At 57.4% G+C, this 230686-nt stretch carries 219 protein-coding genes, 5 tRNA genes, 1 other RNA gene and 2 pseudogenes (1 of these 227 cut by a window edge); 166 read left to right on the plus strand and 61 right to left on the minus strand.

Features of this window, described 5'->3' with window-relative positions; translation table 11 throughout:
* The 7 genes from spo0A to GTO89_RS00035 all read left to right on the plus strand — a co-directional run.
* Window positions 1-772 (plus strand): sporulation transcription factor Spo0A (gene spo0A, locus GTO89_RS00005; protein ID WP_161260011.1); only part of this gene is annotated, 772 nt, incomplete at its 5' end.
* 260 nt (window positions 773-1032) lie between these two features.
* A complete protein-coding gene (locus tag GTO89_RS00010) occupies window positions 1033-2715 on the plus strand; it encodes a methyl-accepting chemotaxis protein (RefSeq protein ID WP_161260012.1) in 1683 nt (560 codons plus the stop codon).
* A gap of 236 nt (window positions 2716-2951) precedes the next feature.
* Window positions 2952-4535 carry an HD domain-containing phosphohydrolase gene (locus GTO89_RS00015; protein WP_161260013.1) on the plus strand — a complete coding sequence of 528 codons (1584 nt, stop codon included), beginning with the start codon at window positions 2952-2954 and terminating at the stop codon, window positions 4533-4535.
* 22 nt (window positions 4536-4557) lie between these two features.
* Window positions 4558-5673, plus strand: a complete 1116-nt coding sequence (locus tag GTO89_RS00020) for a M20/M25/M40 family metallo-hydrolase (protein WP_161260014.1) — start codon at window positions 4558-4560, stop codon at window positions 5671-5673.
* 30 nt (window positions 5674-5703) lie between these two features.
* Complete coding sequence (locus tag GTO89_RS00025) at window positions 5704-6252, plus strand: NUDIX domain-containing protein (RefSeq protein WP_161260015.1); 549 nt, start codon at window positions 5704-5706, stop codon at window positions 6250-6252.
* Window positions 6252-7526, plus strand: coding sequence for an endonuclease Q family protein (locus GTO89_RS00030; protein WP_161260016.1), 1275 nt, complete (start codon window positions 6252-6254; stop codon window positions 7524-7526). The genes GTO89_RS00025 and GTO89_RS00030 overlap by 1 nt, the downstream gene beginning before the upstream one ends.
* Before the next feature lie 329 nt (window positions 7527-7855).
* Window positions 7856-8488, plus strand: coding sequence for a stage II sporulation protein M (locus GTO89_RS00035; protein ID WP_161260017.1), 633 nt, complete (start codon window positions 7856-7858; stop codon window positions 8486-8488).
* Between the two features lie 86 nt (window positions 8489-8574).
* On the opposite strand, the gene GTO89_RS00040 is transcribed toward GTO89_RS00035, so the two are convergent.
* Window positions 8575-8781 (minus strand): hypothetical protein, encoded by a 207-nt coding sequence (locus GTO89_RS00040; protein ID WP_161260018.1) that lies wholly within the window; start codon window positions 8779-8781, stop codon window positions 8575-8577.
* Between the two features lie 114 nt (window positions 8782-8895).
* Here GTO89_RS00040 and GTO89_RS00045 point away from each other — a divergent pair, with 114 nt between their 5' ends.
* From GTO89_RS00045 to GTO89_RS00195, 31 genes are all read left to right on the plus strand, one after another.
* Entirely contained in the window at window positions 8896-9138 is a 243-nt protein-coding gene (locus tag GTO89_RS00045) for a hypothetical protein (RefSeq protein ID WP_161260019.1), read from the plus strand.
* Window positions 9139-9186: 48 nt separating this feature from the next.
* A complete protein-coding gene (gene mntR / locus GTO89_RS00050; protein ID WP_161260020.1) occupies window positions 9187-9654 on the plus strand; it encodes a transcriptional regulator MntR in 468 nt (155 codons plus the stop codon).
* An 85-nt stretch (window positions 9655-9739) separates the two neighbouring features.
* A complete protein-coding gene (locus GTO89_RS00055) occupies window positions 9740-10270 on the plus strand; it encodes a hypothetical protein (RefSeq protein ID WP_161260021.1) in 531 nt (176 codons plus the stop codon).
* Window positions 10271-10416: 146 nt separating this feature from the next.
* Window positions 10417-11328, plus strand: a complete 912-nt coding sequence (gene xerD / locus GTO89_RS00060; protein ID WP_407929478.1) for a site-specific tyrosine recombinase XerD — start codon at window positions 10417-10419, stop codon at window positions 11326-11328.
* 125 nt (window positions 11329-11453) lie between these two features.
* Complete coding sequence (locus tag GTO89_RS00065; RefSeq protein WP_161260023.1) at window positions 11454-12632, plus strand: phosphopentomutase; 1179 nt, start codon at window positions 11454-11456, stop codon at window positions 12630-12632.
* Complete coding sequence (locus tag GTO89_RS00070) at window positions 12619-13992, plus strand: thymidine phosphorylase (RefSeq protein ID WP_161260024.1); 1374 nt, start codon at window positions 12619-12621, stop codon at window positions 13990-13992. Before GTO89_RS00065 ends, GTO89_RS00070 begins: the two co-directional genes overlap by 14 nt.
* Window positions 13993-14044: 52 nt before the next feature.
* Window positions 14045-14545: a pyridoxamine 5'-phosphate oxidase family protein gene (locus GTO89_RS00075; RefSeq protein WP_161260025.1), complete on the plus strand. Its 501-nt coding sequence runs from the start codon at window positions 14045-14047 to the stop codon at window positions 14543-14545.
* Between the two features lie 97 nt (window positions 14546-14642).
* Window positions 14643-15770 (plus strand): D-alanyl-D-alanine carboxypeptidase family protein, encoded by a 1128-nt coding sequence (locus GTO89_RS00080; RefSeq protein WP_161260377.1) that lies wholly within the window; start codon window positions 14643-14645, stop codon window positions 15768-15770.
* Window positions 15771-15969: 199 nt separating this feature from the next.
* Window positions 15970-16323: an anti-sigma F factor antagonist gene (gene spoIIAA / locus GTO89_RS00085; protein WP_161260026.1), complete on the plus strand. Its 354-nt coding sequence runs from the start codon at window positions 15970-15972 to the stop codon at window positions 16321-16323.
* Entirely contained in the window at window positions 16320-16760 is a 441-nt protein-coding gene (spoIIAB, locus tag GTO89_RS00090; RefSeq protein ID WP_161260027.1) for an anti-sigma F factor, read from the plus strand. Before spoIIAA ends, spoIIAB begins: the two co-directional genes overlap by 4 nt.
* A gap of 13 nt (window positions 16761-16773) precedes the next feature.
* Window positions 16774-17568, plus strand: a complete 795-nt coding sequence (gene sigF, locus GTO89_RS00095; RefSeq protein WP_161260028.1) for an RNA polymerase sporulation sigma factor SigF — start codon at window positions 16774-16776, stop codon at window positions 17566-17568.
* 387 nt (window positions 17569-17955) lie between these two features.
* Complete coding sequence (locus GTO89_RS00100; RefSeq protein ID WP_161260029.1) at window positions 17956-18546, plus strand: stage V sporulation protein AE; 591 nt, start codon at window positions 17956-17958, stop codon at window positions 18544-18546.
* Window positions 18547-20412, plus strand: a complete 1866-nt coding sequence (locus GTO89_RS00105) for a spore germination protein (RefSeq protein ID WP_161260030.1) — start codon at window positions 18547-18549, stop codon at window positions 20410-20412.
* Complete coding sequence (locus tag GTO89_RS00110; protein WP_328793834.1) at window positions 20409-21512, plus strand: acyl-CoA dehydratase activase-related protein; 1104 nt, start codon at window positions 20409-20411, stop codon at window positions 21510-21512. Before GTO89_RS00105 ends, GTO89_RS00110 begins: the two co-directional genes overlap by 4 nt.
* A 192-nt stretch (window positions 21513-21704) precedes the next feature.
* Window positions 21705-22169 carry a hypothetical protein gene (locus GTO89_RS00115; protein ID WP_161260031.1) on the plus strand — a complete coding sequence of 155 codons (465 nt, stop codon included), beginning with the start codon at window positions 21705-21707 and terminating at the stop codon, window positions 22167-22169.
* A 178-nt stretch (window positions 22170-22347) separates the two neighbouring features.
* Window positions 22348-23445: a CoA protein activase gene (locus GTO89_RS00120; protein ID WP_161260032.1), complete on the plus strand. Its 1098-nt coding sequence runs from the start codon at window positions 22348-22350 to the stop codon at window positions 23443-23445.
* The gene (locus tag GTO89_RS00125; protein ID WP_161260033.1) at window positions 23442-24470 is read left to right on the plus strand and encodes an acyl-CoA dehydratase activase; all 1029 of its coding nucleotides are present in this window, start codon (window positions 23442-23444) and stop codon (window positions 24468-24470) included. The genes GTO89_RS00120 and GTO89_RS00125 overlap by 4 nt, the downstream gene beginning before the upstream one ends.
* Window positions 24471-24676: 206 nt before the next feature.
* Window positions 24677-25684 carry a protein kinase family protein gene (locus tag GTO89_RS00130; RefSeq protein ID WP_161260034.1) on the plus strand — a complete coding sequence of 336 codons (1008 nt, stop codon included), beginning with the start codon at window positions 24677-24679 and terminating at the stop codon, window positions 25682-25684.
* 19 nt (window positions 25685-25703) lie between these two features.
* Window positions 25704-27284 carry a phosphotransferase gene (locus GTO89_RS00135; RefSeq protein ID WP_161260035.1) on the plus strand — a complete coding sequence of 527 codons (1581 nt, stop codon included), beginning with the start codon at window positions 25704-25706 and terminating at the stop codon, window positions 27282-27284.
* Between the two features lie 227 nt (window positions 27285-27511).
* Window positions 27512-27955 (plus strand): winged helix-turn-helix domain-containing protein, encoded by a 444-nt coding sequence (locus tag GTO89_RS00140; protein WP_161260036.1) that lies wholly within the window; start codon window positions 27512-27514, stop codon window positions 27953-27955.
* Between the two features lie 118 nt (window positions 27956-28073).
* Window positions 28074-28772: an ABC transporter permease gene (locus GTO89_RS00145; RefSeq protein ID WP_161260037.1), complete on the plus strand. Its 699-nt coding sequence runs from the start codon at window positions 28074-28076 to the stop codon at window positions 28770-28772.
* A complete protein-coding gene (locus GTO89_RS00150) occupies window positions 28772-29638 on the plus strand; it encodes an ABC transporter ATP-binding protein (RefSeq protein WP_161260038.1) in 867 nt (288 codons plus the stop codon). Before GTO89_RS00145 ends, GTO89_RS00150 begins: the two co-directional genes overlap by 1 nt.
* Window positions 29639-29654: 16 nt before the next feature.
* A complete protein-coding gene (locus GTO89_RS00155; protein WP_161260039.1) occupies window positions 29655-30581 on the plus strand; it encodes a substrate-binding domain-containing protein in 927 nt (308 codons plus the stop codon).
* A 206-nt stretch (window positions 30582-30787) separates the two neighbouring features.
* Window positions 30788-31204 (plus strand): hypothetical protein, encoded by a 417-nt coding sequence (locus GTO89_RS00160; protein WP_161260040.1) that lies wholly within the window; start codon window positions 30788-30790, stop codon window positions 31202-31204.
* Window positions 31201-32244, plus strand: coding sequence for a CotS family spore coat protein (locus GTO89_RS00165; RefSeq protein WP_161260041.1), 1044 nt, complete (start codon window positions 31201-31203; stop codon window positions 32242-32244). Before GTO89_RS00160 ends, GTO89_RS00165 begins: the two co-directional genes overlap by 4 nt.
* A 31-nt stretch (window positions 32245-32275) precedes the next feature.
* Complete coding sequence (locus GTO89_RS00170) at window positions 32276-33400, plus strand: glycosyltransferase family 4 protein (RefSeq protein WP_161260042.1); 1125 nt, start codon at window positions 32276-32278, stop codon at window positions 33398-33400.
* A 41-nt stretch (window positions 33401-33441) separates the two neighbouring features.
* The gene (locus GTO89_RS00175) at window positions 33442-36189 is read left to right on the plus strand and encodes a LysM peptidoglycan-binding domain-containing protein (protein ID WP_161260043.1); all 2748 of its coding nucleotides are present in this window, start codon (window positions 33442-33444) and stop codon (window positions 36187-36189) included.
* 15 nt (window positions 36190-36204) lie between these two features.
* On the plus strand, window positions 36205-37140 hold the full coding sequence (locus GTO89_RS00180; RefSeq protein WP_161260044.1) for a helix-turn-helix domain-containing protein: 936 nt from the start codon (window positions 36205-36207) through the stop codon (window positions 37138-37140).
* 97 nt (window positions 37141-37237) lie between these two features.
* Complete coding sequence (locus GTO89_RS00185; protein WP_161260045.1) at window positions 37238-38020, plus strand: threonine/serine exporter family protein; 783 nt, start codon at window positions 37238-37240, stop codon at window positions 38018-38020.
* Window positions 38020-38463, plus strand: a complete 444-nt coding sequence (locus GTO89_RS00190) for a threonine/serine exporter family protein (protein ID WP_161260046.1) — start codon at window positions 38020-38022, stop codon at window positions 38461-38463. The genes GTO89_RS00185 and GTO89_RS00190 overlap by 1 nt, the downstream gene beginning before the upstream one ends.
* 13 nt (window positions 38464-38476) lie before the next feature.
* On the plus strand, window positions 38477-40981 hold the full coding sequence (locus GTO89_RS00195; protein WP_161260047.1) for an adenosylcobalamin-dependent ribonucleoside-diphosphate reductase: 2505 nt from the start codon (window positions 38477-38479) through the stop codon (window positions 40979-40981).
* A gap of 53 nt (window positions 40982-41034) precedes the next feature.
* Here GTO89_RS00195 and GTO89_RS00200 read toward each other — a convergent pair whose 3' ends face one another.
* Together GTO89_RS00200 and GTO89_RS00205 are read right to left on the minus strand one after the other, a co-directional pair.
* Window positions 41035-41874: a zinc metalloprotease HtpX gene (locus GTO89_RS00200; RefSeq protein WP_161260048.1), complete on the minus strand. Its 840-nt coding sequence runs from the start codon at window positions 41872-41874 to the stop codon at window positions 41035-41037.
* Window positions 41875-42053: 179 nt separating this feature from the next.
* Window positions 42054-42794, minus strand: coding sequence for a TerC family protein (locus GTO89_RS00205; RefSeq protein ID WP_235920147.1), 741 nt, complete (start codon window positions 42792-42794; stop codon window positions 42054-42056).
* Window positions 42795-43249: 455 nt separating this feature from the next.
* Here GTO89_RS00205 and GTO89_RS00210 point away from each other — a divergent pair, with 455 nt between their 5' ends.
* The 5 genes from GTO89_RS00210 (at window position 43250) to GTO89_RS00230 (ending at window position 49438) form a co-directional block, all read left to right on the plus strand.
* Entirely contained in the window at window positions 43250-44767 is a 1518-nt protein-coding gene (locus tag GTO89_RS00210) for an acetyl-CoA hydrolase/transferase family protein (protein ID WP_161260049.1), read from the plus strand.
* 222 nt (window positions 44768-44989) lie between these two features.
* Window positions 44990-46180 carry an acyltransferase gene (locus tag GTO89_RS00215; RefSeq protein WP_161260050.1) on the plus strand — a complete coding sequence of 397 codons (1191 nt, stop codon included), beginning with the start codon at window positions 44990-44992 and terminating at the stop codon, window positions 46178-46180.
* Between the two features lie 242 nt (window positions 46181-46422).
* On the plus strand, window positions 46423-47199 hold the full coding sequence (locus GTO89_RS00220; RefSeq protein ID WP_161260051.1) for a carbon-nitrogen family hydrolase: 777 nt from the start codon (window positions 46423-46425) through the stop codon (window positions 47197-47199).
* A gap of 80 nt (window positions 47200-47279) precedes the next feature.
* Complete coding sequence (locus tag GTO89_RS00225) at window positions 47280-48257, plus strand: phosphodiester glycosidase family protein (protein WP_235920148.1); 978 nt, start codon at window positions 47280-47282, stop codon at window positions 48255-48257.
* Between the two features lie 2 nt (window positions 48258-48259).
* Entirely contained in the window at window positions 48260-49438 is a 1179-nt protein-coding gene (locus tag GTO89_RS00230) for a hypothetical protein (RefSeq protein ID WP_161260052.1), read from the plus strand.
* A 34-nt stretch (window positions 49439-49472) separates the two neighbouring features.
* On the opposite strand, the gene GTO89_RS00235 is transcribed toward GTO89_RS00230, so the two are convergent.
* Window positions 49473-50285 (minus strand): type III pantothenate kinase, encoded by an 813-nt coding sequence (locus tag GTO89_RS00235; RefSeq protein ID WP_161260053.1) that lies wholly within the window; start codon window positions 50283-50285, stop codon window positions 49473-49475.
* Window positions 50286-50517: 232 nt separating this feature from the next.
* Between GTO89_RS00235 and GTO89_RS00240 the strand changes: the two genes are divergently transcribed.
* The 8 genes from GTO89_RS00240 to GTO89_RS00275 all read left to right on the plus strand — a co-directional run bounded on the left by GTO89_RS00240 (window position 50518) and on the right by GTO89_RS00275 (window position 57590).
* Window positions 50518-51309, plus strand: a complete 792-nt coding sequence (locus GTO89_RS00240) for an MBL fold metallo-hydrolase (protein ID WP_161260054.1) — start codon at window positions 50518-50520, stop codon at window positions 51307-51309.
* Between the two features lie 211 nt (window positions 51310-51520).
* Window positions 51521-52429, plus strand: coding sequence for a copper amine oxidase N-terminal domain-containing protein (locus tag GTO89_RS00245; RefSeq protein ID WP_161260055.1), 909 nt, complete (start codon window positions 51521-51523; stop codon window positions 52427-52429).
* Between the two features lie 254 nt (window positions 52430-52683).
* Complete coding sequence (locus tag GTO89_RS00250; RefSeq protein WP_161260056.1) at window positions 52684-53433, plus strand: HlyD family secretion protein; 750 nt, start codon at window positions 52684-52686, stop codon at window positions 53431-53433.
* Window positions 53434-53504: 71 nt separating this feature from the next.
* Entirely contained in the window at window positions 53505-54626 is a 1122-nt protein-coding gene (locus tag GTO89_RS00255; RefSeq protein ID WP_161260057.1) for an ABC transporter permease, read from the plus strand.
* A 321-nt stretch (window positions 54627-54947) separates the two neighbouring features.
* A complete protein-coding gene (locus GTO89_RS00260; RefSeq protein ID WP_161260058.1) occupies window positions 54948-55154 on the plus strand; it encodes a 4Fe-4S binding protein in 207 nt (68 codons plus the stop codon).
* Window positions 55155-55171: 17 nt separating this feature from the next.
* Window positions 55172-56275 (plus strand): 3-methyl-2-oxobutanoate dehydrogenase subunit VorB, encoded by a 1104-nt coding sequence (locus GTO89_RS00265; RefSeq protein ID WP_161260059.1) that lies wholly within the window; start codon window positions 55172-55174, stop codon window positions 56273-56275.
* 3 nt (window positions 56276-56278) lie between these two features.
* Window positions 56279-57028 carry a thiamine pyrophosphate-dependent enzyme gene (locus GTO89_RS00270; RefSeq protein WP_161260060.1) on the plus strand — a complete coding sequence of 250 codons (750 nt, stop codon included), beginning with the start codon at window positions 56279-56281 and terminating at the stop codon, window positions 57026-57028.
* 1 nt (window position 57029) lies between these two features.
* The gene (locus tag GTO89_RS00275; protein WP_161260061.1) at window positions 57030-57590 is read left to right on the plus strand and encodes a 2-oxoacid:acceptor oxidoreductase family protein; all 561 of its coding nucleotides are present in this window, start codon (window positions 57030-57032) and stop codon (window positions 57588-57590) included.
* A 129-nt stretch (window positions 57591-57719) separates the two neighbouring features.
* Here GTO89_RS00275 and GTO89_RS00280 read toward each other — a convergent pair whose 3' ends face one another.
* Both GTO89_RS00280 and GTO89_RS00285 read right to left on the minus strand, forming a co-directional pair.
* Window positions 57720-57881: a hypothetical protein gene (locus GTO89_RS00280; protein WP_161260062.1), complete on the minus strand. Its 162-nt coding sequence runs from the start codon at window positions 57879-57881 to the stop codon at window positions 57720-57722.
* A 70-nt stretch (window positions 57882-57951) separates the two neighbouring features.
* A complete protein-coding gene (locus tag GTO89_RS00285) occupies window positions 57952-59331 on the minus strand; it encodes an MFS transporter (RefSeq protein ID WP_161260063.1) in 1380 nt (459 codons plus the stop codon).
* A 260-nt stretch (window positions 59332-59591) separates the two neighbouring features.
* Here GTO89_RS00285 and GTO89_RS00290 point away from each other — a divergent pair, with 260 nt between their 5' ends.
* Genes GTO89_RS00290 through GTO89_RS00305 form a run of 4 tightly spaced genes read left to right on the plus strand, consistent with a single transcriptional unit; the run spans window position 59592 to window position 65047 of the window.
* Window positions 59592-60146, plus strand: a complete 555-nt coding sequence (locus GTO89_RS00290) for a LutC/YkgG family protein (RefSeq protein WP_161260064.1) — start codon at window positions 59592-59594, stop codon at window positions 60144-60146.
* 5 nt (window positions 60147-60151) lie between these two features.
* Window positions 60152-62314, plus strand: coding sequence for an L-lactate dehydrogenase (quinone) large subunit LdhH (gene ldhH, locus GTO89_RS00295; RefSeq protein WP_161260065.1), 2163 nt, complete (start codon window positions 60152-60154; stop codon window positions 62312-62314).
* Window positions 62315-62347: 33 nt separating this feature from the next.
* Window positions 62348-63736, plus strand: coding sequence for an FAD-binding oxidoreductase (locus GTO89_RS00300; protein WP_161260066.1), 1389 nt, complete (start codon window positions 62348-62350; stop codon window positions 63734-63736).
* Between the two features lie 3 nt (window positions 63737-63739).
* Entirely contained in the window at window positions 63740-65047 is a 1308-nt protein-coding gene (locus GTO89_RS00305) for a (Fe-S)-binding protein (protein WP_161260067.1), read from the plus strand.
* A gap of 191 nt (window positions 65048-65238) precedes the next feature.
* Here the strand turns inward: GTO89_RS00305 and GTO89_RS00310 are convergent, their stop codons facing one another.
* The 3 genes from GTO89_RS00310 to GTO89_RS00320 all read right to left on the minus strand — a co-directional run bounded on the left by GTO89_RS00310 (window position 65239) and on the right by GTO89_RS00320 (window position 69214).
* A complete protein-coding gene (locus tag GTO89_RS00310; RefSeq protein ID WP_161260068.1) occupies window positions 65239-65820 on the minus strand; it encodes a TlpA family protein disulfide reductase in 582 nt (193 codons plus the stop codon).
* Window positions 65821-66046: 226 nt separating this feature from the next.
* A complete protein-coding gene (locus GTO89_RS00315; RefSeq protein WP_170294301.1) occupies window positions 66047-67819 on the minus strand; it encodes an L-lactate permease in 1773 nt (590 codons plus the stop codon).
* 483 nt (window positions 67820-68302) lie between these two features.
* The gene (locus tag GTO89_RS00320) at window positions 68303-69214 is read right to left on the minus strand and encodes an NAD(P)/FAD-dependent oxidoreductase (RefSeq protein ID WP_161260069.1); all 912 of its coding nucleotides are present in this window, start codon (window positions 69212-69214) and stop codon (window positions 68303-68305) included.
* A gap of 720 nt (window positions 69215-69934) precedes the next feature.
* On the opposite strand from GTO89_RS00320, the gene GTO89_RS00325 reads away from it, so the two are divergent.
* From GTO89_RS00325 to GTO89_RS00370, 11 genes and pseudogenes are all read left to right on the plus strand, one after another.
* Entirely contained in the window at window positions 69935-70564 is a 630-nt protein-coding gene (locus tag GTO89_RS00325) for a succinate dehydrogenase (RefSeq protein WP_161260070.1), read from the plus strand.
* Window positions 70565-70586: 22 nt separating this feature from the next.
* Complete coding sequence (sdhA, locus tag GTO89_RS00330) at window positions 70587-72338, plus strand: succinate dehydrogenase flavoprotein subunit (RefSeq protein ID WP_161260071.1); 1752 nt, start codon at window positions 70587-70589, stop codon at window positions 72336-72338.
* Window positions 72339-72340: 2 nt separating this feature from the next.
* A complete protein-coding gene (gene sdhB / locus GTO89_RS00335) occupies window positions 72341-73087 on the plus strand; it encodes a succinate dehydrogenase iron-sulfur subunit (RefSeq protein WP_161260072.1) in 747 nt (248 codons plus the stop codon).
* A gap of 336 nt (window positions 73088-73423) precedes the next feature.
* A complete protein-coding gene (sucC, locus tag GTO89_RS00340) occupies window positions 73424-74551 on the plus strand; it encodes an ADP-forming succinate--CoA ligase subunit beta (RefSeq protein WP_161260073.1) in 1128 nt (375 codons plus the stop codon).
* A gap of 2 nt (window positions 74552-74553) precedes the next feature.
* Window positions 74554-75423: a succinate--CoA ligase subunit alpha gene (gene sucD, locus GTO89_RS00345; protein ID WP_161260074.1), complete on the plus strand. Its 870-nt coding sequence runs from the start codon at window positions 74554-74556 to the stop codon at window positions 75421-75423.
* 141 nt (window positions 75424-75564) lie between these two features.
* Window positions 75565-77238, plus strand: coding sequence for an acyl-CoA mutase large subunit family protein (locus GTO89_RS00350; RefSeq protein ID WP_161260075.1), 1674 nt, complete (start codon window positions 75565-75567; stop codon window positions 77236-77238).
* A gap of 21 nt (window positions 77239-77259) precedes the next feature.
* Window positions 77260-77646 (plus strand): annotated as a pseudogene (locus tag GTO89_RS17225) (cobalamin B12-binding domain-containing protein); the annotation flags it as partial.
* Between the two features lie 45 nt (window positions 77647-77691).
* A pseudogene (gene mce / locus GTO89_RS17130) lies at window positions 77692-78084 on the plus strand (methylmalonyl-CoA epimerase); the annotation flags it as partial.
* 120 nt (window positions 78085-78204) lie between these two features.
* Complete coding sequence (locus GTO89_RS00360) at window positions 78205-79740, plus strand: acyl-CoA carboxylase subunit beta (RefSeq protein ID WP_161260077.1); 1536 nt, start codon at window positions 78205-78207, stop codon at window positions 79738-79740.
* Window positions 79741-79788: 48 nt separating this feature from the next.
* On the plus strand, window positions 79789-80481 hold the full coding sequence (locus GTO89_RS00365) for a biotin/lipoyl-containing protein (protein WP_328793835.1): 693 nt from the start codon (window positions 79789-79791) through the stop codon (window positions 80479-80481).
* A gap of 49 nt (window positions 80482-80530) precedes the next feature.
* The gene (locus GTO89_RS00370; protein ID WP_161260078.1) at window positions 80531-81940 is read left to right on the plus strand and encodes a pyruvate carboxylase subunit B; all 1410 of its coding nucleotides are present in this window, start codon (window positions 80531-80533) and stop codon (window positions 81938-81940) included.
* 135 nt (window positions 81941-82075) lie between these two features.
* On the opposite strand, the gene GTO89_RS00375 is transcribed toward GTO89_RS00370, so the two are convergent.
* Complete coding sequence (locus GTO89_RS00375) at window positions 82076-82426, minus strand: DUF4405 domain-containing protein (RefSeq protein ID WP_161260079.1); 351 nt, start codon at window positions 82424-82426, stop codon at window positions 82076-82078.
* 111 nt (window positions 82427-82537) lie between these two features.
* Window positions 82538-82855, minus strand: coding sequence for a pyrimidine/purine nucleoside phosphorylase (gene ppnP / locus GTO89_RS00380; RefSeq protein WP_161260080.1), 318 nt, complete (start codon window positions 82853-82855; stop codon window positions 82538-82540).
* Between the two features lie 269 nt (window positions 82856-83124).
* Here ppnP and GTO89_RS00385 point away from each other — a divergent pair, with 269 nt between their 5' ends.
* Complete coding sequence (locus GTO89_RS00385; protein ID WP_161260081.1) at window positions 83125-83304, plus strand: (2Fe-2S)-binding protein; 180 nt, start codon at window positions 83125-83127, stop codon at window positions 83302-83304.
* A gap of 98 nt (window positions 83305-83402) precedes the next feature.
* Here the strand turns inward: GTO89_RS00385 and GTO89_RS00390 are convergent, their stop codons facing one another.
* Complete coding sequence (locus GTO89_RS00390) at window positions 83403-85172, minus strand: methyl-accepting chemotaxis protein (RefSeq protein ID WP_161260082.1); 1770 nt, start codon at window positions 85170-85172, stop codon at window positions 83403-83405.
* Between the two features lie 561 nt (window positions 85173-85733).
* Here GTO89_RS00390 and GTO89_RS00395 point away from each other — a divergent pair.
* Both GTO89_RS00395 and GTO89_RS00400 read left to right on the plus strand, forming a co-directional pair.
* Window positions 85734-86858, plus strand: coding sequence for an MFS transporter (locus GTO89_RS00395; protein ID WP_204758148.1), 1125 nt, complete (start codon window positions 85734-85736; stop codon window positions 86856-86858).
* Between the two features lie 33 nt (window positions 86859-86891).
* Window positions 86892-87293 (plus strand): ferritin family protein, encoded by a 402-nt coding sequence (locus tag GTO89_RS00400; protein ID WP_161260083.1) that lies wholly within the window; start codon window positions 86892-86894, stop codon window positions 87291-87293.
* Between the two features lie 100 nt (window positions 87294-87393).
* On the opposite strand, the gene GTO89_RS00405 is transcribed toward GTO89_RS00400, so the two are convergent.
* The 4 genes from GTO89_RS00405 to GTO89_RS00420 form a co-directional block, all read right to left on the minus strand.
* Window positions 87394-88056: a flavodoxin family protein gene (locus tag GTO89_RS00405; protein ID WP_161260084.1), complete on the minus strand. Its 663-nt coding sequence runs from the start codon at window positions 88054-88056 to the stop codon at window positions 87394-87396.
* 170 nt (window positions 88057-88226) lie between these two features.
* On the minus strand, window positions 88227-88901 hold the full coding sequence (locus GTO89_RS00410) for a polysaccharide deacetylase family protein (protein ID WP_204758142.1): 675 nt from the start codon (window positions 88899-88901) through the stop codon (window positions 88227-88229).
* Window positions 88902-89339: 438 nt separating this feature from the next.
* Window positions 89340-89639, minus strand: coding sequence for a zinc-ribbon domain containing protein (locus tag GTO89_RS00415; RefSeq protein WP_161260085.1), 300 nt, complete (start codon window positions 89637-89639; stop codon window positions 89340-89342).
* Between the two features lie 271 nt (window positions 89640-89910).
* Window positions 89911-91692 carry a YcdB/YcdC domain-containing protein gene (locus GTO89_RS00420; RefSeq protein ID WP_161260086.1) on the minus strand — a complete coding sequence of 594 codons (1782 nt, stop codon included), beginning with the start codon at window positions 91690-91692 and terminating at the stop codon, window positions 89911-89913.
* Window positions 91693-92126: 434 nt separating this feature from the next.
* Here GTO89_RS00420 and GTO89_RS00425 point away from each other — a divergent pair, with 434 nt between their 5' ends.
* From GTO89_RS00425 to GTO89_RS17730, 8 genes are all read left to right on the plus strand, one after another.
* On the plus strand, window positions 92127-93596 hold the full coding sequence (locus GTO89_RS00425) for a circularly permuted type 2 ATP-grasp protein (protein WP_211200749.1): 1470 nt from the start codon (window positions 92127-92129) through the stop codon (window positions 93594-93596).
* Window positions 93578-94507 (plus strand): alpha-E domain-containing protein, encoded by a 930-nt coding sequence (locus GTO89_RS00430; RefSeq protein WP_161260087.1) that lies wholly within the window; start codon window positions 93578-93580, stop codon window positions 94505-94507. The genes GTO89_RS00425 and GTO89_RS00430 overlap by 19 nt, the downstream gene beginning before the upstream one ends.
* Window positions 94504-95385 (plus strand): transglutaminase family protein, encoded by an 882-nt coding sequence (locus GTO89_RS00435; protein ID WP_161260088.1) that lies wholly within the window; start codon window positions 94504-94506, stop codon window positions 95383-95385. Before GTO89_RS00430 ends, GTO89_RS00435 begins: the two co-directional genes overlap by 4 nt.
* Before the next feature lie 122 nt (window positions 95386-95507).
* The gene (locus GTO89_RS00440; protein ID WP_161260089.1) at window positions 95508-96500 is read left to right on the plus strand and encodes a M14 family metallopeptidase; all 993 of its coding nucleotides are present in this window, start codon (window positions 95508-95510) and stop codon (window positions 96498-96500) included.
* Window positions 96493-97476 carry a M14 family metallopeptidase gene (locus GTO89_RS00445; protein WP_161260090.1) on the plus strand — a complete coding sequence of 328 codons (984 nt, stop codon included), beginning with the start codon at window positions 96493-96495 and terminating at the stop codon, window positions 97474-97476. Before GTO89_RS00440 ends, GTO89_RS00445 begins: the two co-directional genes overlap by 8 nt.
* Window positions 97477-97596: 120 nt before the next feature.
* Window positions 97597-98451 carry a CsxC family protein gene (locus GTO89_RS00450; protein ID WP_161260091.1) on the plus strand — a complete coding sequence of 285 codons (855 nt, stop codon included), beginning with the start codon at window positions 97597-97599 and terminating at the stop codon, window positions 98449-98451.
* A 313-nt stretch (window positions 98452-98764) separates the two neighbouring features.
* Window positions 98765-99934: a THUMP domain-containing class I SAM-dependent RNA methyltransferase gene (locus GTO89_RS00455; RefSeq protein WP_161260092.1), complete on the plus strand. Its 1170-nt coding sequence runs from the start codon at window positions 98765-98767 to the stop codon at window positions 99932-99934.
* Between the two features lie 128 nt (window positions 99935-100062).
* Window positions 100063-101046 (plus strand): HAD family hydrolase, encoded by a 984-nt coding sequence (locus GTO89_RS17730; RefSeq protein WP_161260093.1) that lies wholly within the window; start codon window positions 100063-100065, stop codon window positions 101044-101046.
* Between the two features lie 100 nt (window positions 101047-101146).
* Here the strand turns inward: GTO89_RS17730 and GTO89_RS17045 are convergent, their stop codons facing one another.
* Complete coding sequence (locus GTO89_RS17045) at window positions 101147-101305, minus strand: hypothetical protein (RefSeq protein WP_170294302.1); 159 nt, start codon at window positions 101303-101305, stop codon at window positions 101147-101149.
* A 266-nt stretch (window positions 101306-101571) separates the two neighbouring features.
* On the opposite strand from GTO89_RS17045, the gene GTO89_RS17050 reads away from it, so the two are divergent.
* The 3 genes from GTO89_RS17050 (at window position 101572) to GTO89_RS00470 (ending at window position 104897) form a co-directional block, all read left to right on the plus strand.
* Complete coding sequence (locus GTO89_RS17050; protein ID WP_170294300.1) at window positions 101572-101850, plus strand: hypothetical protein; 279 nt, start codon at window positions 101572-101574, stop codon at window positions 101848-101850.
* A 199-nt stretch (window positions 101851-102049) separates the two neighbouring features.
* Window positions 102050-104245 (plus strand): Tex family protein, encoded by a 2196-nt coding sequence (locus tag GTO89_RS00465; protein WP_235920149.1) that lies wholly within the window; start codon window positions 102050-102052, stop codon window positions 104243-104245.
* Between the two features lie 118 nt (window positions 104246-104363).
* Window positions 104364-104897: a GNAT family N-acetyltransferase gene (locus GTO89_RS00470; RefSeq protein ID WP_161260094.1), complete on the plus strand. Its 534-nt coding sequence runs from the start codon at window positions 104364-104366 to the stop codon at window positions 104895-104897.
* Here GTO89_RS00470 and GTO89_RS00475 read toward each other — a convergent pair.
* From GTO89_RS00475 to GTO89_RS00485, 3 genes are read right to left on the minus strand one after another with little or no spacing between them, the layout of a single operon-like run.
* Entirely contained in the window at window positions 104885-105349 is a 465-nt protein-coding gene (locus tag GTO89_RS00475) for a hypothetical protein (protein ID WP_161260095.1), read from the minus strand. The two genes, GTO89_RS00470 and GTO89_RS00475, sit on opposite strands and share 13 nt — an antisense overlap.
* Before the next feature lie 2 nt (window positions 105350-105351).
* Window positions 105352-107565, minus strand: coding sequence for a heavy metal translocating P-type ATPase (locus tag GTO89_RS00480; protein WP_161260096.1), 2214 nt, complete (start codon window positions 107563-107565; stop codon window positions 105352-105354).
* A 3-nt stretch (window positions 107566-107568) separates the two neighbouring features.
* The gene (locus GTO89_RS00485; protein ID WP_161260097.1) at window positions 107569-107943 is read right to left on the minus strand and encodes a hypothetical protein; all 375 of its coding nucleotides are present in this window, start codon (window positions 107941-107943) and stop codon (window positions 107569-107571) included.
* Between the two features lie 176 nt (window positions 107944-108119).
* Here GTO89_RS00485 and GTO89_RS00490 point away from each other — a divergent pair, with 176 nt between their 5' ends.
* From GTO89_RS00490 to GTO89_RS00500, 3 genes are all read left to right on the plus strand, one after another.
* Window positions 108120-108818, plus strand: a complete 699-nt coding sequence (locus tag GTO89_RS00490; RefSeq protein ID WP_161260098.1) for a hypothetical protein — start codon at window positions 108120-108122, stop codon at window positions 108816-108818.
* Between the two features lie 341 nt (window positions 108819-109159).
* Entirely contained in the window at window positions 109160-109657 is a 498-nt protein-coding gene (locus GTO89_RS00495) for a hypothetical protein (protein ID WP_161260099.1), read from the plus strand.
* Window positions 109658-110029 carry a DnaJ family domain-containing protein gene (locus tag GTO89_RS00500; protein ID WP_161260100.1) on the plus strand — a complete coding sequence of 124 codons (372 nt, stop codon included), beginning with the start codon at window positions 109658-109660 and terminating at the stop codon, window positions 110027-110029. It begins immediately after the preceding gene.
* Window positions 110030-110158: 129 nt separating this feature from the next.
* On the opposite strand, the gene GTO89_RS00505 is transcribed toward GTO89_RS00500, so the two are convergent.
* Entirely contained in the window at window positions 110159-111961 is a 1803-nt protein-coding gene (locus GTO89_RS00505) for a hypothetical protein (protein WP_161260101.1), read from the minus strand.
* A gap of 220 nt (window positions 111962-112181) precedes the next feature.
* On the minus strand, window positions 112182-112994 hold the full coding sequence (locus tag GTO89_RS00510; protein WP_161260102.1) for an Asp23/Gls24 family envelope stress response protein: 813 nt from the start codon (window positions 112992-112994) through the stop codon (window positions 112182-112184).
* A gap of 184 nt (window positions 112995-113178) precedes the next feature.
* Between GTO89_RS00510 and GTO89_RS00515 the strand changes: the two genes are divergently transcribed.
* The 4 genes from GTO89_RS00515 to GTO89_RS00530 all read left to right on the plus strand — a co-directional run bounded on the left by GTO89_RS00515 (window position 113179) and on the right by GTO89_RS00530 (window position 117841).
* The gene (locus tag GTO89_RS00515; protein WP_161260103.1) at window positions 113179-113574 is read left to right on the plus strand and encodes a hypothetical protein; all 396 of its coding nucleotides are present in this window, start codon (window positions 113179-113181) and stop codon (window positions 113572-113574) included.
* Between the two features lie 128 nt (window positions 113575-113702).
* Window positions 113703-114791: a GDP-mannose 4,6-dehydratase gene (gene gmd, locus GTO89_RS00520; protein WP_161260104.1), complete on the plus strand. Its 1089-nt coding sequence runs from the start codon at window positions 113703-113705 to the stop codon at window positions 114789-114791.
* A gap of 6 nt (window positions 114792-114797) precedes the next feature.
* Window positions 114798-115742 (plus strand): GDP-L-fucose synthase family protein, encoded by a 945-nt coding sequence (locus GTO89_RS00525; RefSeq protein ID WP_161260105.1) that lies wholly within the window; start codon window positions 114798-114800, stop codon window positions 115740-115742.
* Window positions 115743-115885: 143 nt separating this feature from the next.
* The gene (locus GTO89_RS00530; RefSeq protein WP_161260106.1) at window positions 115886-117841 is read left to right on the plus strand and encodes a DUF268 domain-containing protein; all 1956 of its coding nucleotides are present in this window, start codon (window positions 115886-115888) and stop codon (window positions 117839-117841) included.
* An 837-nt stretch (window positions 117842-118678) separates the two neighbouring features.
* On the opposite strand, the gene GTO89_RS00535 is transcribed toward GTO89_RS00530, so the two are convergent.
* Window positions 118679-118764 (minus strand) — tRNA-Tyr (locus GTO89_RS00535).
* Window positions 118765-118771: 7 nt separating this feature from the next.
* Window positions 118772-118848 (minus strand) — tRNA-Pro (locus tag GTO89_RS00540).
* Between the two features lie 152 nt (window positions 118849-119000).
* Here GTO89_RS00540 and GTO89_RS00545 point away from each other — a divergent pair.
* The 3 genes from GTO89_RS00545 (at window position 119001) to GTO89_RS00555 (ending at window position 120808) form a co-directional block, all read left to right on the plus strand.
* Complete coding sequence (locus GTO89_RS00545) at window positions 119001-119240, plus strand: hypothetical protein (protein ID WP_161260107.1); 240 nt, start codon at window positions 119001-119003, stop codon at window positions 119238-119240.
* Window positions 119241-119746: 506 nt separating this feature from the next.
* Window positions 119747-120079 carry an arsenate reductase family protein gene (locus tag GTO89_RS00550; RefSeq protein WP_161260108.1) on the plus strand — a complete coding sequence of 111 codons (333 nt, stop codon included), beginning with the start codon at window positions 119747-119749 and terminating at the stop codon, window positions 120077-120079.
* A gap of 243 nt (window positions 120080-120322) precedes the next feature.
* Complete coding sequence (locus GTO89_RS00555; protein WP_161260109.1) at window positions 120323-120808, plus strand: hypothetical protein; 486 nt, start codon at window positions 120323-120325, stop codon at window positions 120806-120808.
* A gap of 44 nt (window positions 120809-120852) precedes the next feature.
* On the opposite strand, the gene GTO89_RS00560 is transcribed toward GTO89_RS00555, so the two are convergent.
* Both GTO89_RS00560 and GTO89_RS00565 read right to left on the minus strand, forming a co-directional pair.
* Window positions 120853-121716: a hypothetical protein gene (locus GTO89_RS00560; protein WP_161260110.1), complete on the minus strand. Its 864-nt coding sequence runs from the start codon at window positions 121714-121716 to the stop codon at window positions 120853-120855.
* A gap of 323 nt (window positions 121717-122039) precedes the next feature.
* Window positions 122040-122384 carry a hypothetical protein gene (locus GTO89_RS00565; RefSeq protein ID WP_161260111.1) on the minus strand — a complete coding sequence of 115 codons (345 nt, stop codon included), beginning with the start codon at window positions 122382-122384 and terminating at the stop codon, window positions 122040-122042.
* 296 nt (window positions 122385-122680) lie between these two features.
* On the opposite strand from GTO89_RS00565, the gene GTO89_RS00570 reads away from it, so the two are divergent.
* Together GTO89_RS00570 and GTO89_RS00575 are read left to right on the plus strand one after the other, a co-directional pair.
* Window positions 122681-123988 (plus strand): nitrogen regulation protein NR(II), encoded by a 1308-nt coding sequence (locus GTO89_RS00570; protein WP_161260112.1) that lies wholly within the window; start codon window positions 122681-122683, stop codon window positions 123986-123988.
* Window positions 123989-124066: 78 nt separating this feature from the next.
* Entirely contained in the window at window positions 124067-125803 is a 1737-nt protein-coding gene (locus GTO89_RS00575) for a sigma-54-dependent transcriptional regulator (protein WP_161260113.1), read from the plus strand.
* Here the strand turns inward: GTO89_RS00575 and GTO89_RS17735 are convergent.
* From GTO89_RS17735 to GTO89_RS00610, 8 genes are all read right to left on the minus strand, one after another.
* The gene (locus GTO89_RS17735; protein WP_204758143.1) at window positions 125774-126316 is read right to left on the minus strand and encodes an isoprenylcysteine carboxyl methyltransferase family protein; all 543 of its coding nucleotides are present in this window, start codon (window positions 126314-126316) and stop codon (window positions 125774-125776) included. The genes GTO89_RS00575 and GTO89_RS17735 overlap by 30 nt on opposite strands.
* Window positions 126317-126391: 75 nt before the next feature.
* A complete protein-coding gene (locus GTO89_RS00585) occupies window positions 126392-127483 on the minus strand; it encodes a type III polyketide synthase (RefSeq protein ID WP_161260115.1) in 1092 nt (363 codons plus the stop codon).
* A gap of 126 nt (window positions 127484-127609) precedes the next feature.
* Window positions 127610-127967, minus strand: an RNA gene (gene rnpB, locus GTO89_RS00590) — RNase P RNA component class B.
* Window positions 127968-128152: 185 nt separating this feature from the next.
* Window positions 128153-129427 carry a metallophosphoesterase gene (locus GTO89_RS00595; protein ID WP_161260116.1) on the minus strand — a complete coding sequence of 425 codons (1275 nt, stop codon included), beginning with the start codon at window positions 129425-129427 and terminating at the stop codon, window positions 128153-128155.
* 146 nt (window positions 129428-129573) lie between these two features.
* Window positions 129574-130287 carry a 3'-5' exonuclease gene (locus GTO89_RS00600; RefSeq protein WP_161260117.1) on the minus strand — a complete coding sequence of 238 codons (714 nt, stop codon included), beginning with the start codon at window positions 130285-130287 and terminating at the stop codon, window positions 129574-129576.
* A gap of 83 nt (window positions 130288-130370) precedes the next feature.
* Entirely contained in the window at window positions 130371-132287 is a 1917-nt protein-coding gene (locus tag GTO89_RS00605; protein ID WP_161260118.1) for a DUF294 nucleotidyltransferase-like domain-containing protein, read from the minus strand.
* Between the two features lie 177 nt (window positions 132288-132464).
* Window positions 132465-132641, minus strand: a complete 177-nt coding sequence (locus tag GTO89_RS17055; RefSeq protein ID WP_170294303.1) for a hypothetical protein — start codon at window positions 132639-132641, stop codon at window positions 132465-132467.
* A 106-nt stretch (window positions 132642-132747) separates the two neighbouring features.
* Window positions 132748-133635, minus strand: coding sequence for a GerMN domain-containing protein (locus GTO89_RS00610; protein WP_161260119.1), 888 nt, complete (start codon window positions 133633-133635; stop codon window positions 132748-132750).
* Window positions 133636-133827: 192 nt separating this feature from the next.
* Between GTO89_RS00610 and GTO89_RS00615 the strand changes: the two genes are divergently transcribed.
* The 3 genes from GTO89_RS00615 to GTO89_RS00625 all read left to right on the plus strand — a co-directional run bounded on the left by GTO89_RS00615 (window position 133828) and on the right by GTO89_RS00625 (window position 137506).
* Window positions 133828-134670: an epoxyqueuosine reductase gene (locus GTO89_RS00615; RefSeq protein WP_161260120.1), complete on the plus strand. Its 843-nt coding sequence runs from the start codon at window positions 133828-133830 to the stop codon at window positions 134668-134670.
* A 102-nt stretch (window positions 134671-134772) separates the two neighbouring features.
* A complete protein-coding gene (locus GTO89_RS00620; RefSeq protein WP_161260121.1) occupies window positions 134773-136065 on the plus strand; it encodes a globin-coupled sensor protein in 1293 nt (430 codons plus the stop codon).
* A gap of 199 nt (window positions 136066-136264) precedes the next feature.
* Entirely contained in the window at window positions 136265-137506 is a 1242-nt protein-coding gene (locus GTO89_RS00625) for a CapA family protein (RefSeq protein ID WP_161260122.1), read from the plus strand.
* Between the two features lie 89 nt (window positions 137507-137595).
* Here GTO89_RS00625 and GTO89_RS00630 read toward each other — a convergent pair whose 3' ends face one another.
* The 4 genes from GTO89_RS00630 to GTO89_RS00645 form a co-directional block, all read right to left on the minus strand.
* The gene (locus GTO89_RS00630; RefSeq protein ID WP_161260123.1) at window positions 137596-138591 is read right to left on the minus strand and encodes a hypothetical protein; all 996 of its coding nucleotides are present in this window, start codon (window positions 138589-138591) and stop codon (window positions 137596-137598) included.
* Window positions 138592-138629: 38 nt separating this feature from the next.
* Entirely contained in the window at window positions 138630-139088 is a 459-nt protein-coding gene (locus GTO89_RS00635; protein ID WP_161260124.1) for a hypothetical protein, read from the minus strand.
* Between the two features lie 6 nt (window positions 139089-139094).
* Window positions 139095-139868, minus strand: coding sequence for a hypothetical protein (locus tag GTO89_RS00640; protein ID WP_161260125.1), 774 nt, complete (start codon window positions 139866-139868; stop codon window positions 139095-139097).
* A 103-nt stretch (window positions 139869-139971) separates the two neighbouring features.
* A complete protein-coding gene (locus GTO89_RS00645; RefSeq protein ID WP_235920150.1) occupies window positions 139972-140424 on the minus strand; it encodes a hypothetical protein in 453 nt (150 codons plus the stop codon).
* Window positions 140425-140516: 92 nt separating this feature from the next.
* Between GTO89_RS00645 and GTO89_RS00650 the strand changes: the two genes are divergently transcribed.
* The 6 genes from GTO89_RS00650 (at window position 140517) to GTO89_RS00675 (ending at window position 146314) form a co-directional block, all read left to right on the plus strand.
* Entirely contained in the window at window positions 140517-141293 is a 777-nt protein-coding gene (locus GTO89_RS00650) for a hypothetical protein (RefSeq protein WP_161260127.1), read from the plus strand.
* A gap of 91 nt (window positions 141294-141384) precedes the next feature.
* Window positions 141385-143082, plus strand: coding sequence for a spore germination protein (locus GTO89_RS00655; RefSeq protein WP_161260128.1), 1698 nt, complete (start codon window positions 141385-141387; stop codon window positions 143080-143082).
* 91 nt (window positions 143083-143173) lie between these two features.
* Window positions 143174-144187 carry a GerAB/ArcD/ProY family transporter gene (locus tag GTO89_RS00660; protein WP_161260129.1) on the plus strand — a complete coding sequence of 338 codons (1014 nt, stop codon included), beginning with the start codon at window positions 143174-143176 and terminating at the stop codon, window positions 144185-144187.
* A complete protein-coding gene (locus tag GTO89_RS00665; protein WP_161260130.1) occupies window positions 144184-145494 on the plus strand; it encodes a Ger(x)C family spore germination protein in 1311 nt (436 codons plus the stop codon). The genes GTO89_RS00660 and GTO89_RS00665 overlap by 4 nt, the downstream gene beginning before the upstream one ends.
* A gap of 18 nt (window positions 145495-145512) precedes the next feature.
* A complete protein-coding gene (locus tag GTO89_RS00670) occupies window positions 145513-145680 on the plus strand; it encodes a hypothetical protein (protein ID WP_161260131.1) in 168 nt (55 codons plus the stop codon).
* A 37-nt stretch (window positions 145681-145717) separates the two neighbouring features.
* Complete coding sequence (locus GTO89_RS00675; protein ID WP_161260132.1) at window positions 145718-146314, plus strand: CBO0543 family protein; 597 nt, start codon at window positions 145718-145720, stop codon at window positions 146312-146314.
* An 82-nt stretch (window positions 146315-146396) separates the two neighbouring features.
* On the opposite strand, the gene GTO89_RS00680 is transcribed toward GTO89_RS00675, so the two are convergent.
* On the minus strand, window positions 146397-146624 hold the full coding sequence (locus tag GTO89_RS00680; protein ID WP_161260133.1) for a hypothetical protein: 228 nt from the start codon (window positions 146622-146624) through the stop codon (window positions 146397-146399).
* A gap of 342 nt (window positions 146625-146966) precedes the next feature.
* Between GTO89_RS00680 and GTO89_RS00685 the strand changes: the two genes are divergently transcribed.
* The 3 genes from GTO89_RS00685 to GTO89_RS00695 all read left to right on the plus strand — a co-directional run bounded on the left by GTO89_RS00685 (window position 146967) and on the right by GTO89_RS00695 (window position 149238).
* Window positions 146967-147923, plus strand: coding sequence for a diguanylate cyclase (locus GTO89_RS00685; protein ID WP_161260134.1), 957 nt, complete (start codon window positions 146967-146969; stop codon window positions 147921-147923).
* Window positions 147924-148005: 82 nt separating this feature from the next.
* Window positions 148006-148341, plus strand: coding sequence for a L,D-transpeptidase (locus GTO89_RS00690; RefSeq protein ID WP_161260135.1), 336 nt, complete (start codon window positions 148006-148008; stop codon window positions 148339-148341).
* Between the two features lie 645 nt (window positions 148342-148986).
* On the plus strand, window positions 148987-149238 hold the full coding sequence (locus GTO89_RS00695; protein WP_161260136.1) for a hypothetical protein: 252 nt from the start codon (window positions 148987-148989) through the stop codon (window positions 149236-149238).
* A 136-nt stretch (window positions 149239-149374) separates the two neighbouring features.
* On the opposite strand, the gene GTO89_RS00700 is transcribed toward GTO89_RS00695, so the two are convergent.
* Window positions 149375-151342 (minus strand): M1 family metallopeptidase, encoded by a 1968-nt coding sequence (locus GTO89_RS00700; protein WP_161260137.1) that lies wholly within the window; start codon window positions 151340-151342, stop codon window positions 149375-149377.
* 165 nt (window positions 151343-151507) lie between these two features.
* On the opposite strand from GTO89_RS00700, the gene GTO89_RS17580 reads away from it, so the two are divergent.
* From GTO89_RS17580 to GTO89_RS00710, 3 genes are all read left to right on the plus strand, one after another.
* Entirely contained in the window at window positions 151508-151630 is a 123-nt protein-coding gene (locus GTO89_RS17580; protein WP_268894600.1) for a hypothetical protein, read from the plus strand.
* A 295-nt stretch (window positions 151631-151925) separates the two neighbouring features.
* Complete coding sequence (locus GTO89_RS00705) at window positions 151926-152225, plus strand: hypothetical protein (RefSeq protein WP_161260138.1); 300 nt, start codon at window positions 151926-151928, stop codon at window positions 152223-152225.
* A gap of 225 nt (window positions 152226-152450) precedes the next feature.
* The gene (locus GTO89_RS00710; RefSeq protein WP_161260139.1) at window positions 152451-152654 is read left to right on the plus strand and encodes a hypothetical protein; all 204 of its coding nucleotides are present in this window, start codon (window positions 152451-152453) and stop codon (window positions 152652-152654) included.
* A 35-nt stretch (window positions 152655-152689) separates the two neighbouring features.
* Here GTO89_RS00710 and GTO89_RS00715 read toward each other — a convergent pair whose 3' ends face one another.
* The 4 genes from GTO89_RS00715 to GTO89_RS17240 all read right to left on the minus strand — a co-directional run bounded on the left by GTO89_RS00715 (window position 152690) and on the right by GTO89_RS17240 (window position 156532).
* The gene (locus GTO89_RS00715) at window positions 152690-153853 is read right to left on the minus strand and encodes an ABC transporter permease (RefSeq protein WP_161260140.1); all 1164 of its coding nucleotides are present in this window, start codon (window positions 153851-153853) and stop codon (window positions 152690-152692) included.
* On the minus strand, window positions 153850-154518 hold the full coding sequence (locus GTO89_RS00720) for an ABC transporter ATP-binding protein (protein WP_161260141.1): 669 nt from the start codon (window positions 154516-154518) through the stop codon (window positions 153850-153852). Before GTO89_RS00720 ends, GTO89_RS00715 begins: the two co-directional genes overlap by 4 nt.
* Window positions 154519-154579: 61 nt before the next feature.
* Window positions 154580-155773, minus strand: coding sequence for an ABC transporter permease (locus tag GTO89_RS00725; RefSeq protein ID WP_161260142.1), 1194 nt, complete (start codon window positions 155771-155773; stop codon window positions 154580-154582).
* Between the two features lie 186 nt (window positions 155774-155959).
* Window positions 155960-156532 (minus strand): Fe-S-containing protein, encoded by a 573-nt coding sequence (locus GTO89_RS17240; RefSeq protein ID WP_161260143.1) that lies wholly within the window; start codon window positions 156530-156532, stop codon window positions 155960-155962.
* 238 nt (window positions 156533-156770) lie between these two features.
* Here GTO89_RS17240 and GTO89_RS00735 point away from each other — a divergent pair, with 238 nt between their 5' ends.
* The gene (locus tag GTO89_RS00735; RefSeq protein WP_161260144.1) at window positions 156771-157613 is read left to right on the plus strand and encodes a hypothetical protein; all 843 of its coding nucleotides are present in this window, start codon (window positions 156771-156773) and stop codon (window positions 157611-157613) included.
* A 39-nt stretch (window positions 157614-157652) separates the two neighbouring features.
* Window positions 157653-159113 carry a hypothetical protein gene (locus tag GTO89_RS00740; RefSeq protein WP_161260145.1) on the plus strand — a complete coding sequence of 487 codons (1461 nt, stop codon included), beginning with the start codon at window positions 157653-157655 and terminating at the stop codon, window positions 159111-159113.
* 64 nt (window positions 159114-159177) lie between these two features.
* Here GTO89_RS00740 and GTO89_RS00745 read toward each other — a convergent pair whose 3' ends face one another.
* A complete protein-coding gene (locus tag GTO89_RS00745) occupies window positions 159178-160614 on the minus strand; it encodes a sensor histidine kinase (protein WP_161260146.1) in 1437 nt (478 codons plus the stop codon).
* Window positions 160611-161318, minus strand: coding sequence for a response regulator transcription factor (locus GTO89_RS00750; protein ID WP_161260147.1), 708 nt, complete (start codon window positions 161316-161318; stop codon window positions 160611-160613). Before GTO89_RS00750 ends, GTO89_RS00745 begins: the two co-directional genes overlap by 4 nt.
* 228 nt (window positions 161319-161546) lie before the next feature.
* Between GTO89_RS00750 and GTO89_RS00755 the strand changes: the two genes are divergently transcribed.
* The 9 genes from GTO89_RS00755 to GTO89_RS00795 all read left to right on the plus strand — a co-directional run bounded on the left by GTO89_RS00755 (window position 161547) and on the right by GTO89_RS00795 (window position 171683).
* The gene (locus GTO89_RS00755) at window positions 161547-162758 is read left to right on the plus strand and encodes an HD-GYP domain-containing protein (protein WP_161260148.1); all 1212 of its coding nucleotides are present in this window, start codon (window positions 161547-161549) and stop codon (window positions 162756-162758) included.
* Window positions 162759-162894: 136 nt separating this feature from the next.
* Window positions 162895-163812, plus strand: coding sequence for a hypothetical protein (locus tag GTO89_RS00760; protein ID WP_161260149.1), 918 nt, complete (start codon window positions 162895-162897; stop codon window positions 163810-163812).
* Between the two features lie 315 nt (window positions 163813-164127).
* A complete protein-coding gene (locus tag GTO89_RS00765) occupies window positions 164128-164943 on the plus strand; it encodes an ATP-binding protein (RefSeq protein WP_161260150.1) in 816 nt (271 codons plus the stop codon).
* Entirely contained in the window at window positions 164940-166874 is a 1935-nt protein-coding gene (gene cooS / locus GTO89_RS00770) for an anaerobic carbon-monoxide dehydrogenase catalytic subunit (protein ID WP_235920151.1), read from the plus strand. Before GTO89_RS00765 ends, cooS begins: the two co-directional genes overlap by 4 nt.
* On the plus strand, window positions 166864-167910 hold the full coding sequence (locus GTO89_RS00775) for an ABC transporter substrate-binding protein (protein ID WP_204758144.1): 1047 nt from the start codon (window positions 166864-166866) through the stop codon (window positions 167908-167910). The genes cooS and GTO89_RS00775 overlap by 11 nt, the downstream gene beginning before the upstream one ends.
* A gap of 9 nt (window positions 167911-167919) precedes the next feature.
* Window positions 167920-168693 (plus strand): ABC transporter permease, encoded by a 774-nt coding sequence (locus GTO89_RS00780; RefSeq protein WP_161260152.1) that lies wholly within the window; start codon window positions 167920-167922, stop codon window positions 168691-168693.
* A 29-nt stretch (window positions 168694-168722) separates the two neighbouring features.
* Window positions 168723-169505 (plus strand): ABC transporter ATP-binding protein, encoded by a 783-nt coding sequence (locus GTO89_RS00785; RefSeq protein ID WP_161260153.1) that lies wholly within the window; start codon window positions 168723-168725, stop codon window positions 169503-169505.
* A gap of 243 nt (window positions 169506-169748) precedes the next feature.
* Window positions 169749-170207: a NapC/NirT family cytochrome c gene (locus GTO89_RS00790; protein ID WP_161260154.1), complete on the plus strand. Its 459-nt coding sequence runs from the start codon at window positions 169749-169751 to the stop codon at window positions 170205-170207.
* 54 nt (window positions 170208-170261) lie between these two features.
* Window positions 170262-171683, plus strand: coding sequence for an ammonia-forming cytochrome c nitrite reductase subunit c552 (locus GTO89_RS00795; protein WP_161260155.1), 1422 nt, complete (start codon window positions 170262-170264; stop codon window positions 171681-171683).
* A 76-nt stretch (window positions 171684-171759) separates the two neighbouring features.
* Here the strand turns inward: GTO89_RS00795 and GTO89_RS00800 are convergent, their stop codons facing one another.
* The 6 genes from GTO89_RS00800 to GTO89_RS00825 all read right to left on the minus strand — a co-directional run bounded on the left by GTO89_RS00800 (window position 171760) and on the right by GTO89_RS00825 (window position 176376).
* On the minus strand, window positions 171760-171927 hold the full coding sequence (locus tag GTO89_RS00800) for a hypothetical protein (RefSeq protein ID WP_161260156.1): 168 nt from the start codon (window positions 171925-171927) through the stop codon (window positions 171760-171762).
* Window positions 171928-171969: 42 nt separating this feature from the next.
* Window positions 171970-172278, minus strand: coding sequence for a hypothetical protein (locus GTO89_RS00805; RefSeq protein WP_161260157.1), 309 nt, complete (start codon window positions 172276-172278; stop codon window positions 171970-171972).
* 40 nt (window positions 172279-172318) lie between these two features.
* Window positions 172319-173521: an ABC transporter permease gene (locus GTO89_RS00810; RefSeq protein ID WP_161260158.1), complete on the minus strand. Its 1203-nt coding sequence runs from the start codon at window positions 173519-173521 to the stop codon at window positions 172319-172321.
* Window positions 173508-174209 carry an ABC transporter ATP-binding protein gene (locus tag GTO89_RS00815; protein WP_170294305.1) on the minus strand — a complete coding sequence of 234 codons (702 nt, stop codon included), beginning with the start codon at window positions 174207-174209 and terminating at the stop codon, window positions 173508-173510. Before GTO89_RS00815 ends, GTO89_RS00810 begins: the two co-directional genes overlap by 14 nt.
* Entirely contained in the window at window positions 174206-175105 is a 900-nt protein-coding gene (locus GTO89_RS00820) for an efflux RND transporter periplasmic adaptor subunit (RefSeq protein ID WP_161260159.1), read from the minus strand. The genes GTO89_RS00815 and GTO89_RS00820 overlap by 4 nt, the downstream gene beginning before the upstream one ends.
* Window positions 175106-175206: 101 nt before the next feature.
* Window positions 175207-176376 carry a class I SAM-dependent methyltransferase gene (locus GTO89_RS00825; RefSeq protein WP_161260160.1) on the minus strand — a complete coding sequence of 390 codons (1170 nt, stop codon included), beginning with the start codon at window positions 176374-176376 and terminating at the stop codon, window positions 175207-175209.
* A 179-nt stretch (window positions 176377-176555) separates the two neighbouring features.
* Between GTO89_RS00825 and rd the strand changes: the two genes are divergently transcribed.
* The 13 genes from rd (at window position 176556) to GTO89_RS00890 (ending at window position 185129) form a co-directional block, all read left to right on the plus strand.
* Window positions 176556-176714 carry a rubredoxin gene (gene rd / locus GTO89_RS00830; RefSeq protein ID WP_161260161.1) on the plus strand — a complete coding sequence of 53 codons (159 nt, stop codon included), beginning with the start codon at window positions 176556-176558 and terminating at the stop codon, window positions 176712-176714.
* A gap of 275 nt (window positions 176715-176989) precedes the next feature.
* Window positions 176990-177409: a ferritin-like domain-containing protein gene (locus GTO89_RS00835; RefSeq protein ID WP_161260162.1), complete on the plus strand. Its 420-nt coding sequence runs from the start codon at window positions 176990-176992 to the stop codon at window positions 177407-177409.
* Between the two features lie 250 nt (window positions 177410-177659).
* On the plus strand, window positions 177660-178514 hold the full coding sequence (locus GTO89_RS00840) for a PHP domain-containing protein (protein ID WP_161260163.1): 855 nt from the start codon (window positions 177660-177662) through the stop codon (window positions 178512-178514).
* Window positions 178507-178899 carry a 6-carboxytetrahydropterin synthase QueD gene (gene queD / locus GTO89_RS00845; RefSeq protein WP_161260164.1) on the plus strand — a complete coding sequence of 131 codons (393 nt, stop codon included), beginning with the start codon at window positions 178507-178509 and terminating at the stop codon, window positions 178897-178899. Before GTO89_RS00840 ends, queD begins: the two co-directional genes overlap by 8 nt.
* A gap of 32 nt (window positions 178900-178931) precedes the next feature.
* Window positions 178932-179519 carry a hypothetical protein gene (locus GTO89_RS00850; protein WP_161260165.1) on the plus strand — a complete coding sequence of 196 codons (588 nt, stop codon included), beginning with the start codon at window positions 178932-178934 and terminating at the stop codon, window positions 179517-179519.
* Between the two features lies 1 nt (window position 179520).
* Complete coding sequence (locus GTO89_RS00855; protein WP_161260166.1) at window positions 179521-180222, plus strand: YkgJ family cysteine cluster protein; 702 nt, start codon at window positions 179521-179523, stop codon at window positions 180220-180222.
* 80 nt (window positions 180223-180302) lie between these two features.
* Entirely contained in the window at window positions 180303-180653 is a 351-nt protein-coding gene (locus GTO89_RS00860; RefSeq protein WP_161260167.1) for an STAS domain-containing protein, read from the plus strand.
* 6 nt (window positions 180654-180659) lie between these two features.
* Complete coding sequence (locus tag GTO89_RS00865; protein ID WP_161260168.1) at window positions 180660-181271, plus strand: chemotaxis protein CheC; 612 nt, start codon at window positions 180660-180662, stop codon at window positions 181269-181271.
* 119 nt (window positions 181272-181390) lie between these two features.
* A complete protein-coding gene (locus tag GTO89_RS00870; protein ID WP_161260169.1) occupies window positions 181391-181741 on the plus strand; it encodes an STAS domain-containing protein in 351 nt (116 codons plus the stop codon).
* Window positions 181742-181921: 180 nt separating this feature from the next.
* Window positions 181922-182155, plus strand: coding sequence for a DUF1858 domain-containing protein (locus tag GTO89_RS00875; RefSeq protein ID WP_161260170.1), 234 nt, complete (start codon window positions 181922-181924; stop codon window positions 182153-182155).
* A gap of 199 nt (window positions 182156-182354) precedes the next feature.
* Window positions 182355-182993: a phosphate propanoyltransferase gene (gene pduL, locus GTO89_RS00880; protein WP_161260171.1), complete on the plus strand. Its 639-nt coding sequence runs from the start codon at window positions 182355-182357 to the stop codon at window positions 182991-182993.
* 177 nt (window positions 182994-183170) lie between these two features.
* Window positions 183171-184220 carry an HD-GYP domain-containing protein gene (locus GTO89_RS00885; RefSeq protein WP_235920174.1) on the plus strand — a complete coding sequence of 350 codons (1050 nt, stop codon included), beginning with the start codon at window positions 183171-183173 and terminating at the stop codon, window positions 184218-184220.
* Between the two features lie 54 nt (window positions 184221-184274).
* Window positions 184275-185129 (plus strand): YitT family protein, encoded by an 855-nt coding sequence (locus GTO89_RS00890; protein ID WP_161260173.1) that lies wholly within the window; start codon window positions 184275-184277, stop codon window positions 185127-185129.
* Here GTO89_RS00890 and GTO89_RS00895 read toward each other — a convergent pair whose 3' ends face one another.
* Window positions 185130-186659 carry a DEAD/DEAH box helicase gene (locus GTO89_RS00895; RefSeq protein WP_161260174.1) on the minus strand — a complete coding sequence of 510 codons (1530 nt, stop codon included), beginning with the start codon at window positions 186657-186659 and terminating at the stop codon, window positions 185130-185132. It lies immediately after the preceding gene.
* 194 nt (window positions 186660-186853) lie between these two features.
* Between GTO89_RS00895 and GTO89_RS00900 the strand changes: the two genes are divergently transcribed.
* From GTO89_RS00900 to GTO89_RS00915, 4 genes are all read left to right on the plus strand, one after another.
* On the plus strand, window positions 186854-187216 hold the full coding sequence (locus GTO89_RS00900) for a hypothetical protein (protein ID WP_161260175.1): 363 nt from the start codon (window positions 186854-186856) through the stop codon (window positions 187214-187216).
* A gap of 91 nt (window positions 187217-187307) precedes the next feature.
* Window positions 187308-188054 carry a glycosyltransferase family 2 protein gene (locus GTO89_RS00905; protein ID WP_328793836.1) on the plus strand — a complete coding sequence of 249 codons (747 nt, stop codon included), beginning with the start codon at window positions 187308-187310 and terminating at the stop codon, window positions 188052-188054.
* Window positions 188035-188418: a DMT family transporter gene (locus GTO89_RS00910; protein ID WP_161260177.1), complete on the plus strand. Its 384-nt coding sequence runs from the start codon at window positions 188035-188037 to the stop codon at window positions 188416-188418. Before GTO89_RS00905 ends, GTO89_RS00910 begins: the two co-directional genes overlap by 20 nt.
* On the plus strand, window positions 188385-189908 hold the full coding sequence (locus GTO89_RS00915) for an ArnT family glycosyltransferase (protein ID WP_161260178.1): 1524 nt from the start codon (window positions 188385-188387) through the stop codon (window positions 189906-189908). The genes GTO89_RS00910 and GTO89_RS00915 overlap by 34 nt, the downstream gene beginning before the upstream one ends.
* 11 nt (window positions 189909-189919) lie before the next feature.
* Here GTO89_RS00915 and GTO89_RS00920 read toward each other — a convergent pair whose 3' ends face one another.
* Window positions 189920-190285 carry a sulfite exporter TauE/SafE family protein gene (locus GTO89_RS00920; protein ID WP_161260179.1) on the minus strand — a complete coding sequence of 122 codons (366 nt, stop codon included), beginning with the start codon at window positions 190283-190285 and terminating at the stop codon, window positions 189920-189922.
* Window positions 190276-190650: a sulfite exporter TauE/SafE family protein gene (locus tag GTO89_RS00925; RefSeq protein ID WP_328793845.1), complete on the minus strand. Its 375-nt coding sequence runs from the start codon at window positions 190648-190650 to the stop codon at window positions 190276-190278. Before GTO89_RS00925 ends, GTO89_RS00920 begins: the two co-directional genes overlap by 10 nt.
* A gap of 261 nt (window positions 190651-190911) precedes the next feature.
* Here GTO89_RS00925 and GTO89_RS00930 point away from each other — a divergent pair, with 261 nt between their 5' ends.
* The 22 genes from GTO89_RS00930 (at window position 190912) to GTO89_RS01035 (ending at window position 213088) form a co-directional block, all read left to right on the plus strand.
* Window positions 190912-191667 (plus strand): ZIP family metal transporter, encoded by a 756-nt coding sequence (locus GTO89_RS00930; RefSeq protein ID WP_235920153.1) that lies wholly within the window; start codon window positions 190912-190914, stop codon window positions 191665-191667.
* 111 nt (window positions 191668-191778) lie between these two features.
* Window positions 191779-192528 (plus strand): GerMN domain-containing protein, encoded by a 750-nt coding sequence (locus tag GTO89_RS00935; RefSeq protein ID WP_161260180.1) that lies wholly within the window; start codon window positions 191779-191781, stop codon window positions 192526-192528.
* A gap of 192 nt (window positions 192529-192720) precedes the next feature.
* The gene (locus GTO89_RS00940) at window positions 192721-194100 is read left to right on the plus strand and encodes an N-acetylmuramoyl-L-alanine amidase (RefSeq protein ID WP_161260181.1); all 1380 of its coding nucleotides are present in this window, start codon (window positions 192721-192723) and stop codon (window positions 194098-194100) included.
* Window positions 194101-194205: 105 nt separating this feature from the next.
* Window positions 194206-195060 carry a glutamate racemase gene (gene murI / locus GTO89_RS00945; protein ID WP_161260182.1) on the plus strand — a complete coding sequence of 285 codons (855 nt, stop codon included), beginning with the start codon at window positions 194206-194208 and terminating at the stop codon, window positions 195058-195060.
* Window positions 195061-195169: 109 nt separating this feature from the next.
* Complete coding sequence (locus GTO89_RS00950) at window positions 195170-196180, plus strand: 2-hydroxyacyl-CoA dehydratase family protein (RefSeq protein ID WP_161260183.1); 1011 nt, start codon at window positions 195170-195172, stop codon at window positions 196178-196180.
* Window positions 196181-196586: 406 nt separating this feature from the next.
* Complete coding sequence (locus GTO89_RS00955; RefSeq protein ID WP_170294307.1) at window positions 196587-197342, plus strand: acyl-CoA dehydratase activase; 756 nt, start codon at window positions 196587-196589, stop codon at window positions 197340-197342.
* Window positions 197343-197582: 240 nt separating this feature from the next.
* Window positions 197583-198422, plus strand: coding sequence for a fumarate hydratase (locus tag GTO89_RS00960; RefSeq protein WP_407929479.1), 840 nt, complete (start codon window positions 197583-197585; stop codon window positions 198420-198422).
* Between the two features lie 31 nt (window positions 198423-198453).
* Window positions 198454-199008 (plus strand): Fe-S-containing hydro-lyase, encoded by a 555-nt coding sequence (locus GTO89_RS00965; RefSeq protein ID WP_161260186.1) that lies wholly within the window; start codon window positions 198454-198456, stop codon window positions 199006-199008.
* Window positions 199009-199071: 63 nt separating this feature from the next.
* Entirely contained in the window at window positions 199072-199803 is a 732-nt protein-coding gene (gene rph, locus GTO89_RS00970) for a ribonuclease PH (protein WP_161260187.1), read from the plus strand.
* A 147-nt stretch (window positions 199804-199950) separates the two neighbouring features.
* Entirely contained in the window at window positions 199951-200592 is a 642-nt protein-coding gene (locus GTO89_RS00975) for an XTP/dITP diphosphatase (protein WP_161260188.1), read from the plus strand.
* A 113-nt stretch (window positions 200593-200705) separates the two neighbouring features.
* Window positions 200706-200782 (plus strand) — tRNA-Pro (locus GTO89_RS00980).
* A 46-nt stretch (window positions 200783-200828) separates the two neighbouring features.
* Window positions 200829-200905, plus strand: a tRNA-Arg gene (locus tag GTO89_RS00985).
* 62 nt (window positions 200906-200967) lie between these two features.
* Window positions 200968-201050 (plus strand) — tRNA-Leu (locus GTO89_RS00990).
* Window positions 201051-201318: 268 nt separating this feature from the next.
* Window positions 201319-202614: a trigger factor gene (tig, locus tag GTO89_RS00995; RefSeq protein WP_161260189.1), complete on the plus strand. Its 1296-nt coding sequence runs from the start codon at window positions 201319-201321 to the stop codon at window positions 202612-202614.
* 70 nt (window positions 202615-202684) lie between these two features.
* Window positions 202685-203284, plus strand: a complete 600-nt coding sequence (clpP, locus tag GTO89_RS01000; RefSeq protein ID WP_161260190.1) for an ATP-dependent Clp endopeptidase proteolytic subunit ClpP — start codon at window positions 202685-202687, stop codon at window positions 203282-203284.
* A 19-nt stretch (window positions 203285-203303) separates the two neighbouring features.
* The gene (gene clpX / locus GTO89_RS01005) at window positions 203304-204566 is read left to right on the plus strand and encodes an ATP-dependent Clp protease ATP-binding subunit ClpX (protein WP_161260191.1); all 1263 of its coding nucleotides are present in this window, start codon (window positions 203304-203306) and stop codon (window positions 204564-204566) included.
* Window positions 204567-204792: 226 nt separating this feature from the next.
* The gene (gene lonB, locus GTO89_RS01010; protein WP_328793837.1) at window positions 204793-206502 is read left to right on the plus strand and encodes an ATP-dependent protease LonB; all 1710 of its coding nucleotides are present in this window, start codon (window positions 204793-204795) and stop codon (window positions 206500-206502) included.
* A 106-nt stretch (window positions 206503-206608) separates the two neighbouring features.
* Complete coding sequence (gene lon / locus GTO89_RS01015) at window positions 206609-209050, plus strand: endopeptidase La (RefSeq protein ID WP_161260192.1); 2442 nt, start codon at window positions 206609-206611, stop codon at window positions 209048-209050.
* Between the two features lie 266 nt (window positions 209051-209316).
* Window positions 209317-209925, plus strand: a complete 609-nt coding sequence (gene yihA, locus GTO89_RS01020) for a ribosome biogenesis GTP-binding protein YihA/YsxC (protein ID WP_161260392.1) — start codon at window positions 209317-209319, stop codon at window positions 209923-209925.
* Between the two features lie 225 nt (window positions 209926-210150).
* Window positions 210151-211317, plus strand: coding sequence for an ABC transporter substrate-binding protein (locus tag GTO89_RS01025; RefSeq protein ID WP_235920154.1), 1167 nt, complete (start codon window positions 210151-210153; stop codon window positions 211315-211317).
* Between the two features lie 61 nt (window positions 211318-211378).
* Window positions 211379-212254: an ABC transporter ATP-binding protein gene (locus tag GTO89_RS01030; protein ID WP_161260193.1), complete on the plus strand. Its 876-nt coding sequence runs from the start codon at window positions 211379-211381 to the stop codon at window positions 212252-212254.
* A gap of 3 nt (window positions 212255-212257) precedes the next feature.
* On the plus strand, window positions 212258-213088 hold the full coding sequence (locus GTO89_RS01035; RefSeq protein ID WP_161260194.1) for an ABC transporter permease: 831 nt from the start codon (window positions 212258-212260) through the stop codon (window positions 213086-213088).
* 199 nt (window positions 213089-213287) lie between these two features.
* On the opposite strand, the gene GTO89_RS01040 is transcribed toward GTO89_RS01035, so the two are convergent.
* From GTO89_RS01040 to GTO89_RS01050, 3 genes are all read right to left on the minus strand, one after another.
* On the minus strand, window positions 213288-214607 hold the full coding sequence (locus GTO89_RS01040; RefSeq protein WP_161260195.1) for a phenylacetate--CoA ligase family protein: 1320 nt from the start codon (window positions 214605-214607) through the stop codon (window positions 213288-213290).
* Window positions 214608-214759: 152 nt separating this feature from the next.
* Entirely contained in the window at window positions 214760-215374 is a 615-nt protein-coding gene (locus GTO89_RS01045) for an indolepyruvate oxidoreductase subunit beta (RefSeq protein WP_161260196.1), read from the minus strand.
* On the minus strand, window positions 215371-217443 hold the full coding sequence (locus GTO89_RS01050) for a thiamine pyrophosphate-dependent enzyme (RefSeq protein WP_161260197.1): 2073 nt from the start codon (window positions 217441-217443) through the stop codon (window positions 215371-215373). Before GTO89_RS01050 ends, GTO89_RS01045 begins: the two co-directional genes overlap by 4 nt.
* Before the next feature lie 316 nt (window positions 217444-217759).
* Here GTO89_RS01050 and asnB point away from each other — a divergent pair, with 316 nt between their 5' ends.
* From asnB to GTO89_RS01090, 8 genes are all read left to right on the plus strand, one after another.
* Window positions 217760-219604: an asparagine synthase (glutamine-hydrolyzing) gene (gene asnB, locus GTO89_RS01055; RefSeq protein WP_161260198.1), complete on the plus strand. Its 1845-nt coding sequence runs from the start codon at window positions 217760-217762 to the stop codon at window positions 219602-219604.
* A gap of 298 nt (window positions 219605-219902) precedes the next feature.
* Window positions 219903-220652, plus strand: a complete 750-nt coding sequence (locus tag GTO89_RS01060; protein WP_161260199.1) for a hypothetical protein — start codon at window positions 219903-219905, stop codon at window positions 220650-220652.
* Window positions 220653-220996: 344 nt separating this feature from the next.
* The gene (locus GTO89_RS01065) at window positions 220997-222178 is read left to right on the plus strand and encodes an ABC transporter substrate-binding protein (protein ID WP_161260200.1); all 1182 of its coding nucleotides are present in this window, start codon (window positions 220997-220999) and stop codon (window positions 222176-222178) included.
* A gap of 414 nt (window positions 222179-222592) precedes the next feature.
* Window positions 222593-223786, plus strand: coding sequence for an ABC transporter substrate-binding protein (locus tag GTO89_RS01070; RefSeq protein WP_328793838.1), 1194 nt, complete (start codon window positions 222593-222595; stop codon window positions 223784-223786).
* Window positions 223787-223852: 66 nt separating this feature from the next.
* Window positions 223853-224734, plus strand: coding sequence for a branched-chain amino acid ABC transporter permease (locus GTO89_RS01075; RefSeq protein WP_161260202.1), 882 nt, complete (start codon window positions 223853-223855; stop codon window positions 224732-224734).
* Between the two features lie 9 nt (window positions 224735-224743).
* Window positions 224744-225727: a branched-chain amino acid ABC transporter permease gene (locus tag GTO89_RS01080; protein ID WP_407929481.1), complete on the plus strand. Its 984-nt coding sequence runs from the start codon at window positions 224744-224746 to the stop codon at window positions 225725-225727.
* On the plus strand, window positions 225708-226487 hold the full coding sequence (locus tag GTO89_RS01085) for an ABC transporter ATP-binding protein (RefSeq protein WP_161260204.1): 780 nt from the start codon (window positions 225708-225710) through the stop codon (window positions 226485-226487). Before GTO89_RS01080 ends, GTO89_RS01085 begins: the two co-directional genes overlap by 20 nt.
* Window positions 226474-227178 (plus strand): ABC transporter ATP-binding protein, encoded by a 705-nt coding sequence (locus GTO89_RS01090; protein WP_161260205.1) that lies wholly within the window; start codon window positions 226474-226476, stop codon window positions 227176-227178. Before GTO89_RS01085 ends, GTO89_RS01090 begins: the two co-directional genes overlap by 14 nt.
* Window positions 227179-227261: 83 nt before the next feature.
* Here the strand turns inward: GTO89_RS01090 and GTO89_RS01095 are convergent, their stop codons facing one another.
* Complete coding sequence (locus GTO89_RS01095; RefSeq protein ID WP_161260206.1) at window positions 227262-227513, minus strand: hypothetical protein; 252 nt, start codon at window positions 227511-227513, stop codon at window positions 227262-227264.
* Window positions 227514-227796: 283 nt separating this feature from the next.
* Here GTO89_RS01095 and GTO89_RS01100 point away from each other — a divergent pair, with 283 nt between their 5' ends.
* On the plus strand, window positions 227797-227985 hold the full coding sequence (locus GTO89_RS01100; protein ID WP_161260207.1) for a hypothetical protein: 189 nt from the start codon (window positions 227797-227799) through the stop codon (window positions 227983-227985).
* Between the two features lie 14 nt (window positions 227986-227999).
* On the opposite strand, the gene GTO89_RS17245 is transcribed toward GTO89_RS01100, so the two are convergent.
* Together GTO89_RS17245 and GTO89_RS17740 are read right to left on the minus strand one after the other, a co-directional pair.
* Entirely contained in the window at window positions 228000-228560 is a 561-nt protein-coding gene (locus GTO89_RS17245; RefSeq protein ID WP_328793839.1) for a methyl-accepting chemotaxis protein, read from the minus strand.
* 510 nt (window positions 228561-229070) lie between these two features.
* Window positions 229071-230686, minus strand: the 3' portion of a protein-coding gene (locus GTO89_RS17740) for a methyl-accepting chemotaxis protein (RefSeq protein ID WP_328793840.1). 370 nt of this gene lie beyond the right edge of the window; the window shows 1616 of its 1986 coding nt (coding positions 371-1986); its start codon lies off the right edge, out of view; its stop codon occupies window positions 229071-229073.

Below are 230686 nucleotides of genomic sequence, written 5' to 3' on the forward strand. Positions count from 1 at the left end.
TCGATTGATTATCGCTGATGATAACAAAGAATTCTGTGATATTCTACGAGACTACATATCTCAACAGGAAGACTTGGATCTGGCCGGCGTGGCCAATAACGGGCAAGAGGCGCTCAAACTGATTCAGCAGGAAGAACCGGATCTGATCATCCTCGATATCATCATGCCCCACATGGACGGGATCGGCGTCCTGGAGTGCATGGCTGGCATGAACCTGGCGAAGAGGCCACGGATCATCATCTTGACCGCCTTCGGGCAGGAATCAATGACCCAACGGGCCGTTCAATTGGGGGCCGACTACTATATCCTGAAACCATTTGATCTGGAGATTCTCGGCAACCGGGTCCGCCAGCTCACCAGTGGAAGCGTTCCCGCCAGCATTCCCCAACCTGTGTCACAACCTCCGATCATGCGCCCGCGCAACATGGACGTGGAAGTGACCAACATCATCCACCAGATGGGTGTGCCGGCTCACATCAAAGGCTACCAGTATCTCCGCGACGCGATCCTGATGGTCATCAATGAGGTGAGCCTGCTGGGAGCGGTCACGAAGGAACTCTATCCGATGATCGCCCAGAAGTATACGACGACGCCCTCCCGTGTGGAACGGGCCATCCGTCATGCCATTGAACTGGCCTGGGATCGCGGCAATGTGGAGATGATGTCAAAGTTCTTCGGTTACACCATCAACCTGGAGCGGGGCAAGCCGACGAATAGCGAATTTATCGCGATGGTGGCCGACAAGCTGCGTTTGGGGCAGAAGGTCGGGTAAGGTTGCCGAGAGGGCGGCTTTCTTTCCCTGGTCTAATTGCATTTATTCTGAATTTTTTGCGATTAAATCCCTATAAGTGAAGATTTTTCATCGAAAAGCGGGTCAAGTCTCTTTGACTCGCTTTTCTCATTTAAAGGCGTATTTTCAGCCGGAGATTGTCAAGAGAAAGAAGGAGAAAAAACATCAGCGGCGAATAAAAGATTTAACAAAGATTCGAAAAAACTATCATTTGACAGCATTGAGGGAGGTCTGCAACTGCTATGTACAAACGACTGAAGCTAGCGCCCAAATTTATCCTGGGCATGGTTCCCTTGCTGGTGGTGATGGCCGTGGCGATCACCATCCTGCCGGACATGTTTGTCAGGGCGGCGGAGCGCACCAAAATCCAGGAATCGAAGGCGATTGCGGAACAACAAGCAAATTTGCAGACCTTCCTGGCAAAGCACATTACAGGCGAGCGCCCTGAAGCTCCCAACTTTACGATCAAATACACCTCCGAAAAATACCGCAATGCCAAGGATGCCCCTGACGGTTGGGAAAAACAGATGCTCCAGAAGTACAGCCAAAACCCCAAATTGGAAGAGTATTCGGAAGTCCTCGATTCCAACGGTTCCCGCATTCTTCGCTACAGCAAGCCCCTCTTCATTCAGGAAGCCTGTTTGGCCTGCCACGGCGAACCGAAAGGCCAGAAAGATCCCTTTGGCCATGAAAAGGAAGGCTATAAGCTGGGCGAGTTCCGGGGCGCCATCAGTGTGGCGGCGTCGCTGGATGGGCTTTCGAAAGAGAAGGTCGCCCTGATCAATACCGGAGTCACGATTGTGGCGCTGATCCTGACGGTTATCATCATGTATCTTATGGTCCAGAAGTTTATCGGAAAGCCGCTGGAAGACATTGTGGACTCTGTCAAAGGATTGTCTGAGGGCGACTTGACGACCCGGGTCAAAGACAGCGATAGCGCCGATGAGATCGGGGAATTGACCGGGTTGTTCAACCAGATGATCGAAAACCAAGCCAGGATGGTCGGCACCGTCCATAAAACGGCGGTGGAATTGGCCGCTTCCTTTGAAAAAATCGCCACATCGAGCGATCATGTGTCCAGAGCCGCCTCCGAGGTTGCCGACAACATACAACATGTCGCCCGCGACGCCAGCACCGGCAATGAATCGATCGCCGACGCCGCCCAGATGCTGCGCGATCTGTCGGAACTGATCCGTTCGGCCAAAGAACAGGCGTTGGCGGCTGCCGAAAAATCCCGGGTCACTTCTCAGGCGGCCGAAACCGGGAAGGATACGATCAACGAAACGGTCGAATGTATGGAGAAAATCAAACATAAGACATTGGAAACAGAGGATCATATCGGCACCCTCAGTGAATACTCCCAGCAGATCGGAATGATCACCGACACCATCACCAGTTTGGCCAATCAAACGAACCTGTTGGCCTTAAACGCTGCGATCGAGGCCGCTCGGGCCGGTGAGATGGGCAGGGGTTTTGCTGTCGTAGCCGATGAGGTGCGCAAACTGGCTGAACAGTCGAACCGAGGCGCCGGTGAGGTGTCCGCCCTGGTTCGCAAGATCGCCGAAAGCACCGCCGCAGCAGTAAGGGCGATGCAACAGAGCCGGTCAGAGGTCGAACAGGGCGCTTGTGTGGTCAACAAGGCGGGCGATGTCTTGACCGATATCCTCAAGGCTGTCACCGATACGGTGCGCGACGTTGAGACGATCGCGGCAATGACCGACCAGGAGGTAGACAACTCAACCCGTATGGTTGAGGTGATTCAATCGCTGCACCAGGTGATCGAAAACACGGCGGCGAATGCGGAAGAGGTTGCGGCTTCGACGGAGGAAACCTCGGCGGCGATGGATACGATCGCCAGTAGCGCTGAGAAAGCCAATGCCATTGCCGACGAGCTGAAAAAGACTGTTGGCAGGTTTAAGATTTGAATCCATCCAAAAAGCGAGATCATGAGTGAACATGCAAGCAACCGGGAAAAACTCCCGGTTGCTTTTTTTGGAAATTGGTCTGAAAGTCCGTCGTTATTTCGTTATTCTCGTTATGATGGAAGCTTGTGAGATTGAGCCATGCCGCGGAAGAGGGAAACGGGAGCCAAACGGCGAAATATCGGTTAAGGTGTTTGTTTGATCTTCCCCGGAACGGGGAGAGGAGCGGGAGGTTGCATATGCGCAGTACACATCCCGAATATTCCCTTTATGCGCTCCTTCGGGCCGGCGCGGTGATCGCCGCGTTGGGTTGGATCCTATTTCATCCCGAGCCAACGATTCGCTTGCGACTGCTGCCCATGATCTCCCTCTTTAGCGTTTACAGCGCCGGCTTGTACCTGCTGATCCGCCGGAAGCCTCGACAGGTGAACCGGTTGTTTGCCCTAGCCACGGTGATCGATCTGTTGTCCATCACCGCTTTTATTTACTGGACAGGCGGGCGTTCGGACAGCCTGTTTTACCTGGCCTATATCCTTGTCATCGCCACCCGCAGCGTTCAGTTTGGTCTCCGGGGAGGCCTTCAGACGGCTGTCGCCGCCATCTTCCTTTTTGTTGCCGTCACCCTGTCGTCACAAAACTACTGGGGCGACTTCTTCCTGCAAGCCCTTATGCTGGGAGCGACGGCGGCCATGGCCGGCTACCTGGCCGATGACATGCGCCGGACCCGCCTGGAACTGGAGCGGAGGGCCGATGAGTTGACCGCCTTGACAGAAGTGACCCGCACCGTCAATTCGTCGATCGAACTGCCCCAGGTCTTGCCGGCTGTGCTGGAACTGGCGACGACGGTGATGAAGGTAGAAGCCTGCGCTGTCCATATCCTTGACGATCAAGGGCTTCTGCAGGCTGTCGCCAGCCGGGGCTTTTCGGCGATTGAACAGGAACATCTGCCTGTGGAAGAATGCTTTATGGGGAAGGCGATTCGCACGGGATCACCGATCCTCTATTATCAGGACCAACAGGCCGGTGATGCCTGTGAACCGCTGTTTCGCTCCGAAGGCATGGTCTGCGCCCTGTCGGCGCCCTTGAGCAGCGGCAGTCGGATGATGGGGACGCTGACGGTCTTTGCGGCTGAGCCGAATGTCTTTGCTGATGATGAGATCGAATTGATCTGTGTTTTGGCGGCCCAGGTGGGCAACGCCATTGAAAATGCCACTCTCTATAAAAAACAGAAAGATCTTTATTTGGCTGTCGTGCAGGCTTTTGTGGCGGCGATCGACGCCAAAGATTCATATACGAGAGGCCACTCTGAGTTTGTCCATCGCTATGCATGGAGGATTGCAGAACGCATGAAGGTGGATGGCGATCAGTTGGAACGAATCGCTACAGCGGCCCTGTTGCATGATATTGGCAAGATCGGTGTCAACAGCAATATCCTGCGCAAACCGGGAGCGTTGAATGATGAAGAGTACGCGGAGATCAAAATGCATGTCACCATCGGCGAACAGATCATTAACCAGGTCGCCGATTTTCGCGATCTCGCGCCCATCGTGGCAGCCCATCACGAATGGTATAATGGAAAGGGATATCCGGAGGGCTTGGCTGGCGAGGGAATTCCATTGGGCGCTCGAATCATCGCGGTGGCCGACGCCTATGAGGCCATGACGGCCAACCGGGTCTACCGCCGGGCCTTGCCAAAGGAGCGGGCCCTTGCTGAAATTACCCGCTGCAGCGGCGTTCAATTCGATCCCGCTGTGGTCGAGGTTTTTCTCCAACTCGTCCATGAGGGTAAGCTGGATGAGCCGATTGATGGGATAGAAAGATAAAAGAAAGGGAGCGTGTGGGAGCGTGATCCAACGCGAACGCATCGTACAGGAGCTTATGGAACTTTGCGCCATATCGTCGCCAGGTGGGCAGGAGCGCGAGATTGCTGACCGGCTGATGGCGACGTTGCGCGAAATGGGGCTGACGGTTATCGAGGACGATGCCGGCGCTAAAATCCCTGGCAACACCGGAAACCTCTATGCTCGTCTCGAGGGGACGGCGCCTGGCAAGGCGCTCTTTTTCAGCGCCCATATGGATACGGTTGTGCCCTGTGATCGGGTTCGTCCCGTCATTCGCGACGGCGTCATCTATTCCGATGGGACGTCGGTGTTGGGGGGCGACGACAAAGTGGGGATCGCCGCCATCTTGGAGGCCTTGCGGGTGATCCTGGAAACGGGCGAGGAACGCCCCACCATTGAGGTGGTCTTTTCGGTTCAAGAGGAGGGCGGACTCAAAGGGGCGAAGGTCTTTGACACGAAGCGGTTGGAGGCGACCATGGGCTATGTCCTCGATGCCGGCGGAACGATCGGTGATATCATCAATGCCGCGCCGTTTCAAGACAATGTGGAAGCTGTCCTCCATGGACGGACGGCTCATGCCGGTTTTTGTCCGGAAGAGGGGGTCAGCGCCATCAAAATCGCTTCCCGGGCGATCCACAAGATGAAATTAGGCCGGATCGATGGGGAGACGACAGCGAACATCGGCATGATCAACGGCGGCACAGCGACGAACATCGTCCCCGAACGGGTCACCATTTCCGGAGAGGCCCGCAGCATTGACGAAGCAAAGCTGGCCATGCAGACGCGCCATATGGTGGAATGTTTTGAACAAGCCGCCCGCGAGATGGGCGGCCGGGCCGAGGTGAAGGTCCGCAGGGTTTACCCCGGATACCGCTTGACAGAGGCCGATCCGGTGGTCGCCCTGGCCCTGCAAGCCGCCGTGGCGATGGGGGCGAAGCCGAAGCTGCTGCCGACGGGCGGCGGATCTGACGCCAACATCTACAATGGCGCGGGAGTGCCGACGGCCAATCTGGCCATCGGCATGGAGAAGGTGCATACAAAAGAAGAGTTTGTCCCGATCGATGCGCTGGTGGGAAGCGCCCGCTTTGTGCTGGAGATCATCCGCCAGGCGGTCAAGTAACTGTTTTGGGTAGTCTCGAAAGGAGTAGACATGGAACACCTGAAAGAAAAAACCCTGGAAAGCGAACGTCTCTATGATGGCGACTTTGTGCGGCTTCGCAAGGATCGCGTTATCCTTCCGAACGGCGCCACGTCGACGCGGGAGGTGGTGGAACACCCCGGCGCAGCGGCGATCGTCCCCTTGACGCCGCGCAAGGAGGTTGTTCTGATCCGCCAGTGGCGACATGCGATCAAAGAGGTGTCCATCGAGATCCCTGCGGGAAAAATCTCCGACGATGAGGATCCGCTGGAGTGCGCCAAACGAGAATTATCGGAGGAGACAGGCTTCTCGGCCCGGCTCTGGGACCCGCTGATCACCTTCTACGCTTCTCCCGGGTTTTGCGATGAAGAGATGCATCTGTTTATCGCCCGTGATCTCCACGTCTCCGATGGCCGCCCCGATGAAGATGAGTTTGTTGAGCCCCTGGTGGTCCCCCTTGAAGCGGCCTTGGAGATGATTGAAACGGGCGAGATCATGGACGCCAAGTCGATCATCGGCCTGCTGAAGGCGGCCCAGTGGTTGGAACAGGAAAAGGCTTGATGCAAACCTATTACGGCGATTTTCACGTCCACTTGGGCCGCTCCGCTGATGGGCGGCCCATTAAAATTACCGCCGCCAAGGGGCTCACCCTGGCGGCGGCGCTTCGGGAAGGGCAACAGCGCAAAGGTCTCGACCTGGTGGGGATCGTCGATGCCGCCTGCCCGCCCGTCCTGGCCGATTTGGAAGGGCTTCTACAGCGGGGAGAACTGGAGGAACTGTCTGGCGGCGGCTTCCGTTTTCATGGGGGCCTTGTCTTTTTGGCCGGGGCGGAGGTGGAGACAGAGGAGCAGCGCGGACCGGCTCATTTTCTCGCCTTTTTTCCGACCCTGGAAGCCTTGCGCGCCTTTTCACGGCGACTGTCTCGTTGGGTGACCAACCCAAACCTGAGTTCCCAGCACTGCCGCTGCCGCGCAGACGATATGCTGGAGGAGGTTGTCGCCCTCGAAGGGATCTTCCTGCCGGCCCATGCCTTTACACCGCACAAGGGCTTGTTTGGCCAGGGGGTGGACGATGTGGCAGAGGCCTTTACCGACCGCCAATTGGCCCGGATTCCGGCGATGGAACTGGGCTTGTCGGCCGATACGGCCCTGGCCGACCGGATCCCGGGTCTGGGCGGCTTCACCTTCCTCTCCAATTCGGATGCCCATTCACTGCCGAAGATCGCCCGCGAGTACAACGCCCTGGAACTGGCAGAGGCCAATTTCCGTGAGTGGGCGATGGCGCTTCGCCGCCAGGAAGGCCGGCGGGTAGCGGCCAACTACGGCCTTGATCCCCGCTTGGGCAAGTATCACCGCAGCGCCTGCCCCGTTTGTGAGCTCATCGTCGACAGGCCGGCGCCCTATTTCGGTCCTTGCGCGCGCTGTGGCGCCCCCCAGTTGACGCCGGGCGTGCTCGACCGCATCGAGTGGTTGGCCCGGTATGGCAATGGTTCGATGCGCCATTCCGGTGGCTGCTTCCCAGCGGGCGCCGCTCCTTCCGGCAACACCGCGGTGGACACCTCTTCCGATAGCTATTTCTTGCCATCATCGGTTCAGCGACCGCCCTATATCCACCAGGTTCCCCTCGAATTCCTCCCTGGTGTGGGACCGAAGGCGATGCAGAAGCTCCTTGACTGCTTTGGCACGGAGATGAACCTGCTCCACCGGGCGACAGACGAGGAGATCGCCGCTGCTGCCGGTCCGAAGCTGGCCAAAACCCTACTCGCTCACCGGCGCGGGGAGATCGCCTGGATCGACGGCGGCGGCGGGCGTTTTGGCCGCGTAGAGGTTCGTTGATACGAAAAGAAAAAGCTGACCTTGCTCATTCACGCAGGGTCAGCTTTTTGATTTGCTTGCAAAAGGGAGAAAAAGAAAAGACCCCCGGCCAACACTGGCTGGGGGGAAGCGTAGGTGCTTCCAGATCCATAGGGAGTAATTTAATTGTAGCATTCCTGCTCGTTTTGTGCAAGTAAGAACTTTCGAAAGGCGAAGGATGGGAGGTTCAAAATGCGAAACTGATTTTTCAAGCGGGCATCGTTTTTCAAAGGGAGTCAGCTTTGTAATGAACAGGCTAACTCGACCATAAGCATTAAATAACATGGCAGAGGGAAGGAAGGCTGGCCGAGGTGGCGATCCTGTTTCATGGCGGCGCAGGTGGGATGGGACAAGGGAATCTGAATACCCATTGGGGCCTCTATGCGCTGGCGTTGGCGACCATCGCCTGCGGGACAGCCGCCGGCGCCCTGTCGGCCAAGTACCTGCCTCCGGGCCAGGCAAGCGAATTGCAGGTGAAGCTGCTTGAAACCTTGCAGGGAATCAAAGGAGGCGCGGTAACCCAGGCCCTGCTTGAACCGGCGGTGATGCGCAACGTGGAGACGCTGGGCCTGATCGTGTTGCTCGGTTTAACCGCGCTTGGTATCCCCTTGATCGCCGGGCTGCTCTTTTTTCGGGGATTTGTTCTTGGCTTTGCGGCCGGGTTTTTGCTGCTGTCGCGCGCGAGCGACGGGTGGGTTATTGTGCTGCTGGCGTTAGCGCCAGCGAGTCTCCTTTTTTTGCCGGCCCTTGTTTTATCGGGCGGGATGGCCCTGGCCTTAGCCCTTCATTTGGCCCGAGGCCGGCGGCCCTACCAAGCCACTTCCTTGGGCCGGACTCTCCTTCAATATGCCGGCGCCGGCGTAGGAACGCTGTTGCTGGGGGCCGGCGCGGGACTGATCGACGCCTACGTCACACCGGGATTGTTGCGCTTGTTTATTCGATGAACAGAAAATCGTCCCATAAAAAAACAGGGCCACCGGAAAGAGGGCTCTTTCGCGGTGGTCAGACGAGGAAGGGGAACGGACCGGTTTTATTCCCCGGGATAGATCTCCCAGGTGGGACGGACGCTGCCGGAGAGTCCCTTCTCAGCGCCACTCATGTTCGGCTTGCCGTAATCGGGCAGGTTTTGCTGCAGTCCCTCGACAAACTGCTCGTTCTGTGTGGTGGCCGTGGTCGAGGAGGTGGCGGCATCGGAGTTGGTCATCGAGCGGGAGACAATGTAACGGCGTCGGGCCATAAAAGTCCCTCCTTTCAACAAGTCGACTGGAGGTAGTTTGGCCTGGCGACGACGCCCTTACACAAGGAAGCCGCAAAGAGAGGAAAAGAAAACGCATGCAAGGAGGAAGCGACGATGATGCTTGTGCTTGTCACGAAGGTGCGGCGCCGGATCCGGACGATCGTGCGGGTGCTGGTGGCTCTTCTTCTGTTGGGGTTGCTGGTCCCTCCTTTTTTAAATTACAGCGAAACGTCCGTTTCGACCGTGCCGAAGGAAGAACGACCGACAGGACAGCCCTTGCGGGTGGAACAGAAGGAAACGCCGCTGATGGAACAGTTTGTGATGAAATGGAAGGAATGGACATCGAAAAAACCTTGAACGGCGCAAACCCGAGGCAGGGGCGATGCGGGCAGAAGGGGTGGCGCCATGGCCGGTGACGAGTTTTTTACCTTTCGCGAGTACATGAAAAAGGAAGAGGATTGCCTGACAGCGTCGATGGAAGATTACCTGGAGATGATCTACCGGCTGTGTCAGGAACAGGGATTCACGCGCATCCATGACTTGGCGGCGGCCTTGAATGTGCAGCCGCCGTCGGCGACGAAAATGGTCCAGAAATTGGCGGAAGCGCTCTGGGTGAAGTACGAAAAGTATGGGATCATTGTGCTCAATGAAAAAGGCCGGGAAGCGGGTCGTTTTTTGTTGCGCCGTCACAACACGATCGAAGCCTTTTTGCGCCTGATCGGATTGCCGGAAGAGGTGCTCCAGGAGACGGAAAAGATGGAGCACACGGTGGGCGCAAAAACGCTGGTCTGTCTGACCGATTTCGTCGAGTTTTTGAAGACGAGGCCCGATATTCTCTGTGATTACGAACGGTTTCGCCAGGCCCAGAAGTAAAAGCAATCATTATAATTTATTTAAACAAAGGTTTTTCAAAATATATCGCGAAATAAGGAGGGACAAGAAGTAAGGGTGGATGGACATGAGAGAATGGCTGAGCGGTGGCCTCACCGCCGACTACGGGGCAGCGATCCGGTTTTTTCTCCAGTTGGGATCCACAGGCTGCTGGCTGATTCTCCTCGTCGCGGCGATGGGCGTAGCGGCCCTGGTCACCGGCTCCATGGCTGCCTCTGACGAGGGCGATTGGCGACACTGGGCCGGCCTGCTTACGATTGCGCTGGGGGGCGGCGCGATCGCCTTTTGTCTCGCCACTTCGCGGGCCTTTCACCTGACCTGGGAGGTTGAACGGTTGATCGACCAGGATGAGATCCGCGATATACATGACAGCCCTGCCTGGCAGGTCGCTATCGCGACGTTGCTGGGCAAAAAGGAGAGGCAAATGCCCCTCTGGATGGATGCGGCCATTGACCATGCGGCATCGCAATACGCACGGGATTTCTACCTCTCTCCCGAAGCCCTGCAAGGGCGATTGGCGGCGGCGGCCCGGCGGGCGATGGCCGAGGGCATTGGTCTACGGGCGAAACCGGCGGACCAAAGCGATCCCCCTTGTTGACTGTTGTTGCATAATGATGAATGAGCATGACCGGGTTTGCCGAACAGGGACCCGGTCTTCCTTTTTTCGTCCTCCCTGGGCGGTTTGGGTCATGGGAGGAAAGAACCAGCGATAGGTCGAAATCTAGGCCAAAGGGGATGAGCGCGATGCGGCATGGGGAGGCCTTTCTCGCCCATTTGGCGGTGGAGCGGGGGCTGTCGGAAAACACCATTCAGGCCTATCGCCGCGATCTGGCGGATCTGGCCGTCTTTTTGACAGACCGGGGCATCGGCGATCCAGGCGATGTGAACCGTTCCGATCTGCAGGACTATCTCTACCAAACCCACCGGCGCGGACTGTCGGCGGCGACACGAGCGCGACGATTGGCGGCGATCAAGGGCTATTTCGGCTTTTTGTTGGATGAGGGCATCCGCCGGGACGATCCGACTGAGTTGATTGACGGGCCCCGGTTGCAGCGCCCCCTGCCGGATGTGCTGAATGTGGAGGAAGTGACGGCCCTCTTGCAGGCGCCGCCGCGGACGATCATTGGGTTGCGCGATCGGGCCATGTTGGAAACGATGTACGCCTGTGGATTGCGGGTGAGTGAGTTGATCGCCCTGACAGTCGATCAGGTCCGCCTCGACTTGGGACTGGTGCGGGTGATCGGCAAAGGGCTGAAGGAGCGGATCGTTCCGTTGGGCGGTCTGGCCGCCGCCGCGATTGAAGAATACCTGGCCCGGACGCGCGGGACACTAACGGGACATGGGGCGGAAAAGCATCTCTTTTTGAACCAGCGGGGCAAGCCCCTGACCCGGCAAGGCTTTTGGAAGATCCTCAAAGCCTACGCGGCGGAGGGGGGGATCACGAAGGAGGTCACGCCCCACACGCTGCGCCACTCCTTCGCTACCCATCTGTTATCGAACGGCGCTGATTTGCGGGCGGTTCAGGAGATGCTTGGACATGCCGATGTGTCGACGACACAGATCTACACCCACTTGACGACAGGGCACTTGCGGGAGGTTTACGACCGCAGCCACCCCCGGGCTCGCCTGACGATCAAGGCGAAGCGAGGCGGTTGACAGGGTCGCGGCGCGCCGCCCGGCGTCTGGCGCCCGCCGAAGGCAACCCGTGAGCGCCGTCGCTTTGTGGCGGGAGAGAACATAGTCTTTGAAATATAATGTTGGCGGAAGAGGGGGAGACGACAATGAAAAAGCGCGTCATTCTCATCGTGCTGGACAGTGTGGGCATCGGGGAACTGCCGGACGCCGATCGCTACGGTGACCGGGGGAGCCACACCTTGGCCAATATCGCCCGGGCTGTCGGCGGCTTGCGGTTGCCCAACCTGGCCAAACTCGGACTGGGGAATATCGACGTCATCGCCGGCGTGTCGCCGGCGGAACGGCCGGACGGGCTCTTTGGCAAGATGGCCGAACGGGCGCCAGGCAAGGATACGACGACAGGCCACTGGGAACTGGCCGGTGTCATCCTGGACAAGCCCTTTCCCGTCTACCCCGACGGTTTTCCGCCGGAGGTGATGGAGACCTTTGAGAAGGCCATCGGCCGCAGCACCCTCGGCAATGTAGCCGCCTCGGGGACAGAGATCATCGAGCGCCTTGGCGAGGAGCACATGGCGACGGGCGCGCCCATCGTCTACACGTCAGCCGACTCGGTCTTTCAGATCGCCGCCCACGAAGAGGTCATCCCATTGGAGGAACTATACCGCTACTGCCAGATCGCCCGCGACATCCTGCGAGGCGACCATGCCGTCGGCCGTGTCATCGCCCGTCCCTTTGTTGGCGTGCCCACGGCCTTCCGGCGGACGACGAACCGCCATGACTATTCGCTGAAACCGCCGGGCCGGTTGGTCTTTGACGTCATTGCCGAGGCTGGCCGGGAGGTGGCCGCCGTCGGCAAGATCTACGACATCTACGCCGGACAGGCCATCTCCCGCCATGTGTCGACCCGTTCGAACATGGAGGGGGTCGACCGCACCCTGGACTATATGCGAGAAGTGGCGCAGGGGCTGATCATGACCAATCTGGTCGACTTTGACATGCTCTATGGCCACCGCAACGACCCGGAAGGCTATGCCCGGGCATTAGAGGAGTTTGACGGCCGTCTGCCGGAGATCCTGGCGGCGCTGCAGCCGGAAGACCTATTGCTGGTAACGGCGGATCATGGCTGCGATCCGACGACCCCTTCGACGGATCACTCCCGTGAGTATGTGCCGGTGCTGGTGACGGGGCAGCAGATTCCTTCGGGCATCCCTCTGGGGATCCGGTCCACCTTTGCCGATCTGGGTGAAACGGTGCTTGATTGGCTTGAATTGCCGACCCTCGGCGTGGGGCAGGCGATCGCGGAGGTGCGCCATGCGGGCCTATGACATCATCGCCAAAAAGCGTGACGGCGGGGAATTGACGGCCGAAGAGATCCGATTTTTCATCCACAGCTTTGCCAAGGGCGATGCTGTGACAGAGGACCAGGCGGCGGCCTGGGCGATGGCTGTCTTTCTTCAAGGGATGACGGCGGCGGAAACGGCGGCCTTGACAGAGGCCATGGTCACATCGGGCGAGACGATCGATCTGTCGCCCATCCCCGGCGTCAAGGTGGACAAGCACAGCACCGGCGGCGTCGGCGATACGACGACGCTGATCCTGGCGCCGCTCGTGGCCGCCATGGGAATTCCCATGGCGAAGATGTCGGGGCGCGGGTTGGGGCATACGGGAGGAACCCTCGATAAGCTGGAGAGCATTCCCGGTCTTTCCATCGATATGAGCCGGGAGGATTTTCTGGCCCAGGTCAGGTCCATCGGTGTCGCCGTGGCCGGACAGACGGCCGATCTCGTGCCGGCCGACAAGAAACTTTACGCCCTCCGCGATGTGACGGCCACGGTCGAGTCGATCCCCCTGATCGCCTCCAGCGTGATGAGCAAAAAACTGGCCGCCGGCGCCGATGCCATCCTGCTCGATGTGAAGGTGGGCTGCGGCGCTTTCATGAAAAACATCGACGATGCGCGGGAATTGGCGCGGGCCATGGTCGCCATCGGTCAGCGGCTCGGGCGGCGGACGGCGGCGCTGCTCACGGCGATGGAACAGCCCCTCGGCAACGCCGTCGGCAATGCCCTCGAGGTGGCTGAAGCGGCGGCGATCCTCGCCAACCGCGACGACTGTGGTTTCGGTCCCCTGTCGACGGACCTGCGCGAGGTGACAGTGGAACTGGCGGCGCGGCTGGCCTGGATGGCCGGCAAGGCCGACACGGTCGAGGCCGGGCTGGATTTGGCCGAACAGACCCTCCTATCGGGCGCCGCCCTCGACCGGTTTCGCCGCTTCGTCGAGGCCCAGGGCGGCGACAGCCGGGTGGTCGATGAGCCGGAACGGCTGTTGCCGCAAGCGGCGATCCGGCGGCCCCTTTTCGCTGCCCAGGCGGGGATCGTCACCGCCCTTGACGCCATGGCTGTCGGGCGGGCGGCGGCGCTGCTCGGAGCGGGGCGAACCCGGAAGGCGGACCCCGTCGACCCGGCTGTCGGCGTCGTCCTTCACCGGCGCATCGGCGATGCCGTGGAAGCGGGCGACAAGCTGGCCGAGATTTTTGCCAACGACGACCGCTGGCAAGGGGCGGCGCAGGCCCTCGGCGACGCCTACACCATCGGACGTGGCGACCGACACGAGCGAGAAGGATGGGCAAAGCCGCCATTGATCCTGGGAGAGGTCTATCCCGACGGGGAGTGGCCCGTCCAAAAATGACTTCGAACATAATCCCGGAGAGCAGAATGAACAGACGGAAGGCGATCATCCGATGAAACCACTGGAACCGGCTCCGGCGGAGTTGCGCCGGTTGGCCGAATCGATCGCCGCAGAACATCGGGCGATGGCGCTGGCGGTTGTGTCAGAGGAACCGGCGCCAGGTCCCTGGCTGGCGCCGGTTTACTACATCCACCGGGACTTTCAGTTTTATTTTTTCTCCAGCCCCTCGTCGCGCCATGCCGCCGCTACGGCGGAGACGCCGGTTGCGGCGGCGGCGGCCATTTACAATGAACCCGATGATTACGGCGCCATCCGGGGCCTGCAGATGGCGGGAACGCTGGCGGTGGTGACCGATTGGAAGGAGCGTTCCTGGGCGACAGCCGCCTTCGGGGCGCGCTTTTCCTTCTTCGGCCGTTTCCTGCGTGAGCCTCGGCTGATGTTGGAACTGCGGAAGAACGAATTGTACCGGTTTGCGGCCCAGGAGGTCTACATCACCGACAACCGCAGCGGTTTTGGCCGGCGCTACCGGTACATCCCTGCTGACATGGAATGACCGCATTCCCCCCTGGAAATAATGAGTCTGAAGAACAGACGGACTTTCAGAGGGGGAAGGATCATTGAAGCGCACGACGTTCCGCCTTTCGTTGATCATGGTTTTCTTTTTCCTCGCTTCCCTGCTTCCGGTTCCAGCCTGGGCGGCGGCGCCCTTGGAGACCCAGGCCGATTCAGCGGTGCTGATGGATCCGGCGACCGGCGCCATCCTCTTCGAGAAAAATCCCCACAAACGGGTGGCGCCGGCCAGTGTAACCAAGCTGATGACCTTGCTTGTCGCCTTTGATGCGATCGAACAGGGCAAGGCCAGCATGGACGACAAGGTCGTCACCAGCCAGCGGGCCTTTGAGATGGGCGGATCCCAGATCTATCTGGAACCGGGGGAAGAGATGGGCATGCGCGACCTGCTGACCGCCATCGCCGTCCATTCCGCCAACGACGCTTGTGTGGCTGTGGCCGAACACATCAGCGGCTCCTATGAGGCCTATGTGGATGAGATGAACAAAAAGGCCGAATCGCTTGGCCTGAAGGACACCCATTTTGCGAACCCCCACGGGCTCCCCGTGGAAAACCACTACACCTCGGCCTATGATATGGCCATGATCGCCCGGGAGGCCTTAAAGCATCCCCTATTGATGCAGTTGGTCGCCATCAAACACTACAAGATCCGCGAGAACAGCCCCAAACCGATGCAACTGGACAACCACAACCGCCTGCTCTGGTGGTATCCGGGGACAGACGGCTTCAAGACGGGCTGGACGAGCGAGGCCAAGTACTGCCTCGTTTCAACGGTCGAAAAAGACAACCTGCGGCTGATCGCTTCCGTCTTCGGTGTTCCCGAGATCCGGGGCCACTTTAAGGAGTCGATGAAACTGTACAACTACGGCTTTTCCCGGTATACCTTCAAGACGGTGGCCAAACCGGGAGAGACCTTGGGTGAGGTTGAAGTGGGCAAGGGACGCAAAGAACGGGTCCAGGTGGTGGCCCAGGGCAAACCGGGGCTCGTCGTCGAGCGCGGCAAAGAGAAGGGCATCGAATCACGTGTTGAGATTCAACCCTATGCCACAGCCCCCATCGCGCAAGGCCAGAAGCTTGGCGATCTGGTTATCCTGCAAAATGGGCAAGAGGTCAGCCGCCTCAATCTCGTCGCCAAGGAGGATGTGCCACGGGGCACGATTCAAATGGAACTGACGAAGATCTGGCAGGGCATGTACGGGATCCGCTAACCCTGTGGAAACGGATCAAGTCAGCAGAGGTCCCTGAGAAACAGCAGGGAAATGAGCGGCCCTTAACGACAATTCGGATAAAGAAACGGCGAAGGTGTGATGAGAAGGCGCCTTCGCCGTTTTTTTATTCAAAAAGAGGATTTTCCATTAGGCTGTCGAAATGGAAAAATAAGGCATGACAAAAAGGCGGTGAACCACTGTGGATTTGGATATAGACCGCAACGGCAACGCGCTGGTGGTGCGTCTTCAGGGCGAGATCGACCTGTGCGCCGCTGAGGCGCTGCGGCCGCGCCTCGATAAGGAGATCGAGCGCCAAAAGGCCAAGCATCTCGTCTTTAACCTGCGCAGCGTCGAGTTTATCGACAGTTCGGGCATCGGTTTTATCCTGGGCCGTTACAAGCGGGTCAAGGCGCAGGGCGGCAAAGTGGCGCTGGCCGGTCCCAACCAGTCGGTCCGTCGCATCATTGAGCTTTCGGGCATGTACAAACTCATGGAGGGGTATGCCAACGAGGCGGAAGCGCTGCGGTCGTTGGAGGGAGGGAAGACGGGGTGAAGACAAGAAACCAGGTCAAACTGGAGTTTCCCAGCATTCCGGAGAACATCGCTCTGGCCCGGGTGATTGTGGCCACCATGCTCGCCGGGATGGACTTTACCTTGACCGATCTGGATGACGCCAAAGTCGCCGTTTCAGAAGCCGTGTCCAACGCCATCCTGCACGGCTACCAGAACCGGCCCAACGGGTTGGTCTATCTGACGATCACCGCCGAGCCGGAAGGGCTCGAGGTGATTGTGGAGGATTATGGGCGCGGGATTGTGGACGTGACGAAGGCGATGGAACCGGCTTTTTCGACCCTCGGCGATCGGCTGGGCATGGGCTTTGTCTTCATGCAATCTTTTATGGATAAGGTGGATGTGGACTCCCAGGTGGGACGCGGCACGCGGGTGCGCATGTACAAGGCCTGCCGCCAAGCGATGCAGGCCGTGCAGTGAGGCGGGGGAGGCCATGAATCAGCGGCTTTCGGAGATGAACCTGCCTCGCTTTCCACTGCTTGGCGAGGAGGAGACGACCCGTCTCCTTAAAGGGGCCCGAGACGGCGACAGCGATGCCCGGGAACGGTTGATCCAATGCAATCTCCGGCTTGTTTTCAATCTGGTGCAACGGTTTCAGCACCGGGGCTATGAGTTGGAGGATCTCTTCCAGATCGGTGTTATCGGCTTGATCAAGGCCATCGATAAGTTTGATCTGTCTTATAATGTCCGCTTCAGCACCTACGCCGTGCCGATGATAGTGGGCGAGATCCGGCGATTTCTCCGCGATGACAGCCCGATCAAGGTCAGCCGTTCCTATAAGGAGGTGGCCCAGCGCATTCACCGGATCCGGCAGGAATTGAACGGCTCCTTGGGACGGGAGCCGACGGTCCAGGAGATCGCCGGCGCGATGAACCTCCCCGTGGAGGATGTGGTGGAAGCGCTGGAGGCGGTCCAACTGCCCACGTCCATCCATGAGACCCTCTACCAGGATGACGGCGATCCGATCTTTCTCCTGGATCAGTTGGCCTCTGTAGGGACGGAGGAAAGCGCCTGGTTTGATCACCTGGCCCTGAAGGATGTGATGTCCCGGCTGGCCGTGCGGGAGCGAGAGATCCTGGAGATGCGTTTTTTTCAGGACAAGACACAGACCGAGGTGGCGAACCTGGTGGGGCTGTCACAGGTGCAGATCTCACGGATTGAACGGGCGGCGCTGAAAAAGATCCGTGAGATGCTGAGCCAAACGCCGCCCCGACAGGATGGGGCATAAGCAGCAAGGAAAGGGAAATCATAAAAGCAACAGGGGTGAAAGGGCCGAAGGGGTCATAAGACAGGCGGCTTCACCAAGGCGCAAAGGAATGAATGGAGAAGATACATAGTCTAACCCGCTATAGCGACGATCGCGCAGACGCACATCGCATTTTATGTAGGTGGTGAAGTTTGTGAGTGCGCCAAAGAAACGCTATTGGGTCGTGGGACTATTGCTGTTGGTTTTGCTTGGCGGTGTGGGCGCCTGGTGGACTTGGCGGGGAGAGAAACCGCCAAATGAAGCCATTCTCGTTTGGACACAGGGACCTGACCGGGAAATCCCGGCAGGTCTTTTTTTGCGCATAAAAAGTGGGAATAACGAATCATACTAGGCGGGGAGGTGTGGCCCATGCCGGGGGCAACGGCCAAGAAACGACGGGTCATCGTCATCACCGACGGCGACAAGGTGGCCAAGAAGGCCGTCGAGGCGGCGACACGACGCATCGGTGGGCGGTGCATCTCTCTGTCGGCGGGCAACCCGACACCGGTCACCGGCAAAAAGCTGGCCCAGATGATCCTGTCGACGCCCCACGATCCTGTCGTCATCATGGTCGATGACCGGGGCGTTGTTGGAATGGGGGAGGGGGAACAGGCGCTCTGGGAGATCGGCCACGATGAGCGGATCCAGTTGATCGGCGCTGTGGCGGTGGCTTCCAACACGTTGGGCGCCGAAGGGATCGCTGTGGCTCACTCCATCGACCGCTACGGACGGCGGATCGATGGCCCTGTCGATAAGAACGGATACCCGGAAGCGCCGGGCAACCGCTACCTGGAAGGGGACACGGTGGAGACGCTGACCCAGTTGTCCATTCCGGTGATCATCGGCACCGGCGACACGGGGAAGATGCAGGGAGCCGATCACGTGCGACGCGGCGCGCCCATTACCACCCAGGCCTTGCTGGAGATCCTGCGGCGGGCCGGGAACAATGGAGTCGATTGAATGAGCAAAGCGAAGAAGCAGGAGCAGACAAAAAAAGAACTGCGGCAGACGGTGCTCTCAGAGGAAGAACTGGTCGCCGATCTAAAGACGAATATCCTCCAGATGAACTCCGAGTTGGGCGTCAATGTCGGTTTTGACGTTGCCTGTCGCGAGATGGAGATCGCCGGCCGAAAAACGGCCATGTACTATGTCAACGGGTTTACGAAAGACCTCGATCTGCTCCAGATCATGAAGTCCCTGGACGCCTTCGAAAAAGAAACGAAGGAAAAGGGTGACTTCGACATTGACCGCTTGATGGATCACCACCTCTTTTACCTTCAAGTCACGACAGAGGCGAAACTGCGGCAGGTTTACTACCATATCCTCTCCGGGCGGGTGGCTTTCCTTTTTGACGGCGAAAAGAAGGCCATCGTCGTCGAAGCCCGCCAGATGCCGGCGCGCCAACCGGAAGAGCCGGACATCGAACGGGTCGTCCGGGGCAGCCGCGACGGATTTACCGAAACCATCGTCACCAACACCGCCCTGATTCGCAGGCGCGTCCGCGACCCGCGCCTGCGCTTCAAACTGCTCCAGGTTGGGCGGCGCTCCCAGACAGATGTTGCCGTTGCCTATATTGAAGATATTGCCAATCCAGCCCTGGTTCAAGAGATCACGGACCGGATCAACGCCGTTGACATCGATGGGTTGCCCATGGCGGAAAAGACCTTGGAGGAGTTTCTCACCCAGGGCGATTGGAACCCCTACCCACGGGTGCGCTACACGGAGCGCCCTGATGTGGCGGCCATGCATCTCTTCGAAGGCCACGTGCTGGTGATTGTGGACACGTCGCCATCAGTGATGATCGCGCCGGTCACCGTTTTTCACCACCTGGAACATGCTGAGGAATACCGGCAGAACCCGCCGGTGGGCGTCTATCTGCGGATGGTGCGTTATGCCGCCATCTTCACCTCCCTGTTCATTCTGCCGCTGTGGTTGATGTACGCCCTCGATCCGAATCTGCTGCCGCCATGGCTCTCCTTCATCGGTCCGAAGAAGATGGGCAGCGTCCCGCTGGTGGCGCAGGTGGTCATCGCCGAAGTCGGCTTGGACATGCTGCGCATGGCGGCGGTCCATACGCCGTCGCCGCTGGCGACGGCCCTCGGCTTGATCGCCGCCTTCATGATCGGCCAAGTGGCCATCAATGTGGGTCTCTTCAATCCCGAGATCATCCTCTACCTGGCCCTGGCGGCGGTGGGCACCTTCGCCACCCCGTCTTACGAACTGGGGCAGGCGAACCGTCTCGTGCGCCTCTTTTTGATCGTGATGGTGGCTGTTTTCGGGTTGCCTGGTTTCTTGGTCGGCATCGCCGCCTTCCTGGCCCTTGTCATGCGGACAAAATCCTTTGGCCGCCCCTACTTCTGGCCAATAGCGCCGACGAACGTTCAAATGATCCCGGTGGCGCTCCTGCGGGCGCCCGTTCCGGCCAAACGGCTCCGGCCGCAGTTGCTCGATCCGATCGATCCTGACCGGTTGCCTGATCCCTATGCCGGTTCCGCCGGCGGCGACACTTCGGGCAAGGCGGTGGCCGGAAAAGCCCAGTATGGCAATGTGGGCGAAAAAGGTCCGGGGCAGGATCGCACCGGAGCCAAGAGCGCCGGGATCGCCGGCGACGATCAACGGGGCCACGGTGATGGTGGTCGCCATGGCATGGGCCACAGCGGTCATGGCGACCAAAACGCTCGCGCTGCTGGCGAGACACTGACCGGCGAGACAGATTTTGTCGGAGAACCGGATTACACGGGCCTTCTGGAACCTCTACGGTGGCGTAAACACCGGCGGGGGCTGTGGAGTTGGGTGAAGTCGAAAGTGGGAGGAGCCAGACGGTGAAGATCACGTCGGTATTGACGATGGGCCCGCCCCGAGCGGAGATGGAAGGGCCGCCGGTCATCGGCATCCCCCGGGCGCTCGGCTACTATGAGTACCTTCCCCTGTGGCGGGCCTTTTTCGAAGCGTTGGGTTGCGCCGTCATCCTGTCGCCGCCGACCAACAAGGCGCTCCTTGACCAGGGCGTGCGCGCAGCTGTGGATGAAGCCTGCCTTCCCGTGAAGATGTATTATGGCCATGTGAAGGCCTTGGCGGGGAAAGCGGACCATGTTTTCGCGCCCCGGATGATCAGCGTCCAGCCCAAAACCTACCTCTGTCCGAAGTTTTTGGGTTTGCCCGATATGATCCGCGGGGCGGCCGCCTTTGACGGCGGCTACCCGCCGCTCTTGATTGTCGATGTCAACACCCGTCATCCCGGCGGAGGATGGGAGAAGGCCTTGACCGAAGCGGCCGGGAAATTGAATTTCTCCCGGGCTCGCGCCCGGGAGGCGCTCAAGGTGGCCCGCAAGGCACAGGATGAATTTGAGAGTCGGTTGCTGCAAGGCGAGCATCCGCCCACGGCCCTGGCTCGTTGGGAGAAGACCGGGCGCGTCCTGGAACCGGGCGGCCTGCTGCCGCGGTTGCCGGCCCGTCACCGCGAACCGCTCACAGGCGAAGAGCCGCGGATCGCTGTCGCCGGCCATCCCTACCAGCTTTTCGACCCTTTTACCAGCATGAATCTCCTTCACAAACTCAAGTCGCGCGGCATTCGGGTGGTGACGCCCATGGCCGTGACGGAGGAAAAGACGCGTCAGGCCACATGCCACCTGCCCAAGCGGCTGTTCTGGTCCTTCGGACAGAAGATGCTCGGCGGATCGTTGCACCTGCTGAAGGGACCCATAGACGGCCTGATCTACGTGGCGGCTTTCGGCTGCGGACCGGACAGCCTCGTCGGCGAGATGGTGGAGCGCCACGCCCGCCGGCTCGGGAATGTGCCCTACCTGCTGCTTACTGTCGACGAGCACACCGGTGAAGCCGGCGTGGTCACACGGCTGGAGGCGTTTATCGACCTGGTGGCTCGTCGCCGGGAGACGGCAGAGGCGGCGACGGCAGCGGAGGGATGAAAGGCATGGCGCGTCCTCATGACCGAGGCTTAGGATTAGCCCCATAGTTACGTAAAAGGCAGTGAGCCCCGACCATGGATGACACGGTCGGGGCTGTTGATGCTTATTCATTGGAATCTTCGGTCGATCCGCCTATGTTCCGTTCTGGTAGATAGCATCAAAATGGTATAATACATAAAAGGAGGGATTAAATTGAAAAGGATATTATTGATTTTTCTGACATTAACGAGTTGTTTATCGGGATGCCTTTATGGAGTAAAAACACAGGAAGTCGTAAAAGAAAAAGATAATCAATCGATTAATCTAGATGCTCTACTTAGTCGTTTTATGGAAAACCATAGCGACGCAAAAATATTAGCCAGGAAAAATGCTAATGTGATCGACCGAGATGATAAAGATGAATTGATCTTAGCCTTAGAAGATAATGAGTCATGCGCAAATATTGCTATTGTTTCGGAGGACTACGGAAATTTCATCATAAATCCATCTCCAGGGGATAAAAGTTTTCGGATTGATGCAAATGACATCAGTATAAAAGGCAAGAGTATTTATTTTCATATCGTGAACGATGTCAAAAAGAGGGAATTTAGGTTGGATTGCGATAATCAGCCAGAAAGTGAAACCATCAGTTTTGCTATTTCAGATTTGAATAGTTAAGGTGGTATGAGCGCTGTGCGTTCCTATGTTTCAATCCAGCCCTTTGGAAGCCAGCATGATCGTGCATGAATGAAGAGTAAAGGAGGCATATTGTTCTAGGTAATGGGGGAAAACATAGTTGCATCGATGTAACATAGCCAAAAATATTCGTTTAACTAACTGATTTAGGAGTTCGAACATGAAAGTCACCTTCCCCCATATGGGCAACATGGGTATCGTCGTCAAGGCGCTTCTGGAGGAACTCGACTTAGAGGTTGTTCCTCCGCCGCCGATCACCAAGCGCACCCTCTCCTTGGGGGTGCGCTATGCGCCCGAATCGGCGTGTCTGCCCTTAAAGCTCAACATCGGCAACTTCATCGAAGCGGCCGAGCGGGGCGCCGATACGGTCATCATGGCCGGCGGCATCGGTCCCTGCCGATTCGGCTACTACAATCAAGTCCAGCGGGAGATCCTGACCGACATGGGGATCGATCTACGCATGGTCGTTCTCGAACCGCCGGACAACCACATCGGCGAACTGCTCAATCGGGTCAAGATCCTCACCGGCGCCCACTCCTGGTGGCGCGTGATCAAAGCGATCCGCCTGGCCTTTGTCAAGTGTCAAGCCCTCGATGACCTGGAACGGCAAGCTTCCCGTCTCCGTTGCCGCGAATTTAACCGCGGCGATGTGGACCGGGTGTACCAGTGGGGATGCGAGGCCATCGACAAGGCCGATTCGGTGAAAACGATTCAGCGATGCCGGGACGATTATCTGAGCCGCATGGCCGCCCTTCCCCTCGATCACACAGGCAGACCGGTGCGGATCGGCATCGTCGGCGAGATCTTCACCGTCTTGGAGCCCTACTCAAACGGCTTTATGGAAAAAAGCCTGGGCCGCCTCGGCGTTGAGGTCAGCCGCTCTCTCTACCTGAGCGAATGGGTGAACGAACACCTCTTCAAGGGACTGCTTCCGGTCAAAGGCCATCGCCACACGCGCAAGCTGGCGACGCCCTACCTGAGTTGCGGCGTCGGCGGCCATGGTCAGGAATCGGTGGGTGGCGCCATCGAGTATGCCCAGGAAGGCTTCGACGGCGTGATCCAAGTGGGGCCCCTCACCTGTATGCCGGAGATTGTGGCCCAGTCTGTCCTCCCCCGTGTGGAAAAGGATTATGACATTCCGATTCTGACCATCTACGTGGATGAGCAGACCGGCGAGGCCGGCCTGATGACCCGGCTGGAGGCTTTTGTAGACATGCTGGAGCGGCGCAAGCACAGGAAGGAGCAGGCGGCAAGATGATCCGTGAGCGCGACAACCAGAACCCGTTGTACCTCGGCGTTGATGTCGGTTCCGTATCGACGAATCTGGTCCTCCTCGATGAAAGGGGCGAGGTGCGGGAGGCCCATTATTTGCGCACCCAGGGCCGCCCCTTGGAGATGATCCAAAAAGGCCTGGCCGACCTGGCCCGGCGCTACAGGGACGAACAGATCGGCGGGGTGGGGGCGACCGGTTCGGCCCGCACCCTCGCATCGGTGATCCTCGGCGCCGATGTGGTGAAGAACGAGATCACCACCCACGCTGTGGCGGCCGGTCAACTCGTCCCCGGCGTCCGGACGATCCTGGAGATCGGCGGTCAGGATTCGAAGCTGATCCTGCTCCGAGACGGCGTCGTTTCCGATTTTGCCATGAACACCGTCTGCGCCGCCGGAACGGGTTCCTTCCTCGATCAGCAGGCGGCGCGGCTGCAACTGCCTATCGAAGAGTTCGGCGGGTTGGCGGAAAGGGCCGATCACCCGGTGCGCATCGCCGGCCGTTGTTCTGTCTTCGCCGAGTCGGACATGATCCACAAGCAACAGATGGGCCACGCCTTGCCCGATATCATCGCCGGCCTTTGCGAGGCCCTTGTGCGCAATTTCCTCAACAACCTCGGCAAGGGCAAGGCCCTCGAAGGTCCCATCGTCTTTCAGGGCGGCGTAGCGGCCAACGCAGGCATGAAGCGGGCCTTTGAAAAAGCCCTTGGCCACCCGGTGGTCGTGCCTGAACACCATAAAGTCATGGGCGCTGTCGGCGCGGCGCTGCTCGCCCGCGAGACCGTACAACGCGCCGGCGGTTTGACGCGATTTAAAGGGTTTGCCATGGCCAGTGAGGACGTGCGGGCCGGATCCTGGGAATGCGGCGACTGTCCGAACCTCTGTGAGGTCATCGAGATCGTCGAGTCGGAGCGACCTATCGCCCGCTGGGGCGATCGCTGCGGCAAATGGGAAAACTCTTTGGCGGCCATCCAGACGGAGCGCGCCGCCGAAGCGTTGGCTGAACTTCATTAGGGGTAATGTGATTGCGCCAATCTCCCGAACAGCGCAAAACTGCTTGACGAAAAATAAATAAACCCTGGGGAGTCGATTGAAGCGCACCCCCGAGTTTCTGGACAGGGACTCGGGGATTTTATTTTCCCTGACAAACACAGGCGGTGGGTCACCTGCATACTATGGCATCAATCCTGGCTCCGGCACTCCGGAAAGGGGAGATGACCATGCGTGACGGGCAGGAACGGTCGAAACTGTCCAAATGGGATATGGATGCCCTGCAAGAGTATCCCTATTCAGTGACGGCGGCAGAACGGCAGGGGGGGTTCTGGCGTCTGGAAACGAACCGGGGGATGAAGGCCTTCTACCGGCATGAGGAAAAAGCCGATCAGGTGGCCGGAACCCATGCCATGCTGGAACACTTGGCCGATCGCGGCTTCCGGCGCGCCAGCCGGTTCATTCGCACCCGTGACGGCCGTCCCTTTGCGCAGCGCGGACCCTACACCTATGTCCTCACCGACTGGCTGAACGGTCGAAGCCCGGACTTCCGCCGTGACGAAGACCTGCGACAGGCGGCTCAAACGCTGGCCGCCATCCACCGGAGCGGCGAAGGCTTTCCGGGCGGCCCAGAACAAGCCACTGCCCAAGTGGGGCGATTGCTCAAGGCGCTGGCCGAACGTCGGGAAACCCTGCTCTGGTACCGGCAACTGGCCCAGATGAAGCGTCGCGCCGGTGAAATTGACGACGTGCTGAGCGAGTGGGGGCCGGAATTTGAACAAAGGGCGGTTCGGTCCTTGCGCCGTGTCACTGACGCGTTGATGAAGCCAGTGACCGGCAACAACTGGACGATCTGTCACCGTAACTGGCGGGAAGAGAACCTGCACATGGAAGGCAACCGGCTCCTTGCCACTGGCTGGGACGGCTGTTCACTCGATTTGCCGGCTGCGGAACTGGCCCAGTTTATGCGGCGCGTGGCCGACAGGCGCGATTGGGATGTCGAGTCGGCGAGTCAACTCGTCGACGCCTACCGGCAGGTGCGCGATCTGAGCGCGCTGGAGCGGGAACTGCTGCTCGGCTTGCTGGAATTTCCGCAACGCTTCTGGGCTCTCGTGGCCAGCCATTACCGGGGGAATGGAGAATCGGCGCCAGAGCAATTGCGCGAGGAGATTGCCCGGGAAGCGCCCCGGCAGGCCTTTGTGACATCTCTGGCCGGGCGCCTGGACGGCAGCGATTAGACAGTGGAGGTGACAGAATTTGCTGGTCGTCAATCGTTATGTCGGGGTCGATCCCCGATTTCAAAACACCACCCGGAAGGCGCGGACGCGCCGGCCGGAACGGCGTTCGCCGGAACGAACCGGGACGCTGGCAGACCAGCGGGAGATTGTCCCGGATCTTCCGTCCCCCTTGTTTGACGCCCTTCCTTCCCCAGCGGAGAGCTCGTTGCCGGCGCCACCCTTTGGCTCTGGCAATCCCCTTCCCCCCCTTGATTTGGAACCGTTGGAGCAAATCTTCCCGGACACCCCGCCGCTTTCCCTGACATGGGAAGAGGACTTGGCTGACGGGACTTCGAACATCATCGCCAAAGACGCTGCCGGAAGCCCCTCCTTATTGGCAGATAGCACAGGCGCTGTCGCGGCAACGCCGGCGCAGGCGAAGGGGGAAGGCCCATTTGAAAGGGCAGAGCAGGTTCAGGAGCACCGTCCTATCGAAGGGCTGCCGAATCAGGACCAGCAAGGAAGTCTGATCGAAGAAGCAGAAACCCGATCGGGCAAGGCGACGCTGGCGCCCGATCTCCGGGTGGAACGGGAGCGGCTTCTGGAACTGCTGGCTGAGCATGACTTGCACCTGCGTTCGTTGCATCGACAGGGTGGACGGTTGCTGGCAGAGACGGACCGAGGCCCGTTACGGGTGGAATTCGTAGAGGGGGAAAAGGCGCTGCTGCGGGCGCGAAACGTGGTGGCTGCGCTGCAGCATCTTCGGGAAAAGGGATTTCCCCAATGCCCGGAACCGCGTCTCTCCAAGTATGGCGAATGGGTCATCCCCTGGGGCGACCGCGCCTACTTCCTGTATCACAAGCTCCCCGGCCGTTCGGCCAAACTGGACAGCAGCGCCGATTTGCGGGAGGCCGGTCGCGTACTGGCTCTCTTGCACCGGAGCGGACGGGGATTTCAGCCTGCCGATGCCTCTGTGGCAGGGCCGATCGATATTCCCGGCCAGTTCGCCTGGGGCCGCCAGGTAGCCGCCGACTGGCAAGCGATGGTGGGACGACAGCGGTTTTTCTCGGACAGCGATCGACTGTTGCAGGAGAATCTGCCGAAGCTGACGGAACGAGCCGAGAAGGGCTTTGCCTGGATGGAGTCCGCCTACGGGGAGAAGCGCCAGGAAATCGAACAGGCGGGCGCCCTCTGTCACGGCCACTTTGGCGCGGCGTCGCTCTTGAAGACCCAGCGAACCTTCTGGGTTGACTGTTTCAATCACTGTCGCCGCGACATCCCCGTCGCTGAATTGGCCCAATTCGTTTACGACACCGTTCGCGCCTCCCGCGATGGCTGGAAAGAGGCGATCCACATCATCGAAGGGTATGATTCGGTAGAAAAACTGTCTGAATCGGACTGGCGGCTTCTTTTGGGCTGTCTGATCATCCCCTTCGACCTCTTCGAACACCTGGAAGGCAAAATCCGTACGGAACCGGCCCAGACGATCGAGATCATCCCCGATCGCAGGCTCCAGGATCAGGGCTTTCGGCGCACGCGACGGGCGATCGAAACGTGCAACCGCGCTTATGCGGCCGCCTTCCGCATGGCGAGCCAAGCCGGGATGACATTGCCCACCTAAATAGGGAAGTCTCGCGCAGGTCGTCTCCTCAATGTTTTCACCGCCATGATCTGCTTGGGGCCGCTTCGGCGCAAACAACCCAAAGCGCTGCACCGAGGGGGAATGCACCTCGCCGAGCAGGAAAAGCGCACTCTCGAACAGAATAATTGGGGCAGCTATTCCTGGCTGATCGCCAAACCCTCGAAGGGAGGGGAATCCGCCAGAGGGAGCCGATGGGAGTCGACGCCATGGATACGAAAAAGGCGCCCGTTGCGCCCGAACCGGTTGAGATAAAAGTGAACTGCAAGATCTGGGTGGAAGTCCGGGGAGCGGTCGTCTTTAGCCAGGGGCGCATGGGCCTTCTCGAGGCCATCGACGCGACGGGCTCGATCAGCCAGGCGGCGGCCCGGATGGGCATGTCCTATCGAGCCGCCTGGGGCAAGGTGACGACGACAGAAGAGCGGCTCGGGTTTAAGCTGGTCGAACGCTTTCCCGGCCACCGCGAGCATGGAGCGACCCTCACTGAAACAGGGCGGGCGCTGCTCCGACAGTTTCAGGCCTTCAACCGGGAGTCTCAGTCAGCCGTCGACGGCCTCTTTGACAAACACCTGCGTGGTTGGGTCGAAACGCTTGCGGCCGAAGGGATCTCGCCTGTACCCGCGACGGCGGAAAAAAAGAACGACGAAGCATGACCCCATCGATTCCACGCGGCGATCGATGGGGTCTTTTTTTTCGCTCAAAACGCCATGGGAGGATTTTCTCAAAAGCCGGAGAATAATGTGATATGCTTAAAAAAGCAGAGGTGGACCTGTGGAACTGATCTTCGACGGCATTGGACAAGCGATCCGGCTGCTGATTCAGGGCGATGGCGAGGTCTGGTCGGTTACCTGGCTGACACTGAAGGTTTCCGGACTGGCCACCCTGATCAGTGTGCTCATCGGCGTTCCCCTCGGTCTTTTGTTGGCCCAGTCTCGCTTTCCCGGCAAGGCGGTCGTCGTCAGCCTCGTCAACACCGGCATGGGGTTGCCCCCTGTGGTGGTGGGCCTGTTCGTGACGATCCTGCTCTGGCGCAGCGGTCCCCTGGGGATGCTGGGCCTCCTCTACACGCCAGCCGCCATGATCCTCGCCCAGGCGGTCATCGCTTCGCCGATCGTCATGGGCCTCACCTTTGCCGCCGTCGAACAGTTGGATCCCAACCTGCGCCTGCAGATCCTTTCCCTCGGCGCGACACGGTGGCAGGTCTACTGGCGCTTGATCCAGGAGGCGCGACTGTCCATTTTGGCCGCTGTCATCGCCGGTTTTGGCGGTGTCGTGTCTGAGGTGGGCGCCTCCATGATGGTGGGCGGCAATGTAAAAGGGCTGACACGGGTGTTGACGACGGCTACAGTCATGGAGGTGTCCAAAGGCAACCTCGATGTGGCCATTGCCCTCAGTCTGATCCTGCTGGGGCTGGCCTACGGGGTGACCTTGATCCTGACGGTCATTCAACAGGGGAGGCGGATGGGTTGATGCCGGACATCTGCGCCGCATTGGAAATGGTTGAGGTCATAAAAAACCGCCGCAGCCTGTTGCAGATCGACGATCTGCAGTTTCACGTTGGTCAGATCACAGCCGTTATCGGGCCCAACGGCGCCGGCAAGAGCACCCTGTTAAAGGTGCTGCACGGGTTGGAAAGGCCGACAGCCGGAACGGTCCGCTTTCGCGGGCGACCCCTGGGCGGTTCGGACCTGCTGGAGAACCGGCGGCGGATCGCCATGGTCTTTCAAAGCCCCTGCCTGTTTCAGACAACTGTTTATGAAAACATCGCCGCCGGTTTGCGCATCCGCGGCGTTCGTCGTTCCGGGATCGCGCCGGTCGTCCATCGCTGGGCCGCCCGTTTCGGCGTTGCCCATCTGCTGGAAAGGCAGGCGCGCCACCTCTCCGGCGGTGAAGCCCAGCGAGTGGCTTTGGCCCGGGCGCTCGCCTGCGGCCCGGAGCTGTTTTTGTTGGACGAACCCTTTGCCTCCCTCGATCCGCCGACGCGCGACGCCCTCTGCCGGGAGTTGCGTGAGGTCATTAAGGAAGAGGGGATCACGGCTGTCATCGTCACTCATGTGATGGAAGAGGTCTTTTTGTTGGCCGACCGGGCGCTGATGCTGTCGTCGGGGCGAGTTGTCCAGGATGGTACGCCGGAGGAACTGCTGGCGCGACCGGTCAACAGTGAAGTGGCCGATTTTGTGGGCAAGCGGCGCATCCTGTTGGGACGGGTCGTGGCGCGCACCGGGGAGACGGTGGTCGTGGACACGCCGGAGGGATCATTCCAATTGCCGGTCGCTGCCGGCGGTGAGGGGACCTTTCTCCTCTGCCTGCGCGAAGGGGAAGAGACCATAGAATAGGGAGGTTATTGCATTGTTGTATCAGACACCCCCAAAGGCGCCCCGAAAGAGACTCGTCATCGCGCTGTTTCTCATCCTCTCCCTGCTGTTGGCGGCCTGCGGAACAACGCCCCAGCCGGGCGGGCAGTCGACGCCGCCGAGCGGACAGGGGCAGAACATGCCAGCGCCTGCCAACCCCGATCTGATCCTGGCCACCACCACGAGCACCACGGACAGCGGACTTCTCGACGTCCTGATCCCGGCCTTTGAGAAGAAGAGGGGATACAAGGTCAAGCCCCTCTCCGTCGGCACCGGTCAGGCCCTCGCTTACGGGGAAAAAGGAGAGGCCGATGTGCTCCTCGTCCACGCGCCTGACGCAGAGTTGAAGGTCGTCGAGAAGGGCGCTGCCATCAACCGCAAGCTGGTCATGCACAATGACTTCATCGTCGTCGGTCCCTCCGACGACCCAGCCGGTGTCAAAGGGCTTACATCGACGGTGGAGGCCTTGAAGAAGATCGCCGGCGGCGGAAAACTCTTCATCTCCCGTGGCGATGACTCGGGAACCCATAAGATGGAGAAGTCCTTCTGGCAGAAAGCCTCGCTTACCCCGACCGGCAACGCCTGGTATCAGGAGACAGGCGCCGGGATGGGACAGACGCTGAATGTGGCCTCGGAGAAACAGGGCTACACCCTGACAGACCGGGCCACCTATCTGGCCCAGAAAAAGAACCTGAAGCTGGCCGTTGTGCTGGAAAAAGAGCCGGCGCTCCTCAATATCTACCATGTCATGGAAGTCAACGCCGAGAAATTCCCCAAGGTGAACAAGGAGGGCGCCAAAGCCTTTAGCGACTTCTTGCTCTCGGCGGAAGGCCAAGAGATGATCAAAACCTTCGGTGTCGACAAATACGGTGAACCGCTCTTTGTCCCTGACGCCGGAAAAAAGGAAGAGACGCTCGGGAAATAGACGAGTCGTGCACTTGCAAAAAACGAGATAAGCAAAACAGTGAAGCGGAGGCGCTGAGCCTTCGCTTCACTGTTTTTTCCTACCGTGGCCGCGTTGCGCGGGGCCTTACGGTCATAGGATAGACGCTTCGGGCGTATGTATCAGAAAGGCAGTGCGCCTATTTTTATGGGCTGCGCGACGCCGCTGCTGCCGGAGGAGGGGAGTCGATGGCCACCACTGTGACCCTCTTGCTCCTGTTTCCCTTGAATGGTGGCGAAGGGGCCGGAAAAGTTTTTTTGCGGGAAACCGGTTCGGGGGAAGGGCAGATTATCCTGCTGCCTGGCGCAGGGTGGCCGAAAGGCCGGATCCGTCTTCTCCTGTCGCCCTGGTCGGAAGCGCTTCGGGAAAAACTGGTCTTTCAGGGCCGGATCATCGAGGGGCACCTGTTGGGGAGTTGGGAGGCGGAGATGGGGCCCCCCTATCAGACAGGCCGCCTGAAAAGCTGTCCCTCGCAGCACCCCTATTCACTGCTCGCTGTCGTCGATGAAAACGATGGCCCTGCCCATCTCTACCATGGGCGATGGATGCCTCCGGGCGAAGGAAACCGGTCCAACCCGCCTGCCTGCCGGGGGTGGCGGTCATGAGCGCCGATCCGAGGGGCAGCGGGATTGATCCCCGGGTGCTCATGGCCTATGGGCTGCGCCCCCGGCGCATCGAACCGATGCGGGGCGCTTTTCGGATTGAAGACCCGGGCGGATTATGGGTGCTCAAGCGGTTTCCACACCCCGTGAAAGACTTGCAATTGATCTTTCGGTTGCAGCACCACCTGACTGTCCGGGGTTTTCGGCGGTTCTCTCCCATCAGACTGACCCCTCAGGGCGCTCTCTGCCTGAGCGTGGGCAGTGACCACTGGCTCTGTTCCGGTTGGATTGAGGGACGCGAGTGTGATTTTGATCGTTGGCGTGATCTGGCGGTGACGGCGACGGCGGTGGCAGAGCTTCATTACGCGGGGCGAGGTTTTATCGCCCCGGAGTTTGCGGGACGCAATCTGTGGCGGCAATGGCCCCGGTTGTTTGCGACGAAGCTGGCCCAGATGGAAGCCTGCCGCCAAGGGGCGGAAAGACGAATGGAACAGCAGGTGGGCACAGGCGAAGGCCAGGACGAATCGATCGAGTTTGACCGGCTCTACCTGGCCCATGCCGAGGCGCTGTTGGTCGAAGCCCGTGAAGCCTGCGCCCTTCTCGACCACTCTCCCTATCACATGCTGATGGAAAGGGAAGCGTCGGAAGGCGGAATCTGTCACCATGATCTGGCTCACCACAACGTGATCCTGAATGAGGAGGGTCAGATCTCTTTTTTGGATTTCGATCATGCCGTGATGGACACGCGACTTCATGACATCGGCAGTCTGTTGATCCGGGCCTTGAAACGGGATCGCTGGTCCGTCGAGAAGGGAGTCAATCTCTTGATGGCCTATCATGACGCCTATCCCCTTTCCCAGGGCGAGCGGGAGGTGTTAGCGGCATTTCTCTCGTTCCCTAACGATTTTTGGCAGTATGGCTGCGCCTATTACTTTGAGTCCCTCGGCCAACCGGCGGAATACCATATCAAGCGGCTAAAACGCTTCTTAAACCACCAGAAGCACCGGCGGCGCTTTTTGTCTGAGTTTCCTGGCCGCCTTTGAACCGTGAAAAGCGGCGATGGGGGGGTGGAGAGTGAGAATCGGAATTGACGCCCGCGCGGCCATCTGGTACCGGGGAACGGGAATCGGAACATACACCTATCAACTTTGCCGGCATCTGTACGAACTGTATCATGCCGATGCGCCGGAGCGGTTGCGCTTGTTTTGGCCTGGTGAGGAGTACCGCCACCTCCACATTGCCCAGGAGGAGATCTTTCGCCTCGTTGAGCAGAACCGCGAGCGTTTTTGGGAGGAGGTGCACATCCCCCAAGCGATCCAGCAGGAAAAAATCGATCTGTATCATGTCCCCCAAAACGGCATCGGCTTGCCGACCGGCAAGGTTTGCAAACTGGTCGTCACCATCCACGATTTAATCCCCTATATCTGCCCGGAAACGGTTGGCAGGGGGTATTTGAGGATTTTTCTAGAAGAGATGCCGCGCATTTTGGAACGGGTCGATCACATCATCGCCCCCTCCTGCTGCACGGCCCGCGATTTGATGCAGATCACCGGGGTGCCCGAGGAAAAGATCACCGTCGTCTACGAGGCGGCGGAACCGAACTATCGTCCGCTCGATAAAGGGCAAGCGCGGGCGTACATGCGGGAAAAATTCGGCGTCACCCGACCCTATGTGCTTTATGTGGGCGGTTTTTCTCCCCGCAAGAACCTGCGGTTGCTGATCCACGCCTTCCAACAGGTTCGTCGCCATCTCCCCGAAGAGCATTGCCTTGTGTTGCCGGGGAAACAGTCGAAGGAGTTCAGTGACATTGAAATCATGGTGTCCAGCCGGGGGTTGCAGGAGCATGTTCATTTTATCGGCTTTGTGGGGGTGGATGATCTGCCTTGGATCTACAACGGGGCAAGTGTATTTGTCTACCCCTCCCTGTATGAGGGCTTTGGGCTTCCCCCGGTGGAGGCCATGGCTTGCGGCACACCGACGGTGGTGGCCAATGTGGCCTCCCTGCCGGAGGTGGCCGGTGATGGCGCCATGCTCTTCTCGCCCATTCGGGCCGAACAATTGGAAGAAATTCTGTACACCGTGCTGACCGATCCGGCGCTGGCCGCCGCGCTGGGGGAGAGGGGACTGCGCCGGGCGGCTTCTTTTAGTTGGCGCCAGGCGGCGCTGTCCACTCACGATGTGTTCGCCCGTCTGAGCTAAGCGATAGGTTGGAAGACGACGAAGGTTGGGAGGGAACAGACGTGACTATGGAAAAAAACGGTTCTACCAGTGGGGAATGGGGCCAATCGGGCGTGGAACTGTATCTCGTTTCACTCGATCTCGGCTCTCCGGACCGGGAGCGCGAGCGCGTGGGAAGTGTCGACGCCGAAATGGAACTCCTCCAGGTGGCGCGGAGGGATGATGAGGTCCGGGCCAATATCCGCCTTCAGGTGCGGGCCATCATGGAGCCGGTCGAGGAGAGAAGCGGCCGTGACGGCGAATCCTCCTTGGGCGTCGAGGCGCTTCAGGGAAAGGGCGAGCCGTCAGGTTCCGTCGACAGCCTGGAAAAACTATCCCTGATCGAACGGGAGATCCCCCTGGGGCCGAAGATGTTTCGCCAGGAGCAGATGTTGGTGGTCCAGATGCCCGGTCCCAGTGACGAGCAGACGGGAGAGGGAGAGAGCTACGCGGCGCAGGAGGCCTCTGCCTTGTCGATCCTCTATATCCACCCCTACTGGAGCGAGAACCGGCTTAAGGTTGATCTGCTTTTGTCGGTGGGGCTTGTATCCGAAGGAAGCCCTAACAGCCGTTCTGTCCAGTGGATGGAACAGACGATCCGGATCGAGGGAGAGGGCCTTCCCGAAGAGGCAAAGGTCGTCGCTTTCGCATGGCGCGTCGACCGTGGCGAAGGGGAGGCGACGACAGAACTGCGCACCCAAGTGGCCTATCTCTCTGATGAAAGGGATCCGATGGGGATCTTGGAAAAAGTCACATCCTTTAGCAGCGGGATTCTCTGGCTCGGGGAACCTCGCTTGTCCTTGAACGCGTCGAATTGGGAGATCCATGGTCCAGCCTGGCTGCTGCTGCCACAGTTGCAAGGAGCAGAGGATGAAGGGGTTTATGGCGAAGTGCCGGCAGAACCGGACAGTGTGCACGGAGATTATGGCGCCATCGAGTTGAACGCTTCGGAAGTAGGCGCAGAAGGGGCAACCGATGGTCAGACCTATGAAGAGATTGCTTCGACGAGCGATGGGGAGGTCGCCGAAAGTTGGCTTTCCCCAGGTGATGGGGTCTTCGGCGACCTTGCCACCGTTGCCGATGGCGATCGAAATGGACTGAACCTTGCCCGGAATGAGGTCGACGCCGCTTCAGAAGAAGCCACAGTGACCGCCGAGGAACCGGACGATGAGGGGATTGCCTTATCTGATCGGGCCTATGAGAGCGGGGCTCTCGGTGGCGCGACGGAAACGGCCGCCGCAGCAGCTGCTGTTGATCAAGGCATTCCGCTCGACTGGAGCGCCCACGGAGAGCTGCGCTGGGACGATGAAACTGCCGAAATCACCGGTGCAGCCCCGATTCCCGAACTCATCGCCACAGCCCTGCCAACCCCTGACGGCTTGGCCTATGGGACGACAGAATATCGTCGACCGCCCCAAGCAGACCCGTTATACCGGGAATGGGCAGAATACCCGACACCGCCCGCTTTTGACGGTGATGCCGAGTATCCCTTGCCGGAAACATATCTGCCACAGGTTTTCCACGACGAAGCGGCGGCGGCCCAAGAGGCGTCGATCCCCGTTGCCATGAACGGAGATGAAACTGGGGCCGAAGAGGTTCAGACGACAGAACTCATCGGCGGATATGCCGATTACCTGGACAGCACAATCTACACCATTCAATACGACGAAGGGTTCCTGCAACAAGCGGCGCCTCCCTCGCTGGCGCCGGTTCCGGAACCGGAACCCGATGAGACGATCGAATATCCCCTCTATGGAGAGGCTGCAGCGGAATCATTGCAGCGTGATGGAGGGGGGCCTGACCTCGCGATAGAGGCAGAGACGTCGATGGTTGCCTCAGAAGAAGAGGGTTTGTCGATCCGGGCTGAAGAATCCGGCGCAACGGGTATGGCCGAGGAAAGGGAAACCGTAGCGGCGAGCGGGACTGTTGAGCAAAGCGCCCTTATCGAGGTAACGGAATTGGTCGAAGAAGTGGACGTTGCCGTAGAGGAAACGTTATCTGCAGAGGAAACGCCTGTTGTGGATGAAGCCCCATCCTCAGAGGAAACGATGGCAGTGGAGAAAGCGCCGGTCACAGAGGGGACGCTCGCGGCAGAGAAGATTCAGGAATCGATTTTCCTCGGGGAAACTGCGCCATTCGAATTTCCGGTTGCGCCGGAGAGCATGGAAGGGTTGATCAGCGGAGGCGAAAGGCCGATCATTGCCGTCGAAGCGGAAGACCTCGCCGGTGAAGCGGCCGATGCTTCTGATGAACCGGCTGGGGCGTTGAAAACACAACCCCTTTCCCTCAAACCATCCCTGCCGGAAACGCCGCGCATCACGTCACGCTTCCGCGATCGGCCAAGAACCGGCGAAGGGGCATTGGGGAACAAGATCAACCATAAAGAGCAACCAGAGCAGCCGCAGCCGCTGCCTGCTGTGCGCCGCCTGGCTCGGCCGCTTCCCGACCTCCCCACCGCCGTCAATCCTGCGCCCGCTGCCCCGGCGCGTGAACCAAAGCCACGGGATATCCGCCGGATCCAGCGTCCCAGCGACGACATGCACAAAATCGCAGCGGCGGCGAAGCCCACCGTCGATGACACACGCGATGGAAAAGGGAATCGAAATGACAGCGGCTGGCGCTTCGTTGTCGTCGGCGCAGGCGATACGATCAGCAGCATCGCCCGCCGCAACCGGATCCCGGAAGAACTGGTGCGCAGCATCAACAAGCTGTCCACCGATGACACCTTGCAGGCTGGGCAGACGCTGATGATTCCCCGGCAACGGATGTGACGGCTGTGGCTGCCGATGGACGACGAGAACGAAAAGGGCGAGTGGAAGACCCTCAGCGATGTGTCGGAGCAACTGAAGGTTCCCCAGGAACGGGTGACGGCCTGGGTGCTGTCGGGCGATCTGTCGGCGGTCGACCTGAACGGCACCGGCGACTACCGGATCCGTCAGGCGGAACTGAGTGATTTTCTTCAGCGGCAGCAGGAGCGGACGGCGCAGGCTGTCGGGCGGACACGCCGCAAGATTGAGGAAGAGGCTATCGTCTTATCGGGTCTTTACGACTGGCTACAGCAGGAAAATAGCTCCCTATCGGCCCTGTATAAGACCATGGATGATTGCCTGCTGCAGGTGATCGACCAGTTCAAAAGCCAATACGACAGTGCCCGCGCCGCAGGGGAGACCTCGCGGGCGCGGGCTTTCCAGGATGGTCTGCTTGAGGTGTACGCCCGCTGGGAAAAACCGAAACAAGCCTATCAGCAGTGGCTGCTGACGCAGGAGCGGCGTTGGCAGATTTTCATCGCCCAACTGGGACCGATGATGGAGTCTGACGGGGTGTTGCTCACACCGGCCGATCCCTTTCTGGCGATCAACCTGTCGGACAGCAATGCCGACAGCCAGGGGACGGCGCTAGAGAACCAGCGCCGTCACAGGGACTTTTACCAGGCCCTCTACCTCTGGACGAAACGGGAGAACAACACCCTGCGAGAACACTATGAACGTATGGAACGCTGTATCAGCAAGATGGTCGACGCCATGCAGGACATGGCGAAAAAGGCGAGCAAGAACATGGAGTTCGAACGGGGCCAGGCCTTTCAGGAGGCGTCAACGATCATCTACCAGCAATGGGAACAGAGCCGATCCCAGTACAACCAGTGGCTGTTGGGCTTTCATGAGCGCTGGCTCACCTGCCAGTCGACGGTCAAGCTGGAACTGGCAAAATACCGGCAGCAATGAGGCGGCGCGATCGGGCAAGGGCCGGAGACTGTGCAGGCAGTTTCCGGCCCTTGGCATTTCCTCGTCCTTGAGGGTACAATAAACGCGGAGGGAGAAGATGGAACGTCATGAAGTGCTGCGCCTGGCCATGGATGCCGGCGAAATCATGCTGGTCAACGGGGGAGAGACCTACCGCGTGGAGGACACGATCCGGCGGATCTGCCAGGCAGGGGGATTGCCCGGGGCCGAGGCTTTTGTCACCCCGACGGGAATTTTTTTATCGGTCGACGGCGCCGGCGGCGACCCGCCGCTGTCTCTGGTCCGGCGAATTCCCCAGCGGACCATCGACCTGAACAAGATCGCCGGGGTCAACGACCTCTCGCGCCGGTTTGCCGCCGGCCAGATGGCGGTGGCCGAGGGGATGGGGGAACTGGCGGCGATCCGGCGTGAGGTGACCCATGACCATAGGCGAGTGCTCCTGGCGTCAGCTGTCGGCGCTGCCGCGGCGACGCTGTTGCTGGGGGGAACCCTGGCCGACCTGGTTCCCGCCGCCCTGGTCGGCGCCATCACCATGAACATCCTGGACCGGTTGACGGTTTTGCAGACAACGCACTTTATCAAGGAATTTGCCGGCGGCGCCATCGCCGCTGTGATCGCCCTGTTGCTCTCGGAAACGGTTCGCCTGGCCGGTGGACAGGCCGGGCTGTTGCATCCCGACAAGATCATTTTGGGCACCCTCTACCTGCTGGTGCCCGGCGTCACCTTCACCAATGCCGTTCGCGACCTGATCGCCGGCGATCTGGTCTCCGGAGCGGTGCGAGGCCTTGACGCGTTGCTGGTGGCCGGAGCGCTGGCCGGCGGCAGCGGCTTCGTGCTGGCCTTCTGGGGAGGGGGATTCTGATGGAACTGCTGATCGATCTCCTCCTATCGTTGATCGTGACGGCTGCCTTCGGGGTGCTCCAGCAACTGCCGTCGCGGACGCTGCTCCCGGCGGGGATCCTAGGCGTCGTCGGCCGTCTCATCTACCTCGGCGTCAACGCCCAGGGCCAGTCTCCGGTCATGGGCTCCTTTTTGGGCGCAGTCGCCATCGCGGTGCTGGCCGAGGCGCTGGCGCGCTGGCAGAAGATGCCCGTCATCGTCTATGTGGTTGCCAGTTTCATCCCACTCGTTCCCGGCCTGACGATTTACGAGTCGATGCGCGTCCTCCTGCAAGGGGAATACTCCCGGGGGATCGCCCTGGCCACCCAGGCCGGCTTGATCGCTGTCGCCATCGCTGCTGGGTTGGCCATCGTTTCTTCTGTTGCCCGCTTTTACAAATCCAGGGCGGCCCAAGTGCGCCGCTGAAAGGAGTTGTCCCATGCTGCTGCACCAGATGAAGGTCTTTTGGGATCGCTACGCCCGCAAGGGAGCGGTGACAGAGGGGAAGATCGCCCTGGTCATCGATCACGCCTCAGACCGTTACGGCCTGCCGGTGCAGGTGCTCGCCGTCGGGGGCGCGTTGGCGACGGTCCTCCCCCTTCGCAGCGCCACGCCGACAGGGAAGTGGACCGGTGAGGCGGGCGCTTTTGCGGAGACGCCGGAAGAGATGGAACTGCGCAGCCTGATCGGCCTGGCCGAGGTGACGCCGGAAGCGATGTGGGAGCGTGTAGCCGGCGCCATCGCCGCCGTGGAGACGGAAGGCGCGCGGGAGCACTGGCGAGAGAAGTTTCTCGATGGGCTTCGCTCTTTCCGTTTTGTGCCGGGCGGGCGTATCCTGGCGGCGGCCGGCACGAACCAGAAGGTGACCTTTTTTAATTGCTACGTGCTTCCCCATCCAAAAGACAGCCGCTCCGGCATCATGCAGCGCGTCACCGAGATGGTGGAGATCATGAGCCGCGGCGGCGGCGTCGGCATCAATCTGTCTTCCTTGCGACCGAGCGGCGCCATGGTCAAAGGCGTGATGGGAACCTCTTCGGGCCCCCTCTCCTGGGCCTGTGTCTTTTCCACTGCCACCGCCTCTGTGGAACAGGGGGGCAGCCGTCAGGGCGCCCTGATGCTCATGCTCGATGACTGGCACCCCGATATCGCTGAGTTTATCACCTACAAGACAAAACATCCCGGTGAGTTGACAAAAGCCAATCTGTCGGTGGCCCTTTCCGACGCTTTTATGGAAGCCGTTCAGGAAGACCGGATGTGGGACCTCTGTTTTCCTGATACAGACGATCGCGACTACAACCTCCTCTGGGACGGCGACCTGGCTGCCTGGAAAGGGCAGGGCAAAGGTGTCATCGTCTACCGCCGCGTCCCCGCTCGGTCGATCTGGCAGGCGATCATCGCGAACGCCCACGCCTGGGGCGAGCCGGGCGTCGTTTTTCTGGAACGGTATAACCGCCTCGCCAACACGGCCTACTGCGAGCGGATCGTCGCCGTCAATCCCTGTGGCGAAGAGGGGCTGCCGCCCTGGGGCGTCTGCAACCTCGGCTCGCTCAACCTGGCCGCCTTCATCACCGGCGAAGGGGGAGAGCGGCGTTTCGATTTTGAGGCTCTCGAAGCGACGACCGGGATCGCCGTGCGCTTTCTGGACAATGTCATCGACGGGGGATACTACTTTTTTACGGAAAATGAGCAGCAACAGAAAAACACGCGGCGCATCGGTTTGGGCACAATGGGCCTTGCCGACGTGTTGCTCCGGCTGGGCCTGCGGTACGGCAGCCCGGAGAGCCTGGCCTTCATTGAAAGGGTGTATAAGGGGATCAAGTTGGCCGCCTATGGCGCTTCCGTCGAGATCGCCCGCGAGCGGGGAGCCTTTCCGCTCTTCGAGCGGGAGGGCTTTCTCCGTTCTCCCTTCCTGAGCGATTTTCCCCAAGCCCTGCGCGACGCCATCGGCCGCTACGGCATCCGCAACGCCACGCTGCTCACCCAGGCGCCGACGGGGACGACCTCCCTGTTGGCGCGGGCCAGTTCGGGGATCGAACCGGTTTTCGCTTTCCGTTACCGGCGGCGAGACCGACTGGGAGAGCATCACCTCTGGCATCCCCTGGCGGAGGCGTGGATGGGGGAGCATCCCGGGGAAGAGCTGCCCGGCTGGTTTGTCACCGCCGGCGAACTGTCGCCGGAAGAACATATCCGCGTCCAGGCGGCCATCCAGGCCCATGTGGACGCCTCCATCTCCAAGACCGTCAATGCTCCGCGCCATCACAGCGTCGATGACACGGAACAGGTCTTCCTGCTTGCCTACCGGGAGGGGTGCAAGGGCGTCACCTATTTTCGCGACGGCTGCCGCGAAGGGGTGCTGGCCAAGGTGGAGGCCGGCGCCTGGCGGGAAGCGGGCGAGCCGGGGCGCGGCATGGTCGGCCGAGAAGAGGGGGAAGGCGCTGCTGCCGCAACTCCGGTGATTCGCCTCAGCGGTCCTGTCGTCGAAGAAGTGCCCGAGCGGGTGACGGGGAAAACCTACCGGATCAAGAGCCACCTGGGCACGACGCGGGTCACTGTGAACGAGGTGGACGGGGAACCCCATGAGGTGCTCGTCATCCAGGGCAAGGGCGGCACCGACCTCAATGCCATGGCCGAAGCGCTGGGGCGCACCCTGTCGCTTTATCTGCGCACACGCTGCGATGTGCCCAAGTTGGACCGTCTCGCCCTAGCGCTGGAGCAACTGCAGGGGATCACCGGCCGCACCTCGACAGGATTTGGGCCGGATCGGGTGTCCTCTTTGCCTGATGCGGTCGCGCTGGCCTTGCGGCGCTACCTCTCGGAAACGAGCCGTCCCGACGCCTCGCGCATCCCCTTCCAGGCCGATGTGTGCCCTCACTGCGGCGCTGTGGCGCTGGTGCGGGAAGAGGGATGCGCCAAGTGTCATGTCTGTGGGTACAGCGAGTGCTGATAAAAAAAGACCGCCTCAGAGGCGTCTCTGAGGCGAATTTTCTCAGTGATGGATCACCCAACTCGGAGGGCCGTCAAACGCTGCACCCTCTCGGGAATCGGCGGGTGGGTGCTGAAGAGGTTGGCCAGGCTCGAGCCGGACAAGGGATTGGCGATGTACATATGGGAGGCGGCAGGATTCACCGCCATGGGCATCGCCTGCATGGAGAGACCTTCGATCCGGAGCAGCGCATTGGCCAACCCTTGCGGGTTGCCGGTGATGCGGGCGCCCGTCTCGTCTGCCAGGTACTCCCGCTGTCTGGAGATGGCCATTTGGATGATCATCGCCGCGATGGGCGCCAGGAAGGCCATGACGATGGCGCTGCCGCCGCCGTCCTCGTCCTCATCGCCGGAACCGAAGAAGGCGCTGAAGCTCAGCATATCGGCGATCATGGTGACGGCGCCGGCCATTGAGGCGGCGATGGTGCCGACGAGCACGTCACGGTTTTTGATGTGGGCCAGTTCGTGGGCGATGACACCTTCCAGTTCGTCGCGGCTGAGTCCTCGGAGCAGACCTTCCGTCACGGCGACGGCGGCGTGGTTGGGACTGCGGCCGGTGGCAAAGGCGTTCGGTTGTTCTGTCGGCTGAATGTACAGTTGGGGCAGCGGCATGTCGGCCTTGCGGCAGAGCCGTTCCACCATCTCGTAGAGTTCGGGCGCTTCGTGGCGTTCAACCGGGTAGGAGCCGGTCATTTTGATGGCGATTTTGTCACTGTAGTAGAAGCTGAAGAAGTTGATCGCCAGGGAGATGAGGAAGAAGAGCAAAGCCCCCGAGCGCCCGCCCAGAAAAGAACCCATGAGGACGAACAAACCGGAGATCAACCCCATCAACAGCCAAGCCTTGAAATTATTCATAGCGACTTCATTTCCTCCTTGTTCACTTTCATTACGTTTTGAAATCCGTGCGTGCTCATTGCTGCCCGCCTTGCGCGAGAGCGTCGGCAAAAGTGACGAGATCAACAAACTGCTGGTGGAACGGTTGTTCAAAGAACAGGAATTGACCAACTGATCATGAAACTGTGGGGAAACGGTTGCTAGTTTTTTTCTAGAACCGTTTTTTTCTTTTGCCGTTCATTGAGATGCCAGCCGATGGCGAGGACGAGGACGGTCACAACAGCGGCGACCAGTGTTTCTTCTAATAGAAGCGGTGATACCCCGATGTTTTTCAGGAAGGCGAAGATGATGGGATCATGAATCAGCATTTTCCCGGCAGACCAGCCGAGGATGCCGGAGCCGCCATAGAGGATCAGGGGGAAGCGATCGATCAGAGTGAGGAAGAGGCGGCTGCCGTAGACGACGAGGGGAATGCTGACAAGGAGACCGAACCAGAGCAGACCCGGTTTGCCCTGGGAAACGCCGGCCACCGCCAGGACATTGTCGAGGGACATGACGGCGTCAGCGATGATGATGGTTTGAATGGCTTGCCAGAGGCGATCCGGTCCGGCCACATCGCCGTGATCGTTTTCCTGGATCAAGAGTTTGACGGCGATCCACATGAGCAGGAGCGCGCCCGCCGCTTGCAGCAGGGGCACCTGCAGGAGATAAATGATCAGCGCGCCCAGGATCATGCGCAAGCCGATGGCGCCTGCTGTACCCCAGACGATGCCTTTGGTGCGCAGTTCCGGCGGCAGGTTGCGGCAGGCCATGGCGATCAGGATGGCGTTGTCGCCGCTGAGGATCAGGTCAATCAAAATGATGCTGCCGACGGCCATCCAAAAGGCAGGATCGGAAAAATCGCTGAGCCTAATGCCGCTGAGTTGGCTGAGCAGTTCCAAGCGGGGCACTCCTTTCCAGACACTGTCACCGTTTTCCTTTTTGCTATATATAAAAAGACCTTTGACTCAAAGTGATTGCACTTTGAATCAAAGGTCTTGCTAGCGAAGGTTCGCCCTGGCGGCCAGGTTCATGGAACCGGTTGTTGACCGACCAGTAGGAAGCTACTCCCCTTTGAAAAACCATTCAGTTTTCTGGATGGCTATAGTATATCCCAGGATTCCTCGAAGATCAAGCGCAGCTTTGAATTCGCTTCAACATGTACTTGAACCCGCAAGTGTTTACGGATAAAATGACAGGGGGTTCTTCCACTGATTCTGCTTTTTTCGCAGTTATTCGACAATTCCCAGAACATCGAATAAGTGTTGAAATTCACAAACGCCTATGCTACAGTTAAAGTGTTCTAGTGGTCTGATCATTGTACCATACAACGATTTTTTGTGGGGGGTTCGGAGTAATGCTCTCGCAGCGTTTGCGAAACGAATCATTGAAAGAACGGATTATGTCTGCCGAACAGGCCGCCATGCTGATCGAAGACGGCATGACGCTGGGTCTCAGCGGCTTTACGCCTGCTGGCGACGCCAAGGTGGTTCCCCTCGCCCTTGTCGAACGAGTCAAAGAAGAAGGGGTTCCCTTCAAGGTCAACATCTTCACCGGTGCTTCCATCAATTCGAAAGTGGACACCCTGTTATCCGACGCGGGCTTGGTCAATATGCGCCTGCCCTACCAGTCGGACAAAGGGATGCGCAAAAACCTCAATTCGGGCAAAGTCCACTATATGGATCAGCATCTTTCCCATACCGCTGAGTTCCTCCGCTCCGGCGCGCTACCCCCTGTCGATGTGGCGATCGTTGAAGTCGTCGCCATCACCGAAGAGGGTCACCTCGTTCTCAGCACCGCTGTCGGCAACACCCCCATTTTCGCCGATATGGCCCATACCATCATTGTGGAACTGAACCTGGCCCAACCGCTGATCCTGGAAGGGCTTCACGATATCTACATGCCGGCGCCTCATGGCGATCGTGACCCGATTCCTCTGAAACACCCTGGCGATCGCATCGGCACGACTGTTGTCTCCATCGACCCTGAGAAAATCAAAGCCATTGTCGTCACCAATCAGCCCGATGTGACGGCCGATATGGCGCCTGCTGATGAAGATACGGCCACCATGGCCAACAACCTGATTGATTTCCTGCGCAAGGAAGTCGAAGCAGGCCGTCTCGGAACCAGCCTGGCCCCGCTGCAGTCCGGTGTCGGATCTGTCGCCAACGCCGTCTTCTACGGCTTCCTCGACACCGAGTTCACCGACCTGGAGGTCTACTCGGAAGTGCTCCAGGATGCCGTCTTTGAACTGATGGACGCCGGCAAGATCAAGATGGCTTCCGGTTGCTCCCTCACCATCTCCCCGGCCAAGCATGATGAAGTGATGGAAAACCTGGATAAGTACCGCGACCGCCTTGTTCTGCGGCCCCAGGAACTGTCCAACAACCCCGAGATCGCCCGCCGTCTCGGACTGATCGCCATCAACACGGCCATCGAGGTCGACATTTACGGCAACGTCAACTCGACCCATATCATGGGCACCCAGATGATGAACGGCATCGGCGGCTCCGGTGACTTTGCCCGCAACGCCCGCCTCACCTTCTTCTGCACCAAGTCGACCGCCAAAGATGACAAGATCTCCAGCATCGTGCCCATGGTCTCCCATTGCGACCACACGGAGCATGACGTCGATGTCATCGTCACCGAACAAGGCCTCGCCGACCTGCGCGGCCTCAGCCCCCGCCAGCGGGCCTTGGCGATCATCGAAAACTGCGCTCACCCCGATTACAAACCGCAACTGCTGGCCTACTATGAAGAGGCCCTTCAGCGCGGCGGTCACACGCCTCACGTCATCGAAAAAGCCCTCTCCTGGCACGCCAAATTCGTCAAAGAAGGCACCATGAAGGCCACGAATCAAGGCGAAACCAAATAAGCAGCATTCCAGACGATAGGAGAGCCGATCCGAAAGCAGGATCGGCTCTCTTTTTTTCTGTTCTATGCAGGTTTGCTTGTTTCACCGGCGTCAACCTGCGCCCCATTGTCGATTATCCCTTGTTGTCGAAGAATGCCGATGCTAGACTAATCACATTGGACATTTTTCCGCTGAAGCACCGCCATTGTGGGATTGCTGTTCGCTTTGAAAGAGGGTTTGCCGATGACGAAAAAAAGCGCAATTGAAGAAATTCAGGCCCTGCGGGGCGTCGCTTTTCTGGGCGTCGCTTTGCAGCATACGCTTGGCGCCTTTATCCACCGGCCCGATCTCACCAGGGGAGACGCTGTGGCCTATGCGTTCCTGTTCACCCTGGCGAAGCTGGCTGTGCCGGCCTTCGTCTTTATCACCGGCATGGTCGTCCTGTACAATTACTACGACCAACTGGACTATCCCCGTTTTCTCTGGCGAAGGATCCAGGAGATCCTGATTCCCTATCTCGCCTGGACCGTTTTTTACAGTTTTTACGCCGGACCGCCACCGGAATCGGCGGTCTCATGGGCTCGCGATTTGGCAAGAAATCTGCTCACCGGCGATGGCAGTTATCACTTATGGTTCGTCGTCATGATCTTTCAGTTTTACCTCCTTTATCCGATTTTTCGGTGGGGATTTCGTCACATCGGAGAAAGGGCGGCCCGCTCCAGCCGTGGGTTGGTTGCGCTGATGAGCCTGCTCGGCATCGGTTATCTGGTCCTTACCTGGTTGTCCTACTCGGTCATCCCGAATGTGGGGGAGCCGCTGGCGCTTTCAAAAGTATGGCAATTATTCAGCGATTACCGCGACCGCACCTTTCTCTTTTGGTTCTTCTATTTTATCCTGGGCGGCGCCGCCGGCTTGGCGGTGAGCCGGTGGCGCCAATGGACGACCCAGGCGCTGTGGTGGAATGGCGCCCTTTTCGCCGTGCTCTTTCTGTGGGTGACGAGGCAACTGGTGGCCGGGATCACCGAGGGGGCCGAGGGGGTTATCATGGATGTCAATGTGGCCACCTCTCTGCGTCCGTCTGTCGCCCTCTACTCGGTGAGTGTGATCGTCCTGGCCTACGGCCTGGCAACGCGGTGGCGCTACTCAGGCGATCCCCTGAGCCGGGTCATGCATCTGTTGGGGCGCCACTCCTATGGCCTATACCTGGCCCATGCCTTCACCTTGGATCTGACGGCCAGGGCGATCCGGCCCTATGTACATAACCTGACGCCGCTGCCGGCCATGACGATTACCTTCATCGGTTGTGTGGCCGGAGCGCTTACGCTGACCCTACTGCTCGGGCGGATGCCGCGAGGGGAATGGCTCGTCGGATCAAAGGCGCGCCGCAAGCCCTCTGCCAAAGCGGCATCGACATCGGGAACAGCAAATTTTTGATTCGAGAACAGCGGTGGCGTTGTCGTTGGAACCCATTGCGCCGCTGGGAGGAGCGTGCTGCTGTCGTATAAACATACGGGAATGGCATATTGATGGACAAACAGGCATATGATTTCCATAAAAAAGCAAGAACTGTGTACCTTCCGTGGCGCTCCCTCAACAAGCGTTGCCAGGATCAAGGTTATTTTGGAAAAAACTGTTGATAATTCTGTGGATAATGTGAATAGTTGGGAGGAAGCGGCTTGAAAGTCGGACTTTTACAGTTTACCGTGCGCGGCGGCGATCGGAAGGCGAATGAGGAGACGGTGGCGCGGTATATGGCAGAGGCCCGTGAACACCGTCCCGAAGTGTTGGTGCTGCCGGAGATGTGGACGACGGGCTACGATTTGATCAATCTGGCGGCGTTGGCCGATGACGGAGCGCCCTATGGCGATCTGCTCGTCCGCTGGGCCAGCGAGACAGGGGCCACAATCGTCGGGGGCTCATCCCCCGTGGGTGTCGCCGGGCGTTTCGCCAACACCCTCTATGCCTACACCCCAGAGGGAGAACGCATTCTTTCCTATGAAAAAGCGCATCTCTTTGGCCTCATGGGGGAGGATCGCTACCTCGCTGCCGGTTCCGCTGCCGGCAACTTTTCTATCGGCGAGGTTCCCTGCGGCGCTGTGATCTGTTATGACCTGCGGTTTCCCGAATGGATTCGCAAGACCGTTCTCGCCGGTTGCGAGATCCTCTTCATTCCCGCCCAGTGGCCCCTTTCCCGGCTAGATCACTGGCGGATCCTGTTGCAAGCCCGAGCCATTGAAAACCAGTGCTATGTTGTCGCCTGCAACCGAACCGGAGCCGACGAAAAAGGCGTCGCTTTTGCCGGTCATTCCATGGTCATCGACCCCTGGGGGACGCCTGTCGTTGAGGCTGGCGAAGAGGAAGGATGGCTCTGGGCGGAGATCGAGCGAGAAAAGGTAGGCCGAGTTCGCCGAAAAATGACTGTTTTTGCTGATCGGCGAGTGGATCTGTACTAATTTTGCCATTGCTCGTCTCTACGACGAAACGTATAATCTAAGATGTGGAAATGTCTGTTTGATTTGCGGGGGGGACCTGGTTGAAATCGTTTATCAAAAAAGCAGCCCTCTTCATCGTCATCAATGTCGTGGTGGGCGTGATCCTGGGACCGTTGCTCCTGTTCTACGGTCCCGTTCCTTCGTTGCGGCAGATGGTGGTCGGCTCGATCATGACGTCGCGTCATGGCTTTGTGGCCGAGTGGTTTTTATCGGAAGAGCGCATCAAGGAGATCTTGGGCCAATCAGAGGTCGAGGATATCCGCTCGACTCTGTTCAACGGCGTCACAGTGGCCCATGCCAAAGGCTCTGATCGCATCGAGGTGGAGGATATCCAGGGTCACCGTTTTACGGGCAAGGTGATGATCGTCCACGACCCGGCGCGGGTCAAGGTGGCTGTGTCGTCGAAACTGGGCGAAGCCGGCGAAACCGTTCCTGAGATGGCCCAGCGCGAAGGCGCTGTGGCGGCCGTCAACGGCGGCGGCTTTGTCGATCCCAACGGGCAAGGCAACGGCGCCTATCCTGACGGTGTTACCGTCAGCCGGGGCCAGTTCATCTCTGTCATCGACGAAGACCAGAAAGAAAACATCATCGGCATCACCAAGAAAGGCCAGATGATCGTGGGCCGCTATTCGGCGCGGGAACTGCGCGGCATGGATGTGGGCGAGGTGGTCACCTTTGGTCCGCCCTTGATCGTCAATGGCAAGCCGACGATCACCTCCGGTGACGGCGGCTGGGGCGTAGCGCCCCGTACCGGCATCGGCCAGCGGGCAGACGGCGCCATCATCATGGTCGTCATCGACGGTCGCCAGATCGGTTCCATCGGCGCGACGCTGCGGGAGTTGCAGGATTTGTTGCTCAAATACGGCGCGGTGACGGCGGGCAACCTTGATGGCGGCGCGTCGACGACGATGGTTTATAATGGCAAGGTGATCAACCAGCCGTCGAGCGTCTTCGGGATCCGCTACATTCCGACAAGCTTCGTCGTCTTGCCTGCGAAGCAGTCCAAGGGAGGAATCTGACGATGAATAAAGCCATCAAAGCCATCGGCTCGATGGTTCTCGCAGCGGTCCTCCTGCAAGGCAGCGTCTTTTGGGGACTTGAGAAGTGGGCCGCCCAGGCCGTCAATCCCGACGATCACCGGTTGCCGATTGCGAAAAGCCAGTGGCGTCAACTCAAAGTGAATACGCCCCTCGACAAGGCGCGGCAGTTTTCCCTGTCCTATAAAGGGGAGTATTTGGTCTGGAATGACGGCGATGGCTTCACCGTCTGGGATATTGATCAGGAGCGACCCTTTTACAGCGAGAAGATGCCGCCGGGCCAGCGGGTGGCGCTGGTGCAGTGGATGAATGACCGCAACCGCCTGTTGCTGATTACGGAACAGTCGGCGGCGCCGGTCAACCTGCCGGCGGCTTCCTCGGCAAAAGGAAAAACGGCCAACCAGGTGTTGGCCGATTCGATGAACCATGTTGACAAGCGCCCCTTGCCGAGCAATCCTTCCTCCAAGCAGTTGGAGTTCTCCTTCCTCAACGCTGACGGCGGGCAACGGATCTTTTCCACGCGCATCCGCGGCTTGACTGCCGCTGACGAGGTCAAGGAAGCCGTCGTGTCGACCCAATCGAACCTCCTCTACCTGACCCTCGGCGACTCTCGCCAGACGACAGCCCTCTACCGGGTGGACATCCAGCATGAGGCCAATAAGATCGCCTTGCGTGGAGGCACCAATGTGGAGCGCCTTACGGTCAGTCCGGCCCAGGGGCAGGTCTACGCTGAGTTTTGGAGCGGCGACAGTTCCAGCAAACCCTTGGTCCAGGGGATCAAGGGGGTTCAGTTGACCAGCCCGGCGGCTGGACAGGCGCTGAACTACATGCTCATCGGCACAGACGCCAAAAACAACCTCTACCTGGGGCAGGGTACGGGCCATCAGGTGCAGGAACTGTGGGTGTGGAACGGCAAGAAACTGGAGAAGAGCATCCGCCTGCCGGAGACGGCGCATCGCGACCGGATGGCCGTCGGGCCGGAGGGCCAGTTGGTCGTCATGGACGAGCCGAAATCCATGTTGAAGGTCTACCCCAAGGGCAGCGAGAGCCCGTCGGTCTTTTCCTTTGACGCGGGCGCTCGCCTGATCAACAGCGATGAACATTTTGTAGGGCTCCTTCGCGCCGGCGCTTCCGGCGGCGACTTATGGCTGCTTTCGTTTTGAACGGGCCGGGTGAAGCCCCTCGATACCGCGCCGTTTAGCGGGGCGGACTCAGCCGCCGCGATAAGACGGCGGGGCGATTCCGCTCATAGAGCAGTCGCAAGCCCTCCAGCGTCAGTGAGGGATGAATATGATCCACGGCGGCGCAGCCACGGCCGATCAACTCGCCGAAACCGCCGGTGGCGACAACCTTGATGGGGGAATCCGATGATTCCCCCATTTCCTGTTTAAACCGCCGCACCAGCCCGTCCACCATGCCCACATAGCCGTAGTAGATGCCCGACTGCATGCCGGCGACGGTGTTTTTGCCGATGGCCTGTTCCGGCTCGGTGATTTCCACACGGGGAAGTTTGGCGGCATGAGCGACGAGCGCCTCTACTGATATGCCGATACCCGGGCAGATCACCCCGCCGAGGAAGTCTCCTTTTTCGTTGACGGCGCAGACGGTCGTCGCCGTCCCCAGATCGACGATGATCACGGGACCGCCGTAAAGGTGATAGGCGGCGACGGCGTTGACGATCCGATCGGGACCGAGGCCGCGAGGGTCGTCGATCTTGATGTTGAGCCCCGTCTTGATGCCCGGTTGGACAAGCAGCGGTTGCAGGCTCCAGTAGTCGCGGAACATCTTGACGAGGACCGGGTTGACAGGGGGGACGACGGAGGAGATGGCTACCCGGTCGATGTCTCCCGGCGCGATCGCTTTGGCTTCCATCGCCTCGAGCATGAGGATGCGGTATTCATCGACCGTCTTGCGCCGGTCGGTGGCCAAGCGCCAGAAGGCCTTTTGTTCATCGCCCTCAAAGACGGCGCAGACGATATTGGTGTTGCCGATGTCCAGAACGAGCAGCAAGCGAATTCCTCCCAGTGTCGCTGGTCGCGTATTGATTTGGCGAAACCCTCGCGTATGTGTGACGTCTTCAATTTCGCTATGGTCATAGTCTAGCGGGAACTTGTCGCCAAGGCAATGTTCTTCCGCTGAAGTGACCCTGTGGCAACTGGCCGAGCAGGAGAGGACAGTAGTTTTCACGAAAATGGAAAGACTACCAATGTCGCGATTGTGACGTCGTTGAAAGGAGTCTGCCATGTTTCGTATCACCTTCTTTGGGACGGGGAACGGCTTAAGTTATCCCAATCGGGAAAACACCTTTTTCCTGGCGCAACATCTCCCCGGCGGAACCGCCTATCTGGTCGACTGCGGTGGCGCTCCCTGGCCCAAACTGGTTAAGGCTGGTGTGGGTCCGGAGGAATTGGGCGCGATCGTGATCACCCACGCCCATCCGGATCACTCCTACGGGTTGCCGGCGTTGATCCAGAGCCTCTGGTTGGCTGGCCGCAAAAAGCCCTTGCCTATCTATTGCCCGGCGGGAGCGCGGAAAATCGTGCAGGGGCTGCTCGATCTCTTCGAATTGCCGACAAAACCGAAGATGTTTCCCATCGAGTTTCGGGAGCAGTCCTTGGAGCCAAAAGAGACTGAGGCGATCCGTGAGGGCTCGCTGACTGTCTCCACCTTTCCGGCCATCCATGGCATCCCGACGATGGGACTTTCCTTCCTGTATGAATCGAAGGATGAACCGGAGAAGAGCCCCATCAAAGTCGTCTATTCGGCTGACACCGTGTACAATCCCCTTTTGGAAACTGTTGCCATGGACGCTGCCTGTCTCATCCATGAGTGCAACGGCGCTGAAGAGGCTGCGGGCAAGCATTCGTCCCTTCACGATGTGGTGCGATTGATGGAGAAGACAAAACCGAAACAGGTGGTATTGGTTCATCTGACCGAGGGGGAGGCTTATGAACGTTTAATGGCTCAGTACGGCTTAAAACAGCCCCGTTTTATGCTTGCTGACGATGGCATGAGCATTCGTGTGACCGGGTGATCGGCGCAACCAAATAGGATAGAGGTGAACGCTGGCTTTGGAGGGCCGGCGTTTTTTGTTTTCGGCGAGGCATATATTAGGGATATGAATTTACGGGCCTGCAATGAAGCAAAAGAGAAAAAATTTGGCATAAAATGGAATAAGTAGCCTTCGGCTGGCGTATAATACATTGAGTTTACCAGAGATTGATCGACCCGGTGGGGGAAATACATTGAGAATCATCATCCGAAAAACCTGTTTTGTGGCAGTGGTCCTTTCGCTCATGTTTTCGCTTTCTTCCGAGTGGAGCGAGGCCCAGTTGGCGGCCCCTTCCGGCCGAAACGGTGCGGAACCGCAGCCGGTTATTGTATTGAACGGGCTGCCCATGGAGTTTGTCCCGCGACCTCGCATCGAGCGCGGCTATGTCTTGGCGCCCCTGCGCCCGCTGGCCGAGGCCTTGGGGGCGGATGTCACCTATGATAATAAAAAACGCAAAGTCGTCATCCGGCGGGACAACCTTTGCCTGGAGGTTCAAGCGCCGCCGCTGAATCAAAAGTGGTGGCCTTGGGAACGAGGGAACCGTGTTTCAGGCAAGATTGAAGACAGCCGCATGCTGGTGCCCGTTTACTGGCTCGGTCGCCATCTGGGGGACGGATGGACCTGGGACAAGCAAACAGAGACAGGCTACTTGAGGGGCGGCTCCCCCTGGCGTGACGAGGATTATTTGGCTTTTACTCGCTGGGCCGAGATCCTCTGGATGCGGGTGGCAGCGAAAGATAACGCAAAATTATTGAAGGAACGCGGTCTGGAACCGCCGCCGGCGATGCGCCGCGAGGAGGAACTGCAGCATTTTCTTGGCGCCTATTGGTCCCGCGATAACGTGCAGTCACTCTGGCAAAGCCGCTATGGAGGCAAGGAAGCAGCGGCTGTGAGCAAGATGGGGAATGATGGGATCATCGACGCAACAGCCGTCCATAGTTGGCGCGTTGCCAGCCGGACGCCGGAGGAAATACTGGTGGAGGGCTATCTGCCCGGACAAGGGAAATATCGTTTCACAGGCCAGAAGGTCACCTATGTCCTGCGGCCCGATAACCGAGGGGCTCTAAAAATTCAGGAACGGCGGGTTGGCGCGTCCAGTTGAGTCGGGAAGATCAATAGAAACGGCCAAAAGGATAACAGCCATGACGGTCTCCATGTCGTCATGGCTGTTTGTTTTTTGATTGGTTGAAAGATGGAAGGACAAACTAACAGGGGCCTAGCGGGAGAAGAAGGATGGACAGCTTTACGGCGATACAATGGGACGGCAAAGGCTGTTAGGAAAAGCGGATTAGGGCAAAAGCAGAAGCAGCAGCAGGCGGGCAGCAGAGGACCTGTGCTGCAAAGGGGGGGACAAAAATGCAGTCCAAGAAAGTGATTCTATCTTTGGCGTTAACATCGCTTTTGGGGACGGCCGCTTTTCTGCCTGATCTGACTGACCGGCAGTTATCATGGTTGCGCCGCGCCGATCCGAAAGAGACCTGTTATTCCGGTTTCGTAGAAGCCTATGCTTTTACGGTTGCGTCGGAAGTGGCCGGGCGACTCCAAGCGCTGCCGGTGCGAGAGGGCGCTTCGGTGGCGGAAGGGACAGTGATCGCCCAACTGGATGGAACCTATGCGGAACTGCGCCTGCGGCAGGCGGAGGCCGTCGTCGCAACGGCGCGGGCGGAAAGTAGGGGAGGAGAGGTCGCTCAGGCGGAGCGTTCTTTGGACATGGCTCGCTGGGAATGGGAGCGTCATACCATACGAACTTGGCGGGGAGGAACGGTGCAGCGCATCCATGTCCAACAGGGTCAGACCGTTGCGCCGGGGGCGCCGATCGCCACCCTTATGGATAGGAAGGAGTTAAAGGTGCGCGTCTATGTGCCGGCGGATGCATTGCCTTGTTTTTCTCCAGAGGGAAAGGTGCATGTGAGCGTGGGAAAGGAGGTCTACGCCGGGAGGGTGGAACAGATCAGCGATCAGGAGGAGTTTAGCCCATTGCTCAACGGTGGGGCAGGTGACCGTCGTGACCTTGTCTTTGCCGTAAATATCGCGATCCAGGAAGGCTGGGAGCGACTGCGTCCGGGTATGCCTGTTCAGGTGACTCCCGTCGGCAGAGACGATTAAACGGGTATATTGCGCAGTCCCACCTGTCTGGTTTTCTGAAGAAAGGACGGTTCATTCCTGCATTGAGAGGCATGCGCTGGACCCCTTTTTGGTCAGTCTTTCACAAGGAGTTTCTCCATCTCTGGCGAGATCGCCCCAGCCTGGCCATGGCGGCGGGCATCCCGCTGATGATGCTGCTCATCTTTGGCTATGGCGTCAATCCCGATGTGCGTCGCCTGCCCATGAGTGTCTGGGATCAGTGTCGCAGCGCCGAAAGCAGGGAAATGATGCAGGCCTTTGTCAACACGACCTACTTCGAGATCAAGGAAACTGTCGAAGGCTACGGGGAAGTGAACCGATCGCTTGCAGACGGGCGAAGCCGGGTGGCGCTGATCATCCCGCCAGACTTCGCCGCCAACATGCAAACAGGCCGGTTGGCGACATTGCAGGTCTTAATCGATGGAACCGATCCACAGTCGACTCGCCAGGCGCTGACGATGGCTCAATCGCTCGTGCAAGCTCGCGGCGCCCGGCTCTTGCAAGCAAAAGAATCAACAATTTTACCCTCTTTTCCCTTGGATGCGAGGATCAGAATATGGTATAATCAGGAACTGAAAACCCACTTTTTTACGATCCCTGCCCTCATCGGTTTGATTATGCAGAATGTGACGATGACGTTGACTGCCTTTGCCCTCGTCCGGGAAAAAGAACGAGGCACTTTGGAACAACTGATCGTCACGCCGGTTCGCCCCGCCGAACTGATCCTGGGTAAGCTATGCCCCTACATCATCGTCGGGATGCTCTCCTTTACGCTTGTTCTGATCGCCGGGAGCGCATGGTTCTCCGTTCCCATACGGGGGAGCCTTTGCTTGCTCTTTGGACTGGCATTCTTATTCATCTTGACCTCTCTCAGCATCGGGATGCTCATGTCGACCTTCAGCGAAAATCAATTGCAGGCGATGCAGATGGCCTTTGCCTTTATCCTGCCCAGCATCCTCCTCTCCGGCTTTGTCTTCCCCCGTGAAACGATGCCCGCTTCTATCCGCCTATTGGGAAATTTCATTCCCTTGACTGATTTTCTGGTGATCCTGCGCGGCGTGTTCTTGAAAGAAAGCGGGATGGGGGAGTTGTACCGGGAGGTTCTTTCCCTGGCGGCCTTTACGGTATTTTTGTTCGTGGTGGCATTGATGCGGTTTCGGAAGCGGCTCGATTAAGGGCCGGACGTAGCGAACCGCTCGCTAAGAGCTCTGCGGCGGCGCCTGCCGCCTGTTCCGCTCGGGCGCCAAACCTCTGGGCTGTTCTGCATGTTAACCATGGCGCCCTTACCGCTTCACAGGCGGTAGGCGCTTTTCGCCGCTCCGCTCAAATCGCTCACGGTTCGCTACGCCCGGCCTGGGACAGGGGAGTTGGGGATACAGGGATGGTTCGATTTTTTGGCGAGATCAACGCTAAAATGAATCAGTGGGACTTTCAAATACGAAATATTCGAAATATTTAAATAAAAAGCTTGCAATATCAGTGGGGAGGTGTTGTAGTTGCCGAGTGTCCTGTTCCGGGAAGAACGCTGTAAGGGGTGCCGTCTTTGTACGGCGGCATGTCCGGTGGGGATCGTTGTCATGGATGAAGGCCGGTTGAATGCCCAGGGTTTTCAGCCGGCCGTGGTGACAGAGATGGACAAGTGCCGGGGATGCGCTTTTTGCGCCCGTGTCTGCCCTGATCTGGTGATTGACGTAGAGCGATAGAAAGAAAGGTGAACGTCGTGGCTGAAAAGAAGCTGATGAAGGGGAACGAGGCGCTGGCGGAAGCGGCCATCCGGGCCGGTTGCCGTTTTTTCTTCGGCTATCCCATCACTCCGCAAAATGAACTGCTCGAATACATGGCTCGCCACCTGCCGGAGGTGGGTGGGACCTTTCTTCAGTCGGAGAGCGAAATCGGCGCCATCAACATGGTCTTTGGCGCTTCTTGCGCCGGCGTTCGCGTAATGACCTCCTCATCGGGACCTGGCATCAGTCTGAAACAAGAGGGGATCTCTTACCTGGCCGGTTCGGAATTGCCGGCGGTGATCGTCAATATCATGCGCACCGGCCCGGGTTTGGGCGGGATCGCGCCCACGCAGAGCGATTATTTTCAGGCCACCAAGGGCGGCGGCCATGGCGATTATCGACTGCTGGTCCTGGCGCCAGCCTCTGTCCAGGAGATGGCCGATCTGACGGCGCTCGCCTTTGAAAAAGCCGACGAGTACCGCAATCCCGTCCTGATCCTGGGCGACGGCGTGCTTGGACAGATGATGGAACCGGTCATCCTCCCGGAACAAGCCGCTCAAGAGAGGCTGGAAAAGCCCTGGGCCACCACGGGGAAGGGGAACAACGAGAAAGCGAAACTGATCACTTCCTTATATATAAAGCCGGAAGAGGCAGAGTGCTTTAACAGCCGCCTGCGCGCCAAATACAGCGCCATGGAGGAGCGGGAGACTCGTTTCGAGCGCTACAGGGCCGATGACGCGGAGGTCATCGCCATCGCCTACGGCACAGCGGCCCGCCTGTGTATGGCCGCTGTGGACATGGTACGTGAAAGGGGCATTCGCGCCGGCCTGATCCGGCCGATCACGCTGTTTCCTTTCCCGGTAGAGCCCTTGCGGGCGGCCGCCCAGGCCGGATCATCCTTTCTCACGGTGGAACTGAGCACCGGTCAGATGGTGGAGGATGTGCGCCTGGCGATCGAGGGAAGGCAGCCGGTGGAGTTTTACGGGCGCACCGGCGGAATGGTTCCCGAACCGCGGGTCATCGCCGACCGCTTGGAGGAACTGGCCCGGAAAAAAGCGAGCGCTCAGATGGCGCGTTCAGATGAGGGAGGGGCGGCGTAAGTGATGGGAACAAAATTATTCAGCCGGCCTGACTGCCTGCGCGATGTGCCCACCCATTACTGCCCGGGATGCCATCACGGCATTATTCACCGGCTGGTGGCGGAAGCCATCGACGAGTTGGAACTGGCGTCGCGCACGATCGGGGTCGCCCCTGTCGGCTGTTCTGTCTTCATTTATGATTATATCGACACCGACTTTATCCAGGCCTCCCACGGTCGCGCGCCAGCTGTTGCCACCGGTGTCAAGCGGGCGCTGCCCGACCGGATCGTCTTCACCTATCAGGGCGATGGCGACCTGGCTGCCATCGGCACGTCGGAGATCATTCACACAGCGGCGCGCGGCGAGAATGTGACGGTGATCTTTGTCAACAACGCCATCTATGGCATGACCGGCGGCCAATCCGCCCCAACCACCCTTCCCGGCCAGTCCACCACAACGACTCCGAATGGCCGCGACATCGTCGCCGACGGCGCCCCTATCCAGGTCTGTGAGATGCTCAACACACTGCAGCGTCCCGCCTTGATCAGTCGCGTCTCTGTCCATACGCCGGCCCAACTGGCGCGGGCCAAAAAAGCGATCCGCCGCGCCTTCCGGTGCCAGCAAGAGGGAAGGGGATTCTCCTTCGTGGAGGTGTTGTCGGCCTGTCCCACCAACTGGGCGATGACGCCCCTGGCCGCCAACCAGTGGCTGGAACAGCAGATGCTGCCCTACTACCCGATCAAGGATTTTCGGAAACCCGAGGGGGTGCAATGAGATGGAGCAGCGATTGATTTTTGCCGGTTTCGGCGGGCAGGGCGTCATGTTAACGGGCCAACTGGTGGCGTACGCCGGGATGCTGGAAGGAAAACATGTGGCATGGATCCCATCGTACGGCCCCGAGATGCGCGGTGGGACGGCCAATTGCAATGTCACCGTCTCCGACCGGCCCATCGCGTCGCCCATCGTCTATGAGCCGACCGGCGCCATTGTCCTAAACCAGCCTTCGCTGGACAAATTTGGTCCATTGGTGATCCCGGGCGGCGTGCTGTTGATCAACGCCTCCCTCATTGGCGAATCCAGTCGGCGTGTCGATATTCGGCAGTTGCGTCTGGCCGCGAATGATCTCGCTAACGGTCTAGGTAATCTCAAGGTGGCCAACATGGTCCTGCTGGGCGCGCTGCTCCGACTGACGAGTGTGGTCCATGTAGAGTCGATCATGGCGGCCTTGCAAAAAATCCTGCCGCCCCACCGCCACAACCTGTTGCCGGTCAACCGGGCAGCTTTGGAGACGGGGATGGCGCAGGCGACGCCGGCCGTTGCGCTACAGGGAAGATAAGGAAAGACAAACACCGCTTCCTCGTCATACAGGAAAAAGCGGTGTTTGTCGTATGCAATCGAAAACAGTGTGAACGTTTTTTCGGCAGCCGTGACGATAAAGCCATTCAAAGGGGATTCAAAGGGGATGCTACCGCGGCAGATCTTTCACTGGCGAATCCTCTGGCACATTGACCTTGGTGTTTGGCGTCAACTGCACCGTCTTCATGTTTGCCTTTGGTTCCACATTGCTGTGTTGTTCCACTTGGTTTGTCTTTGTCGCGTGAGGGTCGCCCAGTATCCCTTGATCCATTTTCTTTGCCTCCCATTGTCTCCAAATCATGCGTCCATTTCGCCGATAGCTTTTGCCGCTCCTGACGGCTTCATTCCTTTTCCTCATCAGGTCGATAAGCCGGCGATGGCCCCCCATTGCCGAAGGGGGTTTTCTTCCCCTGAACTGGCCCGTTGACGTCCGTCTTCCCAACCTCGCCTACCGTCGCCAGCGTCCCCACCTCCCCCAACGTCCGCGGTTCTGGCAACCGGTACGCCAAGAACAGGGCTGCCGTTTCTATCGCCGCCACAACCCAGAAGATCCACTCCATCGGAACGAGCCGGAGGAAGGCGCCGGCGGTGATGGGAAGAAGGGCGACGGGAGCCGAGAATAGGTTCGACAGGCTCACATAGACAGGTCGCTTCTCCACCGCCGTCGTTTCCATGAGGTAATTGACGAAGCCCAGCCATCCCCCCAAGCAGGCGCCCAGGCTCATAAAGCCGAGGCCCGTTCCGGCGAAGGCAGCGTATCCCCCGAGCCCCTGCGATAAGACGATGAGCAGAGGGACGGCGATGTTTAGGGAGGTTACAGTCATGATCGTCCGCCGGTTGCCGAAGCGATCGCTCAGATACCCCAACAGCAAACCACCGCTCACCTGTCCGAGCACCTGCAAGGACAACAGGACGCCAGGCGCCCAGGGGGGCAGGATCGCCGCCTGACGGACAAAGAGGATATAGAAGGGAAAGCCCAGCACATTGAAACTGGTCAGCACCTGGACGAGCAGCATCTGCGAGAAGAGGCGATGCTCCTGCAGGTACTGGGGGATGCGGCTGACCACATGGAAGACCGACAACTCCCGCGCCTTCCCCTTGGTCTTTGGCGGATCGACAGCCAGACGGATCATCGTCGTCGATAGGAATAAAAAAGCGCCGCCGATGATGATGAGCAGAGCGAAGTTATCAGGGAAGGCCAGGCGCGGCGAGGCGAAGACGCGCTGGACTGCCAGGGTGCCGGCCAAAGCGCCCAACCCGCCGAGGGCTTGCATGGTGCCGAAGAGCTTTCCCCGGTGGGATTCATCGATGGTCCGGCCGAAGATATCCATCAAAGGGACTTGAGCGATCCCCTCACCGAAGGAAAACAGGGTGTAGGCGCTCAAGAACAGCACGGCTACCATCGCCGGCGCCCAGTCAAACCAGATCGCCAGGGCAGGGAGGAGCAGGGAGAGGCGTGTGATCAGGTGGAGCCGGAAGATGAAGCGGTGCAGCCGGGTAGCCCCGGTTACCCATCCGGCCATCAGGATTTGGGGCAGGAAAAAACCGACCGTTCGGACAGTGGAGGCAAAGCCCACCAGGATGGGCGATTGGGTAAGTTGGTTGAGGAAAAGCGGAACGACGATGGTGCCATCGATGAAGGCGAGAGCGGTAAAGTAGAGGGCGCCGTTGGCCGTCAGAAAATAAAAGTTTCGTTTGTCCACCGGATCGCGCCACTGCATGAAATCGCACCTCCTGCTTGCCATGATTCGTTATTCCCCGAAACCATTGGCACCCTCGTTTCCCTACAAAGGCAGAAAAAAGGATGACCCATTTTAGATTTCCCGGAAGGCAGAAGGAGGATTCCGGGATCAAACGTCGAATACCTTTTCAGATTGGTGGTCAGACCATCTGAACATCTGTTTGTACTTTTTTTAACATGTCGCGATTCGCAGCCCGGTCTGACCGTCCAATCGATATGAAATAAAGGAGTTGGAAGAACGTGTCCTCGGAAAAACTTTTTTCCGTTTTTAAGGAAAAGGCGGGGGTCATGTCCGCCCAGGTTCACCGGGTGGGCACGTGGGCTCAAGCTGGCGACCTGATCGCTGATCAGGTCAAAGAGCTGAAGGCGCAACGGGTTCATCTGTTTTCCACCCCACAACTGGAGAAGACAAACTGCCGGGCCACGCTGGCCAAGACCGGGGTCACCATTTCCGATAAACTCGATCGACACGAACTGGATATCACCGATGTGGGCATTACTTACGTTCCGTATGCGGTTGCGGAGACAGGATCAATCTTTCATCCGGAAACGGATCCCCTGGGCCGCGCCGTGACCATGTTGTCGCCGACCCATATCGCTGTCGTTCCTTTCAACAAAATCCTCCCGACCGTCGCCGACGCGCTGGAAACGGTCGTTAAAGACTTTGGCGCGGTCCCCGGCTACATGTCCTTCATCTCCGGACCGAGCCGAACCGCCGACATTGAGCGGGTGCTCACCATCGGCGTCCACGGCCCCAGCAAACTGATTGTCATTCTTGTCGACGAAGGGGTGTAAGCGGAATGTCCAACGAGCAGCACAACCAGGACTTCAAAGCGTCGATTCAAAAAGCCCTGAACGACCAGGTCATGCGGGGCGCCCTCAGCCGCTTCGCCGACGCCTACCCGACGGCTCGCAAAAATGCCTATGAGGGTGTCGACATTGAGGCGCTGCGCAGTGAGATCGCCTGTGCCAAAGGGAAAAACGGCGAAAATCTGGACCAACTGATCCAACTGTTCACCGAAAACGCCACCAAGCGCGGCGCCAAGGTCTACTTTGCCAAGACGGCGGAAGACGCCAACCGCTACATCGCCAACCTGGCCATTGAGAAAAAAGTCAAAAAGATTGTCAAATCCAAGTCCATGGCATCCGAAGAGATCCACCTGAACGATCACCTGAAAAAAGCCGGCCTGATCGTCAATGAAACCGACCTTGGCGAATGGATCATCCAACTGGCCGGCCAGAAGCCGAGCCACATGGTCATGCCCGCCATCCATCTCTCGAAAGAGCAGGTCGCCGGCTACTTCAGCAAGGAACTGAAGTCGGACATCCCGCCTGACATCCCCCTCATGGTGCAAAAAGCCCGCGTCGAACTGCGCACCAAGTTCCTGGAAGCCGACATGGGCATCTCCGGCGCCAACTTCGCCGTCGCCGAGACAGGCACCATCGCCACCGTTACCAATGAGGGCAACGCCCGCCTGACGACAACACTGCCGCGCGTGCATGTCGCCCTCGTCGGCATAGAAAAGGTGATCAATGACTTTAAGGAAGCGGCGAACATCATCAAGGCGTTGCCGAAGAGCGCCACGGGCCAACTGATCACCAGCTACGTCACCATGGTTACCGGCGTCACCCCCACCGAGGTCGACGGCCAGGTTCAAGACAAGGAACTGCACATCGTTCTCATGGACAACGGCCGCAGCGACATGCTGAAGGATCCCAAGTTCAAACAGGCGTGGCAGTGCATCCGTTGCGCCTCCTGCCTGAACGTCTGCCCGGCCTACCAGATGGTTGGCGGCCACGTCTATGGACATATCTACGCCGGCGGCATCGGCGCCATCTTGACCTTCTTTTTTAACGATCCCACAGACGCGGAAAAACCGCAAAACCTCTGTCTCGGCTGCGGCCGCTGCACCGAGGTCTGCCCCGGCAAGATCCCCATCCCCGATCTGATCCTGGAGATGCGCCGCCGCATGGCTCAGAAAAAAGGCATCGGCCTGATCCCCAAGGCGATCTTTGATCTCGTCGCCAACCGCAAACTGATGCACAGCCTGCTGCGGGTCGCCTCCATCGGCCAGTTCCCCCTGACCGGCGGCAAGCCCTTCATCCGTCACCTGCCCTTTTTCTTCTCTGAGTTGACGAAGGAGCGCAGCCTGCCGGCGGTGGCGCCGAAGCCCTTCCGTGACATCGCCAAAGAGCGGGAGAAGAAAAACACGGGCAAGAAAAAGCGGGTCAACTTCTACGCCGGCTGCCTCATCGACTTTGTCTACCCTCACATCGGCACCGCCGTCTATGACGTCCTCGAGCATGCCGGCTGTGAAGTCTACTTCCCCTGGGAGCAGGCATGCTGCGGCGCTCCGGCCAAGTATATGGGCGACACCGATTCCCAGACCCGCCTGGCCAAGCAAAACGTAGCCGCCATGGAAGAGGGCAACCCTGACTACATCGTCTCCGCTTGCCCGACCTGCACCGTCGCCATGATGGAAGACGTCGTCGAGGTGCTCAAAGAGGACCCCGCCTGGCATGAACGGGCCAAGAAGGTGGCCGCCAAAGTCCGCGACTTCTCCGCCCTGGCTGAGGAACTGGGTGTCAAAGCCCCCGGCAAGAAGAAGAGCCTCAAAGGCAAGTTCACCTACCATGACTCCTGCCACTACCGCCGTCACCTGCACCTGTCCGACGTTCCCCGCAAGCTGCTAACCGAAGTGGCTGGCATGGAATTGGTGGAGATGAAGGACTCTGACCAGTGCTGCGGCATGGCCGGTTCCTACCTGGTCAAGTTCCCCGAAATCTCCGCCCCGATCCTGCAGAAGAAACTGGACAACATCGCCGCCACCGGCAGCGAACTCGTCTGTGTAGACTGCCCCGGCTGCGTCATGCAGATCGCCGGTGGTTTGGATAAACGCCACAGTTCCGTAAAAATCCGGCACACCGCCGAGATCTTGGCGGAAGCGCTCCGCAAAGGTTAAGGTTCAAGCTTTAAGAAAGAGGAGGATTCATCAATGTCTGTTCAACAAGCTATCCGCGAAGTGGAAGCGTTGCTCGGCAAAGAGCGCGTGCTCACCACTGTTGAAGATCTGGCCTGCTACTCCTTTGACGGAACGGCCGACGCGCCGTCCCAGCGCCCCGACGCTGTCATCATGCCCAAGTCGACGGAAGAAGTCCAAGCGATCATGAAGATCGCCAGCAAGTACAAAACCCCCGTCTATCCCCGCGGCGCCGGCACCAACCTTTCTGGCGGCACCATCCCCCTCAAGGGCGGCCTTGTGGTAACCTTCCAAATGATGAACAAAATCCTGGAGGTCGACTCGGAGAACCTGACGGCGACCGTTCAACCGGGCGTGATCATCGCTTCGTTGAACACGGCGGTAGCGCCCTATGGACTGATCTACCCGCCCGATCCCGGCACCGTGTCGACGGCGACCATGGCCGGCTCCACGGCAGAGTGCTCCGGCGGCCTGCGGGGCCTGAAATACGGCGTCACCAAGCACTATATCATGGGCATGGAAGTGGTTCTCGCCAATGGGGAGAAGTTCCGCGCCGGCGGCAAAACCGTCAAAAACGTGACCGCTTATGATCTCGTGAAGTTATTCACCGGATCGGAAGGCACCCTGGGCATCATCACCGAACTGATCGTCAAACTGATCCCAGCGCCGGAAGCGAAAAAATCCATGCTGGCCATCTTCAGCGACCTTGACGACGCCGGCAAGACCATCGCCGGCATCATCGCCGCAAAAGTCATCCCGGCCACCCTGGAGATCATGGACAAAACCACCATCGAAACGGTGGAAGCCTTCGCCAAAGCCGGCCTGCCCACTGACGCGGAAGCCGTGTTGCTGATCGAAGTCGACGGCATTCCCGAAGTGGTCGAAAAAGAAGCCCAGGCTGTCGTGGAAGTTTGCAAGCGTTTCAACGGCAAGGTTCAGGTAGCCCGTGACGACGCCGAACGGGAGAAGCTCTGGGCCGCCCGCCGCGCCGCTCTGCCGGCTCTGGCCCGCAAATCCCCCACAACCGTTCTGGAAGACGCCACCGTGCCCCGTTCCCGCATTCCCGAAATGCTGCGGGCGATCCGGGCCATCGCCAAGAAATATGACCTGCTCATCGGCACCTTCGGTCACGCCGGTGATGGCAACCTGCACCCGACGATCCTCTGTGACGAGCACAATCAAGAGCAGATGAAGCGGGTTCACAAGGCTGTCGACGAGATCTTCCGCGTCGCCGTCGACATGGGCGGCACCCTCTCCGGCGAGCACGGCATCGGCATGGCCAAGATGAAGTACCTTGAGTGGGAACTGGGCGCCACCGGTGTCGATGTGCTGCGCCGCATCAAAGAAGCCCTTGACCCCGATTACCTGTTGAACCCCGGAAAAATGGTTGCGGGGAGGTCCTAAGCGATGGCCGATCTGAAAACGTTGGAACAAGCGAGAGAACTGATCAATCAGTGCATGAAGTGCGGCAACTGCCAGGCCGTCTGCCCCCTCTACGCCGAGACGATGCATGAGGGCGCCGTGGCCCGCGGCAAAATCCGGCTGGCCGTCGACGTGCTGGAAGGCAAGCTGCAACCCAGCCACGCCGTCCTGGACAAGTTCGCCCTCTGCCTGACCTGTAAAGCCTGTGAAGCCAACTGCCCTTGCGGTGTCCACTGTGTCGACATCATCCTGCAGGCCCGGGCGCAATTGGCCGAAAAAGTCGGCCTGCCTTTCATCAAGCAGACCATCTTCCGCGGCCTCAAGCTGCGCCGCCTGTTCAATCTCGGTTTGAAGGTGGGCGCCAACTTCCAGGCCGTCGCTCTGAAATCGCGCAGAGAGGGAAAAGGCCGCACCATGCGTTTTCCCGTCATGGGCATGGACATGCGCCGTGTCATCCCCGATCTGGCCACCACGCATTCCCGGGACATGTTTGATGAGTACAACCCCGCCCACAGCGGCAAAGGGAAGGTGCGCGCCGCCTTCTTCACCGGCTGTGTCAACAACCTGATCTACAACGACACCTGCAAGGCGATTGTGGAAGTCCTCCGCGCCAACGACGTGGATGTGATCGTCCCGAAAGAACAGCACTGCTGCGGCGCTCCCGTCTTCATCAACGGCGATCGCAACATCGGCCGCGACATGGCCCGCCACAACCTGGAGGTCTTCACCGCCGCCGACGAGAAGTACAACCTTGATTATGTCTTCATGGCCTGCGGCACCTGTGTCTGTTCCTTCGCCGAGCACTACACGCACCTGCTCCATGATGAGCCCAAGTACCTCGCCATGGCGGAAAAGCTGGCGAAGAAGACGACCGATGTCAATCCGCTGGTGATCAAAGTGGGCGGCCTGCAAAAGCCCCTCGGCAAGGTGGAGCATGTGGTCACCTACCACGACTCCTGTCACCTGGCGCGAAGCATGAAGGTCACCGCCGAGCCCCGGGAGATCATGAAGGCCATCCCCGGCATCCGCTTCGTCGAGATGAAAGATGCGGCCCGTTGCTGCGGCGGCGCTGGCTCCTTCAGTTTGACCCACTATGACCTGTCCAAACAGATCACGACCAAGAAGGCCGAGAACATCCGCAGCACCGGCGCCACCCTGGCCACCACCGGCTGCCCTGGCTGCCGCATGACCATCGAAGACGGTCTGGCCCAGTCCAATGTCAAGATCGACACGGTGCACCCAGTAGCGCTGCTTTATGAATCCTATAAAAATAGCGGCGTGATCAAGGGGTAAAAAATCTCAAGGGCTATAGAGACGGTAGCGAGACCGTTTACGAGCCCCGAATTTGATAGACGACGGACAAAAAAGAGAGGTCTGTCCCGGTGATAGGGGCAGGCCTCTCTTCGCTTTGACACTTGTTTTCCATTCATCCGACCTCTGCGGAAGGCGGGTTGTTTTACGGAAAGACGAGGTATTGGGTTTCCCTATTTCAGCAACGGCTCAACGCGCTTGACAAAATCGTTTTTGCTGCGGGCCGCGCCGATCAGCACATCGGCGATGTTCCCGTCCTTGTCGATGAAGAAGGTGGCCGGTATCGGTTGTATGCCATAGGCCGCCGCAGCCGCATGGGAGGGATTTTTGTCGAGTAGGATGGGGAACTTGATGTCCAGCTTCTGCACGAGTTTCTGGACATCGGCTTCCTTGTCGTTAAAGGTGAGGTTAACGCCTAAAACAGCAACCCTGCCCTCATATTCTTTGGCGAACTCATTCAGATCAGGCATCTCCGAACGGCAGGGCGGGCACCAAGAGGCCCAGAAGTTGATCACCACCGGTGTGCCTTTATAGTTGGACAATGATTCTTCTTTGCCGTAGAGCGATGTGAGTGTAAAGTCAGGCGCTTTTTTGCCCTTGACGGCGGCCACAGGGTCATTGGAAGCAGCCGATGGGGCTGATGGTGAGTCGCCTGCGCTGCTGTTGTTTCCGCCTTCTGTGGAGACACATCCACCTGCCGCCAGTGAAAGGAGCAGCACCGGGGCGAGGAACCATTTGGTCATCATGTTTTTCATCGGCACAGATCCCCCTACATGATTTATTTTAACGGGTTTGATGCCTGCCAGTATACCCCGTGGGGTATTAATCACATCTATACTACCTTGTTTTTGCCTGGGTGACAAGAGGGATGCAAGGGTTAAAAAGGGGATAGATGTAAAAAAAACCCCGCGCCTCAGGGCGCGGGGGCAGTATACGGTGCCTTGTCACGGGTCTGTTTCGGATGGATTCAAGTTTGATATCTTAGCGCTTGGAATAAGCGCCTTTGTCTTCCGTGCGGCCCATCACCGAGAAGCCGAGGATGGCCACGATGACAGCAGTGATGCCGAGGAGCATGAAACCGTCAGACTGCAACTGAGCCGCGTTGGCGGCTGCAGCGACAGCGGCAGCGCCTTTCTGATAGACGGGGATCATCCAACTCAGGACGGTGGCTTGCAGATAGGTCATAAAGCAAATGACCACCAGGAAGAACAGGGAGTGTTTCACGGTGAAGCGGAACAAATCCGATTCCTTGCCGACCAAGCCAGTAGCGGCGGTGGCGACGGCGATGGACTGGGGCGAGATCATCTTGGCGGTGACGCCGCCGGAGGAGTTGGCAGCAACGGTCAGGACGGGATCGACGCCGATCTTGTCGGCGGTGACGCCTTGCAGTTTGGCAAAGACGGCGTTGGCCGAGGTGTCAGAACCGGTGATAAAGACGCCGAGCCTGCCCAGGATGGGCGAGAAGAGGGGGAAGAGCGCGCCCGTGGCGGCCAGGGCCATGCCCATGGTGTAGGTCATGCCGGAGGAGTTGGCGATGGAGGAATAACCGAGAACCGCGGCGATGGTGATGATGGGGAACTTCAGGGACTTGATGGTGTCCCAGAAGACACTGAGACCTTGGCTAAGGGGCATCCGCACGATCACCATGGTGATGAGGGCGGCAACCAGGATGGCTGTGCCGGCGGCAGAAAGCCAGTTGAACTTGAAGAGGACCTCAATCGGCTTGCTGGTGGCCGGGTTGATGACAGCGCCATCGATGATAGGGAAGTGGAATTTCAGTGTGACCGTTTCCAAAACCGCGTTGACTGCCTTCATGCCCCAGTCGCCGACCAGGATGGTCAGGATGACAAAGGGGCTCCAGGCCTTCAGCACCTTTTTAAAGGTCAGGTTTGCTGAGGAAGCGCTGTAGGTGGCGGCAGGTTCATTTTCAAAGCGCCAAACGTTTTTGGGCTTCCAGAGCTTGAGGAAGACCACCAGAGAGATGATCGAGCAGAGGGAAGAGATGATGTCGGGGAGCATGGCGCCCAGGTAGTTGGAGGACCAGAACTGGCCGATGGCGAAGGCGCCTCCGGAGATGAGGGCGGCCGGCCAAACTTCCTTAACGCCTTTCCAGCCGGACATGATATAGACCAGCCAGAAGGGGACGAAGATAGAGAGGAAGGGAAGCTGGCGACCGACCATCTGAGAGATGGTGAAATCGTCGATGCCGGAAACCTGGCCGGCGACGATGATGGGGATACCGATGCCGCCGAAGGCGACAGGCGCCGTGTTGGCGATCAGGCAGAGGCTGGCGGCATAGAGGGGGTTGAAGCCGAGGCCGACGAGCATGCCGGCGGTGATAGCGACAGGCGTGCCGAAACCGGCTGCCCCTTCGAGGAAGGCGCCGAAGGAGAAGGCGATCAGCAGCGCCTGGAGGCGGCGGTCATCAGTGATGGAGGCGATGGAATCTTTGATGACTTCAAACTGGCCGCTCTTGACGGTGAGGTTGTAGAGGAAGACGGCCGTAATGACGATCCAGCAGATGGGGAAGAGACCATAGAGGGCGCCTTGCAATGTCGAGGCGATAGCCAATTGAGCGGGCATGCCATATACAAGGATGGCGATGAGAACGGCGAGGGTCGTTGTAGTGACACCGGCGATATAGCCTTTCATCTTCTGAATGGCCAGGGCCCAGAACAGATAGATGATGGGAATAACGGCGATGGCAGCAGACAGGAAGATATTCCCCATGGGATCGAATACTTGAGTCCACATAATTGGGGGCCTCCTTTCAAATTGAGAAAGTGCATGTGACTTCTAGCACAAAGATAAGTGCAGTGAAGCTGGGGAATCGGTAATCAGGAAGACCTGTCGCAAGAACAACGGAGATTGGCGGTAAATCCCCCCTCTACGAGCCTGCCGGTTAGTTCAATATTCCTATCTCCATCGTCATCTCACGATAAGACGAACTAACCAACAAGAGATATGATGGTCTGACCGGCACTTTTATTACTATTCTCTGAATATCTGAAAACTCCTTCTCGCTTGTGAAAACTTTTTCGATTCCCCTGGAAAATTCGTACGATCGTGTGAACTGTACTATCAAAGAACCACATCGGCAGTGGACAGACGATGGGCAGGAAGTGAGAAGCGGGCAAAATTCTGCTGAATCAGAAGATTATTATAATAGGAAGTGATTAAGAATAGATTCACAAATATTCAGATTTGCCCTTTTTATTCGATAAACAGATAATACAGTTATTTCGGTCTTTTGTCCAGATAGCCGACGGCGCTGAGCGCCGCCACAGCGCCTTGGCCTGTGGCTTTCGCCAGTTGATAGGGCTTGCCTGTGCAATCGCCGGCGGCAAAGACGCCGGCGATGTTCGTCTCCATCTGCCCATTGACGGCGACGGCTTTTTTATCGGTTGCCAACCCGGGAACGAGGTTCTCGGCCTTCTGCGTTTCCCGGAGGATAAAAACCCCGTCAACAGCGATTTCCTGTTCGTCGACGATCAGGGAGGAGACCGTCTCTGTTCCCTTGATGGAGAGGGATGTCCCCCGCATGAGCGTCGTGTTGCCGGGGAGGGATGGAACGGTGGCAACCGCTGCGGCCGAAGTGTCATGGACAAAAGCCGTCGAAGCGCGTTGTGGGAGCACATAATAGACCTGTTTTGCCACACCGGCGAGAAACAAGACTTCATCGTGGGCAGCGCCGCCGGTGTAGTCGAGCAATGCCACAGCCTTTTCTCGAAAGAGTGGACCGTCGCAGGTGGCGCAATAGGAGACCCCTTTGCCCAGGTACTCATTTTCGCCGGGCAAGACCCTTTCGATATGAACGCCGGTGGCGATGATCAACGACCGTGCGCTGTACTGACTCTTCCCTGTGATCACGGCGAATTCGCCGTCTCCCGGATATACGGCAGTGACACGTTCTTCTCTCAGTTCGATTCCGCGGCTGCGCACGTGTTGGAGGTAGCGCTCCATCAGTCCTTGACCGGAGATCTCCGGCAGACCCAGGTAATTATCGATCCGCTCTGCCTTGGCTAAGCGGTGGCTGCACTGCTTAGTGCCCAAGATGAGGAACGATTTATTCCGGATGTTTAGATTTAACGCTGCCGACAGTCCGGCGGGTCCGCATCCGATGACGATACAATCGTAACGATCTGACATGTGTAACTCCCCTCTGAATGGATCGGCTTGATTGGCCCTATTCGGTAACAGCAATAGGTCTAGTCTTTCCCGAAGGGTGGATTTTTTTGAGAAAAGTAGATTATGCACGCAAGTAAAAATATTCTTGAAATTATTGCAATGAAGTGTTACATTCACTCCAGACAGGTCTCTGCGGACAACGTCTACCAACATGGCGAACAGGCGCCGCCGCCGTGAACAATGGACGAAAGGGAACCATTGCGACGAGTCAGAATTTTTGTCAGATTCGAGGGATAAATCATGGCAGATCTTCCACAATTGTCTACGCTTTGAACATGGTATGTTGAGCTTGTTACGTAAATATACAAGTATGAAATAAGGCGCAATGTGAATAAAACAGATGAAATCGAGACTTATTTAGCCTATTTGCCCTTGTACGCACAGTTGACTGGTCTTGTCCACGATGCTAAACTACGCGGTGAGAACAGGGTTCGCCTAATTCGCGAAGGAACAGGGTATGGAAGGAGGATGATTGAGAAAAAAAGTGCAAGTCGTAGAAGCGGGGACCTGCTTATTGGCGGGCCTTTTGCCTGTTAGCGGGGCATGGGCCGGTAATGGAGCAGAATAAAACGGCTTCAACGGGTTTTTTTTTAGGTTAAAGTGTGAATTTTGTGAATTGGGCGAAAAAGAAAGAGAGATTTAGTTCTTCTACTACCCTTGGGGGCGGAAAGGAGCAGCGGAATGTCGGACAATAATCATTTTCTGATCCGTAAGTTTCACTCCTTGCTCGGCATTATTCCTATCGGTCTGTTTTTTGCTGAGCACACGGTCATGAACTCCATGGCCATCGTCAGCCCGGACATCTGGCTGGCTTGGACGAGTTTTCTTCATCACCTGCCGTTCAAGATCCTCCTTGAGATGGCAATGATCTTCCTTCCCATCGCTTTCCACGCCATTTACGGCCTCTATATCGTCTATGTGGCCAAGAACAACACCCTCCAGTACAACTACTTCCGGAACTGGATGTTCTACCTGCAGCGCATCACAGCCATCATTACTGTTCTTTTCGTGGTGTGGCACGTCTGGTCCCTGAAAATGATGGACTTCTGGCATGCGACCAACGGCACCTACTTCACCAACTTCGGCCACTACCTGGCTTCCAGCCCCATCGCGTTGGTCGCCTACGTCATCGGTTTCCTGGCTGCGGCCTTCCACTTCGCCAACGGCATTTGGAGCTTCTGTGTCGCCTGGGGCATCACGATTGGTCCGAAAGCGCAAAACGTGACATTCGTGCTCTGCATGGGCATCCTTGGCGTACTGGCTGTCGGCGGTCTGGGAGCGCTCTTCTTCCTGATGAATGCGGCTCACTAACGATATATAGAGGTGGGATGAAATGGAAACGCGTATTATCGTCGTTGGTGGCGGTCTTGCCGGTTTGATGGCCGCTATCAAAATCTGCGAAGCCGGCGGAAAAGTGGACCTCTTTTCCCTGGTTTCCGTGAAACGCTCCCACTCGGTCTGCGCCCAGGGCGGGATCAACGGGGCGGTCAATACGAAGGGTGAAGGCGACTCCCCTTACGAACATTTCGACGACACTGTCTACGGCGGCGACTTCCTGGCGAACCAGCCACCCGTCAAGGCCATGTGTGATGCGGCCCCTGGGATCATCTACATGATGGATCGCATGGGTGTCATGTTCAACCGGACTCCGGAAGGCCTTCTGGACTTCCGCCGTTTCGGTGGCACGAAGCATCACCGCACCGCTTTTGCCGGCGCCACGACGGGCCAGCAGCTCCTCTACGCGCTGGACGAACAGGTTCGCAAATGGGAAGCAGCCGGTCGTGTTACAAAATATGAGAACTGGGATTACCTCTCCTCTGTCCTTGACAACGAAGGCGCCTGCCGCGGCATCGTCGCTCAGGATATGGCCTCCATGGAGATCCGCGCCTTCCGCGGTGACGCCGTCATCCTGGCCACCGGCGGCATCGGCATGATCTTCGGCCGTTCCACCAACTCGACTATCAACACCGGTTCGCCCCAAGCTTCGGCCTATCAGCAGGGTGTCTACTACGCCAACGGCGAGATGATCCAGGTGCACCCCACCGCCATCCCTGGCGAAGACAAGCTGCGCCTGATGTCTGAATCGGCTCGTGGTGAAGGCGGACGGGTGTGGACCTATAAAGACGGCAAACCCTGGTACTTCCTCGAAGAATGGTACCCGGCCTACGGCAACCTGGTCCCCCGGGACGTGGCCACCCGCGCCATTCACAAGGTCTGCTACGAACTGGGCCTCGGCGTCGACGGCAAACCCCAGGTGTATCTGGATCTGTCCCACATCGACGCCAAGACCCTGGATCGCAAGCTTGGCGGCATCCTCGAGATCTACGAGAAGTTTGTCGGCGACGATCCGCGCAAAGTGCCCATGAAAATTTTCCCCGGTATGCACTACACCATGGGTGGTCTCTGGACCGATTACAACGGCATGACCAACATCCCCGGCCTCTTCGCCTCTGGCGAAGCCGAGTACCAATACCACGGCGCGAACCGTCTCGGCGCCAACTCGCTCCTCTCGGCCATCTTTGGCGGCATGGTTTCCGGCCCGGCGACGATGAAGTATGTCAAAGGTTTGAAAAAATCGTCCGCCGACGTTTCCCAATCCGTCTTTGACCAGGAAGTCAAGCTCCAACAAGCCAAGATGGAAGAGATCTTCCGCATGAGCGGCACCGAGAACCCCTACAAGATTCACGAAGAGCTCGGCAACATGATGCTGCAGCACGTCACCATCGTCCGGATCAACAAAGACCTGAAGGCGACCGATGACAAGCTGCAAAATCTCATGGCCCGTTGGAAGAAGATCGGCTTGCCAGACAGCAGCCGCCATGCCAACCAGTCGGCCATCTTCACCCGTCACCTCTGGAACATGCTTGAACTGGCCCGCGTGATCACCGTCGGCGCCCTGAACCGGAACGAGAGCCGCGGCGCTCACTACAAGCCCGAGTTCCCGAACCGTGATGACGTGAACTTCATGAAGACGACGAAGGCCAAGTGGACGGCCCAAGGCCCCGCGCTCGAGTATGAAGACGTCGATGTCTCTCTGATCAAGCCGCGGCCCCGCCGTTATGACGTGGACAAGGGGGCGAACTAATCATGGCCGAAACGATTCGTTTGCGTGTAAAACGGCAAGACGGTCCGAATGGGACCCCGCGTTGGGAAGAGTTCGCCATTCCTTATCGGAAGAACCTCAACGTGATCGCCATGTTGCAAGACATTCAGAAAAACCCCGTGCTGGCCAACGGCCAGAAGACGACGCCTGTCGTCTTCGAGTGCAACTGCCTGGAAGAAGTCTGCGGCGCTTGCAGCATGGTCGTCAACGGCAAGCCTCGCCAGGCCTGCTCGGCCCTGGTGGATCAACTGAGCCAGCCCATCACCCTGGAACCGCTCTCCAAGTTTCCGCTGATCCGAGACCTGCAAGTCGACCGGAATCGCATGTTTGAGAGCCTGAAAAAGGTGAAAGCCTGGATCGACATTGACGGCACCTATGATCTGGGCGCCGGTCCCCGCATGGCCCCGCGCGACCAGGAGTGGGCCTACCCCCTTTCCCGTTGCATGACCTGCGGTTGCTGCGCTGAGTCTTGCCCCAACTACAACCAGAAGTCGGCCTTTATCGGCCCGGCTGCCATCTCTCAGGTTCGTCTCTTTAATGCCCACCCCACCGGTGAGATGCAGTCTCATGATCGACTGGATTCGGTTATGGGCCCCGGCGGCGTCACCGACTGCGGCAACGCCCAGAACTGTGTCCGCGTCTGCCCCAAGGAGATCCCCTTGACCACCTCCATCGCCGACATCGGCCGGCAGACGGTGTTCCGCTGGATCGACCGGGCGCTTCGCTCCTAAACAAAGCTCCAGATCCTTTTTCATCGGTGTCAATAAAATGACCTAGCTGGGGCGGGGCCCCGGCTAGGTCTTCCACCGCCCCGATACCGGCGACGGTTCTCCTTTGGCTTGTCAGATTGCTCCGTAACGGCAAACTTTCGCGAAGCCATACATACTCTTTGCTGACAGTGTATCGCACCCTGGAATGCAGTTGCGACCGTCGCATCATCGCCACCACCGTTCACCGCCATGCCATTGTCCACTGTCGATTTGTTAAAAAACCTTTCCGACTACAGGTAAGGGTTGGCCCCGAAAGGGTTAACATATCCACAGCGAACAAGGAGGGCATTGAAAACAGTGAAGTGCTTTGAGTACATGGGGAAGGAGATCTTCGCGCGGTTCGGCATTCCGGTTCCTCAGGGCCGTATGGTCCTGAAGCCGGAAGATGCGGCAACAGTGGCGGCGGAGATCGGCAAGCCAGTCGTCATCAAGTCTCAGGTCCTTTCCGGCAAACGGGGCAAAGCCGGCGGCATCAAATTTGCCGACACCCCGGAAGCGGCAGCCCAAGCAGCGGCTGAGGTGCTGTCCATGACGGTGCAGGGTCTGCCGGTTCAGCGCATCCTTGTGGAAGAAAAGCTGAAGATCGATGCAGAACTCTATGTGGCCATCACCATCGACGGCGCCGCCAAAGCGCCTGTCGTGATCGCCTCGGCCAAGGGCGGCATGGACATTGAGGAACAGGACGAAGCGGACATTGTCAAAACCCATCTGGATGTCTTTTTAGGACTGCCGGCCTTTCTCGCCAAAGATTTGGCGAGAAAAATTGGTCTACGCGGCAATCTTGCCAAGGAGTTTTCTGACATACTGTCGAAAATGTATTGTATCCTTAATCACAAGGATGCCGAACTGGTCGAGATCAACCCCCTTGTCATCTCCGGCGACCACCTGATCGCTGCGGACGCCAAGCTGACCATCGATGACAGCGCCCTCTACCGCCAGAAAGATATCCCTTTCGTCGATGAAGATATGACGGAAGTGGAGAAGATGGCCAAGGCGGCCGGAGTCGGTTCATTCGTTGAACTGGGCGGCGACATCGCCATTATGGCCAATGGCGCCGGCATCACCATGGGCACATTGGACATGGTACAACTCTTTGGCGGTCAACCGGCGAACTTCATGGACGCCGGCGGCGGAACAGGGGTAGAAGGCACGGCCAAGGCGCTCCGCATCCTCTTGGCCCAGAACCCTAAGGTCATCTTGATCAATATCTTTGGCGGGATCACCCGCTGTGACGACGTCGCCAATGCCCTGGCGCAGGTGAAACAGAACATCGGCATCCCCGTCCCGGTCGTCGTCCGTATGGTCGGCACCAACGAGGAGGCGGGTGTTCGCATCCTGAAGGAAGTCGGAATCGACGCCTATCGGGATATGAAAACGGCCGCTCAAATGGCCGTTGCGCTTGCAAAACGCGGGGAGGGGGCGTAATCATGGCGATCCTGGTCAATGGGGCATCAAGCGTGCTGATTCAGGGGATCACGGGCAAGCAAGGAAGTTTCCATTTTCGACAAATGCGCGCCTTCGGAACCAACATCGTCGCCGGCGTCGCGCCGGGCAAGGGCGGCAGTCGCTTCGAGGACATTCCCCTCTACGAGACGGTCCAGGAAGCCTGTGAGCATCATACCATCGACGCGACGGTGCTGTTTATCCCGGCGGCCTTCTGCAAAGACGCTGCGTTGGAAGCCATCGAAGCGGGCATCAAAGTCATTGTCATCATCACTGAACATATCCCGGTGCAGGATGAGTTAATCATAGTGAATCGGGCCAAACTGAAGGAAGCCGTGATCATTGGACCGAACACCTTCGGTATGGCCTCCTGGAAGTGCAAGCTGGGCATCCTTCCCAATGTCGCCTTCTCCCCGGGTCCGGTCGGCGTCGTAGCCCGTTCAGGAACCTTGACCTATGAGATCGTCGGTTCACTGACAAACGTCGGCATCGGCCAGACCAGTGTCATCGGTCTCGGCGGAGACCGTGTCCCGGGTTCATCATTTGTAGATATGCTCAAACGGTTTGAGGTCGACCCGGACACAAAATGTGTCGTCCTTGTGGGCGAAATCGGCGGAAACGCCGAAGAAGAGGCGGCCGAGTTCATCAAGACCATGAGCAAGCCTGTCGTCGCATACCTGGCCGGGAAAAGCGCCCCTCCGGGCAAGCGCATGGGGCATGCGGGCGCGATCATCGAGCGGGGCAAGGGCACTTACGAAGGAAAAGTAAAGGCTCTGACCGCCGCCGGCGCACAAGTGGCCACCTTCCCCTACGAAGTCGTAGAAAAAGTCCAGACGTTGCTTGGTCATGCCTGACCGGTAGGACAATCTCCGGCGCCGCCGCGACTGCGGCGGCCCGGACTTCCATCGATCAGGCCGCCAAGAAGCACGGCGATCCACGGGCGAGAAGGGCACCGCACCATTCGTTCCCAAGTTCGAAAGGAGGTTCATCGGTTCGTGTTTGATTCGGAAAAAGTCGCACAAGTCAGTGAAGCTAAAGCAAAGTGGCAGGAGAACTCGTTGGGCAAGGTCCTCAAGAAGGCTCCCGAGCGCCGCGCCGAGTTTGCCACCGATTCCGGTATCTCCATGAACACCCTCTACACCCCCGAAGACGTAGCCGATCTCGACTACGCCCGTGATCTCGGGTTCCCCGGCGAGTTCCCCTACACCCGCGGGGTGCAGCCGAACATGTACCGCGGCCGTCACTGGACCATGCGCCAGTATGCCGGTTTCGGCACCGCCGAACAGACAAACGAGCGTTTCCGCTACCTGCTTGAGCAGGGGCAGACGGGTCTTTCCTGCGCCTTCGACCTGCCGACTCAGATCGGCTATGACTCGGATGATCCCCTGTCTCAGGGTGAGATCGGCAAGGTCGGTGTCGCCATCGACACTATGGCCGATATGGAAATCCTCTTCGATAAAATCCCCTTGGATAAAGTCTCCACTTCAATGACCATCAACGCCCCTGCTGCAGTGTTGTTGGCCATGTACATCGCTGTCGCGGAAAAGCAGGGCGTCAGCGCTGATAAAATCGCCGGCACCATCCAAAACGATATCCTCAAGGAGTACATCGCCCGCGGCACCTACATCTTCCCGCCGGCGCCGTCGATGCGCCTGATCACGGACATCTTTGCCTACTGCGCAGAGAAAGTGCCCAACTGGAACACCATCTCCATCTCGGGCTACCACATCCGTGAAGCCGGCTCCAGCGCCGCTCAGGAAATCGCCTTCACCCTGGCTGACGGCATCGCCTACGTCCAGGCGGCCATCAACGCCGGTTTGGATGTGGATAAATTTGCCCCCCGCCTGTCCTTCTTCTTCAACGCCCACCTGAACTTCTTTGAAGAGATCGCCAAGTTCCGGGCGGCCCGCCGGCTGTGGTCCAACATCATGAAGGAACGCTTTGGCGCTAAGAACCCCCGTTCCTTGGCTTTCCGCGTGCACACCCAGACGGCTGGCTCCACCCTTACGGCGCAGCAGCCTAACGTCAACATCATGCGCGTCGCCTTCCAAGCCCTGATGGCTGTGCTCGGCGGCACCCAGTCGCTGCACACCAACTCCAAGGACGAAGCGCTCGCGCTGCCGAACGAAGAGTCGGTTCTCATCGCACTGCGGACCCAGCAGGTCATCGGCTATGAACTCGGCGTCGCTGACGTGGTCGACCCCCTGGGCGGTTCCTACTACATCGAATCGCTCACCAACCAACTCGAAGGCAAGGCCAAGGAATACATCCAGAAGATCGACGATCTGGGCGGCGCGCCCAACGCCATCGAATACATGCAGCGTGAGATCCAGGCCAGCGCCTATCGTTACCAAAAGGGCGTCGAGTCTGGCGATAACGTGGTCATCGGTGTCAACAAGTTCCAAATGAAGGAAGAGCCGCCCAAAGGCCTGCTGAAAGTTGACCCGGCCCTCGGCGAAGCCCAGAAGGCCAAGCTGAAAAATGTCAAAGAATCTCGTGACAATGTTGCCGTGCAAGAAGCCCTGGCCCGCGTACGCGCTGCCGCCCAAGGCAACGAGAACATGATGCCTGTCATCATCGAAGCCGTGAAGGTCTATGCCTCCCTCGGCGAAATCTGCGGTGTCATGCGGGACGTCTTCGGCGAATATCGTCAACAAATCATTTTCTAAGCGGGGAGGGTCGCTCGTACCATGGAAAAGAAACCGATTCGCGTAGTAGTTGCCAAACCGGGCCTGGACGGCCACGATCGCGGCGCCAAGGTCATCGCCCAAGCGCTCCGGGACTCCGGCATGGAAGTCATCTATACCGGTCTGCGCCAAACGCCGGCCCAGATCGTTGAAGTCGCCATCCAGGAAGACGCCCAGATCGTCGCTTTGAGTTCGCTCTCTGGCGCTCACAGCGCTCTTTTCCCGCAGGTGGTGGAAGGCCTTCGCGCCCAGGGGCTCAATGACGTCCTCGTCCTCGGCGGCGGCGTCATCCCTGATGACGACATCCCCTTCCTGAAGGAATCGGGTGTGGCTGAAATTTTCACTCCTGGCACGGATACGCGGGACGTCGTGGCGTTCATCGAAGAACACTTCTACGGCCCCAAAAAAAAGCCTGAAATCCAACACATCGACCATGTCGGCATTGCGGTGAAGGACCTGAATGCGGCCATCGCCTTCTATGAGAACGTCATCGGCATCAAGTGCACGGCCATCGAAGAGGTTCCCGAGCAGAAGGTGCGCGTTGCCTTCTTCCCCTCTGGCGACGCTGAGGTGGAACTCCTCGAATCGACCGATCCGGAAGGCCCCATCGCCAAGTTCATCGCCAAGAACGGCGAAGGCATCCAACACGTAGCCTACCGCGTCGACGATCTGGAAGCCAAGCTGGAAGAACTTAAGAAGGCGGGTGTTCCGCTCATCGATAAGACACCGCGGCGCGGCGCCGGCGGCGCTGACATCGCTTTCCTCCATCCGAAAGGCACCTTCGGCCATCTGGTCGAACTCTGCCAGCGTCCCGGAAAACTCAAGTAAGACCGGGCCGTCACACCATCGTCACTGCTGTGGCCCGTCGATCCCCGCATGAGGCAAGGGGAGAGGGCGCAACATAGTTCCACGAATACAGGCGTATGAAGATTGGGAGGGATCATTCCCTTGAACATGGAAGAACGTTTGGCTCAGTTGGCGAAATACCGCGAGAAGCTCACCCAGGGCGGCGGCCCGAAGCGGATCGCCAAGCAACACGAGTCCGGCAAGATGACTGCCCGTGAGCGCATCGAAGCCCTGCTCGATCCCGGTTCCTTTGTTGAACTCGGTGTCTTTGTCGGCGACAGCAATTTCGACACCCTGGAAAACCCGGGTGAGGGTGTCGTTGTCGGCCACGGCACTGTCGAAGGCCGCGTGGTATATATATACGCCCAGGACTTCACCGTTTCTGGCGGTTCCCTCTCGAAGGCCCATGCCGACAAGATCGTCAAGGTCATGGACCTGGCCCTGAAAAACGGGGCGCCCTGCCTCGGCTTGAACGACTCCGGCGGCGCGCGGATTCAACAAGGCGTTGATGCTTTGGAAGGATACGGCAGCATCTTCTACCGCAACACACTCTCTTCCGGCGTCATTCCCCAGATCTCGGCCATCCTCGGCCCTTGCGCCGGCGGCGCCGTCTACTCGCCCGCCCTTACCGACTTCATCTTCATGGTCAACGGCATCTCCCGCATGTTCATCACCGGGCCTCAGGTCATCAAGGCCGTCACCGGCGAGGACGTATCGCCCGAAACCCTCGGCGGCGCCCTGACACACAACCAGCGGTCCGGTGTGGCCCACTTCATGGCCGACAGCGAACTGGAGTGCTTTGAACAGATCCGCGCATTGCTCTCCTACCTGCCGTCCAACAACATGGAAGAACCTCCCGTTGTCGACCCTGTTGAACCGGAGTTCGATGCGGAAGAGCTGCTCAGCATCATCCCGCCCAACCCCAACCAGGGCTATGATGTCCGGGACGTGTTGCTGCGCATCGTCGACGCCGGCTCCTTCTTTGAAGTGCAACCCCTCTTCGCGCCGAACGGCATCACCGCCTTTGGTCGCCTGAACGGCAAAGTGGTCGGCATCCTGGCCAACCAACCCAAGGTCCTTGCCGGCTGCCTCGACATCGACGTATCGGACAAACTGGCCCGTTTCGTCCGTTTCTGCAACGCCTTCAACATTCCCCTGCTGACCTTCGAAGACGTGCCCGGCTTCCTGCCCGGCACCAATCAGGAGTACGGCGGCATCATTCGGCACGGCGCCAAAATGCTCTACGCTTATTCGGAAGCGTCTGTCCCCAAGATCACCATCATCCTGCGCAAAGCCTACGGTGGCGCCTACCTGGCCATGTGCGGCAAGCCCCTCGGCTGTGACGCCGCCTTTGCCTGGCCGACAGCGGAAATCGCCGTCATGGGTCCCGATGGCGCCGCCAACATCATTTACCGCAAAGAGATCGAATCGGCGGAAGACCCGATTGCGATGCGCAAGCAGATGGTCGAGAAGTACCGGGATGAAGTCTCCAATCCGTTTATCGCCTGCGCTCGCGGCTATGTGGAAGACATCCTCGACCCGCGGGAAACCCGCAGCCGCCTGATCGCGACGCTGGATGCATTGGCAACCAAGCGCGAAAACCGGCCGCGCAAGAAAAACGGAAACATCCCGGTCTAAGGTCCTGGGGGTGTCGCCCCCCTTTGGAAAGGGGTTGGGTAACGAAACATGCTAAACCGTGACCGCAAACGTCGTCGCCAAGCAGCCATCGCCGCTGTCATGTCGGCCATCGGCTATCAGATGGCCAGCATCAAACGGCGGGGGAGAGTGACGGGCGGACAGAGCTTCGCCCGCTCGGCCTGGACCGGACGAACAGATTGGAAGACCATGGGTCTTGCCGATGCCTTGGGGCAGAGGGACTCAGATACCCCAGTTGAGGAGATTGCCAGGCAGATCGCTGCCCGAATGCCTGACAGCGGGAGGGAAATTTTTGTGAAGAGATTCAAAGTCCGTGTTGACAATCAGATGTTCTATGTAGAAGTGGAAGAAATCCCTGGCGAAGGCGCCATGGCTGCCGCCGCCCCGGCTCCGGTCGTCCGCGCCGCCGCCCCTGCGCCGGCGCCGAAAGCCGCTGCCGCTCCGGTCGCCCCGAAAGCCGCCGCCGCTCCGGCCGCCAAGGCTGCGCCGAAAGCCGCTGCTCCCGCCGCGGGTGGCGGAATCACCGCTCCCATGCCGGGAACCATCCTGGACGTTCGCAAGAATGTCGGCGATGCCGTCAACGCCGGTGAAACTGTCCTCATCCTCGAAGCCATGAAGATGGAAAACGAAATCCAGGCGGATCACGCGGGCACCATCCAAGAGATCCGCGTGAAGAAGGGCCAAGCGGTCAACGCCGGTGAGGTTCTGGTCGTCATTGGCTAACCGTAAACGAGGAACGTCGACCCAGACGAAGGGCAGGAAGGAGTCTAACATGGAAAAACGGGTTATCAAGTTTACCGACACCACGCTTCGCGACAGCCACCAATCGCTGCTGGCTACCCGGATGAAAATCGAAGACATGCTTCCGATTCTCGAAAAAATCGACGCGATCGGATACCATTCCATCGAATGCTGGGGTGGCGCCACCTTCGATACGACCATGCGCTTCCTGAATGAAGACCCCTGGGAACGCCTTTGGACCATCAAGAAACACTGCAAGACCCCTACACAGATGTTGCTGCGGGGCCAGAACTGCGTCGGTTACAAGCACTATGCCGACGACGTGTTGGAAGCCTTCATTAAATACGCCTGTGAAGGCGGCATGGACATCTTCCGGATTTTTGACGCCTTGAACGACGTACGGAACATGGAAAAGGCGATGGAGTACACCAAGAAGTATGGCGGGCACGTGCAAGGCGTGCTCTGCTATACCATCAGTGAATTCCACACCACCAAGTACTACGTCGATATGGCGAAGAAACTGGCCGAGCGCGGCGCAGACTCGATCTGTGTCAAGGATATGGCCGGCATCCTCACCCCTGGCGCCGCTTACGAGATCGTCAAAGAGGTCAAAGCCGCCGTCGGTCTGCCGGTCCAGTTGCACACCCACTATACTTCCGGCATGGGTGGCATGATGTACCTGAAAGCGATCGAAGCCGGATGCGATGTCATCGACACGGCGATCTCCTCGTTGGCCCTGTCCACCTCTCAGCCTGCCTGCGAAACGATGGTGGCCACCCTGGAGAGCCTTGGTTACGAGACCAATCTGGATCTGCTGAAGCTGAAAGAGATTGCCGACTACTTCAAGGATGTGCGCAAGAAGTATCGCCAGTTCGACCTCACCGACGGCACGCCTGACACGAACGTGCTCGTCTATCAGGTACCAGGTGGCATGATCTCCAACTTCCTCTCCCAGCTCGCCCAGCAGAACGCGTTGCACAAGCTGCCCGATGTGCTGGCGGAAGTGCCCCGCGTCCGGGAAGACTTCGGTTACCCGCCGCTCGTCACCCCTTCCAGCCAGATCGTCGGCGCTCAGGCGGCCCTCAACGTCCTGCTCGGTGAGCGGTACAAGATGGCGACCAACGAAGTCAAGCAGTACATGCGCGGCTTCTACGGCCAGCCTCCTGCGCCGGTCAATGAAGAAGTGCGCAAGAAGATCGTCGGCAATGACGAAGTCATCCATTGCCGCCCGGCCGACCTCATCCCCCCCGGGATGGAAGAAGCCAAGAAAGGCGTCGCCTCGGTCATGCAGAAGGAGCAGGATGTCGTCACCTACGCCATCTTCCCGAACGTGGCCCTGCCATTCCTGGAAGAGCGCTTGGCCCAGCAAACCAAAGTGGACTTCAAGCTCGCCAAGGAAGGCGCCAATGACGAAGGCAAGGTTGTCACCTACCCTGCCTAAGTAAGCGCTAGAAAAAACTTTTGCTAACGCAAAAGGCAAACAGATGAAAAGCCGCCGGTGATGTGCCGGCGGCTTTTTCTGTGCCCATGCGCAGGAAACCATTGAACGAACAAATCCTGCTTACGGAGGAGATTGCTATACTCCGTCTTGCCGTTTGTTTTTGAATCCCAACTCGGCAACCAGGGTCTTGGCGTTCAAGGCAAAGTGGATCAAAGCAAGCGGGATCAGCGCTAACCCTGCAGCTTCATGAATCCCCTTCACTGGAAGCCCCTTTCGCGCAGCATCAGGCGGGAGCCGGTTTGCTTCGCCGGTTTCACGAGTTGCCGCGCTATCGATGGAGGGACGACGGGAAGGATCACGATGTTCATCATGATCGCCCATTAAACTGATGCCTGTGCCGGCGAGGGTGATGGCCGCTACGGTAAGTATCACAGAAACAATACCTTTGATTCTCGCCTTTAAGGGGACTGAACGGGTCTCTGACAAGATGATCCACTCCTTCAAGATTCATTCAGGAAGGAGTTTAACCGATGAATCTTAAAACGGAGTGAAAATCTTTGTGTAGGCTTTGTGAACTTTGGTTTGTGGGTTTCCTTCTTATCCTTTGATGTAAGAGCAGCAGTAATCGGACACTTCTGTGGCAGAGACTTTGAACCTGGAGTTGGCGGGAACCTCAAAGCTTTGCCCGGCTTCGAAGACAAGCCAATCTTCCTGGTCGGGGAGGAGCGCCGCCAGTTTGCCGCCCAGGACCTCCATGATCTCTTTATCTGCCGTTCCGAATTCATATTCTCCCGGCATGATGATGCCGAGAGTTTTCCGTTCTCCATCGGGGAAAATGATCGTCCGGCTGCTCACTTTTCCGTTGAAGTAGATATTTGCTTTTTTTACGACTGTGACACTGATAAACTTATCCATGTGTTACCCTCCCGTTTATTTCATCGCCTATACACTACTACATGCAAACCAAGGAATCAACCAGTATCGGGAAGGTATTACGCTGGTCCAGGATGCGCTGCGACAAATACGAGCGAACCGGGAAGCCTATGCGGGGGCGATAATTCAGATAAGCTGAAATTAGGAATAGGGTCCTACGAATGACAGGAGCATATCTCTGCTCACATATGGTAATATTAGCTTGGGAAGACACAATTTAAAGACACTTGATCTGATGAGGAGGAACTTATATGGATGCAGGTAAACTTGTCTGTGGGTGCAAAAAGGTTACGTACGGTGATTTGCAAGAAGCGGTCGCCAAAGGCGCCAAATCCTTTGAGGAAGTACAGTCTGCCACAAAGGTCAGCACAGGTTGCAAAAAGTGCACCGATCACGTGAAATCGATGGTGAGCGAACTGTTGCCCCGATAATCGGAGATTAGAAAAATGCCTGCATTACGCCGTTCCTACCGTTTTTTCTCGGTATGAAGCGGCGTGAGCAGGCATTAATTTTTTGTATATATCACTTGTTAAATCTTGAACCTGCCAACCAATCCATTGATTTGTTCAGCCGTTTTTGCTTGTGTCATCATGGCGGCGCTGATTTCGGCCATCGACACATTCAGTCCCTCGGTACGTTTTGCAATATCAGCCGTTTCCGAAGATATTTTGAAAATTAAATCGGCGACTGCAGCGATCGCTTTGGTTACCTCTGATACGGATGAGAGTGTGTGTTTGCTCATGCTTTGGGTGCTATCGAACAAAGAAGAGAACGTGTCCGCATCAGATAAATACTGATTTCCAACGGTTTCGAAGCGGGAATAGTCTTTTTTGACGGTTGTATCAATAAAGTGAAGCAACGCATTGGTTTTTTCAACAAGCACATCGATGGCTTGCCGGACTTGATTCGTCACGCTTTGGATGCCTTCCACCGTTTTCGATGATTCTTCCGCTAATTTTCTTACTTCGTCGGCCACAACCGCAAACCCTCGGCCCTGCTCGCCGGCACGTGCGGCCTCAATGGCTGCGTTTAATGCGAGCAGGTTGGTCTGTGAAGCGATGCCGGAGATTGAATCAGCAAGTTTCGAGATTTGTTCCACTACTTTTGCATCATCGATCGCGGACAGAACAGAATGGTGAATCTCTTCATAGATTTGACTGGCGTATCGACTAGAATGTGTCACATCGTCTTTCAGACCGATTGCCCGTGATTCGACCTTTTGCGTCTGTTCTTGGCCATCTCCCACACGTTGGGTAAGCATTTGCAAACCTGCATGCATCTCCTGGCTGGATGCCGTTATTTCCTCTACCGATGCGGAAACTGACTCGGTGCCGGCAGATATTTCGTTGGTCGATGTAAAGACACTGTCCATACTGTAAGATACGGATTGGGTAGTCGCTGCCAATTGCTCGCTGGACGCGGCTAATCCTTGAGCCGTTTCCAGCATCTCTGCGAGCATATTGCGAATATTCGCTTGAAACTGATCCAGCGATAGGGCGATCTGGCCCAGTTCATCCTGTTGTGTTTTTAATGAAGAAGATAAGGAAACGGAAAAATCACCTTTCGACATGCGGTCTGTTACACCGTTAATCTCTTGAATCGTTTGGTTCATGCGACGATATACAAGGAAGCTTAACAAGACTGCCAGAGCAATAAATAGAACAGAGGTAACAACGATCGTGATGGTCGAGCGTAAGATGTTGTCCCGCCGTTCGTTTGCGATGAGCTTCCCAAACTGGTCGAGGATTTCCCCCAGTTCATTGATAGAGCCGCGTGATTTTTCAAATAATTTATCTGATTTGGCTAGTTCTCCCATCAATGCGTCCCGGCTGACAGATGGATCTTTACTTTGTTCAATCAGCGAATCAGCAGCTTTTTGCCATGCTGCAAAAGAAATGCGATATTCATCAAAGTTATCAAAGGCGTTCTTGCCTGAAAGGCTATGTTTGACTTGTAAAAAATAATTTTCGTTTGCTTTTACTAAAACACGCGTCTTTTCGACGCGTTCCGTTGCTTGTTGGATATTGTCCTTATAGTCTTTTAGGAGCTTTTCTCTATCAGTGTTTTGGACACTCCCTTGAATCAGATCATGTTGAGCGACTAGCGCCTGGTACATATCCCTATCCGCATTCAGAACATAGCTCAATCCGACGTAACCTGTGTCGAACAAAGATGAGATGAGTCCTTCCGTGTTTTCATACTGGGTCTTTGCGGCGATGGATACACTGATGATCAAGCCGAGTACAGGGATGCCGAGAAGTAAAAACAGTTTCTTAGAAAAGCTCAGGTTTTGTAGCATGACTTCACCTCAAATAAATCGATTAATGCGATAGTGCCCACATTCTCATGGTTTATTCTCGTCTAACCCACGACAATCCTGCTTTTGGATGTTTGAATTGCTAAAATATATATTCCAATTCATAAATACATTTCGAATTTTAAAAAATTCTTCCATTCCTATGGATGGTTGGTTGCCGGGAGTGTGAATGGATTCTGCGGGATGGGACATTGACAGGAAGCATTGTTGGGGGTATTGTAATACGATTAGACTGGGCGATAATTTCCCGAAACGCAAAAGTGCTGAGGTCACTGCGGGGTAACACTTGCGAACCAGGCAGTTGAATTCCAGTCAAGAGAGACGAGGGATATGGAACTGCCGCGCCGTATTGGGTGGAGGCTCAGGAAAGCAGTGTATTTGGAAGGGGGGGAGTGCGATTAACAAATCAAATTAAAAAATAACATGCCACCCATACTTGAGATTGCGGTAATTAAAACAAACAAGGAGACGATGATGCCAGAAAAAGCAGTTCGATCGGTTTGGCTGTTAATGATCTGTTCGGCGACCATTTTGGCAATCACGATGGGCGCAAGGCAGTCTGTCGGGCTTTTTGTTTCACCCCTCCATAGCGCCACTGGATTGGGTATCGTCTCCATCAGTTTTGCTCTTGCTGTGGGGCAGTTCTTTTGGGGGTTGGCGCAACCCATTTTTGGCGCGATTGCTGACAAGAGGGGTTCCTACGGCGTTCTCATTATCGGGGCCTTTCTCCTGTCAGGGGGATTCCTTTTGACGCCTTTTGTGCAATCGGAATGGTCGCTCCTACTGACCATGGGCATATTGACGGCAGCAGGCGCAGGTGCAGGTAGTTTCTCGATTTTGATCGGCGCCACCGCCCAGCAGTTGCCGCCGGAGCGTCGTTCCTTTGCAGGCGGCTTTATCAATGCGGGCGGTTCCTTCGGGCAGTTTCTCTTCGCGCCGCTTTTGCAAGCCATCATCAGTGGATTCGGCTGGGTCGCGGCCATGTTCACCATGGCGGCTGCAACACTGCTGACCATTCCCCTAGCGTCGCTGCTGCGCGGCGCTCCGCCAGCCGGAAGCGCCGACAAGGCTGGGCGAGATGCAGGAGGGCTGGCGCGGCAGATCCGTCAAGCCATGGCGAACCCGAGCTACATATGTTTGCACGCGGGATTTTTTACATGTGGCTTTCATATCGCCTTTCTGGTCACCCATCTGCCGGGAGAAGTGGCGCTGTCGGGGCACTCTGCCAGCGTGTCTGCCGCCTCCTTATCGATCATCGGTTTATTCAACATCGCAGGCAGCCTATTTGCCGGAATGCTCGGCGCGCGTTACCGGATGAAATACATCCTCGCGGCCATGTATGGCAGCCGTGCCGTGATGATCGGGCTGTATCTGCTGGCGCCCAAAACACCGTTGACCTTTTATATCTTTGCCGCCTCTCTGGGGTTTACGTGGCTGGCCACCGTGCCGCCAACGGCGGGGCTGGTAGGGAAACTCTTTGGCACAAAATACTTGGCGACACTCTTTGGGTTGACTTTGCTCACCCACCAGATCGGGGGTTTTTTAGGCGCATGGCTTGGCGGCCTGGCCATCAACCATGATGGAAACTACCTCTGGATGTGGTACGCCGATATCCTGTTGGCCTCGGCGGCTGCGCTGGTTAATCTTCCGATAGGCGAGGAAAAATGAAAGCAGAACCTACATTAATGGGGGTAAGGTAAAATGAGCATTTTTGGGTTGACAAAGGGCACTGATTTTGAAAATGAGATTGAGAAAAATCAAAACGGGGAGACACAGGGAGCGGTCATGTATGCTGCCGCCGCTTATATTGCAGGGGAAAAGGGATTGCATGAGGCGGCCGAGTTGTTATTGAAAATCGCAGTCGATGAGCTGAGACACGCCGGTTTATATGCTGTGTTGAACGGAAAAGTCAATATGGATATCTTCGAAACGATGGGGAAAATTCAACCCATTGAGGTGGCAGCTGAATCAAGGCTGAAGGAATTTGCTCAAAAACTCGGGGTGATCGGCGCTGAAGTGACAAGCGCCGTGGAAGCGGTTGCAAAAGATGAAGCTGTACATGGAGAGAGATTACGGTACCTGTTGGAGAAGTATCAAAAATAAGCGCTAACTGAACGACCTCGCCTATACCGGCGAGGTCGCTTTTTTGAAACAGTCGCGTACTTTGCGATGGCGATTTTTCCAGTCCCAGTTTTGCTACGGTTTATTGTGCAGTCGTATTATTTTGCTGGGCGAATCGGTTTCCCAGATCGAAGGCTTTTTTGCAGTCCTCCGGGAACACCTCTGCCCGTCTCTTTGCTTTTGCCTCGGCGTTAAAACCGGATGCTTCATATCGGGAGTAGTCTTCAAACTGGTAGGTATCTGTCACGAACAACGACTCACAGGAACCGAAGGTCCGCGTCAACACCATTTCGAAGCCTTTCAAGTTCTGTTCGTACCCGATTTGTTTCATCAGGACCTCAGGAACGTTCATCGTATAGATCATGGCCGTGGGGATTTTCTTTTCGGTAAGAACGGAATAGTTCCCGTCATAGACGAGGTGCTGAAATAACAGCCGCTCCAGGAAAGAGCGGGCCTCACCGGTGATATTTCCAAAATAGATAGGCGAACCGATGATCAACGCGTCGGCCCCATCAGTTTTCCCCAGGATGGGTTTTAGATCATCGTTGACAGCGCACTGACCGTAGCTTTTGCCGCCTTTTAATTTACAAGCGAAGCAGCTTATGCAACCCTTATAGCTATAGTCATACAGATGGATCAACTCGGTTTCTGCGCCCTGGGCTGCCGCGCCTTCCAGGGCATTTTGCAGAAGCATCGCCGTATTCCAGTTTTTCCGCGGACTGCCGTTGATCGCGATCACTTTCATGAGACACCCTCCTCATCTGATAGCAACCTGCTCATCTCAACGGGCCGAAAGAGCTCAGTGAGACTGCGAATAAAATACCTTGCTATGAATTCGATGACTCAAATCAAGTTCCTTCGCGCACACCTTTTATTTTGTATCAAAATTTTGCTCTATGACTGTTTCCGTAAAAGCTATTGAATGATCCTCTCTACGGTGACGAACTCATACCCTTGGGCACGCAGTTGATCAATGATTTCCGGAAGCGCTTGAACCGAAGCGTTCAACTGTCCCGGAACGGTTGCCCGGCAGTGTTGGAGGATAATGCTTCCCGGCGAAACCTCCTTATTGACGACGCTCAGGATTTGGTTCTTGTTTTTTCCTTTTAGATCGCGGGTGTAGATGGACCATTCGACGACCTTATAGCCTAAGCTTTTTAGTTCATTGATGACGTTGCTGTCGAAAGAGCCATAGGGCGTCCGAAACAAAGTCGTTTTGAACCCCGTGATTCGGCGGATCTCATCTTCTGTCGACCGCACTTGGTCGGTGAGCTCATCGGACGATAAGCGGGTGAGCTTCCGATGGTCCCAACTGTGATTGCCGATGGCATGCCCCTCCTGGGCGATGCGTTGCAGCACCTCTGGGTATGCGTTGGCCTGCTTGCCCACCACAAAGAATGTCGCAGGTACTCCTTTATCGTGGAGAATGCTGAGGATTTGCGGGGTGTACACACCATCCGGACCGTCGTCAAAGGTGAGGGCGACATATTTTTTCTCGGGATCTCCTTTATAGTACAAGGTGCCCTGGTATCGCTCCTGCAGTGCTTTCGCCTGTTCGGGGTTGAGATTGTAATCCTGGAGTTCCCTCACAGGTATCGTCGCGTCTGGCTCGGCGTCTGTCAGTCGCTTGAAAGGATTTTTTGCGCAGGCTGTCAGCATGATCGCAGAGATAAGGAAAAGCGAAATCAAGCGTGTTTTACTTATCAAAGTTCCAACGCCTTTATATTATGTTGAACACGACGATAGTTTTTCCAGGAAAGGCTCACAGTATGTTCTAAAAAAAGCCAATACGCTCAAGTTCGTTTCGATGTAGAGATGCTTTCACTCGAAGAGAAGTGACGACTTTTCTATATTGAAGGATTTCCATCAGGCGAATAGAATGCAATTACAGGAAATAAATCCTAACGACTGAACTCTCGTGTAGGTAAAATTCACACTGTGTATTCCGCAATTAGGCAAAGTTGCAGAGGAAATAAAAAACAAAAAAGCCCACCCTATCGGGTGAGCTCTTTTTTACGAGTTAGGATTCTACCAGCGATTGCGGGGTTGGGGCTGGAAGCAGTCGCGGCAGTAGACGGGCTTATCGCCACGGGGTTGGAAGGGAACAGTGGTTTCTTTGCCGCAGGAAGAGCAGACGACGGGGAACATTTCGCGCTCTTGGCGATAGCCACCACGGTTGTTGTTTTGGGCTTTACGAGCAGCCCGGCATTGGGGGCAACGACCGGGTTCGTTGGTGAAGCCTTTTTCGGCGTAGAATTCTTGTTCGGAAGCGGTGAATTCAAACTCGCAGCCGCACTCTTTGCAGGTTAACACTTTGTCTTGAAACATAAAAAAAACCTCCTCATATTTTGCCCTGTCTAGGGATAACCGTCAAACCTCCCTAGCCACAGGCAATCGAGAAGAGTAGCGTTTCACCATATCAGGACATGACCACAGTATACAGTAATATTCGAACATGTGCAAGGGATAATGGCAATTTTTTGTGGATTTTTTGCAAAGGATCAACGGATATAAGCCACACGATTCATAATGAAATGCGAGGAACGGGAAACCCACCGTTGACAGGTGATTTCTCCCGTTCCTCACTTCCTCTTCCGGTTTATTCTTGTTCGATCACGGCGCCGGTGAACGCATCGACCGTAATCGGTCGAAACTCAGGGCACAATCGGTACTCCAGATTGGCTTGCTTCGGACGCTGATGATAGAATTCTGGCCAGTCATAGATCAGCGCCGGGGTGAATTGTTTTGACACGAGTTCTTTAATCTTATCTTCTGTCAGGGCTTTGGCGGGATCAGGGTATTCTGTAAAAGGCGACTCCATGTAATTAAATTGGATTATCTTGCCTGTGGACGTGTCGACCGAAACGAAGATATGGGTTGAAAAATCCGGTATGCCCTGCCGAAGGACGGTGCAAGAAAAGTCATAGGGTCGGTGTTCGGTTAGTATTTCGGGAGGAAGTTTGCTGCGGTTTACCCACTCCGGTATGGGCCGGTGTACCGAGCGACTGATCTCCAGGTCATAGTCGCCTTGCGGCAAAGCGGACGCTAAAAACTGAAGCGCCGTCGCTTTTGCCTGGGCTTCCGTCACTGTCGCCGCGCTATCGTTTTTATTGACTTCATCATTAATGAACAGGTTTGTGACCACTCCTGTTTTTGCGTTCACCTGTAGGTCGCAGGATAGGGGGATCCCTCTTAAACCGTTCTTTGATTCACCCTTTTTCGGTTCCCGGAGTTTGAGCCAATGGAAGTTCATGGTCCGACCTTTTTCGTATTTCAGATACCGGTTTGGATTCTCCATTTCCAGCGCAGCGGTGTCAGCGCCGGTAAGGTTTTTTAACCATGCAGCGGCATCGTGTACATCTTTGATGATGATTACATTTTTCCCCTTTAGTTGTACCCGTTCCGGCGTTTCTTCCGATTCCGGTTCGGCCGTTCCTGTGAGCGCATTGACCGGCTGCATATTAACCCAGTAGACGAGGGGCGCCCTTTTTAAGGAGGGGTCAGTACCAGGGGGAACAGGCGCATAGACGAGGGTGGCATCGATCAACCGTGCAAATTCCGGCTGTAGTTCATCTTTGGACTTGATCTCAGTGGGGAGTGGGAAGACCTCCTGGGGATAGGTCGCCAGATCCCAATTATTGGCTCGGACGATCTCTCCTTTATGGTTGAGGCAGACAGACCAACCGCTATTGGCTACGGGGATATCGTTGATGATACGCTTAAAGTGGACCACTCTGTAGCGAATCACTAGATCATCTCCCCCGTGACCAATGATCGTATAATCGGGCGTCGTTTCCATCCATCGATATTGACGAAATTGATCCCCTGTCACTTGTTTCAGAAAATCGGTGGCTCGCCCGATTGCGACCTTCTCTGAGAGGAAACCTGTGTCGCCCTTTCCGTTATCGACATTGTGCAGGTTGCCAGTTTCACCGTCGAAGCTGATCAGATCGCCTGTCTCGCCATCGAAGGTGAGTGAGGTACGGGCGCTCCTGCTCGGTCCATCAAGATAAATGTTCCAGGTCGTCTTCCGCCCGTAGGGACCCCCATGTCGCTTTTCTTCACTGTGGATTTTGAGTTCTTTGCTGCTCACTTTCAACTGGGCAAGTTCGGGATTGAACTCCGTCAATGCTTTGAGGATCTGCTCGCTGCGCAACAGGACCGCCGGAGTGGGCTGCATGGAACCATTGTTGTTAGAGAGTGATTCACTAGAGGAAGTCGATCCATCTGTCGAAGCGAAAACAGCCCCAGATGCCAGAGGGGCAGCCGATGCGGGAGCGGTGGGAAAGACGGCATGTCCCAGGAGCAGAGCCAGAGAGAGACTGGCGATCGTGGTTTTTGATGCTCGTGATACCTGACGATAGGGGTGATACAGCGACATGAGGCGACCTCCTCATCGCTTTTTCCATAAGCACTTCGTGGCCCTTCACATTGTCAAAAGCCTAGGACGCCACTCTGCGTAATAGTAGCTATTCGATCAAAGACGGGAAAACCCTGCCGTACTTATACTTAAAATGCAAAAGGAGGAAAACGTTTTATGGATACGGTGGGTGGAGAGGCGGTGGCAACGACAACGGTCGTTCGGACGAACCCTCATCAAAGCGGACGAAACCAAAGCGGACGAAACCGCTGTAGCAATCCATATCTTAACATGAATTTAACAAAGAGTTCTGTAATGTTTCCCCAGGAATCTACTATTATCCCTTTGGGGATTCCGATATAATATAAATGACGTGTTCGTCGAGCAAAGAAGCTCTTCTGCAGCAAGGTAGAGGCGGCTTCTTTTTTTTTGTGTCCAAGTTAGGAGGTGCGCTCGTGTTCCAAAGCGGTATCGTCAAGGGTTGCTTTAACGAGATGTTCTTTGAGGATCAGCGAATTCGACCCTGTTACGATGGGGTTTTCGCTCACTTTTCCGCCTTGCGGCCGGCGGCGCTGGAGGAGCAGAGCCGGAAGGCCCGGCGGATGTTCAATCGACTTGGCGTGACCTTTACGGTCTACCAGGAGTCAGCCAACCTCGAACGGACACTGCCGTTTGACATCCTGCCCCGGCTGATCCCCAGTGACGAGTGGTCCTTGCTGGAACAGGGCGTCCGCCAGCGCGTGCGGGCGCTGAATCTGTTTCTGCGCGACATCTACCATGAGCAGGCGAGCCTCCATGAAGGGATCGTCCCGCGGGAACTGGTGGTAACCCATCCGGACTACTGCTGGGCCATGGTCGGCACGAAGGTTCCCTTTGGCCAGTATGTGACGCTGGCCGGCATTGACATCATCCGTGATCCGGGGGGGCGTTATCTGGTGCTGGAAGACAACCTGCGCGTTCCCTCCGGGATCAGTTATATCTTCGAGAACCGGCAGATGATGCAGCGGCTCTTCCCCGACATGTGCCGCAGGTACCGCATCCAGCCGATCTTGCCGGCGCTCAGCTTTTTTGCCCGCTACCTGCGGTCCCTGGCGCCACGGCCCACGTCCAACCCAACGGTGGTGCTCCTGACGCCGGGCAAGTACAATGCGGCCTATTACGACCATGTCTTTCTCTCTCAACAGTTGGGGATCCACCTGGTCGAAGGGGAGGATCTGCTGACGCTGAACAACCGCGTTTTCATGCGGACCGTGGAAGGGCTTCAGCCGGTCGATGTGATCTACAGGCGCATCGATGACGCCTTCCTTGACCCGCTGGTCTTCCGGTCTGACTCGGTCTTGGGCGTGCCCGGCCTGATCAGCGCCTATCGCGCCGGAAACGTGGCCCTCGTCAACGCGCCCGGCACGGGAGTGGCCGATGACAAGGCCATCTACGCCTACGTGCCGCAGATGATCCGCTACTACCTGAATGAGGAACCGATCCTGCAGAACGTACCCACTTATCTGTTGCGCGATCGGGAGCAGCGGGAGCATGTCTTGGCCCGCTTGGATCAAATGGTGGTCAAAAAGACGACCGGCGCCGGCGGTTATGGGATGTTGATCGGACCGAAGGCGTCGGCGGCGGAGATTGAGGACTTTGCCCAGGCCATCCGCAAGGACCCGAAGGCCTACATCGCCCAGCCGACGATCAGCATATCGCAGCACCCGTCCCTGGTGAACGGATGTTTTGAAGGCCGGCACATCGACCTGCGTCCCTTTGTCATCGGCGGGGAGCGGGTCATCCCCGGCGGCCTGACACGGGTGGCCCTGCGCAAGGGATCCCTCGTCGTCAACTCGTCCCAGGGCGGCGGAAGCAAGGACACCTGGGTGGTCCCGTCAGATGGACAGAAGCAAGTAGAGGAAAGGGAGTGCCGGATCGTATGTTGAGTTGTCGCCATGCCGACAGCCTGATCTGGTTGAGCCGGTTGATTGAGCGCGCAGAGAACAATGCCCGTATCCTGGAAGTGAATTTTATCCGGCCCTTTTACGGAGAAACAGCCTCTTGGGAGCCATTGGTGGCCATAACGGGAAATATCGTCGACTTCCGTCGCTTCTATGATGAGGCGGATGCCGCTTCTGTCTTTGATTTTCTCGCCTTTAGTGAGGCCAATCCCAATTCCATCGTCGCCTGCGCCGACCTGGCGCGGGAGAACGCTTTGGCCGTGCGAGAACGGTTGCCCAATGAGCTGTTTGAAGTGGTCAACCGTCTCCATCTCACCCTCCGCGCCTGCGCCCATCGCGTCGGTGAGCCTGTTGTCTACCCCTTCCTCGATTTGGTGAAGCGGCAGTCGATGATCTTTCAGGGGTTGGTCGAGGCCATTCTTCCCCACGGAGAGGATGGCGCCTTTCTCCGCATCGGTCGCTATCTGGAGCGACTCGACAAGACGGCGCGCATCTTGGATGTGGTTCATTACCACGCCGACGGCGCCGACGAGGAACTCTGGCTGCGGGTGCTCGCTTCGGTCAGCGCTTATGAAGCCTACCGGCGAACCGGAGGCGGCCGGGTGACGTCGCGGGATGTGACGACTTACCTGGTCCAGGATGGCGATTTTCCGCGTTCCCTGGCCTTTTGCGCCGATCAGGCGCTGCGGGCGGCCCAGCGGGCTTTTGCCGGTGTCGGCGAGATCCCCCAGTCGGTGCGACTCCTGGAGCAACTGGACCGGCGCCTCCGCTATTCGACCATGGAGGAGATCGAGGCCCAGGGGCTGCATGCTTTCCTGCAAGCGATCTTGCAGGAGAACAACCGCATCGGAGAGGCCATCCAGCGAGATCTTTTCGCTGAGGAGGCTTCTGCTTGACGCGATTTCGCATCTTCCACCGCACCCACTACCACTACTCCCACCCGGTGACCGAAGGGGTCAGTGAGACGCGGTTGACACCGTTTACTGACCATCGCCAGCGGTTGCTTTCCTTCGAACTGCACACATCCCCTTTGGGGGCGGTCCAGGAGGATCGAGACGCCTTTGGCAACATCTATCAGACCCTGTGGTTTCCCGAATCCCACAGGGAGTTGATCATCGAAGCCTGTTCGCTCGTGGAGACAGGCGCGTTTTCCGAAGCGGAGGGGTTGGGAAAGGGAGGGGGCCAGGCGGCGGTAAACGATCGAAGCGACGCCCCTTCTGGAGTAAGGGAGGCCGGTTCTGACGACGTCACCCAAAGCCACGCGGAATGGTTGATGGAGACGTCCTACTGCCCTTTTCTCCCCGAGGTGAGGGAACTGGCGGACGATTTTCGCCTGCGAGAAGGCGGCTGGCCGGAGATTCTCCGTCTCGCCGAGCGGCTTTATGAGCGCTATGCCTATCGACAAGAAGCGACCCAGGTGGACTCGTCAATCCGGGAGATCCTGCATCAAGGCGCCGGCGTCTGTCAGGACTTCAGCCACCTGATGGCGGCGGCGCTGCGGGTGGGCGGTGTCCCGGCCCGCTATGTAAGCGGCTACATCCCCTGTGGCGGTCATCTGCGCGGGGAGAGCGCCTCCCATGCCTGGGTGGAGGCGTGGTTGCCGGAGCGGGGGTGGGTGGGCATCGATCCCACCAACAACTGCCCTGTTGGCGCCCTTCATGTGAAGATCGCCCATGGCCGCGACTATGGGGACATCGTTCCGGTAAAGGGCGTCTACCGGGGCCAGGCGACGCAAATGTTGCAGGTGTCGGTGGACGCACAGGTGATTCAATAGTGGACGAGCCGGCGCGTGAGCGAGTAAAGTAAGGGTCGGCGGCAGGGTCGTCGAGCCTTCTGGTCATCAATCCGCTGTCGGTTGCAAAAGACGCTAGAGAAACAGTGGAGGAGGCTCGGGCTTTGGAACAAAAAATCCTCACCATACGGATGCCGGCCCAGGACCAATTCAGCATCCGCAAGAATGTGCTGCGCGCCAGTCACGGGAAACCGACGGCCCGGGCGGCCGTCGTATCCGGCATTCACGGCGATGAATTGGAAGGGCTGTACACCATCTACCTGTTGAACCGGTATCTTCAGGAAATGCGGGAGAAGCGGCCCGAGATTTTCCGGGGACAGGTCGATTTTTACCCCACCGTCAACTCCCTCGGCCTGGGAAGCCTCAACCGATCCTGGCCTTTCTTCAATGTGGACTTAAATCGCCAGTTCCCAGGCAACCGGGAAGGGCATGTGCCGCTCCAGGCAGCCCATGCCCTGCTGGAGGACTTACAGGATGCCGACCTGGTGGTGGACATCCATGCCAGCAACAAATTCCTGTTGGAAATGCCCCAGATCCGGATGCAGGAGGTCTATGCGCCCAAACTCCTGCCCCTGGCGGAAAAATCGAATGTGGACTTTGTCTGGGTCCATGGTTCGTCCTCTGTCCTGGAGACAACCTTGGCCACCAATCTGAATGAGACCGGGATCCCCACCCTGGTGGTGGAGATGGGCATCGGCCAGCGCCTCACCCCCGCCTACTCGGATCAACTCCTGCAAGGTCTCTTGCGCCTGCTCTGCCATCTCGAGATCATCGACCTTCCCGAGGAAGAACTGCCCGTTCTCCGGCCGCCGAGGATCATTCGCGACCATGAGGTCTGGTATTTTAACGCCGAGGCGTCGGGTCTCTTCGTGCCGGAACCGAACGTCTTCGGCGAGTGGATCCGGGAGGGCGATGTCATCGGCAAGATCGTCGACCCGCTGAAGGGGAGCGACCTTCAGGTCATCGCCAGTCCCCGCGACGGTCGGCTCTTCACCCTGCGGGAGCATCCCGTCGTCTATGAGGGGTCGCTGCTCGCCCGGTTGGTGCTGCAGCCGGCGGATATGGATGAGGGAGAGGTGGCGAGAGACGATGCATGAGGCGATTCTGGAGTTGAACATCCCCTTTCGGGAACCGATGGTCATCTATAAAAACGAGTTTCAGGGCAGCGGCAACGGACCGTTGATCTCCCTCGTCTCGGGCATGCACGGCGACGAGATCAGCGGTATGTACCTGTTAAGCCGGCTGGCGGCCTTTTTGGACCGTGTGGAGCGGGGCCTGGAGCCCTATTACACCTTGGAAGGGACGGTGCGGCTGATCCCGGTCGTCAACGTGCCCGGCGTCAACTTCGCCACCCGCAACTGGCCCTTTGACGGCACCGATATCAACCGCATGTTTCCTGGCTACGATCAGGGCGAGACGACCCAGCGCATCGCCGACGGCATCCTCCAAGCCACCGTTGATTCCCACTACGCCTTCGATGTCCATGGCTCGAATGAACAGTTTTTTGAGATCCCCCACCTGCGCATGTTTTCTCCGACAGAGGAGGATCTGCGGCTGGCGCCCTACCTGCGCTGCCACTACCTCTTGCGCCGGGAGTTGACGCCCTTGTACAAGACCCAACTCTCCTATCAATGGAAGGAGTCGGGCATTTCCCCTTACATCCTCATGCTCGGCGTGGCCCGCCGTATCGACGATGATCTGGTGGAAACACTCTATCAGGGCCTGATCGATTTCATGTTGGCCACAGCGGTCCTGGCGGGCCCGCCCCCGGCGCCGCCGTTGCAGCCGCCAACCTTTGGACGCAACCATACCCACCTGGTCTTGTCGCGAACGGCCGGGATTTTCCGCCCCACCGTCACCGCCGGCACGATGTTGCGCAAGGGCGAACTGCTCGGCCAGATCGTCAACGTCCTTTCCGGACAGGTGGAAGAGGAGGTGCGGGCGCCTGCTTCCGGTCTGCTGGCCAGCATCCGCTCGTATCCCCTCGTCTACGAAAAAGAACTCCTGGCCCGCCTGTTTACCGCCGAAGAAAACCCTTCAGGGGCGGCTGATGTGTGGTATCAGGAGCAATAAATCGGTGTCAATCCCCCGGTTCGCCGGGGGATTTTTGTTTTTGCCGAGGGGTTCCCGGGAACCGATTGGCAATGACTGGTATATATATGTAGTGCGAATGGAAAGGAGTGGAAATAAGGAGTGAAAAAAGGAAAGACGCCCTACCCGGCCCCCAAAGCCTATTCCTGGCAGCGGGTGTGGCATGCCGAGAAGTGCCATGAGAAAGACTGCTTCGTCGAGCCGGCAGAGTATGATTGCGGAGAATCAAGTTGCGAGGTGGACTACTGCGTGGACGGTGGAAAAGTGTCGCCCCGGAAGGATGTCTGCGGGCAGGTGGTGAGCGTGCGGACCCTGCCGCTCTGCCCGAACACGCCCGGCAATGTGGCCTGCGGTCAGGTGAAGGTCCCTGTCGTGCTGGCCGAGCCGACGATCCAGATCGAAGTGGAAGCCGACCTAGAGTTGGATCAGTACGCCCTGGAGATCAAGCGAATCAAGAAAGAAGTCGTGTTGACGCAATGCGAACTGGTGCTCGGATCAAATAAACTGTTTATCGGCGGCTATGTGCGCAAGAATATCGAATACGCCACAGTGGATTGTGAAAAATGCGCGACCAAATGCGGCGATATCCGTCACTGCACCGTACATGTGCCTTTCGAGTGTGTCACGCCGATCACCTTCGCCAACCCGCCCCAGTTCCATGCGGCAAAGCCCTGCACCAATATCGAGTTCGAAGGCCACAAGTTTATCGCCGAAGAGTCCATCTGTGTCGATGTGAAGAACGAAAAGCCCTTCTGTGAACTCCTGTCCTCAGTCATTTATGAGGAAGACATCATCAAGCACAAAGAGTGCGGCTGTGACAGCGGGGAAGAGCTGTTTAAGAAGTTTACTGAAAAGATGGTCATCATCTTGACGCTGAAGGTGCTGCAAAAGCAACAGCGCGTCATCTCCCTGGCGCCGCCGCCCCATCATCATCACCACTGTAAGAACGATTACTGATGACGTCAAAGTGACGGCAAAGAGGTTGCTGGTTGCCTAAAAGTAAATGCACCGCCATCAACAACAGGGGAGCGGCATCTGCCGATAGACCTGTTGTTTTTTCTTTGACCAAAGGGGAAACGATGTAAAAGAGAGCGCAATGCGGTGGTTGGAAACGAGAGGCAAGCGCCATTATATTCGTCTTTTTACGGATTTTGTCTGGCGGTTATGCGCAGCAGGACCGTATACTATAGTCACCGATTGGCATATTGCAACAGTCGTGACAGGAAAGAATGAGGCGCCGGCCTTCCGGCGCTTCGATGTAGGTGAAAACATGGCAAAAATGGAACTCATCGCGACTGCCGCCTTCGGTCTAGAGGCGGTCGTCGCCCGGGAACTGCGGGACTTGGGATATGACGACCAGATGGTCGAAGACGGACGGGTGATCTTTCGCGGCGACGAGAGCGCCATCTGCCGGGCGAACCTCTGGCTGCGCTCGGCCGACCGGGTGCTGGTGAAGGTCGGCTCCTTTCCGGCGACCACCTTCGAAGAACTGTTTCAAGGGACGAAGGCCTTGCCCTGGCACGATTGGCTGCCGGAGAACGCCGAGTTTCCCGTCGAGGGAAAATCGGTCCGTTCCAAACTGTTCAGCATCTCCGACTGCCAGGCCATCGCCAAAAAGGCCATCGTCGAAAAAATGAAGGAAAAGTATAAGCGCTCCTGGTTTGACGAAAACGGGCCTCGCTACACCATTGAGGTGGCCCTCTTGAAGGATGTGGCCACCCTGACCCTTGACACCAGCGGCGCCGGACTGCACAAGCGGGGATACCGCGATCTGGTGGGACAGGCCCCCTTGAAAGAGACGCTGGCGGCGGCGATGATCCAACTCAGTTACTGGCGCCATGACCGGGTGCTGCACGATCCCTTCTGCGGCACCGGCACGATCCCCATTGAGGCGGCCATGATCGGCCTCAACCTGGCGCCGGGGCGGCACCGCGCCTTTGCCGCCGAGCAGTGGGGACAACTCCCGGCGTCTCTCTGGCAACAGGCCCGCGAGGAGGCTGACAGCGTGGCTGCAACCGACCGGGAACTGCGCATCACCGGAACGGACATCGACGAAGAGGCCCTCAGCCTGGCTCGCCACCATGCCCGCAAGGCCGGTGTGGACGCCGCCGTCCACCTGCAGCGCCAGCCCATGTCGGAGACTCGCTCCCGCTACAAATACGGCCACTTGATCTGCAACCCGCCCTATGGCGAGCGACTGGGAGAGCAGCAGGAGGTGGAGCGCCTCTACCGGGAGATGGGCAAGGTCTTTTCCGGCTTGGACACATGGTCCTTCTATGTGCTCACCTCCCATCCGGGCTTTGAAGCGCTCTTCGGACGCAAGGCCAACAAGAAGCGAAAGCTCTACAACGGACGCATCCAGTGCAACTACTACCAGTTTTACGGTCCCAAGCCGCCCCGTCGCGATGAACGGGCGGAAGGAGCAGGCGACGAGGCGTAGGCGTCAGCGTCAGCTCAATCCTAGGAGGTTCCCGAGCGTCCGGCTGCAGACGGAGAAGATGGACAGAATCCACCAACAAACCTCGAAGGGATTCAACGAATAAATGAAAAGCAGAAGCGGAGCGTAATATGGCGGCCTATGATTTGATTTTATTCGACCTGGACGGCACCTTGACCGACCCCAAGGAAGGCATCACCAAATCGGTCCAATATGCATTGGCGAAGCACGGCATCCATGTAGAGGATCGGGGCAGCCTGATTCCCTTCATCGGGCCGCCGCTCCTGGACTCCTTCCGGCACTTCTATGGGTTTGACGAAGGGCAAGCGCGTCAGGCGGTGGCTGACTACCGGGAGTACTTCGCGGTGACAGGGATGTATGAAAACGCTGTTTTTCCAGGCATCCCGGCTCTCTTCGAAGATCTGACCGCTGCGGGAAAGCAACTCGCTGTCGCCACGTCAAAGCCGACCGTCTTTGCCAAACAAATCCTGAGCCATTTCGGTCTTGACGGTTATTTCACCCACATCGTTGGCAGCAACCTGGACGGTACCCGTTGTGTCAAAGGCGAGGTGGTCGCGGCGGCCTTGGAACTGTTCCCGGAAGTTGACCGCCGGTGTGTCATTATGGTGGGCGACAGAGAGCATGACATCATCGGCGCGAAGGCGAACGGGATCGCTTCGCTGGCCGTTGCCTACGGCTATGGCTCCCTGGAGGAGTTGGAGGCGGCCGGCGCCGATCAGATCGCCGGCTCGATCGATGCGATCGCGCCGTTGCTGGCATACCCGGTCCTCCAGTCGATCCTTCCCTCTGGGGAAGGGCAGGTCGTCATCGGCACCGTTCCGGCGCCCTTTGCCTTCGCCGTGCTCAGCGCCCGTGTGCTGGCTGACGCGGTGGATGGGGCCAACGGCGAGATCGCCAAAGCGCAGGGAGGCGACGCGGACATTCGCATCATCCCCCGTCATAGGGCTGATACGGTCTCCTTTGAAGTGAATGTATCGGCCGATCGTTGTCAGCCCCTATGGCCGGTCGTTGCCGAAGCATTGAGCCGACTCCATGCTGATTTGCCGGCCATCAAAAGAGAGGCGGAGCGGTTGGAGCGTTCCTGCCGAAAATGACGGTAACATCGATAAGAGGCGGTCGCCTCTTTTGACGTACACTTGATTTAAAAAAGAAAAGCCCCGGCTGCGCCAGGACTGCACGGAAACGTGACTCACTTCATTCCTTCGGATTTTCGGGGCGGTGCGCTAATGACTTGTTGCGCTTCTTCGGAGCCTTGATGCCGGGCGCCACTTCCCCCGGTTTCCCCAGGCGGGCCCACAGCTCTTCTAATTCCTCGGGAGACAACAGGTAGGAACGCACTTCATTTCCGTTCATCGACGAACCGCCTTTCATCCTCTGTAATCCTTCGGACATATCATTTTAACCTGAAATGAGGGAATCCGTAAACAGGGAATTACAGGGAGGAAAGGGGCTGCCAAGGAGAAAAGCGGGGCTGCGTTGAGGCGAATGGGGGGCAGAGCATCCTATCGCTAAATTTGCCCTCAGGCGGGGGAAAAGGCGGTTTTACCGGAACATAAGCCTGCATCAAGTGTGTTTTTGATGAAAGTATCGATATGATGAGATAAGGAAGGGTTATTCGTATGGAAGAAACAACGAAAGAACAAGCAGGAAAAACAGCGAAAGGGATATCCGCAGAAGCAGCAGATGAAGCCAAAGAAACAACAGAAGCATCAACAGAAACGTCGATTGAAACCCAAAAAGCCGGCTTGACGGTGGATCTCATGCGAAAGATCATCGAAGAAAAGAAGCAAAAGAGCGCCAGCCAAGGTCACAGGAAAAAGGGCAAGCAAGAGGGCGGTCCCGTGTCGGCCCGGCCGGGCATCAAGAAATACAAAAAGGGCGGTCTCTTCGATAAGTAGTGTGGGAAAGATGTGCCGGTGAAAGCTGCGAAAGTCGCAATACCATATTACCACATTACCACAATTCCACATTACCAAATAGATATAATTGCCACGAAAGCGAACGGTCTTTCGCTGTCTGAAACATGAAATCGTCCGATTGAAGCACAGGCGCGCATATTGTGGCGAATTCGCTTTCGAGAAAGACGAGTATGGATAGTTGAACAGTCAAAGAGAAGAGGGAGACGATTCGTTGGTTGCCGATATCATCGCCAAAGAGTTGGCGTTAAAGACTGCGTTTGTGACCAAAGCGATTGAACTGTTGGACGAGGGGAACACGATCCCCTTTATCGCCCGCTACCGCAAGGAAGCCACCGGCGAGATGGATGAAAACAAGCTCCGTGAACTGGCCGAACGGCTCAACTACTTGCGATCGCTGGCCCAGCGCAAGGAAGAGGTCAAGAAGAGCATCGAGGAACAGGGGAAGTGGACGGAGGAACTGGCCAAAGCGCTGGAGCGCTCCAAAACCCTGGCCGAGGTGGAGGACATCTACCTGCCGTTCCGGCCCAAACGGAAGACCCGGGCCAGCCAGGCGCGGGAGCGGGGCCTCGAACCGTTGGCCCGCCTGATCCTGGCGCAGGAGCTGCGGACAGGAACGGCGGAAGCGGCGGCAGCGCCCTTCGTCAACCCGGAAAAGGATGTTCCTGATGCGGCAGCGGCATTGCAGGGCGCTCTCGACATCATCGCCGAGGAAACCGCCGAAGACGCCGAGGTGCGCCGCTGGGTGCGCGCCTTCACCGCCCGGCGGGGCGCCCTGGTCGCCAAAGCCGTCGACCCGGAAGCCACATCGCCCTACCAGATGTATTACGACTACAAGGAGCCTGTCGCCAAGATCCCGCCTCACCGTGTCCTGGCCATCAACCGCGGTGAGCGGGAAAAGCTCCTCAAGGTCAAGATCGACGTGGAGTGGGAGCCGATCGGTCAACACCTGGAGAGTCGCCTTATCACCCGTCCTTCGATTTTCACGGAACGGCTCAAGGAGACCCTGCAAGACAGCTATAAGCGCCTCCTCGCGCCGGCCATGGAGCGGGAACTGCGCAACGAACTGACGGAAAAAGCGGAAGAGCAGGCCATGAAGGTCTTCCAGGCCAACCTGAAAAACCTGCTTATGCAGCCGCCCATCGGCCGACGTCGCGTGCTCGGATTGGATCCCGGCTTTCGCACCGGCTGCAAGTGGGCGACCCTCACCGAGACGGGCAGCCTGCTGGAGGTCGGCGTCATCTACCCCCATGAACCGCAGAAGCGATGGGAGGAGGCCAAGAGGCGCCTCCGCCAGCTCGTGGAGAAAGACAGCATAGATCTGATCGCCATCGGCAACGGCACAGCCAGCCGTGAGACGGAGGCGCTGGTGGCCGAGGCGATCGGCGAGATGGAGCGAGCCGTCCAGTTCATCATCGTCAGCGAAGCCGGCGCTTCCGTTTATTCGGCGTCTCCCTTGGCCGGCGAGGAGTTTCCCCAGTTCGATCTGTCCTTGCGCAGCGCCGTCTCCATCGGTCGTCGTCTCCAGGATCCCCTGGCGGAGTTAGTCAAGATCGAGCCGAAAGCCCTTGGCGTCGGCCAGTACCAGCATGACATGAACCAAAAGCGCCTCGAAGAGACGCTGGGCGGCGTCGTTGAGTCCTGCGTCAACACCGTCGGCGTCGACCTGAATAGGGCGTCAACGTCGCTGCTCCGCTATGTGGCCGGCGTTTCGCCCCAGGTGGCCAAGAACATCGTCGCCTACCGCGAGGAAAAGGGTCCTTTTCGCAAACGGGCGGAACTGAAAAAGGTGAGCCGCCTCGGCCCGCAGGCTTTCGTCCAGTGCGCCGGATTCGTGCGCATCCCTGATGGGGACAACCCCCTCGACAACACGCCTGTCCACCCTGAGTCCTATGACGGCGCGTTGAGCCTTTTGAAAGCCCTCGGCTTCGCTCCCGCCGATATGGGAGGACCTCGCCACGGCGAGTTGAAGGCGGCGCTGGCGAAGGTGGAGGTGGCGAAGATGGCCGAAGCGATCGGCCTCGGCGTGCCCACCTTGAAGGACATCATCGACGCCCTGATGAAGCCTGGTCGCGACCCGCGGGAGGATCTGCCCAAGCCGCGCTTTTCTTCAGAGGTGCTCTCCATCGACAACCTGAAGGAAGGAATGGTCTTGCAGGGAACCGTTCGCAATGTCGTCGATTTCGGCGCTTTCGTCGACATCGGCGTCAAGCACGATGGCCTTGTCCATGTGTCCCAACTGGCCGACAAGTTTGTCCGCCATCCCATGGAGGTCGTCGCTGTCGGAGACATCGTCACCGTGGCCGTTCTCTCGGTGGATCGTCAGCGGGAGCGGGTCGGACTGACCATGCGGGGCGTACCGCAAGCAGGTATGTGAGAAAATGCGGAGCCTGAGTGAGGTTATCGGCATTTTCGAGTGGGTAAGGATTTTTCTAGTTTAGTGAAGGAGTGTGACAGCGATTTCGCAAAAAAAAATTTTTTGAGGTGACGTTACAATGGTTCAACGGAGTTCGACCATCCCGCCAATCTTGCCAAACCCGTCAAACTCGTCAATCCCGTCCATCGGGAGAAACCTGCCGCAGGTTTCCGTGGAGACCGCCACAGGGGCCGACATTCCGGCCATGGCATCGTTGCTCGACGAACTGTTCCGCCTGGAAAAGGACTTCGTCCCTGATCGGGACAAACAGGTGCGAGGGTTGGCGATGATCCTGGCCCACCCTGACCGGGGCCGTCTGTTGGTGCTGAAAGAGGCGGGAATCGTCACCGGCATGGCCAATCTGCTCTTTTCCGTCAGCACCGCCGAAGGCGGCCCGGTGATCCTGCTGGAGGACTTCATCATCGCCGGCGCAGCGCGGGGGAAGGGATATGGCCGTTATCTGATGGAGCAGATCTTCCACATGGCCCAGGCGGAGGGGTTTTTGCGCATCACCGTCTTAGTTGATGGCGATAACGAAGGAGCCCATCCTTTTTATCAACGCCTCGGCTATGGCCGCTCGAACATGATCTGTTACCGGCGTCATTGGGGCTGACGGGCGCTGATTCGCCGCCACTTGGCCCGCATGATGGGCAGATGTTTTTTCCATAGATAGGCGATCATGGCCCACCACAGGAGGTTCATCGGCCGGAGGCGGAAGAGCTTGTGATGGGCAAAGATGAGGGCGATCAACCCGAAAACCTGCAACGTCCCTTCGAGGGGATCTGGCTGCTTCCGTTTTGTAGAAGGAAGAACAGGGCGCTTCTGTGTTGGCGACAGTGTGGATGGACTGCTTTGCAAGCAGTCCATCACATCTGTCGCTTTTGTCTGTTTTCCATCAAATAGTACAAGCAAACTCCCCGTTTTGGCGTTGGGAGTCACCGCCTGAACACCTGGCTGGGCAAGCAGTGTTTCGACAGCCCATGGAAGGGTCGCGCCGGAGCGAGCCGTCGCGGATCGCAGGCGCAATCGTCCAGGCAGTTGGTGGACAATGGTCCATGCACACATGGTCATCCCGCCTTTTTCCGCTTCGATTTTGGCTCCTTCTCGTCCAGCGGATACACCAGCAATCGTCCGGAATTGAGGACAACGCCCAGGGTGCTGAGATTGTGCAGCAAGGCGCCCGTCAAGGGGGAGATCCAGTTCAACGCCCCGAGAAGGATGCCCAAGGAATTGACACCGACGGCAAAGGCAAAGTTCTGCCGGATCACCTCCATGGTGCGCTGGCTCAGATGGACCAGGTGGGCCACTTTCAGGGGATCATCGCCGGAGATGACCACAGACGCTGTTTCGATGGCGGCATCGGCGCCGGCCGTTCCCATGGCGATCCCTACATCGGCGGCGGCCAAGGCGGGCGAGTCGTTGACCCCTTCTCCCACCATGGCGACGCGGTATCCCTGCTCTTGATACTGCCGGAGGATGGTCACCTTGTCTTCCGGCATCAAGCTGCCATGGATGTTCTCGATGCCCAGGCGGCGCGCGACGGCGGTAACGGCGTCAGGGTGGTCGCCGCTCAACAAGGCCACCTGTTCGATCCCCTCTGTCTGGAGCATATCGATCGCTTCCAGGGCATGTTTGCGCAGCTTGTCCACGACGCCGATCAGCCCGATGAGGGTGTGATCGCGCGCCACATACAACACCGTTTCCCCGAGGTACTGCATGCGCTCCGCTTCCAGGGCGGCATGGTCGCGCTCGATGCCTTCGTCATCCATCCAGTGACCGCTGCCCACCAACAGGGGAATCCCGTCGATCAGCACCCGAACACCGTGACCGATCACCACCTCGTCATCGGAGTGTTCTGGCACCACCAGTTCCATTTCCCGGGCTTTCTCGACTACAGCGCTGGCCAGGGGGTGGTTGGTGTGCAATTCTCCCGATGCAGCCAGGGCGAGCACTTCTTCTGGGCCGTAGTCCTCATGGAGCGAAATGATGCGGCTGACGCGGGGGCGACCTTCGGTCAAGGTTCCCGTCTTGTCGAAGAGCACCACATCGACCTGGCCCGCCTCTTCCAGGTATGAGCCGCCCTTGATCAGGATGCCTCTGCGCGCGCCATTGCCCATGGCGGCGCTCACGGCGGTCGGCGTCGCCAACCCGACGGCGCAGGGACAGGCGATGATCAGCATGGACATGGCCCGGCGGATATCGCGGGTCAGCGCAAACACCGTCAGGGCGAGCAGGAAAGAGAAGGGGACAAAGCGCTCCGAAAAGCGGTCGGCAAAGTTTTGAATCGGCGCCCGGTGGCTTTCGGCGTTCTCGACTAGATGAATGATCCGCGCCAGGGCCGTCTCATCGCCGACTTTTTTCGCTTCGATCCGCAGAAGGCCTGATTCCACCACCGTACCGGCGAAGACCTCATCGCCGAGGTTTTTGTATTCCGGAAGGGACTCGCCGGTGATGGCGGCCTGGTTGACAGCGGCTTGTCCGAAGAGGACATGGCCATCGACAGGGATCTTGGCGCCTGTTTGCACGACGACGACATCGCCGGCAAGGAGGCTCTCAACGGGAACCTCCACTTCCTGGCCGTCGCGGAGCACCCAGGCTTTCTCGTCTTTGTTGCTTAAGAGTTCCGAGATCGCCTTGCGGGAGCGTTCCAAGGTGAATGTCTGAAACAGTTCCGAGAGGTTGACCAGAAACACCACGACCAGTCCGGTCACGCTTTCCCGAAACAGCAGGGATACGAGCGTGGCCATGCCGATGAGCAAGTCGTTGTTGATCTTCTTGCCCATCAAGCCCTGCAAGCCATGGCGCAAGATGGGGTAGCCGGCGACGATCGTCGTGGCCGCCGCCACATTCAGCACGGTTTTGTTCGTCGACAACGCCGAGGGACCCCAGAAAAGCCGCTTCAAGCCAACCCAGGCCAGCACGGCGCCTGTGGCAAGAGACTTGTAAAGCTGCGGCCGCAGCGGCAGTTCCTCGGGCTCCTTCCGGCGACAAACGCCTGTGGCGCAAGGGGACGATTGACTCTCAGTGGGGAGAAGCGCCTTCAACGCTTCGGGCGATTTTTGTTGAAGCGCCGAGATCGCCTTTTCCAGGGTGGCGAAAGGCAAGCGCCGCTCATCAAAAAGGACGAGGATATTTCCCGTATTTCGACCGACTTCTACTTTTCGAATGCCCTCAAGCAAGGCCAGTTGGTGTTCCAGCACGGCGGCGAGCCTTTCATTTCGTTTGACCCCGTCGACATGGAGGCGCACCCTTCCCTGTAAGCGATGGATCAAGCGCGCCATAGACTACTCGCCGCTTTCGGGGTTCTTTGGCGCTTTGGCCGGTTGAACGGCAGGAGCGTTCTCAACGGCGTCCCGTTGATTATGTACGTTCCCTTCTTCCAGCGTTTCCGCTACATGCAGCACTTGTGCTTCGGCGACAATGTCCTCTACATCTTCTTTCCACTCGGACAACTTGGTGACGGCGCTATCGTAGAGGTGGATGGCCTCCTGTGTCGCCTTGACCGCGATCGGCCGCAATGCTTTGCTCACTCTGGGCAGGGCATAGGCGGAAAGCGCCGCAGCCCCCAGGCCCAGCAGGAACCCTTTCGTGCCTCTGTCTCGCAGCAGATGCCCCGCTTTGCTCGTGATGCCCCAGCCGTTACGTCCAGTTTGTTCCATGTGTAATTCTCCTTTCAATAAACAAAAAACGGGGTTGAAAATGAATTTCATTTTCGATTATAAAATTGGTTTGCTTTTCCTGTCAATCGAAATTTGTACAAAAAAAGTACTTGATCATATTACTCCATTGTCGTATTATGAGAATGAGTTTCATTTTCGAACAGGGGTGATGTGTGATGGCCTTTTCTCTACCCCTAGTGTCCCGTTCCATGGCCAATCGCCGGTCTGCCGTGAAAGCGTCGAGCACAAGTCGGCAAGAGGGGAATGACTTCGCCCAGTTGAAACGGGCGATCGAGGCGATTGATCAGCATTGTGGGGCGATCCAAAAGCAGCTTCATGAAAAGACAGAACGATTGTTTGACGATAACTTTGATGAAAAAACGTTTTTTTCCCTCGACAACCTCCAGCACTGTATCGTAACCGAGGCGGAACAGGAGGAGATGACCCGCAGCGTCCAGCAGGCTTTAAACCGCTTGCATAGCCCCGTCATCTTTGGCGACTTGTTGAGCCCGCCGCCTCCCTTGGAGATCCCACAGCACCTGAGCCGTTTCGTTCGGGAAATGAAGACCACATTGCTCCTCAGCCGCTTCGCCGACAAGACCTGTAACATGGCTTGTGAACGCTTATTCGAAGGGGTTGCGCCCAAGGTCGGAGGCGCCTTGGTGAAGAGCGCCTGCGCCAAGCTCTTTTCCTCCCTGAACACCGGTACATTCTTTTTAGAGCGTGCGGGCGCCTCGCCGGAGAAAGAGTTGGAACGGGTGCGCCTGGAGTTGCGTCGCCGTCTGCGCGGCGTGATCGACCGTTGGATCTTTCATGTGAAAGAGCATTGGCGCCAACAGGTGATCGACGCCTTTTTTCCGTTGGATGAAGCATAGGGCGAGCAGAAAACAAACACCGCTTTCGGTCGTACGACCTGGAAGCGGTGTTTCTCTTTGCCTCTCCGTTGCATGAGGATTTGCCTGTGGCGTTTCCGTCAAAAGAGTCTGATAAACTAAGGCTGTCATAGTCAGGCCGCACTTTTATGCATGATTGCTAATAGTGGATGGGAACTAACGAAGCATCCCTTAGTTCTTTTTTTGCATAAAGAAGCTTGTCTATTGAAAAGTTTTTACAGTAAAATTAATATTAGAGAAAAATCGGCAATATCCGAGAGGCATTCACGGTGGTCCGCAGCGGTGGCGCCGAATCGGGCATGCCTATCAATGGAGGGAATGATATGGAACACGACGAAACAGTTCACAAAGCGCCCCAACTCGATCTATTATGGGTCTTCGCCCGTTTCCTTGGCCTTTACATAATATTTCTCTTTCTCGGAATCTTTACGACAGCGCTCTTTCTGATGACGGAAACGCGCTTGTTTGGGTATTTGTCTATCCTTGCGTATATGGTAACGGTAGGGAGGGGTGCCCTGCTTTGGGCTCGATCGGCGCGGAGAACGCTCCTGATCTGGGGGCTGTGGATGGGCTTCCTCCTCGCCAAATGGGGCTATTGCGCGATCTGTCGCTTGGCCCATTCGGCATCGTTTCTTGAATATACGCCGAATGTGATTTTGTTTACCTATGACCTGTCATCTGATGAAAACTTTAATTTTCATCTTGCAACGATCTTTGACGCGCTGGCCTTTACAATTGCTATTGCCATCGCTTATTTTGGACGGAGGCAAATCAGAGCGCTATTGAACTATCTTTACGATCATGCAAGGGGGAGCGCATGAATGGACTTTGTCACCATGATGGCCGAAGAGAAGATCCGGGAAGCGATCCAGCGGGGGGAACTGGATGATCTGCCAGGCAAAGGCAAACCGCTGGTCATGGAAGACCTCTCGGGCATACCGGAGGATCTCCGCGCCGGATATATGATCCTGAAAAACGCCGGGATCCTTCCCGAGGAGTTGCAGGCGCAAAAGGACATGGTCACCTTAAAAAGCCTGATCGAATGTTGCCACGATGAGGAACAACGACAAGCGCTCAAAAAAGAGTATAACGAGAAGACATTGCGGTTCAGTCTGCTCATGGAAAAGCGCAAACAGACCCATAGCGGCCCCTATCAGTTCTACCAGGATAAAATGTTGGACCGTTTTCGATAGATTCGCGCCGCCCCATCCGCGAACATGACAGAAAAGCGAACACCCTCTTGCAGTGACAACTGAAGAGGGTGTTCGCTTTTTATCAGGCCACGGCACAGGTGAGCCAACGGCGAGGGTTCGTCTTGAGGGCTAATCGACCTTGGGGGGACTGGTGGCGATGTTCGTCCAGTCCCAGGTTCGTTCGGCCCGTTTTGCTTTCGCGGACATGCCATCGAGGCTGTCCCATAAAAACACCTTCACCGTGTAATCGCCCGCATCCAGCGGATACGGAAGAGACCAGGAGATTCGTTGCCCGTTGGCGATCTGTGAAAGCGGGTAGGTTTGCGTCTGAATGGGAATGTTCCCTTTTGACAACTGAAAGATGGCCGTGGAAGAGCCGGAACCGGCATTCTCGGTGACATGGACGGCGAATTCCAGAGATGTCTTTGTTCCATTCAGCCCGGCCGTTGGCGAAGCCACCAGATAGGGATGGCGGTAGGAAGGTCCCAAGCTCTTGCTCATGAAACGGATGGCGGGGCCGTTGGCGCTTTCAACGCCGTTTTCGTCGATGGATTCGACGCGGAGGAGGTACTCCTGTTCGGGCGACAGTCCGCTGATGGAACCGGGGTAACTGTAGTAAACATCGTTGACCACGGTGCCTTGATAGACATTATCGAGATAGAAGCGGAACTGTTGATCATCGGTATTTATCATGCCGTCCCAGGTAAAGTTGATGCCATTGTCGGTCACATTTGAGACATGGATGCGGCTATCTGGTGTCCAGCCGTCTCCATAAGGAGTCGCGCTAAAGCGCTTGCGTGATAGTTCTCCCGACGTATTCACATAAGCGAATAAGAATGTGGAGAGGCTTTCATCGCTCGCCAGCGCCGGTTCCATGAGGGGATTCAGATCAAGGGCCAGGACGATGGGACCGCCCTCCGTTGTGCCGTCGGCGTGCACGAAGCGCACATAGAGGGAACTGTTTTCGCGCCAACTTACGAGGAAGCGTTTGTTCAGCCCATCGTAGGCGAGCGAGGGGAGAGAGGGATAACCGGTCGTGATCGTAAAGGCTTCTCCCTGCCGTGAAGGCGTCCCGGAAGAGACGTCAACGACTTGACCCAGGATCGTGTAGTTGTTGTTTGCATTGTCCCGGAATCGAGTGGCGATCAGGCAAGCTTTGTCATCTGCGTCCCAGGCCGTGACTGGCGTCGAACTGCTGTACACATGGGAAGCGGTCGTTTCAAAAGCCAGTTCGACGGCGCCATTTGGCGATAGGAGCCAACCGTAACCGCCGTCACGGAAGACTACGAATTTTTTCAGCAACGGGTTGTAAGTAATCGCCGGATTTAATCCGTCACCGATGGTGATCACATTGCCGAAGGGCTCTCCGCTGAGACCGACAAACCGGCCGAGAATCTTCGAGTCGTTGCCGCCTTGCTGCCAAACAGCCAGAAATCTTTCCTTTCCCGGTTCGGAACAGTAGGCGCTCCGGGGGAGATAGCCAGGGCCTGCCGAGATCGGATAGCCTTGATTGATTGGCGCCGGCGTCTGCGTGTAATGGGTGTCACAGCCGATGACACGCCCATAGACCTGATCAGGAACCGCCTGGAAGGGATCGGTCCAAAGGGTCAACATTTTTTCGAACTGACCGTAACGGCCGTAGCTTGCCGATGCATCGGCGCCGGCTCCGTGATCAGAGATGACAAAATCGTTGACAGCGCTTGTCCCGTCAGGGGCGTAATAGGCGCCGTAGACGAGTTGGTAGACCGTGTTATTGACGGTATATTCGCCTTTGTATGTGGCCAAATAGGCCTGGATGCCTGGAGAATAGGTCAATGTGGGGGGGCTGACGGGTCCAGCGGACGCGGTTGTAACCTGAAAAAGAAGAGATATCAGCAACAGAATGGAGACCGGAGACAGCATCCGGGAGAAGGCAGAACTGCGCAACGCCATGAAACCCTCCTTACATCTCGATATGGTATCGCTGCTGCGCAACCCATTTGTGCGAAACATACCGCCTTTGCGCGCAACTTCATTATAGCGTGACAGGGACAGGCCCAACAGAGGATGATGAGAGATTTTGTGGAAAAATGAGTCAAAAAAACCCCTTCCCAGATAGAACTGTGGGAAGGGGTTGCCTGTTTTTCTGGGACCTACCGCTGGGGCTGCGCCATTATTTGATCAGCAGCTTCTCGATGGTCACATCAACGGCCAACACAGAGATGCCCATCGTTTCCAGAATGTCAAAAGCCAGGCGCTGCACCTTGCGCCCCAGGATATGAAGGGGTTGCCGGTAGAGGGCGGTGATGGGGAGGCGAACGGTGACGCCGTCATCGCCATGGGTGATGCTGATGCTGCCCACATCGGCTACACCGGGGATATCCTGGACCTGGTGAGAGATCCCGGCGATGATGGCTGGGCTGGAGATGGACAGGTTGCCCAGTGAGGTGAAGGTGGGACGGACGACCGACTGCTCCGCCCATGTTTTGCGCTCAGACCCCTTTTTTTGAAAAAAGACTTTGACAGGGTTGATCAGGGCGTCTGTCCAGTTCCGGGTGACTTCCAGGGCAGGCGCGGGCACGACATGGCGGCCATGGTGAGCGCGGTTGTAACGGGCTTTCCGAATCTCATTGGAGGAAGCGATGTCCTCGATGTAGACGATTTTTTCCGGCGCCGGCAGCTCAAGGCGCGCGGCGATTTTTTCAACCATCCCCTCAGAGGTGCCCAGGATCAAAATGCCCTTCGGCGAACAGCGCAACAGAGCCTCGCGCGCCTGATCCCGGTGTTCTTCCTCCTGAAACAGGGCCGTCTTGATCGCCCCCAGGCGGGTCGTTGACCGTTTGGCCGTCGTGCCGGCCAGGATGCGGTTTTCTTCAATAATCAAGCCGTCATCGATGATCACCTGGCAGTGAAGTTCGGCGGCAAGGCGGATGGCCCGGTGGCTTTTGCCGGTGCCGCTGGAACCCACCAGGGCGTATACGTGCATGGTCTTCCCTCGTTCACGATGGTTTTGTGCTTATCTTATCATTTTATCACGGCATCGCTCAAAAAGCATCGGCTGAGTTGAGCGGGGCGAAACAAAAGGAACCATGCCTTTGTCTGACGCCATAAGCTGTAAAGGTAACCATCGAGCAACCATTGGGAGGCTTACGTCTGCAAGGAGGTTCCTTATGTTTGGCGATTATCGGACAGGTCAAAGGCAAATGAACAAAGAGTTATATTACCCCATATTTTATCTGATGGAACGTCAAACAAGAAAGAGAAAGAAAAAATACGCCTCTCCCTATTATCCAGTGGCTGGTTTGCGTGATGATTTGAACGGTTATCGTCCATATAGGGGGGGGAATGAAGAGTGCAAGAATGAGGTAGAAGAAACGAGCGATGGGAGCGCAGCGAGAGAAGTGGACGCAGAGATTCTGGCATTGTTTGCGCGCGCATGTGAAGGCGAACCCAGGGCGATCAAAGAGGCGTATTTTTATTTCGCCGATCTGTACCGAAAATACCCGCAGAATCCCCTGATCACCGGTTACTATCTTCATTGCCAGTCCATGGCTTCCAGTCAGTAGTTGCGCAGAATGGCGTAAACACAGGGCTGTAACGATTTTCCAGAGCGCCCCGTATCGTGTACTGTGTGTCGCAATCGAGCGAACCATGGCTTCATGGAAGGCGTAGTCAACACTGTCGGGGGTGCGAGATGAGTAAAACGGCGCTGATCACAGGGATTACAGGACAGGATGGAGCCTATCTCGCTGAGTTTTTGCTGAACAAAGGGTACAGGGTTCACGGAGTCAAGCGGCGGTCATCTCTGTGTAACACCGATCGGATTGATCATCTGTATGAAGCGTCCCAGCACAAGGATCATTTTATCCTACATTATGGGGACTTGACAGATACGGCGAACCTTATCCGGTTGATCAAGGAAATCCAGCCTGACGAGTTATACAACTTGGCAGCCCAAAGCCATGTGAAAGTATCTTTCGATTCCCCGGAATACACGGCCAATGCCAACGCGCTCGGCCCTCTGCGATTGCTCGAAGCCATTCGCATCCTGCATCTTGAACAAAAGACGAGGATGTATCAGGCCTCCACCAGTGAACTGTATGGCCTGGTTCAAGAAATACCTCAAAAGGAAACAACCCCCTTTTACCCCCGTTCGCCCTATGCCGTATCCAAATTGTATGCCTATTGGATCACCGTCAATTACCGTGAAGCGTACAACCTCTTCGCCTGCAATGGCATCCTGTTTAACCATGAGTCCCCCATCCGGGGAGAAACCTTTGTCACCCGCAAGATCACCCGGGCTGTCGCGCGAGTGAAGCTGGGGTTGCAAAAACAGGTGCGTCTTGGAAACATCGACGCGCTGCGTGATTGGGGACATGCCAAGGACTATGTGGAAGCCCAATGGCTGATCCTTCAACAGGACCGCCCCGATGACTATGTGATCGCGACGGGTGAGCAACACAGTGTGCGCGAGTTCGTCGAAAGGGCCTTTGCGGAAGTCGGCATCGGGATCGAATGGCGCGGTCAGGGGATGGAGGAAGAGGGATTTGACGCAAACACCGGTCGTTGTCTCGTGGCGGTTGATCCGATCCATTACCGTCCCACGGAGGTAGAAACGCTATTGGGCGACCCCGCTAAAGCAAAAAACAAGCTCGGGTGGTCACCGAAGATCTCTTTCCGAGAGTTGGTTGCCGAGATGGTTCGAGAAGACCTGCGCAGCGCGCAACGGGAACTCTTATGTGAACAAAAGGGCTTTCCTGTAAAGAGAGGATTTGAGGTGTAGGCAAAGATGGACAGGAACGATCGGATTTTCGTCGCGGGCCATCGCGGACTCGTCGGTTCGGCCATCGTGCGCAAGTTGCGCTCCCTGGGCTATGAGCGGTTAATCCTGCAGAACCGTTCCGATCTGGACCTGCGGGACCAAAAAGCCGTCAAACAGTTCTTCGCCCAAGAACGGCCCGACTATGTGATCGTCGCCGCTGCGAAAGTAGGCGGGATTTATGCGAACAACAGCTTTCCTGCCGAATTCATCTATGACAACCTGATGATTCAGACCAATGTGATTCACCATGCCTACGAATCAGGGGTAAATAAACTGCTGTTTCTGGGCAGTTCCTGCATCTACCCAAAATATGCGCCACAACCGATGGCAGAATCATGCCTGTTGACGGGCGCCCTTGAACCGACAAATGAGCCCTACGCGGTGGCAAAAATCGCGGGAATTAAGCTGTGTGAATCCTATAACCGGCAGTATGGAACGAATTTCATCGTCGCCATGCCGACAAACCTCTATGGTCCCAATGATTGTTTCGATCTGCAATCGGCCCACGTGTTGCCGGCATTGATCCGCAAGTTCCATGAGGGGAAGCAGCAGAACGCCTCTGAGGTGCCGGTTTGGGGAACGGGGCGGGTTCGAAGAGAGTTTCTCCATGTCGATGACCTGGGAGAGGCCTGCGTCTTTTTATTGCATCATTTTGACGCGCAGCCGCACAGCGCCATCATCAATGTGGGCACCGGCACTGATGTGACGATTGCGGAGTTGGCTGAGATGATTGCCGCAACATGCGGGTTTAGAGGGAAGGTTGTCTTCGATAGTCGCATGCCCGACGGAACCCCTCAAAAACTTTTGGATGTGTCGAAAATCAACGGCCTCGGTTGGAAGGCTCGGATCCCCTTGGAACAAGGAATACAACAAACCTACGAATGGTACAGGCAAGCCGTCAAGAAGACGTGAAAATACAGCGGCGTCCCGGTAATTGGCGGAAAACAAGCGGGCATATCTCGGTTGGTAAAGGGGTTTGTGGAATGGGCAGTCCATCTGCGAAGAGAAAACGAAGGAACAATGCTGGACAAAAGGACATTAGGAAAGATCCGAACATGGAGTATAGGATCAACCTCGACGATGACTTTTATGAGTTTTTTAGCAAAATCCATGAGATATCGCCGGAAGAAAAGCGTTCCCGCGATCTCGTAAAATTTACTGCCTTGCAGGAAGGACTAAGCAACGAAGAACGACGGTTCCCCCTCCCATCTCCACAAGAAGTGGTGGACAATATCGCAAATATAAAAGAGGGCTACTCACACAACATCTTTGAAATCCTCGCTTGGATGATGTTGTCGATCCAAAAGATAAACCCCATTCAGCACGTGGACATTTCCCCTGTCATCACATTGAGCTCGATCCTCTCCACCAATATTCCTGTCAGTTTCTATGAGTATTCCCCGGCCTGCCTGTATGGTTATGACAGCAAGTGGCAAGGCCATCCGACAAAAGAACTGACCATCGGCAAAGTGGATTTAAACCGGTTGCCTTTCGCCGACAACAGCATCCCCTCCCTTTCTTGTTTGCGGTTGATCGAACGGATCGGTCTCGGTCACCATGGCGAACCGCTCGATCCTGACGGCGATCGCAAGGCCATCTTTCAATTGAAGCGAGTCATCCAAGAAGGCGGTTATCTGTGCCTTTCTGTGCCGCTTGGGAAGCAACACATACAGTTCAATGACCGTCGCGTTTACTCTTATCCTCACTTTCTACGTTATTTTCCTGAATTCGAATTAATCGATTATACGTTGGTTCGAGACACCGATGAGGCAGTCTATGGATACGGCTGTTTTTTACTTCAGAAGACACGGGCGGATGCGCTGCCGCCCACCTCAGGTCCAACCACTGCAATCGGGCGAACGCTGCCGATCGCCACTTCCATTGCTCCACGGGATATCACTACGCAACAACGGGCGATCTGGAGCTGGGTGCTACAAGGATTTCACATCATATCCTTCAATATCCCGAGTGAAATCGAAAGCCTCAAAGATCATTTCCCCTTTGTTGAGTTTGTCGCCGTATCTCGGGACGCCAGTCAGCCGTTCGGCAAACCCTATGTCTACTTGCATGACATTCTTGCCTACTATCACAGGAGTGATCATGACTTATGCGGTATCGTCAATTCAGATATTCACTTTTTTCAGGACATTCGTTGGTTTATCGAGAAAGAGGCGCCTGGCTCAATGGTCTTTGGATCGCGCGTTGATATCGAGCGGATTGACAACCCGATCGGGAGCATTGAGAAACGGGGATTAGACTATTTTTTCTTCGATAAGAAAATCGCTTCACTGTATCCTGACGAAGGATTCTGCCTGGGCTTGCCCTGGTGGGATTATTGGATTCTGTTAATCCCGATTTACCACCAGATACCGTTAAAATACATCGGCACGCCCTTCGGCTATCATGTGTATCATCCCCAGAGATGGAATGTAGAGAACTGGTATTACTTTAAGGACATTATCCTCAAGCATGTGGAGCAACCGCCGCTAGAGAATGAGGACAACATTTATCATTTCGGTGAAGTGATTTATCAATACATCATGAGACATGCAACGGATCGTTTCCTGCCCTATCGCGATTGCCGTCAATTCGGATATCAAGGGTTGCCTGAGGAATTCATCGATATGCCTTTTTACGGCTGGATTCCCCTTGGCGGGTTTAGACCGATGGAAGGTCCCTATCCGCAATGGGATTTGCCTACGGTCCTTTGGAGTTATGGTCCCAGTTCTTTTCTGCAAATCACAACAGAATGTATGGAAGAAAAAAGCTATCGATTGCGTATGACGGCGCGCAGCACGAAGGATGAACAAACAGCGGATCTATTTTTAGATGGCAACCTTGTCGGAACACATACCTTTACAAGTCATCAGGTTTTTGAAAAGGCGGAATTTTCAATTAAAATCGCTCCGGAAATGCCGAAGATCCTCGAACTGCGATACCGGCCATGGGATCTCGCGGAACAGATGGGCGATGCGCTGCTGTTCACAGAACTCGTCGTTGCTCCGCAGTAATGCCACATGAGTACAACCAGAGAGAAAAAAGCAATAAACATGAAAAGGAAAAAGAAGGAAAATAATACCAAGTGGCGAATAGGTTGGTAGGTTCAAAGGGAGGGAGGAGATTCCATTGGGCTAGGAAACTTGGCGTGTGCCCGCTTGCCTGCGCCTTGGTGGACATTGGCTCTGCTGCAACGGAGGGGAATGACAGATGACAACGGCGGAACCGGTGAAAATGAGTGTAGCGCCCCACTTGCATGACGGCCATCACGCATGACCCGGGATTGCGTTTAAGTTCGGCCGCTTCAATGGCGGGGATAGCGGGAAGCTGCGGCAACGCCCAAGACCCCTACTAACCGGCCGGCGCCGTTCCGGCGGTCCCATCGGCGTTTCCGGACCGCTTCAGGGCGGGACCCCGCGCCAGCGGGAGTGGGAGACGGCGGAAACGTAGCCTCGGTTGGCCATGGATGGCGGGGCGAAGGAATGTGGACCGAGGAATGAAGACAAGGCAGTTGGGCCGGGTCAAACGAGGTGGCGCATTTGAACAATGACGGATGACCCGATTTTTGCCCCATGACGATTACCCGGCAATCGCGTTTCCTGGTGAAAGGACACCACGGAGACGACGCCCCAGAGGGGGGAGGCCGGTGAATCGTGACAACTGAATCCACGCGGTCGGTAGCCAGCGTGAAATACAGGTGAAAGGGTCAGGACCGGAGGCAAGGCATGCTCCGGTCTTTGTTTTTTTCGTAAGCCTGCCATAAGCAGGCAAAGAGTAGGACAAGAAGCAGGACAAGCAGTGTTTAAAATGCAAAAACCCGCGCCGCGAACGGCACGGGTCTGTACGCAAAGTGGTGGAGGGGGTAGGATTCGAACCTACGAAGTCGTCAGACGGCAGATTTACAGTCTGCTCCCTTTAGCCACTCGGGAACCCCTCCAGACACATGGTCGGAGCGACACGATTTGAACGTGCGGCCTCTACCACCCCAAGGTAGCGCTCTACCAAACTGAGCTACGCCCCGAAGACAAATGTTAGTATAACCGGGAAGTCGCTTCTCGTCAATAGGGGATTCTTTGGGAATTGGGGGAAGCACGGGCATAGCGGGCGGGATATCGCATATATTCCTGTAGGCGGGCTTCCCGATAACAAGCGCGACGGGGGGAGAAAGGATCGATGGAACGACCGGCAGGCCTAGGCCTTTCACAGATGGAGGAATACAGGGGGAGCGCGGACCCCCTTGAGCCACGCGTCCTGGCTGTGGAGTTGGCCGGGCTGAAAGGGCGGGTGGGCGAACTGGAAGCCCGTGTCGTCAGCCTGGAGAAGCAGTTGGAAATCCTGGCGCGACACCTGGCTCACCTGACCTGTGATCCGGCGCCAGTAGCGAGGTTTTCCCGGATACCGGAGCAGTATTAATAAGGATTTTCTTGAGTGCAATGTACACATAAGCCCAATATTGCTATAATCGATCATGGTGACGATGATGCGACATGGGTTTTGGGGATATACATCTCTTGGCATCGCTGGAACGCTTGGGCTGCTCATACTGAATTTCTTCGTTCAGCCCCTGCCGTTAAGCCTGACCTCAGTGCTCCGTCTGGCCGTTTTCTTTCCCACCATTGTCAGTCCCATCGGATTCGCTGCAGGTTACTGGGGCTTCCGGAAGAACAAGGACGCCTATGCGAGATGGGGCATGGTTTCTAACGCAGCGCTATTTCTATTCTCACAACTCTATTGGGTGCTTGGCATATTGCTTTGGGGGCCGTGACTGCCGCGCTGAAAGCGCGACGAGATGACCATGAAATTTTGTATAAAGGCAAATGCAGGCGGTGTACCCTGCTTCAGGCTGCTGGCGATGTCAGCGGTCTTTTTTCTATAAGGGCAGTTTATTTTTCGAGAATAATACAATCGGGGTGTGACGCATGAACGTTCAAATCTGGGGCACAAAAAAATGCCAAGACACGCGCAAAGCCGAGCGCTACTTCAAGGAGCGCCGTATCAAGTTCCAGTTCATCGACCTGGCTGTCAAGGGTCTAAGCAGAGGCGAGTTTGCCAGCGTGAAGTCCGCCGTCGGCCTGGACAACCTGATCGACAAAGAGGGCAAGGAGTATGGAAAGCGAAACCTCAAGTACCTCGTCCATGACGTGGAAGAAGTGCTGATGGAGAATCCCCTGTTGTTCAAGACGCCCGTCGTCCGAAACGGGAGGCAAGCGACAGTGGGCTACCGTCCCGAGGTGTGGTCGACATGGGAATAAAAAAAGATCCGCCGATCTGGTGAGTGATATGCGCCCTTTGAGGTAGACAGTCTGAAAAACAAAACTGTCTGCCTACAGGGGCGCTTTTTTTGGGGCCGGAAAGCTAAAATCAGGATTAAAAGCATAGAAATCGGCGGTTTGTAATCTTCTTTTGAAAAAATAGGTTTGCTTAAAAATCCTAAATAATCTATCGATTTAGTGGTTATGATAGACGGAGGAAAATTCAAGGCGTAGAGGTGAATCATGGAACAATTGGTGCTTAGTATGATGATTTGGATATTAGTTGTAGTGCTTATTCCCATGAAACGAATTATCGAGTTGCGGTATGCTGTTTTTGTGTCCGTGGTCTGGATGATATTTTTAGATAATTTATCGTCCTACTTAGGGTTTTACAGCTTTGAACACGTTTTAATCCCCATCGGTAGAGCATCATTATTTCAACTGCTTGCGTATTCAGGTATCGGAATACTCATGATTAATTGGTTAACACGTAGTTCAATATCAAAAATAATTTCTGTTACCTCAGTTGCCTCAGCGTTCTCTATTCTACAGTACGTTTTTATCCAAAGGGGAGCTTTCAGGTATGGAAGCTTTGATATGATATTTAGCTATATATATAGCATAGCAGCGCTTTCAATGTTTGTATGGTTGTCACTGGCTATAGTAGGAGAAGATAAAGTATATTCCGGTAAAAAGACACGAGATATAATCGACCTGAATCCACGGTAACAGCTTTTTCGCACCGCACATGCGAGTGTAGCCAATGGGTTGCTTCAAGAATTCGGGCATTCCTTTTTAAATGGGGTCTTCCATCCCTTCAATGAATACTTTTCCAGGACGATATACAGTCCTAAACATAAATAGTGAAGTTGTGTTAAGTAAAATAGATTCCAACCATTTTGGAAGGTTAAAATATTCATTTTTATCATCATATAGTCACTTAATAAAACCACAAATAGAGGGGCTGTTTTCCAATATGGCTTATGAAGGAAATTAACGAAAAATATAAAAGTTAATGACATAATCAATTGGTAGGGTACATCGAAAAAAATATCATTAAGAAAGTAATTATCAACCAATCCGATTCCAAAATGCTGTTTGTCTGATATTAAAAGTACAATAGAGGAACCTAATAACAACAACCATGCGATTAAATAAAATGCAGTGTATCTCAGAAGCATATGCTTCTTTTCCATTAATATACCAAAACACTTTCTTGCAAAAAAAAGAAATACAACAACCGCTATTCCTGTCATGTAAGTTCTCCACCAGTGATGAGTATATATACCTAATGCAAGGAACAAAACTTCTACAAGCATAAATACAACAGATATCAAAAAAATCCAATAATATTTTAATTGAAATGCAGCGACCAGGAGCGTAAATCCACCCCAAAAGAATCCATTACACACTAAATGCCCATAAATACTTTCTTGAATAGGGTCAGTAAATAATCCCGGTTTGTATGCATAACTGTTAAATACAAATAGTATTACAATCTCACACAGATAAGCAAGTGCTGAAATGAATAAATAAAACGAAAATAAGTTAACTATGCTTTTTCTCTTGTACATTGTAAAGATTATTAAGCCTATACCGATGAATGTCAAACTGTGATACCAGAACAAGTTTGTCATAATTCTCTCCTATATATTCAGTGTTTTTGATGTTTTGCTATCTGAAAAATGACTTGAATGCTTGTGTTCGTTATTATGGTGACTTTCTTAACAAATATACCTTCGGGGCTCAGTGCGGAACGATTATCGTCCAAATTCGCCCGTCATCCTACAGATGAATGCCTCCTATCTGTGATAGAAGATTGTGTCATCGGCGCGGTTGTCCCTATGAATCAACCAGCGTTGGCCATGCCTTCCTGCCGTGGCAGCATAAAAAAGACACCAACCATAGCAAATAGTTGGTGTCAGTAGGGCAGATCAAAGTCGGCGGGACTTTCTCCGTCTCACATGTGTGCTGAGTCGCTTTTCAAATAGGCGTTACGCTGCTGGTTTTGGACCGGTTCTGGTTCCTTAGCGCTCACGCCCACGGTCGCGCTTGTGTTTCCACTCCCTGCGCCAAGCTGCTTTCTGGAGCGCTCCGTCGCCTGGGCTTTTTTGAGGGCCTCGGCGGAGTTTCTCGACTGAACAAGGACCAGCGCATTTTTAGGGTAAACGCTCAACCGCAGGTAGTCGCGGCGAGTTCGCCGGATCTCGAACTCCGACGGCCCAAAGTCGAGAATCGAATACGAATACATGCCTGGCCCGGTCGATGAGCGCAACAAGAGCCAATAATGTACCGTATGGTTCACGGCCAATACACTTCCTCAAAGATTAATCATTCTTTCCACGGTTGATTATACACCGTGGTTCCATTGTTTTATGTTAAGTACCGGTAAAGGTGATTTCCGAGCTTTTCATGACGACGAACATAATGGGGACGACTCCCGAATACAGTGCTGTACAGAAGGTTTATCGCGCCCAGTCAACCTCTTGTAATGATGACATGGACAACATCCTGCTTCACTGTGCTTGGCGCCGCTTGCCAACAGAGCCTTGGCCCTCAAGTCAATCGTGGCGTTACGATTCGAGTAAGCGAGGTGGTGCTGTGATCCCTCAATGCAAATCCCCTTGGACCATCACCCTGACGACCGCTGTGGTTGTGACAGCGGTCCTGGTTGGGGTGTTTCTTTTTCCCCTTTGGGGCGCTTTCAATGAGTTGTCCGGCGGCCACGACGGAGCGGTTGCGGCGGTGGCCTTGTTTTCTCTTCTCCTGCCGCTGGGCCTTTGGTTGGCGCGGAAAAAGCGGCAGGGCGTCGACGGAGATGACGATGGCTGGGACGGGGGAGACGTCGAGGCGGACCCAAAGGCGCTGGTGGCAGAGGCGGAACTGGCAGAGCGGGAAGCGTTGGTGGCTGAGGAGGACTTGGCCGATCGACAGCGCGAGCGGCAACGGGAGAACGGTTATGGCGATCAGGCGGTTCACCACAACGAACAGGGTCAGAAGGAGCAGATGAATCAATGGCCATCGCCGGAGTGTCTGCTTGACGAACTGGTTCCGCCGCTCAACCACTCCCTGGGCGTCATCCGATGCGCCGTTCAGGTGCTGGAAGAGGAGTTTGGCTACCGCTCTGATCTCATCCAGCATACGCGGGTGATTGCCGTCGAGGCGGAGCGCCAGCAGCAGTACCTCCGGGAGGCGGTTCGGTTGTTGCGGAGCGAGGGGAGAAGGCCCGACTGGCTGGAGGTGTCCCTGTTACTGGACGGGGTGCTGGAGCGGTTCCGCAAGCATTTTCCCGGTTACACCGTCATCCAGGAGTCTCCCCGGCAGGAAGCATGGGAACAACAGGCATCCCTCAAGGTTTGGGCCGATGGAGACCGCCTGGTGGAAGCCCTGTACCGGCTGTTGGCCCGACGCAGCAGGACCACTTCGACGGGGCGGGTCCATGTGCGCGTTGACTGTGGAGACGACGGAACCGGCAGCGCCGGAGGAACTGGAGGAGCTGGAGGGGCTGAAGGGGCTGAAGGGGCCAATCAGCCGGCAGTGACGGAAGGGACCTGGGAAGGTCCCGGATTGACGATCGAATTTCACATAGACGGGATCAAAGAAGAAGGGCAGCAGGTGGAAGGGCAGTTGGCGCAGCTTGCTGTCGAGGCCCAAGGAGGCACGATTTTGAGGCTTCCCGGCCCAGCCGGGGAGGGGAGATTGATCCTGCGCATGCCCCCGGCGCTCACGGCGATGGAGCCGGAACGGCTCTGGCAAGAGAAGGGATTCGTCCTTCGCTCAGCGCCTAACCGGGATAAGGACCGAAAGGATGGGCATGAACAGGGACGACCTCTTCGCGGGACCAAGGCCGAATCGGTACAAGGTGATTCCGTCAAGAGATATCAGGCTTCTGCCAGCCTGTCGGAATGATCAGGAGGTTGCTCCAGGGGCCGGCTGTCCTACTTCGCCGGCGGAATGGGGAGGCGGAATGGGGAAAGGAGGACGTCGATGCAAGGCCTTTTGTTGCTGCTCAGCCCGGAAGAGCACCTGCGCTGGGTTCTGGCGCGAGGGTTGAGCCGGACCGGTTACAGGGTGATCCCGGTGGAGAACGAGAACGAAGCGGTGCAGCAGTTGGAGCGAGAGCCGGTGATCCTCGTCATTGTCGACCTGGACGGACCCGGCGCGGAAGGCTTGCCGGTCCTCCACCGCTTGCTTGGCGTCCGAGCGAATGTGCCCGTCATCGTTCTCACCGGACAGGCTTCGGCCGAGACGGCCTTAGAGGCGCAGCGCCTGGGGGCTCGCGATTATCTGCATAAGCCCTTCAGTATGGACGAATTGCGCGTCACCCTGGAAAAAGCCCTCGAAGTGGAATCTTTGCGGCAAGAGGTGCGGTTTTTGCGCCTTGAAGCGGCCGGGCGGCGGGAGAACGTCGAGTTGATCGGCGCCAGCCCGGCCATGGGCGCCATTCGGGAGTTGATCGCCCAAGTGGCCGACGCCCGGACCCCGGTTCTGGTGGCAGGCGAGACGGGAACAGGGAAGGAGGTCGTTGCGCGGGCGCTCCATCACCAGAGCCGACGCCGCGAATACCCCTTCGTCGTCGTGCCCTGTGCGGCCATCCCGCCAAACCTGATCGAAAAGGAGCTTTTTGGCTGGGAACCCACCGGGTCCTCAAAAGGGGGGGGCGAAGGAAAGACCCAGGCCGGCCGGCTGGAGTTGGCCCACCGGGGGACTCTTTTGATCCGCCATGTGGAATTGCTTCCTCCCGATTTGCAGGTGAGGCTCTGCCGCACGTTGGAAGACGGCGCTTTCACCCGCGCCGGCGGGACCAAACCGCTGGCCGTCGACGTGCGGATCATTGTCGCCACGACGGGCGACTTGGCTGCCGCCGTCGGTGACGGCCGGTTGCGGGAGGATCTCTATTACCGTCTCAGTGTGATTCCGATCCACTTGCCGCCCTTGTCGGCGCGCAAAGAGGATATCGCCGACCTGGCCCGGCATTTTTTGTGCCGCTATGACCCGCACGGACGGATCCGGGGGTTTACGGCGGAGGCCGTCCAACGTCTTACCGCCTATGCCTGGCCGGGGAATGTGCGGGAACTGGCCAACCGGATCGAGCGGGCGGTCATCATCGCCCGTGGGGAGTGGATCACTGCCGCCGAGATTGATGACGGTGATCCCTCTGCCACCGTGGCGGCGGCCGATCATGCCAGCGAACAGAGGTCGATGACACAGGCCATAGGACCGTTGAACCTTTTGCCCGTTATGTCGCCAGCGACTGAAAAAGGTGCCGGAAAACCTCGCGAGGAGTCCGGCGAAAAGGCGCGTGGGAAGATGCGTGACAAATCTCGCGAAAAGTTTGGAGATGATGCTGGCGAAAAGACTGGCGAGACCGTCATGGTGCTAAACCAGGGTAAAGAACTGTTTCTCTACAGGTCTCCCCGTCGCCGCAAACAAGCCGATAGGGAAGAGGAAAGAGAAACACCGGAGAGGGGACGGGCGCGACCTCGGGAAGGGCTTCCATCGTCAGGAAGCCTATCTGTGCAAAACGATGGCGTCACCGTGACGATCGCCGCCCCCTTCTCCCTCGATCTTTTAGAAAAGAAAATCATTGAGTCTGTGTTGAAGGAAACGGGCGGCGATCTGGCCGAGACGGCTCGTGTTTTAGGTTTGAACCGTCCCGCCTTGTCGGCGCGGATGCAAAAGCATCGTATTTCCTTACAGCCGTTTCGATCGGGTGAGCGTTGAAGATGACGAATGGGCCTCATCAAGGGCCGCCTCTTCGACACGGATGCGCACCGACAGCAGATAGAGATTGGCGACCGAAAGGATCGCCGCAGTCACCCAAGCGCCGAACAGGAGCGGAATGCAGAGCAGTTCTGCAACGACGGCCAGGTAGTTGGGGTGGCGCAAAAAGCGGTAGGGGCCGCGCCGGACGGCCTTGGCGCCGGGAAGAACGATGATGCGTGTGTTCCAGAAGGGGCCGAGACTGGTCATACACCAGTAGCGAAGCCCCTGGGCGAGTATGAAGGCTGCCGCCGGCGCCATCCACCACTGGGGCGGCTTTCGTTCCAGCCAGAAAACTTCCGCCATGAGGGAGGCAAAGAAGCAGATGTGCAGGGCCACCAGGTATTTGTAGTGGTCTTGCCCGGCTTCTACGGCGCCCATGGCAGTCATCTGGCGGGCGTTGCGCCGGGCGATGGCGAGTTCAACGACCCGTTGCGTGAGCACAAAGGATAAGAAGGCAAAGAAGATGAGCACTCCCATGGCCTCCTACGGAAGCAATTTAGGGCATGGGCAGGGTGAGCGCCTGTCCATCTCCGGTAAGGAGATTCGCTACTGCCATTGCAGCAACACCAACTCCGAACAGAATCCGGGACCCAGCGCGGTCATCAGCGCATAGTGGTTGTGGCCGTCCCGATCACCATTGGCGCGGGTCGCCTCGTCCATCGCCTTTTCTAACACAAAGAGGATCGTCGCTGACGACATATTGCCGTACTCGCGCAACACCTGGCGGCTCAGGCGCGTCTGCTCGGGCGAGAGGCCCAGGCACTCTTCATAAGCGCTGATCACTTTGGCCCCGCCGGGGTGGGCGATCAGGCCGTCGATGTGGACGCGCTCCAGCCCCTGTTCGCGTAAAAAGGCATCGACTGCGGGCGGAATATGCCGCTGCACAAAGGCCGGGATGTCGCGCGAGAAGATGACCTTCAGCCCCTCGTCCTGCACCTCCCAGCCCATGATGTCGAGTGTCTCGGGCCAGCGGGTGGTTTGGGCGGCGATGACCTCGGGGGAAAGAGCGGGCGCTCGCTGATTCGTTCCAGCCTCATCCTCAATCACCAGGGCCGCCGCCGCTCCATCGGCGAAGAGAGAGGTGGCGATCAGGTTGCCTTTCGACCGATCGCCCCAGAGGAAGGTGAGGCCGCACAACTCCAAGGCAAGCAGCAATACCGGGCGGTCAGGGCGGGCTGCGGCCATTTCAACTGCCCGAGCGACCCCTGCGGCCCCGCCGGCGCAGCCTAAGCCCCATAGGGGGAGCCGGCGCAGGGAGGGCTTCATTCCTAAGCGGTTGGCGATCCGCACATCGATGGTCGGGGTGGCGATGCCCGTGGAGGAAACGAAGAGAAAGCCGTCCACTTCATCCGGTGATAGCCCCGCTTTTTCCAGGCAGCCCGTGACGGCGCGGACGCCCAAGTCGACGGCGTTTTCCACGTAGAGGCGATTTTTTTCGGCGAAGCTGTGGTCTTCTCGAAACCACTCCATGGGGACGCAGAAGTGGCGCTTGTCGATCTGGGCGTTCTCAAAGATCGGCAACAGGCGCTCGAGATCGCGGAAGGATCCGGCGAACATCTGCTCCACGACTTGCCGGATGTCTTTTTGGCGAAAAATATGATCGGGAACAGCGGAAGCGACGGCGGCGATTCTCGGCATGGGGCGATCCCTCCTTGAAAAAGGCGATGCTAGTGTTGCCGCGCTGTCGCCGGAAAAGTCGCATTCAGGGCAAAAAAATAAACGACCGGAGGTGTAGACCTCTGGTCGTTTTAGAAAAAAGAGTATGGCTGTAATCGAGATTCTGTCCCCGGCTTGCGCCGATGGATAGTCATTTGTCTAAGGAAGTTGCTCCTGACGGCCTGGCTTCCTTCCCGCCGCAGCGGGTGCCCCTACCCGCGGCTTGCGCCGCCTATTTGGGTTGCACGCTGGTGGAGTTTACCCTTGCACTTCCCCGTCGCCGGGGAACATCGTTTCTGTGGCACTTTACAGCGACTCGCCTCTCCGGAGAGATGCTTTTGCCGTCGTCAGGTCGCCCTGCCCTGGCTTGCGCCAGGCACCATACTCCGCGACCGCCGAAGCGGCCGTGGGCGTGTCTCGAATTTCCTCGATCCCTGCAAAGCAGAAACCGCAACTATCCACCATACTCTTTTTCGCTCTTTTGTTGGCGTCTCTTGAGGACGCTTGACTAGTATAGGCGATCCCGCCTGAAAAGACAAGAGGGGATAATTGGAATCGGGGACGCTGGATCTATTTATGAGGTTTTGGCGATTGGGTTCACTCGAACGGTTCAATGGTATGGTTGAGTCGATCGGCTCCAGTCGATCGGCTCTAGGCGCTCCGCAGCACAAAGGTGACGATTTCCGATGGACAACCCAACCGGAAGGGCAACCAATGGCCGAGGCCGCTGTTGACGAAGAGCTTCTGTTCCTCGTCGCCATACCAGCCGCGCATGTACTCCATGGCGAAGGGGAAGAGGGAGCGATCGCCGATGCCGACTTGTCCGCCATGGGTGTGGCCGGCCAGTGAGAGGGCGATCCCCCTCTGCCGGGCTGCGTTGAACCCGTCAGGGTGGTGGGTGAGCAGGATCTTCGGCAGGTCTGCCGGCGCTCCTGCCAGCGCCTTGTCGAGCAGGCGCTCTGTCACCATCGCCCGGTTTTCATCGTCGCGGCGTGTGAAGGGATAATCGATGCCGAGCAAGCAGAGGGACTTCTCCACTGTTTGAAAGCTGTTGTCCAGGTGATGGATCGTGCTTTTCCGGAAGGCGCTGACCACTTTGTCGAGGTCCCGGTAGTGTTCGTGGTTGCCCAGGCTGTAGTAACTGCCGAAGGTGGTGGAGACCTGTTCTGTCCGCCTGATCGCGTCGTCGAGCATGGTGACATCATCGACATAATCGCCGGTGATGGCGAAAATGTCCGGTTTTTGTTTCTGAATGAGTTCGAGGGCGTCATCGAGGCGGCTGATGGGGAAGAAGGTGCCCAGGTGGACGTCGGAGACCTGCACGAGTCGGAGTCCGTCCAGGTGTTTGGGAAGACCTGGGATAGCAACCGGGTAGGTCCGGGTGATCACGCGATTGTCGCCGACGAGCACACCGTCAGCGGCGACGGTGAGGGCGACAAAAGGGACGGCGGTGATGGCCCCTTGCAACAGATGCCGTCGTGTGACTTTTTCCGGCAGATGGATATGTGAGGCGGCTTCCTTGTCTCCCCCCTGACGAGTTTTTTCGGAAGGGTCAGGCCCCGGCGCAAAGGGCATCTCCTTTGTTTGCGGCGCTCGTTGTCCCTCGGCATCCAAGGAACGCTGGACACGGTGAAGCAAGAAAACGATCGGAACCGCCAGAAGGAAGATGATCTGGCCGATGTTCCAGGCGAGGGCGGGGTAATAGGCGATGCGCAGCCACGCTTCCTGGGTCTGATAGCCCGTCACCACGCTGTAGAGGGGCGGCAGGGCCGACAGGATGGCGATGGTCACAAAGGCGGTTCGCCGGCGTCCCGGCCGGAAAAAGGGCATCCAGCGGACGAGGGCCATATAGGAGAGGTAGTTGATCAGGAGAAAAAAGACGATCGGCATGAGGCGCATGATGGAAAACAGCGGAGATGATGGCAACAGGGATCCTCCTTCCGCTGGAGTAAGCATTTGATAGATTGGAACGGTGGTGCGATTCTTCTATAATACCGCTTGCGTCCCTGGAATACAAATTCCGCTTTGGCCCATGAATGACATCCACGAGATAAGAAAGGGACAAGGCGCGCCTAGAGGTGCTGCTGCGCTAAAATCCGCTGCAATTCGCCAAGGGTGCTCACCGGCCGGAGTGTCTGCAACCGCGCCAACATCGCGGCAAACAGATCGGCGGTCATCTGCGCGTCGCCAAGGGCGCTGTGACGACGGCGCGGCGCGATCCTCCAGTCAGGCACGAGGGCATCGAGGCTGTGGTCGGTCCGAAAAGGTTCAATGACGCGCGACAGGGTGATCGTATCGATGACGGGATGATACAACCTCGTCCGAAGCGGTTTTAGGTACTTATCCAGAAAGCCCACATCAAAGGCGATCCCATGGGCCACGAGGACGGCGCCGTCGATAAAATCCAAAAAGTCGTCGAGCACCGGGTAGATGGTCGGCTGGGCGCAGACCATCTCGTCGTCGATGCCGGTGATCTCCCGCGCCAGCGCGGGGATGGGACGATGGGGGTTAACGAGCCGGTCGAAGCTGGGGCAGCGATCACCTCCGGCGTCGAGTCCCAGGGCGACGGCGCCGAGGGCGATCACATCATCATCAGGGACACTCAGTCCAGTCGTCTCCGTGTCAAAGACGACAAAGGGGATCTCCCGGAGCAGGTGAAAAGGACCGTGCCGCCCCCGGTTGCGCCGGCACTTTTCCAGCAGACGGGCCGACAGCTCCGATTCGGGCATCCTGCCGGGAAATCCGCTTCGTTCCAGACCGAAGAGACTGCGAAAGGTTTCAAGCAAGGACAACCACCTCCACTGGATCGAGACGAAAAAGGTGCCGCCGCGGAAATTTCTCTGAAAAAACCTTCGACGATAAAGAGCGGCTATAAAAAACCTTCGACGCGGAAGGCGGAGCCGGTCAGGCTCTGCAGGCGGATGATGCCTTGAATCGCCTCTTTCAGCGCCGCCTGTTCCCGTTTGGACAGCCGGTAGGGGTGGATGTAGTTGTCGGGCTTACTTCCCTCATGAGCCTTGCGCAGATTTTCCTGGATGCGCATCGCCGTCAGGGTCTGATAGCTAAAGCAAAACTGCTCCGCGTCATTGTCGTGAAAGACGCCCTTTTCGGAGAGACGGCGAATCCGGGCGAGCGTATTCGTCTCCTCGACGCCCTCGCGCAGGGCAAAGATGCGGACACAGTCGATGAGGTGCACCAGGAGGCTGCGCTTCAGATCGATCTCGTCTTTATGGTCGCCGCTTTTTTCCGTGACAAAGGGTTTAAAAAACCCAAGGCTCACATGGTGGCGCAGGTCGTCTTTGGCCAAGTGATGAAGTCCGACGGGGAAGCGCAGGTAGGTCTGGTGGACGGCGTCGCGCAATCGGGACGCCAGCGTCAAATCGCCGTAGAGGCCGCGAAAGTCAAGAAAGATGGTCAACTGGCGCACATGCTCGGGCACCGATTCCTCCACCCAGCCGCTGAGGCGGTGCATCCACTCGCTGGAGGAGTGGCACCAGCGAGGGTTGCCGGCCATGACCTGGCCGGGACAACGGGCAAAACCGCAGGCCTCCAGGCCCTTGACCACCAGTTCGCCCAGGTCAAGAAAAAAAGCGCGCACCCTTTCTAGCTGTTCTTCCGGCACATCGGCGAAGACGATGGCATGATCCTGATCGGTGCGCAGGGTCTGCTCGCGCCGTCCGGCCGATCCCATCGTGAGCCAGCAGAAGGAGGCGGGCGGGTTCAACCGGCCTTTGGCGAGCCCGTCGAGGGCCAGTTCAAGAATCCGCGCTGTCAGCCGGTCATAGAGCACGGTGATGACTTCGGCGATTTCGTTCGGCTGAGCCTGCTCCGCCACCATGGCCGTGAGCAGCCGGTCGATGACGGTGGCCCTCGCCGCCAGGTCATCGATGGTGCGGCAGTGTTCGATGCCGTCTACGATGGACAGGGCGCCGGCGTCGCGGTTGCGAACCAGATCGGTCAGGGCGACAATGCCGAGGAGACGGCCCTTGTCGACAACGCCTACATAGCGGGCACTCTCCCGGATCATGGTCAGCAAAACCTGATAATAACAGGATTCGGGCGGCAGGGTGATAAATTGGCTGTTCATCACCGCCTTTAAAGATGGGAAAGCGAGGGGAGCTTCCAGGGACGAGGGCGCCGCCAACACCTGGTAGACCAGATCCCGCTCGGTGATGATGCCCACAGGCTGATCGCCCTCCGTGACGACGAGGGAACCGACCCGCTTGTCGGCCATCAACTGTGCCGCTTTTGTCACCGGTTCGCCGGCGGCGATGGTAAGCACCGGCGATGTCATCATATCGACGGCGCGCTTGCGAAAGGGACGCCCGTCCATGCCGGGCGCCTCACCGGAGTGCTCGGCGACGATCTCATCGATCATAGACCGGAAGCGGGCGGCAAAAAGACGGGAGAAATAAGCGGAAAAGGCGGCATGCTGTTCCCAGAGCCGGTGAAGTTCGTCAAAGGGGATGGTCAGGCAGGTCATGTTCTCGATCACCTTGACGGTGGCGGGATAGGTTTTCTCGACGATACAGGTTTCTCCGAAGAACTCGCCGCCCTGGCGGAAACCGATCACAGTGGAGAGGCCGGCGTCATTTTGAACGATGATCTCCGCCATACCGTCGAGGGCCAGGAAGAGGTGGTGATAGGCCGGTTGTTTTTGGGAAAAAATGACCTCTCCTTTGGTAAAGCGGAGGAAAGCCATTTTCTCCGCGACGCGGTGTTGGGCCTCCTCCGGCAATTGATTGAAAGGGACAATGGCGGCGATCTGGGCCAGGGGATCCGTCATCGTTCACACTCCTCCCTGTGACTGCGGGTACGCGGCTGTATAGGCCCCATTTTAAAGGGTTGAAGGTGAAAAAGACAACCGGTTATTTGAAAATTCGATCAATTCTAGCTCTGCATAAAGATAAAGAAAGGACACCTCCCGAGCGAGAAGGTGTCCTTATCCCTATCCGATATGCTGTCACTCCGTTTCCAACAGAGGGACAGCGCCCGGTTCCCGTCCCGGCGCGATGGAGCGCTTGCGGGGGGCTTTTACGCCGGGGGCGATTTCTCCCGGACGTCCGTACTTTTGATAAAGCTTTTCCAGCGATTCCGGATCAAGATGATAGGTATGCAGGCCTTTGGGTTTGTCCGCCATCCATATCGCCTCCTGTCCATATTTTTTCCGCGGGCAGGGGCGGGCATTCAGCAACAGGAGGGGCGATGACTGGACTGCGGTCTATTTTTTTACCTTTTCGACTCTGTTAGGAATTGCGCGGCGCTGTGGCGACGGAACGAATCACCCAGATATGCCCATGGCCGTTGCCTGCCGGTTGGGTCAGTTCGACAAGGAAATCCAACTTGCCATGACGAACTCTTACCTTGGCGAGGGATTTGCCGCTGTCGTCCGATTGGCTGACGAGGCTAAAGCTGTCTTTTTCCGGTTCGAAACCCAGAGCGATGCCATCGACACGAGTCACTTCCAGTGGATCCAGTCGCCACTGCTGTTGTCCCTGTTGCGCATCGTTTTCGATATCGTTGATATTATTCGGCGGTGGAATCGGTCCTTGGCGGATCGTCAGTTCGTCAAAGAAGGGGAGAGGAAGAGCGATCTCCATGTGACCGGCCAGGGATTCAATTTTCTGACCGTCCACAGTGAGTTGAACGCGTGCATAACCGAGCGAAGTGAAGCTGTTGACAAGGGAACCGATCAGCAGGGCTTCACCGGTTGAGCCCAGATTGCCCTGGCGGATCTCCCGTGAAAGGTTCACATCCAGTTGGGTGTCCTTGACAGCGACGCCGAGCAGGCGCGTTTGCGGCGGGATAAGCGTCATCAACGAGGTGTTTTTGGGGCCTTCTTTCAGGAATTCAAAAGTCTGGCGAACTTTTTCCTCGGCGCTGCCGCTGAGTGGGTGGTCTTCTTTGACCAGACGTTGCAAATCCTTATCGGGGAAAAAGATTCGAACGGTCGTTTCCGTTGCAGCAGCCGTTTTACCTGAGCCATCGGGCGCGGGAGATGTCGCGTTTTCTATCGTGGCGTTCTGAGGCGCCCCTTGAGACATGCTGCAACCGGACAGGGCGATCACGATGAGGAGAACGATCAGTGTCAACGGGAGGGTGGAGCGGAGCAGGCGTTTCATGAAGGTGTCCATACAGCCGGGCCTCCTTCCGAGTTGAGATGGGATCCTTGGGATACTGGATAATTTACCGATATTTTCGCCAAAAAGAGAAAAGAATCCTGCTGCCCCGGAGACAGATGGGCTGAAAGCATAGAATGGGTCGGCGGCAGAAGTGGGAGTAGTGGAGAATGATCGCGCGCCAGAGGCTGCGCGATGAGAGAAGTGATGGATACAACAATGAAGGAATCAACGGAGCCGCAATCCTGTCTGGTCACGCAAGAGGGGACGCAGGAGGGCGCGCAAAAGCTGATGAACCGCTTATGGCAGATCTGTGCGAATCAGGCTGCTGCTGGAGAGGCCGGGTACCGGGCGCCGCTGCTGGCTGCTGCCCCGGTGACCGATCACCGGGTCGAACGCCTGCGAGCCGCCCATCCCGAACTGGTTGATCCAGCGGCATGTCTGGCCGAGGCGCGCAGCATTATCGCCGTTTTTCTTCCCTTTCGGCAGGAACTTGTCCAAGCGAACCGGCGCGCCGATTATCCGACAGAATCATGGGCCCGCGGCTATGTCACCACGAACAGCCTGCTTGCGACGATCGCTTCCGAGATGGTCGAGGCGCTGGCGGAAGCCGGCATTGCCGCCGTGACGGCAATGCCAACCTACGATTTTGACAAGGAAGGGCTAACGGCGGCCTGGTCCCATAAACACATGGCCTGGGCCTGCGGGCTCGGCGAGTTTGGCCGGCACCAGATGCTGATCACACCGGCGGGAACGGCCGGCCGCTTCACCTCACTGGTCATCGACGAGATCGTCACAGACAGACCAGGGATCTGGCGCCCCGAGACGGGCAGATTCGATCCGCCGGCGCCGCAACTGTGCCGGGAAGCGGCAGGTTGCCGGGCTTGCGAGCGCGCTTGCCCCACCGGCGCGCTGTCGACGACCCCCTTTGATCGCCATGCCTGTTACGCCTTTTTGCTGGAAGTCGATCAAGCCTATCCCGATCTGCCATTAAGCGATGTCTGTGGCTTTTGCGCTTGCGCCGGCCCTTGCGCGGTCATCTGTGACTGAGAGCGCATAGTTTCGCCTTTCCAAGGTTGAATCGAAGGTTGTATAATATCAGGTAGACAGGTAGACAGGTAGACAGGTAGACAAGGAGATGGGGGGAACGATATGTTTTTCGGCCGAAACCAGAGCGGTCCGGTAACGATACCAGCCAACATGTCCATCAACGTATCCGGCGATGAGGCCCGGGTGGCGAAGCAGTTGCTCAACCTCAGCACGCGCGATCTGGCGTTGCTGGCGGAACTGCGCCCGTTGATCGAGCCTCGCCTGGACGAAGTGGCAAACAACTTTTACAAGCAGCTCCTTGCGATCCCTGAACTGAAAACGTTTATTGAAACCCACTCGACAGTGGATAAGCTGCGGGTAACCTTCAAGGGATATCTGAAGAGCCTGTTCACGGACAAGGTGGATGATCAGTATATCGGACAACGCCAAAAGATCGGTCACGTCCACAACCGGATCAAGCTGCCGGCTTATTGGTATACGGCCTCCTACCAGGCGCTCTTCAACGCCATCCTCCCCATTTTGGACGAGGTGAAAGACAAGGCGAGGGCTATGGAAATCAATACGGCCATGCAGCGCCTGACCAATCTGGATCAGCAGACGGTCATGTCCTCCTACATCACCGACTACATGAAAGAGATTGACAAGAAGGAAGACCTGGAACTGGCGCTCAACGACATCCAAATCCTGCAGAACCGGGTCAACGACTCCAGCCAGACCTTGGCGGCCACCGCCGAAGAAACGGCGGCCTCGGCAGCCGAGATGGCCTCGGCTGCGCAGCGGATCGCCCAAAACGCCGTTCAGGCCACCCAATTTGCCAGCCAGGTCAATCAGTTGGCTGAAAGCGGCGAGAAACGGATCCAACAGACCGGCACGGCGATTGAAAACCTCAACGGCCTGATCCAAGGCATGCAAGACAAGATCAAGGCCCTTGACGAGAGCTCCGAGAAGATCGAATCGATCGCCGGCGTGATCCAGGGTATCGCCACACAGACAAACCTGCTCTCCCTGAACGCCGCCATTGAGGCGGCGCGGGCCGGTGAATCGGGGCGCGGCTTCACCGTTGTCGCCAACGAGGTGAAGAAATTGGCGGGCTTCTCGGAGCAATCCGTCCAGGAGATCGCCGAGATGATCCAGATCTCCCGCCAGCACACCCTGGAGGTCTCCCAGGCGATGGTCGAAACGAGCAAGGCGATGGACGCGGCCTCCCAGCAGGCGTCCGATGTTGTTCGCAGCTTCGGTGAGATCATCAAGTCCATCGGCAACAACCAGGATAAGGTGCAATCGATCGCCACCGAGATTGAGAGTTTGACGACGACCTCCAGGCAGATCGAAGAAGCCTCTGACGAGGTGGCCCGGTCTGCAGAGGCGCTCTCTGTCATGGCTATCAACCGGTAACCTCAAGAGTTTATCGATGCGAATGAAGAAAGTCACGGACCTCTGCTGAGAGGGCGTGGCTTTTCTTTTTTATCGCTCGGTTTCATGGTTCCCCTGACCAGTCAGGTCAACAATCAAAGGGTTGCAGATGCCGCAAATCCGCTTTTGCGGGAAAAGGCGTGAAGTGGCAAGGGTTAGCTGGACGAGGGGAGGAAGGGTGTTGCGGGAAGGACTGCGCTGTAAAGCCATACTGCTCCTGCTAACGATGGTCATAGCCGTTGCTGCTGTGGCAACAGGCTGCGGGTGGAAGAACGGAACCGGATCTGGATCGGGAACAGAATCAGGGGGCGCCCATGACGTTTCAGAAAACAGGGGAAACCCGGTGGTCACACCGCTACCACAGTCGACGACTATCCTTTTGGCTGCGACAGGCGATGTGCTGATCCATGATTCGATGATCGCTGCAGGTCAGGAGGCGGACGGAAGCTACCGGTTTGAACACTTTTTCGCCAAGATCAAGCCTTACATCCAGGCCGCCGATGTGGCTGTCGCCGACTTTGAGGGCACCATGGCCGGCGCCGACCGGGGCTTTTCCGGTTATCCGCTCTTCAGTTGTCCCGATGCGATGGCGACCGCCCTGGCAGACACCGGATTTGACGTGATCACTGTCGCCGGGAATCACATCCTCGACAAAGGGGCCGCCGGCGCGATGCAGACGGTTAACCGCATCGAGGAGAACGGCATCGTCCCAGTCGGCGCTTTTCGCAGCGCCGAAGAGCAAAGCCGCATCACCACCCGCGAGATCCGAGGAGTAAAACTTGCCTTTTTGGCCTACACCTACGGAACAAATGGCATTCCCATCCCACCGGACAAGCCCTGGCTGGTCAACCTGCTCGACGCCAATGCGCTGGAGCGTGATGTGGCCGAGGCGAGAAGGCTGGGCGTCGATTTTGTCGTCGCCTCACTGCACATGGGGGAAGAGTACCAGCGGACGCCGAACGCCTTTCAGAAGGAGTGGGTCGGCCGGGCTGTCAAAGCCGGTGTCGATGTGATCCTCGGCAGCCATCCCCATGTGCTCCAGCCTTTTGAAAAGCGGAAAGGCGGCGACAAGGACGTTTTCGTCATCTACTCGCTGGGGAACTTCATCTCAGCCCAGAAGGGGCGTTACCGCGACGCCGGGGCGATCCTCTATATCCCTCTGGAAAAAGGAACCGATGGCGCCGGCAAGGCCTATACCCGCATCGGCGAGATCCGCTACGCGCCGGTCTGGACAGACCGGTACAACCGGCGGGGCCGGCAGGATTACCGGGCGTTGCCTGTCGCCGACGCGTTGCGGGACTGGCGGGAAAAGGCCGATCCGTTGCTCACAGCAGAGGATGCGGCCATGCTCCAGCAGGCCTGGGAGGATACGACGGCACACCTTGGAGCCGGTTATGTCGAGTCGGTGGAAGGCCTGAAATAATGAATGAAAAGCCACGCATGCGCTATGGCGGTGCGTGGCTTTATTCTTGCAAGGGGTTCGGGGTGGGGCCGAATGGCGCGAAGGGCCGCTTACAGATTTCTTTCATGGAGGTATCCACCGGTCGCGCCAATCGATGCAAGGCGGGCAAATATGAGGAGAAAGACCGCTGTCTGTTGCAGCAGGAAGGCGCCGGACACTCCCGTGATTCCCCTGGAAGGCCCGTGTTGGATCGCCCACAGCACAAGGCAAAATCCCATGAGGAAGGCGGCTTGCAGGCTGAACCGGATCAGGAGCAGGAATGCCATGTGGCGAGACAGCCCGGAAAGGGTGGAAAGGAGAACCGTCAGTGCGCTACCTTTCCGGTCTGATGTTGCGGCAACTAGGCGCCAGCGTGAGGTATCGCCAAAGAGGGTGAGGAGATCAACCAGCGCCATCAGAACGATGACAAAAAGCAAGGCGATCAGAATGGCAGGGAGTGGCGACCAGGGAACGGCGTCGATCCAGCCGGCAGTCTTTTGGCAGAGCCACCAGAGGAACAACCAGGCGGGCGCCAGCCAGAGAGAGAGCGAGAAGCTGGCCAAACCCCGGCGGCTGATGCCCTCAAAAAACGTCTTGATCAGGCCGGAACGGTGTCGTGGAAAGACGAGACGGTGCCGGAGAGCCGACCAGATGCCAGCCTGCCAGAAAGGGCTGAGCAGGAGGTACAGGACGAGGGGCATCCATTGCAGGGTTCGCCAGATGCTCCCGGCGACCGTCGTCGAGAAGGGCAGCATCAGGTCGTGATAGAGGGAAATCTGCATGGCATCCCAGTCGTGAGGAGCGCTCCCTGCCACGAGTGAAAGGGCGGTCGGAATAGCGGCAGCGCTATCGCCCACAGGCGCCGATAGGGTTGCCGGTGACGATAGCGCCGCAGGCGGAGGCAAGGCAGTGGCCAGATAGGAAAAAAGGGGGATCAACAAAGGAAGCAATAGAATCACTTGAAACAGCCAGGTCATAAGGGCGACAGGCCAGAGAGAGAAGGACAGTCGAAGACCGGTCTGGCTGAGGGACCATAGGTGCGCCAGGAAGATCACCTCCTGGTTCATCCTATGGCTGCTTCAGATTGGTCAGACCGGAAAAGTGACTAATCGGGGATGAATCCGATGCCATTCGGGTGGTGATTCTCAAGGACAGTCGAAACCCAATCCACTTGCGATTCTGTACAGGAGATCATGACGACGACATCGGCTTTGGCATTTCCCTGTTTCTTCCGTTTATTCCCGACGGCGAGGTCAAGCAAGAGTCCCACAATAAAACCTACGGTTAGTCCGATCAGCCCCCAAATGATCGGCCCCCATGCCAAAACATACCCATAGATCACACCGAGAACCATCGCCGCTGACCCCAGCACAGTCGCGCCGTCAAAAATGCTGATTCCATCGGCTCTGTAAATGGTATCCATGATCTTGCCCTTGTTCGAACTCATTTTTAGTGGAACCGCGAGGATGTTCTCTTTGGAGATCCCCTTTTCCTCCAACTCCGATAAGGCCAACTCGAGGAATAAGCTTTGTTCGAAGGTGGCCACGACGTACAACCTGGTCACTCCAGACTATACCGGCTTCTTGAAAGCCTGGCTTTGATATTGAGAAGAAAGAAATCGAGCCTGTTCATACTCAAAGAGCTTGTTGTACTCGACCGCGTTCACGTAGGAATCGTATATGGAAAAACAATAGATCGATGGCATAAACAGCAGCCATTGAGGATCAACGATGGTTTTGACCTGGTCGAAAGCGCCAATGGCCGAATAGTGAACCCCCTCCATCAGGTGCGAAAAATAGGTGATGGCGATCCACCAGATCAACACGAAAAAGCCAGTGGGCAGCCGGTGGGTGTAGAGATGTCCCAAACCGGGCATAAACACTGACCAGGCCGCTGCTATCCAGGGATTTCTTTTATCTAAATAATTGATTTCAAAAGAATCTATCTTAAAAGGAACGACAGCGGAGCGCGCTCTCTGGGCCAAAATAGTAAATTTATTCAAATCGATTGTAGACCGATAACTATCCCATAGGGCATAAACGAAGACTGACGAATAAAGGAGCAACCAGCGAGCATTAACGGTTCCGCCAAGTAAATCCAGTTGTCCCGTAAAAGAGTAAAGAATCGCCAAATTTATCTTAGCTTCTACATTGATGACAATCTCCCAAATAATCAGCAAAAAGCCTTTGATGTAACTCCCCAAAAATATTTGACCAAACCCTGGAAACAAAGCGGAAAGCCACAGGGTAACCCAGGGGTTCCGCAGATGCAGGTGGTTTGTCGCTAACGTTGATACATGAACCAAAGGTCGACGGGCATTTTTCGTCGATGGGATTTTTTCCATAGGTCTTTTCCTTGTCAAAACGTTTTTTATTGTACGTTTATTTGGTCAATCCATGGTTGGAATATACCGGATATCAGGGCGGGTTGGGGATGGACAAACCGGCTTAGGAGCGTTGCGGCGGAAAAGCGCCCAGAGCAACCGCTTGATATTCTCGAAGTATCGCCTCGGCCCTTTCCTGTTCGATCTCCGAAGCGCATGCCACAGAGATGATGATCTCCCCCGAAGGGCCGCAATCGTTGTGACGCACATTTTGGCCTAGCTTTTTGTCGATCAAATACCCGATGCCTGCGCCGAGCAAGAATCCGATGATCCCGAGGGCAACGGGACCGATATACACGACAGAGCCGAAAATAACGCCGAGCAACATGCCGATCGTGGCAGACATGGTCATACCGTCAAACAAACTAAGTCCGTCCGACTTATACATCGTATCGATGACACGGGGGGTTGCTTTCACCGCGGCGTCAAGGGGAACGACGCGCACTTGGTCGCCATGAAAGCCATTTTCCTGCAACGCATAAATCCCCAACTCGGTCTTCAGAGAAGTCTTGAACAACCCGTAGATCACCTGCATATGATCACCGCATTTAGTATAAACGAAAAAAACAGGGCTATTCTAAGAAACAAAATCGCTTTGGGGGATGGGCCATGACTCAGTTCCGCATCAAGCGAATGCAAATGACCGGCATATCGATCGGGATCTTTCACAAAAAAACCCCCTGGATGGCCGCCTGGTGGTCAGCAGCCCTCCCCGGTCTGGGACATATCTGCCTGGGCGAGTATTTTAAGGGCTTCATTCTTTTAACCTGGGAAGCCTATGTCAATACAAAGGCCCATGTGAATATGGCCATATTGTATACCTTTACCGGGGATTTCCAAGCCGCTCACGATGTTATCGATGAGGGGTGGGCGCTCGTTTATGTTTCTATTTTTTGTTTTGCCATCTTTGATGGGTATCGCATGACCATTGAGTTAAATACTTATGCCGATCTGGAACGCAAACAGAAAAACCGGCAGTTTCAGTTTGCCAAATACTCTATCTGGGGTGTCAATTATTTAAGCCACAAAAATCCATGGGCAGCGGCGGGTTGGTCCGCCTTGTTTGCCGGTTTTGGACACATTTACAACATGAAGACCTTGAAGGGCATTATCCTCTTAGGTTGGTTGGTGGTCATCATTCACTTATCCCATTTCCCGCAAGGTGTGATCTATACATTGACCGGTCGCTTTGAAGAAACGCGCAACCTGGTGGACTATCATTGGCTGATGTTCTTTCCGTCGATTTACGTGTTCGGCATCTGGGATGCCTATAACGATGCGGTAGAAATGAACAAGCTCTTCGAAGAGGCCTTCAAGGGACATCTCAGAGAGCGCTTTAGCGGGGGGAAGAAAGCACATAAATTCAGCATCGGAGGCAATAACTAGTTTGGATTAGGGGAGCAGCAATTCAATCAGAAATTGAGTCCAGGCTGCGAGGAAAATTCATAGGAACTCGATCGCAGAAAGGATTGCAGCCATGAAAAAGCCGAGCAACAGACTGGATAAGGTCAACTCCTTTCTGAAAAACCTGGTGTCTGTCAACCAGCCGATTGTAGAAAAAGAGTTTTCCCTGAGCCCTTCCCGTCCGCCCGTTCGGCGCTTTCTGGAAGAAAAGAAAAACGGAAAGTCCCGAAAAACGACGCCCCTCCCACTGGATCAGAAGACCTTGCAGCAAGTATTGAAGGGGCGATTTCATGCGAAGCGGAATCCCGACTTTGTCGTCCGAACCTTATCGGCGCCCTGGAGCGAAATCACCATCGCCTTTTACAACAGCATCACTGATCGGGAACTGATGCAGTCAGCCGTCGTTGGGCCCTTGGTGGAGTACAGCGGCGACATCGAAGAGATCACGCCCGATAAACTGGCCAGTAGCCTCACCTACTGTCATATCGTAGATACCGTCGCCACCGTGGAAGAAGCCGTCGAGAAGATCGTCAACGGCATGACCTTCATTCATGTGGACAACCTCCCCTGGTCTCTGGTGGTGGACTTACGGGATCAACAGAGCCGCAACATCGAGTCGCCCCGCATCGAAACAGTCATCCCCGGGCCCTATGACGCCTTTGTCGAGGTGGCGCAAAAAAACCTCAGCCTGTTGCGCATGCGGTTGGCCATAGCGGGCTTTGTCGCTGAAGCGCTTCCGGCGGGCCGGAGAAACCGGGGGCCCATGTATCTCCTCTACATCGACGGACTGACGAACCCCAAGATCGTCCGAGAGATGCGTCGACGGTTGAGGGCCATCGACATCGACATGATCTACAACCTGGGGATGGTGGAGCAGTATATCCAGGATCAACCCCGTTCCTTATTCTCACAGGTGCTGATCACGGAACGGCCTGATCGCACCGTCGCCCATCTGTTGGAAGGATCTGTGGCGGTTCTTCTGGAAGGCAGCCCATTGGCAATGATCGCCCCTGTGACCTTTTGGGCGCAGCTTCATTCTCCCGAGGACATCTACTTCCGGTGGCCCATCGGCACATTCTCCCGCATCGTCCGGTTGATCGGGCTGTTCTTTTCCTTATACCTTCCCGCTTTATATGTGGCGATGGTTACCTTCCACCCCGAGATGCTTCCCACTGAACTGATGCTCTCCATCGCGGCGGCGCGGGAACGGGTGCCTTTTCCCAGCTTCTTGGCGGTGCTCTTCCTGGAGCTGGCCTTCGAGTTCATCCGGGAAGCGGCGTTGCGGGTGCCCAAGGTCATCGGCACCACGATCGGTATCGTCGGCGCTGTGATCATCGGTCAGGCCGTCGTACAGGCCGGCATCGTTTCTCCCGTCATGATCATCGTCATGGCCATCACGGTCTTGGCCGGCTTTTCCATGCCCCAGTATACCCTCACATTCAGCCTGCGCCTGGTTCGGCTGATCAACCTGCTCTTGGGAACCGTCTTTGGTTTTTACGGTATCCTGCTGGGGCTTGTGGCGTTGATCTGTCACGCCGTCGGCCTGCGATCGCTGGGCATGCCCTTTTTAGTCCCTGTGGCGCCGGCGAAAAAACGCTTTCTGCTCCCTTTTGTGCGTCGTTCTCCCTTCGTCCAGGAGCAACGTCCCGGCTATGCCCGGCCGAAGGATATCGTGAAAGCCAAAAAGGTCACCCGACCTTGGGACCCGGCGACGCCGTTGGAACTGATCACCTTGCAGGAAGCCGCCGGCGAGGTTCGACGGAGAGGTTGAAATGAGTCGTACAAAGAGGCAGGGGTTTGCCGGTTGGTTGGAGACAACGTTCTGTGTGAGTAGTTTGATCTATCTCAAAATGTTCTTGATTATGCCGAGGGTGTTATGTCAGGCCGGGGGAACAGCCGCCTGGATGATCCCCGTCATCGCCGTATTGGGTGCGACGGTCGTCTTTTTTGTGCTGCAACACCTGTCCGCCGCCTTTTCCCGAGCATCCCTGCTCAGCATCGCCGGATTATTCTGGGGGCGCGCCGTCCAGTTTAGCTTAGGCGTCCTTTTCTCTGGGTTGTTTATCCTCTATTACGGGTATCAACTGCGGATTTTCGCTGAATTCGTTCTATCGACGCTCCTGCCATCAACGCCGATCTCGGCGGTGCTCATCTCCATGGTGTTGTTAAACATTTATTTGGCCTATGGCGGATTGGAAAGTCTGTCCCGCACGATCATGGTCATTGTGCCTATCGGATTGACAGTGCTCATCCTTGCCCTGACGATGGGGGGGAGTATGGGAAAGATATACAATATCACCCCTTGGCTGGGTTACGGCCTGTGGGAAACGGTCCGCACAGGGCTTCTCTACACGGGTTTGTATGTAGAGATCGCCTTGTTCGGTTTTATCGCCCCTTTGTTTCGCAAACAAAAATACTATCAACAGGCAGGCTTGACTACGCTGGCTTTTTCGGCGCTTCTCTTTGTCTTTGCCCAGATTGTCTATGAGCTGTGCTTACCGATTGCAACGGCTCAACAGATCGGCTTTCCGCTCTATCAGGTCGTTCGCCTGATCCGGATCGAAGTGTTTCTGCAACGCCTCGATCCGCTGTTTGTCTTCGTCTGGGCCAGCGTATCGGCCGTCGGTCTGGCCGTCTGTCTGTACGGAGGGGCCTTAACACTGGCCCAGGGAATTCGCGCTCCCGATTTTCGACCCTACCTGTTCCCCTTGGCGGTGCTTTCCCTTTGTGTCGCCTTTGTGCCGCCACGCGCCGTCGACGCCGTGCAAACCTATTCGATGATGTTCTTGCTGATCCAGGCGCCGTTCTTCGGTTTGCCGGCGCTGCTGCTGCTCTGGAGCAAGCTCTTCTATCGGGCAAAGGGGGATCAAGAGTGAGGTGCTGGTTGCAGAAACTGGGATGGATGACGTTGATTGGCGCAATGCTTGTCTTGCAGACGGGTTGTTGGGATCGGAACGAACTGGAGACTTTGGCCTTTGTCTTAACGATGGGCGTCGATCGCAGCGCAGACAACCAGATTGATGTGATCATGCGGATCGGCGTCCCTGGAAATATCGGCGCCGAGGCCGGAAAAAGCCAGGGCGAATCGATTGGGGAGACATCGAAGCCGATCACTGTGACGGCACGGTCGATTCCCGAGGCGATCAGCCTGGCGGAAGCGACGGTAGAACGGAGAATCGATTTCCGGCACCTCCGGGTCATCATCTTCGGAGAAGAACTGGCGAAGGAGGGAATCATGCCCCATCTGGATGTGATGGAACGATTCCGGCAGTTTCGCCGCACTGTTTTCGTCTGGGTGGCCAAAGATGGTCCGGCGAGAGATGTCTTTCTGACAGCGGCGCCGGTGCTGGAAAAAAGCGTATCCCGGTATGTCGATGGCATCGCCCGTGGCGTGATTCGCTTCGGTTATTCCCGGATGCCGACGCTCCATGATTTTTTAAGCGAAGTGGAGAATGAACAGAGCGATTCTGTTCTCCCGCTTGTCGGCATCAACCCGACCGTCGCTTCAGAAAAAAAAGATGGTCAGGTGAAGGTGATGCCGACGGAGAAATACCATGGGCTCATGGGGGGAAAGGAGGAACCAGGCGGGAAAACCCTCGAACCGCTGCACCGTTCCGGCGGCAACCCCTCGGAGTTTCTCGGCGTCGCCGTCATGCAAGAGGGAAGAATGATCGACAAGTGGTCTGGATGGGAGGCCCGCGTCTACGGCCTGCTTCGCGACACCTACCGGAGCGGTATCTGGGTCTTTGAGTCGCCCGCCCGTCCAGGAACCTTCGCCGTCCAGATTCGAAGAGCAAAAGAGCCGGCGCTCGATGTGACCTGGGAGGGCGAGAAGCCCCATCTAAATATTCACGTGTTTCTGGAAGGAGAACTGATGGCGGTTCCATCGCTGGAACAGTTAGTGAGTCCCGAAGGAATCTCCATATTTGAAGATCAAGTGGTGAAAGTGATCACGAAAGAAACGGATAGACTGATCAAGAAGGCGCAGAAAGAAAAGGCCGATCCCTTCTATTTCGCCCGGTTTATTCAGATGCGCACGCTGACGATGCAGGAGTTCGACCGGCTTGATTGGAAAAACCGGTTTTCCCAAGCCACCTATGAGTTCCACATCGAGTTTGAAATCCGACGCCCAGGCCTGCGGATACAACCCTTCTCAGAGACGCAAGATAAAGGTAACCCATAGAGGAAAAGGAACATTTCAATGCTCATCTATCTCGCAGCAGCGTTCACCTTGCTGGCGATTTCTCTCTACACCCTGAATTACGGTTCCACCTTGTGGCGAAGCGGACACAAGCCTGCCGGGGCCTTTACCTGGATATTGGCCTTGGCAGTTGTGGCCTTTCCGATCTTGGTGGTGGTAACCACATAAAAAGATAAACGTTTAAAAAGAACAGGTGAGTTCGTCGATGAACATCGGGAAAAATATTGAAACAGTCATTTTTCTCGTGGCCTTCGCGATCGATCTGGTCGGCGCTGTCTACATTGCCCGCATCAATTGGAAACGTTACGGCTTGTTGTTTTTTCTGAGCGCCCTAATCGGTTCATTGCTGTGCTATCTTTTCCTTGTGTTAGGGTATTACGAGTTCTCCTATCTGCTTTTCCCTGGCTTCCTGCCTTTTCCCTTTGAATCGATCTTGACGGCGTTCTCTTTTTATGTCCTTCTCGGTGTTTGTTACAGCCCGAAACAGTGGGCCTACAAAATCCCTTTTTATTGGACCGTCATCAACCTTGGCGTCTTTGCTGAATCGCTGATGGAAGCCAAGACAGAGATCATCAAGTACCAGTGGGCCTGGGATTTTTGGGATTCCTATTCCGCTTGGTGGATCTATCTCCTTCTGTTCGAATGGCTCGGCGGCAAAATCATTCCGCCGGAATCGCGTCGACCGATCCCGGAAGAAGCATTTCGGTTTGGGAGATGGGCCTGGTTTGTTTTCCACGGGGTGATGTTACCGGCTGCGATCGGGATTGGGATTTATCTGGGGTCGATGCTGCCGGATAAGTAGACCCGCACGTCATGACCTCACACTTGGTGTAGTCTCACTTCTATAAAATGTTTATAAATGTTTGGGGACAGTCCGCGTATCGTTACGTTGTTTCTATTGTCGTATCGGCCATAAAAAAGCCTTTGTAATAAAGCGCCCTTGACTTGTGAAAATACTCCAATGCTGCGAATCGATAGTAGGCTTGCGCGTTAGCGGCGTAAGCCATTTTTTGTCGGGCATAGTGTTCCGACAGTGCAGCGTGTTCCAGAAACTTTTGTTTATAATAGGCTTCACTGGAACCGTACTGAAGAAAACGATGACTGTAAGGCATGTTTGAGATTCCTCCTGCAAGTCCTTTGCCAGCAATATATGCCGGCGGATCGCTTTTGGAAATCTCGAAGGTGTTCTTGATTACGCCTTATCGGTCACTCTCTTCAGGTGGACCCACCGGCCTCGTCGCCGGTTGCAAAACCGGGTTGAGCAAACCGCTGCGCTTGATTCCTTCAGCGGAGAATTGTCTCTGAATGATAGCCAGCAGGACGAATCGAGTCTGGTTCGAAATCGGTGGTTTGATTTTTGCCGGCGGCAAAAATCAGCAGAGGGAAAAGGCTGTATATTAATGATTTAACCATGTTACAATGGGATAAATATATGCTCTTCGGGGGGCCGCATGATGGACTACTCGCTTTTGACAAAAGAAGAATTGGTTACACGTCTTCTACAAGCCGAAGAAACGTTGAATCGATTGCGGTTCAGGGATGAAAGCGAATGCAAACTGAAGAAAATTCTCCATTGCGCGCCCGTCGGCATCTGCATCACAGATGAACAGGGGGTCTACGAGGATGTAAATCCTGCCTACTGTTCGATTTATGGGTATGAGAAAGAGGAATTGATCGGAAGAAGCTTTGCGATCGTTTGCACCGACGATAATCGTGAAAGCGTATTCGCCGCGTACGGCAGCATTATCTCGAACCGGAGTGAACGGTCAGACGAGTGGGAAGTCGTGCGAAAAGACGGGAGAAAAATTATCGTTTATGCGAAAACCATGTCCATATGTGAAAACGACGGCAGACCGAAAAATGTCACCTTTGTGATCGATATCACGGCCAGAAAAAAATATGAGGCGGAACTGCTCCTAAATAATCGGTTGTTGCAACGACAGGCAGTGACAGATAGTCTAACGGGGCTGTTGAACCATGGGGCCATATTTAATGCGCTCGAAGTCGAGGTCATTCAATCGAGCGGAAGCCGGAAAGAGTTATGCATCCTCCTGTTAGACGTCGACAATCTGATCAATATCAATGAAGAATACGGTCATATCGTTGGGGACAGCATCCTGATGAGCGTGTCTCAAGTCGTGTACTCAACAGTGCGGAAAGAGGATATCGTCGGCAGATACGGGGGAAAGCGTCTATTAATTATTTTTCCAGACACCGATCTGGCATCTGCGCGCAGCATCGCTGAAAACGTATGGAGGAAAGTCCAGCAAATTGCCGAATACGAGGTCCACGTTTCCGTCAGTGGAGGCCTGATCCAACGGAGCGATGAAACCTCGCTGGATGTCATCCGCAAAGCAGAGGCTCAATTGCATAAAGCGAAAATGTCAGGAATGAATCGTATTGTCTCGTAAGGCGCGTTGCGACTTCGCGCCACATCACTTTCTCGTCACCTCCAACCATTCTACATAATAGGATGGGGTGGGGTGATCATCCATGCCGTATCGTATCACCGTTTCGGTGAGCAAACGACGACTTTATCTCTATCAAAACAATCAGTTGAAGAAGGCCTATCCTGTCGCCGTCGGAAAGATGGTGACACCGACACCTACCGGCAATTATAAGATCATCAATAAGCAACTCAATCCAGGCGGCCCTTATGGCGCGATGTGGATGGGATTGAGCAAGCCCAGTTACGGGATTCACGGCACGAACGACCCTGGTTTCATCGGCCGCGCCGTCTCTCACGGTTGCATTCGGATGGTGAACAAAGATGTCCTTGAATTATCGAGAATCGTTCCCGTCGGAACGCCTGTGGTCATTCTTCGGTAGGCAAAGGCTCATTATAGAAAAAGAGCGCGTGCCTGCATGAAGGCACACGCTGGAGAAGTCATGATGGGGTTACGACTGGGTTACTCCTCCCAATATCGGTGACCGCACAATCAGGCAAACACCGCTGGGAGAAAGCACTTCAAGAAGATTGAGCAAGTTAATATCTGTTCCTGCGGGGAGAAAGAGCCGAACAAGTGTGCCGGGCAATTGAGGGCAGGGTTGTGATGGGTTCGTTGAACAACTCGTTGACATTTTACTTCCTCCTTTGTAATTACTTGCTCATGATTAGCCTACGGCAGTGAATACACATTCGTTCCAAAAGTCTATTCGGAATCAACTCTTGGTCAAGGGTGACGTGTAACGGTTACCGCGAACCGTTTGCATCGATACCACTGCTGTCAAAATTCCTATAAGAGGGCAGGGTATTAGTAAACTATCTTAATGCGTTATAATTTAATCATAGCCGATGTTTTTGCTGAGAAATATATGACTCAAATGCATCCAAATAGAAGGAAAATAAATTAAAAATGGAACTATTGTTAAATAACATGTTGACGAACCAGCGCCAATATGTTATATTTTTACTGGGCAAGAGATCCGGATGCTTGTAAATTGTAAAACCTGATCTAGAGGAGGAACGGTTTTATGATGATGTGTGATGCTTATTGGAAAAAGATGTGTACTGAAATGTCGATGATGATGATGACCATGGACCAATGCAAGATGTTCTGCGACATGATGATGAATATGGGAAAAATGAGCCAAGGCCAATGCAAAATGTTTTGTGACGACATGATGATGTGCATGAACAGCATGAAAGGCATGGCAGACACGGCTGGGATGATGGTCAAGTGTGAAACCATGATGAAAGAAATGTGTACGCACACTTGTAATTAACGTATCAGCGGGAACCCTGAGGGAGCGAGTATGAGCGGGTCTCTTGTTGAACCGATGAGTCGTACAGACTTGTTCCGGTCAAGGCGCCATTCCACACAATTCGTGGGGTGGCGTCTTCTATTTTCCTCGCATGATCCTAAAACCCAAAGGCCATCAATCCCTGATATAGGCTTGCCACAAACAGCGACCACCGGAGGGCTGCCGCGCGATTCGGTTCTTTCGCCCAGTAATTGTTCAACCGATTGATGTCCAGGGCCAGTTTCTCCCCAGGGTCGACGACGACCGCCTCCGGCGCCGCGCCGGACAGGGTAAATTCCTTATACCGGCCTCCGTCCTCCCAGAAAAGGGATTGCACGTGCCCGTCTTTTCCGATAACGGCAATTTCAACGGGCGCCTGCAGTTCGCCCCGGCGATCGATGCGAATCGTCCAGGCGGGGCCATCGGGGGTATTCGCCGTCCGGACAGAGCCGATGGCGTAGTCAAGGGCGCCGGGGGTGGACAGCCACTGTTGGAACAATATTGACGCCCGATCGCCTGCCTTTTCGGCGACGATGCGCAGAAAATCATTCGTCCCGGGATGGCGGAAGGACCAGCGGCTGAAATAGGATGACAGGAGCGCCTGCATCTTTTCTTCGCCGATCAACCGTTCCAGCGAATAGAGGGCGAGGGCGGCCCGGTTGTAGACAGAAACGGCGTAAGACTGTTCGGAGGCGAACTTCCAGGAGTCCAGCCGGATCGGATCAGGGACCCAGGGGCCGAGGGCGGCGCGGAAGAGCCCCGGGCAACCGTCCCGCAAGGGTTGGTTTAGGAGCGGAAGGCCAAAGAGACGAAAGGGGACGCGCGTGTCCGGTTTGTAGCCTGCGAGGATTTTGCCCTCGGCATAGCTGGTCATGCCTTCGTCCAGCCAGGCTTCCTCAAACTCATTGCTCGCCACCAGGCCATACCAGTACTGGTGGGCGGCTTCGTGGATGAGCACGCGGTCCAACTCGGCAGAGCCTTCGCCGGGGAAGTTGGGCGTGCCGCCGGTGATCAATGTCGGATATTCCATCCCGCCGGCGCCGGGGGCGTCGTTGGGCGGGTCGATCACGGTGAGGGTGGCATAGGGGTAGGCTCCGTATGTGGCAAGCCCTTCCAGGGCGGCGGCGACGGCGTTCAATTGCCGTTCCGCCGTATGGATATGGTCGGCTTGGCAATAAAGGCGGATCTCCACCGGCCGCCCTCCTTGGGGTGTGACGGTCCGGGTGAAGAGGTGAAAGCGCGGGTCGGCGGACCAGGCGAAGTCGTGAACCCAGGCCTGACCAAAGCGGACCGTTTTAAGGCTGTCTTGCGCCACCGGCGGCGCTGTTTCCTGACCGGTGGCGCCGAGGGTGTACTCTTTTGGCAGGGTGATCTGCACGTCATAGTTGGCGAAATTGGCGTAAAACTCGCTGTTGGCATGGAATTGGCGCAGGTTGAACCCCTCTTTCGTCCGGCCCCGCTGCCCGTACCGCTCAAAGGCGGCCAGTTTGGGATACCACTGACCGGCCATGACAAAGGGGCCTGCCGTGCCGGAACGGGCGTAGACGCGGGGCAGCCGGGTGCGAAACTCCATCGTCAACGCCATTGTCTGGCCGGGACGGAGAGGGCGGGGGAGATCGATGGCGGCCAGGGTTTTGTCATCGAGGTTGTTGTCATCCGGTTGGATATAGCGGAAGGCTTCTGTCACGTCGACGCTTTGCCCGTCCACATTGGCGATGATCCGGGTGATTTCCATTTCACCGTCGTCGCCCTGACCGGCCGCATAGCCCCGGTGTCTGCCTGACGATTCCTTCTGGAAGGTGGAGCCGGGCCGGAAGGCGTTGGGGTAGAGGTGGAGCGCCAACTGGTCCAAGGGCTGGGCGCCGGGGAAACGCCAAGTCAGGTCCACTCGTCCGACGATGGATGTCGTTTCAGGGAAATATCGGCACTGGATCCGGTAATCGAGGGGCGGCGCTGAGGCCGGCAGCGGTGGTTTCTCGGCAGAGGCTGCCGGAAGCCAGGGGAGAGCGAGAGGGCCGGGCGGGAAAAGAGTCATCGCCGATAGGGCGATTGAAAAAAAGAGGATCATTGCAGCGCGGGCAGCCATGCCTAACCACTCCTTGCGGGCGAATCCTTTTTCTCCCTATAGCATGCCAGTTCCGGCGGTAGAACATGACAGCGCCTTGATTGCCTTGGTTCTACCGTTGGTTCTAGTGAAGAACCACGGCGCATAGGGTGTGGGATAGACGGGCCTTGGGAAGGAGGGAGGACGGTGGGCAATCCCCTCGACGGAACGGCCTTTGAGTTTTTGCGCTGGGCCTGGTGGAGCCTGCACATCCCGGTGATCATGATACTCTTTTACCTCGGCCACCGCTATTGGCCGAAGCGTCGCTGATTTTTAACGGAGCGCTCACACTTCCGTAACGCCGCAGTGCTATGCTGTCTCTGTGAAGGGGCAGCGAAGAAATGCACTACGCCGGATTCAGCCTGAAAAGGCGGGATATTCTAATGTGGGATTCAGAGCCCATGGGGGACTCTTTGGTTAACACCAGCGATCTATCCCGGCCGGCGACGGTCGGGAATTTTTTTGTTAATTTGCCCCCCAGCAATTTCCTTCTTCAGGAACCCGCCGCCTGCTGCCGTAATACCATGGTTGCAGATGAGATTTTGTTTTTGGGAGGCAGCGGGTTATGGATTTGAACAACCTGAAAGAGGTTCTGGCCCAGTTGATGAATCAAGGGAACCTAAATCTACCCATTGGCGCGGAACAGGAAAAGCAGGTCAAAGGGTTCATGGACAAGGTGAAACAGAAGAAGGGTTTGTCTGATGCTGAGCGCAACCAGGCCGTTCAACTGGTGTCGCAGTTTACGCGCTACCTGTCGCCGGAACAGGGCAACCAGATCAAAGGCCTCCTCGATCAACTGATGAAGACCCAGAAGGTGTCTGACAAAGACAAGGCCGCTTTGGAGCAGATTCGAAAAATGCTGTAGGATCGATAGGGCGCCCTCACCGCAATCGAATGCGCAACGAGAAACCCCCCGCCGAGGGCGGGGGGTTTTGCGATCCAGGCATTTTGGCCTTGCGATTGCGCTTGTGGTATCATAATGATATTCAGGCTTTTAGGGGACAGGCAACGGGCAAACAATTCGATAAATCAGATGCCTATAGGGGATCACTCACGACTCGAGATAGAACGTTGAAAGGGAGCGAGGAACATGAACCCCATCAAAGATCAGGTCTTTCGCATCATTCTGGAACAGGGCGAGACAACGATGGACAACCTTATCGTGCAAATGTTCGGCGGCAGCCTGATTTCAGCTGGACAGATGGCGGAACTGGATCAGGCTGTCAATGCCTTGGCGGCGGAAGGGAAGGTTGAACGGAATCTGCTGGGCCTGCGTCCTATCGCGCGGGATTGACGCGAGGCGAACGGGAAGGGAGCCCCAATGTTTCTCTAGCGAAGTGCTTCCACCGGATCCATGGCGGCCGCTTGCGCCGCCGGCTGGAGAGCGGCGAGCGCGCCCAGCAGCAACGCCAGGAGGATGCCGCCAGCCCATGGCAGCGCTGGGAAGGCAAGGGGAAAGCCCGCTCCGATCACCATGGGCGCGAGGGCAAAGGCAAGCCCGTATCCGCTCACGCCCCCGGCAAAGGCGCCCGTTCCGGCCAAAAGCATGCCCTCGCTGATGAGGATCTGCCGGACGAAAGCCGGACGATACCCCAGAGCGGCCAGGAGCCCCAGTTCGCCCCGTCGCTCATGGATGGCGCTGTTCATGGTCACATAGAGCAGCAATGAGGAGATCGCCAGGACGGTGACCGCCACCAGGGATGCAAAACGCTGCAGGCTGTCCGCCATTTCCTGGCGGGAGGCGGCGGCGCCAGGGTTGGTCTCTCCTTGTACGCGAACGGAAGATCCCAGGCGTGCCTGGAGTTGATGGGCTGCATTGACACCGTCTTGCGCCGTCAAGACCTCGACGAAGGTGAGCTTGTTTTCTTTCCCCGGCCACTGCTGCAACCGGGCGAGATCAGTGAAAATGAGGCGGTCTTCCTCAGTGCCCATCTCCTGCAACACGGCGGCGACGGTTCCATTAAGGATGGCCCCGTTTTCCCCGGTGATCTGCAGGGGGGAACCGGCATGCAGTTGCAGCGTTGCGGCGACGGTGGATCCCACCAAAAAACGGCTTTTCGACAGGTCTCCGGCAAGGGGCGCTTCTTCACTGAAGCGCCAATTCTTTTTTACGTCTACCTCATCGTCGATGTTTGCGCCGACGATCAGCGCCTTTTGCCCGTTGACGCGGCATGGCGTCACCAGTTTGGGCAACAGCCTGCCGGCGCCGTTGAGTTGTTCCAGCGTATCAGGGGGCAAATCGCCTTCGCTGATAGCCACACCGGAGGCGACGGGAATGCCGGCGTAGGAAAAAGCGATCGACGCGGCAGGCGGCATGACCTGGAGCAACGTGCCGACGTTGGCCGTCTCCTTTTTTGCCGCTTCGGTCACACCGTCGGACAGGGTGACCAGGGAAAAGAGGGTGGCCCAGCAGACGGCAAAACCCAGCAGGATGGGCAGGCTTTTGCCGGGTCGCCGGACTAACGAAGCGATGATCAGTTGCAGCCATGTCATCGCAATCGCCCGTCTTTCATGTGGATGATCCGGGAGGCGTGGTTCAGGTGGTCGGGGTTGTGGGTGACCATGACGATGGTCATCCCAGAACGGTTCAACTGGCCGAACAAGTCCATGATCTGTTCGCCCGTCTGGCTGTCCAGTGCGCCTGTCGGTTCATCGGCCAGGATCAGCGCCGGCTTGTTGATGAGCGCCCGGGCGATGGCGACTCGTTCCTGTTCACCGCCGGAAAGCTGACCTGGCAGATGACGCTCTCGCCCGGAAAGGCCCATCTGTTCCAGCAGTTCTTGGGCGCGGCGTCGTTGTTCCCGCGCGGGAACGGCGGTGACTGCCAGCGGCAGCATGACATTCTCCAATGCAGTGAGATAGGGCATGAGATGAAACTGTTGAAAGACAAAACCGATGTATTCGCGGCGAAAATCGGCCCTCTGCTCGCCCGGCAGGCGGTACAGGTCGATCCCGTCGATGATCAGGTCGCCGCTGTCAGGCCGGTTGAGGCCGCCGATCAGGGTGAGCAGGGTGCTTTTTCCCGAGCCGGAAGGGCCGGCTAGGGCCAGGAATTCGCCTTCCTGTATGGTGAGGTCGATGTCGTGAAGCACCTCGACCTTGTTGTCGCCATGGCCGTAGCTTTTGCGAAGTTTTTTTGTGGTTACAAGGGTGTTCATGGGAATCCCTCCTAGCTGGGGGTCGCTCATGGGGGCTTCTATGGGGGTGCTTGCGCAGTGTTTACAGAGAACGCAGCGCCTCGACGGGATCCTTTGTCGCGCCTTGCCAGGCGGGAAGGGCCGAAGCGGCGAGGCCCACCAGCAGGGTCAGCGTCGCGGCGACGAAGGCATCGGAGCTTCGACTGGCGATAGAGATGTCCATCTGGACGATCAGTGGCGTGGTCCAGCGGGCGAAGGCGAGGCCGGCGCCATATCCGGCGACGCCGGCAGGCAGGGCGAGGAGCGCTGTTTCCGCCAGAAGGACGCGCAACAGGTGGCTTTTCCGATAACCGAGGGCGCGCAGGAGTCCGAATTCGCGGGTTCGCTCCCGGACACTGGCGGCGACGAGCAAGAAGACGAGCAGGGAGCCCCCGATCAGGGTGATGGCAGCGACAAGGAGGCTCAAGGCAGTGAAGCGATCGACGATGGCTTCGCGGGCGACAAGGGCCTCCTTGACGGCTTTTACCTCCGTCCCAGGTAGCGTATGACCGATCTGGCGAGTGATCTCTTCGATGGGACAGGAACTGCAGAGGGCGCTGACTTCGATAAAGGTCAAACGGTTTCCGATCTGCAACACCTGCTGGGCCTGTCGCCAGTCCATGAAGAGGAGGTGATCCTCTTCGCCGCCGGTAGGCGTCAGGATGCCGGTGATGCGGTACCGATGGTCAACGGTGCTCTGGTCGACAGGGGTGTGGTTATCGTCGTCAATGCCGATGACCTGGCCCTTCTGCCATCCTTTTTCATGGGCCAGCGCACTGCCAACAATGATGTCGGCGGCTTCGCTGGGTCTATCGCCGTCGATGGTCCACCACTTTTTCATCTTCAGTTCATCGCGGAAGGAGACGCCGACGATGGTCGTCGGTTCACCTGTGACGGGGACGATGCCCATCACCTTCGGCGCTACGCGGGCGATGCTCTCGGCGTTGTGGATCCCGCGGATGCGGTCAAGGGCCCCATCGGTCAGTGAGGGAGCGTCTTCTTCATCCGGGGTCACGGTGACCCCGCCGTAACGGATCGAAAGGTTGTCATTGGCGGGGACAATGGAGATGTTGGCGCCGATCTGATCGTACGAGTTCGCCACTTCGACCTGCATCGCCCGGCTGGCGGTGAAGAGGGCTGTTGTCACCGCAGCGACCAGAAAGAGACTGAGGGCGAGAAAGACGGCCCGTCCCCAACGCCGTTTGAGCTGTCTGCTGATGAGGTGCCAGAACGTCACCGGGCGATAACCTCCTCCTATGAGCGCCTTGTGAAACGCTTGCTGACAAGCGCCACGCTTCGGCAAGGCGGCAGGAAATAGGGACTGCCACAGTCCCGGGGTGTAAAAAAGGCAGGTGTCAACCTGCCAAAGAGAGGGGATAAGAAGGCAAGATTCATTTTGCCGCGGAACGTGGGTTTGGGGATGTTAGATCCGCGGCTTCCAGTTGGACAAGTCCTGTGCGTTCAGCAACAATTTGTCGCCGCTCACCTCGTAGGTCAGCGCGTCAGGCGGGTAGGATTGGCAGCCGCCGGCCATGCCTTTCAACGTCTCCAGGTCCCAACGGGTGTCGCAGGTGTCGCAGGCGACTTGAGTGTTTTTTATGGTGAAATGGGTCCCGTCGCAGGGTTCGCAGACGCTGACGGCGGAGATGACACGGCCGCTTGGCGCCACATAGGCCATGACAGGGACGGTCTTTTTGCCGTCTTTGAATTCGGCCCGGATCAGGCCTTTTTCTTTGATCACCGCCAACGGCAATTCGACCTTGCCGTTTTCGGCTTCCAGAGTAGGGATGGGGGCCATGGAAACGATTTTTCCGCTGTAATTGACTTTCGTTCCGATGTTATAGGAGTGGACGGCTTCAGTTCCCTTCGGGGCGCTGCCCAAAAAAACGTATACGGCGATGGCCGCCACCACGGTTGCGGCAACAGCGCCGGCGTACCACTTGCCAGAGCTTTTTTCGGACTGAAATTGTTGTCGTTTTTCTTGACGATTGTCCACGATGTCCTCCTGTGTCGCAGGGCCGCGAGATTACAGTTGATTGGGCTCGCTGATGAGGCTTTATAGCTTGATTGTAGATCTGACTTTTGAAGATTTTATGAAGAATGAGTTCTGAACAAAAAAGACGTTTTTTGAACAAGGCGTAAGCATGCAAGCTTTTCGCCTTGTTTGTTGCATAGCGCTGTGCAGGGTTTAGAAATACTGAGTCCGTACGGTTCAAGAGTAAGGAGGCCTGTCGATGCCTATCGAACTTTGGATTGATGATGGAAAGCCGTGGTACCTCAGCAACAGTATTTGGTTGGTTCCCGGAACGGACCCGGCTGGCGCGCCCGGCCTGCCTGTCGTCGATCGTCCCGCCTTTGTCTGGGCGCGGGTGATCAATCGCGGGAGCGCCGCTGTGCCTGATGTGACTGTCCGCTTTTACTGGGGCGACCCATCGACACTCATCCGGAGAAAATCAGACGCCAAACTGATCGGCGTCAGTAACGTTAGCCTGGCGGCGGGGGAGGCCAAAGAGGTGCTCTGTCTCACCCCCTGGATTCCCGTCTGGGTCAACGGGGGGCATGAGTGTCTGATCGTGGAGGCCTTTTCTTCCGGCGATCCCCTTTCTCCGCACGGTGAAGATGACCCCTTCAATCCCGTCCGGGATCGCCATACGGCGCAGCGCAACCTGGCGGTGCTCAAGGTTTCGTCCTCTGCCCGACTTGTCGTTGCGCCTTTCGCCATCGGCAACTCGCCTCTGTTGCGGGTGAAAGAAGTGACCGTCCGGGTCAAGCGCCTGCCGCTTCGCAACATGGAAGAAGGCAAGACGCTGTTCGGATTCACCCGGTTACCGGAGGAGATGACCGATGATTTAATGTATGGGATCCGGCCCTTCCGTTGCGGCGAGCCGGTCGAAGAGAGCGGTGAGCCGGTGTTGACGATACCACTAGAGCCGGATCGAAAGCAGGCGATGGCCTTTACGCTGAAACTGCCTGAAAGGCGCGACGCCGGCGCCTGCTTTCTCATCGAGCAATTCGTTCATGACCAGGTGGTGGGCGGCATCGTTGCGCTGATCACACCGGAACATCTCAATGATTAGTTTCCGATCACCTCATTTTCTAGAAGGGGGACTATAACCATGGCTGCTGCCGCTGTTCCCGCCGCGATCCCGCACCGGCCCTTTGCCATCTGTCCACCGACAAATATGATGAATACCGACGGTTTTTTTGTCGTCAACATGGGAAACCAGTTCATCCAGGCGAACATCACCAATTCGAGCGGGGCGGCGCTCCAGAATGTGCGCGTTTATATCGAAGGCATTTCCGATCCCGGCGTGACGCGGGTCCCTCGCATCGAATATGTGGGCGATGTGCCGGCCGGGGCCGCTTTTTCGGTGCGCTTTTTGGCCAATTTTCACGGTGCGGCGCCAGGCATCGCTTATGTCAGTTTCATCGTCGAAAGTGACGATTTCGTCTTTCGCCGGATCATCAAAAAAATCTTTGTGACCCGGGTGGACTACCACAAGCCCTCCAAGACCTACAGCGTCGTCATGCCCCAGGGCACGATGCGCATCGTCTTTCACAGCGCCATGATGGGGCCCCAGAACGTCGGCGGCTGCGAGGGGGGGGAGTCCTTCTTTGTGCTTCCCGACGATGTGACCTATGAATGGATCCCCACGCCGCCTTATGCCGGTGTGCGCGGCCCTTTGCCCTATGAGGATCCCTGGCATAAGATCGCCCTGGCGATTTTGGCCGGTTTGATCGCCCTCGGCGCCGTGCTCTACGACTACTTCAGCGACGGCGAGTTGAACGGCGGGTATGTGTCAGTGAGCGGGACCTTTGAAGAAACGAAGCCCTCGGTGTGCTGTCCGAAGGTGGAGACATCGGCCCAAGCTACGCCGGACTGGTTCGGCAAGGGTTTGTACTCGGCGGCTGGGACCGTCGCCACGGCGGCGATCGCCTCCGATGGTCCCGATCTGCACTACCGCGGTCAGCAAGCGACGCCGCCGGCGCCGGGAGAGCTGACGGTGAGTGAGTCGGTGCGGCTGAAGATCGACTACACGGCGCCGCCCAGTCCGGGTACGAAGTATCCTATCGCAGGAAAATGGGAGTACACGCGGCTGACGACCGGCAACAACTACCGCTATCAGGCGCAAGATCAGCGCGAAAACCTGCACTATGTCCAATCCTATGAGGTGGACGCCCCGGCTGTTTTCGACCGCGCCAAGGGACCGCTGATCATCCGCGCCCGCTTTACGAAGCCGGACGGGAGTTATTTCCGGGGACATGAACTGTACGTCTCCGCCGTTCTTGTATCCAGGCACGGTTTGGTTCGGCGCTTTGAGATGCATGACGACGGCATGGGCGATGATCAACGACCGAATGATGCCTGGTATACGGGGAGCTATCCGATTCGAGAGGACGAGCCCGACACATGGTACCTCTTCGTCCTGGCCCAGGATGTGAACACTGTGGAAGAAGGGACCGATCCCTATGACGCTGCCCAGAACATCGGCGGCTTCTTGATCACGCCGCAGTTGAATTTGAACTTCCAAAAGCCCTGTGAGATCAACCATGACGCAACGATCAAAGTCGTCTAAAGCATGCCTAAAGCATGCGGTTGTGGCCGTCCGGAGAGTCTTTCCGGGCGGTCTGCTTTTTCCCCTAGCCATTGCCGTCGTCCTTTTGTTTAACCATCGGAAGCATCACTTCTACGGTCGTGCCTTGCTCGGAGGTCGTGGCGATGGAAGCGCTGCCGCCGTGGGCAACGGCGACGGCTTTGACGATGGCGAGGCCGATCCCCGAACCGCCGGTGAGCCTGGTCCGCGATTTGTCGCCTCGGAAAAAACGTTCAAAGACATAGGGGGCATCGGCAGGCGCGATGCCGGTCCCTGTATCCGATACATGGAGCACGGCCATAGCGTCTACGGGTGGCGGTAGGTTTTCCGGCGCCTTGCCAGGGCTTCCTTCGTCCGCCGGGCATCCTGCCCTTGTCGGGCCTTCACTGTGGACGCTGACGGTAACCGTCCCGCCGGGCCGGTTGAATTTGATGGCATTCTCCACCAGGTTGACGATCAGCTGGGTGAGCCGCCGCGCATCCCCGTGCACGGTCAGGCCCTCCCGGATAGATAGATCAAGGGAGAGCCCCTTTGCTTCCAGGCGGGGACGCATGCTTTCACAGACGTCAGAGGCGAGTTCGGAAAAATCGAGGGGCGCCAGGTTGTAGGCCACACCGGCTTCGGCCGACGCCAGCGATTCCAGGTCGCTGACGAGGTTTTTCAGCCGGAGCGTCTGTTGATGGCAGGCGTCAAGCCGCTCCGGCGTCGGCGACCAGACGCCGTCGCGAAAGGCCTCCAGGTACCCCTGCAGGGTCGAGAGGGGGGTGCGCAGTTCATGGGCCACGTCGGCAGTCAGGCTCTTGCGCAGTTCCTCCTGCTGTCGCAGCGATTCGGCGAGATGGTTCATGGCCAAGGCCAGATCGCCGATCTCGTCGCGCCGGTTCACGGGGATCGTTGGCGTCAGATCGCCCGAGCGCAGTCGGACGGCTGCATCGCGCATCAGCGTGATCGGGATCAGGAGATAGCGGCCGACGAACATGCTGACCAGGAGGGCCAGCAGTCCCGCTGTGAGGGCGGCCAAGCCAAAACCGCGGTATAGTTGGCCCAAAAAGGCACGTTCCGCTGCGGCAAAGGTCAATTCTGTCTTGGGATAAAGGAGGTAGAGAGCGCCCAAAAAACGGTTTCCTGTGTACAGTTCGGTTCGATGAAAGGCCCACTGGTTTTCATCGGCGGCGAGGCCGTGTGTCGCCGGCGAGGGGCTTTCCCAGATCACACTTCCCGTCTCCGATTCGAGCCGCAACCGGTAGCCCTCCTGCAAGGCCTGCCGGCCGAAAAAATCGAGCGACGCCGGTGAGAAGGCCTTCGTCCGTTCATAGTCGCGGATGAGGTTGTTGGCGATCTGCTCGTAATAGGCGTAATGGCGCTGGTGCACATACTGTTCAAAATTCTGTTGCACCGAGAGGTTGGCGAGGAGCACGGCGGCGAAGATCGCCCCGGTGGCGACGGCGGCGAAAGCCAGCCCCAGTTTGGTTTGCAGTCTCATGCTTCCACCCCGAACTTGTAACCCGTCCCGAAGACGGTCACGATGTAGCGCGGTTGCCTGGGCTGATCCTCCAATTTCTGGCGCAGGTTTTTGATGTGGGTGTCGATGGTGCGGTCATAGCCGTCAAAATCATCGCCCATGGCCTTGTCGATCAGTTGGCCACGCGTGTAGGCCATGCCGGGGCGCCGGGCCAGGGTGACGAGCAGGCGGAATTCGGCCGCCGTGAGGGAGACGGGCTCGCCGTCCTTTAAAACCTCCTGCCGGGCGACACGGATGATCAGGCGGTCTTCGTCAAAACGGAATTCTTCCGCTTGGGGCAGGCGGTCGGCGCGGCTTCGCCGCAGCAGCGCCCGCACGCGAGCCATCACCTCTTTGGGGCTGAAGGGCTTGGTCACATAGTCGTCGGCGCCGAGGGAGAGGCCTTCGACGAGGTGGTCCTCTCCCGCCTTTGCCGTCAACATCAGGATGGGGATATCGCTCTCGCGGCGGATCTGGCGGCAAACCTCTTCGCCGCTGATATCGGGGAGCATGCGATCGAGGATGAGCAGATGGGGGCGCCAGTCGCGGAAATGTTGCAATGCTTCGCGACCGTTGGTCGCGCCTTTGACGGAAAAACCCTCCTGCTCCAGATAGGCCGTCACCAACTGCAACAGATTGGCTTCATCTTCCACGGCGAGGATGCGCAGGTCGTTGTGGCGGAGCATGGGCAGACCCCTTTCCTGAAATATCTATTTTTTCTATTATCGAAAAAAAGGGGAAGCAGATTGACGGTGAAAATCGTTTTCAATTAAAATGATATTGACTGGCGCAACAGGAAAATGCTGCCGTCTCTCCTGAGCAACGAAGAATAGCAGCGAATAAAAGGAATCTAGAAACAGAGGGACGAAGGGGACAGGAGCATCAGGGAGAGGCGCTCGACGAGGAGGAGAAACATGTCAGTCAGCAAAAAGTTTACCCAAAAGGCATTACATAACGCCACGCCGTCCCACATCGCATTGCCGGACTTGATCGGCGGTTTTTCACTGGCGATTGACTTGGCGGAAGGCAAACCTTTGCGGCACGCCCAGTCGATTTCGTTTTTAGCGGACCATATGGCTCAGAGGCTTGGCATCGGCGAAAGTGAACGGGATGCCCTCTACTACGCCGCTCTGCTTCATGATATCGGTGTTTCTTCGCAAAACCAACTCTGCCCGCTTTGTCAGGTATTTGAGGAGGAAGGGACGTTAGACTCGGTGACGAGCCTGATGGACGCCGATCAGGCGTTGCACCGGCGCTGGGAAAAGTGGGACGGCAGCGGGCCCCTGGAGTTGCATGGTCAGGCGATCCCGTTGGTATCACGGATCTTGGCGGTTGCTGTGGCCACCGAAAGGGTTGGCGGAAAACGACGGCACTTTTGGAACTGGCGGACCCGTGTGGAGGACTATTTCGAACAAGAAATAGGCGTTTACGATCCGGCCGTCATCGATGCCCTGAAATCGTTGCTGCGCGACCGCGCTTTTTGTCTCGATCTCTTTGCTTTTACTCAGGGGCGGCCTATCGAGCGCTTCTGTCCCAACGAGTCGATCGCCCTGGCCGGTGGGACGATGCATCTGCTGGGCAAGACCTTTGCGCGCTTTATCGACGTGAAGACGCCCTTTACAGCAGACCACAGCCGGAATGTGGCTCGCTGGTCCCGCCAGATCGCCAGCGCCATGGGGCTGCCGGAAAAGCGGAGCCATGAGATCTACCTGGCCGGGTTGCTCCATGATCTGGGCAAGATCGCCATCCCCAAAGCGATTTTGGAGAAACCGGGGCCCTTGACGGCGAAGGAATTCGATACAGTGCGGAACCACCCCTACTACACCGCCTGCATATTGAATCAAATACCGGAGTTGGAGACGATTTCCCTTTGGGCGTCGGCCCATCATGAGCGGCTCGACGGCTCCGGCTATTTTCTCGGAATTCCCGGTGAGATGCTGCCGCTGGAAGCCCGCATCATTGCTGTCGCCGATGTCTATGAGGCGCTGTCAGCTGACCGTCCCTATCGGAAAGGGATGGAGAGAGCGGCCATCCAGCAGATGCTGAAGGAGATGGCCCATCGCAAACATCTTGATGCGGACGTGATCGACGCGCTCAATGGCCTTTTGACTTCGTCGGGCCTGTAAAATTTTCAGTTATCGGGATGCTGTCTTGCGCACAATGGTCTCGCCGATAAGGCGAAAAAAGGCTGCACCAAATTTTTCCGCCTCCCGTACACTATAGTGGATATTCTTGGACACCACTGTATCCGGAGGTGGGGCCATGAGGCGAAGCACAGGCGCCCGGCGCCGCTCCAGCGGCATCGGCAGTCGGCGCCGGGGGAATATGCCCGGCGATATTGTGAGTGTGTTGGACGCAGAGGAGCGGCAATTATCTCCCAATGGAACTCGGAAGAAGCGCAAGAAAAGGACAAAGAAGAAAACATCGCTTCTCCTTCCTTGGGAGGAGGAGGCTCTTCCGAGCAAACGCAGGGGGAGCCGAACGGAAATAAACAAAAAAAAGAAGGACGGAAAACAATCAACTCGTCAAGGGGACGACAACGGTTCCGGCGAGAATGATGCCGGGGACGATGTCAAGGCAGCCTCGTCAACCGATGTCGGTTCGCTCCTCTCCAACCTGCTGGCGTTGCCGGCCATGGGTGGCAACAGGGGGGGAGACAATGGGGGCGATTCAAGTGACATCAGCGGGGCGGGCGACGGCAGCGATGAGGGCAGCGGCGAATCCTTGGCGCTGCTGCGATCGCTGATGGCCAAGGGACTCGATCTGGAGCGGATCGAAAAAGAGGTGGCCCGTCTCAAATCCAATGTCCACCGGATGGAGTCGATGGCCAAAGAGGCCGATGGCGCCCTTGACTCTCTGGTGCGAACGATGGGCTATTTCGGCATCAAACCGAAACGAGGCACCTGGGTTCATAACCGGATGCGCCGGTTGGAGGATCAGGATGCGGCGGCCGCAGCGGCGGCCTCGGCGCCGGCGCCTGCCGGAACCGGCGCCGGTGGCCTTGACCTGGGCGCCATGATGAACCTGGCCTCCATGTTCCTGGGGAGCAGCGGCGGCGGGGCGGCCGCCGCCGCCGCTCCGGCGTCGAAAGGGATCATGGGCACGGTGATGAACCTGATGAAATCACCGACGGTGCAGAACTTGGTGCTCGACGGGATCGGCAAGTTTTTGAAAAAATAAATCGCGAACGATCTGGCCCACATCAACCGAAACGATGGGCGAAAAAACCTTCCCGAAGATGGAAGGTTTTTTCTTTTTCTCAATGGGCTGACGCTTGGCCCGGTAAGCCTGATTTAATTATACAAATTCCGATTGACAAAAAGGGAAATATCGCGATAATAGAGATATGTTTTTAATATATTCCGATTTGATTACACGGAATTAGCGAATGGCCGGTGAGGTTTTATCCTGCGAATGACGGAGCGATTGTTGCTGGGTTTACGGCCATGTACAGGTGAACACTTCGATATCAACTGCGATGAGAGGGGCAAAGCAATGAAAATCGCCGTCACCGGAAAGGGCGGTGTCGGGAAGACGACCTTGTGCGCTGCCCTGAGCCGCCATTTCGCTGCCTTGGGTTTGCCGGTGCTGGCCGTCGACGCCGACCCGGACGCCAACCTGGCATCGGCCCTGCCTCTGGATGATCGAGAGGGACGGGAGATCGCGCCGCTGGCCAGCCAGAAGGAACTCCTTCGGGCCAGGCTGGGCCTTTCCAATCATAACGAGGGCTTTTTTCAACTGAATCCTGATGTGAGCGATCTGATCGAGCGATTCAGCGCCACTTGGGGCGGTGGGCGCCGCTTGTTGTCCCTTGGTTGGAACAAGGGGGGCGGCGAGGGCTGTTACTGTGCCGAGAACGCCATCCTGCGTCGTTTGTTGCAGGCGATTCCCCAGGAGGATCATGCGGTCGTCCTGATCGACAGCGAGGCCGGACTGGAGCACCTGAGCCGGGGGACGGTCGAGGGGATCGACGCGGTCGTGGCCGTGTTGGAGCCGGGACGGCGCAGCATCCAGAGCGCCTTTGACATCCGCCAACTGGCGCGGGAGCTGAGAATCCCCCGGATTTACCCGGTATTGAACGGAATACGTGATGGGCAGGAAACGAGACAGGTGGAGGCCGGTTTGGGTGACTGGAAACTGGCTGCGGTGTTGCCGGAGGATGGGACGATTCGCCGCGCCGATCTGGAAGGAACGCTGCCGCCATTGACCGGCGATTATGGGCGCAACCTGCGGTCCTTCGCCCAAAGGCTCATGGAAGACTGCCATTTTGTTCCAACATCATGGAGCACAGCGGAAGGGGTTCACCCATGACGATGCAAGAGATCAACACCCATCGAAAGAGCTTTCCCACGAAACAGCAGGTGATGGAGCAGACCCCTGATCCGGCGGTAAGGGCGATGCTGGCCCATCTGGAGGCGCAGGGTGTGGAAACCCTCTTTGACCGCTTTGACGCCCAAAAGCCCCAGTGCGGTTATGGACTGGCAGGGACCTGCTGCCGCCACTGCAACATGGGGCCTTGCCGGATCACGGAAAAGTCGCCTCGCGGCGTCTGCGGCGCCGACGCCGATGTGATCGTGGCCCGCAACCTGCTTCGCTGGATGGCCGCCGGCGTGTCGGCCCACGGCGCTCGGGGACGGGAGGTGATGCTCGCCCTCAAAGCCGCGGCAGAGGGACGTTTTTCTCGGCCCATCGCCGGCGTTGAGAAGGTGCGCGCCGTCGCCCGGAGCTTTGGCATCGATGACAAAGGGGAAGAGGGGAACGTCACCCTGGAACAGTTGGCCGGCCGCATCGCCGACCGGCTCCTGGAGGATTTGTCTCGGACCGTACCTGGACCGCACGGCACCTTGGCCGCCATGGCGCCGCCGGAGCGGATCGAACGCTGGCGCGAGCTGGGGATCCTGCCGATCAGCGCCTACCACGAGGTTTTTGAAGCGCTCCATCGCACCGGAACGGGGACCGATGGCGACTGGAGAAACCTGATGACCCACCTGTTGCGCTGCGGCCTCGCCTTTGCCTGGAGCAGTGTCGTCGGCTCCGCCATCGCCATGGACAGCCTTTACGGTCCGCCGGTGCGGCAGCGGATCGCCGCCAACTTCGGCGCCTTGAAGGCGGAAAGCGTCAATATCGCCATTCACGGCCATTCACCGGTCATGGCGTCGGCCATCGTGCAGGCCGCCGAATCGCCGGAACTGGTGGCGCGGGCGCGGGCTTTGGGCGCTGACGGGATACGCCTCTATGGCATCTGTTGTTCCGGTTTATCCTCCATGTATCGCTATGGCGCGGTCCATCCCTTGAGCAACGCCGTCGGCGCCGAACTGATCCTGGGCACGGGCGCGCTGGATCTCTGGGTGGCCGATATGCAGGACGTCTTGCCCGGGATCATGAACGTGGCCGAGTGCTTTCACACGATTGTCGTCACCACCAGCGACTCCTGCCGTCTCCCCGGCGCTGTCCATATCGCCTTTGCCGCCGATCATGGCAACCTGGATCAGGCCGATGAGATGGCTCATCGGATCGTCGCCATGGCTGTGGAAAATTTCCCTCGTCGCCAAGCGGCCAACGTCTTTATCCCCGAGACATCCATCGATGCAGAGATCGGATTTTCCGTCGAAAACATACTCGCCGATTTCGGCGGCGCGGCGGCTTTGGCTGAGCACCTGCAAACCGGCCGGATCCGTGGGATCGTCAACCTGGTCGGCTGCAACAATCCGAAGGTCGTATATGAAAAGGCGATCAAGGACGTGGCCGATGTGCTCCTGTCCAAGGACATTCTGGTGTTGACCAACGGTTGCGCCTCCTTCCCGCTGCTGAAACTGGGCTACTGTCTCCCCGAGGCGCTGGAAAAAGCGGGGCCGGGGCTGCAGGCGGCGTTGGCCGGCAAGGGCCTGCCACCGGTCTGGCACATGGGCGAATGCCTGGATAACGCGCGAGCTTCCGGGCTGTTCCGGGCGCTGGCCGATGCCTTGGGGCGGCCGCTGCCGCAGATGCCCTTCGCCTTCGCCAGTCCCGAGTGGTCGAACGAAAAAGGCTTGGGGGCCGCGCTCAGCTTCCGTTTGATGGGATTGAACTCGTACCACTGTGTGCCTGCGCCTGTCTTCGGTTCGGACAAGGTTCGCCGTTTTCTGGAGGAGGAGACAGAGGCGCTGCTCGGATCGGTCATGGTGGTCGTCGCCGACCCCGGCCAACTGGGAGAACGGATTGCAACGGATTTGGAAGAGAGGAGAAATCAACTTGGCCTTTGATCTTTCGATAAAACGACGAGCCTTTTTGAAACAGGGCGTCATTGCCGCCGCTGCCCTCGCCGGTGGCGGCATCCTGGCCGGATGTGGCGCCGCCAACACGGCAGGAGGCGCCGAGACGGGGGGCGTTGCGGGAACTTCCGGCGGCCATAGCGGCGCCAAGGTCAATTTTAAGCTTGGTTATCTGCCCATCACTGACCACCTGACCATCATCGGACATGGACAGACGCAGTTTCAGCATGCCAGCGTGGAGCCGGTGAAGTTCGCCAGTTGGGCCGAACTGTCGGAGGCGTTAAAAGCGGGTGCCGTCCAGGGGGCCTTTGCCCTCACCCCCATCGGGATCAGCCTGCGCCAAAAAGGCGTTCCCATCAAGGCCGTCTTCCTCGGCCACCGCAACGGCTCGGTGCTGACAGCCCAAAACAGCCCCGACATCGCGAGTGTGGAAGACCTGAAGGGCAAGACGATCGCCATCCCCAGCCGGTTTTCCACCCACAACATCCTGCTCCGCAAGCTGCTCGCCGAAAAGGGCATCCAAGCGGATAGGGACGTAAAGCTGATTGACATGGCGCCGCCGGAGATGGTCAATGCCTTGTCGACAGGCCGCGTGGGCGGGTTTATCGTGGCGGAGCCCTTCGGCGGCCAGGCGGAGAAGCAGGGTGTCGGCAAGGTGCTCAAGCTGTCCAAGGATATCTGGCCTGATCACATCTGCTGCGCCCTCAATGTGCAAGAGGAGGTCATCGCCCAGCACCCGGAGGCTGTCGAGGAAGTCGTCGGCGCGTTGACAAAGGCGGCTGCCTTTATCGAGGGGAATCCGAAGGAAGCATCCAACCTCTCCGTCAAGTATCTCGGTCAGAAGGCGGAGATCGTCGAATATGTGTTGACTCAGCCGAAAGGTCGCGTCACCTTCACCAACCTTGTCCCGAATATTGCCGACTTTGCGGCCACCCAGGATTATATGATCCAGTTCGGCGTCACTCAGGAGAAGATCGATCTGCAGCAGTATGTCGATGACCGCTTCGCCCGCCAGGCGAAGGCGTAGGGAACCGGTATGAACGGCGCCGGCTTCCATCGCTATCTCCTTCCCACGGCATCGCTGACGTTGGCCATTCTTCTATGGCAACTGGCCTCGGGCTTCTACCGGCCCGAACAGCTTCCGTCGCCCTTGAGCGTCTTGGAAGGCCTGATCGAACTGGCCGGGACCGGCGCGCTTGCGGAGCACATCCAGGTCAGCCTGATGCGTTTCGGCCTCTCCTACACGCTTGCGGTTCTTCTCGGCATCCCGACCGGGTTGCTGCTCGGTTGGTCGACAAGGGCGTTTCAGGCGATCGATCCCATCGTGCAGGTGCTGCGGCCCATATCGCCCATCGCCTGGTTTCCCCTGGCGGTGCTCTGGTTCGGGATCGGCAACCCCCCGGCGATCTTTATCATCTTTCTTTCCGCTGTCTTTCCCATCATTCTCACCACTACGGTGGCGGTGCGACAGGTCCCCCTCACCTACCTGAAGGTAGCCCAGAACTTCGGCGCCAGCCGCAGCATGCTTTTTCGCAAGGTCGTCTTTCCAGCTGCCTTTCCCCAGATCATGACGGGCTTGCACATCGCCGTCGGAACCGCCTGGATTCATCTTGTCGCCGGCGAGATGCTTGGCGCGCAGTCGGGGTTGGGATACCTGATTGTGGACGCCCGCAACTTCCTCCGCACCGATTGGATCATCGCCGGCATGCTGATTGTGGGCATCCTCGGTCTGCTGATCAACCGGTTGATGCGTTGGGCAGAAGTCCGGATTAACCGGCGCTGGGGCGTCGAAGGGCGTCACGAAGGATAGCGCCGAATCGAAAGAGGGTGGAAGGTCTGATGAAATCGCCAAAAATCGAACTTTGCCATGTGGGAAAACACTTTCGTGATCCCAACGGAGAGACGCGAACGGTGCTGACCGGCGTCAACCTGGAGATCGCCGCCGGCGACTTCTTGTGCCTCCTCGGCCCCAGCGGGTGCGGAAAGACGACCCTATTGAACCTGATGGCCGGGTTTGAACGATCGACAGAGGGGGAACTGCGGATCGACGGTCAGTTGGTCAGTGGTCCCCATCCCCGGCATATCACCATTTTTCAGGACTATGGCCTTTTTCCCTGGCGCACGGTTTTGGATAACGTCACCTTCGGCCTTGAAGCCAAGGGGGTCGGGGCCAGGGAGGCGCGGGAGATGGCTGAGAAGCAACTCGAACTCGTCGGGTTGCGTGATGTGGCGGGCCGTTTTCCTCACCAGTTGTCAGGGGGCATGAAACAGCGGGTCTCCATCGCCCGCGCCCTGGCGGTGGAACCGGACATCCTGTTCATGGACGAGCCCTTCGCCGCCCTGGACGCCTTCACACGTTTTCGCTTACAGGAAGAGATCCTTCATCTCTGGCGGGAGAAGGGGCCCACGATCATCTTCGTCACCCACGATATTGATGAGGCCGTCTACCTCGGTCGCCGCATCGCCATCATGTCCCCCGATCCGGGACGGATCACGACGGTGCTCGATGTGGAACTCGCCCGCCCTTGTGAACGGACATCGCCCGATTTTCTCCATTCCCGGCGGAAGGTCTTTCAGGCTTTCCGCGTCGTTCATGAAACAGCGCCTGAATATGCGATTTAAACCTCCCATCGTTAGATCACTCCGGACCATGAACCGGGGTGATTTTTTTTGTCAAGCAGGAAAGTGACTGATTATTTGAGAAAATACCACTCTATTAATTGTGCAAGAGGTAACTTTCTTGATATACGTGATTAAAATCACAAAAAACATAGGGATTCTTTCGTACACTGAGAGATAAGGGCGAAAGGGGGATGAGAACCTGTCAAAGGCAGGAGTTGTCTCAAGAGAGGGGGGAACAACGGGGTGGATAGGGCGAAGAAGCTCAAGATCATCATTCTCGCTGGCGGCATTTTTCTGATGGCGGCGGGAGCAGGCACGGCGGCCATGCACAAGATCACAGGCAATACCGCTTTTTGCGGGACCTGTCACGTCATGGACAACTATATGGCCTCCTGGGAGCATTCCTCCCATCGCGAGGTGGCCGGCTGCAACGACTGCCACACAGACCAGCGCAACTATGCGGCCAAGACCTGGTCCAAGGTGTATGCCGGTTCTCAGCACGCTTTTGTCAATACCGTGCTGACACCGCCAGACCATCTAAAACTCTACGAAGCCAGTAAGCCGATCATCCAACGCAACTGTCTGCGTTGCCATGACGATCTGGTGGCCCAGACGAATCTGGACAAAGCAGAACCGGGCGGTAAAAGCTGTTTCGATTGTCACCGTTCCACACCCCATGGGAGAGAGCGACCGAGTACGTAACTGTTGCGACGGTGATTGTTTTTTGAAAATAGGTAAGGGAAAGGAGAGGAGCCGATGACCAGAAAGAAGTGGGTCCTCGCCATCTGGGCGGTCCTGCTGATCGCCTTTGCGGCAGTGGTGATTGCCGGGTGTGGCAGCAAGCCGGCCTCGATGACGGGAACGACCCTTGACACCGGTTTGGCGCCCGACGAGATGGATCTGGAGAAGTTCGCCAAGCTCTATCCCCACCAGTACGACTCCTTCATGAAAAATGCCGAGATGAGCACCGTGGGCACCAAGTATGGCGGCAACCTGGAGAAAGACAGCCACCTGGAGCGGTATCCCTACATGAAAAATCTCTTTGGCGGCTATGCCTTCTCCCTGGAATACAATGAAGACCGGGGCCATGTCTATGCGATGCGGGACCTGGCGACGGTCAAGCGGGTCACCAGCCTGCCGAACGGAAAAAAACAGGTCGGTTCTTGTCTGACCTGTAAATCAGCGGAAGTGCCCGGCATGATCGCCAAGATGGGGGAAGACTACTACGCCACACCGGTTGAGGAACACCTGAAGAATGTCAAACATGGCATGACCTGTTACAACTGCCACGATCCCCAATCGATGAAGCTTCGTGTCGTCCAACCGGCGTTCATTGACGCCATGAAGCGGCGCGGCGAAGATGTGACCAAAGCGACGCAACAACAACTGCGCACTTATGTCTGCGCCCAGTGCCATGTGGAATACTACTTTAACCCGAACAAAAAGGGCGAAGTGACCTTCCCGTGGGATAAGGGCTTCACGCCCACGGCGATCGAGAGCTATTATGATGAGGTTGCCGCGAAAGAAAACAACTTCAAGGCCGACTGGGTCCAGCCGACGACAGGCGCTCCCATGCTGAAGGCCCAGCACCCGGAATTTGAGACCTACCAGGGATCGATCCACCAGGTCAACGGTGTCAGCTGCGCCGACTGTCACATGCCCTATGTGAAAGAGGGCGGCCAGAAGATCAGCAGCCACTGGTGGACATCACCCTTGAAGCAGATGGATCAGTCCTGCGTCGTCTGCCACCGTGAACCGGTGGACAAACTGCGCGACTATGTGATTCAGAAACAAGATCTCACCTTTGAGATGTTGAACAAGGCCGGCGCATCGACAGAAGTGGCGGGCAAGTCGATCACCAAGGCGATGCAGGCTGGCGCCTCTGACGCCGATCTGGCGGAAGCGCGCAAGCTGCTCCGTTCAGCCCAGTGGTACTGGGACTTTGTATCTGCCGAGAACTCGATGGGTTTCCACAACACGCCGCTGACGATGAACACCCTAGCCAAGTCCATCGACCTGGCCCAGAAATCGACGATGGCTGCCGCCAAGGCCGGCAATTTCCATGACATCCCCGAAGCCACGCCCTACAGTGATTTCATTAAAGAACGCCTGAACACCGTGGGCTGGCCCAAGGACAAAGGCGAAACGAGGAAACCGGCCGATATGAACTGGAAATAATCGTTCCATTACCACAGAGGATATAAAGACAGACGAAGAGACAGCGCAAAAGGCTGTCTCTTTTTTCGTCCGTCTCTCATGAGGCGGCCTTCCGGCGGTAGCGGACGGTGCGAAAGCGTCCTACTTTGGTTGCTTGTAGACCGGACATCCCCATCGCGCCATTTCCGGCCAGCAGCCCTAGGGCAAAGCCGATCGTGACCAACCCGAGGGAACCCATCATACCCATGCGCAGGATTTTACCCATCGACAAAAGCACCTCCGTCATTAGTATGCCGGCGTGTCCTTTTCATATGAAACGACGAGGAATCGACAGGCGCCGATCGCTGCCGCATTGGGGACAGACGAAGAGATGGGCGCATGTGTCCAGAGCGCGGCGACCTGATTCGTTCGCGCTCGCCCCTTGCAGCATGCTGGGACTGGCGACATCATACTGTCCTGCACGGGACGCTTCGCCCAGTTCATCATCGATATCATAGGGGCTGTAGGGCTGGGCATAATCCTCCAGCCGTCCCCGGTCCTCCATCAGAGCGCTGCAGCGGCGACAGGGGATGGAGATGCGGGCGATGCCGTTGCAGGCGGGGCAGACCGATTCCATGTTGCAACACCTGTCCCCTTTTGAGATGTTCCTTCAGCGACTACTCGTAGCGCAGGGCGTTGATCGGATCGAGGCGAGCCGCTTGCAGCGCCGGGTAGAGGCCGAAGAGGAGGCCGATGCCGGAGGCGCCCAGGATGCCGAGCAACAGGGCTTCTCCCGAGAGGATATGGGTCAGTCCGGCGGTGTCCCAACCGGCCCAGCGAGCCAGACCGAAGACAGCGATGATCGATAGGACAGAGCCGGTCGCGCCGCCGGCGGCGCCCAAGAAGAGCGCCTCCAGGAGAAACTGGACCATGATCTGGCCGGGCGTAGCCCCGAGGGCGCGCCGGATGCCGATCTCCCGGGTCCGTTCTCGCACCGATACGAGCATGATGTTGAGGATGCCGATGCCGCCGACAGCGAGAGAGACGGCGGCGATGCAGGTTAAAAAGGCGGTCAGCGTCCCCAGGATCTTATCGCTCACGTGAAGGGCGTCGTTCTGGGAAAACACCTGCACATCTCTTTGATGGTGTGTCTTGGCCAGCGCGGCGAGGATGCGCTCCCGCACCAGAGGAACCCGGGCGGGATCTTCGGCGCGGACAAAGATGACGCCGATGTTTTTGAGGCCCGAGAAGTCCTGGACGGCGGTCACCGGAGCGACGACGATGCGATCGCGGTCATGGATCATCGCCCGTCCCTTTTCCTTCAACGTGCCGATGACCCGAAAGGTGGCGCCATTCAACCGGATCATGCGGCCTTCGGCGGCGCTGTCGCCGAACAGTTTCTCTTTCGTCTTCGCGCCAAGGAGGACCACATGGCTGTGACCGATGACCTCGCTGGCCTGGAACATGCGGCCGCTGGCCAGTTCATAGCCCTGGACAGTGAGAAAATCGGCATTATCGCCGTAACAGGTCACCCCCAACCCGGCGTTCGCTGTATCGGCCCGCGCCGGAACGGTCAGGTTGGGATTGACCTTGTCCACGCCGTCGATCTGCCGCAGCCGGTCGGCGTCATTGATGGTCAGGTTCATCGTGATAAAACCGGGACCGTGGCCGGCGTCCTCCCGTCCCGGCATGACCATCAGCAGACCTGCGCCCAGTTCGGCGATCTGCCCCGATACCTGCCGCCGGACCGTATCGCCCAGGGACATGAGGGTGACGACGGCGAAGACGCCGATGACGACGCCGAGCACGGTCAAGCCGGAACGGAGGCGGTGGGCGGCGATGCCTTCGCCGGCGAGGCGCATGTATTCATGCAGTTGCACAGAGCTTCCCATCCTTAATCCGGACGACCCGGTCGGCCCAGTTCGCCACATCGGGGTCATGGGTGACCATGACGATGGTCTTGCCTTCCCGGCGAAGGGCGGCGAATAGTTCCAGGATCTCCCGGCCTGTCTGTTGGTCCAGGTTGCCCGTCGGTTCGTCGGCCAGAATCAACGCCGGGTCGTTGGCCATTGCCCGGGCGATGCCGACCCGCTGTCGTTCGCCGCCGGAGAGTTCTGTCGGCCGATGGTGCAGCCGGTGGCCGAGGCCGACCCGCTCCAGCAGATCCTTCGACCGGCGGCGCCGGTCCTCCGGTGGGACGCCGGCATAAAAGAGCGGTGTTTCTACGTTGCGCCAGGCCGTCAGGCGCGGGAGCAGGTGAAAGGACTGAAAGACAAAACCCACCAGCCGGTTGCGCAGGCGGCAGAGTTCTTTTTCGGCCAGACGGGCTGTTTCCTGGTCGGCTAGCCGGTAGTCGCCCTCGCTGGGCCGGTCCATGCATCCGATGAGGTTCATCAGTGTCGATTTGCCGCTTCCCGAGGGACCCATGACGGCCAAGAACTCGCCGGGCGCCACCTGGAGGTCAATGCCGGAGAGCACCTGCAAGCGACTGCCGCCGAAGGGGAAGGACTTACCCACGGCGGTCATTTCGATCAAGGCGCTTCTCGACTGGGCCGGTTGTCGGTTCATGTCTTGTCTCCCGCCTCTGCTTTCGTCGGCTCCTTCAGTCGGACGCTCTGGCCGGATGTGAACTTGGCCCCGCCGGGGATGATCACCCGGTCGCCGGCCTGGAGACCGGAAAGGATTTGCGCGTAGTTGTCATCGCGCAAGCCTGTTTCTACGGATACGGTCACGGCCCGTCCCTTGCGAAGCAGATAGACCTGCGGTTTACCGTCCTGTTCCCACAGGGCGTCGACGCTGATCCGGAGGGCTTCGTCGCGCTGTTCCAGGATCACCCGGCCTTCGGCCGTCATGCCGGCGTAAAGGGTGATGCCCGGCGGAGCGCTCAGGAGGATGCGAAATCCCTTGTTACCCTCATGGTCGCGGCTGACGACACGGGAGACGGTGAGCACCTTGCCCGAAAAGGACTGGCCCGGATAACCGGCCAGCGTCCACCGGACGGGCTGATCCGGTGTCAGTTTGAGCACATCGGTCTCATCGACCATGGCCTGGATCACCAGATCGGTCGGGTCGGCCACCTCGGCCAGCGGTGTCCCCGGCGGCACCCAACTGCCGGTGGGCACTTTTTTTTCCATCAACTGACCGGCGATGGGCGTGGTGAGCGGCTGCCCGGCGATGCGCGCCACCGGTTCCCCCTCGTTGACACGCTGTCCTTCATCGACAATCCACTCGATGGGACCGGGCAGGCTGGAGAAGAGGGTGTTTTGCCGTTTGGCTTTCACCTCGCCGCTGATCCACAGGTCTTTTTGCACCGCTCCCTGATCGACGGTGACGGTGATCACCTCCGGCGGGCTCGGCAGCAGGTAATAAAGGCCCGCCAGCAGAGGCAGCGTTGCCAACAGCAGGACAATGACACGCGGTAACAGGCCCATACGAAGCGGCAGAAGCCGCTGCAGTTTGAGCACGCCTGAATCCCCCCATAAAAAAAATACCGGACGGCCCCAAACAGGTGCGTCAGGTATTTTTGCCTTTTCTGGAGAATTCTATGAGTATGCGAGTGGGGGTGTCAACGGCTGGGCCCGTTAAGGCCTGTCAGCGGGAGCGGCGGCAGGCCCTTCGACTGGATGAGAACCTTGAAGATCTCACCCATGCCCCCCGGCATGAGCAGCTTTTTCATGGCCTGGTGGCGCCGGAAGTCCTCTGCCGTCATGGAAGGGCCTGTCCGCATGTCATCAGGCCGGAGCCAGTGGATGAGAAACCACATCTGATTCGTCAACCCCAGGTTGTTCCATCCCAACGCAGAGGCGATCGTCTGCAAGGATGTAAAGTCTACATGAGCGGTCATATCCTTTTCGCCGGCGTCTTCCAGGGGATCGGCGTCCGCCTGGTGACGGCGGTAGCAGATCAGTGTGCCTGCCTGGCGTTCCGGGCTGTAGAGCCGTTCCACAGGGTGACCGTAATCGATGGTGAGCACAAAGGCCCGTTCGAGCCGGTGATCGATGGTTTGCAACCAGTCGGCGGCGGCCAGATTGATTTCGAAGACCTGCCCCTCTTCGAGGGGGACGCCCTGTCCTTTGATATGGCCGGCGATCCAGTCGTTGAGCCGGGGATCTGATAAGGGTCCATAATGCCAACAAAAGGGGCGGTCCCGTTTCTCACTTTCCGCCACATAGAGTTCCCAGGGACGGCCATCTTTGATGACCAGGCGGTGAACCGGCAGGGCGTCGAGAAACTCATTGGAGAAAACGACACCTGTCAGACCTGTGGGGAGGGTGTCGGCGGCTGACCAGCCGTAAGAACCGGGTGTGGCTTTCGACGGATCGGTGTAGACCGCCAAGGGCAGTCCGGCGAGGGCTTCTCTCTGGTGAGCGCGCAAGTTGGAGCTGATCTCGACGAGGTGGTAGATGAGACAGCCAGCCAAGGGACTGGCGGCCAAGGCGTCCAGCACGGCGCGCGCCAAGAGTCCCCGTCCGGGTCCAAATTCAATGATATCGAAGCGATCGGGCCGGTCCATCTGTTCCCACATCTCTGTCAGTTGCCGCCCGATGACCCGGCCAAAAAAGGGGCTGATCTCTGGCGCGGTGATGAAATCGCCGCCTCGGCCCATGGGCGGATCGCCGGCGGTGTAATAGCCGTGCTGGGGGTGGTAGAGGGCGACTTCCATATAGTCGCGAAAGGGGATGGGGCCTGTAGCCCTGATGCGGGTGCGGATCTCTTGCTCCAGTGGAAGGGGCATGGCGGGACCTCCTCATTCTGGCTGTTTCCATCATAGCACGATCGGTGAGGCTATCCAACATTCGCCTCGCCGCGAGGACAAGGGCGGCCATCCCTGAATGAAGCGCCTCTTTTCTGGACAGGCTTGGCAAGGATTGCATCCATTTGTTATGATAATCGCAAGAAAGGAGTGAACCGAGAATGAAGAAGTACGGCTGTCTGGTGTGCGGGTATGTGTACGATCCCGTAAAGGGCGATCCGGACAACGGCATTGCTCCCGGAACCCCCTTTGAAGAGCTTCCGGAGGATTGGGTCTGCCCCCTTTGCGGTGTCGGCAAAGACGAATTCGAGCCCCTATAGATCGCTCTTCCATAAGCAGAGTCCACGTAACCACAGATCCTTGCGGGGAAACATCCAGCAGGGACAGATCGCTCTTTCGACTGGGAAGGGCGGTCTTTTTTTGTTTTCTTCAGCGTCTCTGGTTATTGCCGTCCGTGCATACGGGAGGGACCGACTGACCATACTACCGGTTGATCAAGATAAATTTGCTGGATCATGGTTGACAATGGCAGAGCAGGTGGCTATACTAATACCAGAAATCGATAACAGTTATTATTAACAGGAGGGTAACAAACATGGATTTTGTGAATGAAGTAAAACTGGGTGTCACGAAGGGCACTGTTGTTGAAGACGCCGTCAATGCCAATTTCCGCGGCGAAACCCAAGAGACCGGCCTGTATCTGGCCATGGCCCGCCAAGCCCAACGGCAGGGGTATCCGGAAGTGGCGGAAGTGCTGAAGCGCATCGCCTGGGAAGAAGCGGAACATGCCGCACACTTTGCTGAACTGAACGGGATGATTTCCGAGTCGACGAAGGAAAATCTGGAGAAAATGCTGGCCGGTGAGATTGGCGCCAACAAGGGCAAGAAGATGGCCGCCACTGAGGCGAAGCAAAACGACATCGACGCCGCCCATGATTTCTTCGATGAGTCCTCCAAGGATGAAGCCCGGCACGCCCAGATGCTCAAAGGGATGTTGGACCGGTACTTCAAGTAAGGACCGAAACAGATCCAGGAGGAACCGGCGGAAGAGGATAGGTTACCCCATCAGCAGTGCAGAGCCCGCAAGGGCTCTGTTTTTTTCTCCAACCTCGGCAGGTTTTTCCCCGGGACTAGCCAAATGATTAGATGTCAAGGATGATAGTGCAGTCGTTAAATAGGAATATCCCCATCCGATGGGGGAGGAGCGGTCGATCTGTTGGGATAGGCCCATTTGTCGGGAGCGGCCGAGCAGGAAGGGGAACCGGATGAGCAAGATGGACTTGCATACCCACTCGACAGCGTCCGATGGTTCGTTGACGCCGCGTGAACTGGTCGCCGCGGCCAGGCGCGAGGGAGTGGGCCTGATGGCGTTGACCGATCACGACACCATCGATGGTGTCGCTGAGGCGCGGGAAGCGGGGAAAGAACTGGGCGTTACGGTCCTGGCCGGAGTGGAACTGAGCGTCGACCATGAACAGCGAGAGATGCATCTCCTGGGCTATCATATCGATCCCGATCACCCCGCCCTCCGGGCGGGCTTGCAGCAGTTGATCCAGTACCGGGAAGAACGGAATCCCAAAATCATTGAACTGTTGCGGTCCATGGGAATTCCGATTACTATGGAAGAAGTGGCGCAGGAGGCGGGGAGCACGGTCATCGGTCGTCCCCACTTCGGTCGGGTGCTGGTCAAAAAAGGCATCGTCGCCTCTGTCGATGAAGCCTTCGCCCGCTACCTCGGCAGCGGCAAGCCGGCCTATGTGAAAAAAGAACGGCTTCTGCCCGAGGAAGGGATCGCGCTGCTGCGCCGCGCCGGGGGCATCCCTGTGCTGGCACACCCTGTTTTTCTGCCCGAACAATCCTATTCGGAACTGCTCAGGCTGTTGCAGCGCTTAAAGGCTGCCGGTCTGGCGGGCATTGAAGCCTATTACCCGGAGCATTCCTTCGACGATATCCGTAAGTTTGTCCGACTGGCTGCAGAAATAGGCCTCTATGTCACCGGGGGAAGCGATTTCCACGGAAGCGGCAAGCCGTCGGCCCGCCTGGGCCGCATACTGCCTGACGGAGGTCCTCTGCCGGAGGAGGTCCGAAAACGCATTGAGGAGTGGATCGGCTATGTATGAACTGATCGTGCAAACCCATTTTGACGCCGCCCATTTTCTCCGGGACTACCCCGGCGATTGCGCTCGGGTGCATGGTCACACCTGGCAGGTGGAAGTGACCCTGATGGGGCGTGAACTGGACGATCTCGGGATGCTCATCGATTTTAAGGAAGTAAAAAAGGCGGTCAAGGCGATCTGTGATCAACTGGACCACCGGATGATCAATGAGCACGACTATTTTCAACACCGCAACCCGACGGCGGAAAACCTGTCTTGTTACTTTTTTCATGAGCTGGCAGGTTGGCTGAAGGCGAATCACCCCCATGTCCGCGTGGCGACGGTTCGCATCTGGGAATCGCCGCGAGCGTCTATCTGTTACCGGGCCGACGATGACCTTTCTGCCTAGCGAGGACGGAAAAATCAACCAAGGAGTCTAGCATGCTGACATACGAAGATGTTTGGGATGACCTGTTGGCCGCAATGGAGGATTCGGGCTTGGAGCCTTTTGAGGTGCAAAATTTCATTGAAACAAGCACCTGTCTCCGCGAGTTCCGTTGCTACTGTCAGGTTCCGGGAGCGAGCGCCGGTTCAGAGATCCGGGCGGAAATCGCCTTTGTTTGGGACGCCGTTCAGACGGCCCGTTCCGTTTACGGCCACGAAGCGCCACCGCCCAGCGGTTTTCGGATGGCGCCGGGTTTCCTCTCCCGCGACGGCGCGATGGCCGATGCGCTGGAACTGGAGATCAAATACTATTTTCCGGCCAAAGACTTTGAGTCGGCCGGTTTCCTGACCCGGACTGTGCAAAACATCATCATGGGGATCGTCGATCACCGCAATTTTCCCGAGGTGAACTTTGAGATCTCTGTTGCGCCCGATCAGGTCGTCCATGTCCACCGCGCCTATGCCTTCTACCGTTGGCCTGTTCCGTTGAATACGGAGCGTCTCGAACTGGCGCCTCTCTGTCGCGAGATCGCCCGGGTGCTGCAGGCATTGCATCACTCCGGTCACTTCGAGGAGTCCCTGTAATATGGAACGGGTTGTGCTGGAGCGGCGAGAGTTTCCTGACGGCCTCGGCTATGACGTGACTGCCTGCCACCCCGGCGCTACAGTGGCCGATTACCTGGGGGCAGTGGATGCTTTTTTTGAACGTTCGATCTGGACGGCTCTCCGTCAAGGCTGTAACCGAACAGGGTGGAACGCCTGTGAGGGATGTCCCGGTTGTTGCCGAGAGCGGATCCCCTTGACAGTGGCCGACGCGGTTCGCCTGGCCCTGTCGTTGCCCGATGTGGCCGAGCGGGCGCAGAGCGCCGGGGTGGTGACGGCAGAGGACCTGCTGCAAGCCATTGAGGCATTTGGTCACATCCATACCCGGGGAAGGGCCGTTGACATCACCCTTCGCCGCACCGAAGATGGTTGGTGCGGCCTTTTTAACCACTCGACCCATCGCTGCCACCGCCATGCCTTTCGCCCCCTTGTCTGCCGAACCTATTTCTGTTGTCCTGTCTCTCACCGCGCCGAAAAACTGCGTCAGCGGCTCCTGAATGCCGGCGAGGATGAGTTGGTTCGTCGACTCCTTCTTTCTTCAAAGGGAGCGGAATTGACTGCCAGGGGATTGCGTCTGTCCGACTACCCGCCGGGTCCATGGAGTGAGACGGCGGGGCTTTCCCTTCGCTTTGAGTCGGAGGCGTTGCTGGCGCCGCTCCTTACGGGCCTCAACCTTGCCAGATAGCCGATCTGATGGTATGCTAAAAAAAAGTGGGAATTAAAAGATAAATAAATTTTGTTTTTTAAGAAAAGGGGATGGCGCGGGTGTTAGAGTACAGGACGCGCAAGCTCGGCTCGTGCAATATCGTCGATTTGCAAGGCGAGATCGATGGTCTCGGCCTCGAACGGTTTAAGAAGGCCTTGACAGAAGCGGTGACAGAGAAATGTGAAGCCATCGTGTTGAATTTTACCGATGTCGTTTTTATCAGCAGTTCCGGTCTGGGGGCCTTGGTGGCTTATTATAAACAGCTGCAATCGGACAACCTGCAACTGTCGGTTTTCGGACTCAGGGATGTGATCCGTCAGGTCTTTGAAATCGTGCGACTCAACAAGGTGATCGCCATCGTCGACTCCGAAGAGGATGCCCTCGCGTTGGTGAGTGCGGCAAAGGAGTGAGGGGCCATGGATTTTTTGAGTTTGACCCCTATGCAGATGGATGCGTTGCGGGAAGTGGGGAACGTGGGCGCCGGCAACTCGGCCACGGCCCTTTCTCAGATGGTTCAAAAAGCGATCGACATGAAGGTCCCTTCGCTGGGGGTTGTGCCCTTTGATCATGTGGCCGACCACATGGGTGGACCGGAAACTTTGGTTGCCGGCGTATACCTGCGCGTGGAAGGCAAGGCGCCGGCGAACCTGCTTTTTGTCTTGCCCATTGATTCGGCAAAGGCTCTTGTGGACATGTTGATGGGCTTTCCCCCCGGGACGACCCAGGGGATCGGCGAGATGGAAACATCGGCTCTCAAAGAAGTGGGGAACATCCTGGCAGGCACCTACCTCAGCGCCCTGGCCATGTTCACGCGCCTCACCTTCGAGCAGTCTGTTCCCGCCCTGGCCATTGACATGGCGGCGGCGATCATCAGCGTAGTGCTGACATCCATCGCCGAGGTGGGCGATCATGCCCTGCTGCTGGCCACCGAGTTTGTTGGCGAGGGACAGCAGATCGCCGGCTCTCTTTTCCTGATCCCGGAAGAAGGTTCTCTTGAATTGATCCTCGGTTCTTTGGGTTTGGCATGACGTCTGATTACCCCCCGCCTGGATAGGTGGGACTCTTTCTCCCCCAGTAAGCGATTCTGCCAGGGTGTGATCACACCTGCGTAGAATTTCGCCTTTCTTTAGAAAGGGGGCTGGAAGGAATGCTGCGCTATGACTCCCGGAACGTGGGAGACGTGGAAATCTTCACCCTGTCGGGCGATTTTGACGCCTTGGGCGCGGCTGCCTTTCGGAACCATGTTGTCCCGCATATCGAACTGGGACGGCGGAAGTTCATCTTTAACTTCTGCGGCGTCGGCTTCATTGATTCGACCGGCCTTGGCTTTCTTGTGTCGATTTTGAAGACGACTCTTAAGAACAAGGGGCGATTGCGAATCGCCTGTGTCGTTCCGGTCATCTACGAGATCTTTGTCATGACGAAACTGGATCGGGTCTTTGAACTGGATGAAACGGAGGCAGGAGCGCTCCAGCAGATCCAGGGAACGACAAGGTGACCGCAAACCCCCGGCGCGTGATGGGCAGTCTCACGCGAGAAAAAACCGGAACAGGGGAATGCTTGTATCTGGCGATAAAATCGGTTTTGACGCGGGAGTCATGTCATTGCGCGAAGTTGGAACCTGAGGTATAATCCCCTCAGGGGGTACTGACAACTCCCCCAAAGGAGGTGTTGCCAAATGATGATCACCGAAACCATGGGTATTGGCGAATGCGTGGCCAAGTTTCCCAATACGGTGCCTGTTTTCATGAGCTTCGGCATGAGCTGCCTGGGCTGCTCGGCGGCCCGCTTTGAGAACATCGGGCAAGGCGCCCGCGCGCACGGCATCGATGTGGATAAACTGATCGAAGAACTGAACAAGGTCGCCGGTAAAGGTGACGAGTCTTGCGGTTGCGGTTGCGGCTGCGAATAAGAGGTATGGAAGAAGGACCCTCTGCGGAGGGTTTTTCTTTTGGTCTTAAAAGTCTGATTTTTGGCGCTATTACGACGATTGTGATGAGTGTTTTTTGTTCTCCCATGCTTGCGAGTCCTCGGCAGACTTGAGTATAATTAATACATAATATAAACGGGAGAATTCCCGGGCAATATGGGGAAGGAGAAGTTATTCGTCGATGAAATACAATGTACCCGTGCAAGTACCGGTCGGTGTTTCCAACCGGCACATTCACCTTTCCCAGGCTGATTTGGACATCCTCTTCGGGAGCGGTTACAAGTTGACGGAAATGAAGCCGCTCGGACAGCCGGGCCAGTTTGCCTGTAAAGAGGTGCTCATCGTCGCCGGACCGAAAGGTGTTATCCAAAACGTGCGCATCCTGGGGCCGACGCGCAAACAGACCCAGGTTGAGGTCTCCCGCAGTGACTCCTTTGTCCTTGGGCTTCAACCGCCTGTCCGTGATTCCGGCGATCTGGCCGGCTCGCCCGGTTGCGTGCTGATCGGTCCCAAGGGCACGGTGATCCTGAAGGAGGGCGTGATCATCGCGGCGCGGCACCTGCATATCCACTCGACAGAAGCGGAAGCCCTCCATCTGAAGGATAAGGATCGCATCACTGTCGCCTTTGGCGGCGAGCGGAGCGTCCTTTTTCAGAACGTGATCGTTCGGGCTGGCGAGACGATGGCCCTGGAATTTCATCTGGACACCGATGAGGCCAACGCAGGCCTGTTGAAGAGCGGCGATAGGGCCTACATCATTGAAAGATGCGAACCAGAAGCGGCGGAAGTTACGGACGCCCCGGTGTTTGTCGCTTCGTAAGCGGTTGCATTCTTATCACTCATGAAAGCGAAGTGGTTTTCGTGCGGAACGAAAACCGCTTTTCTTTTCTAAACTGATCATGCAGGGGTTTTTTGATGAAGGCGGCTCCGGTGGTTACCGCGGATTCAGGTTGCTGGCCCCCATATGACGGTAGGGAGGAACGGTAAAGTGCGCCAAATGGGGATTGAATTTGTCACAATCGGCGATAAGTTGGCTCGTCCGATCTTTACGTCCGATGGACAGGTCTTGCTGGGCAAGGGAGTCGTGCTGACAGCCGGCTACATCTCAAAATTGAAAAACCTTGGCATATCGGCGATTTATATAGAAGATGACCGTTTCCAGGATGTCCATGTCGAGGATGCGATCAGTGAGGAGACGCGCCGGGAAGCGTTGCAAAACTTGAAAGAAGCCACCGATTATGTCCGTTCCGGCAAAAAAATCGACGGCGCAAAGATCAAAGGTTCCGTCAATGGGGTCATTGAGGATTGCCTGAACAGCCACGGTGTTCTGGTCAACTTGATGGATATTCGCACGAAGGAAAATTGGCTGCTCCCCCACAGCGTTTCCGTTTGCGTGATGGCCACCATGCTCGGTATTGCTCGCTCGCTCGACCGGCATCGTCTTCAAGATCTCGCCATCGGAGCGTTGCTTCATGATGTTGGGCTGACGATGGTGCCCAAGGAGATCCTCGACAAGGGCGAGGATCGTCTCGGGGCGGAAGAGCGAGAAATCTATGAAAAACACGCCGAAGAGGGTTTCAATATCATCCGCCGGACAGGCGAACTGAGCATCGTGGCAGCCCATGTGGCCTATCAACACCATGAGCGTGTCGATGGAACGGGCTTTCCCCGGGGGATTGACGATGGGGATATCCACCTGTACGCAAAGATTGTGGCCATTGTTGATCTCTATGATAAGCTGATCAACGGCGCCATGGGCGCTAAGCCGTTGGCGCCCCACCAAGCCTGTGAGGTCCTGATGGGGTTATCGGGCCGTTACCTTGATTTGAGCCTTGTCCAACTCTTTTTAAAAAACGTCGCTACCTATCCCACGGGCATTTCGGTTCGTCTCTCCACCGGCGAGATCGGTGTTGTCGTCGACCAGAACAGGTCGATCCCCATGCGGCCTGTCGTGCGGGTGCTTCTGGAACGCCACCGCTTCGTCGAACCGAAAGAATATGATATGATCAAGGATACCACTGTTTTCATCCAGGACGTGCTGCGCTGATTGAGACGCCGCCATCCCGGGCACGCTAACAGGGGATGGAAGGACGGAAAAGCATTGAAAAAAGATATCCGCAGTTGGCTGAAGGATGTCTTGGGCATTACTTTTGGGGGCTTGATTTTCGCATTCGGCCTGAACTATTTCATCATCGCCAACCATCTGGCCGAGGGCGGCCTGACCGGCGTGGCGCTGACGCTGCACTATCTCTTCGGCTGGCCTGTCGGTTCAACCTATCTGATCATGAACATCCCCCTCTTCGCCATCGGCTGGCGGGTCCTCGGCACCGAGTTTGCCCTGAAGACAGTCCTGGGCACCGTGGTCGCTTCGATCGGTGTTGACCTGACCCACGCCTTTCAATCCCCCATGCCGGGAGACCTGCTGCTGGCTTCTCTGTACGGGGGGTCGGCCATCGGCCTCGGTTTGGGGGTCATTTTTTTGTTTGGCGGCTCGACAGGCGGCGGCGACATCGTCGCCCGCCTGGTGAACCACCGTTGGGGGTTGCCCATGGGCCGCGTCCTCTTCATGGTTGATGTGGTGGTGATCACATCGGTCGGCTTTATCTTTGGCCAATCGGTTGCCATGTACACCCTGGTCGCTGTCTTCGTGGCCAGCCGGATCATCGACTTCGTTCAAGAGGGTGCTTACACAGCCCGGGCGGCCATGATCATCTCGGAGAAATCCCCGGAGATCGCTCAGCGCGTCCTCGAAGAACTGGAACGGGGCGCCACGGTCTTCAACGCCCGCGGTGTCTACACCGATGCCGAGAAAAACGTCCTCTACTGTGTCGTCAGCCGCTCCGAACTGGTCCGGCTGAAGTCGCTTGTCTATGAGATCGACCCGAGAGCGTTCATGATCATCAACGAAGTCCATGAGGTGCTCGGCGAGGGATTTCGCAACTGGCACTCGACCTAGTTAAAAGAAGAACAACGGCGCCGGGACTGCCTGGAACTCCTGGGGAACCGAGGCGGTCAGGGGCGTCTTTTCTTGTTCGCGATTGATCTCCTCTTGTAGATCAAGCAGGTATTCGAGGGCGTGTTTTTCCAAATTCCCCTCGACCTTTTGGCTGTAAAGGATCCGTTCGATGGGGCCGATCGTTTGAGCGAACATCTCAATCTTTTCGGAGAGCAGCCGCAGCATTCGTTCTTCGATGGTTCCCCGCGTGCTCAGGTTGTAGACGTGAACATCGCGGCTTTGACCGAGGCGGTGAACACGGCCGATGCGCTGTTCCACCCGCATAGGGTTCCAGGGTAGGTCATAGTTGATCACCTGGCTGCAGAACTGCAGGTTGATGCCCTCGCCGCCTGACTCGGTCGAGATCAGCACGGGCACGTCGCTTTTTTGAAACTGGTGTTGGGTCATGGCCCGGGTCCAACGGCCCAGCCCGCCATGGTAGACGAGGACAGGAATGCCGGCGGCTTGCAGGTGAAGGGCCAGGTAGTCCATGGTCTGAACGTATTCGGTGAAGATGACCACTTTTTCGCGATTTTGTTTGAGGAATTCGGTGACCACATGGCCCTTGGCGTTTTGGCGGATCTTGCGGGCGAGAGGCACCAGTTCCTCCAGGCCCATCGTCTCGATGGTGCCGAGGGCGGCGAAGGAACTGGAACAGATCTCGCGGAGCAGGATGAGCAGGCCGAGGGTGCTCTTGCGGCTCTCCTTGCGGCGGCGGAATTCACCGCGCAGGTACTGGATGACAGCGTTGTAGAGCTCGCGCTCAGGCTCGCTGAGGTCGATGGGGAGCAGGTGAACATGCCGTTTGGGCATCTTGATGGCGCATTGTTCCCGGTGGTGGCGGATAAGAACGCCTGAGAGGATGTCCTGCAGTTCTTTGGCGTCTTTCGGTTCTCGCTTGCCCTTCAGGAAGGCCGATTGGAAGTCGGCGTAGCTGCCGAAATAGCCGGGCCGCAACAGGTCGACCAGATGGAAGAGTTCCTTCAGGTCGTTTTGCACCGGTGTCGCCGTCAGCAACAGCAGGTTTTTGGCGGTTAAGGTGCGGGCAAACTGGTAGTTGCCGGAGCGTGGGTTTTTCAACCGGTGGGCCTCGTCGATAATGACGGCGTCATAGGGGATTTCACGGATGATGTCGGCGTGGGGGGAACGCTTGGCTAGATCGATGGATGTGACAACAAAGGGATGCCAGTGCCAGCCGTACTCCCGTTTGTTGACCCAGCAGGGGAAGCCGAATTTGTTGCGCATCTCGCTGGCCCATTGACCGGTCAGGTTTTTGGGGGTGAGGATGAGCGTTTTGTTCAACTGCCCCCGCTGTTGCAGTTCTTTTAGGAAGAGGCCTGCTTCGATCGTTTTGCCCAGGCCCACTTCATCGGCCAGGATCGCCCGTCCGCCCATGGGGTAGAGGGCCCGCCAGGCGGCGTCGATCTGGTGGGGGAGAGGCTCAAATTCCAGCTGGCTGAGACAGGTGATCCGTCCCAATGCGATCGTCATTCCTCCCGAAGCGCCGCCTGTAAAATTGCCATTTTTGCAATGGTCTATCTTGGTGTCCGATTACAGGCCATGTACGTTCCTAATCTCCTGTTATTGTGCGGGAACGACCTGTTCTTATCCTGGAAATTTTTCAGAAATGTGTACATACTAATGATGGTGACGAATGGGGTCGAAAATGGAGGAGGAATGCCTCTTTGGGCTATACATTTGAATTCACCTGGGTTCTTCGACTTCCGGTGGAGGAACTCCCGACAGAACCTTCCCAAAGTCCTGGCGATCAACTGCTCTGGAAACGCACCCACGGCAACATCATCCTCGGCTTCACCCGGGAAGGCGGGCGCATGTACCCCGTCGGCATGCCGGTGTTGATCGTGACGAATCGTGAGGAAACGATCGGCATCGGCCGCATCCAGCGCTGTGAGATCCATGCGTTGCCGAACGGCAAACAGACGACAGTCGTGGAGTTCTCGATCACCCGCATGTTTGATGAGCAAGAGCGGCGCGTCGTTTCCGAGGTGTTCAAGGAAATGTATGGCTATCTCCCCGAGGGATTATAGAAGCTTGCGTTACGACCGGTAGGACTCTAAAATGGTTATGGTGTAAAAAAGAGATCTGATTCTCATTCGAAGGAAGGCGTTTGTCCTGTTTGTGTTGCTACCCGCTTATAATGAAGCTGTTGCGTTGCCGAAGTTGTTAGAAAAGTTCCTTCTTCTACAGGCGCGCTATCCCAAACTGCAGATCGTGGTTGTCGATGATGGTTCTTCCGATGAAACGGCAACCGTTGCCGAAGGGTTTGCCGATCGGATGGCGGTGACGGTTGTCCGCCATGGGAAAAACCGGGGCCTCGGTTGCGCCATGAAGACCGGTCTGCGCTGGGTCTGCGAACATGGCGCCGATGGCGATGTGGTCGTCACGATGGATGCCGACGATACCCATGATCCCAATCATATTCCGTCCATGTTGGACAAGCTGGACAGGGGCGCCGATGTGGTGATCGCTTCCCGATACCAGGAGGGGGGCGAACAGGTGGGTTTATCGCCGCTGCGCCGCGTCCTTTCCTGGGGCGCATCGACGCTGCTCGGTTGGATCTTCGGCATTGACGGCGTCCGCGATTATTCCTCGGGGTACCGGGCTTACCGCATCGGGGCGTTGCGTCGCGCCTTTGACCGCTTTGGCGAAAAATTTATCGAGGCCAGTGGCTTTCAATGCATGGCCGAGATATTATTAAAAATGAGAACGTTGAACCTGCGTTTTGGCGAGGTGCCCCTGGTGCTTCGCTATGACCGCAAAGCGGGGCAGAGCAAGATGCCCGTGTTGGAAACGGTGTTGCAGTATTTCTTCCTGGCCCGGAAAGTGTCGAGATTGGAGATTCTGCATGAAGAACGGCTTGGGTAGCGGCCTTTATCTGATCCTTCTGTCGGTTTTTCTGGGGGCGGTCGGTCAGGTGCTTTTGAAAATGGGCGCCAACCGGCTCGATATCCGGAGCGGACCGCTCTTCGAGGTGTTGCCGCAGTTGATCCTGCAGATGCTGAAAAACCCCCTCATTTTGGGGGGGCTTTTGTTTTTCGGCGTCAGTTCGCTGATCTGGATCGTCTCGGTGTCGAAGGTTCAACTCAGTATGGCCTATCCGCTGGTCAGTCTGGGTTATGTGATTGTGCTTTTCGCTTCCTGGGCCTTCTTGGGGGAAGCGGTCAATCTGATTCGAGTCGGTGGGGTGCTGGTGATTTGTTTCGGCGTCGTCATGGTCGCGCAGAGTTGAATGGGATCCGGCGGCACGCCAAGTGGAGTTTTGCCTTTTGGGCGCTGGCCGCAATCTGTCTGGTGGGGTTGTTGTTCCGGCTTAAGGGGATTGATTCGCCTTTTGTCGATTTTCACGGCTGGCGGCAGGGCGACACAGCCGCCGTGGCTCGCTACTTTTATGAGCGCGAGTTCAATCTCTTGCGGCCGCAGTTGCCCTATTACGGCGCGCCGCCGAATTATGCCGAACTGGAGTTTTCGCTGGTTCCTGCCATTACAGCGGGATTGTACTACATATTCGGAGAAACGCCCTGGGTGGCCCGCACGGTGATCATCCTGTTTTCCCTCTGGTCGCTCGTGTCGGTCTACCGGATCGGCGCGCATTTTTGGGGGCTCTGGCCTGGTTTGGTCGCCGCATTGACCATGGCTGTCCAGCCCTTCTACGTTTATTTCTCCCGTTCTTTTCAGCCCGATGTGCCCATGATCGCCTTGACGCTCGCGGCCCTCGCCGACTTCCTCGTCTGGTCCAGAGAGGGTTCGCTGTTCCATGCCCGGCGGGGGTGTCTCTGGCTGACGCTGGCCGTGCTCGTCAAACCGCCGGCAGCCATTGTCTATCTGCCCCTTTTCATCTGGTGGTGGTCGGCCCACCGTTCGGGACAAAAGGGAAGTCTTTCCGTGGGAATCACCTATCTGCTCGTGCCAGCGGCGGCCTTGCTGATCTATCTCCGGTCCATCCATGGGATCGCTGAGCACCCCTTTGTGTCCAGCATTGCCACCTCCTTTACCGCCCGGCTTTTGCAGGAGGGGATCCCGGAGGAGTGGTATGGCGATGTGGGACGAGGCCTCTTTTTCTTCGTCTGCACGCCTTTTTTCGCCTTGCCGGTTTTGTTGGGCCTGTTGCGCGGTCTCTTTTCGCAGGAGCGCCTCTGGATCGCTGCCTGGGCGGCTGGTTTGGCCGGCTTTTTCCTGCTGGTCGGCAACCATGTGCTGAATAATCTGCAGTACTATTTTCTGCCCGCCGTTCCGCTGGCGGCGTTGCTGGTGGGCCTTTCGGCGGAGCGGTTGACGGCGCGCGAGACCGTCCTGTTTCGCCGCGCCACCGCTGCAAGCATGGTCCTGCTCGTGTTGGTGGGGGGATCTTTTCTGCTCTCGGCCACGTTTCAGCGCTTGTTGCCGGAACGATGGCTGCGTGACCAGCCCTGGACCTATGACAGTTGGTATGAACTGGACAAGGGGATCCTTACGGTCAGCCGCGCGCTGGAACAGATCACGCCCGATGACGCGCTGGTGGTCATCGCCGAGGGCTCTCCTCGCGGCCTCTTTAACAGCCATCGCTTCGGTTGGTTTATTCCCCCCGAAGACTGCACCGCCGATTACCTGGCGGGGGTGCGGGCTGAAGGCGCCCGCTATCTCGTCTGGCCCGAGGAAAAAGCGCCAACCCAGTTCAATGGGTTGGCGGGGGAATGGCATACAGAGGGGTTTTGGCTCTTCGACCTGGAGAAGCTTCTTTAAGAACCATGAAACTATTTTTTCTTGGGTCGGCTGATCAGTTCATACCCGCCCATGCCGACGAGGAAAAAGCCGAAAATCTTGCGCAAGAGCGCGCCCGGCAGGTAGTTGGCCAATAAGGCGCCGCCGATGGCGCCGGTGATCGCCCCGAGGGCCAGCAGGAAGGCCAGCTTCGGTCGCACATTGCCGTTTTTAAAGTGGGTAGCCAGGGCGACGGCGGACATGGGTAAAAAGGTGGTCAGCGCCAGCGCCTGGGCTTGGTGCTGCGGCACATCCAGCAGGAGGATCAGGGCAGGCACAAGGAGAGTGCCGCCGCCGACGGCGAGCCCGCTAAGGATGCCGCTGAAAAAGCCGATGACCGATAGGGTGATCATCTCCATAGCAGTCGCGCTCCGGCCACGATCATGACGAGTCCGAGCAGTTGGCGCAAGCGGTGGGGGGAGAGGCGGTTCATCAGCCTCGCTCCAAGGTAGGCGCCTGCGATCCCTGTCAGCACGATGGGCCAGAAGAGGGACCAGGAGAAATGCCCTTTCCACCAGTAGACAAAGGCGCTGGCGACAGAGGTCGGCAAGATCACGGCCAACGATGTGCCATGGGCCTGGTGCTGGGCGACGCCGAGCAGGAACACCATCGAGGGGATGACGATCGTGCCGCCCCCGATGCCGATGAGGCCGTTGATGAGACCGGTGGCCAGTCCAGAGAGGATCAGTATGATGTTGGTGCGCCCGTTGTTCAGGTGAAAAATGGCAGACGACCTCCGCCTTCAGTTTGCCCCAGTTCAGGACGGAATATGGGTGGCTTACATGATTTTAACGGGCCTGGGTCTCCGCGCCGGCGATTCGGCATAAAATTAAAGTGGAACTCCCTTCTTTGCGCAGTCCTTCGGGAAGGCGCTTTTTTTGTGGCATGTTGCCCGTTCTTTCCCTTCCAAGCGCTGACTATGATCAAGAATGAGAATCGATTGCGAACAAGCAGGTGAAGGTGGAAGGGAAGGAAGGAACGACCCATGGTGGATCATGTTCCCGGTTTGATGCTTCCCATATTGGGCGTTAGCCTCATTGCCGGTTTGGCCACAACCGGCGGCGCTTTGTGCGTGCTGTTGCTCGGCTCGCTGGGCGGGCGAAGGCTGAGCGGTCTCCTTGGCTTCGCCGCTGGGGTGATGCTCAGTGTCGTCGCTTTCGATCTGCTCCCATCGGCCTGGAACTGGGGCGGGATCGGGGCGGTGAGCGGCGGCTTTTGTTTGGGCGCGCTGCTCATCGCTGCCTGTGACTTCCTGTTGACCCAGGTGACCCTTTCGTCAAAGCGGGGGAGAGAGGCCGGACCGTTGCGCAAGATGGGCTACCTCATTGCCCTGGGCATCTCGCTGCACGATTTTCCCGAGGGCATCGCCATCGCAGCCGGTACAGCGGCGGAGAGCCATCTCGGTTGGGTCGTGGCGCTGGCCATCGGTTTGCACAACATCCCGGAAGGGATCGCCACGGCGGCGCCGCTGCGCATGAGCGGGATGGTCCCGTGGAAGATCATCGCTCTCACGCTGGTCATGGCTTTTTTTACTCCTTTGGGCACCCTGCTGGGATTCGGCATCCTGGCGCAGTCGACACAATCGATCGCCCTGCTGCTCGCCTTGGCTGGGGGCGCTATGGCCTATCTCGTCTGGGACGAACTGTGGCCGGAAGCGAGCAAGCGATCGCCTCGATGGGCCTGGGTCGGGGCGATCATAGGCGCCCTGGGGATGGCGGCTCTTTCCGGAATGCATCATTAAAAAAGGGGAACTGCAAAAAAGGGGCAACTGCGCGATTTAAAAAATGGAATAAATTGACAAACCTGTCCATATGTATGGATTAGATAATAAATGAATAAGGAGGAGCTACAGATGGACAGGGAGCGCAGTTGGTCAGCCGGCATCATCTTGATCGTGACGGCCCTCGTCATCGCCTTCGGTTTAGGCGGTTGTTCGGCCGTCGATCGCTTTATCTCCATGAAGGACGATTTGAAAACCAAGGAGACGGGCGCTGCCAAAACCGAGCAGGTTGTCAAAACGGAACAGACGACTGCACAGGGACAAGCTCTGCCTGTTGAAAGCACGGCCAGGACGGAATCATCTCCTCCCGGGCCGGAGCAGTCGATCACACTCTATTTCGCCGATGCGAAAGGGCAGAACCTGGTCGCTGAAAAGCGGTCGATTCCCAAAACGGGAAGTGTCGCCAAAGCGGCAGTCACCGAGTTGCTCAAGGGACCCAACATCAACTCCGGCGCGCTGCCGACGATCCCGACGGGGACGCGGCTGCTCGACATCAATGTCAGCAAGGATGGGCTTTGCACGGTCAACCTGAGCAAGGAGATTCAAAAGAACCATCAGGGTGGCTCGGCCGGTGAAACCTTGACCGTATACTCTCTCGTCAACACACTGACACAGTTCCAGGCCATACAGAAGGTGCAGATCCTTGTGGAGGGGAAAAAGATTGAGACTTTGGCTGGTCATATGGACGTTTCTCAGGCGATGGCAAGGAAAAATTCGATGATCACCGGTGAAGGGAATGGAGCGCAGAAGGCGCCCGATGGCGCGCAAAAAGCCTCTGGCGCCACAAACGGAGGCAATTCGACGGAGAAGAAAAACAACTGATCCCATCAAGGAATGGGTATAGCCCTTATTCTGAAGATGCTCCTGAGAAAGGAAACGTTCGGCGACGCGCAACGCCGGACGTTTTTTTCTCAATCGACAAACTTCTCAGATAATATGCCGAAAGGCTGGGCAGGGGGGGGAAAACGTTTTACAATACGGGAAGAGGATTCTTGAGTAAAACTTGGAGGAAGCATGAAAGAAGCGCTTAAGAAATCGATTGCATCCTGTCTCGTAACGTTGACGATGAGCGCCTTGCTGCTCTCCCCTGCAACAGCGTCGGCAGCGCCAGCCGCGGGGACGTTCAATGGGGTCGTAAACCGCCAGTCCACGGCTACGGTCGTGGTCGAAGGGCAGGTCGTCAATGTTCGCACCGGACCGGGGACAGGCTATGATATTATAACGACCGTGACGAAGGGACAAATGCTCCCCTCCGGGGAGGGGCGGAGCGGGTGGACCCTGGTTACTCTTCCCGATGGCCGTGCAGGTTGGATCGCCGACTGGCTGCTCACTAAGCAACCGGCGGCGCCGGTCTTTAATCCGTCGTCTCAGCCCACAGCGGCGGCGACGCCGGCCAACAATCCCCCATCAAAGCCGACAACGCCTGCCGGCGCTGGGTCTTCCCCAGCGGGTTCATCCTCTGCATATCAACCGGCCCAAAAGCCGATGCTCCAGAAGGATCTGCGCGCCTGGAAAGCGACAGCCCTATCGCCTGCCAATATCCGCAACGGCCCTGGGATGACATATGATGTGGCGCGAACCGCTTCTGCCGGAGAAAGCTTTGATCTGCTGCAGGTGCAGGATGGCTGGTATCAATTGGCCCAAAAGGGTCAATCGGTCGGTTGGTCGGCATCGTGGTTGTTCTCCGCCCAGGCGCCTGCTACAGGAACAACAGGTGTTGTCGCAGGTGTCAATGGGTCTGAGCCGAGCCGTGGCGTCTCAGGGACAGTTTCGACGCGTCCGGTGGCGGATCTCCTGGCAGGTAAGACGATCGTCATCGATCCCGGACACGGAAACGTCAATCTGAATTGGAATGTAGTGGATCAGGGCGCTTCCGGCCCTCAGGGGAGTCATGAAAAGGACGTCACCCTCGATGTGGGCCGTCGTCTCGCTGACACCTTGAAAGCGCGAGGGGTCAATGTGATCATGACCTGGACGGCGGAACAGTTGATTCGCTCTGAAAGTGACCTCTCATACCGGGCCGACATGGCCAACAAAGCCAAGGCCGATCTGTACGTCAGCATTCATTGCAACTCCCATACTGTGCCGGATACGAGCGGCACAACAACCTATTATTTTTACAAAGACGATGACGCTCGTCCGGGGGAAGGGACGCGCATGCGAATGGCCGGCATGATCCAGCAATCGCTGGTGGCGGCCCTGGGTCGCCGCGACATTGGCATCAAAGGCGCCAACTTCGCCGTGCTGCGAGAAACAAACATGCCGGCGGTTTTGGTGGAATTGATGTTTATCTCCAACCCTGAGGAAGAGAATCTGCTCAATCAGGATGCAGTCCGAGCCAAGGCGGCGACAGCCATTGCCGACGGTTTGCAGCGCTTCGTTGAACAACCCTGAGGCGGAGAACCTTTCTTTTCAGCGGGAATATTCTATGTTATGGTTTAAAGGTCTGTTGCCCCTTGTTCGGGCTTTTGTGGCCACTTTGGCTAGGAGTGAGATAGTTTGAAACGTTGCCAGCCTATTGGCATATTCGACTCTGGCGTCGGCGGCTTGACCGTGGCGCGCGAGGTGTTCCGCCAAATGCCAGGGGAGGAAATCCTCTATTTTGCGGACACTGCCCATGTACCCTATGGTCCTCGGCCTGCGGCCGAGTTGATCCGGTTTGCCCTGGAGATCACCGACTTCCTCGTTGACGAGGGCGCCAAGCTCATTCTGGTCGCCTGCAATACAAGTTCATCGCTGGCGCTTGACCTGATACGGGAGCGATGCACTGTGCCGGTCGTCGGTGTTGTCCATCCCGGCGCCGAAGAAGCCGTCCGGCTCACCCGGAATGGACGGATCGGGGTGCTGGCGACGGAAGCGACGATCCGCAAGGGTGCGCACCGGGAGCGAGTGGCCGAGATCAATCGCGAGATGCGGGTTTTCGGCCAGGCCTGTCCGAGGTTCGTGCCTCTGGTCGAATCGGGGCGCTATCACAGCGAGGAAGCGCGCTTGGCTTGCCAGCAATATGTGGCCCCGCTGCTGGAAGCGGATGTGGACACGATCGTGTTGGGCTGCACCCACTATCCCTTTTTGGCGCCGGTGATTCGGGAAGCGATCGGGGAGAAGATCACCCTGATCGATCCGGCCTGCCAAACGGTGGCCCAAGGAAAGGCGCTCATGGAAAAGGGGATCATTCCAGTTCGGGATCCCCGCGGTCCCAAACCGCGCCACCGTTTCTATGTCAGTGGAGAGGCCGAGTCTTTTGGTCGGGTTGGCGGCGCCCTCCTTGGTCTTTCCTTGGTCAATGACACCCGGCATGTGTGCCTTGACGGCATTTTGGATAGGGAACGAGGCCAGAAAGTGGTTTTTGGTTGAAGCCCTTCCGTCTAACGATACTCCTTCGATGAACCCCGGCCTGTGCGCCGGGTCTCTCTTTGTAAACACGATTTTTTAATCACGAGGCGGAATGAACGGGGGCGCGCTGATGGCCGAAAAAATCGCGTTAACGACGACGATCCCGGTGGAGATCGTCTATGCCGCCGGTATGACGCCGGTGGATTTGAACAACATCTTTATTTCCTGTGACGCGCCGGGACAGTTCGTCGACCGGGCGGAACAGGCCGGCTACCCGCGCAACATCTGCGGCTGGATCAAGGGGCTGTACACAACACTGCTGGAACAGGAAAGCTTGCGCCAGGTGATCGCCGTCACGCAGGGCGATTGCTCCAATACCCATGCCCTCATGGAGACGTGGCAGGTGGCTGGTGTAAAAGTCATCCCCTTCGCTTTTCCTTATGACCGCGACTATGATCTGTTAAAGCTGCAGATGGAGAAACTGATCCAAGCCCTGGGGGCGGAGTGGGATGCCGTTCGCCGGTGGAAGACGCGGTTGGATCAGGTGCGGAAAAAGGCCCAGGAGATTGATCGCCTGACCTGGGAAGCCGGCGTCATCGACGGGGAGACGAATCATCTGGCTCTCGTCTGTTGTTCCGATTTCAACGGTGATCCTGACGCGTACGAGGCATACCTGGATCAGATCATCGCTGCGGCAAGGGTGAAACAGGAGGGCGAGCCGGCAAAGGGGTCGTCCGGCCCTGGGCAGACGGTTCGCCTGGCTTATGTGGGGGTGCCGCCCATAGTGACGGATTTGTATTCCTATATCGAAAGCATGGGCGGGCAGGTTGTCTTCAATGAGGTCCAGCGCCAGTTTGCCATGCCTTTTGATGAAGGGGATATCATCGAGCAGTACCGGCGATACACCTATCCCTATTCGATTTTTGACCGGATCGACGACATCAACCGGGAGGTTGAGCGGCGGCGCATTGATGGGATCATCCATTACACTCAGAGTTTTTGTTACCGGCAGATCGAGGATATCATCTTGCGCCAGCGCGCCGGAGTGCCCCTGTTAACGCTGGAGGGGGATCGACCGGGACCGCTGGATGCGCGGAGCCGGATGCGGATTGACGCTTTTTTGGACATGCTCGCCGGGTAGCGCCTTTACGAATCACCTTTTCTGGATTTGCGGCGTAGGCGGAGGGCGCAGTCGAACCGCTTGCTAAGAGCTGCGCGGCTGCTCACTTCGCCTGCTACGCTAGGGCGCCAAACCTCTGGGCTTTTCTGCATGTAAATGATGGCGCCCTTAACGCTTCGCAGGCTTCGTTCGCTTACGCCGCTCCGCTCAAACCGCTCGCAGTCCGACTGCGCCCTGTCGCCAGTTTACAGGTTCATAACATTGTTCGCTGGGATTAGTGCGTTTGTTCGCTTACCATTACTGCTGGATTGACAGCATAGGCGTAGGGCGCAACCGGACTGCTCGCTGTTTTGCAGTTTTCATATGTCGACAGACTGACTCCAGCAATTTATGATTTACGGCTTGTCTGTAACACGCTTATCGGAGGATGAGGTTTTTCGTGAAAATCGGTCTCGATCTGGGTAGCCGCTATGTCAAGGCGGTGTTTATGGAAGAGGGTCGGTTGGTCGACCATCGATACTATGATACGCTGTCGTTTTACCGCGACTATGGCCGCAAGGTGGATGGCGAGCTGGTCGTTGATTATGAGCGGCTGGGTTGGCCATCGGGTGTGTCGATCACCTCTACGGGGTATGGGCGGAATTTGGTCAAGATCGCTGGCGGTCAGGTGATTCCGGAGTTGCGGGCCCATACGAAGGGGGCGGTGTTTCAGACGGGGCTCACTGATTTTACGCTCCTTGATTTAGGTGGTCAGGATAGCAAGGTGATCAAGGTGTCCGGGGGGCGGATGGTGGATTTTCGCACCAATGACAAGTGTGCCGCATCTTCCGGGCGGTACCTGGAGAATATGGCTACAGTGCTGGCGATGGATGTGGCCGCCCTGGGCGAATGCCGAGACAACCCGGTGGAGTTGTCGTCCACGTGCGCTGTCTTCGGCGAGTCGGAATTGATTGGGCAGATCATCGAAGGTCACCCCATCGAACACCTGGCGGCGGGGGTGAACCGCACCATTGTCAAGCGTGTTGAGCCGATGCTGCGGGAGTTGTCCAGCCCCGTGGTCGTCTTTACCGGCGGCGTCGCTCAGAGCGGCGCGATTCGCGCCATGTTGGCAGAGGCGCTCGGCGTGCAGGTGATCCTTCCGGCGCATCCGCAACTGAATGGGGCCATCGGTTGCGGTGTGTGAATTTTTTCACGAAAAATGCGTATATGAGGCAGGTTTTTCCGAGCGGCTGTTGAATCATATGGGTTGGGCCAACGAATTAGCGAGCAACGGTGAGTGATCGCAGCCTCGACGGAGCGTATCAGCCTGTTGGCAAGATGAAGAATGGCTCCAGGGTCAGCGTTGAAACTGTCCCATTATCGGGACAGTTTCATTTATACAACAGCAAATCACAAAAGGATCAATTAAAGGAGGATGCCTGGATTGCGTACCATCACATTCGAACAGATCGCTTCGGCTGTGGAAGGACTGTGCATCAAAGCCAACACCCAGATCGGCGCCGATGTGAAAGAAGCGCTCGAAAAAGCCCACGCCGCGGAAGCATCGCCCTTGGGCAAGACCATCATCGGTCACATCATGGAGAACAACGCCATCGCCGAAACAGAGATCGTCCCCATCTGCCAGGATACGGGGATGGCTGTCGTCTTTGTCACGATCGGACAAGAGGTATTCGTGGAAGGCGGCCTCACCGACGCCATCAATGAAGGCGTCCGCCGCGGCTATGAAAAAGGCTACCTGCGCAAGTCTGTTGTCAAGGATCCCCTGATTCGTGTCAACACGGGCGATAACACGCCGGCGGTCATCCATTATGATATCGTTCCCGGGGACAAGTTGCACATCATGGTGGCGCCTAAAGGTTTCGGCAGTGAGAACATGAGCCAACTGAAGATGTTCAAACCGGCTGACGGGGTTGAGGCGATCAAGAAATTTGTCATCGAAGCTGTTGAAAAGGCTGGCCCCAACCCCTGCCCGCCCATCGTCGTCGGCGTCGGCATCGGCGGCACGATGGAAAAGGCCTCTTTCCTGGCCAAGAAAGCGCTTCTTCGCCACATCGGCCACCACAGCGAGAAAGAGCACATCGCCGCTTTGGAAAAAGAGCTGCTGGAGAAGATCAACAATCTCGGCATTGGGCCCCAAGGCCTTGGCGGCAACACGACGGCGCTGACGGTCAACGTAGAGACCTACCCGACCCACATCGCCGGCTTGCCCTGCGCTGTCAACATCAACTGCCATGTGGCCCGTCACACCGAAATTGAACTGTAATCCGGCATAGAAGGGAAGGAGAGTTGGAATCATGAAAGCTGTACGGTTGACAACGCCGTTGACGCAGGAGGCCCTGCGCCAACTGAAAGCCGGCGATACGGTTCTGATCAGCGGCACCATCTACACCGGCCGCGACGCCGCCCACAAACGCTTGGTCGAAGCCCTTGACCGTGGGGAAGATCTGCCGTTTAATGTAAAGGACGCCGTCATTTACTTTGTCGGCCCCTGTCCGGCCAAACCGGGGCAGGTGATCGGCTCCGCCGGCCCCACCTCGTCCTACCGGATGGACACATACTCGCCCCGGCTGATCGAGCAAGGCCTGACCGGCATGATCGGCAAAGGCCTGCGGGGACCGGCTGTCGTCGATGCGATGAAAAAGCACGGTTGCGTCTACTTTGTCGCCATCGGCGGCGCCGGCGCGTTGATGGCCCGTTCCATCAAACAAGCGAAGGTCATCGCTTATGACGACTTGGGTACCGAAGCCGTTCGCGAACTGGTCGTCGAGGACTTCCCCGTTATCGTCTGCATCGACGCCGAAGGCAACAACCTCTATGAACAAGGGCGGGCTCAGTACCAGCGCGCCTAACCACCTCCCGGCGGGGCCGGCGGTGGAAACGCCGCCGGTCGCCCGGAGAGGAGTTTTTGATGTATGGCACGTTTTGATGGCCGCCAGGCCGATCAACTTCGTCCGGTTCAGATCCAACGGCAGTACCTGATCCACCCCGAGGGGTCTGTGTTGATCACCGTCGGCAACACGAAGGTGATCTGCACCGCCACGGTGGAGGAGAAGGTGCCGCCCTTTCAAAAGGGTTCCGGCAAAGGCTGGGTGACCGCCGAGTACGGCATGCTGCCCCGGGCGACGGGAAGCCGCACCCAGCGGGAGGTCACCCGTGGCAAAGCCTCCGGGCGCACCATGGAGATCCAACGGCTGATCGGGCGGGCGCTCCGTTCCGTCGTCGATCTGCAGCGGCTCGGCGAGCGCACCATTTGGATCGACTGTGACGTCATTCAAGCGGACGGCGGCACGCGCACCGCGTCGATCACCGGCGCCTTTGTCGCCCTCAAAGACGCCTGCGACAAATTGCTGAAGAATAAACAGATCCACAAGGACCCCATTGTGGAGCCCTTGGCGGCTGTCAGCGTCGGCAAGGTAGCGGGCGAACTCCTGCTGGACCTGGCCTATGAGGAAGACTCGAAGGCCGAGGTGGACATGAATGTGGTCATGACCGGCGGGGGACGGTTCGTTGAGTTACAGGGCACGGCCGAAGGGACGCCCTTTGATCGCGATGAACTGGACGCCATGATCGGGTTGGCGGAAAAAGGCATCCGTGAATTGATGGAGTCGCAGAAACAGGCGCTAGCGGAAGTAGCGCCCAAATAATCGCCTATGGCAAAAAAGAGCCGGCGCTTCGCCTGGCTCTTTTTCTCCATCCACTTCGGGATGCCTTGACAATCGGCACGAAGTCGAATTACGATGATTGCGAATCAACGAACTGACTGTCTGCCGGACCTGCGAGGGGGAAGCGGTATGTTTACGATCATCTTAGCCACTCAAAACATGGGGAAGGTCCGTGAGTTTGAAGCCATGACGCAGGCGCACAGGCCAGCGTTGCCGATCCAGTGGCTGTCGTTGCGCGATTTCCCCCAGATCACTGACCTGAAGGAGACAGGCGATACCTTCCGTGACAATGCGCTGATGAAAGCCGAACAGGTGGCAAAGGCTTGCGGCATTCCCGCGATGGCCGATGACTCCGGTTTGGCGGTGGACGCGCTGGGCGGAGCGCCCGGCGTCTATTCAGCCCGCTTTGCCGGCGAAGACAAGGATGATAAGCGCAACAACGAAAAACTGTTGACGCTCCTGAAAGACATTCCAGCGGAAGAGCGGAAGGCGCGCTTTGTCTGTGTGCTCGCCCTGGCCATGCCGGACGGGCAGAAGTTTTTTGCCGAAGGCGTCTGCGACGGATTGATCGCGACAGAAGGCCGCGGCGACGGCGGCTTTGGGTATGATCCGCTCTTTTACCTGCCGTCGTACGAGAAAACCTTCGGCGAACTGCCGGCGGAATTGAAAAACAAGATCAGCCACCGCGCGTCAGCGATGGAAAAGATGTTCTTCCTGCTGCGCGTGCTCTTGTTCCCCGAGCCGGAACCGATCACTCAACCGAACCTGTGATCGGGAGAAGCTGGAAAACAAACAAAGACTTGTCATCTTGTCAGCCCGTGCATCGTATGTTATAATATCCATCGATGTCCGCAGAACGAGGTCGAATCCATTGTCATGGCTATCGGGGCGTAGCGCAGTTTGGTAGCGCACCTGCTTTGGGAGCAGGGGGCCGCAGGTTCAAATCCTGTCGCCCCGACCATTTTCGACTTATCGGTTCGGGACCATGCTGACGTGCATGAGAAGAAGCGCCTGTAGCTCAGTTGGATAGAGCACCTGCCTTCTAAGCAGGGCGTCGGGGGTTCGAATCCCTCCAGGCGCGCCACTTAATTTCCTTGACAACAGTCAGCGCAAGAACTAGAGTTAAACGATACAGAAGCGAAAAATGCGGGAGTGGCGGAATTGGTAGACGCACTGGATTTAGGTTCCAGCGGGCAACCGTGGGGGTTCGAGTCCCTTCTCCCGCACCACCGTTGTGAAAAAACGGCAGCATGACCGCTTACCTCGGTGATCCGTCGCCGAGGTTTTACTTTTGATCACGAAAAGGGGGAGAATGAAACCCTAAAATATGGGAAAAATATGAAAGCTTACGTTCGAATCCTTTCGGGACAGCAGGAAATGCAAGATTGCCGTAGAATATAACCTTATGCTTTTAAAATTTTCGGATAGACTAGTAGGGGTCAAATCCGGCAACAACACAGCCAATTTACGATACAAATCGATGAGAGGGGTACATACGTGAAGGCTTCAGTAGAACGGCTCGAAAACAATCAAGTTTCGCTGCAGATTGAGATTGATGAGGCAACCTTTGAACAGGGTCTGGAAAAGGCCTATAAGAAAGTGGTTCGTCAGGTTGCCGTCCCAGGTTTCCGCAAAGGCAAAACGCCCCGCAAGATTCTGGAAGCGCGTTACGGCAAAGAGGTCCTTTTCGAAGACGCCGTGGAGATTCTTGTACCGGAAGCGTACATGCAGGCCATCGAAGAAAACAACGTTGATCCTGTAGAACAGCCGAAAATCGATGTGGTCCAGCTCGAGGCAGGCAAGCCGCTGATCTTCAAGGCTGTCGTTACCGTTAAACCAGAGGTCACCCTCGGTGAATACAAGGGCGTCGAAGTGGAAGCTCAACCGGCTGAAGTGAGCGATGAGGATGTCCAACGGCAACTGGAGACCATGCAAAAGCGCCATGCGCGGGTGAGCACCCTGACCGAAGGGGAAGCCCAACTGGGCGACACGGCGGTTATCGATTTCGAAGGCTTCAAGGATGGCGTGCCTTTCGAAGGCGGCAAAGGTGAGAACCATTCGCTGGAGCTGGGCAGCAACAGCTTCATCCCCGGCTTTGAGGACGGCCTGGTCGGCGTTCCTGTCGGTGAAGAGCGCGAACTGAACCTCACTTTCCCGGAGCAATACCATGCGACGGAACTGGCGGGCCAAGCCGTCGTGTTCAAAGTCACCATTAAAGAGCTCAAGCGCAAAGAGTACTCCCCTATTGATGACGAATTTGCCAAAGACGTCAGCGACTTTGAGACGTTGGACGAATTAAAAGAAGATATCCGCAAAAACTTACTGAGCGCTGCAGAAAAAGCCAGTGAACAGGCCAAGCAAAAAGCGGTCGTCGATAAGGTTGTCGCGGCGTCCCAAGTCGATGTCCCCGAAGTCATGGTCGACAACCGCGCCGACCAACTGATGGAAGAATACGGTCAGCGCCTGAGCTACCAGGGTGTCAGCCTGGAACAGTTCCTCGCCATGACCAAACAGACCGAAAGAGATCTGAAAGCGCAATTCATTCCCGAAGCGGAAAAGGTTGTTAAACAGGAACTTGTTTTAGAAGCAGTGGCCAAGGCGGAAGGAATGTCCGTAACCGATGAAGAACTGGACAAAGAGATCGAGGAAATTGCCGCTAACTACCGGAAACCGGCGCCCCAGATCCGCAAAATCCTCGAATCCCGTGGCCAACTCGACGCGCTGAAGCAGAGCATTCTCTTAGACAAGGCGATCAAGCTGATTGTCGACAGCGCCAAAGAAATCGCTGGTTGATCCGGGAAAAAGCGAACTGCGCGGCTTTCCCGGACATAGATTGAACTGTATACCTGAGGAGGTTTCTTGGATGAGTCATCTGGTTCCAATGGTCGTCGAGCAATCCAATCGCGGTGAACGGGCGTATGATATCTATTCCCGGCTGTTGAAGGATCGGATCATTATCCTGGGCAGTGCCATTGACGATAATGTTGCCAATCTCATCATCGCCCAGTTGCTCTTTTTAGAGGCCGAGGATCCGGACAAAGACATCCACCTCTACATCAACAGTCCGGGAGGCGCGATCACGTCCGGCTTTGCCATTTATGACACGATGCAACTGATTCGCTGTGATGTATCGACAATCTGCGTCGGGATGGCCGCCTCTATGGGCGCCTTCCTCCTGACCGCCGGCGCAAAAGGAAAACGCTACGCTTCACCGAACGCTGAGATCATGATCCACCAGCCCCTTGGCGGCGTTAAAGGCCAGGCCACAGAGATCGAGATCCATGCCCGCCACATTCTGAAAACAAGAGACCGGCTCAACCATATCCTGGCTGAGCGCACCGGTCAGCCATTGGAACGGATTGAACGGGATACGGATCGCGACTATTTCATGTCGGCAGAGGAAGCAAAAGCCTACGGCATCATCGACGGGGTGATGGAGTTTAAGCCGCCGGCCAAGGCATGAGTAGCAGAGAGGTGAGGATATGTACAAAGGTTTCGGTGACGATAAAAGTCAACTGAAGTGTTCCTTCTGCGGCAAGCTGCAAGATCAGGTCAAAAAGCTGGTCGCCGGCCCCGGAGTCTACATCTGCGACGAATGCATCGAGTTGTGTAACGAGATCATAGAAGAAGAACTTCAGGATGAAAACACCTTCGATCTGGGCGACGTTCCCAAACCGAAGGAGATCCGCGAGATCCTGGATCAGTATGTGATTGGGCAGGAGCAGGCGAAAAAGGCCTTGTCTGTCGCCGTCTACAACCACTACAAGCGGATCAACCTGGGTTCGAAGATCGACGACATAGAATTACAGAAATCGAACATCGTCATGCTGGGACCCACCGGCAGCGGCAAAACGCTGCTCGCCCAAACGTTGGCCCGCATCCTGAATGTTCCCTTTGCGATCGCCGATGCGACCTCCCTGACGGAAGCCGGTTATGTGGGTGAGGATGTGGAGAACATCCTGCTCAAGCTGATCCAGGCTGCCGATTATGATGTGGAGAAAGCGGAAAAGGGCATCGTCTACATCGACGAGATCGACAAGATCGCCCGCAAGTCGGAGAATCCCTCGATCACGCGGGATGTCTCCGGTGAAGGGGTGCAACAGGCCCTGTTGAAGATCCTGGAAGGCACTGTGGCTTCTGTTCCGCCGCAGGGCGGGCGGAAACACCCGCACCAGGAGTTCATTCAACTGGATACGACGAACATTCTCTTCATCTGCGGCGGCGCCTTCGACGGCATCGAAAAACTGATCATGAACCGTGTCGGCAAGAAGACGATGGGCTTCAACGCTGAAATCAAAGGCAAACAAGAGAAGAAGATCGGCGAGACCCTCCGGGATATCCTGCCGGTCGACCTGCTCAAGTTTGGCTTAATCCCCGAGTTTGTCGGACGCCTTCCCGTCATTGTCACCTTGGACGCCCTTGACGAGGACGCCCTGGTGCGCATCCTGACGGAACCGAAAAACGCCCTCGTCAAACAGTACCAAAAGTTCTTCGAACTGGATCAGGTCCAACTGGAATTCACCGATGACGCCCTGAAGGCGATCGCTCAGGAGGCTATCAAGCGCAACACCGGCGCTCGCGGTCTACGGGCTATCCTGGAAGAGGTCATGCTTGACGTGATGTTTGACATCCCGTCCCGCACCGATGTGACCAAGTGCGCGGTGACCAAGGAAGTTATCCTGAAGCAGAAAGAACCGGTGCTGGTGACGAGTGACAGAAAAAAAAAGAAGGAAGAGTCGGCTTAGGGGCGCAGGGTGAGCCGGCTGAGAAGACGCCCATAGGGCGATCACCGGAGTCGTCGCTCCCAGGCAAGCGCCCGACGACTCGAACCAAACCCGGTACGCGCCGATGACCAAAACCTCGGAGGATATAATCCTCCGAGGTTTTGTTTTTCCAGGCCTCTGTCTCATAAAAACCGGGCGCTGTCGGATACTATGGGGGATTGGCAAAAACAGAAATGGAGTGACGGCGGTGAACATTTGGTCGGGATTGGGCGGATTGCTGGGCCTCCTCCAGATCTTTTTCATCGTTATCATTGGGATGTACTTCTGGCACCTACTCAAGAACCAGCAGCATTCCAAAACAGCGGTGGAGCGCGAGTCGCGCAAGGAGATGGAAAAGCTTCAGACCTTGCGCCGTATTGTCCTGACAGAACCTCTGGCAGAGAAAACGCGTCCAGCGGCCTTTGAGGAGATCCTCGGTCAGGATGACGGCATCCGGGCGCTGAAAGCAGCGCTCTGCGGACCCAATCCCCAGCATGTGCTGATTTATGGCCCGCCCGGCGTGGGTAAAACGGCGGCAGCCCGGCTGGTGTTGGAAGAAGCGAAGAAGAATCCCTTGTCTCCCTTCTCCGTCCAGGCCAAGTTTATCGAAATCGACGGCGCGACAGCCCGCTTCGACGAACGGGGCATCGCCGACCCTCTGATCGGCTCTGTCCATGACCCCATTTATCAAGGCGCCGGTGCGTTAGGTATGGCCGGCATCCCACAACCCAAACCAGGCGCAGTGACCAAAGCCCATGGGGGGGTGCTCTTCATCGACGAAGTGGGAGAGCTGCACCCCATCCAGATCAACAAGCTCCTTAAGGTGCTCGAAGACCGAAAAGTGCTCCTGGAAAGCGCCTATTACTCCAGCGAAGACCAGAACATCCCCAGCCACATCCACGATATCTTCCAAAACGGCCTCCCGGCTGACTTCCGGCTCATCGGCGCGACGACGCGACTTCCCCAAGAGATCCCTTCGGCGATCCGCAGCCGCTGTCTGGAGGTGTTTTTCCGTCCCTTGACCCAGGAGGAAATCGGGACAGTCGCTCACCGGGCGGCGATGAAGATTGACATGGCCATCCCCGAAAAGGCCATTGAGGTGATCCGCCGCTACGCCACCAATGGACGGGAGGCCGTGAATATCGTCCAGATCGCCGCCGGCCTCGCCCTCGCCCGCGGCATCGGCGTCCTCGCCGCAGAGGATGTGGAATGGGTCGTCCACTCCGGTCAATATGCGCCCCGTCCGGAGAAAAAAATTCCCCCTGAGCCCCAGGTGGGTGTCGTGAACGGGTTGGCCGTGATGGGTCCATCCATGGGCGCCTTGATGGAAATCGAGGTGACGACACTGCCTGTTAGCGCCGGCACGGGGACACTGACCCTGACGGGGATCGTTGATGAGGAGGAGATGGGAGGGCTGGGCGGACGGACGATGAAACGCCGCAGTCTCGTCAAAACCTCTGTCGACAATGTCCTCACGGTCCTGCGCGCCCAGACGGGCATCGAACCGAAGGACTGGGATATCCATGTCAATTTTCCTGGTGGCACCCCCATCGATGGTCCCTCGGCGGGGATCGCCATCGCCACGGCCATCTACTCGGCCATTAGGGGGGTCCCCATCGACAACCGGTTGGCCATGACAGGAGAATTGTCTGTCCGTGGACAGGTGAAACCGGTAGGCGGCGTCGTTACGAAGGTGGAAGCGGCGCGATTGGCTGGCGTCACCCGTGTGTTGATCCCGGCGGAAAACTGGTTGGAGCGGTTCTCGTTGATTCCAGGAATTTCCGTTATCCCCCTGCATACGATGGAGCAAGTCTTTGCAGAGGCCATTCTGACCGACACGATAGTGGCGGAAACACCGGTCATCCCTTCAGCGGATCTCTTGCCTGCGGCGGCTGTCGGCGTCGTAGCGCCTCCTTGAGAAGGTGAGCGTCATGGAGGGAAAACGCTGGGCTTTGTTCCCCGATTATAGTAAAATGAGGATAATCTTCTGGTTCCCTTCAGAAGAGTAGGAGGTGTTTGCCCCGATGGCCGAAGAAAAGAAGATACGGCAAACGATACAGGAATTGCCCCTTTTGCCGTTACGGGGGATAATCGTCTTTCCTTACATGGTGGTGCACCTGGATGTGGGCCGGGAGCGTTCCGTCAATTCCATTGAGGAAGCGATGGCCCAGGATCGGCTGATCTTTCTGGCGACCCAGAAAGAAGCCCAGACCGATCAACCCGGCGCCGAAGATATCTATCAGATCGGCGCTATCGCCGAGATCAAACAACTACTCAAACTCCCTGGCGGAACCATCCGCGTGCTCGTCGAAGGTTTAGCCCGTGGGGAGATTCTCGAATACCTCGATATGGAACCGCTCATTCGGGTCCGCGTGCGCGAGCATATCGAACCGGATGTGAAGACAAACGCTATTGAAGCCTTGATGCGTTCTCTTATCAACCAGTTTGAGCAATATGTGAAAATCTCCAAAAAAATTCCGCCGGAAACCTTTGTTTCTGTCGTGGCGGTGGAAGATCCCGGCCGTTTGTCCGATATCATCTCCTCCCATCTGACATTGAAAACCCAAGACAAACAACGCCTCTTGGAAGCGTTGGATGTGGCGGAGCGCCTGGAGATCCTGACGGAGATCCTGGCAAAAGAGATGGAGATCCTCGAACTGGAGCGCAAGATCAACGTCCGCGTCCGCAAACAGATGGAAAAAACCCAGAAGGAATACTACCTGCGAGAGCAGATCAAGGCCATCCAAAAAGAACTGGGCGAGAAAGAAGACCGCCAGGCCGAAGGCGAGGAGCTTCGCGACAAGATCACCAAGGCGAAGCTGCCCAAGGAGGTCGAGGAAAAGGCGCTGCGCGAGGTCGAACGCCTCGAGAAAATGCCGCCTATGGTGGCGGAAGCGACGGTGGTCCGCAACTACCTCGAGTGGCTCCTGGCCCTGCCCTGGGCGAAACAGACGAAAGATCGCCTCGACATCGACAAGGCCGAGGTGATCCTCAACGAGGACCATTTCGGACTCGACAAGGTGAAGGAGCGGATCATCGAGTACCTGGCCATCCGCAAGCTCGCCCAGAAGATGAAGGGCCCTATCATCTGTTTCGTCGGTCCGCCTGGCGTGGGCAAAACGTCGCTGGCTCGTTCCATCGCCCGGGCCTTGGAGCGCAAGTTTGTGCGTCTCTCCCTGGGCGGCGTCCGTGACGAGGCGGAGATTCGCGGTCACCGGCGCACCTATGTGGGGGCGATGCCTGGCCGGTTGATCCAGGGCTTGCGCACGGCGGGATCGAAAAACCCTGTCTTTCTTCTCGACGAGATCGACAAGATGAGCATGGACTTCCGCGGCGACCCGGCGTCGGCGCTCCTTGAGGTCCTCGACCCGGAACAAAACAGCACCTTTTCCGATCACTTCATCGAGGTTCCCTTCGACCTCTCGAAGGTGTTGTTCATCACCACAGCCAATGGCATGCACAATATCCCCCGTCCGCTCCTCGACCGGATGGAGGTCATCTACATCCCCGGCTACACAGAGGAAGAAAAGACGCGCATCGCCCTCGATCACCTCATTTCCAAGCAGTTGAAAGAACATGGTCTGAAAAAAGAACAGGTTCAGATCTCTGAGAACACGGTGCGCCGCCTGATTCGCGAGTACACCCGCGAGGCAGGTGTGCGGAACCTGGAACGGGAGATCGCCGGTCTGTGCCGCAAAAGCGCCCGGGCGATCGTCAAAGAACCGGAGCGCCGCGTCTCCATCTCGGCGAGCAACCTGCCGTCGTTCATCGGCATACCGCGCTACCGCTATGGTCTTGCCGAAGCGGAATCCCAGGTGGGCGTCGCCACAGGTCTCGCCTGGACGGAAACGGGCGGTGACACCCTGGCCATCGAGGTGGCCTTGATGGCGGGCAAAGGCAGTTTGGCCTTGACGGGCAAACTGGGCGACGTGATGAAGGAATCGGCCCAGGCCGGCCTGACCTATGTGCGCTCCCGCGCCAGCGAGTTGGGCATCGCCGACAACTTCCATCAGAGCACAGACATTCACATTCACGTTCCTGAAGGCGCCATCCCCAAAGACGGCCCTTCCGCCGGGATCACCATCGCTACAGCCCTTACATCGGCCCTCACGCGGCGTCCGGTTCGCCGGGAGGTGGCCATGACCGGCGAGATCACCCTGCGCGGTCGTGTGTTGCCTGTCGGCGGCATCAAAGAGAAGATGCTGGCGGCCAACCGCGCCGGATGCACGACCGTCATTTTGCCGGCGGAGAACAAAAAGGACCTGGAAGACGTACCGGCCAATGTGAAGAAGAAGCTGCGCTTCATCCTGGTGGAGCACATGGATCAGGTCATCCAGGAGGCATTGCTCGAAGCGACGCCGGTTCAGGAGCCTGAGCCCCCTGAGACGATCCCTGCTGCGCTGGAGACGCCCGTCCCGGTTTATCAAGGCATGATCGGAGAGACGCCGCCGGGACTGCAAACCTGAGCAACTGAACATGGTGCAGGCGCAAGAAAGGTACCCGCCTTTGGGTACCTTTCTTACCATGCTTGTGCGACAGATAGATGAAACAGAGGTTGAATATGAGCGATAAAGAATCCCTTGCAAACAGCACAGCGACGACGGGACTGACAAATGCCATCGCCCCCGACTCGGCTACCGTTGACCCGATGCCTGTTCCGCCGGCCCCTGCGATCGCGCCGCCAGGCGCCGGCAGCGGCAAAGTGGCCGACGCAGGCCCGACAGAGGCTTGGCTGAAAATCAAAGAGGCGGAATTTGTGATCAGCGCTGTCAAAGGGGAACAGTACCCGGAAGATAACTTCCCCGAGGTGGCCCTGGTCGGCCGTTCCAATGTGGGCAAGTCTTCCTTGATCAACAAACTTTGCAACCGTCGTCATCTGGCCCGCACCTCGTCGACACCGGGGAAGACGCAGACGCTTAACTTTTACCGGATCAATCAGGCCGCCTATATCGTCGACCTGCCAGGCTACGGTTATGCCAGCGTCTCGAAAACGCAGCGGGCCAGTTGGGGATCGATGATGGAGCACTACCTGAGAAAACGGCCCCAACTCCGCGGCGTCATCCAACTGATCGACATCCGCCACCCGCCTTCCAAAGACGACATCGCCATGCGCGAATGGCTGAACCACTTCAAGATCGGCGCCGCTGTCATCGCCACCAAGGCTGATAAGATCAACCGGGGTCAGTACGCCAAACAGGTCAAGCAGATCCGGCAGGATCTGGGCGTTCCCAAGGAGATCCCGATCATCGTTTTTTCCGCCGAAACGGGTCATGGCAAAGAGGATGTGCTCGATCTGCTCGATTACTTCTGGAATGGAATGGAGACACAGCCGGAGGTGTGATCGCTGCCTCCCATTCCCATGACGGGATCCCGACGCTTGCATTGACCACAACCGCTTCTCCCTGAGGCGGTTATTTTTTTTTGCCCTATTTTTCATCTTTTTGCAGCATGGCCCTTTCCGTAGACGCGTAAACATGAGGGATAAGAATTTTCACTTGCGAAAGGAAATTGCTGGAGCAAGAGTCGGATTCTCGAATAAACATAGTAACCAAAAAGGAGGTATCCGATGAAGCCGCTGCATCTGATGGAGACAGTCAGAACGCTTTTCTTGGGACTGGGGGCGCTGCCGGCGAGGATGCGGAAGGATCTGTCGTCGAGAATGCCGAGGGATCTGCCGTCGAGTCTGGCGGCGAATCTTCGGGCGACCGTGCTTGGCAGGATGGCGGTCATCTTTTTGGCGATTAGCCTTGCCCTGGCCGGTTGCGCCTCCCAGTCGGCGAACTCGCGCAAGACCGGTGATGCCAATCCCACAGCCATCCGTCTCAGTGAAGTGGTTCACTCCGTCTTTTACACGCCCCTCTATGTGGCGCTCAACCTCGGCTACTTCGAGGAGGAGAAGCTGAAAATCGAGATGAGCACCGCTTGGGGTGGCGACAAGGCGATGACGGCGCTCGTGGCCGAACAGGCGGACATTGCCCTGATTGGGCCGGAAACGATCATCTACACGCTGCAACAGGGATTGGACAAAAAGATCCTCTGCTTCGCCCAACTGACCCAGCGCGATGGTTCCTTTCTGGTAGGACGCCCGGGACAGAACTTTTCCTGGGATGGGCTGAAAGGCAAGACGATCATCGGCGCCCGCAAAGGCGGCGTGCCGGAGATGGTGCTGGAGCGGGTTCTGAATGAAAAGGGACTGCAACCGTTCGAAGACGTCAAGATCATTCAGAACATCCAGTTCACCGCGACCGCCGGCGCCTTCCAAGCGGGAACCGGCGACTATGTGGCCCTCTTTGAACCGACTGTGTCCGAGTTGGAACAGGCTGGCGCCGGTCAGGTCGTCGCTTCCCTGGGTGTGGAATCGGGCAAAATCCCCTACACCGTCTTTATGGCTTCCGATGACTACATCAACAAAAACCGGGCGGCTGTCATCGCCTTCACGAAGGCTCTCTATCGAGCCCAGCAATGGACGGCGTCCCACAGCATTGACGAGATCACCGACGTGATCCTGCCATCCTTCCAGGGGAGTGACCGCGCGGTTGTCCGAAAAGCGGTCGAACGGTACCACAGGCAGGAAAGCTGGGCCGTCGATCCGCAGATGCAACTGGGCGGATTGGATTATCTCCAGTCGATCATCGAATCGGCGGGAGAACTGAAGCAGCGAATCCCTGAGGAGCGCCTGATCCGCCGGGACATCGCTGAAGAGGTTCTGCGGGGGACCCTTCGGCCCCAATGAGAAAGGGATTTGCCGCGCACTCTTCGTTGAGTGGGCGGCGTTTTTTCAAGGGGATGAGACGATGAAGGTTGAGGAAAAGCAAACCGGTGTAGAAGGAGAGCAAGGGCGTGCGGAAGGAGCGGGCAAGGAGCAGCCTCATGTGGACACAGAACCGGCGGTCCGACTGAGGGATGTTTCGGTGACCTATCAGACGCCCAAGGGGGAAATTCCGGCCCTGGCCGGGGTTGATCTGGATATTGCAGCGGGAGACTTTGTGGCCATCGTCGGCCCGAGCGGCTGTGGGAAGAGCACCATCCTGTCGTTGATCGCCGGGCTCTTCGCGCCCACGTCAGGGGAAGTTTTTGTTGGCGGAAAAGCGGCTGGCCTGCACAGCGCCCGGGTGGGCTATATGCTTCAGCAGGATTTTCTGCTCCCGTGGCGGACTGTGCGGGACAATGCCCGGCTGGGGTTGGAACTGTTGGGAGAAGGTCATCAGGAGCAGGAGAAGCGGGTCGATCGGTTGCTGGAGACCTACGGGTTGGGCCATTTTTTGCAGCATCATCCCCGAGAACTCTCTGGCGGCATGCGGCAACGGGTCGCCCTGGTGCGCACATTGGCCGTCGAACCGGAAATCTTTTTGCTTGACGAACCCTTTTCCGCTCTTGACTACCAGACGCGGACGGCGATCCAGGAAGAGGTCTGGCGGGCGCTGCGCGCTTCCAAGCGGACGATCATCCTGGTCACCCATGATGTGGTCGAGGCGGTGGCTATGAGCGACCGCGTGATCGTCCTATCGTCCCGGCCGGCCCGGATTCAGCGGGAGTTGCCCATCGATTTTGGCCCGGAGCGGCCCGGTCCCTGGCAGGCCCGCAAGGCGGCGGGGTTTCATGAGTACGTCGACACCCTGTGGGATGAACTGAAAGTTTATGTCGACCGGGAGCGGGAGAAGGGGGGATGAGCCGTGTCGACGATTCCGCGCCAGGAATACCTACAGCGCCTCCGCAGGGAAAAATGGCGAATCGGCCTGATCCAAGGGGGGCTTTTGATCGGCGCCCTTGTCGCCTGGGAGGTGTTGGCCAATCAGCGCGTCATCGACCCCTTCCTGGTCAGCAAGCCCAGCCAGATTGCGGCGCTGTTGCTGAAACTGGCTGAAGAGGGAGCGCTGTGGCAGCATGTGGCGGTCACCGTCGGCGAAACGATCGCCGGTTTTCTGCTGGGCACAATCCTTGGCCTTGGCGCCGCCATCCTGCTCTGGTGGTTCCCGGCGCTGGCCCGGCTGGTCGATCCCTTTTTGGTCGTGCTGAACAGCACCCCGAAGATCGCTCTCGGACCAATCTTTATCGTCTGGATGGGCAACGGCGTCGGCGCCATCCTGACGATGGCGCTGACGATTTCCGTGATCACCACCATCACGGTCATTTACGCAGGTTTCACTGAGACGCCCGAGGGATACATCAAGCTGATCCGCGTCTTTGGCGGGAGCCGGTGGGATATCCTGCGCAAGGTGATCCTGCCGGCGTCGGCGCCGACCATTGTGGCTGCCCTGAAGGTCAATATCGGCCTTACGCTGGTCGGCGTCATCGTCGGCGAGTTTCTCGTATCCAAAGCGGGCCTGGGCTACCTGATCATCTACGGCGGCCAGGTCTTTCAGTTGACCCTCGTCATCGCCAGCATCGTGATCCTGGCGGTCGTGGCGGCGGTCTTGTACCAGGCGGTGGCTTGGCTGGAACAGCGCTGGGTATCTGGCGGCTCGATGGGAACGACACGGGCTCGCTTGGGCTCGGGGGGATGAAGGGCGAAAAAAATCGGCCCAGCGGTAGGTACTCATTCTTCCGCTGGGCCGATTCGCCTTCCCTTTGTTTTGCTGCATCCCGTTTCTTCGCTATCTCCAGTGTCTGATCATGTAACCCGGCTGAAACAGGTGATTCCATGCCGGAGAGCGGCGCCTGTAATGATGAAAGAAGGCGGGGATAACTCCCCGCCTTCTTTCATCAAGATGGCGCACCGTCCAAATAATCGTAGCGGTTGTCGAAGACACGCTTCGTCTTTTTCTCACTGCGCGGCAGTCCGCCGTGAGGAAGCACCTCCACATCGGCGATGATGCCGATGACCGACTTGATGTTTTTGCGGCAGGCTTGGGCCACTTCTTCCGGCCGGTGGCCATTTGACAACTCGACGCGGATGCGGATGTGATCCTTGTTGTCGATCCGATCCAGGACGATCTGGTATTCGCTCGAAACGCCCGGTGTGTGTTTGAGGACATGGTCGATCTGGCCGGGGTAGATGTTGACCCCTTTGATCTTGATCATGTCGTCGGTCCGCCCCAGCACGCGGCGGATCATGGGGAAGGGGCTGCCACAGGAGCAGGCGTGCGTCTCAATGGTGGTGATGTCCCGGGTGCGGTAGCGGATGAGGGGCATGCCTTCCTTGGCGATGGTGGTGATCACCAGTTCGCCTTCCTGTCCCGGCGGGAGGACATGGCCCGTTTCCGGGTCGATGACCTCAAAGATGAGGTAGTCAGACCAGTAGTGCAGCCCTTCGTGGCAGGGGCAGTCGATGGCGATGCCCGGTCCATAAATCTCTGTCAGGCCGTAGATGTCAAAGGTTTCGATGCCCAGGATCTCCTCGATGCGCCGGCGCAGCTTGTCGCCCCACCGCTCGGAGCCAAAGACGCCCAGACGCAGTTGGATCGCGTCGACGATCCCCCGGCGCTCTGCTTCCTCCGCCAGCAACAGGCCGTAGGAGGAGGTGCCGATCAGCACGGAGGTCTTCAGGTCCGTCATCATTTCCAATTGCTTGTTCGTGTTGCCGGGGCCTGTCGGGATCGTCATGGCGCCCAGCCGCTCGACACCGGCCTGAAAGCCGATGCCGGCCGTCCACAAGCCGTAACCGGGCGTGACCTGCACGCGGTCGCGGCGACCGACGCCGACTGTTTCCAAGCAGCGAGCCATCATGATGGCCCAGTCGTCCACATCCTTTTGGGTGTAGGGCACGATGACCGGTTTGCCTGTCGTGCCCGACGAGGAGTGGATGCGGACAACCTCTTCCTCATCGACCGCCATCAAGCCCAACGGATAGGCTTGTCGAAGATCCTGCTTCGTCGTAAAAGGCAGGCGGGCCAGATCTTCTACCGAACAGATGTCCTCCGGCGCGATCCCTGCCGCATCAAAACGCTCCCGGTAAAAGGAACTGCCCTGGTAGGCGCGGCGCAACGATTGAGCCAGTTGGGGAAACTGGCTTTCGGCAATGGCCTCAAAATCGATGGGACGGCGAATCTCCGCCCGCTCACAGGCGACGGCTGTTGAGGTCATGTTTCTCTTCTCCTCTCATGCTCTACTGGCTTCTGGCGAGCGCTCAGGTCTCTCCGCGCTTCAGCTACGCTCCAAGTCCACTCGGGTCATCTCGGCTCGGCTCCATGACCGTTTCCTGAATGATCCTACAATGCAACCATGGTGCTTGCTTTTTAGGATACCAAAGGCGCTGTTTCCGCACAAGACCCCAGGCGGCGTCCCGCTTGGAAGGCCAGGCGGTTGATGTCGCGCAGGCGGGAGGGCAGGAGGTTTTCCGCCGCTTGCCAGAGCATCTCGGCGGTGACAGGAAGGCCGGGCAGCGTTGAAAGGACGCCGAGCATGACCATGTTGGTCGTCTTGGCGTTGCCAATCTCCAAGGCGGCGGCGGTGGCATCGATGAGGTGAACGCGCTGTCCCTGTTGCTGCAAAAAGTCGACGATCGCCGCCTCATCGTAACGGGTCAGACCGAGGGAGGCGGCCGGGGGAATGATGGGGCGGCCGTTGATGACAGCCCGGCCATGAGGAGCGAGCTTTGGCCAGCCTTTGAGGCTCTCAGCCAGTTCCAGGCTGACGAGGACATCGGCGGCGCCGTCAGGGATCAGAGCGCCCCAGAGCCGTTCACCGACACGGACATGGCTGATGACAGATCCTTCCCGTTGGGCCATGCCGATGGTCTCCGAAGTGCGGACCTTGTATCCAGCCGCCAGGGCGGCTTCGGCGAAGACGCGCGACGCCAGGACGCCGCCTTGGCCGCCGACGCCGGCGATGATCAGGTTAAAGGTTTTCATGACTCCACCTCCGGCGAAATGGCCTTCCAAGGACAGACCTGGGCGCAGCCGCCGCAACCGAAACACTTTTCCCGGGCGATGGCGACGGTGGTTTTGCCGCCTTGTCCCTCGCCGTGAGCGAGCGACTTCACCTCGTACAGGGCGGGGCAGCCGAATTTGCGCAGGCAGATGCCGCAACGACGGCAGGCATCAGGGTCGATCCGGTGCGGTGTGGACCGGCGCACGAGATTGACGCAGTCGCGCCGGGCGATGAGGACAGAGACGCCGGGATAGTCCAGGGCTTCCTTCGCGGCGGCGACGGTGGCGGCGATGTCATAGGGGTCGACGGTGCGCACCCATTCGACGCCACAGCCGCGGGCGACAGCGGCGATGTCGATGGTCGGCGCGACTTCGCCCGTGCCTTTGCGGCCGAGGCCGGGGTGAGGCTGGTGGCCGGTCATGGCGGTCGTCCGGTTGTCCAGCACGACCAGCGTCATGCGGGCTTGCTGGTAGACAGCGTTGACCAGTGGCGGGATGCCGGAGTGGAAGAAGGTCGAATCGCCCAAAAAGGCGATATGGGGCCGGTCCGGTTCGATCTGAGAAAAACCGGCCGCCATGGCCACCGAGGCGCCCATGCAGACGATGGTGTCCGCCGCCCCCAGCGGCGGCATGGCGCCCAAGGTGTAGCAGCCGATGTCGCCGGTGAAGAGGGCGTCGCGGCTGCGGGCTGCCTGGATGAAGGCGTAAAAGCTGTTGCGGTGGGGACAGCCGGCGCAGAGGATGGGGGTGCGCAGCGGCGGCGCCGGCGGTACCGCCATTTCCGCGCCGGAAGCGACAGTCTCCGTGGTCGCAGAGGTCTCCGGAGTCACCGGCGTCGCCTGCGCTTTTGCGGTGACGCGATCGGCGGAGGTGGCCGGCGCGCCCTTACCAAGGGGAACCCCATGGCAATGGATCGAGTCGGAGACAAAGCGGCGCAAGAGGGGCAGCAGGAGATCGGTGTTGAACTCACCCTCTCGGGGGAGGTGGCCCGAGTGCTTCCCGATGATCGAGAGAGAAAGGCCGGTGCGGTACGCCTCGATAGTCAACTGTTCTTCGATGACCGGTTCCTGTTCCTCCACGATCAGCACCGCTGTCTTGTCGCGCAGAAAATCGACGATGGGCGCGGCAGGCAGGGGGACGGGGGCGCCTACCTTGTAGACGGGGATGGAGACGCCAAGGATGTCAAGGCCTTCTCGGACATAGTTGTAAGCTACGCCGCCAGCGACGATGGCGAGATCGGCAGTGGCTCTAGCAAGATCCCCGGAATTCCCCATGCGTTCGGTGGCTTCGTCACAAAGGGACGGAGGCGCGGGAGACATCGTCGCCTCTTCGCCGCAGGGTGTGGCGATCCCGTTTAGGCGATGTCGCAAAAACCAGCGGCGCATCTCCTCCTGGATCGCATTGAGGCGGCGATGGCGTTTGGCCGACAGGGCAGGGAGGATCACCCAACCGGGATCGCGCTCAAAGCGGACCGGCGGGAGAGGGAGAGCCGGCTTGGGCGGCGGGGCAAAAGCCACATCCTGGCAGACATGGGCTGTCCGCGTGGTGGGCCGGACGATGACGGGAACCTGCAGATCCTCGGACAATTGAAAAGCCGCCTTCACCATCTCCCGAGCTTCCTCCGGCGTGGCCGGATCGAGGACAGGAAGCTTGGCGAAGCGGGCGAAAAGGCGCGTATCCTGTTCTGTCTGGGAACTGTGGGGTCCCGGATCGTCGGCGACGATCAGGACGAGGCCGCCCTTCACGCCCAGATAGGCCAGAGTCATCAAGGGATCGGAGGCCACATTGAGACCGACCTGTTTCATGCAGGCCATGGCCCGGGCGCCCGTCCAGGATGCGGCGATGGCCGTTTCCAAAGCCACCTTCTCATTGACGGACCACTCGGCGTAAATGCCATATTCACCTGCATGGTGCAGGATTTTTTCTGTCACTTCCGTCGACGGTGTGCCGGGATAGGCAGCGACCACACGGACGCCGGCCTCGATGGCGCCCCAGGCGATCGCTTCATTTCCCATCAGCAACCGGCGCGGCGGTTCAGCGATTCTGTTCATTGGGCAGTTCCTTTCTTTTTTGCATTTCGTCATTAATTCGACCTGCAGCGCCAAAACCCTGCGCGGCTGTTCCCTTCGTTGCCGCGCGGACTCCTCAAAAAGCCCGGTATTTTATGCCTGACAACAGCGAGGACTAGGCGAGGCTTTTTAATAGGATAGGGACATCGACAGGCAACCGTCGCCGGACAGGCGCAAAAACCTGCCTGCTGCATAATATGGCAAGGCCACGGCGGGGAACCGCCGGCAAGGGCACAACATAGACTGCACCGAGCATAAATGAAAATGAAAGTCAGTATCGGAAAGCAGGGTGACAGCCATGTGTGGGATTGTCGGATGGATCGACTGGGAGGCCGATCTCTCCCAGCAGGGACCTATCCTGGCCGCGATGGTAGAGACGCTGACCCATCGCGGCCCTGACGCCTCAGGAACGTGGATCTCGCCGCAGGCGCTCATCGGTCATCGCCGGCTGAGCGTCGTCGACTTGACCGGCGGCGTCCAGCCCATGATCCGGGAAGTGGGCGGACGTCGCTATGTGCTGACCTATAACGGGGAGTTGTACAACACGCCGGAGCTGCGGCGGGAGTTGGAGGCGCGGGGCCATCGCTTCCGCACCCGTTGCGATACAGAGGCGGTGCTCCTCGCCTATATCGAATGGGGTGACGACTGTGTTCAGAAATTTAACGGCATCTACGCCTTTGGCGTTTGGGATGAGGTAAAAGGCCGCCTGTTCCTGGCCAGGGACCGCATGGGCGTCAAGCCCCTCTTCTACGCGCGGCGAGGCAGCGCTTTTTTGTTCGCCTCCGAGATCAAAGCCCTGCTGGTCCATCCCGGCATTCGCCCCGAGTTGGACGCCGAAGGGCTCGCCGAGGTTTTTGCCATCGGTCCGGCCCGCACGCCCGGCCACGGTGTGTTTAAAGGGATCCAGGAGGTCAGACCCGGCTACGCCCTGACCATTGATGAGACGTCGATGCAGGTCAACCCCTACTGGACCTTGCAAAGCCGGCCTCACGAGGACAGCCTGGAAGAGACGACAGAACGGGTGCGGGAACTGCTCCTCGACGCCATCGAGCGGCAACTCGTCTCTGATGTTCCCGTTTGCACCCTCTTATCGGGCGGGCTCGATTCGAGCACCTTGACGGCTGTGGCCGCCCATGTCTACGAGCGGGACGGCCTGGGTCCCCTGGACACCTATTCCATCGATTACCGGGACAACGACATCTATTTTAAACCGAGCCTTTTTCAGCCCAACGCCGACGCCCCCTGGATTCAACGGGTATCGCAGCACCTCGGCACCATCCACCATGAGGTGATCGTCGATACGCCTGAACTGGTCGACGCCCTCAAGCCGGCCCTGTGGGCGCGCGACCTGCCCGGCATGGTCGACGTGGAATCGTCCCTCTATCTCTTCTGCCGGGAGATCAAAAAAGGCGCCACCGTCGCCTTATCGGGCGAGTGCGCCGATGAGGTCTTCGGCGGCTATCCCTGGTTCCACCGGCCCGAACTGCTGAACGCCGGCGTCTTCCCGTGGGCTCGCCGCATCGCCGAACGGGCCAGCCTGCTGGCGCCGGCGATCCGTGAATACATTCAACCGGAAACCTATGTGGCGCGGCGGTACGAAGAAACGCTGGCCGAGGTTCCGCGCCTGCCGGGAGAAGACGCCGAAGAGGCGCGCCGGCGCGAGATGTTCTATCTGAATATCACCTGGTTCATGACGACCTTGTTGGACCGCAAAGACCGCATGAGCATGGCCCATGGCTTGGAGGTGCGCGTTCCCTTCTGCGACCACCGCATTGTCGAGTATGTCTGGAACATCCCTTGGGCGATGAAAACCTGTGAAGGACGTGAAAAGGGCATCCTGCGTCGCGCCTTGCGGGGCATCCTGCCAGAAGACGTCCTTTGGCGCAAAAAGAGCCCCTACCCGAAAACCCACAACCCTGCCTACACGACGGCCGTTCGTCATTGGTTGGTGTCGATCCTTGACGATCCCGACTCGCCCCTGTTGTCGCTCATTGACGAGGAGCGGGTGCGCGCCCTGACGGCGGCCGACGCGGAGACGACCGACCTGCCCTGGTTCGGTCAACTGATGGGCCTGCCGCAACTTTTCGCCTATCTGGCCCAAGTGGACCTATGGCTGCGCAATATGCAGGTCAGCATCGGCTGAACCCAAGGATCATAGACGGCAATAACCTGACACGGGGGTTCTTTGCCTGATGATGTCCGTCATAAAGCGCAGATGAAATCAGGGAAGGGGACATGCAAGGAACAAGGAGAGGGAATAAGTGGAATTTTCGACCTCGGGACATTTTTCCCGGGGTCTTTTGACCTTTTTCGGATTGCATTATGTATTGAATATTTCAAAGAGGCATATACTATTTCCAAAATACGCGCAAACTCAAGGCGACAACAAGAGGAAACTCCTTAGGAATAAAGCGCCTTGCGTTGATGGAGGGTGAGTTGTGATGACAGGTTCCTCATATGATGTGGCGACCAGGGAAAAGGCATTGCAGACACTGGATGATGAATATCGCCGTTACCGCCAGGCGCTGGAAGCCGCCTTCACATTGGCCGAAACGATGATGCAAAAGGCCCTCGAACCGGTTCGTTCGGAACTGCAGACCATCCGCGAACGGTTGGAGTTGATGCCGGCTACGCCCGACATCCCTCAGATTCCCGGTCAGGGCATCCTGGCCGATCTGTCGGAAAGCGCGCCCAATCTGGTCGCGCCAGGGGCGGCGAGCGGCGAAGGCAACGCGGGAAGACGACCGCGCGGACGCAAGAAGGAAAAAACGGAGGAAAAGGCCAAGGCGCCTCGCATCCGCTGGGGCACGACGGATGAGGAGATCCGCCATACCGTCTTCGAACAACTGCGATCCCTGGAAGAAAAAGGGAAGGAGATCACCATCACCACGATCAAAACCGAAGTCCCCAGCATGATGCGGTATGTCTATGGCGAGAAGGCCCTGTTCAAAGGGATCGGGGAACTGTTGGAGGAGTATCGCAGCGAGGCGGTCAAACAAGAGTCGCCCACCATCGCCTCTCAGGTGATCGAACTGCCCAGCCGGCGAGAGGGAAGCGATTTTGACGGTCCAGAACCGGATCCGGCGCCGATCAGCGTGCCGCTGACGACCGTCGAGAGAGAGGCCGCCCTGTTTGAGCCCAAACTACCGGATATGCCGTCAGGGAGCCTGTTGGACCTGTCAAAAGTGTAACCACGGGGAAAACGGCAAAAGAGCCACATCGAAGAAGTCCTGATTAAGCCGGAAGGAGACTTCCTGTGCATAAGGGGCTTCTTTCGTTTTTCTGTTTTTGTAGACACTCGCGGCAGCAACATTCTCTGTGAGGAACGATTGAAAAAAGGGCCAATGGTGGTGAATTGGATGGCCAAATCGTTTATCCTGCGATTCCTCCCTTTTACGGCGAATTATATCGAAAAAAAGTAAAATTGTTCTTGTGGCTCGGACATTGTTTTTTATTGACGGACAGAAAGTCGAACCCTATAATTAGTGCTAAGATCGCCAATTGCTTAAAGATTGGCAGCTGAAGGAGGAGAAAAATGGGTAAAAGCAAATGGCTGAAAGGCCTGGGCGTCGTGCTCAGCCTGGCCTTGCTGGCCGGTTGCTCGGGGCAGTCCAAATCGGCCCAAGCGCCGGGAGCGTCGGACGAGATTCTGATCGGGGCGAACTTCGAGTTATCGGGGGACGTTGCTACATACGGGACCTCGTCATACAACGCCGCCATGCTCTATTTCGATGAGGTCAACGCCAAGGGCGGCATCAATGGCAAGAAGATCAAGGTTATCAAGTATGACAACAAGTCGGACAAAGCCGAATCGCTGAGCGTCGTCACCCGCCTGGTGACCCAGGACAAGGTGTCCGCCGTCATCGGCCCCGTCACCTCCGGCAACACCCTGAGCGTCGTCACCTTTGCTGACGACAAGAAGGTGCCCGTGATCACACCGACGGCGACCAACCCCGATGTCACCGTCGATCCGAAAACCAACAAGGTCCATGATTACGTCTTCCGGACCTGCTTCCTGGATTCCTTCCAGGGTAAGGCGGCAGCCGAATTCTCCCTGAAAAAAGGCGCCAAAAACGCTGTTGTCCTCGTCAGCCAAGCCGATGAATACTCCAAAGGCCTCGGCAAGTTCTTCAAAGAGACCTTCACCGCCGGCGGCGGAACGATTCTTTCCGAAGAGGCTTTCGACAAGAACGACAACGACTACCTGGCCATCCTGACCAAGGTGAAAGGCAAAAACCCCGACGTGATCTACCTGCCGGCCTACTATGAAGCCGTCGGCAAGATCGTCAAGCAGGCTCGCGGCCTCGGCATCACGGCCACCTTTGTCGGCAGCGACGGCTGGGATTCGCCGAAACTGGCTGAAGTGGCTGGCAAGGAAAACCTGAACAACTGCTTCTTCACCAACCACTACACCCCCGAAGATCCCGATCCGGCGGTCCAATCCTTCGTAAAAGCCTTCAAAGAAAAATACGGCCAAGTGCCTGACGCCCTCGCCGCCCTGTCCTACGACGGCGCCCGCCTGATCGTCGACGCCATCCAACGCGCCGGCAGCGCGGAACCGCAGAAGATCAAAGAAGCCCTGGCGTCCACGAAGGACTTCGCGGCCATCACCGGCAAGTTTACCCTCAACGAAAACCATGACCCTGTGAAAGACATCGTTATCGTCGAACTGAAAGACGGCGTCCAAACGGTCAATTCCAAGCTGAAAGCCCAGTAAACCCTGATTCGCCAGAGCCCCCGGGGAGAAGGGAATCCCCGGAAGCGATTCGTCTCTTCCGGGGCCTTTTTCGCAATTGACAGGGAAATGTACGCAGAAGTACAATTGTCATAGGTATAATGGTCAGCCGAGGTTTCATCGATGAGACCGGTCAGGCGAAAGAGGATTTCCTGAACACCCTACGACGGGGTCGGACAATGACGTTCGCCGTCCCAATGACGACGGAAGTTTGCGCCGACCTTGTTTTTATGTCCAGCGATTGTTATCTTCATCACCCTAAGGGAGTCTTTCGCCGATGCGGACCTACGCCGGAGATGAGGAGGTGACGGGAGAGACATACCGGTGAGCGGTTCCTGAGGACATATTTTTCCGGACATATGCTTGCGTAGGAAAATGAAAGGGGAGGTCACGTTCGTGCAGTGGAAAAAAAGTTTAGTGGCGGCTGTGTCCCTCGTTGTAACAGCCAGCCTGCTGACCGCCTGTTCCGGCGGAGGGAGCAAAGAAACGGCCGCCAATGCGCCGGCCGCCAATGAGTTTGTAATCGGCGGCAACTTCGAACTGTCCGGTGGACAAGCCACCTTCGGCAAAGCCGCCGTCAATGGCGCGAAGATGGTCTTTGACAAGGTGAATGCCGAAGGCGGCATCAACGGCAAAAAGATCAAATTCGTCGCACTGGACAACAAGTCCGAGGCCACTGAATCGACGAACGTGGCGACCAAGCTGATCAACTCGGAAAAGGCTGTCGCCATCCTGGGCTGCACCACCTCTGGCGACACCCTCGGCATGGTCCAACTGGCCATGGATAAGAAAGTCCCCGTTCTCTCCACGTCGGCCACCAACCCGAAGGTGACGGTCGACGAAAACTCGAAGAAGACGAACGACTTCATCTTCCGGGCCTGCTTCATCGACCCCTTCCAGGGAACGGTCATGGCCAACTTCACCTTGAACAACCTGAAGTTGAAGACGGCTGCCGTGCTGACCGACAACCAAGCGCCCTACTCCAAGGGCCTGGCTCAGTTCTTTAAGGAATCCCTCGTCAAAGGCGGCGGCGAAATCGTTGCCGACGAAGGCTATGTGACGGGCGACCAGGACTTCAAAGCGACGCTGACGAAGATCCGCGGCAAGAACCCCGACGTCATCTATGTCCCCGGCTACTATGAAGAAGTGGGTAAAATCGTCAAACAAGCCCGTGAACTGGGCATGAACATGCCGATCATGGGCGGCGACGGATGGGATTCGCCGAAACTGACCGAAATCGCCACCGCGGCGGCGCTGAACAACACCTTCTTCTCGAACCACTACTCTTCCGAAGACACCGATCCCCTGGTTGTCGACTTCGTCAAGAAGTACAAAGAACTGTACGGCGAAGTGCCTGACTCGATGGCTGTTCTCGGCTATGACGGCGCTCTGATCATGGTGGACGCGCTGAAGCGCGCCGGCGAACCGAACCCCGTCAAGATCAAAGAGGCCCTGGTATCCACCAAGGACCTGCAAACGGTCACCGGCAAGATCAGCTATGACGAGCAGCACAACCCGATCAAAGCGGCCGCCATCATCGAGATGAAAGACGGCAAGCAGACCTTCAAGGACAAAGTGGCTCCGAAGTAACCGCTCTATTCATAGGAAGGGGGGACCGATCCCCCCTTCCATTCTGACAAAGGAGGGGCTGACAACGTGGAAGTATTTATTCAGCAGTTAATCAACGGCCTCTCCCTGGGAAGCATTTATGCTCTCATTGCGCTAGGATACACGATGGTGTATGGCATCATCCGACTGATCAACTTCGCCCACGGTGATGTGTACATGGTCGGAGCGTATGTAGGGTTTTTTGCGACGACCCAGGGATGGGGATTCCTTCCGTCGCTCATCATTTCGATGGTTGTTTGCGCGATCCTGGGGGTCGTCATCGAACGCTTGGCCTATAAACCCCTGCGCAGCGCGCCGAAAATCGCTGTTCTGATCACCGCCATCGGCGTCTCCTTCTTCCTGGAAAACGGAGGCGTATTGGCCGTTGGCGCGAAAATCCGCACGTTCCCTAACGTCTTTCAAGAGGTGCAGTATCACTTCTTCAATGGCACCGTCGTCATCACCAACCGGCAGATCGTCATCATGGTGGTCACGGTGCTGCTGATGCTGCTGCTCCAGTACATCGTCCACTACACTAAAACGGGCAAAGCGATGCGGGCCGTTTCCCATGACACCCAAGCGGCCATGCTGATGGGCATTAACGTCGACAACACCATCTCCGCCACCTTTGCCATCGGGTCTTCGCTGGCCGCGGCAGCGGGCGTACTGGTGGGGATTTACTATAACGCCATCAACCCCTACATGGGCATCATGCCCGGCTTGAAAGCCTTTGTGGCCGCTGTCGTCGGCGGCATCGGCGTCATTCCCGGCGCCTTTGTGGGCGGTCTCTCCCTCGGCGTTATTGAAGCCCTTGTCAGCGGATACGGCCAGTCGCTCTATCGCGACGCTGTGGCCTTTGCCCTGTTGATCATCATCCTCATCGTCAAACCGTCGGGGCTGTTCGGCAGCAACGTGCGGGAGAAAGTGTAGGTGACCGGCGTGAAAAAACTCGTAAGCGTCCCCAACCTGCTGGTCGCCGCCGTGTTGCTCCTCTTTTACGGGCTGATCCGCTTCGGCTTGGAAGAGGGTTTCGTTGACGACTACTATAAACTGAACCTTTTCCTGATCTGCATCAACATCATCCTGGCCACCTCGTTGAACATCATCAACGGCATGACAGGCCAGTTCTCCATCGGCCACGCCGGATTCATGGCCATGGGCGCCTACGGTTCGGCCATCATGACGATGAAGCTCGGCTATCCCTTTCCCGTCGGGATTCTCGTGGGCGCTCTGGCGGCAGCCCTCGCCGGCATCCTCGTCGGCATGCCGACGCTCCGCCTGAAGGGCGACTACCTGGCCATCGCCACCCTCGGTTTCGGAGAAATCATCCGCGTCATCATCCTGAATATCGAGTATGTGGGCGGCGCCGCCGGATTGAACGGCATCTCCCAGTACACCACCTGGGACTGGCTTTTTTTCCTCACCGTGGCAACGGTTCTGATCATCAAGAACTTCATGACCTCCACCCATGGCCGGGCCTGCATCGCCATTCGCGAGAATGAGATCGCCGCCGAGACGATGGGCATCGACATCACCCGCTACAAGGTCATCGCCTTCACCATGGGCGCCTTTTTCGCCGGCATCGCCGGTTCGTTGCACGCCCACTATTTTTACACCATCCAGCCGACCACCTTCGGCTTCATGAAGTCCTTCGACATCCTCGTCTTCGTTGTTCTTGGCGGCCTCGGCTCCCTGACCGGCTCGGTCATCTCCGCCATCGGCCTGACCATCCTGTCCGCCTTTTTGCAGGAGTATGCCGAACTGCGCATGGTCATCTACTCGCTGCTGCTCGTCGTCGTCATGCTCGTTCGTCCCCAGGGCCTGATGGGCACAGCCGAATTCAGCTTCGCCGGCATGCGCCGCCTTTATGAGCGGCTGACCGGCAAAGGAAGGGGGGCCGGCAATGATACTGCTGTCGGTTAATCACCTGAGCAAAACCTTCGGCGGTTTGAAAGCCGTCTCCGACGTCAACATGGAGCTGAAGATCGGCGAACTGGTCGGCCTCATCGGTCCGAACGGCGCTGGTAAGACGACGCTCTTCAACCTGCTCACCGGCGTCTACAAACCGACGGAAGGCGACATCGCCCTGCGCCGGGAGACGATCGTCGGCTTGAAACCCTTCCAGATCAATCAGAAGGGGATCGCCCGGACTTTCCAGAACATCCGCCTCTTCTCCAACCTGTCCGTCCTGGACAACGTCAAAATCGCCTATCACCAGCACCGCAGCTACAACATGTTAAGCGCCGTCCTGCGCTTGCCTTCCTATTTTCAGGGGGAAGCGGAGATGGACAAGAAGGCCGAGGATCTGCTGGAGATCTTCAAGCTGGGCCACAAAAAGCACGAACTGGCGAAAAACCTCCCCTACGGTGAACAGCGCCGTCTCGAGATCGCCCGCGCCCTGGCTGCTCAGCCGCAACTGCTGCTCCTCGACGAGCCTGCCGCCGGCATGAACCCCCAGGAGACGGCCGAACTGATGGAGATGATCCGCTGGGTACGCGAGGCCTTTGACCTGACGATCCTGCTCATTGAGCACGATATGTCTCTGGTCATGGGCATCTGCGAACGCATCTACGTCCTCGACTACGGCCAAATCATCGCCGAGGGCACACCGGAACAGATCAAGTCGAACCCGAAAGTCATCGAAGCATATCTCGGAGAGGATGTGTCCCATGCTCACGGTTAAAGACCTGCACGTATACTACGGGGCCATCCACGCCCTCAAAGGCATCTCCCTGGAGGTTGAGCAGGGCGAGATCGTCACCCTCATCGGCGCCAATGGCGCCGGCAAGACGACAACCCTGCACAGCCTATCGGGCCTGCTGAAGCCCAAGTCGGGCGAGATCCTCTTTCAGGGTCAGGACATCGCCGGCAAGGCCGCCCAGAAGATCGTTGCCATGGGCATGTCCCAGGTCCCGGAAGGCCGGCGCATCTTCGCCAACATGTCCGTCCTGGAGAACCTGGAGCTGGGCGCCTTCCTCCGCAAGGACAAGGACGGCATCAAAGAAGACATGGAAAAGATCTTCACGCGCTTCCCGCGTTTGAAAGAGCGGACAAGCCAGCTCGCCGGAACCCTCTCGGGTGGTGAGCAGCAGATGCTGGCCATGGGCCGCGCCCTCATGTCCCGGCCCAAACTGTTGCTCCTCGACGAACCCTCCATGGGCTTGGCGCCGCTCCTCGTCCAGGAGATCTTCGCCATCATCAAGGAGATCAACAAGACCGGCACGACGATCCTGCTGGTTGAGCAGAACGCCCACATGGCTCTCTCCATCGCCCACAAGGCCTATGTCATCGAGACCGGCAAGATCGTTCTCTCCGGTCCGGCGAAGGAACTGGCGGAGAGTGAAGAGGTGAAGAAAGCCTATTTGGGCGGCTAATCAATATCTAGATCCATCATGTACACGAAAAAGCTCTTGGTCGACTTGTTTTCGACCAAGAGCTTTTCTTTTTTAATTCATCCCTATAAGCGAAGGTACCTCGGAATCCACGCTTCAAACTTATTCTTAGCGCTGCAGTTCGGGCAGGCGCACACGATCTCTGCCATCGCGTGGCTCTCATCGGCAACGCGGTGGGTGGAACCGATATAGACCACATCGAGCGGGACTGTGTGCGGCAGGGCCTCGTTGTGGACCGTTCCTTTGACACTGAGTTCAAAGCGCTCCCGGCAGGCCCGGCATGTCAAGATGACCGGCTTTTGTTTGGAAATAATCATGGAACAGCACCTCCGTCTAAAATCACTGTGTCACTGGAAGCGGATAACGCCTGTTGGCGTGTGACCCAAAAACAATAGGAAAAAAGAAAGTGAACAGGAGGGAAATAAAAAAGACCTTTCGATTGTGCTGCATAGGGCAGACCATCGAAAAGGTCTCATCGACGAGACGAAAATAAATTGTTCGTGATTCAACATGGAAATGGTTGTGTTGGAATCGAACTACTCTTATCATATGAGATTCTTTGACCATCGTCAAGTGGAGATCCCTCAGGGTACTGTCGAATTGAGCAACGGGTTTAAGGGATACATTGTGCAGATCGACGAGAAAGATGCCTACCATCCGAAGGTATTGGTGCTGGAACAAGGCGGTGAAAAAGTGATGAGCCCCTTTATCTATGATCTGAAAGAGAATCAGCACAGCGCCATTGAGCGGATTCTTTCGGGAGGCAAGAAGGGAGATCAACCAACATGAGCGGCTAGGTGGGGCTAGATAATCTCAGCGATGGTCTGCACTTTTTCCGCTGAGGCGGAGAGTTGTTCCATCGACGCCGAGATCTCCTCTGTGGCGGCCGCTTGTCGTTCACCTAGGGCGGCGGTTTCGCCGAGCACCTGGACGACACCGGTGACTTTCTGTTGGATCGTTTTCAAGATGGCGCTGATATCCTTGACGGCTTTGCCGCTGTTTTCGGCCATCTTGCGGATTTCTTCAGCGACGACAGCGAAGCCGCGGCCGTTTTCCCCAGCGCGGGCCGCTTCAATGGCCGCATTCAGGCCGAGCAGGTTGGAGTTGGTGGCCACATCGCTGACAAAGCGCAGGATATCATCGGTCTTCTTTACTTCTGCGATGACCTGGTACCCGGTGTTTTGCAGTTCCGACAGTTTTGTCGCCAACATGCCGGCGGTAGAGGCGACCTCCTGGGAACTGGCGGAGATCTGCTCTGACGTGGAGGCGATCACTTGGGCTGACTCAGACAGCGTTTCCTGGGCCACCAGGCTGGTCGCTGTTGCCATAACGCCAACAAATTGGCCATCTTCGATCACAGGCACGCTGATCGCCTTAATCGAAACACCGTATAATTCCCGGGGCAAGGTTTTATGGACCATTTTTTTTGTGCGAACACATTCTCCGATTGAACCCTGCTCAGGAACCCTCTTTCCTTCGCTGTTGTTCAAAGAAAAAGATTTTGCCTGCACCAAGCGAAGGATAATACCATTGGCATCAGTGACCATGACACAACAATCCAAGGGTGTTAAGGACTGAAACAGTTCGGCGATGGCGCAAAGAGTTTCTAACCTCGACATCGTGCTCCCCCTTTTTTCATCATTAAAATATACAAATTGTTAAAAAATATAATATTACAAGAAGCGACTTATTTTATTATTGTTAGCTAACAAGTGACATTGTTCCTGCATTGATTTTATGGTTTTTGTTCCTTTTTGCTCTTATTAAGATAAAAAAATCCCGGGCCGAATTTGAGCGGCGCCGGGATGAAATCGTCCTGTCGGTTATCGACAGTCAGACCGTATTCATGATCTCTGCGGTGCCGTGCACCTACATCAGCGCTCGACGATGAAGCGCTGCACCAGTTCGCTGAGACCGCGCGCGGTATGGGCCATCATCTCCGTCGAAGCGGCGATTTCTTCCATGGCGGCCGTCTGTTCCTGTGTCGAGAGGGCGATGCGTTGGGAAGTGTCGTTGTTGCTGCGGGCGATGGTGGAGACATGATCGACCGCCTGGAGGACCTGCGTTTCTTCGCCGGCCAGTTCGATGACCGCGGTGGAGATGGACTGCATCTTGCCGGTCACATCGGCGACGGCATGGAGGATCTCATGGAAGGCGTCGCCGGCGCGCCGGACAACGGCGATGCCGGACCGGACGACGTCGGTCTCGCTTTCGATGGCGTCGATGGCGCGGGCGCTCTCCGACTGAACGGATGTGACCAGGCGGGCGATGTCCTGAGCTGCCAGGCGGGACTGTTCGGCCAGTTTTCGCACTTCTTCGGCGACAACGGCGAATCCCTGGCCTTCCTTGCCGGCCCGGGCCGCCTCGATGGCGGCGTTCAACGCCAGCATCTGGGTCTGGGCGGCGATGGCGGTGATCGTCTCGACGATGCGGGAGATCTCTCGCGAACGCTCCCCGAGTTTGTGGATCACATCCGCCGACTGGAGGACCGTATCGTGGATGACCTGCATCTGGCCGGTGGCTTCATCGATGGCGGTTTGCCCCTCTCTGGCGCGCTTTTGGGCCTGGGTGGTCGCTTGAGCCACTTCGATCGCTGTCGTCGAGAGGGCCGACAGTTGGGCCGTCATTTGGCGGACAACGGTGGCGGTGGCCTCCGTTTCTTTTTCTTGACCGGCAGCCCCGGCCGATACCTCTTGGACAGCCCGAGCGATTTGTTCGGAGGCCTCTGCCGTCTGACCGGCGGCCAACTGGAGATTGCCGGCGAGGCGATTGACCTCGCGGGTGCTTTTCATGATCCCGTCGACGAGGGTTTTCACATTGGCGATCATGTAGTTGAAGGCATGAGCCAGGTCGCCCACTTCGTCCTTTTGCCGGATATCGACGGCATGGGTGAAGTCGCCTTCGGCCAGACGCCGGGAGACGAGCACCATGGCATTGAGAGGCCGGATGATGATGACGGCGATGATCAGGACCGTCGTCCCGGCGAGGCCGACGATGGCGACGGCGGCGACCGTCAGCAGCCGCCAGAAGAGTTCTCTGGTGCGGGCGCTGATGAGCAGGTCGGCCCGTTCCTTGCTGATGGATAACCGAAAGCCGCCCCAGTGCCTCCCGTCAAAGTACACAGGATAACTCATATCCCACATGGTCACTGTCTTGCCGTCGATCTTGCGCTCATAGACCGTCTTGAGAGGCTTCTCGCGGTCAAGGTTGGCGACAGCGGCCCCGCCGGCTTTGTCGTTAAAGATCCGGTTGGAGCGGTATTTTTGGCTGAGGATTCCCGTGGCGCCCCAGGCGTCGCGGGACTGGTCGGGCGAGGTGGGGCTGTAAAAGGCGTTGTGGGTGGGGATGAATCCCGTTTTCGCCGGGTCGGGAGAGTACTTTGTCGGCAGGGCGAAGACGATATCAGGGTCGCTGCCCATGAAGGAATCGATGTATCGCTGCCAATACAGGTCGGTATAGGGATCCGCCTTGGACAGGTATTTGTACTCAT

The organism is Heliomicrobium gestii (assembly GCF_009877435.1).
Lineage (GTDB): Bacteria > Bacillota > Desulfitobacteriia > Heliobacteriales > Heliobacteriaceae > Heliomicrobium > Heliomicrobium gestii.

Excerpts from the sequence above, each read along its gene's own strand:
- GTO89_RS01045 (WP_161260196.1), bottom strand. The coding sequence starts at position 215,374 with ATGAAAACCTTTAACCTGATCATCGCCGGCGTCGGCGGCCAAGGCGGC.
- GTO89_RS00455 (WP_161260092.1), top strand. The coding sequence starts at position 98,765 with ATGGCAAAAATGGAACTCATCGCGACTGCCGCCTTCGGTCTAGAGGCG.
- GTO89_RS00885 (WP_235920174.1), top strand. The coding sequence starts at position 183,171 with ATGGGGATTGAATTTGTCACAATCGGCGATAAGTTGGCTCGTCCGATC.
- GTO89_RS00315 (WP_170294301.1), bottom strand. The coding sequence starts at position 67,819 with ATGTGGACTCAAGTATTCGATCCCATGGGGAATATCTTCCTGTCTGCT.
- GTO89_RS00395 (WP_204758148.1), top strand. The coding sequence starts at position 85,734 with ATGGGCGCAAGGCAGTCTGTCGGGCTTTTTGTTTCACCCCTCCATAGC.
- GTO89_RS01065 (WP_161260200.1), top strand. The coding sequence starts at position 220,997 with ATGGGTAAAAGCAAATGGCTGAAAGGCCTGGGCGTCGTGCTCAGCCTG.
- GTO89_RS00475 (WP_161260095.1), bottom strand. The coding sequence starts at position 105,349 with ATGTGTGCATGGACCATTGTCCACCAACTGCCTGGACGATTGCGCCTG.
- clpP (WP_161260190.1), top strand. The coding sequence starts at position 202,685 with ATGAGTCATCTGGTTCCAATGGTCGTCGAGCAATCCAATCGCGGTGAA.
- GTO89_RS00105 (WP_161260030.1), top strand. The coding sequence starts at position 18,547 with ATGAGCAAAGCGAAGAAGCAGGAGCAGACAAAAAAAGAACTGCGGCAG.
- GTO89_RS00530 (WP_161260106.1), top strand. The coding sequence starts at position 115,886 with ATGGAGTATAGGATCAACCTCGACGATGACTTTTATGAGTTTTTTAGC.
- GTO89_RS00640 (WP_161260125.1), bottom strand. The coding sequence starts at position 139,868 with ATGGAAAAAATCCCATCGACGAAAAATGCCCGTCGACCTTTGGTTCAT.
- rph (WP_161260187.1), top strand. The coding sequence starts at position 199,072 with ATGGCACGTTTTGATGGCCGCCAGGCCGATCAACTTCGTCCGGTTCAG.
- GTO89_RS17730 (WP_161260093.1), top strand. The coding sequence starts at position 100,063 with ATGGCGGCCTATGATTTGATTTTATTCGACCTGGACGGCACCTTGACC.
- GTO89_RS00780 (WP_161260152.1), top strand. The coding sequence starts at position 167,920 with ATGAACGGCGCCGGCTTCCATCGCTATCTCCTTCCCACGGCATCGCTG.
- GTO89_RS00180 (WP_161260044.1), top strand. The coding sequence starts at position 36,205 with ATGGACGACGAGAACGAAAAGGGCGAGTGGAAGACCCTCAGCGATGTG.
- GTO89_RS00055 (WP_161260021.1), top strand. The coding sequence starts at position 9,740 with ATGAGAGAATGGCTGAGCGGTGGCCTCACCGCCGACTACGGGGCAGCG.
- GTO89_RS00365 (WP_328793835.1), top strand. The coding sequence starts at position 79,789 with ATGCTAAACCGTGACCGCAAACGTCGTCGCCAAGCAGCCATCGCCGCT.
- GTO89_RS00815 (WP_170294305.1), bottom strand. The coding sequence starts at position 174,209 with ATGAACCGACAACCGGCCCAGTCGAGAAGCGCCTTGATCGAAATGACC.
- GTO89_RS00385 (WP_161260081.1), top strand. The coding sequence starts at position 83,125 with ATGGATGCAGGTAAACTTGTCTGTGGGTGCAAAAAGGTTACGTACGGT.
- gmd (WP_161260104.1), top strand. The coding sequence starts at position 113,703 with ATGAGTAAAACGGCGCTGATCACAGGGATTACAGGACAGGATGGAGCC.
- GTO89_RS00255 (WP_161260057.1), top strand. The coding sequence starts at position 53,505 with ATGCGCTGGACCCCTTTTTGGTCAGTCTTTCACAAGGAGTTTCTCCAT.
- GTO89_RS00165 (WP_161260041.1), top strand. The coding sequence starts at position 31,201 with ATGAGCGCCGATCCGAGGGGCAGCGGGATTGATCCCCGGGTGCTCATG.
- GTO89_RS00285 (WP_161260063.1), bottom strand. The coding sequence starts at position 59,331 with ATGCAGTGGCGCGATCCGGTGGACAAACGAAACTTTTATTTTCTGACG.
- GTO89_RS00605 (WP_161260118.1), bottom strand. The coding sequence starts at position 132,287 with ATGACGGATCCCCTGGCCCAGATCGCCGCCATTGTCCCTTTCAATCAA.
- GTO89_RS00720 (WP_161260141.1), bottom strand. The coding sequence starts at position 154,518 with ATGAACACCCTTGTAACCACAAAAAAACTTCGCAAAAGCTACGGCCAT.
- GTO89_RS00185 (WP_161260045.1), top strand. The coding sequence starts at position 37,238 with ATGGAACGTCATGAAGTGCTGCGCCTGGCCATGGATGCCGGCGAAATC.
- GTO89_RS00705 (WP_161260138.1), top strand. The coding sequence starts at position 151,926 with ATGGATTTGAACAACCTGAAAGAGGTTCTGGCCCAGTTGATGAATCAA.
- GTO89_RS00675 (WP_161260132.1), top strand. The coding sequence starts at position 145,718 with ATGAACATCGGGAAAAATATTGAAACAGTCATTTTTCTCGTGGCCTTC.
- GTO89_RS00910 (WP_161260177.1), top strand. The coding sequence starts at position 188,035 with ATGAAGAACGGCTTGGGTAGCGGCCTTTATCTGATCCTTCTGTCGGTT.
- GTO89_RS00750 (WP_161260147.1), bottom strand. The coding sequence starts at position 161,318 with ATGCTCCGCCACAACGACCTGCGCATCCTCGCCGTGGAAGATGAAGCC.
- GTO89_RS00585 (WP_161260115.1), bottom strand. The coding sequence starts at position 127,483 with ATGCCGAGAATCGCCGCCGTCGCTTCCGCTGTTCCCGATCATATTTTT.
- GTO89_RS00250 (WP_161260056.1), top strand. The coding sequence starts at position 52,684 with ATGCAGTCCAAGAAAGTGATTCTATCTTTGGCGTTAACATCGCTTTTG.
- GTO89_RS00735 (WP_161260144.1), top strand. The coding sequence starts at position 156,771 with ATGCCTATCGAACTTTGGATTGATGATGGAAAGCCGTGGTACCTCAGC.
- GTO89_RS00140 (WP_161260036.1), top strand. The coding sequence starts at position 27,512 with ATGGATACGAAAAAGGCGCCCGTTGCGCCCGAACCGGTTGAGATAAAA.
- GTO89_RS00510 (WP_161260102.1), bottom strand. The coding sequence starts at position 112,994 with ATGCACGTATACGCCCTGGTGGGTTCCAGCGGCACCGGCAAAAGCCAC.
- GTO89_RS00935 (WP_161260180.1), top strand. The coding sequence starts at position 191,779 with ATGGACAGGGAGCGCAGTTGGTCAGCCGGCATCATCTTGATCGTGACG.
- GTO89_RS00500 (WP_161260100.1), top strand. The coding sequence starts at position 109,658 with ATGGACTTTGTCACCATGATGGCCGAAGAGAAGATCCGGGAAGCGATC.
- sdhA (WP_161260071.1), top strand. The coding sequence starts at position 70,587 with ATGGAAACGCGTATTATCGTCGTTGGTGGCGGTCTTGCCGGTTTGATG.
- GTO89_RS01025 (WP_235920154.1), top strand. The coding sequence starts at position 210,151 with ATGAAGCCGCTGCATCTGATGGAGACAGTCAGAACGCTTTTCTTGGGA.
- GTO89_RS00650 (WP_161260127.1), top strand. The coding sequence starts at position 140,517 with ATGACTCAGTTCCGCATCAAGCGAATGCAAATGACCGGCATATCGATC.
- GTO89_RS00015 (WP_161260013.1), top strand. The coding sequence starts at position 2,952 with ATGCGCAGTACACATCCCGAATATTCCCTTTATGCGCTCCTTCGGGCC.
- GTO89_RS00765 (WP_161260150.1), top strand. The coding sequence starts at position 164,128 with ATGAAAATCGCCGTCACCGGAAAGGGCGGTGTCGGGAAGACGACCTTG.
- GTO89_RS00485 (WP_161260097.1), bottom strand. The coding sequence starts at position 107,943 with ATGGAACAAACTGGACGTAACGGCTGGGGCATCACGAGCAAAGCGGGG.
- GTO89_RS00835 (WP_161260162.1), top strand. The coding sequence starts at position 176,990 with ATGGATTTTGTGAATGAAGTAAAACTGGGTGTCACGAAGGGCACTGTT.
- GTO89_RS00160 (WP_161260040.1), top strand. The coding sequence starts at position 30,788 with ATGGCCACCACTGTGACCCTCTTGCTCCTGTTTCCCTTGAATGGTGGC.
- GTO89_RS00560 (WP_161260110.1), bottom strand. The coding sequence starts at position 121,716 with ATGACAAACTTGTTCTGGTATCACAGTTTGACATTCATCGGTATAGGC.
- lon (WP_161260192.1), top strand. The coding sequence starts at position 206,609 with ATGGCCGAAGAAAAGAAGATACGGCAAACGATACAGGAATTGCCCCTT.
- GTO89_RS01060 (WP_161260199.1), top strand. The coding sequence starts at position 219,903 with ATGACAGGTTCCTCATATGATGTGGCGACCAGGGAAAAGGCATTGCAG.
- sigF (WP_161260028.1), top strand. The coding sequence starts at position 16,774 with ATGAATCAGCGGCTTTCGGAGATGAACCTGCCTCGCTTTCCACTGCTT.
- GTO89_RS00215 (WP_161260050.1), top strand. The coding sequence starts at position 44,990 with ATGACGAAAAAAAGCGCAATTGAAGAAATTCAGGCCCTGCGGGGCGTC.
- GTO89_RS01085 (WP_161260204.1), top strand. The coding sequence starts at position 225,708 with ATGATACTGCTGTCGGTTAATCACCTGAGCAAAACCTTCGGCGGTTTG.
- GTO89_RS00740 (WP_161260145.1), top strand. The coding sequence starts at position 157,653 with ATGGCTGCTGCCGCTGTTCCCGCCGCGATCCCGCACCGGCCCTTTGCC.
- GTO89_RS00950 (WP_161260183.1), top strand. The coding sequence starts at position 195,170 with ATGGCCGAAAAAATCGCGTTAACGACGACGATCCCGGTGGAGATCGTC.
- GTO89_RS01050 (WP_161260197.1), bottom strand. The coding sequence starts at position 217,443 with ATGAACAGAATCGCTGAACCGCCGCGCCGGTTGCTGATGGGAAATGAA.
- GTO89_RS00130 (WP_161260034.1), top strand. The coding sequence starts at position 24,677 with ATGCGTGACGGGCAGGAACGGTCGAAACTGTCCAAATGGGATATGGAT.
- GTO89_RS00865 (WP_161260168.1), top strand. The coding sequence starts at position 180,660 with ATGGATTTTTTGAGTTTGACCCCTATGCAGATGGATGCGTTGCGGGAA.
- GTO89_RS00075 (WP_161260025.1), top strand. The coding sequence starts at position 14,045 with ATGAAACCACTGGAACCGGCTCCGGCGGAGTTGCGCCGGTTGGCCGAA.
- GTO89_RS00230 (WP_161260052.1), top strand. The coding sequence starts at position 48,260 with ATGAATAAAGCCATCAAAGCCATCGGCTCGATGGTTCTCGCAGCGGTC.
- GTO89_RS00575 (WP_161260113.1), top strand. The coding sequence starts at position 124,067 with ATGCAAGGCCTTTTGTTGCTGCTCAGCCCGGAAGAGCACCTGCGCTGG.
- GTO89_RS00195 (WP_161260047.1), top strand. The coding sequence starts at position 38,477 with ATGCTGCTGCACCAGATGAAGGTCTTTTGGGATCGCTACGCCCGCAAG.
- GTO89_RS17055 (WP_170294303.1), bottom strand. The coding sequence starts at position 132,641 with ATGGCGGACAAACCCAAAGGCCTGCATACCTATCATCTTGATCCGGAA.
- GTO89_RS00655 (WP_161260128.1), top strand. The coding sequence starts at position 141,385 with ATGAAAAAGCCGAGCAACAGACTGGATAAGGTCAACTCCTTTCTGAAA.
- GTO89_RS01030 (WP_161260193.1), top strand. The coding sequence starts at position 211,379 with ATGAAGGTTGAGGAAAAGCAAACCGGTGTAGAAGGAGAGCAAGGGCGT.
- GTO89_RS00840 (WP_161260163.1), top strand. The coding sequence starts at position 177,660 with ATGAGCAAGATGGACTTGCATACCCACTCGACAGCGTCCGATGGTTCG.
- cooS (WP_235920151.1), top strand. The coding sequence starts at position 164,940 with ATGACGATGCAAGAGATCAACACCCATCGAAAGAGCTTTCCCACGAAA.
- GTO89_RS00200 (WP_161260048.1), bottom strand. The coding sequence starts at position 41,874 with ATGAATAATTTCAAGGCTTGGCTGTTGATGGGGTTGATCTCCGGTTTG.
- GTO89_RS00125 (WP_161260033.1), top strand. The coding sequence starts at position 23,442 with ATGATCCGTGAGCGCGACAACCAGAACCCGTTGTACCTCGGCGTTGAT.
- GTO89_RS17050 (WP_170294300.1), top strand. The coding sequence starts at position 101,572 with ATGGAAGAAACAACGAAAGAACAAGCAGGAAAAACAGCGAAAGGGATA.
- GTO89_RS00240 (WP_161260054.1), top strand. The coding sequence starts at position 50,518 with ATGTTTCGTATCACCTTCTTTGGGACGGGGAACGGCTTAAGTTATCCC.
- GTO89_RS00275 (WP_161260061.1), top strand. The coding sequence starts at position 57,030 with ATGGAGCAGCGATTGATTTTTGCCGGTTTCGGCGGGCAGGGCGTCATG.
- GTO89_RS00715 (WP_161260140.1), bottom strand. The coding sequence starts at position 153,853 with ATGACATGGCTGCAACTGATCATCGCTTCGTTAGTCCGGCGACCCGGC.
- GTO89_RS00550 (WP_161260108.1), top strand. The coding sequence starts at position 119,747 with ATGAACGTTCAAATCTGGGGCACAAAAAAATGCCAAGACACGCGCAAA.
- GTO89_RS00920 (WP_161260179.1), bottom strand. The coding sequence starts at position 190,285 with ATGGAGATGATCACCCTATCGGTCATCGGCTTTTTCAGCGGCATCCTT.
- GTO89_RS00670 (WP_161260131.1), top strand. The coding sequence starts at position 145,513 with ATGCTCATCTATCTCGCAGCAGCGTTCACCTTGCTGGCGATTTCTCTC.
- GTO89_RS00795 (WP_161260155.1), top strand. The coding sequence starts at position 170,262 with ATGACCAGAAAGAAGTGGGTCCTCGCCATCTGGGCGGTCCTGCTGATC.
- GTO89_RS00955 (WP_170294307.1), top strand. The coding sequence starts at position 196,587 with ATGAGGTTTTTCGTGAAAATCGGTCTCGATCTGGGTAGCCGCTATGTC.
- GTO89_RS17045 (WP_170294302.1), bottom strand. The coding sequence starts at position 101,305 with ATGAACGGAAATGAAGTGCGTTCCTACCTGTTGTCTCCCGAGGAATTA.
- pduL (WP_161260171.1), top strand. The coding sequence starts at position 182,355 with ATGAAATACAATGTACCCGTGCAAGTACCGGTCGGTGTTTCCAACCGG.
- GTO89_RS00940 (WP_161260181.1), top strand. The coding sequence starts at position 192,721 with ATGAAAGAAGCGCTTAAGAAATCGATTGCATCCTGTCTCGTAACGTTG.
- xerD (WP_407929478.1), top strand. The coding sequence starts at position 10,417 with ATGCGGCATGGGGAGGCCTTTCTCGCCCATTTGGCGGTGGAGCGGGGG.
- GTO89_RS00300 (WP_161260066.1), top strand. The coding sequence starts at position 62,348 with ATGTCTGTTCAACAAGCTATCCGCGAAGTGGAAGCGTTGCTCGGCAAA.
- GTO89_RS00495 (WP_161260099.1), top strand. The coding sequence starts at position 109,160 with ATGGAACACGACGAAACAGTTCACAAAGCGCCCCAACTCGATCTATTA.
- GTO89_RS00030 (WP_161260016.1), top strand. The coding sequence starts at position 6,252 with ATGCAAACCTATTACGGCGATTTTCACGTCCACTTGGGCCGCTCCGCT.
- GTO89_RS00415 (WP_161260085.1), bottom strand. The coding sequence starts at position 89,639 with ATGTTTCAAGACAAAGTGTTAACCTGCAAAGAGTGCGGCTGCGAGTTT.
- GTO89_RS00320 (WP_161260069.1), bottom strand. The coding sequence starts at position 69,214 with ATGTCAGATCGTTACGATTGTATCGTCATCGGATGCGGACCCGCCGGA.
- GTO89_RS00150 (WP_161260038.1), top strand. The coding sequence starts at position 28,772 with ATGCCGGACATCTGCGCCGCATTGGAAATGGTTGAGGTCATAAAAAAC.
- GTO89_RS00390 (WP_161260082.1), bottom strand. The coding sequence starts at position 85,172 with ATGCTACAAAACCTGAGCTTTTCTAAGAAACTGTTTTTACTTCTCGGC.
- GTO89_RS00370 (WP_161260078.1), top strand. The coding sequence starts at position 80,531 with ATGGAAAAACGGGTTATCAAGTTTACCGACACCACGCTTCGCGACAGC.
- clpX (WP_161260191.1), top strand. The coding sequence starts at position 203,304 with ATGTACAAAGGTTTCGGTGACGATAAAAGTCAACTGAAGTGTTCCTTC.
- GTO89_RS00010 (WP_161260012.1), top strand. The coding sequence starts at position 1,033 with ATGTACAAACGACTGAAGCTAGCGCCCAAATTTATCCTGGGCATGGTT.
- GTO89_RS00965 (WP_161260186.1), top strand. The coding sequence starts at position 198,454 with ATGAAAGCTGTACGGTTGACAACGCCGTTGACGCAGGAGGCCCTGCGC.
- GTO89_RS00305 (WP_161260067.1), top strand. The coding sequence starts at position 63,740 with ATGGCCGATCTGAAAACGTTGGAACAAGCGAGAGAACTGATCAATCAG.
- GTO89_RS00120 (WP_161260032.1), top strand. The coding sequence starts at position 22,348 with ATGAAAGTCACCTTCCCCCATATGGGCAACATGGGTATCGTCGTCAAG.
- asnB (WP_161260198.1), top strand. The coding sequence starts at position 217,760 with ATGTGTGGGATTGTCGGATGGATCGACTGGGAGGCCGATCTCTCCCAG.
- GTO89_RS00660 (WP_161260129.1), top strand. The coding sequence starts at position 143,174 with ATGCCGAGGGTGTTATGTCAGGCCGGGGGAACAGCCGCCTGGATGATC.
- GTO89_RS00100 (WP_161260029.1), top strand. The coding sequence starts at position 17,956 with ATGCCGGGGGCAACGGCCAAGAAACGACGGGTCATCGTCATCACCGAC.
- GTO89_RS00045 (WP_161260019.1), top strand. The coding sequence starts at position 8,896 with ATGATGCTTGTGCTTGTCACGAAGGTGCGGCGCCGGATCCGGACGATC.
- GTO89_RS00040 (WP_161260018.1), bottom strand. The coding sequence starts at position 8,781 with ATGGCCCGACGCCGTTACATTGTCTCCCGCTCGATGACCAACTCCGAT.
- GTO89_RS00870 (WP_161260169.1), top strand. The coding sequence starts at position 181,391 with ATGCTGCGCTATGACTCCCGGAACGTGGGAGACGTGGAAATCTTCACC.
- GTO89_RS00505 (WP_161260101.1), bottom strand. The coding sequence starts at position 111,961 with ATGGCGTTGCGCAGTTCTGCCTTCTCCCGGATGCTGTCTCCGGTCTCC.
- GTO89_RS00325 (WP_161260070.1), top strand. The coding sequence starts at position 69,935 with ATGTCGGACAATAATCATTTTCTGATCCGTAAGTTTCACTCCTTGCTC.
- GTO89_RS00975 (WP_161260188.1), top strand. The coding sequence starts at position 199,951 with ATGTTTACGATCATCTTAGCCACTCAAAACATGGGGAAGGTCCGTGAG.
- GTO89_RS00515 (WP_161260103.1), top strand. The coding sequence starts at position 113,179 with ATGTTTGGCGATTATCGGACAGGTCAAAGGCAAATGAACAAAGAGTTA.
- GTO89_RS01095 (WP_161260206.1), bottom strand. The coding sequence starts at position 227,513 with ATGATTATTTCCAAACAAAAGCCGGTCATCTTGACATGCCGGGCCTGC.
- GTO89_RS00755 (WP_161260148.1), top strand. The coding sequence starts at position 161,547 with ATGTCAGTCAGCAAAAAGTTTACCCAAAAGGCATTACATAACGCCACG.
- GTO89_RS00270 (WP_161260060.1), top strand. The coding sequence starts at position 56,279 with ATGGGAACAAAATTATTCAGCCGGCCTGACTGCCTGCGCGATGTGCCC.
- GTO89_RS00420 (WP_161260086.1), bottom strand. The coding sequence starts at position 91,692 with ATGTCGCTGTATCACCCCTATCGTCAGGTATCACGAGCATCAAAAACC.
- GTO89_RS00490 (WP_161260098.1), top strand. The coding sequence starts at position 108,120 with ATGGCCTTTTCTCTACCCCTAGTGTCCCGTTCCATGGCCAATCGCCGG.
- GTO89_RS00620 (WP_161260121.1), top strand. The coding sequence starts at position 134,773 with ATGTTTTTCGGCCGAAACCAGAGCGGTCCGGTAACGATACCAGCCAAC.
- GTO89_RS00895 (WP_161260174.1), bottom strand. The coding sequence starts at position 186,659 with ATGACGATCGCATTGGGACGGATCACCTGTCTCAGCCAGCTGGAATTT.
- GTO89_RS01090 (WP_161260205.1), top strand. The coding sequence starts at position 226,474 with ATGCTCACGGTTAAAGACCTGCACGTATACTACGGGGCCATCCACGCC.
- GTO89_RS00850 (WP_161260165.1), top strand. The coding sequence starts at position 178,932 with ATGCTGACATACGAAGATGTTTGGGATGACCTGTTGGCCGCAATGGAG.
- GTO89_RS00760 (WP_161260149.1), top strand. The coding sequence starts at position 162,895 with ATGAGGCGAAGCACAGGCGCCCGGCGCCGCTCCAGCGGCATCGGCAGT.
- rd (WP_161260161.1), top strand. The coding sequence starts at position 176,556 with ATGAAGAAGTACGGCTGTCTGGTGTGCGGGTATGTGTACGATCCCGTA.
- GTO89_RS00525 (WP_161260105.1), top strand. The coding sequence starts at position 114,798 with ATGGACAGGAACGATCGGATTTTCGTCGCGGGCCATCGCGGACTCGTC.
- GTO89_RS00695 (WP_161260136.1), top strand. The coding sequence starts at position 148,987 with ATGATGATGTGTGATGCTTATTGGAAAAAGATGTGTACTGAAATGTCG.
- GTO89_RS00480 (WP_161260096.1), bottom strand. The coding sequence starts at position 107,565 with ATGGCGCGCTTGATCCATCGCTTACAGGGAAGGGTGCGCCTCCATGTC.
- GTO89_RS00930 (WP_235920153.1), top strand. The coding sequence starts at position 190,912 with ATGGTGGATCATGTTCCCGGTTTGATGCTTCCCATATTGGGCGTTAGC.
- GTO89_RS00210 (WP_161260049.1), top strand. The coding sequence starts at position 43,250 with ATGCTCTCGCAGCGTTTGCGAAACGAATCATTGAAAGAACGGATTATG.
- GTO89_RS00700 (WP_161260137.1), bottom strand. The coding sequence starts at position 151,342 with ATGGCTGCCCGCGCTGCAATGATCCTCTTTTTTTCAATCGCCCTATCG.
- GTO89_RS00610 (WP_161260119.1), bottom strand. The coding sequence starts at position 133,635 with ATGGACACCTTCATGAAACGCCTGCTCCGCTCCACCCTCCCGTTGACA.
- GTO89_RS00025 (WP_161260015.1), top strand. The coding sequence starts at position 5,704 with ATGGAACACCTGAAAGAAAAAACCCTGGAAAGCGAACGTCTCTATGAT.
- GTO89_RS00800 (WP_161260156.1), bottom strand. The coding sequence starts at position 171,927 with ATGGGTAAAATCCTGCGCATGGGTATGATGGGTTCCCTCGGGTTGGTC.
- ppnP (WP_161260080.1), bottom strand. The coding sequence starts at position 82,855 with ATGGATAAGTTTATCAGTGTCACAGTCGTAAAAAAAGCAAATATCTAC.
- GTO89_RS00825 (WP_161260160.1), bottom strand. The coding sequence starts at position 176,376 with ATGCCCCTTCCACTGGAGCAAGAGATCCGCACCCGCATCAGGGCTACA.
- GTO89_RS00685 (WP_161260134.1), top strand. The coding sequence starts at position 146,967 with ATGGACTACTCGCTTTTGACAAAAGAAGAATTGGTTACACGTCTTCTA.
- GTO89_RS00745 (WP_161260146.1), bottom strand. The coding sequence starts at position 160,614 with ATGAGACTGCAAACCAAACTGGGGCTGGCTTTCGCCGCCGTCGCCACC.
- GTO89_RS00470 (WP_161260094.1), top strand. The coding sequence starts at position 104,364 with ATGGTTCAACGGAGTTCGACCATCCCGCCAATCTTGCCAAACCCGTCA.
- mntR (WP_161260020.1), top strand. The coding sequence starts at position 9,187 with ATGGCCGGTGACGAGTTTTTTACCTTTCGCGAGTACATGAAAAAGGAA.
- GTO89_RS00070 (WP_161260024.1), top strand. The coding sequence starts at position 12,619 with ATGCGGGCCTATGACATCATCGCCAAAAAGCGTGACGGCGGGGAATTG.
- GTO89_RS01040 (WP_161260195.1), bottom strand. The coding sequence starts at position 214,607 with ATGACCTCAACAGCCGTCGCCTGTGAGCGGGCGGAGATTCGCCGTCCC.
- GTO89_RS00400 (WP_161260083.1), top strand. The coding sequence starts at position 86,892 with ATGAGCATTTTTGGGTTGACAAAGGGCACTGATTTTGAAAATGAGATT.
- GTO89_RS00710 (WP_161260139.1), top strand. The coding sequence starts at position 152,451 with ATGAACCCCATCAAAGATCAGGTCTTTCGCATCATTCTGGAACAGGGC.
- queD (WP_161260164.1), top strand. The coding sequence starts at position 178,507 with ATGTATGAACTGATCGTGCAAACCCATTTTGACGCCGCCCATTTTCTC.
- GTO89_RS00785 (WP_161260153.1), top strand. The coding sequence starts at position 168,723 with ATGAAATCGCCAAAAATCGAACTTTGCCATGTGGGAAAACACTTTCGT.
- GTO89_RS00080 (WP_161260377.1), top strand. The coding sequence starts at position 14,643 with ATGGTTTTCTTTTTCCTCGCTTCCCTGCTTCCGGTTCCAGCCTGGGCG.
- GTO89_RS00310 (WP_161260068.1), bottom strand. The coding sequence starts at position 65,820 with ATGAAAAACATGATGACCAAATGGTTCCTCGCCCCGGTGCTGCTCCTT.
- GTO89_RS00555 (WP_161260109.1), top strand. The coding sequence starts at position 120,323 with ATGGAACAATTGGTGCTTAGTATGATGATTTGGATATTAGTTGTAGTG.
- GTO89_RS00445 (WP_161260090.1), top strand. The coding sequence starts at position 96,493 with ATGCATGAGGCGATTCTGGAGTTGAACATCCCCTTTCGGGAACCGATG.
- GTO89_RS00065 (WP_161260023.1), top strand. The coding sequence starts at position 11,454 with ATGAAAAAGCGCGTCATTCTCATCGTGCTGGACAGTGTGGGCATCGGG.
- GTO89_RS00630 (WP_161260123.1), bottom strand. The coding sequence starts at position 138,591 with ATGAACCAGGAGGTGATCTTCCTGGCGCACCTATGGTCCCTCAGCCAG.
- GTO89_RS00615 (WP_161260120.1), top strand. The coding sequence starts at position 133,828 with ATGGATACAACAATGAAGGAATCAACGGAGCCGCAATCCTGTCTGGTC.
- GTO89_RS00680 (WP_161260133.1), bottom strand. The coding sequence starts at position 146,624 with ATGCCTTACAGTCATCGTTTTCTTCAGTACGGTTCCAGTGAAGCCTAT.
- sdhB (WP_161260072.1), top strand. The coding sequence starts at position 72,341 with ATGGCCGAAACGATTCGTTTGCGTGTAAAACGGCAAGACGGTCCGAAT.
- GTO89_RS00855 (WP_161260166.1), top strand. The coding sequence starts at position 179,521 with ATGGAACGGGTTGTGCTGGAGCGGCGAGAGTTTCCTGACGGCCTCGGC.
- GTO89_RS00805 (WP_161260157.1), bottom strand. The coding sequence starts at position 172,278 with ATGGAATCGGTCTGCCCCGCCTGCAACGGCATCGCCCGCATCTCCATC.
- GTO89_RS00190 (WP_161260046.1), top strand. The coding sequence starts at position 38,020 with ATGGAACTGCTGATCGATCTCCTCCTATCGTTGATCGTGACGGCTGCC.
- GTO89_RS00405 (WP_161260084.1), bottom strand. The coding sequence starts at position 88,056 with ATGAAAGTGATCGCGATCAACGGCAGTCCGCGGAAAAACTGGAATACG.
- GTO89_RS00545 (WP_161260107.1), top strand. The coding sequence starts at position 119,001 with ATGGAACGACCGGCAGGCCTAGGCCTTTCACAGATGGAGGAATACAGG.
- sucD (WP_161260074.1), top strand. The coding sequence starts at position 74,554 with ATGGCGATCCTGGTCAATGGGGCATCAAGCGTGCTGATTCAGGGGATC.
- GTO89_RS00875 (WP_161260170.1), top strand. The coding sequence starts at position 181,922 with ATGATGATCACCGAAACCATGGGTATTGGCGAATGCGTGGCCAAGTTT.
- GTO89_RS00690 (WP_161260135.1), top strand. The coding sequence starts at position 148,006 with ATGCCGTATCGTATCACCGTTTCGGTGAGCAAACGACGACTTTATCTC.
- ldhH (WP_161260065.1), top strand. The coding sequence starts at position 60,152 with ATGTCCAACGAGCAGCACAACCAGGACTTCAAAGCGTCGATTCAAAAA.
- GTO89_RS00280 (WP_161260062.1), bottom strand. The coding sequence starts at position 57,881 with ATGGATCAAGGGATACTGGGCGACCCTCACGCGACAAAGACAAACCAA.